Below are 170,484 nucleotides of genomic sequence, written 5' to 3' on the forward strand. Positions count from 1 at the left end.
TCGCAGCGGTCGTCGACCCCGTACTCCTTGGCGGCGTAGGCGCGGTCGAGGGCGACGAGCCGGTCCAGGTATCCCGTGAGCTGCTGCTGGCGTGCGTGGAGGAAGGGCTGCATCAGTCGATGGTCAGTTCCTCCCGCACGGTACCGTCGTCCTGGGTGATGCGGCGGATACGCACTCCCTCCTCAACGAGGTCGATGTCGAGTTCCAGCAGCAGCTTTTCGCTGTCGCCCTCCTGCATGCTGCCCGCCTGGGGCGTGACGTGGATGCGGTCGAGCCGGCTGCTCACGGCCTGAAACTGCTCCTGCAGCGCACCGTGGACCGCATGCTGGATACCGGTCTGCAGCTCCGGCGCGGAATCCTGAACGTGAAAGGTGTCGCGGATCACCGGCCGGGTAAGCACGCCGCTCACCACCGACAACGGCAGGGCATGCTTGATGCCGGGCACGTAGGCGCGGTCTTCCTTCTCCAGTTTTACGATCAGGTTACGGAAGCGGTCGCTCTGCAGGATCTCCTCCCCTACGGGCTCCACGACGGTGCCGTGCTGCTCGCCGAGTTTGGCCAGCCGGTCGTTGAGTCCGTTGAGGAACTCGGTGGGCCGGAGGTGGAAGTTGTACTTCGTCCGCTCCTCCACGTCGTCGACCCGCACCGGCAGCCGCAGCTTGATGGCGGGCATGGTGAAGCGCGGCGCGCGGAAGTGCTGCAGGTACTCGTGCTCGGCGTAGGCGCGGGCGGTAGCGATGGCGGCCTCGTCGGCCCGCCGGCGTGCTTCTAGCAGCTCGGAGTTGAGGTAGTCCAGGTAGTCGGTCAGCGTGATCACGGCGGCGGGGCGTTAGGCGATCAGGAGTCCGAGTACCTTTTCCAGCCCGCCCGGCAGTTCGTCGTTGGTGGCCTTCACCTTGACGTTCATGCTGTACTCCTTTTCGACCTTGACGCCGGTAGCGGAACTGCGCCGGTAGGCGGCGCTCACCTTCATCTTCACGGGACCCCAACCGCCGGAAGCCCCCGCGTTTACGCCCAGCGAGCTCGAGACGTCTTTCGTAGCGGTGGAGTTAAGTTTTACATTCAGGTCGATGTCGAGGGTTTCCACGCGGAGGCACGGCACGTTGAGGATGCTGATGAAGGGCACCTTGACCTCTACGTTTTCCGTTTCGGTGCCGCCGTTGTCGTCGGGGACGGTTTTCGTATAGGAGAAGTTCGCCATCTTTAAGCCGGTAACGGCGCCGGTAGCATCCCGGTCGAAACCCACCTCCTTGATGAAGTTGACGGTGGCGACACTGGCCTTATTCTGTGCCTCGACGGCCGCGTTAAGGGGGCCGCTGATGAGCGTAGAAAAATCGATGCTGCCAAGTTCGTCGGCAAATTTCGCATCGAACGCGGCATTCTCCGCGGCACTGAACTGACGATCTTCGGCGGCCACGAGTCCGAAGATGCCGGTCAGCACCTCGTTGCTGGCGTTGGCCAGCCGGGCCTCCCACTCGGGGGAATAGGCGTCGCGGAAGTCCTGGACCACCTTCAGCATATCGGCCTTGTTCAGCTCGGGCAGCTCGCCGTCGGGATCGATGCCGCTGACCGAAGCATAGGCATCGGCGCCGATGAGTTCGTGGAGGTTGGTGAGGAGGTCCACGATCTCCGCCTTTTTCTTGCGGCTGTGATCCTCCTGGAGGAAAGAATGCAGGGTAAGCATAGTGTATGGGTGTTACGCGGCCCCGTAACCCGCCGGGACCGGTGCGGGACAGCCGATCGACTGTCACCCCATTATTCCGCTCAACCAAAACGTGTTACACCTTCCAACCCCTTTTTTGGCGCGGCCGCGGGTGCGGCGTTCACGGATAAAACCGGGGGCTTTGGGCGCAGGTGCCCGGGCCGTCCGCGGTTTTCGGTGGCCACGGCACCCGCGACCCCGCCCCGACCGTTACCTTCGCGGCAAAGTAAGGACCATGAACGCAGCCAATACCCTCTTAGTCATCCTCGACGGCTGGGGACTCGGGCAACGCCCCGAGGCCGACGCCCTGGCGCAGGCCAGCACGCCCACCTTCGACCGTATCTGGGCCGATAACCCCCACAATTCGCTGATCACCTACGGCGAGGACGTGGGCCTGCCCGAGGGACAGATGGGCAACAGCGAGGTAGGCCACCTCAACATCGGTGCCGGGCGGGTAGTATACCAAAGCTTCGCGCGGATCAACAAAGCGATCCGCGACGGCGAACTGGAGGAGAACGAAATCCTGCAGCGCGAGCTGAAGTACGCCCGCGACAACGACAAGCAGGTGCACCTGATGGGCCTGCTGAGCGACGGTGGTGTCCACAGCCACATCAAGCACCTGCTGCGGCTGACCGACATCGCCAATGCGGCGGGCAACGAGAAAGTCTTCGTCCATGCCTTCACCGACGGGCGCGACGTGGCCCCGACCTCCGGCAAGGGATACCTCACCACCCTGCGCGACCACCTGAAGTTCCAGCCCGCGCGGCTGGCTACCGTGACGGGACGCTTCTACGCCATGGACCGCGATACCCGCTGGGAGCGGATCAGCGAGGCGTACCACGCCATGGTCGACGGGCGGGGAGAGCGGAGTCGCGACGTGCTTGAAACGGTACAGCGCCACTACGACGCGGGCACCACCGATGAATTCCTGCACCCGATCGTGATGACCGACGCCGAGGGACTGCCGTTAGCCCGCATCGAGCCCGGCGACGTGGTGATCTGCTTCAACTTCCGTACCGACCGGCCGCGGCAGATCACGCGGGCGCTCACGCAGGAAGACTTCCCCGAGCAACAGATGCACCGGGTGCCGGGCCTGCACTACGTGTGCATGACGCAGTACGACAAGAGCTTCAAGGACGTGGAAGTCCTCTTCACCCCCGACGACCTGACCAAGACGATGGGGCAGATCGTGAGCGAAGCCGGACGCACGCAGGTACGCATCGCCGAAACGGAGAAGTACGCCCACGTCACCTTCTTCTTCAGCGGCGGGCAGGAGACGGCCTTCCCCGGTGAGCGCCGCATCCTGATCGACAGCCCCCGCGACGTGGAAACCTACGACGAGAAACCGGAGATGAGCGTATACGGGATCACCGACGCCATCGTGAACGACATCCAGGAGAACGCGCCGAACTTCATCTGCCTGAACTACGCCAACACCGACATGGTGGGGCACACGGGCGTGTGGGACGCCGCGATCCGGGCCGCCGAGGCCGTGGACACCTGCCTGGGCCGCCTGCTGGCTACCGCGACCGCCCACGGTTACCACGTACTGGTGATCGCCGACCACGGCAACTCCGACGTGATGACCAACGAGGACGGCTCGGTCAATACCGCCCACACCACCAATCCGGTACCGGTGATCTACGTAGGCCCCGCCGCCGGTGAGATCAAGCTCCGGAGCGGGGGCAAGCTGGGCGACGTGGCCCCTACCCTGCTGCAACTACTGGGCGTACCCCAGCCGAAGGAGATGACGGGCGAGAGCCTGATCGCCTAGGGAGTGGCCGGCGGGCGGAGCTCCGTATTTGCCGGCCAGCCGCATAACCAATGCCCCTGAGTACTTGTTAGGTAAGGTAGAAAGACTAATATATGAAGACCTTCCTCCTTACCCTGCTGCTCGCCCTGAGCGTAGCTTCCTGCGACAGCCAGCGTACCAGTACCTCTACCAATTCCACCGAAAGCGGAGCCGTTGCTTCGACCGGCACCGACATCCCCGAAAGCGACCTGGCGGGTGAGGTTTCCATCGCCACCCTCGACGCACGCCACGAAGGGATGGCCAAGGCCTACTTCGCGGGCGGCTGCTTCTGGTGCACCGAAGCCTCCTTTACCCGTATTCAGGGGGTTGACGACGTGTACAGTGGCTACGCCGGGGGCGATCTGGTGAATCCTACCTACGAGGACAGCAATACCGCCACCAGCGGCCACGCCGAATCCATCGTGGTATACTACGACTCGACGGAGATCAGCTACGACAAGCTGCTCGACATCTTCTTCGTTGCCCACGATCCTACCCAACTCAACCGCCAGGGACCCGACGTCGGCCCGCAGTATCGTTCGGCCATTTTCCCCCTGAACGCGGAACAGCGGCAGCAGGCCGAGGCTAAGATCGCCAGCCTGAATGCCAGCGGCACCTTCGACAAGAAGATCGCCACTACCATCGAGGACCCCGTCCATTTCTGGGTAGCCGAGCCCTACCACCAGGACTACTACGAAGACCCCACCAACCCCAACCAGGGTTACGTGCAGGGCGTAAGCCGGCCCAAGGTGGAAAAGGTGATGAAGACGTTCAAGGATATACTCAAACCGGAGTATCAGTAGGCAGCGCAGCAGCTTTGCCGCGGGCGCGTCGCTACGGACGCAGCGAGTTCGTCCGTGGGCGCAACGAACCTATACCGTAAACTACCCTTGCCCCCCGAGCCGGGCAAGCCCAACCCTATGCCATGCACGATATAGAGCCCCACTTCCAATGGCGCGACCGGTACCGCGCAGAAGACGACTCCGCCTCGCCCTTTTTCGGTCGGCAGTACAGTGAGTTCAGTTACTCCAACAAGGTGTATAATTACCTGCTGCACCCGCAGTGGGACGAGTTCGGCTCGGAGACCCTGTACCTGAAGATCCTCTTCGTGGACTACGAAGATCGCTACGCCATCATCGAACTGATCGGCGAGTGGAACGATGCCCTGCACAACGACTCGATGTGGCTGAAGCGGGAGGTGATCGACTACCTGGTCGCCGAGGGTATTAACCAGTTCATCCTGATCATGGAGGGCGTATTGAACTTCCATTCCGACACCGACGACTACTACGAAGAATGGTACCAGGAGATCACCGACAGCGGCGGTTGGATTGCGATGCTCAACGTACTCGACCACGTGGCCGATGAGCTGGACGGGGCTCGGCTGGACCGGTACATCCGCTACGGCGACTACCTGAACAATTTGACCTGGCGCCCGCAAAAGGCCCGGCGTGTCCACGAGGCCATCGAAGGACTGCTACAGACGGACGTGCGCCGCGTCTACTAGGCCCGTTCGTCCTTGCGCTTGCGGAGGACCATGCGGCCACGGCGGCGGTCCTCCCGGACGTGGGGCTTGATCTCCTGCCAGAAGCCCCTGATGGTACTGTCCCAGAGGTCGGGCTTGTACACGATCTGGTATTGCCGGTTGAATTCGGGCATGATGTCGTTTTCGGAGTCCCCCACAAAATTCATCTCGTAGAGGGAGAAGGAACGGTCGCCGTAGAGGCGCCCCTTGAGGTCCATCCGCAGCACCTTCCCGTCGGGCAGGGTCACGTAGCTACGCCCCTTGATGACCCCTTCCTCCACGGTCAAATATAACTGCATGGGCAGGGCCTGGTCGGAATAGATGCCCCCAACGGTCATGGTACCCTCCCACAGGCCGTCGAGCGTAGGTTGGGCGAGGACACAGAACGGCAGGAGGAACAGGGTAAGGAGAAAAGCTTTCATGGTCGGGGGGCGGGTAGGACAGAAAAATAAGGTAATTCCCGCTACTAAGGTTGCGGCGGGGTATGACGGCTGGATTACCTTGCGTCCGATGGCCCACCTGCCCCCCTTCGCCGAACTGCTCCGGGCGCTGACCCTGGGGACAGCCCGCCGGTCGCCGGATCCCACCTTGCTGGAGTGGCTGGACGCCCGCGGGGCCATCGACCCCACCGCCGATGCCGCCGAGCAGCTGCTGGCCGCGGTGGCCCTCACCGAGCGTACCCACCGGCTGGAGCTGCGCAAGCCTTCCGCCTCCGTACCGACGACCGCGCTCGCCCCGCCCGAAACCCGTGTCCTGCCCGCTGCCCGGCTGGCCCGCGGGCTGCAGCTGATCCTGGGAGATACCTACCCCGAGCTGCTCGACGAGGCGGTGGCCCTTGTCCTCGACCGCGGCACCTACGTACCGCCCAACCTGCTGCCCGCGCTGCTGCCGCGGGCGGCCGCGCTGCTCGATACGGATCCGCTACGCGCCCGCCGGTACCTGGAGGCCGGGGGCGAGCGGGGGGCGTGGCTGGCCGGACAGCACCCCGACTGGATCACACTGACCGATAATTTCTCCTACCCCGCGGCCTGGCGGCGCGAAGAACAGCCCGCACACCGGGCCGCGGTACTCACGCGGTGGCGGCGGGTCGCGTCGGCGGACGCCCGGGAGGCCCTGGCCGCGATCTGGACAACGCAGGCCCCGCGAAACCAGGAAATATTGCTGAAAGCCCTGGAAACGGGTATCTCCCCCGCTGATGCTCCCTGGCTCCGGGAGGCACTGGGACCGAAGCGAAAGGGCGTACGGCGGCAGCTGTTTCAGCTGTTGCTGCTGGCGGGCGAGGATCAGGCACTAGCCGACTGGCGGGCGCTGGCGTACGAAGTAGTTTCCGGAAGCCCGGGCCGTACGCTCTCCGAAACCGGTCGGGAGCTACTCAAGACCTACGGCGGCGTAAAGGCACCGGTGACCGCGCGGCAGTGGCTGCTGCGGATCGGCCCTCCGGCGGCCTGGAAGGAAGTTACGGGGCTGGAGCTCCCCGTATTCTGGAGCCGGCTGCCGGAGCTGGAGCTGCGCGCGGCGGGCAGGGCCATTCGCGACGGCGGCAGCCCGGAGGTGTGCCAACAGTTCCTGCGGTTCCTGCTGCTGGAGGAGCCGCAGCAGTTCCCGCGGGCGGTGGCGGCCGAGCTGGTGCGGCGGTTGCCGGGGCGGGAGTTCGACGCCCTCTACGGGGAGGTACTTTCCTCCCGTACCGACGCGCTGCGGCTCCGCGGGATTCCGCGCTTCCTGGCCCTGCAACGGACGGTGAGCTGGAACGAGCGCCTCAGCAGGGCCATGATCACCCGCCTCCTCGACGACCTACACAGCCGGCAACTGGACTACGCCACCCAGCGCGACCTGGCGCTGCACTGGAAGCAGGCCGCCCCCCTGCTGGACCCGGAGCTCTTTCCCTGGTTGCGGCAGCAGCTGCACGCCACGGCGGAGCGGCCCGACGTATTCGGCAAACTCGCCACCGGCCTGTTGCAGACCACGTCCTTCCGGCGGCAGCTGCGCCAGCCCTAATCCGTATCTTTGCGGCCGCGTATGGAACCTACACCGCACGAACTCCGCAACCTCCTCTCCCGGGAAGAGCTGCAGGCCCGCCTCGACGCCGAGACGGTGTCCCGCACCACCCTATCCTTTTACCGCTACGCGCGGATCGACGATCCGGCGGCCTTCCGCGACGCGTGCTACCGGGAGTGGTCCGAACTCGGCGTACTAGGCCGCATTTACGTGGCTACGGAAGGGATCAACGGGCAGCTTTCCGTACCCACGCCCAACCTCGACGCTTTCCGGGATGCCCTTTACGCCGTCCCCTTCCTGAACGGTACGCGACTGAATATTGCCATCGAGGCGGAGGCGCGGTCCTTCCTGAAACTGATCATCCGGGTACGGCCGAAAATTGTCGCCGACGGATTGGAAGACGATACCTTCGACGTGACACGCCGCGGCCGCCACCTCAGCGCCCGCGAAGTGAACGAACTGCTCGACCGCGACGAAACCATCGTCGTGGACATGCGCAACCACTACGAAAGCGAGGTCGGCTATTTCGAGGGGGCCATCCGGCCGCAGGTGACCAACTTCCGCGACATTCTGCCCGTGGTCGAGAACCTGCTGGCCGACAAGAAAGACCGCGAGATCGTGATGTACTGCACCGGCGGCATCCGCTGCGAGAAGGCCAGCGCCTACTACCTGCACCGCGGATTCGATCGCGTGAGCATGGTGGACGGCGGCATCATCGAGTATGCCCGGCAGTGCGAGCGGGACGGACTCGAGAAGAAGTACATCGGTAAGAATTTCGTCTTCGACGAGCGACTCGGCGAGCGGATCACCGAAGACGTGGTAAGCCGCTGTCACCAGTGCGGCACCCCCAGCGACCGGCAGCTCGACTGCGCCAACACCGCCTGCCACATCCTCTTCATTCAGTGCCCGAACTGCGCCGCCGTCCACGAAAACTGCTGCTCGGTAGCGTGTCGCGACTTCAACCGGCTGCCGGCCGACGAGCGGGCGCGGGAAGCTCCCCACCATAGCTTCAACGGGCAGCGGTATGGGAAAGCGATGCCGCCACGCCGGGAAAGCGAACCCCAGACCGGTCCGGACATTTCCTAGGTATGAAGCTTTCCTATCTCCTGCGCGGCATGACCGCGCTCGCCCTTTGCGCCCTACTGGCCTCGTGCGTCACCGGCCGGGGTCCCGCCCGCGAGAATACCCTGACGGTGATGTCGTACAACATCCGCTACGACAGTCCCAACGACGGCAGCAACCGCTGGGACAATCGCCGCGATTTGCTGGTCAGCCAAGTACAATTTCACCACCCCGACATCCTCGGCACCCAGGAAGTACTGGCCAATCAGCTGCGCTACCTGCGCCGTAACCTAGATGGCTACGACTACGTCGGCGAGGGCCGGGACGGGGGCGACGACGGAGAGTATTCCGCCCTGTTCTACAACGAGGACCGGCTGCGGGTAGAGGACAGCGGCACGTTCTGGCTCTCCCCCACTTCGGGCCGGGTATCGACGGGATGGGACGCCGCCCTACCGCGGATCGTCACCTGGGCGCGCTTCCGCCGGCGCGACTCGCGGGAGTCTTTCATGGCCTTCAATACCCACTTCGACCACGTCGGCGATCAGGCGCGCGTAGAAAGCGCGCGGCTGCTGCTCAACATGATCGGCCAGCTCAACCGCGACAACCTACCGGTAGTCGTGACCGGCGACCTGAACCTGACGCCCGAGACCGAAGCGATCGGCATTCTCACCGGCACACTCCAGGATGCCTACCAGCAGGCTCCCGTGCGGCTGGGGCCGGTCGGCACCTTCACCGGCTTTGACTACGACGCGCCGGCGGACCGGCGCATCGACTACATCATGACGTCCCCGGGGGTACGGGTACTGCGGTACGCTGCCCTGACGGACGCCGTCAACCGGAGCTTCCCCTCCGATCACTTTCCGGTCATGGCGGACGTGGTCCTGCCCTGATCGAAAATACCCTTCAGCAGGTAGTCGAAAACGTCCGGTGCCGCCAATCTTCCCGGCGCCTCCTGCCGGTTGATGAAGACGGGCTTGTCCCCGTCGCGGCCGCCGAGGCGACCGTGGCTGCCCTTCACCAGTTCTGCCCGCAGGGGCACCACGTCCATGAGCGTCCGGAAGCCTAGTTTCTTGCCGGCTACCTTGAGGCCGATGCGGGGGATCATCAGCTTCTTATCGGGATCGAGAAACATTTCGACCGGGTCGAAGCCGGGCTTCTTGTGGATGTCCACGGTCCGCGCGTAGTCGGGCGCGCGGGCGTCGTCGAGCCAGTAGTAGTAGGTGAACCAGCTGCGCTCGTCGGCCACCGCGACCAGTTCGCCGGCGCGGGGGTGGTCGACCTTCCACTCCCGTTTGCCGTCGGCATCCAGCAGGTGCTCGATCCCGGGCTCGTCCCGCAGCAATTCCTGCACGAGGGGGATGTCCTTCGGATCCCGTACGTACACGTGAGCGATCTGGTGATCGGCCAGGGCAACGGCGCGACAGGTACCCACGTCGAGCAATTCCGTGCCCCGCTCCTCACGCACGCTGATGAGCCCGGCCTCCCGCAGCTTCCGGTTGATGTGGACGGGGCGGTCGACATTGGTGATTCCGTATTCGGAAAGGACGGTCACTTCCACCCCGTTCGCCTCGTAGTAGTTGATGAGGCCCTCCACCACCTTGTCGATCTCGCGCAGGTCCGAGCGTACGCTGGCGTGGTCCTTGCCGTGGCGCTGAAGGTTGTAGTCGAGGTGGGGCAGGTAGACGAGGCTCATGGTCGGCGCGTGCCACTGGTGGACGAGGCGCGCGGCATCCGCGATCCACTGGCTGCTGACGATGTTGGTCCGCGGGCCCCAGAAGGAAAACAGGGGGAAGGTCCCCAGTTCCTGGGTGAGGCGGTGCCGCAGCGGCATGGGAAAGGTGTAGCAGTCGGGCATCTTCCGCCCATCGGCGAGGTACTGCGGCCGGGGGGTGACCGTATAGTCCATACCGGAGTACATGGCGTACCACCAGCAGATATTGGCGATGGTGAAGTCGGGGTCCCGCTCGCGGGCCAGGTCCCATAGCTTGGGTCCTTCCACGAGGTGATTTGATTGCCGCCAGAGCTTAAGTTCCATCTCGTCGCGGAAGAGCCAACCGTTGGCGACGATGCCGTGGTCGCGGGGGTACTTGCCGGTGAGGTAGCTGGTCTGGGCGGTCGTGGTCACCGCGGGCAGGGCGGGGTCCACGACGGTGACGCGGCGCGTGCCGCTCCAGCGGCTGAGGAAGGGCGTATCGGGTCCGATGAGGTCGGAGCTCAGTCCCACGATATCGATGACGGCGGTCGGTCGCATAGGCTAGTCGTTTAGTTGGCGGCGTATCCACTGGAGTTCCCGGGCGATGGAGTCGTCGAGGCCGAGCCGCTGGTGGTCGGGCAGCACGTCCCAGGTATAGGTTTCCACTTCCAGGTGGGGCGTAAAGGGACGTGCCTTCCACAGCGCTAACGTTTCCCGGATGGTATCGTTGGTGGAGGTCAGCACGCCGTAGCGGTCGGCGTAGATCGGCACGTGAAAGTGGGTGCGCAGCTCGCGGTAGTCGGGGTCACCCAGCATAGCCAGGGCGGGGGCCAGATCGGGGAAGCGGTCCACCGTACCGTCGGCGCGCAGGAGGGCGGCCTGGTGGAGGTAGACGGGCTCGTCGTAGGGCCGGAGGCTGTCACGCACCCGCTGCCGGTCGCCCGTGAGGTCGGCGCGCAGGGCGGCGCTGATCTGCAGGCGGCCGATCCGTACGCCGGCTTCTTCCAGGGCGGACAGGGCGTCGGCGGGGGCCTCGTAGCCGACGGCGAAGTGGCATACGTCGTAGCAGATCGCGAGGTGGCGCCGGACGTCCGCTTCCCGCTCGCCCCGGGCCAGGCTACGAAAGAAGGCGATGAACTCAGCACTGGATTCGAGCAGGCCGTCGGGCTCCGGTTCCATGTCCAGGTGCAGGTCCTTTCCGGTCCGCCGCCGCAGTTCGGCGAGGTAGTCAATCACCTCAGCCACGTTGCGCTGCATTTGCACGATCTCCCCCTGCACCTGCGGCCCCGCCGTCAGCCACGGTTTGTAGGAGAGCGGCGACGTGGACACGCCGCCGTCGAGGCCCTCCGGCAGCAGTTGCGCCAGGATATCGAACAGCTGCTTGGTGTAGGTCACGCGCTCGCGGGTACGCCAGTCCGGGGCGTAGACCTGGTCCTTGACGCGGGTAGCGTGGAAGCCCCCGTACGGGAAGCCGTTGACGGTGAATACGTAGCAGTCGTGGTCGTGCAGCCACCGCCGCAGTTCGCGCATGGCGACCGGCGTACCGAGTTGCTCGGCCGCCCGCGCGGAGAGCCGCAGGCCGATGCCGAAGGGTGCATCGGGGCTGACGCGCTGCTTCACCGCCAGCACGTGGTGCAGGCTGTCGAAGACGGCCGGCCAGCTTTCACCGGGGTGGATATTCGTACAGTACGTAAGGTGGCTGGCGGAGCGGATCTTCATAGAGGCGGGAACGCGGGTGCGGAGAAAGTGGGGACGGCCGGTGGTGCCCTCAGGTTACCGAGAAGTAGCGGGCCAGTCCGTAGGAAAGCGGCAACAGGAGCAGCACGAGCCCCCCGGCGGGCAGGCCCATGAAGGCGGCGGCCAGGCAGGCATTCAGGGGAATCAATGACAGCACCCCCGTCTTGACGGCGGTGCGGATGCGGTCGGGCCGGTTCTCGCGGATGGCGGCGACCTTCGCCCGGGCGTTCATCCCGTACCAAAGCAGCAGGAAGGGAAGGGCCGGACCGAGGTCCGCGAGCGTGAACCGTCCGATGAGCAGCAGGGCGACGGCTACTGCGGTGTCCAGGGCCAGGGCCAGCTGTATGGAAGCGCGGTTGTTGCCGCCGACCTCGCCGCGGCTGGTGAGGGTGATAGCGGCGATGAACACCACCGGCAGGACGCCGAGCCACCAGTACGCATGAAGGGCGGCGGCACTGAGGCTGATGCCCAGGAGCAGGTTGCCGCCCCGGCACAGGCCCATAAACAGCGGCCCGAACACCGGGTGGTGCTTGGCGCGGGCGTCGTAGAGGAGCGCCAGCGCGGCCACGGCCAGCGCGATCGCGGCACTGTCCCCGCCGGCGATCCCCGCCAAGCCGATTCCGCCCAGCAGGCAGAGTCCGCCCAGTAGGATGGCCGAGGCCAGGGTCACTTCCCCGCTGGGCAGGGCCCGTTCGGGGCGCTCGATGCGGTCGAGGTCGACGTCGAAGACGTCGTTAAAGACCACGCCGCCCCCGTAGAGACCGAGGGTCGCGAGGCACAGCCACGGCAGGGCCTCGCTCCAGTGGCCGGATACGGCCGCCGCCACGCTGGCGCCGGCCAGTACGTCGGCGACGGCGGTTACGAGGTTGGCGGGACGCAACAGCGTCAGGTACGGGCGCAGGGGCATACCGGGCTACTTAGTTTTCGATGATGTTGTCGGCGGAGGTGGTCTTGCGGCCGTTGCGCAGCACGCTGTTGCCGCTGAAAAGCTGGTCGCGGTCGATGTCTGGCGCATCGAGCCAGTCGGACTCCTTCATCTGCCCGCTCTGCCCGTAGGCGGTGAGGGCATTCTGGTAGGTGACCTGGCGGACGTCGGCCTCCGGGATGCCCCGTTCGAGCATCAGGGCGGCGGTTTTAGGCACGGAAAGCGGGTCGCTGATGCCCCAGTCGGCGGAACTGTCGACGATGATACGTTCGGGGCCGTAGTGTTTCATAAGGTCGACCATGCGCGCATTGCCCATCTTGGTGCCGGGATAGATGGTGAAGGCCGTCCAGTAGCCGCGGTCGAGGACCTCCTGGGCGGTCTCCTCGTTGCAGTGGTCGATGATGACCTTGGTGGGGTCGCAGCCGTGTTCCTCGAGGACGTCCATGCTGCGGTAGGTGCCGTTCTTCTTGTCGCGGTGGGGGGTATGGATGAGGATGGGCAGGTCCAGTTCTTTGGCCAGATCGATCTGCAGGCGGAAGTACTTGTCCTCGGCCGCGGTCTGGTCGTCGTAGCCGATCTCGCCGATGGCTACCACGCCCTCCTTGGTAGCGTAGAGGGGCAGCAGCTCCATGACCTGCTCGGCCAGTTCCTCGTTGTTGGCCTCCTTAGAGTTCAAGCCCATCGTGCAGTAATGCCGGATCCCGAACTGGGAAGAGCGGAAACGCTCCCACCCGATGAGGGTACTGAAGTAATCGCGGAAACTGCCGATGGCGGTACGCGGCTGTCCGAGCCAGAAGGCCGGCTCGATCAGGGCTACGACGCCGGCCGCGCGCATGGCCTCATAGTCGTCGGTGGTGCGCGATACCATGTGTACGTGGGGATCGATAAACTGCATAAAAACGGGGGGGTTGACTGGGGCGACCGGGCGCCGCCTGAACATAATAGTAAGGGAACGTCACAAGCCGCCGTTAGTATGTGTCCGAACAACTTAGACCATGCGCTCCGCCTGCCGGCGGCCGATGGCGTTCCAGCTGGGCAGGTCGTCGGTGGCGTGGCCCGAGCCGGCCAGCCAGTCCCGCGCGGGGGGATAATCGCTGGTGACCAGCACCTTGAGCCCGGCCTGACGCTCTAGGTCGTTGCCCTCCGTCACGGTCTGCTGCAGCGCGCCCAGGGCGCGCTCCCCGACGAAGCCCTCCACGAAGCGCCACAGTTCGGGACTTACGGGGCGGTGGGCGGAGCGGCGTTCTTCCGCGTAGTCAAGGAACATCTCCGCCAGGGGTTGATTCTTGCGGTCGGCGATGCGGTAGATGCGGTGCATGGGCCGCTGCATGAACATAGCTTTTAACACCATCTGGTTCCAGGCCTCCTCGGAGAGGTACTGTGCCGGAAAGGGGTTCTCGAGGGCGATGGCGTCGAAGACCCCGACCATATTGGTACGCAACCCTTCCCGGGCACGGCTGGTGAATTCCTGGGCATTGCCCAGGAAGTACAGCCCTTTGTAGAGGGCCATCAGTTCGCGGTAGTCGGCGCTGACGAAGAGCTCGTCCAGGATCGATTGATTCTCCGCGTGGGGCAGCGCGCACATCAGCAGGATGCGGCCGAGCTCGTCGGTCGACCAGGGCGTGGCGGCGAAGTTGGGATAGACGGCGTTGAACGAACTGTACTCCGCCTCGGAGAACCGGATGTCCTGCTTGCCCAGAAAGCGGGGGCAGGCCCCGAAGGCGAGATAAAAGGTGCGGGGCTTGGCCTGGTCCTCGATGGTTGAAAGTTTTCCCTCGAGCCAGCGGTTGCCTTCCGGCGACAGGTGCCGTTGGAGGATGTGGTGGATGGTCCCGTTCATGAAGGGGGGATGTGAGTTCTTTAATGTGTGGTTACGGAGTACGGGGTTCGGGTTCGGGTCAAAGGTAAGGCACGTTGCCTCCTTCGCCCCCGGACGCCCCGCCTGGCCGGTCCCTTACGTTCACGTCCCCGGCCTTAATTCTCCTTCAACGCCATACCGCCCAGCTTGAGTTTGGCCTTCAGGGCGAACACCTCGTCGCGGTACTGGGCGGCGCTCATGAAGTCGAGTTCCTTAGCCGCTTTCTTCATCTTCCGCTCGGCTTCCTGGATGGCGAGTTCGACCTGCTCGCGGGACATCGACTGCAGTACGGGATCGGCCGCCAGGCTGGGCTGGGTAGATTCTACGTAGGCCTGTCGGGCCTTGCGGCCGCGGATATCGAGAATGGTACTGCGGTTGATGATCTCCTCCCGCGACTTGGCCAGCGTCTCGGGGGTGATGCCGTGCTCCTCGTTGTAGGCGATCTGGATGGCGCGGCGGCGGTTGGTCTCGTCGATGGTGCGGCGCATGGAATCGGTCATGACGTCGGCGTAGAAGATGACGAGGCCGTTGCTGTTGCGGGCTGCGCGACCGGCCGTCTGGGTGAGGCTGCGCTCGTTGCGCAGAAATCCTTCCTTGTCGGCGTCGAGGATGGCGACGAGCGACACCTCGGGTAAATCCAGGCCCTCCCGCAGCAGGTTTACGCCCACCAGCACGTCGAACTCACCGAGGCGGAGGTCGCGCAGGATCTCGACCCGCTCCATCGTATCCACTTCGGAGTGGATGTAGCGGACCTTGATGTTCATGTTGGCGAAATAGCTCGTCAGTTCCTCGCTCATCCGTTTGGTGAGGGTGGTGACCAGTACGCGCTCGTTGACCTTGCGGCGCTCGTCGATCTCCTCAATGAGGTCGTCGATCTGATTGAGGCTGGGGCGGATCTCGATGGGCGGGTCGAGCAGGCCGGTAGGGCGAATGAGCTGCTCGACGATCTCGCCACCGGTCTGCTCGAGCTCGTAGTCGCCGGGGGTGGCGGATACGTAGACCACCTGGTTGATGAGGCTTTCGAACTCCGTGAAGTTGAGCGGGCGGTTGTCCATGGCGGAGGGCAGCCGGAAGCCGTAATTGACCAGGCTCAGTTTGCGGGCGCGGTCGCCCCCGAACATTCCCCGCACCTGCGGCACCGTCACGTGGCTTTCATCGATGATCATGAGGAAGTCGTCGGGGAAGTAGTCCAGCAGGCAGAACGGCCGGGTACCGGGCCGGCGGCCGTCGAAGAAGCGGCTGTAGTTCTCCACGCCGTTGCAGTAGCCGAGCTCACGCATCATCTCGAGGTCGAAGCTGGTACGCTCGTGGATGCGCTTGGCCTCCAGGAGGCGCCCCTCGCGCTCGAAGTAGCGTTCCTGCTCGTAGAGCTCATCCTCGATGTTGCGGATGATGCCGTTGATGCGCTCCTTGGGGGCGACGTAGAGGTTGGCGGGGAAGATGGCGGCGTTGCGCATGGACTCGATGCGTTTGCCGGTCTCGATCTCGATGCGCTCAATGGTCTCGATCTCGTCGCCGAAGAAGACCACGCGGTAGCCGAAATCGACGTAGGGCAGGTTGATGTCCACGGTATCCCCCCGTACGCGGAAGGTGGCGCGGCGGAAGTCGGTCTCGGTGCGGCTGTAGAGGCTGTCGACGAGGTCGTAGAGGAAACCGTTGCGGCTCTTCGTCTGCCCGACTTCGAGGCGAATTATGCCCGACTTGTAGTCCTCGGGGTTGCCCATACCGTAGATCACCGATACGGAGGCGACGATGATGATGTCGCGGCGCCCGCTCAGGAGATTGGAGGTGGCGCGGAGGCGTAATTTGTCTACTTCCTCGTTAATGGCCAGGTCCTTCTCGATGTAGGTATCCGAGCCGGAGATGTAGGCCTCGGGCTGGTAGTAATCGTAGTAGCTGACGAAGTACTCGACGGCGTTGTCGGGAAAAAATTCCTTGAACTCACCGTAGAGCTGGGCGGTCAGGGTCTTGTTGTGGGTCAGCACCAGCGTAGGGCGGTTGAGCTGGGCGATGGCGTTGGCCATGGTGAAGGTCTTGCCCGAGCCGGTAACGCCGAGCAGAACCTGGGCGCGCTCCCCCTCCCCTACCCCGTGCACCAGCTTTTTGATGGCTTGCGGCTGGTCTCCGGTGGGGTCAAACTTCGAGGTGATCTGAAAGGCCATGGGCTTGGGGGAATTGGGCACTTGGGGAACCGGCGGGAAAACAAATTGTTGGGTCCGCCCCGCACGGGACAGGCACGCAGACAGGTCAGTCCGCCACCGGGTCGGTATCGCTCAACAAATCCGGCCGGCGCGCGCGGGTCCGCTCCTCGGCCCGTTGGTGGCGCCACTCCTCGATGGCCCCCGTATTGCCGCTGCGGAGGATGGCCGGCACTTCCCTGCCGCGCCACTCGGCCGGGCGGGTATAGACGGGTGGAGCCAGCAGGTCGTCCTGGAAGGTATCGGTGAGGGCGCTCGTTTCGTCTCCGATGACGCCGGGCAGTAGGCGACCGATGCTGTCGACGAGAACGGCGGCGGCCAGTTCCCCACCGGAAAGCACGTAGTCGCCGATGCTGATCTCGAGGGTGACGTACTCCTCCCGGATGCGCTCGTCGATGCCCTTGTAGTGACCGCAGATCATGAGGAGGTCGGTCTGCAGGCTCAGGCGGTTGGCGCGCCGCTGGGTAAGGCGCTCGCCGTCGGGGGTGAGGTAGATGATCTCGTCGTAGTTGCGTTGCTCCCGCAGCTCGTCGATGAGGGCGGCCAGGGGTTCGCAGCGCATGACCATGCCGGCCCCGCCGCCGAATTGGTAATCGTCGGTGCTGTGGTGCTTGCCCAGTCCGTAGGGACGCAGGTCGTGGACCCGTACGGTGAGGAGGCCCTTATCCTGGGCCCGCTGCAGGATACTGTGCGACAGCGGGCTGTCTAGCAGTTCGGGGACTACGCTGATGATGTCGATGTGCATGGCGCGAAGGTAGTGTCGGGCGGGCGGCACCTCCACAAACTTAACCGGAGTCCACCGGGGGTAGACCGGGGTGCCGTACTAGTGGTCCGTACGAGTAGTGGCCGGTCGACTAGTCGACCGGCCAGTTAGGCCAAATACCCACATCTGGTTATCCCGCCCCGCCCCGCCGGCTTCTACCTTTAGCAACAGCCATGTTCGGTTAGGTCCGTCCGACGGACGCTTCTGTATGCAGGTGTGCTTCTCCCGTAACGGCGCACAAAGGATCGGACCCGAAAACGAGCCTGGTCCACTGACCACCATCAATCCCTCACTCCGCTCAGTTACCCGGGTGGAAGCGGGCTTAACGAACTACTATGTCCGTCAAAATTTCCCGTCGCGAGGAGAAACGCGACACCTCCCTGCGGGACTTCATTCTTGCCGCCACCCTTCCGCTGCTCCTCTCCGGCTTGATCGGGTACTACACCGGCCGGACCGGAGACATTAATCAGGGTGTCAACCAGCAAACCATTGCCGCGGTCGAAGCCCGGGCCGACACGACCACCGCGCAACTCCGGGCGCAAAACAACTTCCTGCGGACGGTGGATTCGCTCACGGCCCTCCTCCTGGCGGACCAGGAGGAGCGCAAGAAGGAATTCTTCCAGATCACCTCCCAAGCTATCCCCGGACAGGACATGGGAGCCGGGGTGTTTGCCACCTGGAACATCGCCATCAACCGCGATTTTGAAGTGTACTCCAACGCGATCACCGCGGAACAGGGCAAACTGCGGGGCCGGCCGGAACTGTCGGAAGCCGACCTGCTGCCGGTCATTACGCTCTTTAAGGAACTTAACCAGCTAACGAAATCCTACTTCATCTACCAGCGGGAAATGTACAGCGTCCAAACCCTAGACCAACGGGAAATGAGCGAGGCCCTGGCCGAAAAGGACAAGGAGCTGGGCACGGACATCGATAAATTACAGGCCCAACTGGACCTTGCCGAGCAAAAGCTGCAGCTGAAGGACATCAAGATCGAGCGCCTGACCACCCAACTGGCGGGTGCCAACACCCCGGTCGCCGAACCGGTTTCCTATCAGCAGGAAAAGGCTACGATCAACGCGGCGGTCACCGAAATCGAGTCCATTTCCCGGCAATTGCCCAGTGGGATCATCGTAACCCGAAGCAAGAAAGAGGAACTGGCCAGCAAGATCATGCAGCAAGTAGCAGTGATCGAAAATGCACTCGAGAACATCGAATAGGGGACGCGGAGATGGGTATGCCTCAGGTAGGACATCCCCCCGGCCGCTCACTTGTTATGTCGCCTTGCGGTAGGTGCCCCCCCCGGCTGCCTGCTAAGCGGTTACCGCTCCCAAAATCGCATTTGCGTTACGCTACGCCGGCCCAACTGGATGGTATCTCCGCTTTCGAGCTGTGTCCGTTTCTGTCCGTTGATGATGTGTCCGTTGATCAGCGTTTCCCCGTGCGGGAACAGGTACACGCGGCCGCCGTCGAGCTTGATCTGCGCGTGTTCGGGGAGGACGTCCTCGTCCGGCCATTTCACGTACACCTGGCTGCCGGGCTGGGTACCGATCATAATGTTCCAGTCGCTCTTGAGCCACTTGCTCAGGGGTACCCGCCGGCGGTAATTGGACGGAGCCACGTACTCGATCTCGTAACTCTCGGCGAGCTCAACCACGGTATCCAGTACTAGGCCGAGCAAGGCTCCCGAAACGAGCAGGCTGATCACCTTGGGAACCATTTCATCCCCGACCAGCGTAAGACTCAGCCAGTATACCAGAAAGCCCGTCACACCCGCCAGCAGGCCACCGGCAATACCACGCTTGCGTTCGATACTCGAGCGCAGCGTAAGTACAATACCGAGACCGAGTCCGAATACCACCCACGACAGGGCAAAGGCGAAAAGGGGCTGGGCGACGATCCCACTTCCCAGTAACATCACGCCGCCCCCGAACGCAATGATGGAGATTATCCCGCCCAGGAGAGTCCGGAGAAGAATTCGCCTTACCGACAGCCGCCGCGATTGGGAGCGCTCCTCCATTATCGACAGCATCAGCGTCAGGCCAAGCCCGAAGCAGGCCCCCGATAGCACATCACCCACGAGGGCTTCCGCATTTCGGTAGCCGGATACCTCCCGGGTGAATGCGGTGATCGACCCGCCCGCCAGTCCGTCGACCAGGGCGTAGAGTAACCAGCCCACGAAGCCGCCCAGCGCGCCGAACCAGATCCAGTTGAGCCTGCGGTTCACGCCGTGTAACGCAAAGAAATTCAGGCTGTGGCCGCGCCCGGATCCATCGCACTGGAGGTTGTTGTTGGTACACCCCGGAAAGTGAGGACACTGATCGCCACAGTCTCGCCAGGTTTGCAGGGGCACCAGCATCTCACACACATTGACCACGGGTTCCCCGGCGGGGATCGGCTCCCGCGTCATCGGATCCAGGATGTGCCGACCCGCCTGTGGCTGATACGGAACTACGAACTCCTTCTGGAAGCGCTGCCGACGCAGCATCGGCACCAGGAAGTAGAAGACGGCAAGCATCCCCCCCACGCCCGCCAGCCCGATGAGGGTAGGCACCAGTAGTGAAGTTCCTATACCGGGACCGAGGGTCACCGGCGTGATCACGCTCCCGAGCACCACCCCCGCGGAGGTAGGTTCCGCATCCGCGTTATTGGCATCCCGAACGAAATACCGTCGCTGCTGGCCGGTAAATTTCTTGTTGTTGGAGTTGATCTCGACGGTATGCGTACTCAACAGCCGGCGATCCGAGCCAAAAATATCGTCGACCGCATCGGGCAACTTACCCTCTGCGTAGCCGTCGTCGGTCCGGGTCGTCAATGCGGGGAGCTCGCGCATCAGGTTGGACGAGGGGCTGCCGCCCCCGGCCGTTGCCGCCGCGGAGCTCGAGATGGTAAACAGGTAGAGCCTGTCCCCGAGGTTCTCCAGCATCCCGAAGACGTCTTCCTTCCGCGGCGGCAGGACGGGACGCTCCCCGTAGTCCGGCGGCCGGTTTTCCCCACCGGAAAAGACGAACAGCAACTGCTTGGACGGCCGCGTGGCCAGCTCGCGCAGTACCCCGATCAGGGCAGCGTGCAGGTGCGGTTCCCCGCCCTGCCTGCCGAGGTCATCGAGTACCGCGGAGGGCTCCTCCGGCGACAGCGCCCGGGCCGGATGAACGATATCGGAGAAGGTCTGTAGCGTATATGTTGCGTTCCGGTTACCGTAGCGGTCGAGAAAGCTGCGGATCATATCGGCACTCGCGGCCGGGCTGCCCAGGCTGCTCACGTCGACCAAAAAAAGCACATCGATCGGCTCGCGCTTGAGGTCAAGGGTATCGTACATCGGATTGGGGGTCACCCGCATGACCTCCACGGGGAGTGCGGGCCCCGCGCCGATCTGTTCGCGGACGTCCAGGTCGCCGGCCTGTAGGTTTTGCATTGCGCCGCAGGATTCGTCGACCGCCAGTAACCTAAGCGGAACAAAGGCAGCCCCGGGGTCAACCTGCACGTCGACGAGCTGGATACTGGCCGCACAGGGGCCCTGGGCCGATAGCAGGCCGGGCCCGACAAACGCCCACAGGAAAAGGAGGATACGAATGGGGGCACTCATAGCGGTGTGGTAGTGTTGCGGCGGGTGAATCGTTCTATTTCCCGCCAGGAGAGCCAGTTGCTGCCCGGCCTGCGGGTATCGCGGTTGTTCATGACCCCTTCGGGGAGATAGGTGAAAAAGGCAGTATCCAGGTTTTCGGTCAGCGGGTCGATCTCCATCGCGAAGTGGAAGGGTTCACGGAAATGTCCGTACTGCACCTTCAGGTCCGGCTGGGAAAGAAAGAGTCCGTGCCCGGGATGGGTGTGGAACCAGCCAACCACGGTGAGGTCGGGGTAGTCATCCTGGGCCCGACCGAGATCGCGAGCTAGGCTCAGGGGATCGATCTCCATCTTTACTATGTTCTGGTGGCGGGCTTCCAGCGGCACGAAGTGCTCTACCGAAACCCGGTAGCCGGGACCGCCGGATTCCGGCCGGTACTGCCCCATGAGCATACCCCCGATCTCGGGAATGTCCTCGTTCCGCTCCCAGCCCCCCGGGTGGGCCAGGTCGCCGCCCCGGATGATCTTGCTGAGGTTTTCCCGGCGAAGGAATTCATCGAGGACCAGTATCGCCTCCTTGCCGAATAAGAGGCTCGTTATGCGGGTCCTCGCCCAAAGGTCCATGATCGGTAAAGACAGGAATTTCTCGGGTTCGGTATCGGGGTTGAAGGTCCCGTTGACGGCACCCGAATAGGCCCGCTTCGTCACGCGGAAGCCCGCGGGGACTACGGTTGGGGAACCGCGCTGCTTGCGGCGACGTGGATACACCGTCGATTGAATTGCCGGGGACGACGGTTGCCGCTGTCCGGGCGGGCGCGCAGGTGCAGTGCCGGCGGTACCCGTATTGATATCCGGGCTGCGGATATTTTCCTGAATCTTCCGGCGGCGGCGGCTCCTTCGGAAACCTCTGATACCAAGCCAGCTACCTAGCAGAAGCAGGCCGGCACCGACCAGCACCAGTACCAGCGGATCCGACTTCTTACGCCCTTCCACGGGCACCTGTAGCACCTGCCGACCGAAATTCCAGGATACCGCCCGTTGGTCGTCGGTAAGTTCGAGCTGGAAGTCCCCGCCCCGCCCTACGATATCACGCAACTGGGCCATGGTGGCGGTCCAGGAAGTGTCGGTACCGATATGCTTATCCGTTACCGGGACCCCGTCGCGGAGGAACAGCAGCAGGTACGGCGGGGTGCCCCCACGAAAGGCGAAGTGAACGGTGTCGCCGGTGGTCCGGAAGTCTCCGGCGAGCAGGTTATCCAGCGGCACGACGGTCCTGGCCTTGATCTTCGTACTGTCGGATAGGTGGAGGCGGTACACGCCGGTATCCGACACCGCTACCACGAGCCGGTGCCCGAAGGGCGGAAGTGCTTCGTTCAGCCGGGTTTCGTACGCCGTTCCTCCGGTGACGCTGTCGAGCCGCACGGCGCGAACGTTGCGGAAGGTGAGTTCGTAGACGTTGGTACTAATCTCTTTCACCTGCGGGCGCAGAAGAATACGCGCGAGGGCCCGGTGCACGAACTCCGTTTTCTCCGGCCAGCGTTGTACGTACGCCTCGGCGGGCAGTCTGTCAAAATCCACCTCCCACGGCGGGCGGGCGGGGGGCACCGCTTCCGGTACAGCGGCTACCGGGTCCGTGACCGTGGCGGACGCGGTCGCCGCCGCCGGTTCCGGCCCCGTAGCTTGCGGAAGGGGTCGGAAGCGAAATTCCCGCCCCAGTTCGATGGGTTCCCGCCTAACTTCTACGCCGTCGTAGGAGATCAGTACGGAGGCCGTCACCGTTGCCAGCCGTGCAGAATCAATAAGAAAGGGCGGGGTAAAGTTATCCTCCAATCCGTAGCGGAGAAAGACCGTCTCCCCGGGAATCACCTCCGGTAGTTCGATGCGGGCCGAGACCAGCGGGATGACGTTGCTGTCCTTGCCCACGACGGTGAAATCACGAAACGCCAGAATAGCAACCGGCGGCCCGTTCAGCAGGATCTTCCCATCCGGTGTTTCCTGCCCTTCCTCAACTTCGTACCGTTGGTTGAAACTGACCAGGTAAGGCTCCTTGATTCCGGGTAACTGCACGGATGCCCGAAACGGCCGCGAAAACTGGGCGTTGAGGGAAGATAGCCCCACGATGCTTACGGTCAGCAGTAAGCACAAGGACCGACCGAGCGACGTCCTGCCTAAGCCGGGTATCTTTCCGGCGCGGCTCATGCCTCGTCGAAGATGGTCCGCTGCCGGCTGCGGCCGCGCCGGAGGATGTACAGAATCAGGAGCGCCAGCCCCCCTACCGCCAGGACCGTCAGTGCAGGCAACATCCACGCGGGCACCTTAAATGGCCGGGGCGGCACATGCAGGTTTCCCTCCGACACGACCACCGGACTATCGGAGCCGGTACTGAAGGCTACCGCCTGGAAGTCACCGACCAATCCTTCATCCTGCAGGCTGTCGCGGTGCAGGGTTACCGTGGTAGCGTAGATTTCGTCCAGTTGCCATGTCCGGCCTTTCCCTTCCGGGTCCGAGAGACGCAGGGAATAGGGCTTCATACCGCCATCGAGCGTAAAGGTGTAGGTACCGGCCACGCTGTCCGTAGTCAACTCGGCGGTCATGAGGTTATCCAGCGCTATGGATAATTCCTTACCGGGGCACCGCTTGTCAACGATCAGCAACTCAAAGGGCTCCCTACGCAGCAGTTGGATACTAAGTAGGTGCTTGTCGCTCAGTAGCTGTTCATCGATTGTGACGTAGCCTGCGTATGCGTCGTAATAGGCCGGGGCGATGAAGTTCAGGAGCTTGAGCCGCTCGCGTCCGTCCTGCCGATCGAGTACCTGCATTTTCGGCTTCGTCCAGCAGATCAGGCTGTCCCGGGCCCCGGGGTCGCGGGTGGGGACCACACCTTCATAGGTGGCCAGGTAGGTATTCAGCAGAGCGGTATCCCGCTGGCCGACCGCCTCCTCCCAGTGTCGGTTGGCTGCGGTCAGCAGGGTTTTCTCTGGCCCGGGCCGCGGACCGGGAGGGTCCGGATCCGACTTGACGACTACGGGCTTATCAAGGGTACTTCGCGCCCCTCCTACCCGATTATCCACCAGCGGAAAGCCTTTGCCCACGTAGGGCGAATACCGTTCAATAAACTGCTCGGTCGTTTCGGTCGCCGAATCATTGAGGACCATTACCCGGAATTCTTCCGCTACCGTTTTTTCGATCCAGTTTCTCGCCGCTTCGCGCGTTCCGGCGTCGACGGACAGGTCCAGGGCCGTCCGGACCTTCTCCTGCAGGGTCGGTGGCTTATTGGTCGCTACTTCATCCATTTTTGGCCCGATCTCGGTAACGGTGACCCGGGGAGTGATGATGAGGTTTTGCGCTCCGGAGACCGTCCAGTCTCCCTCGAACAAGGCCCCCTCCTCGTTGGTGTCGATAAAGGTGAAGGGCAGTCGTATATCGGAAGTGCCCGTTCTTCTGCAGCGGAATTCAATGCTCTGGGGGCTTTGGCCGGGCGTCAGCCGCAGCGTCAATCTCCGCACCGGATTCCACATGGAGACCGGGTAGTAATCGTACGATTTCGGACCGATGCCCACCATCATTCGCTCGGCCCACCTGCCGTTTTTACCCTCGATGCGGAGATCGAGGCGTACCCTGGCTTCTTCCGAACCGGAGAAGTCGAAGGAGTTATCGCCCTCCGACTTCCCCCCCAGTACCACAAAATCGTAATAGAGTACGCCGCGGCGGTTCCCGTTCTCCAGGATATCTACCGTCCCCCCCTGGATCACCGACGTGCTCTGGGCTACGGCGGGGGCACCACCGCCCGCCACCAAGCCCAGTAGCACCGCTAGCCATACCAGCGTTTTACGGGAAGTGTACCGCCCGGCTTTCATTCCTTGATCTTTTTCGCCGGAGTGCCGCCGATCCGGATGGTCCGGCGCTCGGTGTCCGGAGCCACGGTCCGCTTCCCTATGCGAATAGTTCTGGGCTGATCGATTGGAGCCGGCTTTTTGGCCTCCGGCGCTTTGGCGGTTGCCTCGGCCGGGGGGACACTAGATTCTTCCGGGACACCCTTCGGACGGATGAGCGGCTGGTTGTCGGTATAGATGCCGTCTTTCCGGTTGACGATGTTGTTGGGCTCGGCGTAGGTCTTCACCCATTCCGCAACTTTCGGATCCTCCGGATACGGGGGCACGAAGTCCGCCAGGTAATTGCGGTATTGCAGGATCTCGCCTACCCGCAGCACCAGCTGCCGAAGACTGTAGTCGATTCCGTAGCTGTTTACGTTTCCGCAAATCTTGCCCTTGAACCGGCCAACTGACTGAATATTGGGGTGCCAGACGTCGGTCTGCATAAAGATAGCGGCGGGCACCAGCGGATAGCGGGTGGGAATAGTGAGTTCCATAACGTGGCGGTCGCCGTAGCGCGGCTTTGAATCCGCGTCGATACCGGTGATGGTATTAAGCAGGTAGGTCACGTGGTAAACCGTCGGAATTTCCAGGGCGCTCACCGTGGATTTCACCTCCCAGGAGATTACGTCGCTGCTTTCCTGCAGGTCCCACAGGTCCATATGCTCCTTGGCGTAGAGCATCCAGTTACGTTGGGTCTTGAAAATGGGGTGCTTGAAGTCGTATTCGGGGCGGGGCATGGCGGGGCGGTTTACGTTCTGGCACTTGCACCGGCCACCAGGTCCGGCACCAGCAAAATGGTTTCACCGCTCTGGATACCCAGATCGTGGAGGGTCTTGTGGTCCTCGATCCGCACGTTCCCCGTTTTGGAGATCAGTTCGTAGAAGAGGGGTTCCCCCTGCTGCGTCTGCCGGGGGGCAACGTTTTCGCTAAGTAGGCCTTCGAGGATCTCCAGGCCGGTGGTAAAGCGGGGTAATTCCACGTCAAGTTGTTCGCCGCCCGGCATGACCCGCACTACTATGTTTAAAAAGTCTGACATGATTCATTCACATTTATAGCGTTCGATTATTGTGTAGCCACCCTGCCGGTCAGGGCAGCGGGTTCGTCGAAATAAGTCCCCCGGTCACCCGCCAGGGTCACGAAGTGGAAATCGCCGTCAGCTTCCACCTGCAGGATTTGCCAGGGTGGGATACCTACGTCCAGCAGGCTGGCATCCGGTCGGGGAAAGGCATCGTCGAGCTGGCTTACCGTCATCTCCGGCGGAATCCGGACCATCTCTCCGGCGACAAACTGGTGACTACGGTAGGTCGCCTCGTCGATCCGGAAGCGGGGCAGCAAGACGGGGGTTGACGTCATGCTTTCCTCGCTGTATAGTTCGAGCACGATGTCGTAATCCAGGTGTACGCGCACCTCTTCGGCACCCAGCGATTCCCGGAGCGTTTGCAGCAGCGCGGCGACCGTCATTGCAGCCGTGAGCTCCTCTACGTCACGGATATCTTCCCAGGTAGCGTGGCTCAGGCAGTTGCCCCGTAGCGGGCGCGCGGGATAGAATTTGCTTTCGTTACTCTGCCCGTCGTAGAAGTAGCGTTGCCGGCTCAGCAACTGCTCGTCGTTGCCGTAGATGACCTTGAACGCCTCCTGCACCTGCATGGCTCCGATGATGGAGGAGGAGATCGGAGTGGTGGGCAGTCTGCCCTGGTTCGCGTTGCGCTTGGCTACGTCGTTGCAGCCGAGACGGTAGCGGATGATCTCCCATTCCTGGGGCCGCAGGCCGCATTCGTAGCACGACACGCCGGGTTTGAATACGTCCAGGGAGCCGGCCAGATTGAGGATGCCGCCGTTGATCCAGGTTTTATCGAGCCGGTAGGCATAGCGGTTCAGGTGAAGGCGGGCGACCCGGTTGTCGAGGCAGCCGATGAACACGTCCATCGTACGCAGGAAACCGAGCCCCAGGTCGTAGATGATGTCCCCCCGCATCCAGGCCACCTTGCAGTTGGGGTTGATCTCCCTTACGCGCCGGGCCGCCACCTCGGCCTTCACCGCCCCGACATCCGCCGGACGGAAGAGCACCGAGCGGCTCAGGTTCCCGTACTCGATCTCGTCGAAATCCACGATAAAGATGTGCCCCACGTTCAGCAATGCCAGGTTCTTTAGCACTTCGTTACCCAGTGCCCCGGCACCGACCACCAGCACCCGGGCCGCGGCGACGCGGTCGGTATCCCACCAGGATAGCAGTCGATATACTTCGTCCCACTGGGACGATCTTGGTGACATGATGACGATTTTGTGGATGGAGAAATCTCAAATGGCCGTTAAACACCTAAATATCAAAGTTTTCGTGTGCTTACCTGCTCCCCATATGTGGCGATTTTGGTCGGCCGCAACCGCCAGGTGGGTCAGAAGAGCACTTCCTCGTAGGGCAGGTTTGCCAGCACGCGCAGCAGCGAGTCCCGGCGGCGGGGAAATCCTTCGACGCTTAATGACGGCGCGCTCACGACCGTTTCACCCTGGTACCGCAAAAAATCTTCTTCCGTTCCTCGATTGCGGAAGCGCAGGCAGACGTGCGGCCCCGTCGCGAGTCCGCTGGAGCCGACGTACCCGATCACCTGACCCTGCCGCACCTGCTCGCCCACCGAAACATCGGGCACGAAATCTTCCATGTGCAGGTACATGGTCGAGTAGGTATCGTCGTGCCGTAACTCGACGTACCGTCCGTTGCGCGGGTCCTCCGCCCGCCGCAGGACCGTACCGTCCGCCAGGGCGTAAATGGGCGAGCCCCGGGGGGCGGCGAAGTCCGTACCGCCGTGCCGCTTCACCTCACCGGTGACGGGGTGCCGCCGGCGTAGGCTGAAGCGGGAGGAAACGATGCCGAACTTCACCGGCGCCTTGAGAAACCGCTGGCGCAGGCCGGCCCCGTAGTAGTTGAGGTAGACGGTGGTGTCCCCGACGGGTTGTCCGAAGACCGTATGGGTACGCCCGTCCGTTTCCACCTGGATGGCATCGATATGATCGATTCCCAGGGTACGCCCGTCGCGCCGTTCCTCGGTATACAATAGTTTGTAGCGGTCGCCCGGAGCGAGGTGAAACAGGTCGACGGTCCACTTCATAGCCTCTTCCACCATGGGAATAAGGGAATGATGAAGGCTGTCGCTCTCCAGGATCGAAAGCCAGAAGTTATCGGTCACGATACCCGCGTAGTGCACGTCGTGCTCCGAAATCTCCCGCTGGGTGACCTCCAGCTGGGCGTAGGGCAGGAAGCGCAGGTGATACAGGGTGCGGGCGTCGCCCTCGAAGGTAAGCGCACGGACAGGCCGCTCCGGTCCGGCCCCGTATTCGAGGCGGTAAATAGTGCCGGCCGCAATGGGCATATCGGCGCTGAGTTCGGGTCGTTCCAGTAGGCGGCGCCGGCGCTCCAGGTTCACCCCCAGCACCTCGAGCATCGCGCCCAGGGTGCTGGTCTGGCGTACCACCCCGTCTATCGTCTCGAAGCGATAGGCGGGCACTTCCGCTACCGGGGGGCCTTCGGCCCCGGCCAACGGAGCCGCGGTCGGGGTTGTCAGCAGCCGAAATACGAGAAAGCCAAGTACTCCTCCGCAGAGCAAGCTCGGTATCACGACCGGCAGCAAACGGCTAAGGGCGGAGCCGGAGGCTACCCTGCCCGATTCCCCGATAACGATCTTCCTGCGCTCGTTGGTCATGCTCCCGAATTAGTCCAACCCCCAACCCGTTCCGCCGTCGGAGCCCGGGGTACCCGAGCCGCCCGGGGAGGCGTTGCGGTCCGGACCCCGGCTCGTGATCCGGAGGTTAGCACCGGGTGCCTTCGTGGTAGCAGGTCGTACGATCGGAGACCGTGCCTGGGTGTCCGACCGCTCGTACGTCTTCCGATCGATAATGGTAAGATCGGCGATCTGGTGGTAGTCCAGTTGCCGGAGCTGGGCGAACAGCCGGGTAATGAAGCCCAAAAAGTCCGTGACCCGCACCGTCAGGTCACGCAGTGCCAGGTGGTCGTAGTCGCGGTCGCAAAGCTCGTTGCAGAAGCGCATCAGGTCAGTGGCGGCCACCCCCTCGATGAAGTGCGCCATGTAATTGAGCATGTTCTCCTGATTGGCGGCCATCCGCAACTCGTTGCGGATGGTGCGCGCCAGGGCCATGAACCAGTGGATCAGGTAGACGGGCTCCTGCCGCGGTATCAGCAAGCGGTACGCGTCAAAGTGAGCGTTCACGTACCGGATGCTGGCCTTGGTCAGGCTAAGCAGGTCGGCGGACAACTGCTGCCCCTGGTTTTTGCGGTGCTTGTCCTTGATCTTACGGATGATCTCGAACGCGTCCCCCTCCATCATCAGCAGTTGCTCCTTCCAGTGCTGGTGCAGCTGCAGCAACTGATCGCTGGCGAGCGTGCGGCATACGGGCGGTATGTACTCCCGGTCCCGCTCAATCCCCTGGAAACTGCGGATAATCCGCGCCAGCGGCAGGGCGTGGGTGTACTCCCCCGCGCTTCCCGTTTGCCGGACGGGCGTCACTTCAAGGCTCAGCCGGGGGGCCGTGTGCGGCTGCCGCAGCGGGACCTCGTCCGGATTGGGGGTACCGAGGCTGATGCGCTCCCCCGGATGTACCCGCAGCAGTACGAACCAGGTATCGGCCTCGGAAAAGTCGCGGCCGTACATGAGGTCCGACATCCGCCGCTGCAGCTCCCCGTGATTGTCCGGTCCCACCGTGAGCAGGTGGCCCCCGCGGGTCAGGGCGCGGCAATTCTTGAGCTCCACGCGTTCGGAGGTGACCACGAGGTCGAGTCCGGGATAGTCGGCCGAAGGGGGCAGTAGCCCATAGGAAAGATCGGTCAGCCGGGCCGCCGCGTGGAGTTCGGTTTGCTCGGTGAAAAAGGCTTCTTCGGCCTGAAAGTGGGATTTGTTGATCTTCATCCCGTCAACCCAGTTGACTGGCCAGTGCTCGCGACTTCTCATGATTGTTGTTTTTGGTTTTCCCAAACGCGGACCCGCTCGGCGTATACCGTTTCTCCGTTCATCAGGTCCGTCTGTCGCAGGGGATCCTCCATGGCCAGGTAATCCCGGTATGGGCCCCACCATTTCCGGCGGCGGCGAAACAACAGCCAGCCGTAGAGGTAATCGGATTTGTTGTTATAGGCGATCGCGATCCGGCGGTGCGAGCGGTCGTGTACGTTGTGCTCGTACAGCAGGTGATGAAATACCTGGGACAGGGAGGTACGCCGGGGCACGCTGACGTCAAAGGACACCGACTCCGGCCCCTCCTCCCGGATCGGAATTTCGAAGAACAGCCGTACGGCGTCCGCCGAGGGCTCGATCACCGGCGCGTCTTGCCGCAGGGGCAGCATCCAGGGCTCCCGGAACCGGATGACGATGGGTATCCGGAGCCACATCCGGTGGGCGTATACCACGACGGGCGGGAGGAGCATAACCAGGGCTGCCGGCACCACGTACAGCATGGCACCCGCGGCCCCGCCCTCGGCGTAGCGCAGCTGTTTGGCTACCAGACCGCCCAGCAGTACGAGTGAGGAAAGGGCCCAGAGCGAAAAGGCCTGGGGAAATTCCCACTGCAGTATGGCCCGCTCATCAAGGTAGACGAGCTGCTGTTTGTGCCAGTACCACCAGGCGAACAGGCTATAGATCACCGTAAGCAGGAGGAAAAGCCCAGGGATACTCAGCCACCCGACCGGCTCCCGGTACAGCAGCCCGGCCGTGGCGAACAGAACCGAAAATCCGACCGTGCGCAGGGCCAGTCCTACCAGTTTCCCGGTGAATATCTTCTTCTCGCCCCGCGTGGCGAACATCCAGACGACGCCCACGAGGAGCATGATCGCCAGCAGAATGGAGGCCGTGGAGTAGCTCATGCCGAAGGGATTAAGCGGGAGGTAAAGCCGAGGCGGGAATCGAGGGCCGTGCCTTCGCCAAGCCGCAGCTCATCCCCAAGCGGACGGAACCGCAGGACCGTCCTGACATCCACCTCGTAGGGCACCAGGCAGTCGTTTAGCAGGGTGAGCAGTTCGGCCGCGGGGCCATCGGCCAGGAATTCCGGGCAGCGCCCCCGTTCGAGCGGGCCGATGGTAATTTCCAGCTCCGGCAGGTCGGACACCGGCACGCCGCCGAGGCAGGTATCCACCCCCAGCGTATCTCCCCCTGCCGGTGAACCTACGGCACGGTCGCTGCCGGTTGTCGCGGCGACGTAGCGGAGGGCGACGGGGGCCAGTAGCACCGCGCGGTAGCAGGCGGCCATGAGGTCGAGGCGGCCGGCGATCTTGTGGGCCAGCGGCAACACGTAGCTGAGCAGGGGAAGGCTCCGGGCGGGGACGCGGGTGCAGTGCGGCCATATTTCCAGCAGAAGGTTCTGGCGCAGGGGACTGGTGAAGGGGTCGGTGAGTTCCCGCTCCGCGAGGTCGCACTTGACGGCGGTCCGGAAGAATTCCTGCTCGAAGGGGTGGAAGAACCGCCGGGCGGCCGTCTCCCGTTCCCGCGCCGCCGCGCTTTCTTCCAGCCGGCGCTTCAGTTGCTGGCCGGGGAAGTAGGGTTCCGGCCGGTGAAACAGCGCGTAGGGAAGCTGGTCGTAAAGCCCTTCCCGGTGGGTGGCCAGGCGAAGCGCCTTGCCGTCGGGGTACTCCACGATCCGCGCGTCGGCGATATCGGGCGAGTAATTGCGGGCGAAGGTGCTTACCGACTCGAATTCCACCTCGGCCAGGTCTACCATACCGTTGGTCACCAGGTCAGCGACCAGGCATTCCAGCCGGGCCGGGTGGCGGGAGAGATGATCCAGGGTATTCTGCAGGGGTTGCTCCTTCATGGCCGGATCGGTTGTGCCGGGGTGGCGGTTCCGGTGACCACACGGATCGGCAGCACACCGGCTGAATAGAAATTAAGTTCCCGTTCCAGTTCCGCGAGCCGCGACTCCAGCTTGCCGGCCGCGTCGGCATCGGGGGGCGTGGCCAGTTCCAGGCCGATCTGCAGTTCGGGGGCCAGCCCGCTTTCGGGGCCCGTGCCGTAGGCAAAGCCCTTGCGGGTCACGATCTCACCGGTCAGCAGGTCGCCGAGTGCCGCCTGGCAGAAGGCCCGGATATCCTCCCGGCTGACGATCCGCCCCCGGCTGATGATGGCCTTCTTGTAGGCGTACTTGCGCTCCTGACTGCTGAGGGGGGCCCGCCCGCCGGTCGTCGAGGTGAGCAACCGCATACTCTTGCGGTCCACGCCCGCGAAGCGGTGGAGGTCCAGGGTCTGGCCGGCGATGATCCCGTTGCCGTCCTCCGCCCGCGTACTCAGGTAGGTCACGTCGAGGTAGCGGTCGTTGACCAGCGGACTGGCCACCAGGAAGGCGAGGCCCGCACCGCTACCCCCCCGCTCGTTGACCTGCTGCTCCAGGTCCTTGAGCTGTTGGTTGAGGGCGGTGACCTTGGTGACCAGCGAGTCTTTTCCGTAGGCACTGAAGGCGGCGCTTTCGTCGCGGAGCACGTCCAGCAAGCCGAGCAGGGAGCGGGCGGCCTCGCGCTCCCCGAACTTGCCGGTATCCCGGCGCCGGATACTGTACTGACCGGCCCGGTAGGAGCGTATGTTGGTCAGCGGTACCTCGTCGTAGGCCATGCCGTTGCGATTGCGGACGGTAAGGGTATCGAAGTAGAAACTCTCGGTATCCAGCGGGATGATGTTCACCTGGTCGCGCATCCGCCCTTCCGCCTGGTGCCGACGCAGGTTGGCTACCGGGATAGCGTTCAGGGCACAGGTAGTGGACTGCACCTCCTGCCGCGTCAGCTGGGTGGGAAAGGCTACCCGGATCCACAGCAGCTTACGGTCGAGGGCCGCCAAATCCTCCAGGCGGTAGTGAGCTTCGAACTCGGGGGGATAGGTCCGCATCAGCTCCCGCAGGTCTTCCGGGGGGGGCCCCTCCGCGAATCCCGTGACGGTAGCGAGGTGGGGGGCGTAATACTGCAGGATGCCCGCGGCCGTGCGCTGGTAATGGCTGTACTCCCGCTGAAGCAGCGAGGCCACTTCGCCCCTGTCGTGCGGCGTGGCGGAAACCATGCCGGGCACGACCCGTAACGGCCGTCCGCCACAGCTCCAGTCCGCCCGCCGCAGCCACTCCAGGTTGTCGGTGAGGCGGGCCGCGTTGAGCCAATTGAAATAGAACCGTAGGCCGGCGACCGAGGTCACGCGGGTATCCAGCTCCACCCCCAGCCAGAGGGTACTGCCACGCTCGGCGAGTCCGGGGGTGCCGGCAGCGATACGTTCCCGTTGCAGGTCCTCACCGATGCGGTAAAGGTGTTCGCCGCCGAGTTCAAGGCAGGCTACGCTACCGTTCACGACCTCCGTCTCCAGGAGGGGGGAAAAGTAGACGGGCAGTTTTTCCTTTCGCCGCTCCACGGTGGCGTAGCACTGTAGTTCCGGCGTAACGGTTTCGGTACCCGAAAGCGCGCGCAGGAAGGCCATACCGTGGGCGGGCAGCGGACCGGTGAGCACCTCCGGCGTGAGCTGCTCGAGCATCCGTTCGAGGATGCGCGTCTCGGAGTCCACGAGCGTACGCTCCAGGCGGGCCACCTCTCCGGCACAGGCCTCGACCAGCAGGCGCACGAGGGGGTCGAAGGCTTCCAGGTCCATATCGGACTCCTGGTACCCCCACTGCCGGGCCGCGGCCCGCAGGATCCGGCTGCGTATCTGTTCGTGGGTTTCCATCAGTAGGTTGCATTGTGTTCGATGGCTACCGGACTGAAGTAGAGCTGGAAGGGTGGCGGGGCGAAGTCCTGGTTGGTCTCCAGCAGCCGGCCGGTCACCTTCATTTCGATCCGCTTCTTGAGGGCAAGCATTCGCCGGCCACGCACCGAGGGCAGGGGGCTATTGTACACACGGAAGGTGACCTTGAGCCGGGCGGGGTCCAGGCGGGGTTCGCGTTCGGCGATCATGCGGGCAATACTTTCCTCCAGCCGGTGACGGCGGGTCTCGAGTTGGCCGCTGGATTCGTAGTCGTACTCCCAGAAGGCGCATCCGAAGCTGGGATCCACCCGCAGACTCCCGTACGGCGAGATGAGCATCAGGAGAATATGCTGGCGCACCGACTCACCGAGGTCCACCTGTTCGATGCGCTCACCCTGCCGGGTCAGGCGGCTAAAATCGGCGGGGAGGGCGTACTTCTTCATGGGGTGGTTAGTTGAGCTTGACCATGGGAGCGGAAACGGTGACGGTGGCATCGGCCTTGAGGGTGGTATTGGCGCTGCTGATCTCCGCAGTCGCCCCTCCCGACGCGGTAAAGCCCTGTCCGGCGGAGACCGTGACATTATTGGCGGTCAGGTCCACCGTTTTTCCCCCGTTGACCGTTACGCCGTCAGCGGCACCGACGTCGAGGGTAGTGCCGGCCGAAAAACCGCCCTCCGTGCCGGCCGATAGCGTGAGGATTTCCTCGGCCACGATGGAGACATTCTTGCCGAATAGACTCAGGTCACCGGCGGTGGTGAGCGTGATTGATCCAGGTCCCTCGAGGCTCAGCGTGACGATGTTCGAGCCGTTGGTGAGGGTGATCGATTCCTGGCCCCCGGCATCGGAAAGCACGACCTGGTTACCGCTGCGGGTACGGATGATTTTGGAGTTGTTGTCCGGGTCGGCGGCGTTGGCGGGTTTGACCTTTCCGTGGTAGAGGCTTCCCATCACCACCGGCCGGTCGGGGTTGTTGTACTCGAAGCCGACCATGACCTGGTCGCCCACTTCCGGGACGAAGTAGGCCCCGTGGCCGCCCCCGGCGCCGGCGGCGGCCACCCGCACCCAGGGGGTAGTTTCCCCGCTCTCTTTCTGCCAGGCGAACTGTACCTGTACCCGGCCGAGCTGTTCGGGGTCCTTGTTGTCGGTGACTTCGGCGGGTTGTGTTTCCGCGGCCGGCGGTGCGATGCGGGCTTCCGCCACCGGGGGCATCTTCAACTTGGCCGGAATGCCCTGAAACGTATTGTGATAATTGCCCAGTCCGTCGCAGTGGTGGGTCAGGTGCAGTAGGCGGAAGCTGCCGTAATCGGCGCCGGCGGATTCCGAGGCGGACCCCATAGTGGACGGCAGCGCCCGGGCGCGCACCACCTGACCGACCCGCAGGTCGAGACGCGAGCATTCCCCGAACAGGTTGATGAGTTCGGCGGACTGTCCCGACTTGCGTCGCTCCGCCAGCTGATCCAGTTCCGGCTGGCCATTGGCCAGGAGGGGGAAGGCGTAGGCCGGCTCGTTGACGAACAGGTCGTCGGAAGCGTCCAGCATTAACTGGGTCAGGTCATCGAGATCCCGTACCCGGGCCTGCCGGGCCGGTGCGGCGAAGTGCTCGTCGCCAACGTAGTCGTAGCCGAGCAACTTGAAGTTGGCCGGCACGACATCGGCGGAAATATCCAGACCGTTCAGGTCCCGGCCGAACACCAGCTCCACCTCGTCGCCGTCCGGCGGGGAGCCGATCACTACCCGCTCCCCGTCGTAGTAGAACCACTCGCCGTAAGTTCCGCAGAGCCGGTGCAGGAAGCCGAAGGCCGTCTCCCGGTACTGCGTCAGGTAGGGAATGGGGTCGGTGTAGGTAAGGTCCGTGACCGTATCCAGCGATCCGACGCCGGCGATCACCTCCGCGGTGATGTCGGCCAGGGTCTTATCGGTGAAGGTGCGGTTGTGCGGTCCGTCGTCAAGCAGGCGGGTGGGGCTGGATCCCTGGAGGACCAGCTGCATCACCGAGCTTTCGTGCTTGCTGAGCTTAACGTTGGTGATGACGCCGCGGAAGGTAAGCTCCCCGCTCGTCTCCCGCAGCCCGGCCCGCAGGTTGATCGAGATCGGCTTTCCCACGAAGCGCTGCCCGAGGTCCATCAGGGAATTGGCCCGTTCCCGGAAGGGGCAGACCAGGGAAAAGGAGTGGTGGCCGTTCCAGGGTTGGTCCAGGCTCAGCAGGGTGATCGGCCCGAAGGGCGTGCCATCGATGACGATTTCCGGTACAGCTTTGCCCGCCACGGGGGGTCAGTTTTAGGGTAAGGGAAAAGGGTGCGTACCGGCACCGCGGGCGGTGCCGGTACGCCGGGGATCAGCTCACCCAGACCTTCTTGAGCTCGCTGTCCTGCATCTTCATGGTCTCGGCCGATACGGTGAAGTGCTCGACCATGGGCTGGTCGCGGTTGCCGTCCAGCACGTTGAAACTTTCGCCGTGCTCGATGATGTAGGCGTTCTCGAAGGCGAGGACCTTGGCCGGCGTCGGATCGTTGCGCTTGTAAAACTCGATCTCTCCCTTCTTCTGGGCGAATGCGTTGATCATCCAGTCGAAAAGGGTGATGTCGGAGGAGGACTTGATCGTGAGGCTGATCTTGCCACCGTGCACGCCCGTGGCGGGCATGCCGGATTTGTCGGTGTCGCGGTCCATGTGGTAGCTGCACTGCAGTACTTCGATCGGCTCGCCGCCATCCAGGATAAGCTTGGCTTCAAACATGATAAGTAGGATTAAAAAGGTGATAGAAAGGGCATACCCGCAGCAGTGCGAGGCGCCTTAGGTAGTTTTTACTCCACGTTGCTTTCCCAGTCCGGGGGAGAGTTCGGATCGTCACCGCTCTTGCCTTCGAGGTTGATGACGAAGTTGCGGGCGGGGAAGAAGGGGGTGGCGTGGACCTTGACCCACACGCGGTCCTTCTGGTTGGGGTCGCGCTTGATCTCGACCTTGCCGTATTTTTCCAGGATGCCGTTCTTCTGGCAGGTAAAGAAGAACTTGGCCACCTCCTTGTGGATGTTCATCTCGGCGTTGGTGGAGATATTAATGAAGAGCATCCGGTTGAGGTAGTCCATCAGGCTTTTGGTGAGCCAGTCGAAGGTGCGGACCACCGAATACGTCTGCATGCCCAGGTTATCGCCGTTGAACAGGGTGCGCTGGCTGAAGGCCTGCACCTGCCCGTACTCAAAGGCCATGGGCACCAGGCCGAGCTCGCCGAGATCGGAGAGTTCGTTGGCCCGGGTGACGAAACGGGTACCCTCCACCCCGCGTAGCACGCCGAATTTCTTGCCGGCGGAAACCTGAGCGATGTTGTTGTTGTAGAGCCGGCCGGCCAGGGCGGTGGAGGGGGCCACGTAGAGGGGCTCCGCCTCCCCCAGCTCCTCGTAGGCGGGGCGTCCCACCAGCCAGTTGCAGGTCATCATTACGTTGCCCTTGTGCTCGTCGGCCCCGGTGTATTTGCCGGCTTCAAAGAGCCGCATCACCTGATCGGGGTTGGCGAGGTCGCGGAAGTCGGTCAGCAGCATGGTCTTGGCTTCCTGGGCGGTGCGCGCCCATTCGTCCACCACGGCCTTGGAGCCGAGGAAGCCCGGTACCACGACCAGTCCGTAGCTGTTCATCAGGTCGAGGCGGTCGAACTTCTCCTGTAGCTCGTTGCCGATGGCCTTCAGGAAGATCGGATTGTCGAGGTCGTTCAGCTTGTCGAGGGGCGCATTGACCAGGGTGACGTTCTTTACGGGCTTGTCACCGGCCGCGTTGCGGTAGAAGTTGGCGACGGCCCGGTAGTTCTTCTCCAGGTCGGAGATCCGTTCGACGGTCTTGCTGAGGTTGGCCTTGAGCAGGGCATCCGCGGCCTCGTGGCGGGCGGTACTCTGTTCGATCATCTCCCCGACGTTCTCCACTTCGGTGAGCAGACCGATCCACTCCTGCAGCCGCTGCTTGAGGGCCTTGCGTTCGCGCTTGTTGCTGTCCTCCTCAAGGAAGATCTCCTTCATGATGGAGTCCGGCTCCAGGTTGTCGCCGCCCTCCACGCTCCCCGCGATCAGGTCGAACCCGCCGTATTCCTCCAGGGCCTCGATGGAATGGGCCACCGCCTCCGGTGCGATTGCTTCCCCCGCCGCCGCGGTCTTGACCCGGGCCTCTTCTACCCCGCCGCTTACTTGTTTGTCGTTTGCCATGATGTCTGTTTAGTAGGATATTGAAATGGGTGGGGGGTTAGTCTCCGTTCGCTTCCAGCTCGCTCAGCATGGAGCGCAACACGGTGAGGTACTCGTTCTTTTTCTCGGGATCGCTCAGGACCCGCTGCAGCACCTTGTTATTCTGCAGGCGGGTGGCGAAGGTGGCGTAGTTGGCCTTCTGGATGGCAAGGGTCCCCAGAAAGTCGCTCTGCCGCAGCAGGGCTTTCGTCCCGAAATCCCCCAGGTTGCGGAAGCGTAGCTCTTCGTTTACGGAGCCGCCCTCGGCGTCGTTGAATTCCATCTTCACCTCCGGCTGGAAATGGGCGAACACGTCCTCGATGGTCTCCAGATCGTAGGTCATCTCGGGGCGCGTGGCGGGCTTGTCCGTGAGGTCGGCGGTCAGGATGGTCCGGTTCTTGGGGATGTCCGCCATCGCCTCGTTGGCCGCGTCGACGGTCTCGTAGATGAAGCCGTTCTTGCGGAGTTCCTGGTTGTTGGTGAAGTCTGCCATGGGGATGGGTTAGTTGATGGTGAATAGAGGTTGCTCCCGCTCGTCCAGGGTGATGTTCAGCGTCTGTCCGTCGCCCAGTTCTCCCGCGATGATGCGTTTGGAGATCGGCTTCTGCAGGTCGTTCAGGATCACCCGCCGCAGTGGGCGTGCCCCGAAGCGGGGGGAAAAGCCCAGCAGCGCGAAGTGCCGTTCCGCCTCCTCGCTCAAGTGCAGGTTTATGCCCTTGAGCCGCAGGTTGTTACCGAGCTGGCGGAGCTGGATGCGAAAAATCTTTACGATGTTCTTTTCGCTGATCGGGGCGAAGGGTACGATCTCCGTCAAGCGACCGAGGAATTCGTCCTTGAAGTGGCGGCTCATGTGCTCCGTCAGTTCCGTCTGGGTGGGAATCTCCCCTTCCGCGAAGCGCTCCACGATGAATTCGTGCCCGATGTTGGAGGTGAACAGGATGATGGCGTTGCTGAAGTCGCCCACCTTGCCCTGCTTATCGGTAAGCTTGCCGTCGTCGAGCACCTGCAGGAAGACCTTGAATATCTCGGGGTGGGCCTTTTCAATCTCGTCGAAAAGCACCACGGAATAGGGTTGCTGGCGGATGCGGTTGACCAGGATGCCCCCCTCCTCGTAGCCTACGTATCCGGGAGGAGCTCCCGTGAGGGTGTCGGCGGCGTGCTGCTGGGTGTATTCCGACATATCAAAGCGGATCAGGGCGGATTCGTCGTTGAAGAGGAAGTCCGCCAGCGCCTTGGCCAGCTCGGTCTTGCCCGTACCGGTGGGCCCCAGGAAGAAGAAGCTGCCTACCGGTCGGCCCGCATCCGCGATGCCGGCCCGGCTCACCTTCACGGCGCTGGTGATGGAGTCGATGGCGTGGTCCTGCCCGATCACCCGCCGCCGCAGGCGGTCGGCCATCTGGTCGAGCTTGTCCTTTTCGTCGGCCTGGATCTTCCCGATCGGGATGCCCTTGGCGTAGGCGACGAGCGCGGCGATGTCATCGGCAACGATGCTTTCCTTGTTCGTTTCGGCACTGGCCGCCAGGGCGTCTAACAGCCCGCGCAGGTAGGCGAGCAGGTCGGCCGGCCGCTCCATGGCGGTGGCCTCGCGCAGGTCTTCCACTTTCCCGAGCAGGATCGGAGACACGCTGTCGCGCAGTTCGCTGTCGAACCAGCGCAGCTCGGCGAGGTAGTAGTCGGGGTCCTGCTGGCTGCCGGCCGCGACGAGCTCGTCCAGCCGCTCCCGGAAGCGTCCGACCTCCTCGCCGCTGGTCTCGACCATCATGCGCACGGCCGCGGCGGTGCGGTCGACGAGGTCGATGGCGGCATCGGGCAATTGCCGGTCCTTGAGGTAGCGGGTAGCCAGGTGTACGGCTTCGCGCAGGGCGCCTTCCGTCAGTTCCAGGCCGTGGTGCTCTCCGTAGACCGGAGCCAGGGCCCGGAGCATGCGCACGGCCTTCTCCTCCGCCGGCTCGTCCACCTCGATCAGGTCGAAGCGGCGCTTGAAGGCATCGTCCTTCTCGATGTACTTGCGGTACTCGCCGTGGGTCGTGGCCCCGATGACGGTGAGCTCGCCGCGGGCCAGTTCCGGCTTCAGCAGGTTGGCCGCGCCCCCCGCCCCGCCCTGGGGGTCGAGCAAGGCGTGGATCTCGTCGATGAACAGGATGGTACCGGGCCGGGCCTTGATCTCGCCGATGATGCCCTTCAGCCGCTCCTCGATCTCCCCCTTGTAGGCGGCGCCGGCGATCAGGGAGCCCAGGTCGAGTTCCAGCAGGGAGGCGTCTTGCAGACGCTCGGGCACCTCGCCCGAGACGATCAGCCGGGCGAAGCCGTCCACCAAGGCGGTCTTGCCCACGCCGGGCTCTCCGACGATGATGGCGTTGGGTTTGGTGCGCCGCCCCAGGATCTCGGCGATCTTGCGGATCTCCCGGTTGCGCCCGATGATGGGGTCGATCCTGCCGTCCCGGGCCCGGGCCGTCTTGTCCACGCAGAAGCGCGACAGGTGCTTACCGCCCCCCGCCGGCGCCGCCTTACCGTTGCCGGAGGCAGGGCCGCTGCCGGTGACGCCGTTGCCCCCGGCCACGGGGGGTGCCTGCTCGACGTAGGCGGTGAGCAGTTGCTGTTCCGTCAGCGGGAAGGTCTTGAGTTCTTCGGCGGTGAAGCCTACGCCCGGCTTGCAGAGGGCGGCCAGTACGCAGGCGGCGTCCGTCTGCTCCAGGGAGAGCTTCAGCCGTACGATGTCCGCTACGCTCATCACCTTTTCCACCGCGGCGTCGGGGGTGGGGGCGGCGGCGGGCTTCGCGCTTCTCGGGTAGCGCCGCAGGCGCAGCTCGGCCCACTCGCGCATCCGGTGCAGGTCGAACCCCATCAGTCGGAGGGAGCTACCCAGCCCGACGTCGTCGTGCAGGACGGCCTTCAGAAGGTGGGGCGGGCCGTAGTGCTCCGTGAGGTGCTCCTTGGCGACCGCCGCGGCGATGCGGTTGGCTTCCCGCAGGTCGGGGGAATAGTTTCCGAGTGTAAGCACGGGTGAGGTTGAGGGTAGTGAGTATTTCCCCCCGCCGAGCGGAGGACTTCCAAACTTTATCCTCTTTAAAGTAACAGTGTTACAACCTCATGAATAGAACATTATAGCAAGTTTATGGCCTAAAATCCCCAATTATAGTGATGTACGCCCCCCATTTCACACCGTTTTATTGTTCCGTTCTTCCCCCTCAATACTCCGCCCGTGTCGTATGCCCCGTACCGTAAGGCTTTTTCCCGGCTGGTCCGGAATTGCACCGCTTCCCCCGGCGGGGCCGCAGGTGCGGTGCGTTTCCCGGCGGGCCACGGTACCGAACCCCATCACCCCCCACGCTGCGCCCCGCACCCGCGCACGGCCGCCCGAAACAGCGTTCGGTAACCCTCCGTAACCTCCCCCCATGTCCGCCACCGATCAGGTAGTAATCGAACGCATAAACCGGCTGCACGAGCGGTACCAAGCCTTCGTGACCGCTCCTGCGGCCCGGGTGGCCTTATGGCAGCTGGCGGCCGATGAGTACGGCCTGTTCCGGGCGTACGTGGACCGGGAGACCAGCCTCGCCGGACAGGGAAGCGACCTCCTCCTCAAGTTCGCCACCCCCTTCAGGAGGCAGGACGCGTACGCCAGTGCGCTGGTGGAGGAACTGGCCCGAAACATCTTTACCTACAACGACGACCACGCCCAATACGGAATCGAACTGGCCTGGCGCCCCGCCGGCGCGGGCGATACCCCCCGTTACTTCGTGCAGCAACTGGCCGCGTTCGGGCGGTCGCTTCCGGACCTGGGCGACGGCAAGGTGGTCGCCTACCTCATGCCCCCGGAGGTCGGCAACTGGGGCCGCCTGGCGGAATGGCTCCTGGAAGCGGCGGCAGGCGATATTCCCGAAACGGTACGGTTGATGGTCATCGACTTCAAGGAGGACCCCGTGCTGGATCGACTCGCCGCCGCCCAACACCCCGCGGTGATGCCACTCGATCCCCGGCTGGACGTGCCCGGCATGATGAAGGAGATCTCCCGGGCGGCCGGTGGCGATAAACCGGGTGCCGTATTTCAGCGGCACTTCATCGACCTCGCCAAGGCCGCCGCGGAACGCCGCATGGCCGACGTCGATAAACACGCGAACCTCGCCCTGGGCATCGCGGTCGCCGAAGACTGGAAGCACCTGCAGGTGACGGTGCACAACACCGTGGGTACCGCCTGGATGAACGGCGGGAAACTGGACCAGGCGCTGGCCGAATTCGAGAAGGCGGAACGCATCGCCCGCATTGCCTGGAAGCTGAAGGAGGACGGCGCCACCGCCAATCTGGCTAATACGCTCTTCTTCCAGGGCGCGGCGCTCTCGACGGACAAACGCCACGAGCGGGCCGCCGAGGTATACCACAGCATCGTCCCCGTGATCGAGGACGACAAAAACCAGCGCTATTCCCTGCTCGAAGCCTGGCGGATGACGGGGCAGTCCCGGGAGCTCGCCGGCACCAAGTCCGAAGCCGTCGAAGCCAACCTGACCGCCCTGCGCATCGGTGAGGGACTCGATGAAAAGCTGCGGGAAAGCTCCACCCTGCCCTACGTGGGCGCCGCGCTGATCCGGCTGTCCGCGTACAACCAGGGCCGGTACCGCGACCACGAGATCGACGGCCGCATGACGGAACTGTTCGGCCCGCGCTGGCGCGAACGCAGCCGCAGCAATTCCTGACCCCATGCTGGCGGCGAAGCACCTCGACATCGTGATGGGGATTGACATCCACATCGTCATGCTCCCCACCCCGGCGGGGCCGGTGCCTACCCCCCTGCCCCACCCCTTTGTCGGCATCATGTTCGACCCCAAGGACTACGACGTGATGGCCATGGCCCTGGCGGCGGCGAGCGCGGTCGGGCTCGGGGCGGTCGCCGAACTGGGTGCGGTCGTCGGGGGCGCCCTGGCCGAGGCGTACTCCAAGCTGCCCAGCGAACGGGTACAGGAACTAATCTTCCAGGCACGCAACGCCGGCAAGGAAGCCCTGGGCATCACGCCACCGCATATCGGTCCGGCAACGGTACAGATCAACGGGTTGCCGCGGGTCAAGTGCGGGTCCATCGGCAACGCGATGCCGCCGCACTTTCCCCTCGGTGGCCCCTTCCAGAAGGGTAAGGTCGACAATGCCTGCGAGATGTTTCTGGGCAGCCTGTCGGTGCACGCCGATAAGAGTCCGCTCTCCTTCGCCGGCTGCATGGTCTTCAGCTGTTCGTGCGTCGGGATGCCTTCCCCGGTCAATCACGGCGCGGAGCTCTTCCTGCCCACTTCGGTCGTGAACTGCATCCCGATGGGCCTGCCGGTGATGGTGGGCGGGGCTCCGGTACCGGACTTCAACGCCATGGCCGGCAAGCTCTTCAACAAGGCATTCAACAGCGCCCTCAATGCCCTGCGGAACAGCCGGCTGATGAAGGCCATCTCCCGCAAACTACACCAGGCGGCGAGCAAGCTGATGGATAAGCTGGGGATCCCAGCCAACTCCTTCCTGCGGAACCTGGTCCACAACGAGATCTGCAGAACGACCGGCCACCCGGTAGTCATCGCTACCGGCAAGGTCTTTACCGACCGGACCGACTTCGAACTGCCCGGCCCCGTGCCGCTCGTCTTCGAGCGGACCTGGCAATCGACCTCCGTATACCAGGGCCCCCTCGGTCACGGCTGGCACTGGAACTACGACCTGGCGCTGGCCTACGACGACGATGCCGTGGTGCTGCGGATGGCCGACGGTCGCCCGGCGGTGTTCCCCAGGCTGGAGGTGGGCGAGTCCTTCACCAATCCCAGCGAGAACCTGACGCTGCTGCCCCACGACGGAGGGTTCACTATCCGCAACGATAAGGAAAACCTGTTTTACGAATTCGTCATTCCGGCGGGTGAGGTGGACCGCCCCCTCCCCCTCGCGGCCGTGCGCGACGGGGCCGGGCGGGCCATCCGCTTCGACTACGACGCGCGGCACCACCTGCGGCAGATCACCGACTCCGCCGGTCGCATCCTTCCGGTGAGCTGCGACCGGAAGGGCAGGATCACCAGCGTGCGCGCGCCCCATCCTAAAAATGAGGGAGAGGAGGTCGTCCTGGTTTCCTTTGCCTACGACGAGGCCACCGGCGACCTGCTCGAAAGCCGGGACGCGCTCGGCCACCCCTTCCGCTACGCGTACGAAGATCACCTGCTCGTGCGGGAGACGAACCGCAACGGCCTGAGCTTCTACTTTGCCTACGACGAGCGGAAGTACTGTGTCCATACCTGGGGCGACGGGGGGATTTACGACCACAAGCTGGTCTACAACCCGGAGGAAAAGTGGACAACGGTCGAGGACTCCCTCGGTAACGTCAGCAAATACTTCTGGAACGACCGGGGCCTGGTCTGGAAGACCGTCGACCCCCTCGGCCACGAGCGCCTGGAACGCTTCAACGAGCAGAACAAGCTGGTAGCGGAGATCGACGAGCTCGGCCGCTACACCGCCTACGAATACGACGCCTCCGGCAACCGGACGCGGATCGTCTACCCCGACGGGAGCGAGGTTTCCCTGGGCTACGAAGCAGGTCTGCTGGTCGCGGCGACCGATCAAATCCGCGGCAGCTGGGGCTGGGCCTACAACGAAGCCCGGCAGCTTACCGGCCGGACCGACAGTATGGGGCGCAAGACCGAATACCGGTACGATAAGGCGGGCGACCTGGTGGAGCTCGTCGACCCCGCCGGCAACGTTACCGGATTGGCGTACGACGAGCGGCACCAGCTGGTTGCCCTGACGACCGCCGACGGCGCCCGGAGCCGGTGGCGTTACGATCGCCTCGGCCGGGTCACGAGCAGTACCGACCCCCGCGGCAATCTGCGCGAGCGGAAGCTCAACCTGCTGGGCAACACCGTGAAGGTGCGGGAGCCCGACGGCAACGTGCGGGTACTGCAATACGACGCGGAAGAAAACATCACCCACGCCCAGGACAAGCAGTACGACGTCGCCTTCGCGTACGTGGGCATGAACCGGCTCGCCGCGCGCACCGAGGCGGGGACGCAGGTGCAATTCGACTACAATACTGAAGAAGATCTGGTAGGCATCCGCAACGAGCACGGGTACGCCTACCGCTTCGGACTGGACGCCTGCGGGCAGGTGGTACGGGAATCGGGCTTCGACGGACTGACGCGGGAATACGTGCGCGATCCGGCGGGACAGGTGGCGCGGGTACTGCGCCCCGACGACCGGAGCACGGACTACGGCTACGACGCCCTGGGGCGGGTAACCTCCGTCGCCCACTGGGACGGCACGGCGGAAGCCTACGCCTACCGGGCCGACGGGGAGCTGCTGTCGGCGACCAACGGGGCGATTCGGGTAGGGTTCGAGCGAGACAAGCTGGGCCGGGTAGTCCGGGAGAGCCAGGGCGGGTTTGTCGTCCGATCGGAATACGACATCCTGGGCAACCGCACGGGCCTCAGGTCAAGCCTCGGCGCCGAGGTAACGATCTCCCGCAACCGGCTGGGCGACGTGGAGGAGGTGATAAGCGGGGGGCGGGACGACGATCCGTGGTCGGTCCGCTTCGAGCGGGACCTGCTGGGCCTGGAACTGGAGCGGAGCCTGCCGGGGGGCGTGCGGAGCCGCTGGCAGCGCGACCGGCTGGGCCGGCCGACGAAGCAGGTGACCACGGTAGGCGGGGAACGCGAACGCAGCCGCACCTACCACTGGGGGATCAACGACCGGCTGAAGTCCATCGTCGATTCGGCGAAGGGGAAATTCGAGTTCGAGCACGACGTGTTCGGCAACCTCTCGGCCGCCACCTATCCCGACGGGACGCGGGAACTCCGGATGCCGGACGCGGTGGGCAATCTGTTCCGGACCGCCAACCGCGGCGATCGGAAGTACGGTCCGGCCGGGCAATTACTGGAGGCCGACGGTACGCAATTCAGATACGATCCCGAAGGCAACCTGATCGAAAAAATCCGTCCCGACGGCGACCGCTGGACCTACGCATGGAACGCGGCGGGTATGCTCGCCCGCCTGCGCCGACCGGACGGTCGGGTCGTGACCTTTACCTACGATCCCCTCGGCCGCCGCATTGCCAAGCAGTACGGCCGGCACACCACCCGTTGGGTCTGGGACGGCAACGTGATGCTGCACGAGTGGCGGGAGGAGGCCCCGCCTACGCCCCCCCGCCCGGGCGGCACTCCCCCGCCGGACCCGCAGCGCGCCGGCGGCTTCTCCATCCGGCGGCGGGACGAGCAGCTCGTCACGGCCCCGGCCACCGCGCCCCCGGGTACTGGTCAGCCCACGAACGGCACGGCCCTTGCCTCCCCGGAACCGACCGAACCCATCACCACGGTAGAGGGGGAGCTGACCACCTGGCTGTTCGAGCCCGAGAGCTTCGCCCCCCTGGCCAAGCTGACCCCGGCCGGTGACTTTAGCATCGTCACCGATCACCTAGGTACGCCCCTCAGTATGTTTCGGGACACCGGCGCAAAAAGCTGGGAGCTGGAGTTGTCGATTTACGGCGACACCCGTAACTTGGATGGCTGGCGGGGGGAATGCCCGTTCCGCTACCCGGGGCAGTACGAGGATGCTGAGACGGGGCTGTATTATAACCGGTTTCGGTATTTTGATCCGGAGGTTGGGGGGTATGTGAGTCAGGATCCGATAGGGCTTCGCGGAGGTATAGGTCATTATTTATATTGTGAGAATGTTGTAATCGAATATGATCCCTTTGGACTATCTACCGAGACCGTTTTTATTGATCCCTATGAGATTAGATTCAGTCAAAGTTCAGTTCGTAAAGACAAATTACTGGGCTACGCTCAAAGTATGAGTAAAGATGGATGGGTTGGTGATGCAATCGATGTTGTACGGATGGCAGATGGTAAATTGACTACGGTGGACAACACTAGACTTTTAGCTGCATCGCTTGCAGGGATTCACGTTAAGGCTAACATTCATGATTGTACGGCCGAGCTGCCCGAAGACCAAGTCGAAAGATTCACAAAGAAAAATGTTGTGCCTCAAACATGGGGAGATGCTGCCCAGTTAAGAGTACAAAACCAAAATAAATCATGGAAAAACAGCCCTCATGTTGATGAAAATGGTGGATGGTTTACTGAATGGTAACTATTATAGAACTGCTTACAATAAAATCATTAGTGATATGCTTCTGAAACAAGATGATTTACCCCCTTGGTTTGAATATCCTGACGAATTAAACATTCTAATTAAGCAAAAGCTGCTGGATTTTGATCCATGGATCATACTTACTGGGGACAGACTTAAACTCAAATATCAAGGTATTTTAAAACGGTACCCTAATCGAGCTTTAATTCCATTTGCCCGCCGGGAGGATAACGACGATGTAGCATGTTTTGAAAAAGTATTTAGAGTCGTAATAATACATGATTTTGCAAGTAGTGGTTCTGAAGGTGGAGAAAATGGCTGGACATTTTGGGAGTGGTTTAAAAAATGTATTGATGATATGATAGAATATAACTCATAGAGCGAAGCTTACTACTAGACATAGGCTGCTTCTTGTATTGGCCTATTACCGTCCCTGATTTGGGGGACTAAAAAAGTGTGCTCGCCGTCCAGTAGCTTTGAGTTACCACACAAAAAGCAGGAATGAGAGCACGACTCAAAAGCTAGGAAGTATTGCATAAAGTGTGTCACGGCATTTTCTAGCGGAAGTAGTTTTTGGTTAAGCTCCCGTAGAACATTGGGGGGGGAAGCAAAAGTACGCTGACGGCCGCGCTCATAGGTAGACGCAATCGGTTCAACCTTTACTTCCGAGTGATTTACAAAACTGGCAAGATTCCGATAAATTATTTGATGTATCGATATCTTCATATTTCGCCAGAGATGATGTAAAAATATGTCGCATGATCGACCAAGAATCGAGGCAAAGAAAGCCGGTACTAGCAGGAATACTGTCCATCCTATTTCCGGGTTTAGGGCAACTCTATAATGGCCAACCCAAAAAGTCACTCTTTTTCGCGTTGTCGCCCATCCTGATTTACTTCTTTATCGGGGCAAGTGGCCTATTGAATACGTTTAGTGGATTTGTTATCTCCGTGGTCATGTTTGTAGGCTATATGGCCTTCGTGTGCTATGACGCGGTGGCATGGGCTACCAAACAAAAGAACTACCGCATCAAGCCGATAAATTCAGTTGAGTACTATATCGCATTTATCATAATTTATAGTACGATAACTGTTGCGGCCCGGCCAATGATCAGAAACGTGACGGGATTTGGGTCGTATGTCATCCCCACCGCTTCCATGGAACCATCGGTCCTCGTCGGAGACAAAATAATGGCAACAGCAATAGACCCTGAAGCGATTGAATCAGGTGATATAATCTCCTTCACCAGGAATGACGGGCAGCTCTATATCAGCAGAGCTGTAGGGCTGCCGGGAGATACCATTAAAATCGTTGATGACAAAGCTTCAATCAACGGACACATGGAGGAATGGGTAGCTGGGCAAGTAAGTACATACGATGGAATTACCTATCAAAACTACGAGTCCAAATTACCCAACGGCAAAGAAATTGCAATACAAACAACGATTCAGGTTCTTGGAAAAGAAATGCCACCCGTGGAAACTTCAAACACTGAATTACTGATTGTGCCCGAAAAGCAAATCTTTGTACTGGGCGACAACAGGAATAACTCCATGGACAGTAGAATGTACGGAACCGTACCCTTCGAAAACATCGATAAACTGGTGCGTTATATTTGGTGGAGTAAGGATCTCCGAAGAATTGGCACCGTGGTGGATAACTAAATTAGGTGGAGGTTTACACAGAGCCCGTCACGGCATCTTGTAGTCGATTCCCATAGAAGATAGGTTGGCACCACCGGGTTAAGTTCAGGCCCGCACGCAAATACCAAGGCGTAACAAGTGACCGGGAAAAATTAAAGTAAACGACAATGCGGGTCCGATCACTCACGATTGGTAACTGATTCCCCGAGAATGGTATAAATGGGACAGGATCGCCAAGTACTTACTATGAAACTGCTAGAACTCCGTGCCCCCGTAGGCCAGGTACCGCCGGGAACCAAGGTCGCCAACCTCCCCACGGAAGTGATGGCGGTTCGCAAAATCCTGAAGCGTTCCTGCATCGTACCCGATCTCCCCGTCGCGTCCACCTTTGATAGCGAACTGGTCGCGGGGATCAAGACCTTTCAGGGGTTGTTCATGGACAATCCCGACGGCCGGGTCGACCCGAAGGGGGACAGCGTGAATCGGCTGCGGGATATCGCCGATAATAAGGTCATTGTAGTTGATCTCCGCTCCCAGACCCTCCACGCTACGGATGCCCTGCAGCGAATCCACAAATTTCACTGCGCCTCCGGGACGGATGAGGACCCCTCGCCGCCGGGCTACTACCGCATCGAGCGCAAGTACCCCAAGTACCGCAGCAGGACCTACGATGCCCAGATGGATTATGCCATGTTCTTCCACCGGGGGTACGCCATTCATATGTCCCACTTCGTGACGGTGACCAGCTTTCTGAAATCCAGTGGAGTGGATGCCCTCGGTTCGCACGGTTGCATCCGGCTGGCCGAGGACAACGCCAGGGAACTGTTCGCCTGGGCCCCGCTCAGGACTATCGTGCTGGTGCTGCGCCGGTGACCGCAAGCGCACAGCTGCCCTAAAAGTCGCTCTCCGCCTCCCGCGCGATCTTTTGCAGGAACTCCCGGATCCGGTATTCGTGCGCCTGGCATACCGTCTTTCCGAGCTTGAAGCCCACCAGCGCTCCGGCCGCTATACCCGCAAACCCGGCCGAGGCTCCGAATACGCCGAGTCCTGCGCCGGCCGCGTATCCCAGCCGATTGCAGAGTTCCGACTCGGTGGCTTTATCGTATAATTTCTCGTACTCGCGGTAGGAGTAACTCCCGCGGTTAGATATGCTTCGGGTAAAGTCGTTGAAGTTGCTCATTGCGGATAACGTGAATTAAAGGTTCATAGTACCGTTCTGCAAGTTGGTTGGTACGGCACTGTGGATCGCTATGAGCCGGCGTACTCAAAGTGCTCGTGGGTAACGTCCGCCCCCTTCAGGTTGGGCAGGTAGATCTGTTCCCCGTTGCCCATGAAGAGCACGTTTGCCCCCTGGCGGCTCAGCTGGTGCCGGGCCGGGCCCGTCCATCCGTAGGCATCGCGGTTCAGACGTACTTTGACTACGCAGCTCATCTTCTCGTTCCAGTTCTCGTTGACGGCACCCCACGCCCGGGCCACTTCGCCCTTCGAGAGCTTTCCCTTCGCAAATCCACAGATGGACTTGTAGAGATCTCTTGACATCCAATATTGACCCAGTATCTCATTCTGCCCCGGCGTGACGAAGCGGTAGAGCGTGGTATGGGCAGGGTATAACTGCCGCCGGGGGTTACCCCGAAAGGTGCTGACTGCGCTGGTCGGCGGCGTAAAATCTTCGTTCAGGGGCTTGTTGGCCATGATCGTATGCGATGGGATGTGAGCGACTGGTCGAATTCAGCAGGGAAGCGGAGGTAGCTAACCTGTCCGTACCACCTGAAATTATACCCTGACCAGGCACGGTCCCGTCACGAGAACTGGTGAATTTCGGTGACCGAGGATTGGTTTTACCCATGCCCCAAGCGGCCCGGTACAGGGTTGCGGTGTCGCGCGGACGGCACCTCGACAGACTTAACGTCAGTCCACCCTCCGTAGACTGAGCCTTTGTACTAGTGGTCCGTACGCGGAGTGGCCGGTCGACTAGTCGACCGGCCACTAGCCGACCGGCCGCTACCCCACCGGCGGCCACCAGGGCCGGTTCACCACCGCGGGCACCATCCGCTCGCTCAGGCCGGCTTCGTCCATCAGGCGGGTGGCCCACAGGATGGGCTCCGAGGGCGGCTCGTTGCTCAGGTCGTAGGTGCCGTGGTGCATCGGCCACCAGTAGCGGGCCCCGAGGTCGCGGTAGCCCTGGAAGGCTTCGGCCGGATTGGCGTGGTTCTCGCGCATCATGAATTCCGGCAGGTAGGCGCCGATGCCCAGCATGGCTACGTCGATGTTTGGGAACAACTCGCCGATCTCCCGCCAGTACGGCGTTTGCGCGCTGTCGCCGCCGAAGTAGATGGTGGTCGGGCCGGCGTCCGCCGCACCTGCGTCCGCGTCCACCTCCAGCAGGAAGCTGCCCCAGAGGTGGCGGTTGAAGTCGGTCAGCCCCCGCCGGCACCAGTGGCGCGCGGGCAGGAAGTGCACCGTCACCCCCGTGCCCGCCAGGTCGTACCGCTGGTACCAGGCGGCCTCCTCGATGGGTGTGCTACCGACCCAGTCGCCGATGAGTTCCGACAGCCGCAGCGGGGCCAGGATCTTTTTGATGTCGTTGTTGGCGCAGATGGTGCGCAGGCACTTCTCGTCGACGTGGTCGCGGTGGTCGTGGCTCAGCAGCAGGTAGTCCACCCCGCGCAGCTCATCGTAGCCGAAGGGCGGAGACACCCGCCGCGGGATCAGCGGCATATCGCGCAGCTGGGGATCGGTCAGGAAGCGCAGTCCGTTCAGCTGCATCAGGTAGCTGGCGTGGCCCAGCCACACGATCCAGTTGTCGGTGCGGTCGTCGAGGTAGCTCAGGTCCCGGTCTACGGGCGGCACCCAGGGGTCGGCCCGCTTGGCGGCGCGCTGCGGATTGGGGGTCAGCAGCATACGCAGGATGGGCCCGTAGCTGATCTGAAAGGGATCGCGCAGGTACTGAAACTGCCCGTCCCGGATCGGATTGCCGCGCCAGGTGTCCGCCAGGGCGGGATGTACGGGCAGGTCGGGGTTCAGCAGGTATTCCATGGGCAGTTCGTTGGGCGCAAGCACGACGCTCGCTTCCCGATAAGGCGTAGCCCCGGTAAATGGTTTGGCGCGGACGCGGGTGCAATGGAAACTACCGGCTCATGCGGTAGCCGGCCATGGTGACGTAGTACTTGGTTAGCATATTCGTGCGCTCCCACTCCGGAAGCCCCCCTTCGGTTAGGTACCGCAGAAATTGCTCCGTCACCTGGGCAAAGTGGGCTTCGTGGCCCTTCCGCAGTTCGGCGGGTACGGTGATCTGATACCCCCCGTCCGCTTCCCGCCACCCGATATCGGGAAATTCTTCCTGCAGCTCCGCCACCGCGGTGGTCAGGGCCGCCGGGTCGAAGCCGTCCGCCGGCTCCACGTACAGCGTAGCCACGTAACCCTGCGGCGCGTCCTGCCGGATCACCAGGTTGGCCCGGCTGCCCCGCATGATGGAGTAGTGGGTATCGGCCGCCCCGGGTGGGGCTTCGAAGTTCCACAGCACGGCTGCCTTACCGTGGACGCCCCGCACCGTGAAGTTGATCTCCCCGTTCGCGTACACCTCCAGCTTGCCGTTGCGCACGTCGGTACTCAGGGCGTCCGGGAACTCTTCCTCGCCGGTCACTTTTGCGAATTCAGCGGCCGTCAGCGTCGTGGCCCAGCGGCGGGCGCTCACCAACTCTACGTCCGTGGTATCGATGGCTTGATCCGGGAAGGTCTCCCAGAGGATCAGGTCGACCAGGTGGGTGGCCACGTCGACCATCCCCTCCCCCTGCTGCCGCACGTCGAAGAACCAGGCCGGCCGGATCAGCGGTGCCCCGCTCACCTCTTTGCTGAAGTGGTGGACGCTCTCCTTGGAGATCGCCGGCTCGGCTTCGGTTCCGGCCAATAACTCGCCGAAGACTTCCGGGCGCTGCGACAGCGCCCGCTGCAGTCGCGTAGTGATTTCGAAGCGCTCCGTCATAATGTCGTAGAGCAGCAGCCCCTGCTCGTCGGCCGTGCGTAGTGCCGACTCCAGGGTGGCGTACTCGGCCGGATCGATGACCATGGGCTTATCGGCCAGCACGTTGAGCCCGTGGTCGATGGCCGCGCGGATGTACTCCGTCTTGCGGGCGTTGTTGCCGGACAACACCACCACGTTGCCGGGCGGATTGGCCAGCATGCGCTCCAGGAAGTCGGGTCCGGTGTAGACCTCTTCCGTCCACCCGGTCGGTTCGGCACCGCTGTTGTACCGCTCGATGCGGCCAAGGTGCTGCCGCAGGTCGTCCCCTTCCGGAGCGAAGACGTGCACCGTGGAGTCTACCGCGGCGTACATCGACTTCTGTACCAGGGCGGCGTGAAAGTGGCCGGGGTCGAGGGTGATGAGGTGTACCTCGCCCGGCGCGCCGGTGAAGGTGGAGGGTACGTCCATGGGCGTAGTGGGGGTATCGGCGCCGGTACGGCCGCAGGCCAGCGCGGTCAGGAAATACAGGGAAACGAGTAAGCGCACAGTAGCAGGTTTGGTAGTAATTATCCGCGGACCAGGGCCGGCACGTTCTCGTAGCCGTAGGGCCACCGCTGGGAGCGGGAGAGCATCCGGTTGGCCTCGTCGTCGTTGCGGAAGCGTTCGTTGACGGGGTCCCACTCCAGCTTGCGGGGCACCTTCATCGCCACGTGGCTGATGAGGCAGGCGGTGCAGGAGCGGTGGGCTACCTCGGCGGGCGAAATGGTGAGCGCGCGCGACTTCATGCAGTCCAGCCAGTTGGTATGCTGCTCGGGACTGGCATACAGCTGGATATCGCCGTCGCCGATCTCCAGGTCACTGCCCTTGAGGTTGGTGGCGAAGGCCTCGCTGTTGCCGAAGTTGGGGTCGCTGGCCGTCACGGCCACGCTGCCGCGGGACACGAAGACGTAGCCGTTCTCCCCCTCGAAGCGTACGCCGTTCGGCAGCTCGCCGTCGATCGTCATCAGCACGCCATTGGCGTAGCGGGCCTCCACGTGGTAGGGTCCGTGTACGTTCCAGAGTCCCTCCACCGGGAAACTGGCCGTGGCATCCACCTCGATCGGCCCGGTAAACTCCGTTCCCATGCCCCAGTGGGCGATGTCGACGTGGTGCACCCCCCAGCCGGTGATCATGCCGGCCCCGAACTGCTCACAGCGCAGCCACCCCGGACGGGAGAAGTCGTCCTGGGGGTGCACCCGGTCCAGGGTATAGGGAACGTGGGGGGTGGAGCCCAGCCACATCTCGTAGTTGAGGTTATCGGGCACGGGCATCGGCGTCGGGTCGCCGCCGGCGGGGTCGCTCGGCAGGCCGACCTTCACCGCGGTAAGCTTGCCGATCCGGCCGTTGCGGACCAGTTCGCAGGCCCGCTTGAACTGCGGCCAGGGGTCCATGGACCGCTGCTGGCTCCCCAGCTGAAATACGACCCCCGTGCGGTGCACGATGTCGCTCATCATCCGCCCCTCCTCCACCGTCAGCGAAGTGGGCTTCTGGAGGTAGATGTCCTTGCCGGCCAGGGCGGCCTCGATGGCCGGCTGCGCGTGCCAGTGGTCGGGGGTCGAGATCACCACGCCGTCGATGTCGGAGTTGGCCAGCAGTTCGCGGTAATCGTCGTACATCGTGACCTCCACGGAATCGCCGGACCGGTTGTCGCGGTACCAGCCCTCGATGAAGGACTTTCCCTTTTCCTTCCGTTTGCTGTCCACGTCGCAGACGGCCATCACGCGGGCGCTGTCGTTCTTCATCACCTCCGGCAGGTCGTGGCCGCGGGCGATGCGGCCGCAGCCGATCTGCCCGATGTTGAGCCGGTTGCTGGGGGCTAGGGGTCCCCGCAGGACGTGGGCGGGAACGATGGTGGGTACGCAGACGGCTGCCGTGGTGGCTAGGGTGGATTTTAGTAGGGACCTGCGGTTCATGGTGTTGGAGGTTGTTTGTGTTTGGCGCTGTCTTAGGCAGCTTTCTGCTTCGCTGCCGGAGGCAGCATTCTGCTTTCGCTGCCGGAGGCAGCGTTGTACTGGCGCTGCCGGAGGCAGCGTTGTACTAGTGGGCCGCCCATTCGATGCCTCCGAGGAGGTGGCGGCGGAAGAGCGGATCAGAGTAATGTTCGCTGCGGTGACCGAGGGAGGTGTACCACTGCCGGCCACCGTAGTCGGTGCGGTACCAGGCCGTGGGAAACAGCCCGCCGAAGGTGTCGCCGGGGTAGGTAGCTTTCCCTTCGGGGTCCGCGACCGTTCCGAGGTCGGCGGCCAGGAGGACGTGGTTTCCCGGGTTCAACTGCTTCATGTAGTAGCACTCGTCGGCTACGATGTGCCAGGTTTCCGGCAGGAAGTCGGTAGAAGGATGGTCGGCGTCGAGCACCACCACGTCGAAGTCCTGCCGCTCGGGATGCCGGAAGAAGCGGCCGCCGAGGGTTTCGGCAAACCACGGCCAGTCGCGTTCGCTGCCGCAGGCGGAGTGGATGCCCACGAAGCCGCCGCCACCCGCTACGTAGGCGCGAAAGGCCGCGTGCTGCTCCGGCGTGTCGAAGACGTCGTTATTGGTGTTAGAAAAGACTACGACGTCGTAATCTTCCAGTCCCCCCGCGGTAAAGGTGGCCGGATCGTCCGAGGCGGTCACCCGGAAGCCGTGCTGCGCCCCGAGTTCCTCGATCGCCGCCACGCTGGCCGGGATGTTGTCGTGCACGTAACCCTCCCCGTTGCGGGTATAGACCAGTACCTGCTTGCCGGCCAGGGGATCGGCCACGTCGGTCCGCACCACCCGGGGTGGGTAGGCAAAGTCCTGCCAGTAGCGGTTGGCGGCCGTAGTATCGAGCGCCCCGTCGTACACGTACAGGCGATACTTCAGGGCGTAGGTCCCGCCCGGCCGCATCCGGTAGTCGCGGTCCTGTGCCGGATTGAAGTTGAGAAAGACGCTCTCTACCCCGCCGTTCGAGCCCGTGGGCCAGATGCGTATCTGCTCGGGCGAATTATAATTATCGGGGTGGGCCATCATCAGCACCCCGGCCTCGCCGGCCTCGGTGGGACCGCGCACGTCCATCCAGCGGGCGCGGGTGGCGTTGCCGTCCGCCTTGCCGTAGCCCGCAGAGGTAAGCAAGTGGACGTTGTCGTCGTCCCACTCGCCGGTTGCCCGCAGTCCGAAGCCCTGGTAGCGGTAGGCCTTGACGACGAAGGAGTCCTCGGTCACGTTGCGCTGCCGGTTGCTGAAGTCCACCAGATAGCCGGCCGCATCGGCAGCCGGGGGGTACACCCGCAGGTCCACCGTCTCGTCGAGTACTTCCGTGGGGTCATCGGTCACCGCGCTGTCGCGGAAGGCCAGGTAGGTAAGGTCGGCCGTTACCCTGCCAAAGACCGCTCCGCCCTCCACGTTACGGACGCCGCGTGAGTCCACCGTACCCTGCCCCCGCACGAGGTTCCAGAAATCGATCTCGCGGCCCCGGAATTCGGTATGCGTCCACGGGTTCCAGAGCCCGTAGTGGTGGTAATGGTCCGGCGGCTGAATGCGGGTAAGCGTGCCGCCGCGGGGCGAGCGCAGGGGGTGTACGTACCCGCCCCGCGCGTAGATCGAATCCACGCCCTCGGGCACCGTTGCCCTGGCGTACTGCCAGGTGAGTACGTCGGTGTCTCCGAGCCGGAAGTGTACGCCCCCGGCGGCGTCCTCTACCGTCAGTTCGGATGATGCGGACGGACTGCCGTCGGTGTACAGCTCGTAGGTGCGTGCCGTGCCGGGCGGAGTTTCGCCGTCGAGTATCCAGGTCAGCCGGCCGTCGGCTACCTGCACGGCTACGGGCCGGGCACTGCCATCGGTAGTTTCCGTAAGCCGGTAGGCCGCGGCGGTGCCGGGAGCCGGTGCGGTCACGGGAGCATCAAGGCGGTGCAGGCTGTCGGCGTAGACCGTGAAGGTCGCGGCCGGACCGGACTGGGCGGTCGCGGTCGCGCAGCAGGCCGCTAGCAGCAGCGCAAGCAGCACAGTGGAAAATTTAGGCATGATCGAAACACTAATAGGCCAGTTAAGATACCCAAATAATATCAGCCGGTGCGTCCTGCCGCAATCTCCCGTACCGCCGTTTTGACCGTGCGGCGGGCGCGCAGGTGCGGAGTCGGGCCGGCTAACGGAATGTCGCCGGGCCGGTAACCCGCGGGCAAACAGGTGAAAAAGCGCAGCATGCATGTGAATTTCTGCTAGACCCGCCGGTCACCCCTTTTTTACCTTTGGTGACGAACCATGTGCCCTTCCTCCGCAACCGGAGGAGCCGGCCGTTCACTCGATCAATGCACCCGCGCGCCGCCGGCCCGTCTAATTTTCTCCCGTGACGTTTTCGTCTGTACCCCCCTGTCTGCTGCTCACCGTGCTTCTCGCCGCTCCCCTCGCCGCGCAGGTGCCCCAACCGGACAACGGCGACGGAACCTACACCAACCCGATCATCCACGCCGACTATTCCGACCCCGACGTGGTGCGGGTGGGCGAAGACTTCTACCTGACGGCCTCCAGCTTCAACGCGGCCCCCGGCCTGCCAATCCTGCACAGCCGCGACCTCGTCAACTGGGAGCTCATCAATCACGCCCTGCCGGTACAGGTGCCCCGGGACAACTTCAGCCGCCCCCAGCACGGCAACGGCGTCTGGGCCCCCGCGATCCGCTACCACGACGGCTATTACTACATCTACTGGGGCGACCCCGATTTCGGCATCTATATGGTCCGCACCCAGGACCCCGCCGGCGAATGGGAGGATCCGGTGCTCGTGCGCGCGGCCCGGGGCTGGATCGACCCCTGCCCCTTCTGGGACGACGACGGCAAAGCCTACCTCGTCCACGCCTTCGCGGGCAGCCGGGCCGGCTTCAAGAGCGTGGTGGTGGTGCACGAGATGTCACCCGACGGCACCGAGCTCCTCGACGACGGCGTACTGGTCTTCGACGGCCACGCCGACCACGGCACCATGGAGGGCACCAAGATGCACAAGCACAACGGCTACTACTACATCCTGGCCCCGGCCGGCGGCGTGGCCACGGGCTGGCAGACGGTCCTGCGTTCCCGCAACGTCTACGGACCCTACGAGGACAGGGTGGTCCTGCACCAGGGCAACACCGACGTCAACGGGCCCCATCAGGGCGCCTGGGTGAAACTGGAGAACGGCGACGACTGGTTCGTGCACTTCCAGGAAAAGCAGCCATACGGGCGCATCGTCCACCTGCAGCCCGCCCGCTGGGAAGACGACTGGCTGCTGATCGGCGTGGACCAGAACAACGACGGCATTGGTGAGCCGGTGGCTACCTATGAGATGCCCAGAACGGGAGCGAAGGTCGCCCCCACGGTGCCCCTTGTCAGTGACGACTTCAACACGCCGGAAATCGGCCTTCAGTGGCAGTGGCAGGCCAACCCGCGCGCGGAATGGGCCTACCCCACCGCCATGGGCTTCCTACGGATGAACCTGGTCGTGGACCCCGGCTACCGCAACCTCTGGGACGCGCCCCACCTGCTGCTGTCCAAGTTGCCCGCCGAAACCTTCACCGCGACGACCAAGGTGAATTTTTCCGGTCACTTCGACGGAGAAAAGACCGGCCTCATCATGATGGGCCGCGACTACGCCTACCTGGCCTTGGCCATGGACGGCGACGCGGCGCAGGTGCAGGCGGTACACTGCCCGGACGCGGAAAACGGCGTCCCCGAGCGGGTGATGGCTACCGCTCCCCTCGCGTCGGACGGAGACGTCTACCTGCGCGTACGCGTTGAGCCCGGCGGCGTGTGCCACTTCTCCTACAGTACGGACGGACAGGCATTTACGGAGCTCGGCCCCGCCTTCCAGGCCCGCGAGGGCAAGTGGATCGGCGCCAAGATGGGGCTCTTCGGGATCCGGCCCACCCACGAAAACGACGGCGGTTACGCCGATTACGACTGGTTTACCGTAACGAAATGAAGCACTTCCTCATCCTGCTGCTCGTCCTATCCGCCGCGGCCCTGCCGGCGCAGTACGCCGTGGACCTTTACGTGGCCGCCGACGGCAGCGCGGAGTACGCCACGATCCAGGGCGCGGTGGATGCCACGAAGGCCTTTCCGGACCGGCCCATCACGATCCACGTGAAGAACGGGGTCTACGTGGAAAAGGTGGAAATCTTCGCCTGGAACCCCGACGTGACGCTGCGGGGCGAGAGCGCCGACTCCACGATCCTGCGCTACGGCGACTACTTCGACGGCATCGCCCGGGGGCGCAACAGCACCTTTCACACCGCGACGCTGCTGGTACGCGGCGACAACTTCCGCGCCGAGAACCTGACGGTAGAGAATACCACCGGCCCCGTGGGGCAGGCCGTGGCCGTTGCCGTTGAGGCCGACCGGGCCGAATTCCACCACTGCCGCTTCCTGGGTAACCAGGATACGCTCTACGCCGACGGGGCCAACGCCCGGCAGTACTACCGAAATTGCTACATCGAGGGCACGACAGACTTCATCTTCGGGGCCGCGACCGCCCTGTTCGAAAACTGCACGATCCACAGCAAGTCCGATTCCTACGTCACGGCGGCCAGCACCCCCGCGGGGCGGGACTACGGCTTCGTGTTTCTGGACTGCCGCCTGACCGCCGCTCCCGGCGTCGATCAGGTTTACCTCGGACGCCCCTGGCGCGACCACGCACGGACCGTCTTCATCAACTGCGAGCTGGGCGACCATATCCTGCCGGTCGGCTGGGATAACTGGAGCAGTCCCGAGCGGGAAAAGACGACCTTTTACGCCGAGTACCGGAGCACCGGTCCCGGCGCGGCCCCCGCCGCGCGGGCGTCCTGGAGCCACCAGCTCAGCAAGCGGGCCGCCGCCCGGTACACCAAAACAACCATTCTCAAACCCTTCCTGCTGCCCGCCATGGGCGGCGATCCAAATCCCCGCTAGCGGATGCCTACTATGAAAAGCACGCTGTTTTCCCTTCTCCTGCTGCCGGCGCTGACCGGCCTTACCGCCCAGGACGTCACGTTCACGATCACCAACCCTTCCGCTACCCAGCGTACCGACGCGGCGATTCGTGTGCCGTCGGCTGAACTGGTAGAGCACCTGGGGCTGACGTCCGGCACACCGCTGCACTTTATCGCGAAGGGACGGGAAATACCCTACCAGGCCATCGATGCCGACCGTGACGGCACCACCGAGGCCTACCTGCTGCTGCTGGACGTGGCCGGCAACGGCAGCGCAACGGTCACCCCGCGGGCGCTTAAGCCCGGCGAGACCGCACCCACTTTCCCCCAGCGCGCCCAGGCCGAGCTTTCCCACAAGGTGGATGGCAACTGGGAGGACCGGGAATATATGGGTGGCCGATTCGTGAACGTGGATTCCCTGTCCGTACCGCCCGAGCATACCGACCACTCCTGGTACCTGCGCTACGAAGGCCCCGGCTGGGAATCCGACTTGGTGGGGTACCGCTTCTACCTTGACTGGCGCAACGCGACGGACGTATTCGGCAAGAAGACGCCGGACATGGTGCTGCAGGACGTAGGCCAGGACGGCTTCGACTCCTACCACGAGCCCGCCGATTGGGGCATGGACGTCCTGAAGGTCGGCTCCGCGCTCGGCGTCGGCACCCTGGCCACCTGGCACGACGGCCACGCCCTGCGCGTGGAGGAAACGGATTCCGTGGCGGCCACCATCGCTGAAAACGGACCGGTGGAGGGCCGCATCCGCACCCGCTACTACGGCTGGAAGATCGGTGACCGGACCACCGACGTGGTATCGGAACTGTCCATCCAGGCCGGCAGCCGCCTCACCCGTCACGACGTCAGCCTGAGCGAGCCGCTGGAAAATCTCGCCACCGGACTGGTAAAACTGGAGGACAGCGAAGTGCTGCACGGCCAGTCCGGCGACTGGAGCTACCTGGCTACCTATGGCCCGCAGAGCCTGGCGAAGGACCTGCTCGGCCTGGCCGTCATCTACCGCACCGCCGACGAGCTGGAAGTCACGGAAGACGACCACAGCCACGTGGTGGTGCTCTCCCCCACCGACAACCAACTGACCTACTACTTCCTGGCAACCTGGGAGCAGGACACCCAGCCGATCCTCAGCAAGGAGGCATTCTCGGACTACCTCTCCGAACAGCTGGATCGCCTCAACCAGCCTGTCAACCTGACGTACGCCGGCCGTTAACCTTTGAACCTGTCTAAACCGATCATCATGCAGACCCCACCCTACCCCCCCGCCCTGGCGGGCCTCGCCGTCTTGTCGCTGCTGCTGGCACTCACCGGCTGCGACCCCGCGTCCACCCCGACAACGGGCCCGGACGAAGCCAACCCGACGAACGCCCGCACCGTAGTCGCGGTAGCGGACCGCCCCTGGTCGGAACGTATGGCGCTCAGTATCATGGAACGCGCTCCGGAATCGTACATGAACGATTTCCAGGACGACCTGAAGTGGACGTACACCATCGGGCTGGTCCTCAACTCCATGGTGGAGGTAGGCGAATACTACGATAATCCGGAATACCTCGAATACGCGCAGGCGTACGGCGATACGATGATCAATGCCCAAGGCGAAATCCACGGCTACGAGATCGAGAAGTTCAATATCGATATGATTGCCCCCGGGCCACTACTCTTCAGCCTCTACGAGCATACCGGTGAGGAGAAGTACCGCCTGGCCATCGAAACCCTGGCCCGCCAGCTGAAGTGGCAACCCCAGACCACCGATGGCGGCTACTGGCACAAGCTCCGCTACCCCTGGCAGATGTGGCTGGACGGCCTTTTCATGGGGGAACCCTTCCAGGCGGAGTACGCCACGACCTTCGACCGCCCCGCCCTCCTCGACCACGTCGCCGAGCAGTTCGTACTGGCCGAGCAGCACATGCGGGACCCCGAAACGGGGCTGCTCTACCACGGCTGGGACGAGAGCCGCGTACAGCGCTGGGCCAATGAGGAAACCGGCACTTCCCCCCACTTCTGGGGCCGAGCCGTCGGTTGGTACTGCATGGGCCTGGTGGACGTACTCGACTACTTCCCGAAAGATCACCCGCGCCGCGCCGAGCTGGTGGCCATCCTAAACCGCACGCTAGAGGCCGTTGTGGCGGTGCGCGACCCCGAGTCCAAGGTATGGTGGCAGATCCTCAACCTCCCCGACCGGGAGGGCAACTACCTGGAATCCACCGCCAGCTGCATGTTCGTCTACGCCATGATCAAGGGGGCCAACGACGGTTACCTCGACGAGAAGTACCGCAAGCTGGCCCGCGAGAGCTACGACGGGATACTGGACACCTTCATCCGCGTGGATGAGGACGGCGAGGTGAACCTCACCAGCGGGTGTTCGGTAGCGGGACTGGGTGGCGATCCCTACCGCGACGGCTCCTTTGAATACTACGTCAACGAGCCGGTACGCGACAACGACGCCAAGGGCATAGGCCCCTTCATGCGGGCCAGTCTGGAGTTCGAAAAGCAGGCCAGCACCTCGAAACTGTGACGGTTCCGGCGCGCTTGCGGCGATAGTGTCCGTCACAATACCGGGGGTTAATTGCTGCGCATGCAAAGTGAATATTTGCATAGCCCGAATTGGCCCGTACGCCAGACACCTTCCTTTTATTTGCCAATGAAGCTTATACCCTCACGGTATTTATAAAACATCACATCATGCATTCAACCAAATCAAGAATATTATTCGGCATATTGCTGGGGGTATTCGGTCTGCTTAGCCAGTCGGCGATGGCCCAGTCTACCGTTACCGGTACCGTACTAGATACCGACGGCGAGGCATTGATCGGCGTAACGGTTATGATCAAGAATACCGGCACCGGATCGGTGACCGATTTTGAGGGCGCATACGAAATCACGGCCGCCCCCACCGATACCCTGGTCTTCAGCTATACCGGTTACGGCTCGCAGGAGATCGCCGTGAATAATCAGCAGGTCATCGACCTGGAGATGTCGGCCGCGGCTTCCCTCCTCGACGAGGTGGTCGTGGTAGGCTACGGAACCGTGCGGCGCTCCGACCTTACCGGATCGGTTGCCTCGGTCTCCGCGGAAGACCTGCGCACCCAGCCGATCACCAGCGCCGCCCAGGCCATTACCGGACGCCTGCCGGGCGTGAACGTCCTGACTACGGACGGGAGCCCAGACGCCGACGTGGTCATCCGGGTGCGCGGCGGTGGATCCATTACCCAGGACAACTCCCCGCTCTACGTGGTCGACGGATTCATCGTAGGCAGTATCCGGGACATCCCCCCCACCGATATCGAAAGCATCAGCGTACTCAAGGATGCCGCCGCCACCGCCATTTACGGTGCCCAGGCCTCCAACGGGGTTATCGTCATTACCACCAAGCGCCCCGAGGCCGGCAAGATCAGCATCAACTACAACGGCTTCTTGCAGTCCAAGCAACTTCCCGGCGACCGCAAGTACGACGTACTGGATCCCTACGAGTTCGCCCTGGCGAACTACGAATACGCCGCCATCCGTTCCGAGGCCGACGTGCGCAACTTCGAGCGCTTCTTCGGCAAGTACGACGACCTCGAGCTGTACCAGCAGCGCCCCGGCACGGACTGGCAGGACGAGCTGTTCGGCGACCCCCGCCTATCGCAGTACCACAACCTGAGCCTGAGCGGCGGCACCCAGACCACCAAGCTCAGCCTGAGCCTCACCAATAATACGGACGAGGGACTGCTGATCAACTCCGGATTCAAGCGGAACGCCCTGAACTTCAAACTGGAGCAGGACCTCTCGCCCAGCCTCATCTTCGAGGCCGGCGCTCGGATCACGAAGACGGTGGTGGACGGTGCCGGCACCTCCGGCGGATCGCAGATCCGCATCGAGGACGCCATTCAGACGCGGCCCGTCAACGGCATCGCGGACGAACTGGAAATTGACCTCAACGCCGTAGACCAGAGCGACGACTTCCAGACCTTCCTCCGCAGCCTGGTGAGCCCCACCGAACTGGCCAAGCAGGACTGGCGCCGCACCACGGACAACGACTACATCCTGAACGCCGCCCTGGCCTGGAACGTAACCGACAACTTCATCGCCAAAACGACCTTCACCGGCTCCCAGAGCTTCGACGAGCGCCTGCGCTTCTACGGTCCGCTGACGGGTGAATCCTTCAACAACGGTGGCAGCCTGCCCCTCGGTCAGAAGGATAACTTCCAACGCACCTCCTACCGGTGGCTGAATACGCTGTCCTACCGTCTGGTCTCCCTGAAGAACCAGAATATGGACTTCCTGCTCGGCCACGAGATCTACTCGAACGGCGGCAAGCGGGACTTCGTCCGTGCCGAGGATTTTCGGCTCTCCATAACCCCGGAAGAATTGTTCGCCAATATGACCTTCGGACGTACCGACCGCTACGAAACGGAGGACTTCACAAACTCCAATCGCCTGTCCTTCTTCGGTCGCGTCAACTACTCGCTGAACGACCGCTACCTCATCACCGGTACCCTGCGCAGCGATGCCTCCAGCAAGTTTGCTGCCGGCAACCGCGTCGGTGTATTCCCCGCCGTGGCGCTGGGCTGGAAACTTTCCGAAGAGGCCTTCCTACGAAATACCGACTGGCTGCAGGAACTGAAACTTCGCGTCAGCTACGGTGAAACGGGTAACGACCGTATTGACGCCACCGCTACCCAGTTCCTCTTCGTGGGTACCACCAACCAGGGCCCCGGCTTCAACAACGTAGACAACGTGTACTACACCCCGTCGGGCAGTACGCTCTACAACCCGCTGGTGAAGTGGGAGACGACGATCAACCGGAACCTCGGTCTTGATTTCGGCTTCTTCGACGGAGCCATCTTCGGTGCCCTGGACGTTTACCACAACACCACCAAGGACCTGCTGCTTCGGTCCTCTATTCCGTCCAATACGGGTTTCACCACCCAGTGGGACAACATCGGCTCTACCTCTAACCGGGGGGTTGAACTGGGACTGACCTCCTACTTCGTAAGCCGGCCGGACTTCACCGTTTCGGGTACCTTCAACATCGGCATTAACCGGGCCAAGGTCGAGGACCTCGGCGGCACCGATTCCCGCTTCTTCCAGTCCAACTGGGCCAGTACCGACCTCAACGACCAGAACGACTTCCTCCTGACGGTCGGCGGGACCCTGGGCGACATCTACGGCTACGTCTCAGACGGATACTATTCCACGGACGACTTTACGGGCTATGACCCAATTACCGACACCTACACCCTGGCCGACGGCGTCCCCAACTCCGGCGCAACCGTAGGCAACCCACAGATCCGGCCCGGCTACATGAAACTGGCCGACCTCAACGGCGACGGCGCGATCACCAGCGAGGACCGTCGCGTCATCGGCAACACCCTGCCGAAGCACCAGGGGGGATTCGGTTTCGACGCCCGCTACAAGAATTTCGACGCCTCGATCTTCTTTAACTGGTCGTACGGCGCCGACGTGTACAATACGGGCAAGATCCAGTTCAACCAGTACCGTCGGGTGCGCTACGGCAACCTGCTGACTACGATGAGCAGCGACAACCGCTTCACCTACCTCGACGTCGACGGTTCCTACACCGGCACTCCCGGTGGTATCGTGACCGACCTCGACCAGCTCGCCGAGCTGAACGCCGGCAAGGAGATCTGGTCACACAACAGCTTCGGTATTGCCCAGGCCGTGATCTCCGACTGGGCGGTAGAGGACGGGTCCTTCCTGCGCCTCAACAACCTGAATATCGGCTACACGCTGCCTACGACCCTGACTTCGCGGGTCGGCATCTCCAGCCTGCGGGTATACCTAACCGGTACCAACCTGAAGCTGTGGACCAAGTACTCCGGCTACGACCCCGAGGTAAGCACGTCGCGCAGTTCCTCCTATGCGGCCCTGACGCCGGGAGTGGATTACTCCTCCTTCCCGCGCAGCCGCAGCTACACCTTCGGCGTGAACCTCAACTTTTAATCGCCCCCCAACCCGACCTATCATGCAATACAACATACTACTCGGAATCCTCGCGGTGGGCCTGCTGGCCTCCTGCCAGGACTTTCTCGAACCGGAGTCCATCTCGACCTTCGATACGGACTACGTTTTCTCCAACGTCGACGATGCCCGCAAGGGGGTGAACGCCATTTACCAGCCCTTCGGCACCGACCCCTTCCGTTCCCGCCTGTCGAACAACATGACCGGCAACACCGACATCGAGCACCAGAGCGGCTGGACCAGCTCCGGCGATCGCTACCAGATCTGGGACCTCGAGGCCCTGTCAAGCAACAACGACCTGCGCCGCGTATGGAACGCCGCCTACCAGGCCATTCGTGACGCCAATATCGCCATCGAGGGCATCGAAGGCGGGGCGGCCATCAATTCGGACGACGTACTCACGGCGCGGACCATGCAGCACCTGCTCGGCGAGGCATATACCCTGCGTGCCTACTGGTACAGTATGCTCACCTTTTACTGGGGCGACGTGCCTTACGTACGGGACGCACCGAAAGCGGGCAACGAATTCTTTCTGGACAAAACCGACCGCAACATCATCCTTACCGACGTCATCAACGACATGATCGCCGCCGAAGGTAACATGATGTGGGCCGAGGAACTGCCCTACGGTATCGAGCAGGTCAACCGGGAATATACCCTCGGCATGATCGCCCGCCTTTCCCTGCAACGCGGTGGTTACTTCCTCCGCCCCGACCTTACCATGGCCCGGGAAGATGACTACCAGGACTACTACCGGATCGCCCGCGACTATACGGCCAAGCTGATGGACCTGAAGGACCGGGATCTCCCCCGCGATTTTAAGCAAGTCTTCCTCAACACCGCCAAGTTCATTTCCCCCGCCAACAGCGACGTGCTCTTTGAAGTGCCCTTTGCCCTCGGCAACGGCGACGTGGGCTGGAACATCGGCGTGACGGTACAGGGCGGTGCCACGGCGGCCCACGACTACGGCTCCGGCAACAACTACATGGCTATGCCGCCTTCCTACTACTACTCCTTCGACACCAGTGACATTCGCCGGGACGTGACCTGCGCCCTGTACATGGTCAATACCGACGGGGAACTGGTACTGGCCAACGGCGGCATCACCAACATCGCCCAGGGCAAATGGAGCCGGTGGGAGCTGGAGTCCCCCCCGGGTTCTTCCTCGGCCAAGGGTACGGGGATCAACTGGCCCATGCTGCGCTACTCCGACGTGATCCTCATGCACGCCGAGGCCGAGAACGAACTCAACGGCCCCACCGCCGCGGCGCAGGAAAGCCTGAAGCGGGTGCGCCGGCGGGCCTTCGACGAAGCCGACTGGTCGGAAAAGGTAGACGCGTACGTAGCCGAAGTATCGGGAAGCAAGGAGGACTTTTTCGACGCCATTGTCGACGAGCGTGCTTGGGAATTCGGCGGTGAGATGATCCGTAAGTACGAGCTTATCCGTTGGGGCAACTACTCCGAGAAAATGGCCGAAACCGTCGAAACGCTCAAGCTGATGGCCGATGCCGCCGCCGATGACGACGACGAAGGACCCTACGAGGAACTGCCCGACTACATCTTCTGGAAGGTCGATGAGAGCGGAAACTTCGTGGTGCTGAACCCCGACCGCGACGTGCTCGTCGCCCCCGACGATACCTGGAACCGCGACGGCTGGCTGACCAGCCTGTGGGACGATGTCCGCAACGAATATCCCGAGTGGATCGTGAAGGACTGGCGGAACTACATCGACGAAGGCCCCAAGCCCGGCGTCGCCCGCTACATCTTCCCGGTCCCCGAGGAAGCTATCACCAACAGTCAGGGAACCCTCTCCAACGACGGCTACGGATTCCAGTAGTCCGGTGCCGCGCGTAACTATTATTCAAGATTCTACAATGAAACTTATCATGTCAACCTTGCCTAAGGTCTTGTTTTTGCTGCTTGGAGGGGCGCTCGTGTTCCTTGCCGGCTGTGAAAAAGAAGAAATCTACGAAGAAACCCGCCTGTTCCGCCCGGTACTCAACGAGCCCCTGGAGGCCGAACTGAATACCATCATCGTGAACATGGGAAACATCCGTCGGGCCAACTCCTACACCATCGAAGTCAGCCGCGACTCGTTCGCCTCCGTGCTGTATACCTTCGAATCCGACACCAACTACTTCATCATCAACGAGGAAACCCTCAACGGAGAAAGCCTCCTCTACGCCACCCTCTACCAGGTGCGGGCGACCGCCCACGCCGACGAGGAGGTCTTCGACAGCCGCCCCTCCGAACTGGGAGACGTACGCACCGAGCGCTTCCCCTCCCCCCTCCTCCCGCCCTCCGAGGGAGACTTGCTGGACGGCCGCGTTCGTGTCCGCTGGCAGGTCGTGGGCGCCCCCGTGACCTATATCCGCGTGTTCGCGGGGACGGACGAACGGCTGACTACGCCCCTCGACGAGTTCGAAGTCGACGAGATGGCGCAGGATAGCGGCGTGTTCGTCGTGAACCGCCTTTCGCCCCTGACCAGCTACCAGATCGCGATCTACAGCGGCCCCAACGGGGAAACCCTGCGCGGCTGGGAGTACTACACCACTACCGAAGCCGCCATCGACCTCACCGACCCCAACGTCATCGACCTGAGTAACAGCAACGACCCCGATACCCTCACCGCCGTAGTCAATGCGGCTACCGACGGGCAGGTCATCGTACTACAGAAGGGCGTTCAGTACAATTTCCCCGCGGACGACCTGGACAAGTCCATCACCTTCCGCTCCTCGAGCGGGTTTGGCGAGCAGAAGCCCGTCCTGTACACGACCGGTAACTGGAATATTGTCCCCGGATCGACCATCGACCACGTCCGTTTCATTGACGTGGAACTTCGCGGGGAGGATTACGGCGGCGACTACGTGTTCAACCCCAACGTGTCGGACCGGACCGTACTGGGTGAGCTCAGTTTCGAGAACTGCATCATCAGCAATTTCCGGGGGATCATCCGCATCCGGACCCAGATGTTCCTGGGCGACTACATCATCAACAATAGCATCGTCCATACCATCGGTGGCTACGGCGCGATCACCGCCGATACCGACGGCGTAGGCAACGCGGCCTTCGACAACATCCGCTTTACCAACAGCACCTTCGCCAAGATGGAGGCCTTCATCACCACGCGGCAGAACGCCCAGTCGGTAGTGATCGACAACTGTACGATGAACGAGTTCGTCAACCCCGATGGCCTGGTGTTCCGCTGGCGCGGGGAGGATGGTATCCTGAGCAACGTGATCAACGGCATCACGATCACCAACAGCATCTGGGGCCCCGCCTGGGACCTCGGCGAGACCGGGGAGTACGCCGTCCGCGGTATTTACGATGGCCTGGAGAATACCACCTTCACCATCACCAATACCTACGCTACCGAAAACTTTGCCTTCGTCGAGGGTAAGGAGATCCCCGGCTTCCCGAACCAGCGGTACAATGGTACCGCCGAGGAACTGTGGGTGGCCCCCTACGACCTGAATTTCAATTTTGAAGATACCGGCTTCGCCGGCATAAATGACGCCGGCGACCCGCGCTGGCGGCCCTTTTAGTTGATGGTTTCTTGATCGATTATCCCACGCTCGGCTGTATTCAGCCGGGCGTTTTTTATTCCCTTACTTCGGGAACACCTCTTCCAGAAACTTCACCGTGTAGGCCAGGGTCGGGGTAAACCAGGGCTCCAGCAGCCAGAAGGCGTGGGGGGAGCCGGCAAAGGTGTGTTCCTCGTGGTAGATACCGTAGCGGTCCAGGATAGCCAGCAGGTCATCGCGACCGGCGTGGAACCGCGGGTAGGAGCTGTTCACAAATAGGAACGGCGGCGTGGCGGCCCCGGCGTACTCCAGCGGAGAGGCGGCCCGCCACCGGTCGTTACCTTCCCCGTACGTGCCGAGCCAGGCAGTAGCCGAACGCCCGGTCCATTCCGGTTCCGCCTCCGGGTGCACGAAGGACGCGATACCGTCGATGTTGAGTACGGCCTGCACCGCCGCGGAGTGCTGCTCCAGCGGGTGACCGCTATCGTAAAGGTCCAGGTCGTTGGTGGTACCCAGCAGCGAGGCCAGGTGAGCCCCGGCCGAAGCCCCGAACGCGGCAATGCGCGACGTGTCGATTCCGTAGACCGCCGCGTTGGCCCGGGCCCACCGGACGGCGAGTTTCAGGTCGCAGACACCCGCCGGATACGGCGCTTCCGCACTGAGCCGGTACTCCGGCGTGATGGTTACGTAGCCCCGTGCGGCCAGTTGCTGGGCCATCGGAATGAGGTTTTCCTTGGAACCGGTGGTCCAGCCGCCGCCGTGGATCATGATGACCGCGGGTCGCAAGCGCACCGGGTTACCGGGTCGCCAGATGTCCAGGTGCAAATCGCGGGCCGAATCCACGGTGGCGTAAACGACATTCGTATCGGCCACGACTCCGGCCGGGAGGTGGGGGTATACCGGCACCACGTTTGGATGATCCTTACGGATCTTTAGGTAGCTGCTGTGGATCGAGTAGGACGTGTCCCTGGGATGGTAGCCTCCCTGCGCACCGGCCGTTAGTGAAGGAAGCAGGAAAAGGAGGGGCAATATGGCTTTCATGTAGGTCGCGTTGCGTTCGTTCAAGATACGCAGCCCGGACAGGGCTGGAATGACCTACAGCGTCCGCATCCAGTTCAGGAAGCGTTCCATCCAGTCGTCCGGGGTGGTAGGATTTTTGAGGCCGAAGCCGTGTCCGCCGTGGGCGTACAGGTGCATCTCGGCCGAAACACTGTGCGCAACGCAGGCCTCGTAGTAGGCGATGCTGTTCCCCACCGGCACCGCACCGTCGTCCGCGGCGTGTACCAGAAAGGCGGGTGGGGATTGGTCCGTTACCTGGCGGTCGGTGGAGAACCGCAGCACGTCGGCTTCCGTGGCCTCCGCCCCGATCAGGTTGTCCCGTGATCCCTGGTGGGTCAGGGCGCTGTCCATACTGATGACCGGATAAATGAGGGCGGCAAAGTCAGGCCGTACCGAAGTAGTGTCCGTTTCGGTGGGGTCGGCGGGCCGGGAGAAGCGGGTCGCGGCGGTAGCGGCCAGATGACCTCCGGCGGAAAAGCCCATGATGCCGATCTTCCCGGGGTCGATGCCGTATTCGGCGGCCGAGCGGCGCACGCTGCGGATGGCCTGCTGGGCGTCCATCAGCGGGGCCAGCGACCGGTCCACGTTCGTCTCGTCCTGGGGGATCCGGTACTTCAGCACGAAGGCTGTTACACTGTCGGCCACGAGTCGCTCAGCTACCCATACGCCTTCCTTGTCGTAGGCCAGTCGCGCGTAGCCGCCGCCCGGGCAGATGATCACGGCTCGTCCGTTCGGATGGTCGGGGACGTAGGCGGTCAGTTCCGGTACGGCTACGTTGTTGATCGCGCGGCCGCCAACCTCACGATCAACGATGGTTTCCGGATCGGGCACCGCACGCGCATTGGGTACGGCTCCGGGATAAAGGGGTTGCGCCCGCTGGGCGGAGGCAGTGGTCAGTCCCATGGCGAGAAGGAGGGTTATCAGGAGTTTCATATCAGGAGGCGGTTTGCTGCACGCCGGCCACGGCCGCGCTCATCCCGTTGGCTTCGATGTCCTTTAGCTGGGCGGAGAGCATTTCGTGGAGCTTCGGGTAGCCCGAGAGGTCCCGCCCCCACGCGCGTTCCCAGCCCAGCACCTTTTTGGCAAGCTCGTCCACGCTGTCGGAAGAACCGTCGGTTGCCGCCCAGGCCGACTGGAGGAACTCGATGGCCCAGGGATCATCCTTCAGCGGAATGTCGGTACCATCCCGCTCACCGCGGTAAAAGCGCACGAGGGCCGCCAGCGACAACACCAGCCGGCGGGGCCACTCGCCGCGCTGCTCGTGGTAGGCCAGGACGCTCGGCAGGACCCGCTCGCGGTACTTGGATACGGAGTTCAGGGAAATACTGAGCAGGCGGTGGTGAATGAAGGGATTCCGAAAGCGGTCCAGTACGTCACGGGCAAACTGCTGCAGGTCGACCCCCGGCAGGTCCAGGGTGGGGATGATCTCTTCGTACAGGGCATCGCGTACGTAGCCGCCCGTCAGGTCGTCCTCCAGGGTCTCGCGGACCGTCTCCCGGCCGCACAGGTAGGCCACGGGCACCATGGTAGTGTGTGCCCCGTTCAGGATGGCCACCTTGCTCCGCCGGTAGGGCGTCAGGTCGTCGGTGTAGATGATGTTGAGGCCGATGGTGTCCAGCGGCAGTTCCTCCCGCACGGCGGCCGGGGCCTCTATGGCCAGCAGGTGGTACGGTTCGCCCTGGGTAATGGCCGCGTCCGCGTAGCCCACGGCCGCGCGGGCGGCGGGCAGCTCCTCCTTCCCTACCCCGGGCACGATCCGGTCCACCAGCGTGTTGCAGAAGGTACAGGATTGCTCGATCCACCCGACGAAGTCTTCCGACAACGCCCAGTGCCGTGCGTATTGCAGGACCTTCTCCCGGAGGACGGAACCATTATCCACAATGAGTTCCATCGGAACGACTACGCACCCGCGCGCGCCGTCCCCTCCAAAGCGGTCGAAGCGGCGGTGCAGCCAGGCCGTCAGCTTGGCGGGGAACTCGGCGGGCGGCGCGTCCGAGGCCGCGTCCGACTCGGAAAAGCGGATGCCCGCCTCGGTCGTATTGGAGAAGATGTAGCGCATTTCCGGACGCTCGGCGGTGTCCAGAAAAGCGTCCCAGTCCTTGTCGAGGCTCAGCACCCGGCTTACGCAGGTGACCAGCTCGTAGCGATCGACCAGGTCCCCGTCGGAAATTCCCTTCGTGAGGACGTGGTACAGCCCGTCCTGGTCGGACCAGTCCCGGTAAATCTGCCGGTCGGAGTTGTTGGCGACCACTACGCCCAGCGGATCGGACTGCTTTCGGTTGTAAACCTCCACGATCCAGTCGGCGAACCCACGTACGAAATTGCCGCCGCCGAACTGCAGGATGCCTTCGGGGGGAGCGGGAGAAACGGAGGCCGATTGTCGGTTGAGGGGCTGCATGGTACGTTGGGATTGTCGGTTTTCGGTATGGTTGGTCAGAGAGAGACGCCGCGCTTCCAGGGGATGAAATCGTCCTGTCCCAGGCGCTCGGCGTGGGTAAGTTGTTCCCCACTGGCTACGCGGATGAGCAGCTCCAGCAGCTCCTCACCCTTGGTACGCAGGCTGTCTTCGCCGCTGATGACGGTGCCGGCATTAATGTCGATCAGGTCTTCCATCTTGGTGGCCAGGGCCGTGTTGCTGGCCATCTTCACGGTAGGCGCCACGGGGTTGCCCGTGGGCGTCCCCAGGCCGGTGGTGAAGACGATTAGGTTGGCGCCCGAACCCGCTAGGCCGGTGGTACTTTCCACGTCGTTGCCGGGGGTACAGAGCAGGTTGAGCCCCGGGCGCGTGGCCTGTTCGGTGTAGTCGAGCACGTCGACCACGGGTGACGTACCGCCCTTCTTGGCGGCCCCGGCCGACTTCATGGCGTCGGTGATGAGGCCGTCGCGGATGTTGCCGGGCGAGGGGTTCATGGAGAAGGCGGAGCCGACCTCCTCGGCGCGCTGGGAATAGCTGCGCATCAAGGTGGCAAACTTGTTGGCGCCCGCGTCGGTCACGCAGCGGTTCACCAGCTCCTGCTCCACCCCGTTCAGTTCAGGGAATTCGGAGAGGATGGTCTTGGCTCCCAGCGCCACCAGCAGGTCGGAGGTGTAGCCCAGGGCGGGGTTGGCCGAGATTCCGGAAAAGCCGTCCGAGCCGCCGCACTCCAGCCCGAGGGTCAGGTGCTCCAGCCCGGCGGGCCGCCGCTCGGTGCGGTTGGCTTCCATCAGTCCGGTAAAGGTGGCCTTGACGGCCTCGGCGATAAAGGCGCGTTCCGAGGCGCTGCGCTGCTGCTCCAGGATGTAGAGCGGCTTGCCGAACCCACCGGGGGACTGCCGCTCCAGGGCCTCCTGCAGCAGACTGACCTGGGCGTTCTGGCAGCCGAGGCTGAGGACGGTCCCGCCGGCGACGTTGGGGTTGTTCAGGTAGCCGGCCAGCAGCCGGCAGAGGCTCTCGGAGTCCTGCCGGATGCCGCCGCAGCCGCCCTGGTGGGTGAGGAATTTGATGCCGTCAACGTTCGGGAATACCCGGTTCTGCCGCAGGTCGGTCCCCGAACGGAGGACGGAGGTTTCCATGATCTCCTCGGGGGTCGAGCCGTTGCGGTACTTCGTGATGAGCGTATCCACGTCTACGGTAAAGGCCCGCTCCGTGACGTAGCCCAGCTTCTCGAGCATGGCCGACTGGATCACGTCGATGTTGCGGTTCTCGCAGAACACGAGCGGAATGACCAGCCAGTAGTTGCGGGTGCCCACCTTTCCGTCCGTTCGGTGGTAGCCGGCAAAGGTCCGGCCGGTGAAGGCCGAGGTATCGGGGGCGTCCCAGTCGGCGCTGCGTTCGCCCACGCTGTATTCGCTGGAGGCGTGCACGGTATTCTCGGTGCTGATGCGGGTACCGCGGGGCACGGGGCGCAGGGTCTTGCCCACGGTGACGCCGTACATCGTGATGATCTCGCCCGCCTGGAAGTCGCGCTCCGCCAGCTTGTGCTTCGTGGGGATATCCTCCAGCAGCGGGATGGGTCCGTCGCCCTCGGTGACGGTTTCGCCCGCGCGGAAGTCGCGCAGGGCTACCAAGACGTTGTCGGCGGGGTGGATTTTCAGTACTTCGGCCATGGGAGGGTCTGTTTGGATGGGGGAACGGCGGCCCGCAGGCACAACTTGGGATTGCAGGAGTCCGTCCCCCGGGTAAAGGTAATTGGTCGCCCAGTAACCTCATCTGGCGTGATCCTAGGCTCCGGGCACTTCACCAGGTCGTCGGCGGCGCGCGCGGGTGCGGAGGTCGGTCCGACCGTGGCCGCGGCGGGCTTCCGCTCAGCCATTACCCGGAAGGGCAGCGTGCTGATGAGGGCGGGCATACTCAATTCTTGGACAGGTACCGGGCCGGAGCGAGCCGGAGCTCCCGCAGTCCGTCCGCTACCAAGCCGGCCATGACGCGTGCACCTTCGGGGGAGAAGTGGGTATCGTCCTCGACGCCGTCGGGGTAGTTGGCGTTCTCCCCCGGTGACAGCCACAGGTAGAGTGACTTCGAGGCCTCGTCGCCGAGGGTATTGACCACCTCCCGGCTGCGTTCGGTCATGTCGATCAGGGGTACGTCCAGTTCCGCCGCCACGCGGCGGGCCGCGTCGGGGTAGTCGCCGTGGGTGTAGGTCAGCTTTCCGTCGGCCCCGAATTTCCGGCGCACGATCGGCGTCAGGATCACGGGTCGGGCCCCGGCGTCACGGGTCTCCCGGACGTACTCCCGCAGGTTATCCGCGTACTGCTCGGGGGAGGAATACCGCGTGGCCCCCTCCTTGGGATCGTTGTGCCCGAACTGCATCAGCACGAAATCACCGGGCTGCAGGGAGTTCCGTACCGTGTCCCACAGGCCTTCCCCCCGGAAGGAGCGCGAGCTCCGGCCGTTACGGGCGTGGTTGTCCACCCGGATATCCTGATCGAACTCCGCGGCCAGCATCTCCCCCCACCCCGTTTCGGGGCGGGCGTCATCGCGCTTGTTGGCGGCGGTGGAGTCGCCGATGAGGTAGATCGTGGACGTAGCCGGGCGGTAACTCTGACAGGCCAGTAGCAGGAGGAGCGGGAATAGCAGGAAGCGGTAATCCATGTTGCGGTACACTATTGCTTGGAAGTAAGGGTGCGCCCGGTTACCGGGCCACGAGGAGGCGGCGGCCGTACGTGGCCTCCGGTGTCTGCAGGAGGACGGTGTAGACTCCCACCGGCAGGGTCCGGGTGTCGACCCGCCACGCGCCGGAGGCGGATGGGGTGACGAGCTTCGTCGGCAGGGCACGCCCGTAGGTATCGAGGACCGAGATCGTGGTGCGTTCGGACACGGCGGCCCGCCAGCGTACTTCCACCTCCGCGCTGGCCGGGTTGGGATACAGATCGATACGGGAGTCCTGCCAGCGGACGGTTTGCGTGGCGGTCGAGGCATCGTAGACGATGATCACCTCCGCCTGGGACGATCCGCCGTTCGCGTCCACTACCGTATACCGGATGACGTCCTCTACGGGCGGGCTGTTGGGTGGTATATAGGTGATTCGGTTATCCTTGACAATCGCCAATCCGGCGGGCAGGTTATCGATCTGGGCGATGCGCAGGGTGTCGCTATCCGGGTCGGTATCGTTAGCGAGTACGTCAACGATGGTGGCTCTCGCCGTCTCCGTAAAATCAAGGGAGTCATTGACCGCCACGGGTGCCTGATTATCGTCGGGGTTCAACGGTCCCGCACCGTTCATCACGATGCCCGGCACCTCCCCTACCGGATCGGGGGTGTAGGCATAGAAGTCGGCCGGGGTGAAGGCATCACCTCCCGTCTGCCGGTCTCCTCCCGACCCTTCGTAAATGTTGTCCACGGCCACCAGATCGGGGTCCTCGTTGCCGAGTCCGCGGTCTTCGATGGCGTGGGGGTTCTTCGAATTGCGAAAGAAGTTGCTTTCCACCACCAGGTCGGACTCAAACCGCGCGGCTACGGCGTAGGAGCCCACGTCCTCGAAGTAGTTGTTGAACAGGTGCACGTCGCCGAACCGTACGCGCGGCATCCGCTGTACCACGGACTTCCCGTAGGTACCATCGAACCAGTTGTGGTGGTAGGTCACGCGCAGGTGGCCCCGGCTCTCGGTTTCGTTGTTGCTGGAACCGATCAGGCTCACCTTGTTGTGGTCGCTGAAGCGGGTGTAGGACACGGTGACGTAGTCGGCGATCGACCCGTTGCCGCTGCGCACGTCCAGCAGGCCATCGGCGGTGGAGTACAGCCAGCAGTGGTCCACCCACACGTTTTGCCCGAAGATGGTGATGCCGTCGGTAGAGTGGAGTTTGCCGTCCGGGTCCGCCGGGTCGTAGGAATCACCGATCGAGAGGTTCTGTATGATGACGTTGTTCCCCACCACCTGCAACCCGCCAAAGCGGATCATCGCAGCGGGCGTAGCCCCGCGGATGGTCTTGTTACTGCCTACGTTCAGCCGCTCGTAGAGATTGAGTTCGATGGTATCCTCTACCAGTATCACCCGGGGGGTACTTCCGGAAATGGCCGAATTGAGCTCGGAGCGGGTCGTCGCCGTAACTTCCTCACCACCGTCTCCACCGGTGGTGCCGCCGTTGAGGGAGGCCCAGCCTACGGGACCGTCCTGGGCGGTGAGCACGGACGCGGCAAGGAGAAATAGTATTAAGGGGTAAAGCGTTTGCATGATCTAAGAAGTTGCCGGACCCATCCGGCCCGGTGGGTTCAGGAAGGTGTTCAGGGGGTTACCAGGTTACCGTTGAGGTAAAAATCCTCGTACTGCAGTCCGGTGGTAAATTCAATCTTGTTGCCCTCCGCCACGCCGCTGAAGCGGGAATCGCTGAGGTAGACGTCGCGGATCGGGTGCGCCTCGTCGTAGCCCTCCAGCAACAGGCCGTAGCGGCTTTTCTTGGAGGTCACATTCTCGACGTAGATGTTCCGCACGGTCGGGATGAAGGTCTGGGTGGTGTCGGAGAAGATGGCGTACCGCATATTAATGCGTACCACCGCCTCGCGGACCTCGCCCACCTCGATGTTGCGGAAGTAGCAATTCTCGATGGTGCCGCCGCGGACCTTGTTCGTCTTGATGCGGATGGCGCGGTCCAGGTTGGGGCTGTCCATCAGGCAGTTTTCGGCGTAGATGTTCCGGGCGCCGCCGCTGACCTCGCTGCCGATGACCACGCCGCCGTGGCCGTCCTTCATTTCGCAGTCCTGGATCACCACGTTCTCGATCGGCCGCTTGCCGTTGCGCCCGTCCTGGTTCCGCCCGGACTTCAGGGCAATGCAGTCGTCGCCGGTATCGAAGTAACAATTCTTGATGAGCACGTCGCGGCAACTTTCCGGGTCGCAACCGTCGCTGTTGGGTCCGTGACTGATCACCCGTACGTTCTGGATCGTGACGTTCTCGCACAGCGTGGGGTGGAGTATCCACATCGGGGAGTTGCGGATGGTCACCCCGTCGATCAGGACGTTCTTGCAGCGGTAGGGCTGCACGAAGTTGGGCCGCAGGTAGCTGACGCCCCCGAAGCGGCGCTCTTCCAGTGGCACCTCCTTGGTGTTCCAGGCGTACAGGGTCGGACGGCTTTCCGGGTCGGACTGACTGGGCATGCCTTCCGACCAGCCGTAGCGGTCGGAGCCCGACCAGGGCCACCAATTCGCGTTGCTGGCCTGCCCGTCCAGGGTACCGGTGCCCGTTACGGCGATGTTTTCCTGCTCGTAGGCGTAGATGAGGGCGGAGTAGTTATAGGTCTCTACGCCCTCCCACCGCGTGTGTACCGCCGGCAGGTAGTCATCGGGGCGGGTGCTGAACTTCAGGGTGGCACCCTCGGATACGTGGAAGTTTACGTTGCTCAGCAGGTGGACCGGGCCGTTGGATACGAAGGTTCCCGCGGGCACGACCACGCGGCCGCCGCCGGCCGCGTTGCAGGCCTCGATGGCCTGCCGGATGGCGTCCAGGTCGTCGCCTTCGTCGTCGGCTTCCGCGCCGTATTCGGTGATGTCGAAGGTCCGGTCGGGAAACTCAGGTGCCTTGATCCGCCCCAGGATGTCGTCCATCCCAGACCAGGGGTCGGCGCCGACGGAGGCCGTGGCGTCCGGTGCGGGGGCGGGCCCGCAGCCGGCCAGTAGCAACAGGGTAACAAAGGAGAAAATAAGCTTGGTGTGCATGATCAGAAATTAGGGAAGCTCCGTATGCGGAGTACCGTTGCGGCCAAATATAGCTTGGCGGCATGCCGGGGGGCTATTCAGAAATTAACGGAAGCGGTGCGGGTTTTACCCCCGTACCGCTTCCGCCACATCCGTAGGCGATCGGTGGCTAGTTACGGGTATACACCTTCCCTACGCGGCGCCCGTCGTGGTCGTCGGCCACTACGATCCACAGGCCATTTGGGAGGGGGAAGTTGCGGTCGGTATCCACGTCCATAGCCCGCAGGAGCTTGCCCTGCAGGTCGTACACCCGCAGACGGGTATTCGAGGTCACGTTGGTCACGTAGAGGCGGTTCCCGGCGCCGTAGAGCACCACCTCCGATTCCGGCTGCTGGCCGGGCAGGCTGGTGGGGTTCTCGGCGATCAGGGCCGGCAGGGGATCCCAGCCATCGTCGCCCTTGGTGAAGTTGTAGGGGGTGATATCGGTTCCGTCGTTCAGCACCGGCTGTTCCAGTACCGTTGCCCAGTCGGCGCGTGTGTCGCTGTTGTCGACGCCCGACAGTTCTACGGTACCGTACTCGTACATCATCTCCGATTCACCGCCGAGGGTGTTCTGCCAACCCAGGGGGAGGATCAGCGACTCACCGATCTCGCCGGGGTAATCGGAGGTTTCGATGGTGGTGTTGTAGAATACGACCTCGCTGGTCGTGGCTTCCCACGGACGGCCGAAGTAGCCGGGCTTGGCGCGGTAGGTCGAGGCGGATTCCGTCCCCGGCGCGGCGCTGGTCACCGTACATTCGTACATCAGGTACCCCCGGGGTTCGCTCTGCTGGGCAGCGGTCAGGTAGGAGCGGTCGTTGCTGGCGTCACTGACGTTCATGGCCAGGTCGCTCTCGTAAAAGACCGCGGTCATGCCACCGAACAGGTAATCTACGGCCCCCATCATGCTGCCCCGGAAGGCTACTACCCGCGATCCCCGGCCCCCAAAGAAGCTGTCCTGCCGGCCTACGACACGGCATTCGTCGAGTACCATCCGGTCGGCTCCTTCGGCCACGGCGATGGCCGCCGCGCGCTCTACGTAGGAGCGGTCCTGTACGTCCGTGTTGCCGTAGTTGGTGGGCCGCTCGCCGCGGCTGCCGCTGTCCCACATTACAACGATATCCTCGGATTCCTTCCGTGAGATATACTGATTAAAGGAGTTCTCGAAGATGATGTGCTCGGCCACGAAATCGTCGGCCGTGACGACCACCGTAGCGTTCCAGTACGATCCGTTCGTGGTGCCCGCGCCCACGTTCTCGTAGCCCAGGAAACCGTTCTCCCGGTTGACGCGCAGGGCGTCGGCGTCGTACTTCTGGTCGGTGCCCATGCTGTAGTAGTCGTAGCCGTGGCCGTAGTACGAGGTTATCCGCACCGCGTTCTCGGCAATATCGACGCCCTGGTTAAGTAACCCGATACCGGGGCCGTCGACGGTGGCATTGCTGAGGGTGAGTTCGGGCATGTCGATGACCAGCATTTCCTCGTAGTTGCCCGGATCGATCATGACGGTCACCCGCTCCCCGGCCTCCCGTTCCATGCGGCGTACGGCCGCCAGGGCGTCGTTGATGGTTTGGTAATCCTTGTCCGTACCTACCCGTAGCATGGCACTGTATTCCACCATGGGATAGGTTTCGATCTCCGTCAGGTAGGTACTCGCGTCACCCCCCACGGTCAGGGTCACATAGCCGGCCGCGTCGCCGGTGTAGGCGTAGGTGGTATCCTCAACAAGGCTCGTGCTTCCGCTCTCGGTCCCGAAGGTCGCACCGCCCTCGATACTGAGGTTGGCGTAATAGTAGTAACTCACTTTCACGACCTCGCCCGGATTGACCGGTACGCGGATGGTCGCGCCGGGGGCGGCCACCAGGTGCCCCTTGCCGACCTCGTTGCTGACCCCGCCGGTGAAGAGCAGGCCCCGGTAGGCACTGTTCGCCTGCGTGATCTCGCGGTCGGCGAAGCTCCACAGGTGGACGGGCACGAACGATAGCATCTTGCTCGTGTCCCCATCCGCGACGGTCAGGCGCGAAGTGGGGGCTAATTCTACCGGGTAGGCATCCAGGCCGGAGTAGTCGATACGGTAGCTTCCGCTACGCAGCATGACCGCCGACAAATCGGAGAAGGTGTAGGTGTAGCCCTCCTCATCGGTGTTTGTGAAGGTTAGCTGCAGGTCATCCTTCTGAGCCTCCGTCAGCCCGTCCACGGTCAGGGCGACTGCGTAGGTCGGTTTGGCAGTGAACCGCAGATTGACGGTTGTGTCCCCGGCGATCGTCAAGCTGTCGTTTTCCGGGGAGAAGTCATTTACTCCGAGGGCCGAAATGAGGTACAGCGTACCGGCCTCCAGCGCTACGGTGTAGGTCGCCTCGGTCACGTTGACCACGGGCTGGGGCTGATATACGGTCCGCGCGGAGGTGTCCGGGGTAAAGAGCAATTCAAAATCCATGGGCAGGTCGCCCAGCCCCTCGATGGAGCCGGAAACCGTATAGAGTTCCACTCCGACGATGGTGATGTCCAGTTCCGTGGTTTCCTCCGTCACCGCAATGCTTGTCGTGCTCCCGATTACGTAACCGTTGGCTCCGGAAAGGCTGAGTTCGTAGGTTTTGCCGGCGGGCAGTTCGACGGTATATTCATCATCACTGACGTCCGCAGTGAATACCTTGCCGGCTTCGTTGGTGAACTGTACTCCGTAGCCCTCCGATAGTCCTTCCGCGTTCGATACGTCGATGGAGCCGCTCAGGGAAACGTAGGTAGCCGGAGTGCGCGTCACCCGGTAGTAGCTGGGCTTGCCCTGGGTATCGAAGATGTGGTAGATGCCCGCCCGCTGGGCGGTGAAGGTCATCTCGGTCAGGTCGCTGCCCATCGGCACCATGTCGGTCTGGGCGGCCGGGTCGGGGGCATATTCGAAATTGATCGTGCCGCCCGCGTCGGTCTTGACCGCCAGGGTCACTTCATCGTCCGCGTTCAGGGTCAGGCTCAGGTAGCGACCGACCGCCCCGGCGGAGTTCACGTAGATGCGTCCGGTGTAGTCCCCCGCGCTGCTGATGTTCTCGTCGTAGCGCGTCAGGGCGGTATTGGTCGTGCGCAGCCGGTCGTTGCCGCCGCCGATGAACGAAAGTCCCGGGGTCGTGAAGTCAGGCAGCACGTGGCCGCTCGTACCTTCCTCGATCGAGGGATCGTACCAGGCGTTGATGGTGGCCGCGTCGAGCTTATTGACGTAGGCACCGGCGTCAAGTTGCGCGGCACCGAAGTCCCAGACGTCGGCCTTGCCGGCCTCCGTCACCACGATGTCTTCGTTCTGTACGCTGAGTCCGTGGATGTAGACCTCCGCGGTCGGGAATTCATCGCTCATCAGCGTAGCCGTCAGGGTAGTGGCCGGCCCGGTGTAGGCGAAAGTACTGGGAAAGCCGTCCTCATCGCCGATGTTCTCGGCGGCGATGGACCCCAACAGGTCCCCGTCCGCGTTGCGGAATGCGAAGGTGGCGCCCTCGGCGGAGCCGTAGGTGTCCACCAGGAATGTGATCAGCGCATTGCCCGCCACCGTGATGGAGAAGCTGTTTCCCGGGAAGAACACGCCGCCGTGGCTCGCGTCGTGGTAGCCGAACTGCTGGGCTTCCGTTTCGGTGTTGCTCCTGATGGTCAGCAGGCCGTCCTCGCTCACGAAGGTGGTGTAGCGTAGCTCCTGGTAAGAGATCTGGGGCAGTACCGTCCCGTTGGCGAAGTTGTACGTGTAGGTCTTGCCCGGCTCCGCCTCGGGTACCTGACTGGCGTCCCGGACGACGACGACGTAGTCGGTCGGATCGGTGGTTTCGTCGGTGTAGGTGACCAGCAGGGAGTCACCCTGGACGGCTACCCCGGCGACGTCACCGCTGAAGGTAGGGGTGTAGTTCGCCAGCGGTTCCCCACCCAGGTCGATCAGCACCGTAGCCATCTCGGCCGTGCTGCTGATGACGGTGCCCTCACTCACGGTCACGGCCGTGACCACCGTGGCGTCGGCGCCGCTCTGCAGGTTTATATCTACTCCGTTCACCGTCACGGTGCCGGCCTTGGCTACCCACTCCGCGAGGGTCACCGCGTAGGTCAGCGGGACGATCTCCAGGTAGGGCAGGTAGGTAGTCCCCGTGAAGTCGAAAGTGACCGTCCCGGCCTCGCCCACGTAAAGAAAATCGAGGGTAGCTCCGTCGTTTCCGTAGTTGCCACTGGCGGTGGCGGACATGGCATCGACCTCGAAACTGCCCGTGGTGCTGCTGGCCTCGATCATCCCGTTGGAGTAGATGCTGCCGCCCAACCGGAGGAGGCTGTTGCCGGCCACCGCGACCTCCACCTGGTTGCCCGGCTTCAGGGCCACGCCATGCTGGGCCCCGTTGAAGCCGTACGCGTTCTGGGTACCGACCCGCAGGTCGAGCAGGCCGGCCTGTAGATCCGACTGACCCTCGGTATCCGTGGGTACGATGCTCCCGTCGCGAAAGTCGAAGTAGTACACGATCTCGGCGTCCGGCTCGCTGAAGTCCATGCCGGGCTGGGCGGGGATCACGTCGAGCGAGGGTAGGTACAGGTCGTTGCCCTCGCCGGTGGCCAGGGTGAACACGAGCGTCGTGGCCGGCCCCGCGTAGGTGAAGGCGTAGGTATCCTGCAGGTCGTTTTCGACCCGTGTGGACTGCACCCCAAGATCCCCCGTGGTTTCGGCGGTACCCGTCATTTCGAGGCCGGAATGCACCGAGCCCAGAAAGCGGATCGTAGCACTGCCCTGGACGGCCACGGAGATTTGCCCGTCGGCCTTCAGGTTGAGGCCGTACTTGTCGCCGTGCTGGGCATACGTACCTCCGAGTTTGACCACTCCGTCGGAGGTTTCGCCGTTCGCGGCTACCGTTCCGTCGGTAAAATCGTAGGTAGTGAAGGTTAGGTCCTGTCCGAATAGCAGGCCCGAGCCGCCCCACAGGATGAGGAGAAAGAGAAGTAGATGTTTGTGCACGATCGATAATTTAAAAACAGAAAGGCGGCGGCGCGCGGGTGCGGGGCTGGATGCCACGCGGGAACGCTACCGGTGTAGTGACGTGCGCCGGTGGCCCAACCGGGCGGTCCGACGTCTTCCAAATGTAGGCGGGCCGCCTTCCCTCCGGTGTGCACGATTTCACATTTGTGGGGCAAGCTTTCACATAGACCCCGGCGTACACAATACACCGCAGGGTACCCGGTACCTTTAATACCGTCAAGTATCGTGCAATGAAAACCTTCCTGCTGTCCCTCTCCCTCCTGACCTTTTATTCCTGCCTGGCCCAGCAACCCGCCCCCCCGGAAGCCACTACCGACCCCCGGGCCGAGCGCATGCTACTCTACCAACGCGACAACGGCGGCTGGCCGCAGTACGACGGCGACGCTACCGACTACACCAGCGAGCTGGCCACCCAGGAGGCGACCACGGTGCGGCAGGACAAGGACGAGGACGACGCCACCCTCGACGATCATACCACCACCCGCGAGATCCGCTACCTCATGCAGGCCTATACGGATACCGGCAACCCCGCTTACCGTGCCGCCGCCGAAGCCGGAATGGACTACCTCTTCCGCGCGCAGTATCCCGGCGGCGGCTGGCCGCAGCAGTACCCCGACACCTCAAGCTACCACGGCCACATCACCTACAACGACAAGGCCATGATGGACGTGATGAACCTCCTCTTCGACGCCAGCCGGGGCGATGAACCCTTTTCCTCGCTGGGGCCCGACCTGCGCGCCCGGGCCGACAGCGCCGTTCAGCGGGGCATCGCCTGCATCCTGGCCACCCAGTACGTTGACCAGGACGGGCGACTCACCGCCTGGGGCGCCCAGCACGATCGGCGTACGCTGGCCCCGGCGCCCGCCCGCAAGTTCGAGCCCGCCTCGATCAGTGGTTCGGAAAGCGCCGGAATCGTCCGCTTTCTCATGGATATCCCCGACCCCGACGAACGCGTACGGCGGGCGGTGCGCGCCGCGGTTCATTTCCTGGATTCCGTCAGCATCGAAGGATATCGCGTAGACGACATCGACGACCCGGACCAGCCCAGCGGTCACGACCGCATCGTGGTTGCCGATCCCGGTAGCACCGTCTGGGCCCGTTTCTATGAACTCGGCACCTTCCGGCCGATCTTCATCGGGCGGGATGCGATCATCCGGTACCAGTTGAGCGCCATCGAGAACGAGCGGCGGGTAGGCTATTCCTTCTACGGTACCTGGCCCGACAAGGTCATCCACAAGGAATATCCGAAATGGGAAAAAAGCCTGGAGCCCTAGTCCTGCACCTGCTCCTCCTCCCGGGTGACGCTACGCACGTACTGGGTTGGCGTCATCTTGAATTCCTTCTTGAAGGTGCGGCTGAAAGAGTTCGGCAGGTCGAAGCCGACCCGGTACGCTACCTCGGCCACCGTCAGGCTGTCCTGGGCCAGTAGCTCCTTGGCCATCTTCATCCGGTAAGACTTCAGCAGATCGATCGGCTTTTTACCGGTCAGTTGCTTCACCTTGCGGATGAAGTGCATATGACTGAGGTGCATCGCCTCGCACATGGCCTTCACGTTGAAGTCGGATTCGGAGACGTTCTCCTGCAACAGCGCAGACAGCCGGTTCATGAACTCCTCGTCGGGCGAGGTGAGTTCCTCCGTTTCCGGAGTAAGCTGGAAGTCCAGGTTGAATTTATCCCGGAGCCGCTGCCGTTGCGCCAGCAGGTTCTTGATCCGGATCAGCAGGAGGTCGGGATTGAACGGTTTGGTGATGTAGTCGTCCGCCCCCTTCAGGTAGCCCGAAACCTTGGTTTCGTCGAGCACCTTGGCCGTCAGCAGGATGACCGGTACGTGACTGGTTTCCAGGTCACCCTTCAGTCGGTCGCACAGGGTGATGCCGTCCATCTCCCCCATCATGATATCGCTGAGCACGAGGTCAAACGACTGCTGCCGCGCCAGGCGCAGGCCGTCTTTTCCGTTATCGGCGGTCACCACGGTATAGTCGTCGCGCAGGAGCTGGGCCAGGAATTGCAGCATATCCGGATTGTCCTCCACCACCAGAATCCGCTCGCGGCCGGGGTCTACGACCGGCTCCGGGGCGTCCCCGGAAGCTTCCTGCTGGTAGCTGTTCATGAGGTGGGCAGCTTCCTGACGGGTACTCCGGAAATTGCCGCTCGCGGCCGGCAGCGCGGGAGCCATCGACCGACCCGGCACATAGGGCAGGTACACCCGGAAGGTGGAGCCGCTGCCCGGCGTACTGCTGACGCGGATGTCGCCCTGCATCAGGTAGACCAGGTCCTTTATATAACTCAGTCCGATGCCCGTTCCGTTCTCCGTGGAAGCCTCGCTGGGCGAGGTGTAGTACTTGTCGAAGATCAAAGCGATCTTTTCCGCGCTCATCCCGCTGCCCGTATCCTCGACGGTGATCTCGAAGTACCGGTCGTAGTACGTACTCAGGCCGTACGCCTCGGCGCTCACGGTTTCCAGACAGACGGAGATGCTTCCTCCCGGCGGGGTATGCCGGAAGGCGTTGGACAGCAGGTTGGCCAGTATCTTTTCCACCTTGTCGGTGTCGAGGGCAACCACCGCCGCCTCCGTCTCGTCGCTGAACTGCAGGAAGATGTCCCGCTCCACCGACAGGTCCTCGAAGAGTTCGGTGATGTCGGCCAGGTAAGCGGCCAGGGAGACGTCGCTGAGCTTGATCTCCAGGGCACTCTGCTCGATGCGCCGGATCTCCAGCAGCTGATCGATCAGGCGCAGCAGGCGGCGGGCGTTACGCTGCACGATCACCTGGAGCTGTTGGCGGCGGGAGGGTGCCAGCCCTTCTTTCTCCTCCACCAGCTGGTCGATCGGTCCGAGGATCAGCGTCAGGGGGGTACGGAGCTCGTGGGAGATATTGGTGAAGAAGCCGATCTTGGCCTTCGAAAGATTTTCCAGTTGCGCGAGCATGCCTTCCAGCTTGTCGCGCTGCCGCCGGATTTCCTCGTTCCGGTCCTGCAGCGAGGCGTTCATCGTTTCCAGCTTGGCGTTCTTGGAGTGTACGCGGTATTCGTAAAAGCCGAAGGTCAGCAGCACCAGGGCGATAAGCCCGATGAACCAGCCCTGCTTCCAGATCGGGGCCAGCACTTCGAAGGAGACCACGGCCGGGGTGGGATCGACGTTTAGGTCCAGGTCGCGCGCCCGCACTTCCAGGCGGTGAGGACCGTCGCCGAGCCCGGTAAAGGCGTATTCGTCGGCCGTCCCGTACGGCCCCCACGGCCCGCCGTCCAGCCGGTAGGAGTACACGAGCCGGTCGGAGTTCGTCTTCCCGAAGAAGTCCTTTCCTTCCCACGCTATGATCCCGTTTCCATCGGCCGGAATGCGCTCCGTGTAGTAGGCGATGGACGTTTCCGGTGGAGTGACGGAAGGCTGGTAGCGGGTGCTGTAGAATTTGTCCTGCTCGGGGTCCAACACGCTGCCGTTGAGCGCCCGGCGCTTCCAGCTGCGCGGCACGTGGTCGATCCACAGGTAGGCGTCGCTGTGGGTGACGGTACCGCCCTCGAAGTCCAGGTCCAGCTTTTCCGGGAACAGGCCCCTGGTCCAGGAAGTCCCGTCGAAGGCGCACGTCCCGTTCTCCGTCGCCACGATGAAGGTACTGTCCGACAGGGCATCGATACTGATGATGGTATTGCCCGACAGGCCGTCCGCCGTAGTGTAATTCCTCCACTCGGCCCCGTCGTAAACGAATACGCCGAAGTACCGCGAACCCACCAGCAGCAGGTTATCGGTGCTGTGTACGTAGTTGACGTACTGCTGCAGGCGCTCGTCGGCGGCGGCCTGCCAGCGCTCGCCGTCGTAGAACATCAGTTTGCTCCCCCCGATCCAGATGCGCCCGTCGGGGGTCTCCCCGATACCGTAAACGTTGGCCTGGTTGAGGCCGTCCTCGCCGTAGGTATGCTTGGTCCACTCCAGTTGGTCGGCCATAGGGTCGGCCAGCTGGAGGAGTCCGCTCGTGAATCCGTCCTGGGTCCGCGCGTCGACGCTGCCGCCGAACCAGAGCGCCCCGTCGCTCGCCTCGAAGACCGCCCGGTAGTCGATGCCCCACGACAGGGTCGGATGCACCTGCCGCTCCCACCGGCCGTCCCGGTAGAGGGCGGTAGCCGCCTTGCCCCCGTGGGAGCCCGCCGCCCACAACTGTCCGCGGGAGGTGCGGAGCAGCCGCACCGGCGCGTCCATCAGCCCGTCCGCGGTACCGTAGGCGGTCCAGGTGTCCCCCCGCCGTTGGACCACGCGATTATCGCTTTCGATGAACCAGTCCTCCGTGGGCCCATCCGACAGCTGATAGCTCAGCCCGTCGTAGGTCAGCCAGCGGCTCAGGGAGAAATCGAGCAGCAGCAGCTTGGATTTATAGCCGGCCAGCCACAGTTGGTCGCTCTGGCTCTTTTGCAGCAGCACCCGGTTGGCGGGTATGGGATACTGCGGCGATTTGTACATCGCCCAGGAACCGTCGGGGGAATAGGAGAACAGCTTCGCGATGGTGGAGATCCAGATGATCCCGTTGTCCGACTGCACGATGTCGGTCATGTATTCGTCGCCCCCGAACTGCTGATTGACGTGGATCGTTTCCCAGTCCGCTCCGTCGAATACCATAATCCCGCGGTCGGAGCTGCTGTTGATCACCCAGATGCGCCCGTCGGCCGCCTCGAGCAGGCGCTGGTCCGCCCCGAGGCTGATCCGGTCATTACTGCGCACTACCTCGTAGGTGCCGAAGTCCGGTCGCCCCAGGTAGGCGCGGGGGAACCGGAGGAGCCGGCCGCTTTCCATTTCCGTAGTGAGCGCCAGCCAGATCATGCCGTCCGCATCTTCCAGCACGTCGGAGGTGGAATGGAAGTCCCCCTCTTCGGTGAGCGCATTGGCGGGGATATCGATCCACGTTATGTCCGGCATACTCTCCTGCATGACCTCCCGGCGCGCGGCGGAAGAATAGATCACCGTACGTCCCGCCCGCAGGAGCACGAAGCCCCGGTGGGAGCAGGCCATGAGGCTGCCGTCACTCAGCTGCTTCAGGGCCGCGAAATTGAAGGGCCAGTTCTCCGGGGCGTCGAATACCTGCGTCCACTCCTCGCCGTCGAAGCGGTGGATGCCGTCCTGGTTGGTAGCGTATACGTAGCCGTCGGGGGTGACCAGCAGCTGTTCCACCGGTGATCCGGCGGGGCTGTCCGGGCCGCGGTGCGGGGTCCAGTCGTAGCCGTCGTACTCCATGACTCCCTTGCTGCAGCCGACGAAAACGCGGCGGTCCGCCGTTTCCGCGATGCACCGGATGCCGGTACCGTCCAGTTCCGGAAAGTGGCGCCACCGCCAGGCCTCGGTGAGGGGGTTGACGATCGTCGGCCGGTAGGGATCGGTGGCCCCCAGGGCGCCCGTCGTCACGGCCAGCAAGGTCAGTAGCAGACCGCCGGCACCCACTAGACGTCGCCCGCCGGCCCCGCACCCGCGCACGCGGCCGGAAAGCAGAACAAGACGAAATAAACGGAGGCGCAGCCACCGGGCAAGGGGGATTAAGGGCATGTATTGATCGACTCTGAAACGCTACAATATACCCCAATCGGGACGGGATTTCCCACTCCGGCCGGCCACCATTCCGGTCTATTCACCGACGCTTACGCCATCTCTTACAAGGGGGTCGTCAACACGCCGAACAGGGCGCGTACCCCCGTGAAGTAGTTGCTGAGCAGCAGATTCTCGTTGGGGCTGTGCTGATTATTATCCGGATTGACGAGGGGCAGCACCACGGCCGGCACGTCAAGGATGTTCACGAAGGGGGCGATCGGCACCGAACCTCCCATCGTACGGATCAGCACCGGTTCATCCCCGAGCGCCGTCGCGAGGCCGCGCCGCAGCCAGCTCCCCGTCGGTCCGGTAAGGTCCGTCCGGAAGGCGGCAAAGCTGGGCCGCCCCTCCAGGCGCGCCAGCCGCGGGTAGGCCTGCCGCTCCTCCTCCGTCGGCTCCCGGTCGACGGGTATGAGGTGAAAGCCCTGGTCCTCCACGTGGCGCCGCAGCAGGTCGAGCATTCTTTCTCCTTCGCTTTCCCGCACGAGCCGCACGTCGATCTCGGCCACCGCCGTGGTGGGGATGATCGTGCGGGTTTCCGCGCCGACCCATCCGGATGCCATCCCCCGGATGTTGAGACTGGGGTACTGCAGCGCTTCCTGCAGGTTCTCCCCCACCCCGTCGGGCTCGGCAAAGCCAATGCGCGCGCGCAATTCGGCCGGGTCATCGGGTACGCCGGCCAGGAGTCCCCGCGTCTCCGCGTCCAGCTCGATCCCGTCGTACCAGCCCGGAATGGTCACCCGCCCGCGCTGGTCCTTCATGGAGCCCAGCAACTGCGCCAGGCGTAGCGCGGGATTGGGGACGTAATTGCCGTAGTGACCGCTGTGCTGAGCGAGCCTGGGTCCGTAGACGGTCAGCGTCGCCGTGGCGATCCCGCGCGCCCCGCCGACGAGCGTGGGCCGGTTGGTGGGGTGCACCGGCCCGTCCAGGATGACCAGGTGGTCGGCGGCCAGGGCCGCCCGGTGCTGACGTACGGCACCGGTGAGGTCGGGACTGCCCGTCTCCTCCATGGGGTCGATGATGAACTTGACGGTGTAGGGCGGTCGCTGTCCGCGGCTGACTAGTTCGTCCCAGGCCAGCAGAAACATCATGATGGGGGCCTTGGCATCGCTGCTGGAGCGGGCAAACAGGCGCACGTCGGAGGTGTCGGGCCGGACCGGCAGGTCGGCGGAAGTGTAGTTTATGGTACCGTCCGGACCGGTAGACATACGGCCGTACGCCGGGGTGTAGGGCGGGGCCAGCACCCACTTGCTGAAGTCGACCGATTGTCCGTCCACGTGCCCGTAAAAGAGTACCGTCTGTGCCCCGGTATCCGCCGCCGGATAGGTAGCCAGGAAGAGATCGATTCCGGCGTTCGGCAACCGCTCGGTCGTGAATCCACGCCGGGTAAATTCTTTCTCCAGCCACTGCAGGTTGGGCTCGAGTTGCCCCTCGACCACCGCGTCATTCGGGATGGCCAGGAAGGCCTCATACTCCGGCAGGCTGGCCAGTGTCCGTTCGTACAGACTGTCCTGGGCGCGAACGCAGGTGCAGAGTAAAAGGGCAAACAGCAGGGGCAGTGGGTGGGGCATGGCTAAGCTTTGCGTGAAGCTACGACCTTCGTGGGAAGGTACCGGCCCACCCGGCCGGCAGTACGGCAGAAGCCGCGCGCTACTCCTTCTGGTACACCCGTACGTAATCCACCCGATACTCCACCGGCAGGGGCGTACGGTCCAGCGGTCCTCCGTTGTTACCGCCCAGGGCCAGGTTGAGCAGCAGGTAGTGCGGCTGGTGGAAGGGCTCGAAGGGGTATTCGCCCGCGTTGGGCATGGAATCGATGAGTGTCCGGTTGAGCAGGCTGTCGTCGAGGTAGAGGGCGATGGCCTCTTCGTCCCAGTCCATGCGCCACACGTGAAAGGAATCGGCGAAGGCTTTCGCGCCGCCCAGGCTGTCGACCGGCACACGGACCGACGACCAGCGGGCCCGGCCATTGGGGGCCCGGCTTGCCACGTTGGCCAGGATGTCGCCGCGGTAGTACTCCATCATATCGATCTCGCCGTTGGCGGGCCAGGGGCCTTCCACGCCCAGCGACCACCAGGCGGGCCAGTAGCCCTCCCCTACGGGAACCTGCCCGCGCATCTCAAAGCGGCCGTACTTCCAGGCGTGCTTGCCGCGGGTATTGATGCTGGAGGAGCTGTAGCCGATGGTAGGCCAGCGGGTCTTCCAGTTGTCGCTGCCGGCCTCGTAGTTCGGGTTGGGACGGTCCTCGCGCCGGCCCTCGATGATGAGGAATCCGTCTTCGACGCGGGCGTTGTCCTCCTGGTACCACTGGTCCTCCTCGTTGCGCACGAAGCCGCGCTCGTAGCCCCAGTTGACCGTATCCGGCCGCTCGCCCGCGTCGAACTCATCGGCCCAGACCAGCGTGTAGCCGGATTCGGGGTCCGCGGCGGGTTGCGATTTCGGGGCGGGCCTGCCGCAGGCGGTGAGCAGGAGTAGGGGCAGGCAGTAGTATAGGTAGCGAAGCATAGCGGTGAGTTCCTTGCCACATCGGATGTCGGGACATCCGATGTGGCCGGGAAGTTACGCCGCCACCTGCCGCATCACCTCGGAAAGCAGGGAGTAGGAGTGCAGCCGCGCGCCGTGGTCGTACACGTGGGACACGGCCATCAGCTCATTGATGCCGTAGCGATCGATGAAGGCCGGCACTTCTTCCTCGAGCCTGTCCCGGCCCATGATGAACGACTGCGCCAGCATCTGCTCCACGTAGTCCCGCTGGTGGGGCGCCCAGAGGGCGTCCATATTGTCGACCGGGGGCTGCATAAGCTTGCGCTCCCCGGAAACGATGCCCAGGAACATTTGCTTCAGGGTCGTGCCCAGACGTTGGGCCTCCGCGTCGGTATCGGCGGTGATCACGTTCACGCAGGCGATCACGTAGGGCTCGGACAGGAAGTCGGAGGGGCGAAAGTTTTCCCGGTAGCGCTCGAGCGCCGCCTCGAACTGCGTTGGCGCGAAGTGGGTAGCGAAGGCGTAGGGCAGTCCCAGCATGCCGGCCACGTAGGCGCTGTCGGTGCTGGATCCCAAGATGTAGATAGGTACGTCGAGCCCCTCCCCGGGGATGGCGCGCACGCTGCTGTTGCGGTTGTCCGCGGAGAAGTAGGCCTGCAGCTGCTGCACGTCACGCGGAAAGTTGTGGGGGTCGGAGCCGAGCCCGGCCCGGATGGCGCGGCTCGCCACGGGGTCGGTCCCGGGCGCGCGGCCGAGGCCGAGATCGATCCGGTCGGGGTACAGGGTAGCGAGGGTTCCCATCTGCTCGGCCACGATGAGCGGCGAGTGGTTGGGTAGCATGATGCCGCCCGAGCCCACGCGCAGCGTGGAGGTGCCCCCGGCAAGGTAGCCGATCAGCACCGGTGGCGACGAGCTGGCTACCCCGGCCATATTGTGGTGCTCGGATACCCAGTAGCGGGTATAGCCGAGTTGCTCGACGTGCCGCGCCAGTTCCAGGCTGTTGCGAAAGGTATCGGCGGGCGTGCTGCCGTCGGCTACGGCGGCTAGGTCAAGGACGGAGAATTTTGTGGGGACGGTGTTCATGGTTCGGTCTTTAGCAGGGTGCTCGGCGTGTGTTCTCAGGTAACATGCCAGCCCGCCTGCGAGTTGATGCCTACGGAAGCCCGCTTTGGTAGGCTTGTGTCATGTTTTCCGTGAACGAATCGGGCACTGACGTGACCCGGAAGGCTCATCCTTCCATCACTACATCAATCCATTCCTCCATCAATCGACCACCTCCACCAACGCCTCCATACTGTCCTGCTTCACCTGGATCAGTCCCCGCCGCGGACGGTCCAGGTCAATGATGATGAAAACCAGCAGGCAGATCAGCAGATTGAGGATCAGGGCGGGAACGCGGGAGCGGCGCTGGCCCAGTCCGCTGGAGTAGCCGATCAGCCCCCCGGTGGCGATAAAGAACAGGAACAGCAGGTAAAAGATGGCCGGAGGTACGTGCCGCTCGAGCACGTCGAGGCGGGCGCCCTGGGCGTCGATCATATCGTTGACCGAGGTGAGGAAGTAACCGGTCTTTACAGGATTGGGGTTCGCTTCGGCGGCCCGGATGCCGATATCCCAGATGCGCTGCTGCATCGCCCGCGTCTCGCCGGTGAGGGCGCGGCGTTCGTCGCGGCGCGTCAGGTCGACGTGGCTGCTCCGTACCCGCAGGTCAATATAGTCGTCAATGGCCGCCTGCGCTTCCCCGGCGTAGGGATCGGGCAGCAGTTCGGCGCGTAACTCGGCGGTACCGATCGCGTTGGCTTCGGCCACCTCCGCGCCGGCGCGGCTGTCGTAGCGCTGGATGGACATATTAAAGGTGAAGCCCAGGATCAGCGCCAGCATACCGATCACCCCGCCCTGAATGGCCGAAGTGTGTGACTTGAGGTCTTCGTCCGTATTTCGCTGGTAGAATCCGCCGATCCGCAGCCCCACTTCGTCGGCCGCAACAATAAGGACGAAGAGCACGATCACGATGACCAGGCTGTTCAAATAATACATATCGTAAAGTTCCATGTAAGGTGAATAAAAGAGCTGCCAACTGGGACGCGCCCGCCCGGCTCGCGTCACGTGCGTGGCGCGGGCCGGGCGCAAATTTTGCTAGCCACGCGGTGCACGTCATTACGGACCGGAAAAACAACAGAATTTGGGGCAATCTGCGCTAGTCCTCCGACAATATTCAATAAAAGAGGGTAGTTAAAATAGTATCTCATTACATCGCTATGGCGACGTCAGGGGAGAATCTAACATCCAGTCTTACTCTCATGAAATCAACCTTACTAACACTGGCAGCGCTGTGCCTGTGCCTTTCTGTTTTTGGCCAAAGCGGGACCGCCGCCGACCCGTTCACCTCCCTCGGTCAGGCGCGCGGCGTCGTCTCCCCCGGATCGTACCACTTCCACCTCTCCGGCGAGTCCTTCAGCACCTTTGTCGACGCGAGCGGATACGTGCAGGTAGCCATTGACTTTGGCGACGGACTTGGAAACCTACCCCAGGGCAATGCCCTTGACCGTACCTCTCGCGGCATCCTCTTGCCGGCCGTCCTGGCCACCCTCACCGAAGCTACCGAGGTCCGCATCAGTCACACCGGGGGGCTGATCAATGCCACGACGGCCGAACCTACGCTTCTGCAACGTATTGTATCGAATACCTCGCTCATGAGCGGAACGGGCGACAACGCCTACAATGACCACTGGGTAGGTACGGGTAAGGACTACCTCGGGGTAGATGCCATATCCGGGGGCGGCCCCCTCCCCCTGGAGTCTGAAATTTATCACCCCAACGGAGACGGTGCCGGTCTGCACTGGATTCCGCAGCGGGGCGACCAGGGAATACCTCACAACAACGAAATTCCCGCAAGCGACAAACTGACGCTTTGGGTTCGTGCCCCGCAGCTTACGGAGCCGCTCGGCAGCGCTACCAACCCCTTCACCGAGCTAAGTCAGGCACTTGGCATCACCTCCGCCGGCATCTATCACTTTTCGCTCGAATCCGTGTCCTTCAGTACCTACGTTGATGCGGAGGGCTACGTACAAGTGGCCCTCGACTTCGGCGACGGATTGGGAGCATTACCACAACGCAGCGACCTCACCGCTACGGCTCGCGGTATTCTCTCCCCCGAGGTCCTGTCCACCCTGACCGACGCCACCGAAGCGCGCATTACGTCCTCGCTGGGTAACCTGGACGTGACTACCTACCAGGGTGACATACTCGACCGGATTCGCGGGAACCAGACGCTGAAGCACGGCTCTGGTGAAAATTCCATCAACCGGCAGTGGTCGGGACTCGGCTCCCGTTACCTTTCCCTGGACGCCTCGCAAAACGACGGCTCCCTTTACGCGCTAAACGGGGAAATTTTCCACAGTAACGGAGTCGGAGAGGGCATGCACTGGATTCCCGCCCGCGGCGATCAGGCACTGGTGTACGGTGAAGAATTGCCGGCCGGCGAAAAGCTGACGCTCTGGGTACGCCCCCTCGTAGCGTACGGTATTGCCTCGGTCGCCACCACGCCCTCCTGCGGAACGGGCACTGCTGGCACCCTTACGGTATACACCAAAACCGCCTGCACGTGCCCGGTAGAGTACAGCATCGATGGCTCAACTTTCCAGGGGAGCAACGTATTTACGGGGCTCTCCGCCGGCGACTACACGGTCACCAGCCGGATCGCCGACCAGCCCAACTACGTCAGTACATACACGGCAACGGTCGGATCCGCCCCCGCTACGGCGCCCGTCCCGACCGGTGCCACCCTCGACGCCTGGGCGCACCAGCAGCGGGTCACCGCCAGCGATGCCGGATACGCCGACTACCTCGGGGACATGGGTTCCATCGATATTCGGGGTAACCTGGCGGTAATCGGATCGTACTACGAAGACGGCAACGGCGGCGATAATATCGGAGCGGTCTACGTCTTCGAGCGGAATCACATCGGTGCCCCCTGGGTGCAAACCCAGAAGCTGACCGCCGGCGACGGCCAGAACGACGATCGCTTCGGCTACTCCGTAGCCATCGGCCCCGACTACATCGCCGTCGGGGCACCCGGTGACGACAACCAGCCGGCGGGGGCTTCCGGGGACAATATGGGTTCCGCCTACATCTTCGAACGGGCCGGCGGCGGAAGCTGGCAACAAACTGCCATCCTGCAGGACTACGCTATGGAAGGGGACAATCATCTTGGCTGGTCGATCGCCGCACACGGTAACCGCGTGGCGGTAGGGGCTTTTCGCGACGATCTGGACGGCAATGTCGACATCGGTTCGGTGCTCGTATTCGACCGGACGGGCGGCAATTGGGAGCAGACCGCCAAACTGTACGCCGCTGACTCCGAGGCAAGCGATCATTTCGGCATTAGCGTAGCACTTTCGGACAGCTACCTGGTAGCCGGGGCACCGTACGAAGACAGCGGCAATCCCAATGCCGGTGCTATTTACGTCTTCGAAATCATCAACGAGACCGGTGAATTCCGGCAGACCGCCAAATTACAGGCGTCGACGGTCCAGTCCGACGCCCTTTTCGGGTTTCACGTTAAGGTTTCCGGCGAACGGATTCTGGCTGGTGCCTACCTGGAAGACCATACCGGCCTGACCAACGTCGGTGCGGCTTACCTCTTCGAGCGGGGAAGTAATGGGCTGTGGGCGCAGACGCAGCGGTGGCAACAGAGCGCCCCCACCGCAGACGATCAGTTCGGTTGGCGCATCGATCTCGAAGGCGACCGGGCCGCAGTCGGCGCGCTCGTCGCGGACAAAAACGGGCATGCCAACGTCGGTCTGGTGTATGTCTACGAAAAGGGTGCCGGAGCTAGCTGGACAATGGTCCAGGAACTTCAGGCACCCGGTACGGCGCCCGTCACCTTCGGACACGGCGTGGCGCTCTCCGGCGACGATTTGTTCATCAGTGCTCCTGCGGACTCGGAAATCGATGTCAGCCAGGGGGCGGGACACTTTTATGGTCCAACCGGCTACACCGCCCCCGGCCGCGCCGAGCAACGTTGTACCCCCACTCTGACCGTCGCCCCGGCAACCGCCGTGGACAAGTGCGGCACGACGATCGAGGGCACGCCGGCCACCGCCGGGGACCGCAATTTCTCCGCAGCAGGGGTCCGCAACATCACCTGGACCTTCACCGACACCGACGGCAATACCGCGACGGTCAAGGAGGAGATGACGGTCACCGACCGGGTGTACAACGCCACCCTCACCTTCGAGGAAACCGTGGAAGTCAGCAGCGACCTGCGGGACTGCTGGTACGTGGAAGACGCCGGCAACGACGGCGGCTGGCAAATTCTCGAAGACGCCAGCTACTCCGCCACCGGCTCGGGCGCCTTCTACCTGCCGGCAACGGGGGGCAGCGCCCAGGACGACCGCCTGGTCAGTCCGGAAATTATGCTGCGGGCGAACATGGGTAACCTTCACGGAAGCGAAAACCTCAACAACCTGTCCTTCACCTACCGCAGCGCCCACGGAGGCACCTCCGACCACCTGCGCGTAATGCTCTACGACGAGACCCTCGACCAGATCGTGGACACCCTCTACGAGGACCTCGCCGCCCCGACCGATTATTCCACCGTGCACCTGCGCGTCAGCACCGTCACCGACGGCACCCACACCTACCGCCTGGTCTTCGAGTCCACCGCCCCGTCCGGCGGCACCGGTATCCTGCTGGACGATATCCGGATCGAGGGAAGTGACTACAGCAACGCCATTGGTGCAACGGACTACGTAGTAGACCTGATCACGGCCGGCGACGACGCCTGCGTAACGGCCACCGGCGTTAACCTGAGTGGCACCGAATGGCGCCGCATCCTGACGCCCGACGGAAAGGCCGTACTCGAGATCAACCCCAACGGCAACGACCTCGGCGACTTCACGGTGGAAACCACCGACTACGGCAACATCGAAACCGCCCCCTTCCTGGGCAGCCGCATGCTGAGCCGCTACTTCAATATTACGCCGTCTAACGGCTCCGGACCCTACACCAAGAACGGTGGCGTACAGCTCCGTCTGCTCTTCGACCGACAAGAGCTCCTCGCGATGCGCCAGTACACCAATCCGGATCTTGAGTGGTCGGACCTGGAAGTGACCCACTACAACGGGACCGACGAGGACTGCAACCTGCTCAACAGCACGGACCAACTTGGTTTCGCCCTCGAGACCCCCGAAGACACCTACCACTACTACGATACCCTGGGCGGCTACCTGCAGATCACCACCACCCACTTCTCCGAGTTCGGGGCCACCGCCAACTCGTCCCTCCCCGTAACCCTGACCGACCTGACCGCGGAAGCCAGCGGATCCGCCAACCGGATCGCCTGGCGGGTGGCCAGCGAAGTGGATTTCTCCCACTACACGGTAGAAAGCAGCGCCACCGGTGACGCGTTCACCGAGATCGGACGGGTGACCGCTACCGGTTCCGGCGACTACGCCTTCCTCGACCCGGCTCCCGGCGGGCTGACCTACTACCGCCTAAAAATGACAGACACGGACGGCACTTACGCCTACAGCAACACCGTCACCGTAGACCGCTACGACCAGGTTCACCTGCTCAAGGTCTACCCGGTACCGACCACCGACGGAGCCACCATCCGCTTCACGGCACCCGCCGCCGGCCGCATGACCCTGACCCTGACCAATTCCCTGGGCGTCCGCGTCCGCTCTTCCAACCTGTCGTACGGCCGGGGCACGAATACGGAATTCATCGACCTTTCTACCCTGCCCGCCGGCACCTACCACCTCACGCTTTCCGGTGAGCACCACGTACAATCGACCAGGCTGATCAAGCAATAAATACCACTAGGACCAACCAGCAGCGGCGGCGCACCCCCACGGGATGTGCCGCCGCTTTTTTGTTCGGACATCCACCGCAAGCGAGACCGGGATACCTTACCTTCAGCACACAACGCCCCACCGCCATGAAAACCACCGGAACCTTTCAGGTAAAGATGCAGCCCCTCGAACCCTACGCCCAGACCAAAAGCGGGGCCGCGCTCGGCCGCATGTCCCTAGATAAGACCTTCTCCGGTCCCCTCGAGGCTACCAGCCGGGGCGAAATGCTGACCGGCATGGCCACCGTCAAGGGGTCGGCCGGCTACGTCGCCATCGAAAAGGTGGACGGTAGTCTGGAAGGTAAGAAGGGCACCTTCGTGCTGCAGCACTTCGGCACCATGCAGGGTGGCAACTCCCGCCTTATCGTCGAAGTCGTACCGGATACCGCCACCGGCGAGCTCACCGGCCTGTCCGGCACGATGGACATTCGCAATGAAGGGGGTACCCACCAGTACGACTTCGACTACCAGCTGCCATAGGTCGGCGCGACTCCTCCGCCGATCCGCAACTGAATGGTCCCCCAGTCGTGGGGTCGCCCACCCGAAAATTCAGGACTGAGGTACGTACGGGTGAAGGAGACCCCCCACTTTCGTCGCCCGACAGCGATCCCGACGTCCACGCTACCCACTAACCGCCGTACTTCATCGGTTGTCAGGGTGTAGGGACTATCCCGGTTAAGCAGGCCGCCCTGCAGGGTGGCGTCATAGAGGTTCAGGTGGGCCGCGGGGCGCAGGTGCAGCGCCAATTCAAACCGGCGGCGCTTACCGGCAGCGTCGGTTACCGGCAGTACGCCTATTCGCAGGTCCGGTCCCAGCTGTAGGCGGCTGTGGTAGGTGCCCGCTCGCGCCGACGCCAGGCCATCCAGCCGGAGGTAGCGAAAATCCAACAGCGTCCGCCGCGCATTCACGCGGTAATTCAGCAGCAGGTCGTTGGCGATCTGGTACTTCCAGCCCCGCGGCGCCACGTTGCCGGTACGGTCGTGGATATAGCGCTGTTCCGCGGCGGCCAGGGACCACGGCCCCATCACCCCCGCGATGAGTTGGTGGCTGAAGGACCAATTCGTACCCGTCGGGATCGCCCGCCGGTAGCCCACGTAAAGGGCCCCGGCGTAGGGGCGGTCGCCGTAGCGGATCCGGTCGTCGCGGATGCTGGTCGGCGTGTAGCCCTCCTGCGCCAGCAACCAGCCGTCCCGTTCGCTACCGTACTCCAGGCGGATGCCCTGGGTGAAGTAGTAGTCGGTAGCGCCAAAGTAGTCGTTGGCGTAGGTCAGCCGGAAGTAGTGGTCGTCCTGGGCGGACAGCGCAGAGGACCAGCAAAGCAGTAACAGAAGGTATCGCACGGGAACAGGTACGGGGTAAATCACCGGCCGGTTGCAACCCAACCACGCTTCCGTCGTCACTTTCGTCGAAGGGACCTCGCCTCCGGTCGGACGGATGTGCATAAGGCAGCGCAGGGGTCCACCTTCGCACCGTAATCGACTAGCCCCAGCACACTTCCACTATGCGAAACCAAGCCCCCCTGTCCTTTCTGTTATTCCTCTGCACCTGCGGCCCCGCCCTCCTCTTTGGCCAGCAGGCTTCCGTAGCCGGACGCGTCACCACGGGTTCTCAGCCGGCGGAGTTCACCAACGTGATCCTCCTGGCCGCGGCCGACTCCGCCGTTGTCAAGCTGGAACTGTCGGACGCCGACGGGCGCTTTCGCTTCTCCGGGCTGGCGGCGGCGGATTACTTTGTCCGTACCTCCGGCATCGGGTTGTCGCAGACGGATCATCCGCCCTTCACGCTCGCCGCGGAGGAGGTCCTCACCCTTCCCGATTACGACCTGCAGCAAACGGCCACCGACCTGGCGACGGTGGAGGTGACGGCCCGGCGCCCCTTCCTGGAGCAGAAGGCCGGAAAGCTGGTGGTGAACGTGGACGAGTCCATCACCGGGCAGGGCGGCAGCGTCGTCGACCTGCTGAAGAAGGTGCCCGGAGTCGTCGTGGCCGGTGACCGCATCAGCATGGCCGGCAAGTCGGGCCTCACCATCCTGATCGACGGCCGCCCCACCAAGTACCTCGACATCAACAGCCTCTTGCGCGACATGCCCGCCGACAACATCAAATCCATCGAGGTCATCAGCCAGCCCGGGGCCAGCTACGATGCCGAGGGCAACGGCGGGGTGATCAACATCGTCCTGAAGAAGAACCAGCTCCTGGGCACCAACGGTCAGGTGTACTTGGGCGGTGGCTACGGCGAGCTGCCCAAGTACCGCGCCGGCGCCCAGCTCAGCCACCAGTCGGGCGGCCTCAACCTCAACGGCAGCGTCAGCTACAACCACCGCGCGTGGGTCGAGGGGCTGGACCTGACGCGCCGCTTCCCCGACCGCACCTACGTGCAGAGCAACCGCCTGGAAGGCACCCCCAACAGCTACGCCACCCAGCTGAGCGCCGACTACGACCCGCACCCCCGCCACCGCGTTGGGATCAGCGGGCGCTACAACTTAGGGACCAGCGACCTGACGGGGCGCAACTTTACCCGCATCGTTCGGCCCGCCAGCAGCGAGCTCGAGGAATCCTTCACCACCTTCCGCGACCGCAGCCGCGACTACGACAACCTGAACCTGGACGCCTACTACCGCATCCAGCTCGACACCAACGGACAGGAGCTCACCTTCGACGGCAGCCTTAACACCTTCACCCGCGACAGCCGCAATACGCTCGTCAGCGACGGCGGCGGCTACAACGACCGCCTGAACCTGGAGCCCTCGGATGCGGAGATCCGCAGCGCCCGACTGGACTACCGCCTGCCGGTCGCCGGGGGCTACGTGATTACGGCCGGTGCCAAAGTGAGCCGCGCCGCCCTCGACAACGAACTGGTAGCCAAGGAAGCGCGGAACGGGAAATTTGAGTTGGATACCCGCCTGTCGAACCGCTTCCTGTACGATGAGGACATCTCCGCCGCCTACGCCGCCCTGGCCTGGGAGAGCGGCGACTGGAGCGCCAACGCCGGCCTGCGCTACGAGCACACCCGCATGGAGGGCTACAACGTGACCATCGACAGCCTGACCCCGCGCGAATTCGCCCAGTTCTTCCCCAGTCTGAGCGTGAGCGCCCCCCTGGCCGGCCCGCTGGGCTGGAGCCTGGCGTACAGCTACCGCATCGAGCGGCCGAGCTACTACGACCTGGACCCCTTCGTGACCTTCATCGACCCATTGACCTACGAGAAGGGTAACCCCTTCCTGCAACCGGAGCTGATCCACAGCGGTCAGCTTTCGGTGACCTACGAAAAGCAACCCTTCCTCAATCTGAGTTACGACTTTACCAGCAACATCCTGAGCGACGTGACCGAGCAGAACGACTCATCCGGTGTCGCTTTCCAGACCACCGTCAACCTCGATCGCTACGTGCGCTACGGCGGCAGCCTCTTCTTTCCGCTCGACTGGATCGGCAAGGCCGTCAGCGGCTACGGGGGCGCTATGATATACTACAACGATTACACCAGCGATTACCTCGGCGGCGTGCTCGACCAGGACCAGCTGAGCGTCACCGGTTTCCTGCAGGTCGACGTCAAACTGCCCCGCGACTGGAAGCTGCAGGCCAGCGGCTTCTACCAGGGTAAGGGGCTGGATGGCATCATCCGCTTCAACCCCATGTACGGACTGGATGCGGGCCTGGAAAAGGACTTCCTGGACGATCGCCTCAACCTGGTGCTGACCGCCGACGGTATCGTGCAGAAGTACTTCTCCGGCACCATCGATTACCAGCAACAGGATATGGATATCCTGTCCACTTGGGAGGCGCCAGTCTTCTCCGCCAAGGTCACCTACAAGTTCGGCAACCGCTTTCTAAAGGGTCGGGATCGCCGGAACAGCGCCAGCGAAGAGGAGCGCGGCCGGCTGGGCGAATAGGCGCTAGCGTGCCGGATCCCTGAAGTGAAGCATCACCTCGGCCTCGTAGTAGGACAGCAATTCCACCCCCTTCGGCTCCGCGGTCTCAATCATCACCGTAAAGGGAAAGGCGATCTCGTCCGGTCCAAAGCGCTGGATGAGTTTGGCTCCGCCACCGGTATATCCCGGGCTGTATAGGGTGATGAAGTTCCGGTCGTAGCTCAGCTTCCACCGTCCCGTTGAGATGAGTCGATCGCCGGCGAAGGCGTAATAAGTATTGTCCTCGCGGAATTCAAAATCGAGGGAGGCCAGTTCTTCCGCTACGATCCCTCCACTCGTGCGGAAGGGCTCCTCGTATTCGTAGCGGATCCCCACCGAGTCCGGCTCTGCGGTCACCTTTTCCACCTCCACCCGCCCGCGGTTGAGCAGGTCTATCAGGTCGGCTTCGGTGACGGTTGACGGCACCACGGAGGCATAGGGGGCGAGCGGAAAGGGGCCCGCCACGGTGCGCTGGGTATCGTCGTCGAGCAGCTGGTATGCCTGTGCCCCACCGTCGCCGTCGCCGGTGACGAGGAGGATACTGTGGCGCAGGCTGCCGTCATCCTGTGGCCGGATACGGTAGTACGCCTTCAGGACACCGGTTTCCGGATCCAGCAGGCTCATGCCGAAGGTCCCGAATTCCGCCCGGCGATCAGCCAGGCTGGCAAGCAGAACCACATCCGCGGCCATGATCTTTCCGTTCGGGCCGACCCTTTCCTCCGGGAAGCGCAACAGCATGGGCGAATCGTTCAGGTCAAGCAGGTAGGTCCGGCCGGCCACGGTCTTCGGCAAGGGGTAGCTCTCGAGCTTGGCAACGGGCGCGTAGCGGTGTTCCCAGCGTCCCCCGTCGGGGGAGCGGATCACCGCATGCAGGCTGCTGTCGCCCTCTACCTGGTAAGTGAAGTATAGCGAGTCGGGAAAGCGGGCGGTGCTGTCGGCGGCGTAGGCCGGGTACTTTTCCGAGTGGTCCAGGAAGGGTTGGTACAGCCGCGCCGAATCCTGCGTCAGGTCGAGGCGAAAGCCACCGTATTTGTTGGAGTTGTCGACGTATCCGACTGGCTGGCCTTTCTCAAGGCCCCATTCCATGCCCTCGGGCAACTGATAGGATGGCGCAGGGTCGGGGGCGCAGGTGCAGAGAAAAAGGTAGCATATGTAAAGGGCGGTGGGTATCGGACGCATAGGAACTTGATGCCCGCGGCGGGCCGTATGGTGGGAGGTGCTCCCCTAAAATAGGCCGCCCGCCGCTAGGGTCAGTCGTTTCGCGACCAATAATCTACCACGAATACGTCATCTAGGATGGGTCCGAGCTTTTCCCCGAAGGACTGGTGTGCCGGGTGCGGCAGGTAGGCGGCGCGGGCGTCCTCATCCTCGAAGGTGACGAAGAAGGCGTGGGTGAAGCCCTTATTGAGGCCTTCGGGGCTGTTGTTGGTGCCCCATTCGTAGTCGACGATGCCGTCGATCTGGTCGGGTAGGGCACTGAAGGCTTGCTGCACTTCCGTGATCTGCTCCGGAGAAGCAGACTCCTTGAACGAAAAGAATACGGCGTGCCGGAGCAGGCTGTCCGGCTCGGGGGCGGCATCAACGACGGCGGGGGTATCCATGACGGGCGGGGCTGGTTCCTCCTGGCAGGCGGTGACGAGTACGGCCAGCAGGAAGGGAATGAAGAGGCGGGTGATCATGCCCGTAAGATAAACGATAAGGGGTGAGAACGGTAGCCGTCCTCACCCCTTCCGAAAGTTGGTCACTGGTCGCGGCCGGGCCTAGCTCACGCGGCGTTTGATAAATCCGCGGAGCCGGCCCTTTGCGCGCATATCGACGAGCTTTTCGAGCAGCACGTCAAAGCCCAGTGCCTCCTTATTGTCGAGGTAGTAGGAAACCACGCTGTATACGCCGGCGATATTAGCGGCCACGTAGTCGGTGGTGGGGTGCATGAGAGCGAACTGGGCGTAGCGGCCCATGAAGATAGCCTTCGATTCGCCGTACCGCAGGTAAGGGCGGAGTTTTTCGTCCACTTCTACACTTACGTCATTGGTCCGGTCCAGCCAGGCTTCGATCTGGGCGGTGGCCTGCTTACGCTGGGCGACATCCTTGTCGGCCGGCGTATCCTGCAAAAAATCGATCAGGGCAATGACCCGGTGGTGCTGCTCGGTGAAGGTCTGCAGGCGAGGAGCGGTGGAGCTATCCGCCCTCTCGACCGTCGTACCCTTGTCGCCCCCCCCGGTGATGGGGTCGGTGACGGTGACCGGTACCGCGCTGGCGGCGGGAACCGCCACGGGGGCATTGGCGAAAACAGCGAAGGAAAACAGGAAAAGCAAAAGGGGTAAGGCTTGCTTCATGGGGGTCGAATTGGGGGCGTACGAAGCCGGGGCCCGTGTGTGGAGGGGCCGCCGGAAACGTGGCATACGCCCGGATAAAAACTATATAATGGGGTGCCCGGGGGCTGGCCTAGCTGAGTTGCTTACCAATGTATTTTTCGAGCCTGCCCTTCTCCTGGAGCTTGGCGAGCTTGTCGAAGGCCTTGTTGCGGCCGAAGACGTCCACGTTGTCGCGGTAGTAATTGATGACACTCTCCATGGCCGCTACGTTGTAGGTGAGGACGTCGGCCTCGGGATCCTGGATTACGTGCTTGGCGTACTCGCCCATAAAGATCACCAGCGACTCGCCGTAGCCCATGAGGGGAGCGGCGTAGGTTTCCACGGTCACGGTGACGTCGGGACTGCCCTGCAGCCAGGTCATCAGGTAGGCCGCGGCGTCCTGCCGGTGATCGGTGTAGACGTCGGCGGGGAAGTTTTCCAGGTGGTTGACCACCTCGATAATTTTATCGTGCTGGGCGGCGTAGTCCTCCGGGCCGTCGTAGGTGACGTCCGGGATGGTGAGGGTCTGGGCAGCCGCGAAAAGGGAACTAAAAAGAAAGACGGGAAGTAGGTATTGCTTCATGGAGACGGGGTTGCTGTATCAGTACAACGAGTAATTATCGGCCGGCCTCACGCCTTAACACTTATTTGTTGGTTTTCAGCACCCGCACATCGGATGTGGAGCACATCCGATGTGCGGGGCCGGTGTTCCGCCCCGTGCCTATCTTGCCCCTATGATCGCCGACCTGCCCGTCTCCTTTACCGCGGCCGCCCAGCGCGCCGTCGAACGCGTCGATCCGGATGGCCCCATCGACGAGATGGCCCGCCACGCCCGGGAGATGGCCGAGGCCATGGTCGCCCGCGGTGAAGCCTGCCCCGTCGGCGAGGCCGAAGATCCCACCGACCTGGAATGCCGCCTGACCCACTTCGAGTGGGCCGAGCGCGCCAAGCACTTCCTGCTCCTCTACCGCAACGTCCAGCTTCAGGTGCAGATCGCCTCGCTGCGCGTACAGGAAGGCCTTGCGGACCCCGACGCCGTCAACGACCTCTACGCCCGCAGCCGGGCCGCCCTCACGGATGCCCTGCAGGAGTGGGACACCGACCACAAGGCCCAGCTCGAAGCCCTGCAACGCAACGAAAAGCAGCGCAAGCGCCAGCTGAACGCCTGGAAGCTCCAGCATAACCCGTGGCCGGTCTACCGCGATCAGCTGCAGCGGATCGCCGGGCAGTCGGAGGCGCTCGCCCTGGAGTACCAGCAACTGGATAAACTAGCCGATCGCTTTGCCGACCTGCGCCGCCAGCTCGCCGATATTCTTACCCGCAGCGAGCAACTGATCACCCGCGCCGTAAGCCGCGCCGAGGAGATCATCCATTTCGTTCGCGACGGCAATACCGAGCCGGAGCGCCCCGGTATCGTGGCCGCCCGGCTCGACGACAGCGTCAACGACGAAGCGACACCCCCCCGCCTCGATCACTACACCAACCGCGTAAACGCCCTGATCGCGGGGCTGCCCGATAAGCAACGCGTCACCGCCGCGGCCGCGGGGGGCATCCTCCAGTTCAAGGAAATCAACTTCCGCTGGTCCACCGACCAGTGGGTGAGTGCCGAAGTGATGCCGCTCGTCTACGAGCTCTGGGAACTGAGCGAGCAGATCAACAACGGACTCCACGTGGCGGTAGCCAACGTGCGCAACCGCGCCCTCCTGCTGTCCAATGAAGTCAAAGCCGGCCAGGAGATCACCGTGGACAATTCCCAGCTCGCCCAGCCCCTCGCCGTGTTCCTGGAGCGCACGCGGGAACGGCGAGAGCAGTACGCAGAAATCCGGGAGCGGCTGGCGGTTCTAATCGACCGCGACCTCTACCTCAGCTCCGCCTACCGCCCTATGCCGGGCTTCCTGCCCCTGCCCCTCCAAACAGGAATCGACGCCTTCACCCGCCGGCAGGGTCGATGGGTCACCACGGTACGGACCTGGCTCGGCCGCCACGTGACGGGACTCAGCAAGCTCCTTGGCGACGCCGTGCGCGAGGAAAAGCTCAGCCTCAGCGAAAAGACCGTGCGGGTAGTGCGGCAACGCACCCTCTCTCCTGCCAACGCCGCCTATACCAACATCCTCATGACCCGGGGCTACATCGGCGAATCCTTCCTGGTGGGTCGCGAAAGTGAAACCGAGCACATGCGCCTACTGATCGACAACTGGCAGCTGGGCTACCGGGGCTCCGTGGTACTGACCGGCAACCGCCTGGCCGGAAAGACGCTGTTCGGGGAGCTCATCACCAACCGCTTCTTCGCCGGAGAAACGATCCGCCTCCAGCCCAACAGTTCGGTAACGGTGCAGGGCCGGCGTACGAAGACGACCTGCGACCTGGCCGCCGCCCTGTCCTTCGTGCAGAAGTATACCCTCCAGGCCCGCCCCCTGGTCTGGATCGACGACCTGGAAACCTGGGCCGACGGCGACTGCACCCTGGCGGCCAACGTCCGCGCCCTGGGCGAACACATCGACGACTATTCCGGGCGCATCTTTTACCTGGTTTCTACCAGCAATGCCGTCTATCAGCACCTCAACCGCTTCCTCGACCTCGGGCGCGTGTTCCAGTCGCAGATCAACCTCGACACTTTCTCGCTCCCGGATATGGAAAAGGCCGTGCGCATCCGTCACGGTGCCACCCACAAGGTGATGGTCGACCCCGACGGCGAGCCGGTCAGCGAAGCCGCCTTCGCCAAGATGGTGCGGCGCCTTTACCGGTCCACCGACGGCAACGTAGGCGAAACCATCAACCGCTGGGCCTACTTTACGGAACGGTACGACGAAGACCACGTCTACCAGCCGGCCGGCCGCCGCTACAGCCTGCCGGCCTTCCTCTCGCCCGATACCGCTACCCTGCTGGCCACCATTTTGCTCGAAAAGCGGGTACGCGACTACCGGCTGCGGAAGCTGTTCGGCCCCGCCTACCAGGAACGCTACGCCAGCATCCTGCAGCGCCTGCTGCGGATCGGTCTGCTGACGCGCACCCCCGACGGCAGCCTGGAGGTGGCCGAGAACGTCGTCAACGACATCGGCGGCATGCTCGAGACCGAAGCCTACCTCAAATACTCCCTCTGACGCCATGGAAGCCCCCGCCCTACCCCACTTCACCTGGATCGACCTCTTCCTGGCGGCCGCCATCCTGTACGGCATCTACGCCCTGCTGTCGCTGCTCCGCGACCGGCTGCAGCTCACCCGCCGCACCCAGGGCATCCGGGCCGGTGCCTACAACGTGATCGCCCCCTTCCTGCTGTACTACGAGCCCATCACGGTGCTGCTGCTGGCGGCCGTGTTCGTCTTCATTAACCCCCTGCTGCACGGGGTCATCCTGCTGCTGCTGGTGGCCGCCGGTTTCTCGCGGTTGCGCGATTACCTCAGCGGCCGCATCGTCCTCGCCGTACCGCTCGTCAGCGTCGGTAAACGCATGAAGACCGAACGGTATACGGGCGTCATCAGCCGCGTAACCCGCTTCGGTCTCTACCTGCAGACGGGTGAGGGACTACACTTCGTCAATTACAGCTCCCTGCTGACCCAGGGCTACAGCCTCATCACCGGTAAGGATATCGGGGGCTACTACCAGCTTCACCTTCGGCCCGCCGACGGCAAGGCGGATGCCCTGCGCGACCTCGCCGACCGCCTCACCACCACCCCCTACCTCGATCGCAGCTTTCGCCCCGAATTGTCGTACGCCGAGTACGGCAGCTCCGGCATCTCGGCGCGCCTCTCCGTCCGGGAGGAAAAACACCTAACCGAATTGCTCGCCCTGCTCGACGAGTGGGGCTACCCCGCTACCATCGCCCAACGCTAGCCTATCCCCCCATGCAGAACGTCGATCCCTACCTCATCATCATGGCGGCCTCCGTCATCATTATCTTCTCCTTCTTCTTCGGGGAGGTGTCAAAACGGACGAACGTCCCCTCCGTCCTGATGCTCATCGTACTGGGTATCGTCATCAAATTCGGCCTCGATGCCGTCGGGCTGGGGCAACTCGATTTCTTCCCCGTGCTGCAGATTCTGGGTATCATCGGGCTGATCATGATCGTGTTGGAGGCGGCGCTTGAGCTCAAACTCGACAGCGATAAGCTCATCTCTATCGGCAAGGCCCTGCTGGTAGCGGCCCTCGGGCTTATCGCGTCTACCTGGGTGGCGGCCCTGATCCTGCACGAGTTCATCGACGGCATGACCACCGAGGTAGCCTGGCTCTACGCCACCCCGCTCTCCATCCTCAGCAGCGCCATCATCATCCCCAGCGTCGCGGGGCTCAAGGCTTCCAAGCGGGAGTTCCACATCTACGAAAGTACCTTTTCCGATATCCTCGGCATCATGCTGTTTTACTTCGTCGTCAGCCAGATCCCGATGCCGGTGGCCGAGGATAGCCTCGACGTCGTCGAACACCACGCCAGCGGTCTGGCCTACCTCGGCAACATCCTGCTGACCATTGCGGCTTCCGTGGTGGCCAGCTACGCCATCGTACTCATCTTCCAGAACATCAAGAGCCACGTCAAGCTTTTCCTGCTGATCGCCGTCCTGTTGCTGCTGTATGCGCTAGGCAAGACCATTCACCTTTCCTCGCTGATCATTATCCTCACCTTTGGCCTCATCATCGCCAACATGCGGTTGTTCTTCCGGGGCCCCCTCAAGAACTGGCTCAATTACAAGAAGGCCCTGCACATTTACGAGGGGCTGCACGTGGTCACGGTAGAGACCGCCTTCGTGGTACGCACCTTTTTCTTCGTCATCTTCGGCATCACCATCTCGCTGGCCACCCTCTTCAGCGTAGACGTGGCCATCGTCAGCCTGCTCATCATCCTGAGCATTTACGTGATCCGCTTCGTGCTGCTGCGCGTCTTCATCGGGCCCGACATCTTTCCCCAGCTCTTCGTGGCACCGCGGGGGCTGATCACGATCCTTCTTTTCTACGCGATCCCGACGGAGCTGACGGTCGAGGGTTTCGAGCCGGGCGTCCTGCTGTTCATCATCATCGGCACCAGCCTCATCATGACCTTCTCCATGGTGGTCGATAAGAAACGCACCTCCGCGGCCATCCGTAAGGTCAGCGAAGCCCCCGTGGGTTACGAGCGGTGGAAGGCCCCCACCCTCGCCGACGTGGCCCCCGAGCCGGACCCCAACCACTAGAAACCGGTGAGGCGGGTACGCGGGTGCGGTGTACGCCGTCAACCCCGGTCCGGCGGGTTAACATCGCCGTAAACTTAGTGTTAGGATAGCGTGACGTTATCTCCCCTGACCCTCCTGGCCGCCGGCGCCGTTCTCTCGGTCGTGGCCTTCGCCTGGCTCGCCGGCCCCCGTATCGAGCAGCCTTTCTATGCCGCCGACCTGCCCGATGTCCCCGACGATCTCGGCCTGCTGCAACAGGGAATCCATGACCACGAGGAACTGGCCGCCACCCGGCCCAACAACGAGGCGCGTATCGTCTGGCGGGACAGCGTACCGCAGGTGACGGAGTTCGCCTTCGTCTACCTGCACGGCTTCGCGGGTAGCTACCGCGACGGGTTCCCCGTGAACGTCAATCTGGCCGCCATCTTCGGTGCCAACGCCTACCTCGGCCGCTGGTCCGGACACGGGCTGCAGGCCGGCGAAGCCCTGCGGGAGTTCACCCCCAAAGCCGCCTGGGCCGACGCACGGGAGGCGCTGGCCATCGGTAAGCGCATCGGCAAGCGGGTGATCGTCATGTCCACCTCGACCGGTGGCACCCTGGCCCTGAAGCTCGCCGCTATCTTCCCCGACGACGTCTACGCGCTCATCAACGTCGGCCCCAACGTGGAAGACGACCAGCCGGGCGCCGGGCTGCTTATGAGCCCGTGGGGCCACGAGTTGGCGCGTCTGGCATCCTTCGGGACCAACAAGAAGGTCGCGCAGGACGAACCCGGCGCCGCCCAGTACTTCGATACAGTATACCCCTCCGAGGCACTCGTCAACCTCCAGATCCTGGTGCAGACTACCATGCTCGACAGCACCTTCGCCGCCGTGCGGTGTCCCGTCCTCACCGTGTACTACAAGCAGAATTTCGTCCAGAAGGACCAGCATGTGGAAGTTACCCGCTTCCCCGGCGTCCACGAAGCCTTTGCTACGCCCACGGACCAGAAGCTCCTGGTCGCGCTGCCTACGCCCAAGACCCACTTCGTGGCCAGCGACATCAAGTCGAAAGACTGGATGGCCCCCCAGCGGGTGATGGCCAACTTCTGCCAGGAAGTCCTCGGCATGGAAGCCCTACTGCCCGTCGATTACGTCGCGGACGCTGCCCGCTTCGAGTAGCCGGCGCCGGGCCTCGTCGTAGGGCATCCCGGTAGATTCCACGATCATTTTCGTGCCGCGATCGATCAGCTTGGCGTTGCTGAGCTTCATGTCGACCATCCGGTTATCCCGTACCCGGCCCAGGCGGATCATCACCGCCGTCGTGATCATATTCAGGACCAGCTTCTGCGCGGTACCCGACTTCATGCGGGTACTTCCCGTGACCACTTCGGGTCCGACGACGGCCACGATGGGATGGTCGCATACCTCCGTTACGGGAGCACCCGGGTTGCAGGTCACGCAGCCGGTCAGCAGCCCTGCTTCCCGCGCGCGTCGCAGGCCACCGATCACGTAGGGCGTGGTGCCACTGGCCGCGATCCCCACGAGGATATCGTCGCGGTGCGGCGCGTGGTCGGCCAGGTCGGTCCAGGCCTGGTTGTCGCTGTCCTCCGCGGCTTCCACCGCGTCGCGCAGGGCCCGGTCTCCGCCGGCGATTATTCCCACCACCATCCCCGCCGGTACGCCGAAGGTGGGCGGGCATTCGCTGGCGTCAAGTACGCCGAGCCGGCCGCTGGTACCGGCGCCGATGTAGAAGAGCCGCCCTCCCCGCTCCATGCGGGGCACGATCGCCTCCACCAGGTCGGTCAGTGCGGGAATGCACTCGGCCACGGCGGGGGCCACCTTGCGGTCCTGCTCGTTGATGAACGTAAGCAACTCCCGGGCGGAGCGGTTCTCCAGGTGCCGGTAGGGCCCCGGTTGTTCGGTGATCTTCATGGTCGGTTAAGTTCGGTGAGCAAGGTACGGGCTGGCGGGACAGCGCTACTTCATCACGCTCTGCATGGAGAAGTAGTCGGGTGCGAGCTCCGGATTACGGTTGACCTTACGAACCGTCAACCGCAGCGTGGTACGGCCGCGCAAACGCTGTTCCACCAGCATGGGCAACAGCAGGCCGTCTACCTTTTCGTAGTCCCGCAGGTAGGTGTCTACCGGAAAGCCCTCCAGGGGCCCGGACTGGACCACGTAGGTATACAAGACGGGCAGATTGGTTTCCCGGTCGAAATAGTACGTGCGGTCGATCTTCCGCGCGTGGGTCACCTGAACGCCGTAGGTACTCCGCCCCTCGACCTCCCGCCCCGGGACGCCCGTCAGGCGGGCTCCGGGATCCGACGTGTCGAGGAAGGCGTCGGGAAAGGGGCTTACCCGCAGGTCGATGCCGTCTTCCGGGGTGATCTCGCGGGGGCGGGTAATCCCCTGCATGGGGAAGTAAAGCCAGCCCGTAGTACCGTCGTTGGCCTGCACCATCAGGTTCCCCTGGATGTCCAGTTGCAGCCGGCGCCGGTCGCCGGCGGCCCACGTATCGGTGAAGGGGAAGTGCATGCCGCGCACGTCAGCGTCGCCCGTGAGCTGCAGCGCCGAGAGCTCATGCCAGGCCGCCTCGCCGCCGATCCGCGCCAGGTAGCGGTCGATGACGTCGGCTACCCCGGGCGAACTGGTCAGGCTATCCGCCGCAACCTGGGCGGAAAGCAGGCTGCCCGTCAGCAACAGCAGCAGAATGGACGGCAGGTATTTCACGGCCACAATATACCCCGCCCCCTCCGCACCCGCGGCCCCGCCCGACGGAATGGCCTGCCTGCCGACTTGTGCTATATTTGCGCAAAGCACCGGCATTGGACCCAGAAAATAGTTTTGACCGCCACTTTAAATCCGCCTTCACGGTCGACAACGTCATTTTTGGCTTCGATGAGGGCGAGCTCAAGGTGCTGCTGATCCTGCGTAACGAGGAGCCCTACGCCGACCGCTGGGCGCTGCCGGGGTATTTCGTGCGGCAGAACGAGGACCTGGAGGAGGCAGCCAAGCGCGTGCTGCGGGAAACTACCGGACTCGACCAAGTATACCTCGAGCAATTGCAAACGTTCGGCACGCCCGACCGCCACCCCTACGGGCGGGTCATCACGGTGGCCTACTACAGCCTGGTCAAGGTCGCCGACTTCAGCCCGCGCGCCCTCGGGCTCTCCCGCGAGGTCGCCTGGCATACCCTGCAGCACCTCGACCAGCTGGCGTTCGACCACGCGGACATCGTACGGGCCGCCATCGCCCAGCTGCAGGAGAGCATCCGTACCCGGCCGATCGGGTTCAACCTCCTTCCGCCGGAGTTCACCCTCACCCAGCTGCAGCACCTCTACGAAGCCATCTGGGGTACGGAACTGGAGAAGCGAAACTTCCGCAAAAAGATCCTGTCGATGAAGCTGATCATCCCGCTGGAACGTTTCCAGCAGGGAGTGTCGCACCGCCCGGCACGGCTGTACCGCTTCGACGAAGCCCGGTACCAGGCCCTGACCAAGGCGGGCTTCAGTTTTGAAGTGAAAGGATAACGGACGGGCTGTCCGGTTTTGTCGATATGGCCTGACATAATTACCGTCAGCGGCCGTGGCCCCCTTTTTGCTCCCTGATGTAGTGCGAAAATTTTTTAGAAAGATGAGTAAGAAGAACGGCGAAGAGCCCATCGTGGACGACGAAATGCTCGAACACAGCGACGCCGCCCCCGAAGAACAGGTGGTGGACAAGGACCTTAAAACCGACGGAGACCTACAGGAAGACCGCCCGGAAACCGTCGACGTGGACGAACTGGAAAAGCGCCTGCAGGAGAAGGAGGACCGCTACCTGCGCCTATATGCCGAGTTTGACAACTACAAGCGCCGCACTCAGCGCGAGCGCCTGGAGATGATGGACACCGCCGGCAGCAAGACGATGAAGTCGCTGCTGCCCGTCCTCGATGATTTCGACCGCGCCGCCCAATTGGCCGAGAAGGATGAGGCTACGGCCGAAATCTGGAACAACGGAATCGGCCTGGTACATAAGAAATTGCTCTCGGCCCTCGCGTCCCAGGGACTGCAGCCGATGGAAAGCACCGGCGAGCCGTACAATTCGGACCTCTTTGAGGCAGTTACGGAAGTACCCTCCCCCGATATGAAGGGTAAGGTGGTCGACACCATCGAGCGCGGTTACACCCTAAAAGGCCGCATCATTCGCCACGCTAAGGTGGTAGTGGGCAAGTAGGCCCTTCCGGCCCCGCCCCAAACAACTTTAAGACAAGCCAAATGGCAAGAGATTATTACGAGGTACTCGGTGTCCCCAAAAACGCCGATTCCGATACGTTACGCAAGGCCTATCGCAAGATGGCCATGAAGTACCACCCCGATCGCAACCCCGGCGATACGGCGGCGGAAGAGAAATTCAAGGAGGCCGCCGAGGCCTACGATGTACTGAACGACGACGACAAGCGCGGTCGCTACGATCGCTTCGGCCACGCCGGCGTCAACGGGCAGGGCGGCTTCAGCGGCGGCCCCGGCGGTATGACGATGGAGGACATTATGTCCCAATTCGGCGACATGTTCGGCGACGGCGGTGGTGCCTTCGGTTCGTTCTTCGGCGGCGGTGCCGGCGGCGGCGGAGCCCGGCGGCAACCCCGCGGCGAGCGCGGCTCCAACCTGCGTATTAAAGTGCCCCTTACCCTGGAGGAAATCGCCGAAGGCGTGACCAAACGGATCAAGGTGAAGCGGCAGAAGGTTTGTGACGTGTGTGACGGCTCGGGTGCCAAGGACGCTGAGAGCGTCGAAACCTGCCGCACCTGCGGCGGTGCCGGCGTGGTTCGTCAAGTACGGTCGACCTTCATCGGCCAGATGGCCACCACCACCACCTGCCCCACCTGCTCGGGCACCGGCACCCAGATCAAAGCCACCTGTAATAACTGTAAAGGCGACGGCCGCGTCTACGGCGAGGACACCATCGAGGTGAACATCCCCGCCGGCGTGGAAGAAGGCATGCAGCTCAGTATGCGCGGCAAGGGTAACGCCGGCCGGCGTGGTGGACCTCCCGGAGATCTGCTGATCAACGTGCAGGAAAAGCCGCACGACGAACTGCAGCGCGACGGCCAGAAGCTCATCTACGACCTCTACCTCAACTTCGCCGATGCCGCCCTCGGTACTTCGGTGGAAGTGCCCACCATCGCCGGACGCGTCAAGATCAAGATTCCGGCCGGCACCCAGTCGGGAAAGATCTTCCGCCTGCGCGGCAAGGGCCTTCCCGCCCTGCAGAGCCACGGCCGCGGCGACCAGCTGATCCACGTCAACCTCTGGACCCCCAAGAAGCTCACCCGCGAAGAAACCGAACTGCTCGAGCGGATGCGCGGCATGGAGAACTTCGACCCCAAGCTCGAGAAGGGCGACAAGGGCTTCTTCGAGCGCATGAAGGAATACTTTTCGTGAGCCTGCGGGTAGTCACGTGCCTGGTGCTGCCCCTGCTTTTGGGCTGCGGGCCCGATGTCGCCTACGAGGAGACGGTCGATCTCGGGCCGGACGGCTGGGCCTACGCCGACAGCGTGTCCTTCGATTTTCCGGTCAGCGACACCGCCCGTGCTTACGATTTGGTGCTGTCCGTTACCCACGGAACCGATTTCCCCTTCCAGAATTTTTACGTCGATCTGAGCACCCACCTGCCCGACGCAACCGTCCTTCGCCAGCCGCTTTCCCTGCAGCTCGCGGATACCTTCGGGGAATGGTACGGCGACTGCTCCGGCGAACGCTGTACCACCGACATAGCGCTGCAGGAGGGTACCCACTTTACCGAAGTGGGACCGCACCGTCTGGTGGTCACCCAGTTTTCCCGTCGCGACACCCTGCCGGAAGTAAGTAGCTTGGGATTTCGGATCGTGGCGGTGCCTGAGTCCGGGGAATAGACACAATCAGCCTCCTGCGAGAGACGCGTGTTTCCATCCCATCTCAACTGTATTGACGTTTGCTACCCCAGGTAGCTACGCAGCAGATTCTTGTTGCGGCTGCGGCGCAGGCGGCGTATGGCGCGCTCTTTGATCTGCCGCACGCGCTCGCGCGTTAGATCGAAGCGGTCGCCGATTTCCTCCAGGTTAAGCTGTTCCTCGCCGTCGAGGCCGAAATAAGCGGCCAGTACGGCCCGCTCCCGCGGGGCCAGGAGGTTGAGGTTGGCAATCACCTCCTTGCTCAGGGATTCGCCCATCACCTTCAGGTCGGGATTGGATCCCTCATCGTTAGGCAGGGTATCCAGCATGGTGATATCGCTGTCGTCGCCCGCTACGGGAGCGTCGAAGGAAAGGTGGCGCATCCGGCCGCGGAGGGCGCGGTCGACGTCGGAAACGGAGATCTGCAGCACTTCGGCCAGTTCCTCCGGCTCGGGGTCCCGCTCGAATTCCTGCTGGAAGCTGGCGATGGCTTCCGTAATTTTGGTATAGCCGGCCGCCTTGTTATTGGGCATGCGGACCAGGCGGCTGTACTCCACGATAGCCTGCATAATGCTCTGGCGGATCCACCACACGGCGTAGGAGATAAACTTGAAGCCACGCGTTTCGTCGAAGCGCTTGGCAGCCTTGATAAGGCCTACGTTACCTTCGTTGATGAGGTCGGAGAGGCTGAGTCCCTGGTTCTGGTACTGCTTGGCCACCGACACCACGAAGCGCAGGTTGGCCTTGGTGAGGCGTTCGAGGGCCAGCTGATCGCCGGCACGGATACGGGCGGCAAGCTCGGCTTCATCTTCGGGCGTCAGCAGATCAATTTTACCTATATCCGTTAGGTACTTCTCCAGCGCGATGCTTTCGCGGCTGGTAATCTTATTGCTGATCTTTAATTGACGCATTCGTGGCTACCTTTTCAACTCACTGTATTTTGGCTCGAAATCAAGTCCTAATATAGAAAACTTTACCCAAGCCCCATACTTTAATACTGTTTGGGTACCCAAAAGTTACTTTGGGTAATCATTTTATTTGGGCCGCCGTACCGCCCTCCAGGGCGATTCCCGGAACCACCCTCAACTCGCCAAGCACCGATGGCCAGCAAATCTTACAGTATTTTCTCCCTGAAGTGCCCCACCTGCCACCGCGGGGATCTCTTTCCCACGCCCACCTTCTCGTACCGGGAGCCCTTCGCCCAGTACACGCATTGTCCGGCCTGCGGGCAGATTTATTTCCCCGAGCCGGGATTCTACTACGGTGCTATGTTTCTCTCCTACATCGGTACGGGCTTTTTCAGCCTGGGCGTGGTCATGCTGCTGCACTGGGTACTGGGGTGGTCGATGATCGCCTCCTTCCTGGCCCTCATCGCCATCGTGGCCGTCCTCTTCGTGTGGTGGTTCTGCGTGTCCCGCTCGGCCTACCTCAACCTGGTCTACAGTTACAAACCCGAAGTGGCCGCGCGAGCAGACGCCGGCACCGTTAACGTAACCACCCCGACCACCCGCAAGTCCACCTAGTCATGGCCAAGAAGAATTATTCCCCCGACCGTCCTGCCGCCTCCGACAATCCGTTTGCCGCCCTCTCGGGCCTAGGCGACCTGCCCCCCGGCCCCGGGACGTCGCCCCAGCAACCGGAAGACGAATCGGGCGCGGACGCAGGTGCGGTGAAGGACGATCCCCTGCGCGTACTCCTGGACCGCAAGCAACGCCGCGGTAAAACTGCTACCCTGATCACCGGCTTCTCCGGCCCGGACGACCAGCTCCAGCAGCTCGGCAAGCAGCTCAAGAGCACCTGCGGCGTGGGCGGCTCCGTCAAGAATGGCGAGATCATCCTGCAGGGCGACCAGCGCGACGCAGCCATCGCCTGGTTGCGCGAACGCGGCTACCGCAATACGAAAAAGTCCGGGGGATAAATCTGCCGCAGTTCAGTTACGGCTGGCACGGAGGTGCTAGCCACCGTTGTCGCAGGCACCGTCCTACTACAAGCGCTCGATTATCCTTTCCAGCTTGACTTCAATCCTACCGTAAGGTTCACCACCGGCTCTTCCGGCGTGCTGTCCGCATCTACGGTGTAGTATCCCTTGCGCAGGAACTGAAAGCTGTCGCCCACGGCGGCATCGGCCAGCGCGGGTTCCCCTTTAGCGGTAAGTACCGTGAGGCTGTCGGGATTGATGAACTCCATGAAGTCGCGGTCCTCGTGGTCCATGGGGGTCGGGTCCGTGAACAGCGGTTCGTACTGCCGTACCGTGACGTTGACGGCCGTGTCGGCGTTCACCCAGTGGAGGGTACCCTTGGCCTTGACGCCGCTGGTGTCTTCCCCCGACTTGCTGTCCGGGTAGTACGTACAGTTGATCTGAGTAACATTGCCGTCGGCGTCTTCCTCGTGGCCGTCGCAGTGAATGATGTAGGCGCTTTTGAGGCGCACGTCCTTGTCCGGGGCCAGCCGGAAGTACTTCCGGTTCTGCGGCTCCTTGCGGAAGTCTTCCCGCTCCACGTAGAGCTCCCGGCTGAAGGGCAACTCACGCGTACCGGCCCCTTCGTCCTCGGGATTGTTTTCGGTCTCCAGCATTTCGGTCTGGCCCTCCGGGTAATTGGTGATCACCAGCTTTACCGGGTCGAGGACGGCCATGTAGCGGTTCGCGTTACGGTTGAGTACTTCGCGCACCTTGTATTCCAGGAGATCAAGGGTCTGCTGGTTGTCGCGGCGGGTGACGCCGGTGTCCATACAGAAATTGCGGATGGCTTCGGCGGGGTATCCTTTGCGGCGCAGTCCGGCCAGGGTACTCATGCGGGGATCGTCCCAGCCGGTGACCACGCCTTCCTCGATCAGCAGGCGCAGCTTGCGCTTGGAGGTGATGAAGTAATCGACGTTCATCCGGGCGAACTCGATCTGCCGGCTGGGGAAGATCTCGAGGGCCTCGATCAGCCAGTTGTAGAGATCCCGGTGGTGGCGGAATTCCAGGCTGCAGAGGGAGTGGGTGATCTCCTCGAGCGAATCGCTCTGTCCGTGGGCGAAATCGTACAGGGGATAAATACACCAGGTATCGCCGGTACGGTGGTGAGCTTCGTGCTTGATGCGGTAGAGGACCGGGTCGCGCAGCAGCAAGTTGGGGTGCGCCATGTCGATCTTGGCGCGGAGCACCTTGCTGCCGTCGGCGAATTCTCCGGCCTTCATCCGTTCGAAAAGGTCGCGGTTCTCCGCCGGGCTGCGGTCGCGGTAGGGGCTGTTCGTACCGGGTACGCCGATATCGCCCTTTTGGGTCTCGATCTCGGCGGCGCTGGACTCGTCCACGTAGGCCAGGCCCTTGTCAATCAGTTGCAGGGCGAAGGTGTACAGGTCGTCAAAGTAATCCGAGGCGTAGCGCGTCTCGCCCTCCCATTCGTAGCCGAGCCACCGGATGTCGTTCTGGATGTTGTCGACGTACAGGGTTTCCTCCGTACTCGGGTTGGTATCGTCCATCCGGAGGTTGGTGGTGCCCCCGAATTTTTTGGCCGTTTCGAAGTTGATCACGATCGCCTTGGCGTGGCCGATGTGGAGGTAGCCGTTGGGCTCCGGGGGAAACCGGGTGTGGATACGCCCGTCGTGTTTCCCGTTGTCCAGGTCTTCGACGATGATCTCTTCAATAAAGTTATCGGCTTTCTTTTCCGGGCTTGACATACTGTATATACTTTGGGCGCTAACGCTATCAGGGCGCGCGAAGTTACAACAAGCCCCCGGCCCGCCGCACCCTACCGCCAGCCGTCTCGCTCGAGGCGGGTATACTTTTCCTCTACTGCGCTTCTTAGGTCCTCCTGATAGTCTGCCATCTTCCGGCGCACCTTCTCGTCGGTAGCTCCCAGGATGCGGGCGGCCAGCAGGCCGGCGTTCTTCGCCCCATCCAGGGCCACGGTAGCGACGGGTATTCCGCCCGGCATCTGCAGGATCGACAGGATGGAGTCCCAGCCGTCGATGCTATTACGGCTCTTGATGGGCACGCCGATCACGGGCAGGGGCGTCAGGCTCGCCACCATGCCCGGCAGATGCGCCGCCCCGCCGGCGCCGGCCACGACCACCTGCACCCCGCGCTGTGCCGCCCCTTTGGCAAATTCGAAGAGGCGATCGGGGGTACGGTGGGCGGACACGACGGTGACCTCTACCGGGATGTCAAAGGAGGTGAGAACTTCGGCCGCCTCCCGCATAATCGGTAGGTCGGAGTCGGAGCCCATGATTATGGAGACCATTTTTGCTGTTTTGGTGGCGTAAGGTACTGCACATCGGATGTGTGCCACATCCGATGTGCAGCCTGAAGCCGGCAGATTCTGGCAACTAAAGCAGCAAAAGGAAGTGTAATCGTGCTTTTTGAGCCTATTATTCACAATTTCAAGACTGCTCAGCACCACATCCGATGTGCAAAACGCGCACTACTCCCCCACCCGCTCGGCGGCATCGTCCAGGCCGGTCCGCCGGTTGCGGCTCTTGACGCCTTGGTTGCCGAAGGAGTAGCTCAGGCTGATCGCTATGCGACGGCTGTCCCAGTTGCCACTGCCTACGCTGGTCAGGCCGTTGAATTCACTGGTACCCCGCCAGCCCGAGGTGTAGAGGAGGTCGTTGCCGCTCACCTTTACGTTGAGGCGGTCGTCGAGGAATTTACGTTGCAGGCCCACGTTCAGCGCGCCCTGCGCCTTGTGCCGCAGCACACCGCCCCAGACACCCGGACCGCTGAAGTAGCCCCCGAGCTCGGCGGTGACCGACCACGGTAAATTGACGGTGTTCTGCACGTAGAAGTTGTAGGTAAACACTTTCACGTCCACCACCGCGTCGCCGCCGTAATTGGCCTGGTTGGAGAGGTGGCTGGCCGAGGCGTTGACGTACAGGTTCCAGGCTTCGGTCACCTGTACGGGCGCGCTCGCGTTGAAGGAGAATACCCGCTGGCTGGCCAGGTTATCGTAGGTGACGTAAAATCCGCGGGCATCCAGGGAGTCGGGGCCCAGCAGCCGGGTGATCTGGTTGGCGGTGCTGCTGTACGCCAGCTTGAAGTTGTAGCGCTGGGCGTGGGTGTAGCCCAGTTCTAGGTTGTTGACGATCTCGGGGTTCAGGTACGGGTTACCCTGTTCGTAGGTCAACTGGGTTACCTGCTCGCGGAAGGGGTTGAGCACGTTGTAGTCCGGCCGGTTGATACGCCGCCCGTAGGCCAGGTTGACGGTGTGGCCCGCCTCAGGATTCAGAGCGTAGGTGATTCCGGCGTTGGGAAAGAGGCTCAGGTAATTGAGCTCCACCGGCGGTTCGCGCAGGTCTTCCCGGAAGGGCGTGAGGTCGCCCGTGGCGTCAGTCAGCTCCGCCCGCAGCCCGGCCGTAAACTGCCACCGCTCGCTGAGGCTGCCCTGGTAGCTGAGGTAGCCGGCGTAGACGTTCTCGGTATAGTCGAATTGGTTGCTGCGGTCAAGGTCCAGCTGCCGTACCGGTTCGGCCCCGGGCACCTCCTCGTAGAATAGAAAGGTGTTGTACGTCTCCACCCGCGTGAATTTGCCGCCGCCCGTAAAGGTACCGGGTCCCCACTCCCGCTCATAATCCACCTTGGCGGTGTAGATGTCGATGTCGGTCGGCGTATCGAAGTAGTTGAACAGCCGGCTGAGGGGATTCCCCGCCGCGGTGACGTAGCGGTTGGACTGGTCCATCAGGTTGTCGTTGCGGTAGCGACCGAAGTCCAGGTCCACGTTTACCAGCGGACCACCCTCCGGGGCGTAGCGATAGTTTAGGTTGTAGGCGTTCTGCGACCGGTCGTTACGGCGGTCCGAGCGCGCCAGCAGCGTACTGTCGAAGCTTGCCGTGCCACCGGCGTAGTCGTTGATATCCGTAACATCGTTGGTGTAGCCGGTACGGTCGTTATAGCGCCCGCTGGCGAGGAAGCCGAAGGTGTGGTCCTCGCCCGCCCGGATGTCGGAGCCCAGTCGCCACGAATAGCTCTGGTTGTTGCCGGCGCTGTACATCGTTTCCTCGAGCAGCAGTCCGTTCTGGTAATTTTCGAAGTCGGAGCGGTTATAGTAGCTGTAATTGCCGTAGCCGAGGGTACCGTACAGGTTCATCCAGCGGTTGCGGTAGTTCCCGGTACCGTTCACGCTACCCTGGAAGTAGCGCCCCTGGCTGCCGTTGACGCTCAGGCTGCCGTTGGCCCCCTCGTCCTCCGGCCGCTTCAGCCGGATATCGATGATGCCCGCGTTGCCCTCTGCCTCGTAGCGGGCCCCGGGGTTCGTGATGATGTCGATGCGGTCGATCTCCTCGGCGTTCAGGTTCCGCAGGTACTGGGCCAGGTCGTCGCCGCTGAGGGGCATGCGCCGGCCGTCCACGTACAGCAGCACGCCGGAGCGGCTGAGTACGTTGATGTTGTCGTTGTTGTCTACGGTGACGCCCGGCGCCTTGCGCAGCAGGTCCAGGCCCGTATTACCGACGGCGTTGATGGTACCATCCACGTTAAAGACCGTCCGGTCCGGCTTTACCTCCACGAGGGCGCGGCGGGCGGTGACGGTGGCTTCCGCCAGGTCCACGCCGGCGGGGGCCATGGTCAGCACGCCGAGGTCGGTATCGGAGGTCATTTGTACGTTCGCGCGGCGCAGTTCGGGCGCCCCCAGGAAGGTGACGGAGACATCGTACGCTCCGGGGGTCACGTCAATGATCCGGAAGAGGCCGGCATCGTCGGTGGTTTCCACCTTGGCAAGGCTGCTGTCCGCGGTCCGGTACAGGGCGACGTTGGCGAAGGATACCGCCGCTCCGTCGGCGTCCTGTACCTGTCCGCGTACGCTGATTTGGGCGCTGACGCAGGTGCAAAGAAGTACAAAAAAGGCTAGGGTGATTGGTTTTCTCATTGGGAAATAATCTCTCTTAATCATTTGAATACCACAAACTTAGGCCGCATCCCTACGCACCGAAAATTCAATCGACGAGCTAAGGCAATTTTCGGATGAGCACCGTTTACGCCCCGTGGCGGCACAAAACCGATTGCATTCGTGGTCCGTGGGACGACGTTCGTCGACGGGCCTATTCCCCCACCCGGCCGGCCGCCTCCTCGATGCCGGTTTTGCGGTTGCGGCTCTTCACCTGCTGGTTACCGAAGGTGTAGGTGACGCTCACCGCCGCACGGCGGCTGTCGCGGCGACCGTAGCCCGTGTTGGTCAGTCCGGCAAATTCGCTCCCGCCCTCCCAGTTGCTGGTGAAAAAGAGGTCGTTGCCACTCACCTTCACGTTGATCCGGTCGTCGAGGAATTTGCGCTGCAAACCCAGGTTGAATGCCCCAAGCGGTCCGTATTTGAATACCCCACCCCAGACGCCCGGCCCGCCGTAGTACCCGCTGATCTCCGCGGTCAGTTTCCCGGGCAGCTTTACCGTATTCTGCGCGTAAAAGCTGTAGGTAAAAATTTGCAGGTCGATGGTGGCGCCGTCGCCGTAGTCGGCCTGGTTGTCGATGTAGCTGGCCGACACGTTTGCGTATAGGTTCCAGGTCTCGGTCACCTGTACGGGTGCACTGCCGCTGAACGATACGATCTGCTGGTTGGCCAGGTTATCCCAGGTGATGAAGCCGGCGCGGGGGTCGTCCTCGTCGGGCGCGGTCAGTCGCGTGATCTGGTTGGCCGTCTTGCTGTACGCTATTTTGAAGTTGTAGCGGTAGGCGTGGGTGTACCCCAGTTCGAGGTTATTGACGATCTCCGGGCTCAGGTAGGGATTTCCCCGCTCGTAACTCAGCTGACTGATCTGCTGCCGGAAAGGGTTGAGTACGTTATAGTCGGGGCGGTTGATGCGCCGTCCGTAGGCCAGGTTGATCATGTGGCCGGCAGTGGGATTCACCGCGTAGGTCAGTCCCGCGCTGGGGAAGAAGCTGAGGTAGTTGCGCTCCACCGGCGGCTCGCGCAGGTCGGTCCGGAAAGCGGTCAGTTCGCCGGTAACGTCCGTCACTTCCGCCCGCAGTCCCGCCGTAAAGGTCCAGCGCTCCGAAAAGCTGCCGGTGTAGCTGAGGTAGCCGGCGTACACGTTCTCGCTGTAGTCGAACTGGTTGCTCCGCCGGTCGCTCAGCCGCCGCTCGGGGGAGGTGCCGGGGAAGACGTCGTAAAACAGGAAGGTGTTATAGGTCCGCACCCGGCTGAATTTCACCCCCGCGTCGAGCCCCCCGCCCCACACGTCTTGCTCGTAGTCCGCCTTCGCGGTGGCGATGTTGATGTCGGTCGGGGTATCGAAATAATTGAACAGCCCCGTCAGCGCCTCGCCGCCCGTTGAGAAGTACTGGTTCGCCTGATCGGTGAGCTGGTCGTTGCGGAAGCGCCCGTAGTCCAGGTCCACGTTCAGCGAGCGACCCTCCGCGACCCGGTACTGGTAGTTAAGGTTGTAGGTCTGCTGGTTACGGTCCATATCCCGCGTGGTGGCGGCCCGCAGGGTGCTGTCGAGGCGGGGCGTACCGCCGGTGAGGTGGTATACGTCGGTTACGTCGGATACGCGTACACCCGCGTCGTTAAAGCGGCCGCCCGCCAGCACCCCCAGCGTATGCCGTTCCCCCAATCGTACGTCCGCGCCGAGCCGCAGGAAATAGGTTGCCCCGCTGTAAACACTCCGAATGACCTCGTCCAGCCGCAGTCCGTTCTGGTAGGCGTCGAATCCGGTGTCGTTGTAGAAGTCGCCCCGGTTGTGCCCCACGTTGCCGAATACGTTCACCCATTCGTTCCGGTAATTTCCGTTGGCGTTGACGCCGCCCTGGAAGTAGCGCCCCTGGCTGCCGTTGACGCTCAGGCTGCCGTTGGCCCCCTCGTCCTCTGGCCGCTTCAGCCGGATATCGATGATGCCCGCATTGCCTTCGGCTTCGTAGCGGGCACCCGGATTAGTGATGATGTCCATACGGTCGATCTGCTCGGCGTCCAGGTTACGCAGGTAGTTGGCCAGGTCGGCTCCCGCCAGCGGCATCCTTCGCCCGTCTACGTAGAGCAGTACGCCGGAACGGCTCAGCACGCTGATGTTCTCGTTGTTGTCGACCGCCACCCCGGGTGCCTTGCGCAGCAGCTCCAGACCGTTGTTGCCCACGGCGTTGATGGTCCCCTGCACGTTGAAGACCGTGCGGTCGGACTTGACCTCCACCAGGGCGCGGTCGGCGGTCACGGTAGTTTCCGCCAGGTCCACCCCGCCCGCGGTCAGGCGCAGTACTCCCAGGTCGACGTCACCGCTTACGGTAAGGCCGTTCCGCCGTAGCTCCTGCGCCCCGAGGTAGGTGACCGAAAGGTCGTAGTTGCGAGCCCCCACCTCCTCCATCTGGAAGAGCCCGCTGTCGTCGGTGGTCTCCACCTTCACGAGCTGGGAGTCGGCGGCGGTATACAAAGCCACGTTAGCGAACGCTATGGCCTCGCCGTCGGCGTCCTGCACCTGTCCGCGTAGGGTGTGCTGGGCGCGGACGCAGGTGCAAAGGCAGATGAGGAGAATAACAGTATGCAGGCTTTTCATTGATGGCATTTCGTGAGTGTTAATGACTCCCCCAAAAGTCATGGTCTGAAGAAGGGCCTGCGTTACCTTTTCGGCGGGTGACCACTCAGCCACGTTGGACACCCAGGAGAAGGACGAGCGGACTACCGCCTGGTTGCTCACCCCCCGCTGCTGGCCGTTCACCGGAGCGGCGTAGCGGACTTGCTCTCCGCTGCCTATTATTGTATTATGGAGAAATGGCGCGACTGGCCGTGGCGGGAGTTTGGACTGGTGGTTTGCCTCTACCTGTTCTTTGCCATCTTTTACATGGTGGCCCTGCCGTTCTCCTACGGCGCGGATATGTGGTCCTCCGCTAACTGGCGGATCCTGTACCTGGACTATCCCCTCAAGGGACTGCTCACCTTGCCGGTCTGGTACCTGACCTTTCACACCTTTCGGCACTGGAGCCTAACCCGTAAGATCCTGCTGAACCTGGCGGTGCTTCCGCTGTGGGCCAAGGCCTGGCAGCAGGGCTACTATTGGCTGGTCGACAACTACTTCGGGGGCGGCCACCTCGCCGGCGCGGCACAGTGGTGGGACATTTACATTCCCGCCCTGTTCTACGTACTGCAGTTCGGCATCTTTCACGCCTGGCAGTACCACAAGGACCTGCACGTCGCGGAACGGGAACGTAACGAGGCCAGCCGACTCGCGCTGTCCAGTGAGCTTGCGGCGCTGAAGGCCCAGCTCAATCCCCACTTTCTCTACAATGCCTTCAACACCATCAGTGCCTCGCTCGATCCCGGGCAGGAGCGCACCCGCGAGATGATCGCCCGCCTGAGCGACCTCTTCCGCTACCAGTTGCGGGCCAACCGGGAGGCGACCCTGCCGCTTGCGGCCGAACTGGACTTCGTCACCGACTACCTCACCCTGGAAAAGGCCCGCTTCGGCGACCGCCTGGCCTACCGCATCGACGTGGCCGAACCGGAGCTGGCCCTGGCCCAGCTCCCCCCGCTACTCGTCCAGCCGCTGGTGGAGAACGCCGTACGGCACGGCCTTTCCCCGCTGGTGGACGGCGGACTTGTCACCATTTCCGCGCGGCCGGCTCCCGACAATCACCTAGAGGTCGAAGTGGCCGACAACGGGATCGGCTTCGACCCGGAAACGGTGCGCTACGGCTACGGCCTGACCAACACCCAGCGCCGGCTCGGGCTGCTCTACGATGCCCCCCTCCGTATTACTTCTTCTCCCGGCAACGGCAGCCGCTTTACCTTCCGTATCCCTTTAGTCTATGCTCCGCAAAGTAGTAGTGATCGACGACGAATCGCCCGCACGCAAACTCCTCAAGGAATACCTGGCTGAGTACGCCGATCTGGTCGTGGTGGGTGAAGCCGCCAACGGAGTGGATGCGCTCCGCCTGATCGCCGACCACGAACCGGAGATCATCTTCCTGGATGTCCAGATGCCCGGGCTCAGCGGGCTCGAGGTACTGGCACGCCTGGATACCCTTCCTTTGGTGATCTTCTCGACCGCCTACGATCAGTACGCCCTGGAAGCCTTCGAACTGCACGCGGTGGACTACCTGCTCAAGCCCTATTCCCGCGCCCGCTTCGCCCGCGCGATCGAGCGCATTGCCGGCCGTACCGCCAGCGAACAACCCAACGTAGCCCGGCTGGCCCAGCACCTCCGCGACGAGACCACCCGCTATCCGGACCGCATCATGGTACCCCGCGCCAACAAATACGTAGCCCTGCCCGTATCAAATATCCTGTGCATCCAGGCCGAAGGCGACTATTCGACCATCGTGACCGGCGAGCAGCAGTTTTTAAGTCAGTATAGCCTTAAGGAAACCGAGGCGCGCCTCGATCCGGAGATTTTCCTGCGGATCCACCGGTCGACCATCATCAACCGCTACGCCATCCGCGAGATCTTTCGCGAGGGCCACGGCTACGACATCGTCCTGACCAACGGTGAACTGCTGCGGGCGAGCCGGAGCTACGCTCCGGTGGTGAAGCGGATCCTTTTCTGATCAGTGGACACGGCCGGCCGCCTCGTCGAGGCCGGTATCGCGACGGCGGCTCGTCACTTTCTGGTTGCCGAACACGTAACTGAGGCTCAGCCCTACGCGGCGGCTGTCACGGGACAGGCGACCGGTAGCCACCAGGCCGTTGAAGTCGCTTACCCCCTCGATGATCGAGGTGTAGAAAATGTCGCTAAAGGAGAGCTTGGCATTGAGCTGGTCCGACAGGAACCGGCGCTGCAGCCCCACGTTGACGGTGCCGAAGCCGGTATACTCAAAGGTGCCGCCCCCGACGCCCGGACCGATGTACTGGCCGGTGAGTTCCAGCGTCAGCTTGCCGGGTAGCTTGAAGGTATTCTGGTTGATGAAGCGGTAATTGAACACCTCGATATTTACCGAGCCATCCTCCCCGTAGTCCGCCTCGTTGCTCAGGTAGCCGGCACTGGCGTTGAGGTAGGTACGCCACCACGACGTCACCTCCACCGGCGCGCTGGCGGTAAAGCTGTAGACCGTCTGCTGCGCCAGGTTGTCGTAGGTCTCGAATCCCGCCCGGGCATCGAGGCTATCGGGGCTCAGCAACTGGGCCACCTGGTCTTCGGTCCGGCTGTAGGCTAGCTTGAAGTTGAAGCGGCTGGCGACCACGTAGCCGAGCTCGACGTTGTTGATCTTTTCCGGCTGGAGGAAGGGGTTGCCGCGGCGGTAGCTGAGCTCGTTGAGCTGGACCCGGAAGGGATTGAGATTATTGTAGTCGGGCCGGTTGATGCGGCGGCCGTAGCGCAGGTTCAGTACGTTGCCGGAGGCGAGGGCGTAGGTCAGGCCCAGGCTCGGAAAAAAGCTCAGGTAATCAAAATCTACCGGGGGTTCTTCCTGCTGGGTAGCGAAGGTGGTCAGCTTGCCCCCGGCGTCGGTGCTTTCCATGCGGAGGCCGGCGCTGTAGGTCAGCCGATCGCTGAACGAACCTGCGTAGCTTACGTAGGCGGCGTAGACGTCCTCGTCGTACACGAATTCGTTACTGCGTTCGGCCACGAAGGTGGGATCGTTGCCCAGAAGACCGTCATAGAAGAGAAAAGTATTGTCGGTACGTACGCGGGAGAACTTGGCACCCGCGCTTGCCGCCCCTGCGCCAATGGGGAACTCGTAATCGAGGCGGGCGGTGTAGATATCGATGTCGATGGGCGTATCGAAGGCGTTGTCGGATTCGCTCAGAAACTGCCCGTCCGGTGCGTAGTAGGCGTTGGGCTGATCGATCAGGTTGCTGTTGCGGTACCGGCCGTAATCCAGGTCTACGTTTAGGTTATGGCCGGAGGCGATGGCAAAGTTGTAGTTGAGGTTGAAGGTATTCTGATTGTGGTTGCCCTCGTCGAGGACGCCTGCCCGGAGGATGCTGTCGGGGGCGGGATTGCGGGGGTTACAGCCGCACGTTTCATCGTAGATCTCCGTGCTGTTCACCACGGTCCGTCGCTCGTCCTGAAACTGTCCGGTATACAGGACCCCCAGCGTATGGCGCTCGCCGAGGTACAGGTCCATACCGGTGCGGAGGCCGGGCGTGCGCAGGATAGGTACGCTGTTCAGTTCGTCGACCAGCCGGTAACCGTTCTGCAGGCTTACGAAGTCGCTCTGACTATACGTCTGGTTGTAGTTGTAGTTCAGCGTACCGTAGAGGTTGAAATATCGGTTACGCAGGTTACCGCCGGCCGTACCCGCGTACTGGGCGTAGCGTCCCTGGCTGGCGGAGGCGGTCAGGCTGCCGTTGGTGCCCTCGTCCTCGGCCCGCTTCAGGCGGATATCGATGATGCCGGCATTACCCTGTGCCTCGTAGCGCGCACCCGGGCTGGTGATGATGTCGATGCGGTCGATCTGTTCGGCCGTCAGCGTACGCAGGTAGTTGCTCAGGTCGGCACCCTGCAACGGCGTGCGCCGCCCGTCGATGTACACGAGTACGCCGGAGCGACTTAATACGCTGATGTTCTCGTTGTTATCGATGGTGACGCCGGGTGCCTTGCGCAGCAGTTCCAGGCCGTCGTTGCCCGCGGCGTTGATGGTACCCTGCACGTTGAAGATGGTCCGGTCGGGCTTCATTTCCACCAACGCGCGGGTGGTCCTTACGGTGGCGGAAGCCAGCTCAACCCCCGCGGGGCCGAACGCGAGCGTACCCAGGTTCAGGCTGCGGTCGACATCCAGGGCATCGCGGTGCAGGTCCGGAAAGCCCAGGTAGGTTACCACGAGGTTATACGACTTGGCCGCGACGTTCCCGAATACGAAGGTACCGGCATCGTCGGTCACCTCCACCTTCACGAGGCTGGAGTCCGATACCGAATACAGGGCCACGTTAGCGTACGGGACCGCTGCACCCTCCACGTCCTGGATTATTCCGGTGATGGAATGTTGGGCGGCTAGGAAAGAACAAAGAAAAAATAGGGGCGAGAGACAGTAAGCACGTTTCATATCCAGGTCTAGGTGTACAACGACCACAAAGCCTAAAGATACGATTACGAATTGAGAATATAGGAATACGAACGAAACAACGATTGGTGTGCTAACTACCTTATTTGGAATATACTTTTACCATGATCACTAAATAAAATACGTGGACCTTCTCACTTTTCAGAATTATTGCCTGCAAAAATTGGCCGTTACCGAGACGCTGCCCTTTGGGCCCGACACCCTGGTTATGAAGGTTGCCGGCAAAATGTTTGCGTTGACGGGGCTGGACGAGCCCGATTTCCGCATTAACCTGAAGTGCGATCCCGACCGGGCCGTGCTGCTCCGCGAGCGTCACCCGGAGATCGTTCCCGGCTGGCACATGAGCAAAACGCACTGGAATACCGTCTACGTTGAAAACGGCTCGTTGACGGACGCCCACGTGCGCGAACTCATCGATCACAGCTACGACCTGGTGGTGGCCGGGCTCACCAGGAAGGTTCGGGTGGAATTAGGGCTGTAGGCCCGCGGCCGGGGTGCCTCAGCGAATGCTGCCCCACGCCTGCCGTTCCCGGCTGGCCGCCCCCCGCTCCAGGGTATAGGCGGCTAGGAGGTTACCGACCACGGCCAGCAACCCCAGGATGATCGGTGTTCTCATATTGGGTTATTGTTCCGCCGCCCCCCCCCCGGGTCGGTAGCGACGACAAACTATTATGTCAGCAGGCGGAGGATGTCGTCGTGCCCCGCTGCACGGGCCAGTTCGCGGGCGGTCAGCCCCTCGGAATTGACCTGATCGGGATCGGCGCCAGCCGCTAGAAGTAGTCGTACCGGGAGTACGCTACCTTGCTCGCTCGTTTTTCTTCCTTTTCGATCCGGTCGATCCGGGCTTTCAGTCCTTCGATGTCTGCCGGAAGCCTTGTGGTTGCCCAGCGCCCGCATGACGAGCCCCTTTGCGGACCCACCGAAGGTGCCCTGTAGGAATCCGTCCAGCGGTCTGTCCTGCGTATCCTCCCGGGCGATACCGGCCGTGTAGAGGTGTCCCCTACCCTGCTGCTCACGGTCCAGGAAGCCGCGCTCGAGCATCACCTGCATCGTCTTCAGCGTGGTAGTGTACCCAATATCTTTCTCACCGGCGAGTACCTCGTGGACTTGTCGAACGGTTATGCCCCCCCGTCCCACAGCAATTGCAGGATGGCGAGTTCAGAGGCAGTGGGTGGGCTTTACACGCCCCACCTACCCCGGCTCCAGCATGGTTCGAACGTACAGTTTAGCCGGCATCATACCCATCTCCATCCGGCGGCGGTCCAGGTGCAGACTATCCTCCACGGGAAAGAGTTCGGCCACTCCCGCCGCTGCGTCCACCCGCCGGAACTGGGTGCCGTAGCGCTGCTGTTTCCCGGCGCCGACCCGTACCCGGTCGAAGAGGTAGGCGTAGTCCTGGGGATCGAGGTCACCCCGGGCAACGGCCCTTTCGAGGTGGGGCAACTGGGCGGCCTGCCATTCGCGGTCCGTATCCGCATGTTGGGCGATGAGAAATACGGACTGCATTCCTTCCTCACCGACCTGCGCGCGGGTCGGGAACCCGTACGTGATAATAAACTCCTGGAGGAGTGCCCGGCCGGCGCTGTCTACGTGTGCGGCATCCCAGTCTTGCCAGCCGGTCGTATCGACCGCATAGGCTGCTATCAGGTCAGCCGGCAGTTGGCCGCGCACTGCCTGGTCGCGTACGTGGTGCCCCACGAGCCGGTCGCGCCATGCCGGAAGGGTCACCGACTCCGGGGCGGCGGGCGGACAATCCACGATGCCGACCAGTAGCCCCATCTGGCAAAGCTCCCGCCGCTCCTCCGGCGAGCGTTGCCCGGCGATAGCGGCAATTTCGGCGGAATCGCGGGTACTCAGGTGGAGGATGATGGCCAGTTGCGCAACTACCGGCTGCCATTCGGCTATGGGTGATCGCCGCCGCAACGAATCGTACTGCCGACGGGCCAGCTCCTCGTCGGAAGTGGCGCTATCGAGCATGCGCCATCCCAGTTTCCAGTTTTCCACTTCCCTATCGTCCGAATCGCCGGTTTGGCAACCCGCTACAGTGACGAGTACCAACAGCAGGCTGGCGGTCAGGAAACAAGGGAGTCTAATTGACATGAAGTAAAAGTAGTTGACCGCTTACCTTTCACGAACCCGACCCGTCCACCGCAGCCCATGGCCCCGGCACCCGCGGCCCCGCCCACCTGTTCACGCCTACTGCGTGGTGCGCCCCGCCACTACCCGCAGCCGCTGGCCGGCGGCGGTGTCCGGTATGAGGTAGTAATTGTGGAAGGCCGCCGTGTCGAGCTCCACCGGAAAGCGCAGCCGCTCGAGTGGACTGCCGGCCGGGTGTACCGCCGCTTCGTACTGGCCAGTCGCGAGACGTTCGCGATCGGAAGCGTGGGCATACGCGATGCCGGAGAAACTGGTTTCCTCTTGCCCTCCGTGCAACAGGTGTACGTCGAGGGGCAGCAGGCCGGGGGCAAGGTGGGTCACGCGCAGGTTCCCCTTACCGGACAACTTGACGTAGTAGTCGTTTTGCAGGAAGAGCTGGGGCAGAAATTGGTTGGCGGTACGCGCGGCGGCTCCTTCAAAGATGCGGTGCAGTTTCGTGCCGAAGGCGGCCTGGTTTACTTCCTGGTCCTTCTTGGGGATGCCAGCCAACACCATCGTATAGCGACCCTCGGCGCCCAGTCCGATTTTCTGCTCCAGCAGTTCGCGCGCCCCGATGGATACCCGGACCGAGTAGGTGCCCGGCGGAAGCGAACGGTAGTCGGACAGCTCCGCATATGCCAGGGAGAAGTCCACGTCTTTCCCTTCGGTATCGGTGAGGACGACGCGGGCCGAGTCGGAGGTATACAGGAACTCACCTACCCGGAGCTGCACGGGGGCGGGCGTATCCCCTCCGCAGGCTGCCAGCAGCAATACCATGAGTAGCAGTAAATAGGGGTTACTGGTCGTCATCGCCGTCAGTTTTGGTTTTGCGGAGGAGCAGCGGCCGGCCGAGTACCACCAGCAGCACGATCAGGATCAGCCCCCCGAAGGCCACCGGCTTGCTGATGGCCACCCGTAGCAATAGGGCCACTGCGGTCAGGGCGGCAAAGCCGATACCGGTAGCGGGGATCCAGCGGCGGTGGTCGGCGCGCTGGTAGCACAGCCAGTTGACGATGCCGAAGGTGGCGAGGAAGACCAGGCTGGCGGCTTCGACCAGCGCACTCAAGGAGCCGGTCACGGCCAGTATACCGGCCAAACTGCCGAGGAGTATGATGGACCGGTCGGGCACATCGTTGCCGTTGGTGTGGTCGAACCAGCCGGGCAGCTCTCCCTTTTTAGCGATTTTCTTGGTGAGGTTAGCGGTAGAAAAGAGCGTCGAATTGATGGCCGCGGCGGTGGCGAACCCGGCCGCCAGGGTCATGATGATGAGGCCGGTCTCCCCGAACGCTTCCCGCGCGGTGATGGATAGTGCGATCTCCTTAAAGTCGATCAGTGTGGCGGCACTGCCCACGAAGGTGGCGCCCAGGGCCACTACGATGTAGAGTAATACGACGAAGACCACCGCGCTCATCAGGGTGGGCATGAAGTTCTTGTGGGGGTCCTTGATGCGGTCGTATTCGTAGCTCAGCAACTGGAAGCCTTCGTAGGCCATGAAGATGGCCGCGCCGCCGATGAAGCCGGACCAGGCCGGCCGCGGCTCCACGCCGGCGGTGAGCTGGGTGGTGTCCCACTGGGTGAGGCCGTAGACGCCCAGGCCGAGAAGGATCAGCAGGTTGACCGACACGATGCCGACCTCCACCTTGGTGAGTTTGCCCGCGCCGGCCAGGTTGAGCCCGATGAGCGCTGCCACGATACCGGCGGCCAGCCCGCGGATCACCAGTCCGCCGCCGTGGAAGGCGAAGGCCACGTAGTGCCCGAAGGCGTAGGCGTACACCGAGATGGTGAGCACGTAGCCCAGGATGAGCATCCACCCCAGGCTGCCCCCGAGCCAGTCGTCGTCGACCTCCTCGAGGAAGTCGAAGGCACCGCCACCCTCATCGTAGGTGTTACAGAGGAATACGTAGCTGTAGGCGGAGCATAAGGCGATGACGCCGGTGAAGGCGAAGGCGAGCCAGGCCCACTGGGCCGACACGGCAATGACGACGCCGAGGACCGTGTAAATACCACCGCCCACCATGCCGCCGGCCGCGAGGGCCCATACGGAGATGGGGCTGAGTTTGCTGCCGGCGTCAGACATGGAAGGGGGGGGATTGTTGCTCACTTCACGGAAGCCTCCCAACGGGAGAATAGTGCACTGGTGAGCGCGATATTTCGTGGCTTAGCCCGGTTTTTGGGTTGCACATCGGATGTCCGGACATCCGATGTGCAATCTGCGCCAAAAATACCTCCTACCTCAGTTTCTGCAACTGATTGATCATCGCCCGCATATCCTTCGGCGGTTCCACCTCGAAGTGCATCCATTCCTCCGTGGCCGGGTGGGTGAAGCCGAGGCGGGCGGCGTGGAGGGGTACCCGGCTCAGCAGGGGGCGCTCCACTTCGTGCTTGCCCTTGTTGTAGCGCCGCCCCTTTATCTCCGAGAGCATGAACTCCGTCCGTTTGCCGTAGAAGGGATCGACGATGAGGGGGTGCCCCAGGTAAGCCAGGTGTACGCGGATCTGGTGCGTCCGGCCGGTGAAGATCTGTACGCCGACCAGGCTGAACTTGCCGAAGGTCTCCATCACCTTATAGTCGGTGCGGGCAAACTTGCCGCCGCGATTGGTGACCATCATCCGTCCCACCTTCGAGGGGTGCGGCGCGATGGGTTCGTCGATCTCCCCCTCCGCCGGCTCCGGAACGCCGTCGACCAACGCGAGATAGACCTTCTCCACGTCCCGTTTCTCGAACTGCATACTCAGTCCGCGGTGCGCCTCCGGCGTGCGGGCGAACACGAGCAAGCCGGTGGTGGGGCGGTCGAGGCGGTGTACGGGGATGATGGTTCCGTAGCGGTCGGCAAGGGTTTGCTTAAGATTGGGGATGTCCGGGTCGTGGCGGTCCGGGACGGTGAGTACGTCGGCGGGCTTGTCGACGACAAGCAGGTGGTCGTCTTCGTGGAGGACGGGAATCTTCATGGGCCGGAAGGTAGGCTTCCGAGCGGTAATCGGGGTTCCGTCCGGCCGCCTTATCCGAACAGCCGTTCCAGCACCCTCATCCAGTTGCCGGAAAATACCTGCTCTACCTGTTCGGTACTGTATCCGCGCCCCTGCAACAAACCGCCCAGCTTCGAGAGATCGGCGATGGTATCCAGATCGTGTGGCGACTGCTCGGTACCGAACAGCCCGTCCAGGTCGCTGCCGATGCCGATGTGGTCGGCATTCCCCGCCAGCTGGCATATGTGGTCGTAGTGGTCGATCACGCGCTCCAACCGGATGTCGAGGGTCCACGGATCGTCCTGCCCCCGCAGGTAGTCCGGCTGCAACATCCAGGCGTCCAATGCACCGCCGAGTACCCCGCCCCGCTCAATCACGGCCCGGATCTGTTCGTCGCTGAACTGCCGCTCGCCCGGCACCAGCGCCCGGCAATTCTGGTGGCTGGCGATGACGGGCCCCTCGTACAGTTCCAGCGCCTCGAAGAACCCCCGGTCGGTCAGGTGGGTCAGGTCGAGGATCATCCCCAGGGCGTCCATCTCGCGCAGCAGGTCGCGGCCCGCCGAAGTCAGTCCGCTACCGTCCGAACCCGTTCCCGCCGCATACCGCCCCGGCCCGAAGTGGGCCGGACCGACCGACCGCAGTCCCTGATCGTAAAATCGGTGCAGGTGATCGAGCGTAACGATGCTGTCGGCGCCCTCCAGTGCCAGCACGTAGCCGACCGGCACGTCCGCCTGCTCTCCGGACTCTTGACACTGCTTCAGCTGACGGTCCAGCGCAGCGTGATCGGTAATGGCCGCCATCTCCCCCTGCCGCTCCATCTCCCGGTACCACGCCAGCTGCCGCTGGGCATCGGACCAGGCCTGGGCGGGCGACTTCCATCCGAGCAAGCGGGTGGAGGCCGTAGGTTGCCCCGGTGGATCGACCCTGGCGATCATCGTAGCGAAAACGAGCCCTATCCCACCCCGCCGCAATTCGGGCAACGCTACAGTCCCCCGACCGCGGTCGGGGTGGTCCGTTAGTCCCAGCCGTCGCTCCTCGTCCCGGATCGCCACCACGGATTGGGTGAGGTCGCGGTTGTACGCGAGGGCGTTGGTAGCCAGATCGAGGTGAGCGTCAATGAGCATGGGTGAAGTAGGGAATCAGGGGCGGGGGACAGGAGACGAGCGCAGCGAGCAAAGCCGCGGGTAATTGTAAATGGTAAATTTTACATTCTAAATTTTACATCCCTTCAGATCGTAATCCGCCGATCACGCGCCACCACCCGCCAGCCTTCCTCCACCCGGCCGTGGGTAACCGGAAGCAGCTCCTCGTACAGGTTGACGGTGGTGCAGACGTGGGCCGGCACGGCGAAAAAGGGCTCTCCCACGCGATAGGACGAAGTATCCGGTACCCGAATGACCAGGTGTTCCTCCCACTGCCCTTCGACGGCGTACTCCCCAATGCCCGGAAAGTACATCCGCGGTTGCGCCTTGTCGGGGGCCACGGCCTTGCTGCCCATATCGAGGCAGAATTTTTTGTCCGTCACCACCGAGATGATCCGCGAAAGCACCAGGGCCGCGGGCTCGAACCCCCAATTGGCGAAGGAATCGCCGTAGCCGGCGTCCCAGAGAAAGAAGGTGCCGGGGCTGACCCAGGTGTTCCGCTTTCCAACGTAAAATGGAAAATTAGGCGATCCGGCCACGACTACCTCGAGTTCCCGCACATACTGCGTTTCCGCGGGAAGACGCAGGCTTTCGACCTTCGCGAAGAGCGCGCCGGCTTGTTCCCGCCGTGCTGACTCGTCCGGATCCCGCAGGTGGCCGTCGTAGACGTGGAAGCCGCGCAGCTCGAGCCCGGGCAGCTCATGGATGATCTGCAGCAGTTCGGGCACGTCATCCGGCCGGATGCCGGTGCGATCCATGCCCGGGTTGACATCGACGTACACATTCAGCGGACGTTCGGCGAAGCGACCGGAAAGCATGCGGGCCGTGTCGGGGTTATCGATAAGCGCCGAAAACTCGGTCCCGGGAAAACTGTCGCGCAGTCGCTGCCACCGCCGGGCCTTGACATCCGAAAGCTGGTAACTCAGCAGTACGCGCTCCGCGCCGGCTTGGCCCAGCAGTTCACCCTCGCTCACCGTACTACATTTGAAACGGGTGATGCCCCGGTCGATGGCCATGCGGGCGATCTCGAGCGTCTTGACGGTCTTGATGTGGGGTTGGAGGCAGTGACCTCCGTAAGTAGCCGTCAGTTCGAGTGCGCGGTCGATGTTGCTCTCGATCACCGCCGGGAACACCAGCAGGGCCGGCGAGTCGACTTCGCCGATATTCTCCACGCGGTAGCGGTCGTCGGGTTGCCAGTTCATCCTAGGCCAGTTTGGCGATCACGTCAATCTCCACCTTGATGCCGTGCTTTAGGCCCGACTCCACGGTGGTGCGGGCCGGCCGCACGCCGGTGAAGAAAGTGGCGTACTCGGCGTTGAAGCGGTCGAAGTCGTCGCTGTCCGCCAGGTGCACGGTCACCTTCACCACGTTGTCTAGGGAGGCACCGCCGGTTTCGAGGATGGCCTTGATGTTATTGAGTACGCGACGGGTTTCCTCCTCGATGGTACCGAGGACGACTTGGGAGGTTGCGAAGTCGACCGGCGTCTGTCCGCTCACGAACATAAGGTCGCCGACGATCACGCCGTCGGAGTAGGCACCGGTGACGAAGTCCTCCTTCCGCTGGGGGTGGGTAATGCGTTGTTTTTCCATGGTTTATTATGATTGGTAGGCGCGTACGCGTTGCTTGGAGGTTCCCAGGCCCTCGATGCCGAGTTCCACGACATCTCCGGGTTTGAGGTAACGGTTGGGCTTCATGCCGAGGCCGACGCCGCTGGGCGTGCCGGTACTGATGACGTCGCCGGGCAGCAGCGTCATGAAGCGGCTGATGTAGCTCACGCACTCCTGCACGTTGAAGATGAAGTCGGAGGTATTGCTGTCCTGCACCCGCTCGCCGTTGAGTTCCAGCCAGAGGTGAAGGCTATTGGGGTCCGCAATCTCGTCGGCGGTGGCGATGTAAGGTCCGAGGGGGGCGAAGGTATCGCTGCTCTTGCCCTTCACCCACTGTCCGCCCCGCTCGATCTGGAAGGCGCGTTCGCTCACGTCGTTGTGGAGCACGTAGCCTGCCACGTGGTCCAGGGCCTCCGCCTCGCTGACGTGGCTGGCCCGCTTGCCGATCACGACGGCCAGCTCGACTTCCCAGTCGGTCTTGGTGCTGTCCTTAGGGATTACGATATCGTCGTAGGGTCCCACGATGGCGGAGGTAGCCTTGAAGAACAGTACGGGCTCCTTGGGCGGCTCGCCGCCGGTCTCGCGGGCGTGGGCCTCGTAGTTCATGCCCACGCAGACGATCTTGCTGGGGCGGGCGCAGGGAGCGGCCAGGCGGGCGTCGGCGGGGATTTCGGGGCATTCCTGCTGGTGGTCCTTCAGCCAACTGGCCAGTTTGGCGGGGCCATCGTCACCGAAGAAGCTTTCGTCGAAGTCGCCACCGAAGGCACTGACGTCGATGCGGCGGTCGTCTTCGAGCTGCAGTCCGGGTTTCGGTTTCCCCTGGGGATCAATAAATCGTAGTAGTCTCATGGCGGAAATATACAGGCTGGTGGCCGCACCGCACATCGGATGTCCCTGACATCGGATGTGGTCCACATCCGATGTCGGGGACATCCGATGTGCCTGGATTTCGGGCAGATCATGTCACCTGCGGCCCCGCCACGACACGATCCCAGCCCGTTTGGCCCCCTCGCCCCCGACATCGGATGTCGCGGACATCCGATGTCGGGGATGGAAATATTTTCTCCCCGGAGGGCTTTTTCGGAACATTAACGCCGTAGGGGCGGTAGGCCGTTTGTCCGGCACCCATCACCCGGACCACTATTGACATGGTAGAATCCCTGATTGAATCCACCCTAGACGCCCTGCTCGAGCCCGCTAACCGCAAGAACGGCGTGCGCCAGGCCATCCTCGACTTCATGAAGCCCGCCTTCGAGGACAAGTCCGAATACAAGACCGTAGTGGCCGACCCCTCCTCCGAAGACAGCGAGGAACTTATATACGACAACCTCGAGGAGTACCTCACCGGCGAGCCCGACCGCATCGAGCAGCTCGAGGGCATCCTCGACCGGCAAGACGGCTGGGAAGAGGAGTAACCGCCCTGCCACATCGGATGTGCGCCACATCCGATGTGCGGGTGGCGGGGGAACATTCCCGGGCGTACGGCGGTAACGCAGGTGCAAGGTTTGCACTTAAACTTCCTGACACCATGGTAGAAGCCCTCATCCACTCCACCCTCGACGCGCTGGCCCAACCGGCCAACAAGAAAAACGGAATCCGCAAGGCGGTCCTGGAATTCCTGAAGCCCGCCTTCGACGACAACGACGAATACCAACAAGTGACCGACGACCCCACCGACCCGGGAGCCACCGACCTCGTCCACGAACGGCTCGATGACTACCTCACCGGTAGCCCCGACCGCATTCAGGAACTGGAAGATATTCTGGACCGGCAGGAAGGGTTGGGTATAGTACGGTAGCGCTGTAGGGGGTAGTACTGTAGCGGGTAGTGCTGTAGTACGGTAGAGATTTTCCGCTGAGATAGCAATTTATTTCTCCACAGCGTGGCCTGTACCGGACGCGGGTGCTACAGAACTACAGTACTATCTCCTACCCTACTACACCACTACTTTGTGGATAACTTTTTGTTTGAAAAAGGCGTTTTAGGGCTACCTTACCGAGGTCGAAACCGCTCCGCCCTATGCCTGAATTCTGCCACCTCCACTGCCATACCCAGTATTCGCTACTCGACGGTGCTTCGGAGATCGGTACGATGATGGACAAGGCCGTCGCCGACGGACAGAAAGGCGTGGCGCTGACCGACCACGGGAATATGTTCGGCGCCTTCAAGTTTGTCGCCGAGGCGGACAAACGGGGCCTCAAGCCCATGATCGGCTGCGAATTCTACCTGGTCGAGGACCGCAACATCAAGGCCTTCAGTCGGGCCCGCGGGGAGAAGGACGTCCGCTACCACCAGCTCATGCTGGCCAAGAACAAGACCGGCTACCAGAACCTCGCCAAGCTGTGCAGCATCGGCTACATCGAGGGACTCTACGGTAAATACCCGCGGATCGATAAATCCCTCATCGCCAAGTACAGCGAGGGCGTGATTGCCAGCAGTTGCTGCATCGGCGCCGAGATCCCGCAGCTCATCATGCAGGGTAAGGACGAGGAGGCCGAAAAGGCCCTGAAGTGGTGGCTCGACATTTTCGGCGACGACTACTACATCGAGCTGCAGCGCCACCGCGGCCTGGAGAACATCGACAATCTCGGCATCAGCCAGGAGGACATCAACCAGAAGTTGCTTGGCTTCGCCCGTAAGCACAACGTCAAGGTGATCTGCACCAACGACAGCCACTACGTGGAGGAAGAAGACTACCTCCCTCACGACATCCTGCTGTGCGTGAATACGGGCAGCCTGATGGAGGATATGAGCCGCTTCAAGTTTCCCAGCTCCGACTTCTACTTCAAGTCGCAGCAGGAAATGAGCCGCCTCTTCGGTGACGTGCCGGACAGCGTGGCCAACACCATGGAGATCCACGACAAGATCGAGCACCTGAAGCTGACCAGCGACGTACTGCTGCCCAATTTCCCGATGCCGCTGGGGTTCAAGACCCAGGACGAATACCTCCGCCACCTCACCTACGAAGGAGCCAAAAAGCGGTACGGCGAGCTCAACGCCATCGTGACCGAGCGCCTGGACTTCGAGCTGGAGGTCATAAAGGCGTCGGGCTATCCCGGCTACTTCCTTATCGTGCAGGACTTTACCGCCGCGGCCCGCAAGATGGGCGTAAGCGTGGGCCCGGGCCGAGGATCGGCGGCCGGCTCCGCGGTGGCCTACTGCACGGGAATTACCAACATCGACCCCATCAAGTACGATCTGCTGTTCGAGCGATTCCTCAATCCCGAGCGGGTGTCGATGCCCGATATCGATATCGACTTCGACGACGTCGGCCGGCAGAAGGTGATCGACTACGTGATCGATAAGTATGGCCAGCAGCAGGTGGCCCAGATCATCACCTACGGTACCATGGCGGCCCGCTCGTCGCTGCGCGACGTGGGCCGAGTAATGGACGTACCCCTGAGTGAGGTCGACCGGGTAGCCAAGTCCTTTCCCGCCCAGCTCGGCGCTACCCTGCGCGACGTGCTAGCCCCGAAGGATATCCACCCCAAACTGAAGGGCAAGCTGAACGGCGACGACACCGAAAAGGCCTACCGTTTCCGGGAACTGTCCGAGCAGCAGGATGCCATCGGCGAACTGATCCGTACCGCCTCCAAGCTGGAAGGCAGCATCCGCAACACCGGCGTCCACGCCTGTGGCGTCGTCATCACCCCGACCCCGGTGACCGATCACGTGCCCGTCACGGCCGATAAGGACACCGGCATGTACATCAGCCAGTTCGACAACTCGGTTGCCGAGACCGCCGGACTGCTGAAGATGGACTTCCTGGGCCTCAAGACCCTGAGCATCATCAAGGATGCCCTGGTGATGGTGAAGGACAACCACGGCGAGGACATCGACATCGATGCCGTCCCCCTCGACGATGCCAAGACCTACGCCCTCTTCCAGCGCGGCGAGACCAACGGTATCTTCCAGTACGAGTCCGGCGGCATGCAGAAGCACATGAAGTCGCTGAAGCCGACCACCTTCGACGACCTCATCGCGATGAACGCGCTCTACCGGCCCGGCCCGCTGGAGTACATCCCCGAATTCATCGACCGGAAGCACGGCCGCAAGCCCATCACCTATACCCTCGACGGGGAAGAGAAGTACCTGAAGGAAACCTTCGGCATCTACGTCTACCAGGAGCAAATCATGCTGCTGAGCCAGTCGATCGCAGGCTTCTCCAAGGGACAGGCGGACGTGCTGCGGAAGGCCATGGGTAAGAAGCAGAAGGCGGTACTCGACAAGATGTATCCCACTTTCATCGAGGGCGGCAAGGCCAATGGCCACCCCGAAGACAAGCTGGGCAAGATCTGGAAGGACTGGGAAGCCTTCGCCTCCTACGCCTTCAACAAGTCGCACTCCACCTGCTACGCCTTCGTAGCCTACCAGACCGCCTACCTGAAGGCGCACTTCCCGGCGGAGTACATGGCCTCGGTACTTACCCACAACCGGACCGACCAGACCAAGCTCACCTTCTTCCTGAAGGAGTGCAAGCGCATGAACGTGGACGTGCTCGGGCCCGACATCAACGAAAGCCGTGCGGACTTCTCCGTCAACCAGCAGGGAGCCATCCGCATCGGCATGACCGCCCTGAAGGGCGTCGGCGAAGGTCCCGTGGAGGCCATCCTGGCCGCCCGCGCGGAGGGGGGACCGTTTGAATCGGTTTTCCACCTTATGCAACGGGTCGAGACCGGCTCCGTCAACAAGCGGGTGCTCGAAGCGCTGGTGGACGCCGGTGCCTTCGACTGCTTCAACAGCATCCACCGGGCCCAGTACTTCGCTCCCAGCGACAAGTACGACAGCTACCTCGAACACGTAACCAAGTACGCGAACGCCTACCAGAGCCAGCTGGCCTCGGCGGCCTCCTCCCTGTTCGGCGCCATCCAGGACGAGGTGCTCCCCGACGAGCCCGAGCCGCCCCAGGCGAACGAATGGACCCTGCCCGAAAAGCTCAGCCGCGAAAAGGAAGTCACCGGCATCTACGTCAGCGGCCACCCCCTCGACGGCTACAAACTCGAGATCGACAATTACGTCACCTGCTCACTGGGTGAACTGGATCCTGTCAAGTACGGCAAAACGAACCTCCGTCTCGCCGGCATGATCAGCAGCAGCCGCCATATGGTGAGCAAGAACGGCAACGGCTGGGGCATCTTTGAGCTGAGCGACTTCGAGGAAACCATCGAGTTCAAGCTCTTCGGGGAAGACTACGAGAAGTACAAGCACGTCCTCAACCAGGGTAAGGCCGTCTTCGTGAAGGCCAACTACCGCCCGAAGTGGAACAGCGACGAAGTGGAGATCGCCGTGAGTGAGGTCAAGCTGCTGGAGGGCCTGGGCCGCGAGATGACCGAAGCCATCATTCTGAAGCTACCCCTGGGCGACCTGACCAGTGACCTGGTTGTCTCCCTCGAGCAGCTCTGCCACAAGTACCAGGGCCGGCAGAAACTCCGCATGGTCTTCTACGACCCCGAGGAGGACATGAAACTGAAGATGTACTCCCTGAAGCGGACCGTGGACGCCGATACGGACTTCATCAACGAGATCGAAAAGCTCGGCATCAAGTACCGCGTCGCTACGGCCTGAGGCCCGGCCATTACCAGGGTAACAGGCGGTAGCCGGCAACCAGGCTTACCGACCGGTAATAGGTGCTGACATTGACGAATTTTTGCAGAATATCCTGGTTGTGAGCGTAGCGAAGCTCCACCAGCCAGCGACCGCTACGGTAGCCGCCCCCCGCTCCCAGTCCGAAGTTCCAGGACGCGGGGTAGCCCCCCTTAACGCGTGCGTTGGTCACGAAGGTGTAACTGTCCCACGGGAACTGGAACAGGCCGAATAAACTGACAAAGAGCGACCGTTGCGGGCCGAGGTGAATGTACCGGCGGAATCCCAGGGGCACGTTGAGCGATCGAAGGTTGAGACTGGCATCGCCGCGCGTGATCGAATCCCGTCCGGAGGTGACCCGCTGTACATACAGCTCGCCGAATACCGACCACTGTTGGTTGGCCAGGGGCAGGACAGCCTCCGCTTCCACGCCAAGCCGGACGCCAGTAGTAGGAACCAGCTCAGGAATCCGCCGGCCACCAAAGCTGCCGTCAAACCTGACTTCCCCGAAGTGGAAGGACCCACCCGGCCGCAGGGAAATACGTAGCCAGTCCGCTGCGGGTTGCCGGACCATGGTCTGGTACGCGACGCCCTCGCAGGCGTTGTATTCCTCGAAATACGCTACGAGTTCCCGGCGGCGGTAGCCGAGATCCCGCACGTCGGCGTCCGCCCCGCCGCAATTCACCTGCCTCCGTAACTCGCCCCTAAACGGTGCCTGCTCGAGGACCGCCTGCCCCCGGCGATACCGGCGGTTGACCAACGGCCGGGGCACCCCGTCACCCAGCCGGTAAAAGAAGCGCCGGAGCTCGCCGTCCTCATAATAGAAGAGATCGGCCGCACCGTCGACCAGCCATTCGAGGAAGACCGTATCATTTTTGTACTCGGGTTGACTGGACGAGCTCAACTCCCCTACCCGATTACTTGACCGGTCGATGGGCGCCACGGCGCGCAAGTACCTCAGGCTGCCGTCGTCGTAACCAAATTCGCGTACCGCAGCCACCGTCCCCCGGAGGCGCTGGTCGTCGGCGGTCAGGTACCTGAACTGAAGCGGATTATCGACCCAGTCACGATCCAGGATACGCACCGACTCCCGCTGGCCGGATGCATTCACCAGGTATCCGGACTTGTAGGCAGACTGGCCCGACAGGTCGATCGCAAAGGCACAAAGGATGAGAAGTAGATAGATGAGTTTCATACCGGATCGTTGGTAGCGGTGACCCTCCAAAATACACCGTACGGGATGGGATGCTGTCTCGCCTACCTATCCCGGTAAGCCAGCGGCAGGTAGTCATCAAACCGAGAAACGAGGTACGCAGCACCAGCAGTCGCGTGCAGCCGCCGTCCTCGCTGAAGGTCCACCGGATGCCAACGTTATCAAGCGCCGGTCCCAGGGCCTGTCCGGCAGATAGGTTCGAGCAGGGCGCTGAGGCTGTGGTTGTCCCCGGCGGGTAGTTTCGCTTCGGATTGAGGATGGGGCGCGGGACCTATTGTCGTAATCGGCAACAATCTATTCGTAGAAAGCGAGGCTCGCCCACCCGGATCGTAGATTCAATGCCCGCGACCATCGAGGTAAACGCCCGAATGGGCCACTGTCATTCGCAGGCCTCCGGAGACGCCCTACCTTAGCTGGCGAACCAGCGTACATGTCCAACTACTTTCAGCGAAATAAAAAATTCATCCTGCACTTCGCCTTCTGGAGTGTGTATGCCTCGCTGTTCTTCTACACCATCAGTTACGCACGCAAGGGAGAGCCCGACTGGGATCGGGTTTTCGGCGACCTTGCCTTTCATATTTCCGGCCTGATGGTGATGGGCTACCTCAACTACTTCGTCTTCCTCCCCCGGCTGTTGCGCGACCAGAACGTCGGGCGCTACCTGCTGACCTTCACACCGGTCTTTATTGCACTCAGCTACTTTTTCCTCCGGGGTAAGCAAGCGCTTCTCGCGTACTTTCTCTACCCCGATACCTGGATGTACTCCACCCGTTTCGCGGTCAATATCATCACCAGTGCATTCTTCGCGGTCGTCTGCGTGGGGCTGCTGCGCTTCGTAGAGGATTACTTCGAGCTGGAGGCCCGCCGCAAGGAGCTGGAAAACCAGCAGCTGACTTCCGAGCTGCAGTTTCTGCGGGCCCAGGTCAACCCGCACTTCCTATTTAATACGCTCAACAACCTGTACTACCTCGCGGTCAATCAGAGTACCCGTACGCCGGAAGTGATCGCGAAGCTGTCGGGTATGATGCGCTACATGATCTACGAGAGCAACCACGCGCGGGTACCCCTCGACCGCGAGATCGAGTACATCGAAAATTACCTCAGTCTGGAGCGGCTCCGCCTGGAGGAGCACGTGCCCATCACCTTCGAAGTCAACGGCACCACGGCCGGCGTACGCATCGCCCCGCTGATCCTGATCACCTTCCTCGAGAACGCCTTCAAGCACGGCATCAGCAGTTCCGCCGAAGCCCCCTGGATCACCGTTGAGCTGAACGTGGACAAACACGAGTGCGTTTACCGAGTAGCCAACGGCAAGCTGAAGGAGGAGAGCAAGACGCTGCACGACAAATCGGGTATCGGACTGCAGAACGTCCGCCGACGGCTGGCCCTTACCTATCCCGACCGGCACTACCTCCGCATCACCGATACCGAGGAGCGGTACGAAGTAGTGCTGAAACTTGACCTGTCATGAAGCGAACCTGCCTGGTAGTCGACGACGAGCCGATGGCCCGCCGCCTCCTCGAACAGTACATCGGGCGCATGCCCAATCTTGAACTGACCGGCTCGCTGGGCAACCCCCTGCAGGCCCTGCAACAGCTGCAGGAGACACCACCCGACATCCTCTTCCTGGACGTACAGATGCCGGAGCTCACCGGCACCTCCCTCCTGAAGGTCCTGCAAAAAAAACCCATCGTTGTACTCACCACCGCGTATTCCGAATACGCCCTGGAAGGCTACGAGCTGGAGGTGACCGACTACCTCCTTAAGCCCATCACCTTCGAGCGCTTCGTCAAGTGCGTGGAACGAATCACCCACCAGCTCGCAGCTCCGGAAGCCAAGATTGCCGCGGCACCGCCCTCCCCCACCGCACCCGCGGGCCCGCCCGTCTCCGAACCCTTCTTTTTCGTCAAGGATGGAACCAAATCCGTCCGCATCAACTTTGATGACATCACCCATATCGAAGGCCTGAAGGACTACGTGAAGATCCACACCGAGGAAAAGCGCATCACCACCCTTCAGAGCCTCAAGAACCTGCTGGAACTACTCCCCGCCGGTGATTTCGTGCGGGTACACCATTCCTATATCGTGGCCCTGCGCTGGATCGAGGAGGTACACCGGGATGAGGTTCACGTCGGCGGCGGTACCGTGGTGCCCGTGAGCGATACCTACCGCAAGGATTTCCGTCAGTTGATCGACGACCGCCAGCTGAAGTGACCCCTTAGCGGGCCGTCAGGACCACCCGCGCGTAGCGGGTCAGGGAAGGGGCGCCGCCGTCGGTCACCGCAACGATGAAGTGCAGCGTCTGCCCCGGCTCGATATCGTTGGGGACCGTCACGGTAGCCCGCGGTCCGTCCTGGATGATCATGGCCGCGCCGGGGTAGCTGTCCACCTCCCCGTACTGCCACCAGTGGTAGAACAACCCGTCGCCGTCCGGATCGGTGGCGGCGACCGAAAGCCGCACCTTTTCCCGCCGTTCCACGGTCCGCGCGGTCGCGCCCTCCAGCGTTACTTCCGGAGGGTGATTAGCTTCCGCGTAGGCGTTGACGCACCAGTCCGCCCGCGCGGCGAAGTCGGCCTGGATCGCGGGCAGCCACCGCGTCTGGGCGTAGGCACCATCCGCCTGCCCGGTATAGGGGTTATAGTCGTCCGCGGCGGCGGCATCCTCCCAGCGGTTGGCTACGCTGTCCGAGGCGACCAGCCGTCCGCCCCAGCCACCCCACGCCGGATGCCCCTGGTTGGCGAGGCCGACGTCGACCAGGTGAAGGAAGGCCGGCGAGTCCCCCTCGGATATGAAGTCGTAGGTGCCGAAGCTGCCCCACTGCGCACTGTCCAGCCGCGTGGGGTCGCCGTGCACGTGCTCCGGATCGCCGGCCTGCCGCTGCCCGTCGCCGTAGCTGTAGTAAGCGGCCAGCAGCGGACCGTGGTCGTTGATGACGCGCTCCCCCATGAAGGGGCCCTCCAGCCAGTGGTGGAGCGGTTCCGGCACGGCCTTTTTCCAGTCGTAGGCCAGGGCCCAGAACTGGCCGGCATTATAGAGCACCCTGATTTCCGGCCAGGCCCGGGCAACGTAGCCGCGGTAGGTAGCGTCCTGGTCCATGATGGTGTAGATCACCGCCTTACCGGCGACCCGCTCCCGGATTTCCGGCCACTCCGGGCTTTCCGCGTAGGTCTCCTCGATCGACCTGAGGGCCCGGGCGATGGTGTTGGTACCGCCCCAGGCCTGCAGGTAAAGGCGGGAAGTGTCGGCGTCGAGCAGGAGGTCACGGATCAGGTCGGAGCCCTCCGTGTCCCGTTCCATGGCCCCTTCGAAGTCGATGTTGCCCACCCGTACGCGCGCCAGCAGCGAATCGGGGTGCGGATAGCCCCGCGCGTGCTGGCTAAGCGTAGGAAATACCTCACCGTAGGCTGCGATCAATTCCTGCATCCACTGCTCCCCCGGCCAGCGCAGCTCGCTCCGCTCACCGTAGAGCTCCCGCGTCATGGGCATCTCGGATACCATCGTCGTGCCCGCGCCGTCGCCCTTGTAGTGCCACATCGAGCTGGAGTAGACGAGCCCCTCGATGTCCAGTTCGTTGCTGTACAGCAGCAGCCGGATGAAGGAGTCTACGTCGTCGATCTCTCCGTCCGTCGTGACGACGGTGCGTAGCTGCGCGGACGCGGGTGCGGTGGCGAGCAGGAGCAGGAGGCTAGCCAGGAAAGGTATTCGGTGCATGCGGCTTGGTTCGGTGGGCGGAAAAGATAGGAAACCTGTGGTGATGCGGGGCGGGTAATGGTCGGCCGGTCCCCGGCGGCGAACCGGAGATCGCGTAGCCTACCCGCATAAACAGCGAGAGCAAGACCCGGCGCGTGGCGTGGTCTTGCTCTCTACTGGCTCATCCTGCTTCACTGCGCAGGCGTGGAAGGTTCGCAGGGGCGGCTACTGCGTATACCCCTCGTTCTGCGGATACCCGCCCAGGGTGCGGTCGATCTGATCCTGGGGGATCGGCCGGAGTACGTGGTAGGACTGGATATTGGGGCCGGCCTCGGGATTATAAGCCCGGACGCGGTCGATCAGGGTCATGGTCCGGGTCAGGTCGAACCACCGGTGGCCCTCGCCGACCAGCTCACGGGCGCGCTCGTCGAGCAGGAAGTCGAGGGTGACGTCGCCGGCGGCGATCATCATCTGCGCTTCCATACTGTCTACGGCGCCGCGCATCCGGATGGTGTTGATGTCGGCGGCCGCACCGTCCGTATTGTTTTGCTGCAGGCGGGCTTCCGCGCGCAGCAGGTAGGTGTCGCCCAGGCGCATCAGGATCATGTCGCGCTGCCCCTGCTCGTGCTGCCGGTTGGGGCGGGTGGGGTCGAGCCACTTCTTCAGGGTGGGGAATTTCCGCTCCGTATACTCATCGCTGGTGTAGACCAGGTAGCGGGTGGCGGCCTGTCGCTCCTGCGACCAGACGTCTTCCAGCTGGGGACCGGGGATGTATACGGCCGTGTCGCCCAGCGAAAATTTAGGGTCCCCGGCCTTACCGTAGCCCTTTGCGGCTTCCTCGTCGGACCAGGTAGGAATGGTACTTGCGTTGTTGGCGTACCAGACGTGCTTGAACGACTTGTCGTAGCGGGCATCGATCGAGCGGTCCCACAGTCCGAGGGTATACGCGGTGGGTCGGAAGCGCTTCCAGGGGCGGCCGTTCTCGATGTCGCGGGTCATGCCGGGCAGGTTGTCGTACTCCATCAGGAAGTAGAGGTGGCCGCGGTTACCGTTGCCGTCCACGCCCTCGTCGACCTGCGACTTGGAGTTTTGCACGGCAAAGACCACCTCCGCATTCTGCTCGTTGTCGATGTCCCACAGGCTGGCAAAATCCTCCAGCAGTTCGAAATCGTAGTTGTTGATCACGTTGCTGAACAGGCTTTCGGCGCGGGCGGCGTCACCGCTTTCCGCGGCCGGCGTGTAGCTGCGTGTCAGCAGCACCTTGGCCAGCAGCATCTCGGCGGCCGGCTTGGTGGCGCGTCCGTATTCCGCTCCCTGGGAGTTGGGGAGGTTGGCGATCGCGAACTCCAGGTCGGGAATGATGGCCTCGTTGTAGATCGTGGCGACCGGCGTGCGGTTGGCCTCGATCTCAATGCCCTCGGTTTCCTCCAGCGACAGGTGCACGTCGCCGTAGATGCGCGTTAGGTCGAAGTAGTAGAGGCCACGCAGGAAGCGTACCTCCGCGATGCGGGCGGTCTTCTCTTCCTCGGTGACGTCCTCCAGGCCCTGTGAGCGGTTGATCACGGCGTTGGCCTGGTTGATGCCGCGGTAGAGATCGCGCCACGTATCCCGGATAAATCCGTCGGCCCCGTTCAGGCGGCCGTCGTAGGCATTGATGCCCTTGTAGCTGCCGTCGGCCCCGTTGGTGTAGGTATCGGTGCCGAACACGGTCATGGTGAAGCCGCGCTCCACCCCGTAAAAGGGCTTCATGAAGGAGTAGGTAGCCTTGACCGCGTCCTGAAAGCCGGCGGCCGTCGGGTAGTAGGTGGAGGCGGAAACGTTGGAAACGAGCTCCTCCTCCAGGTAGCCGTTGCAGGCGGGCAGCGCGAGGCCGACCGATCCGAGCAACAGGGAATTAATTAGTGTTTTGAATTTCACGGTGGTATTTTTTAGAAGGTGGCACGGACGCCGGCCATGATGATCTTGGTGCTCGGGATGACATCGTTCTGCGAGGGATCCTGCAGCTCGGGATCGAAGCTCTCGTACTTCGAGGCAAACCAGAGGTTCTGCCCGGATACGTAGACGCGCAGCCGCGACAGGCCGAGTCGGGAAATCACGTTATCGGGAAGGTTGTAGCCGAGCTGCACGTTGCGCAGCTTGACGAAGCTGCCGTCGAAGTAGGTGAGCGTGGAGCCGTTGCGCGGACTCTCTTGGTTCTCGTTGGGCCGCGGGTTCTCGTTGGTGGGATTGTCGATGGTCCAGTAGTCCACGTCCAGGTTGTTGTACCGGGCGAACAGCGAGTTGTTGCCGGCGTGGAAGCGGCTGGAGATCATCTGTCCCTGGCGGAAGTACAGGAAGAACGACAGCTCCACGCCGCGGTACTCGAAGCGGTTGGTAAGTCCCCCGAAAAAATCCGGCACGTCGCTGCCCAGCAGCACCCGGTCGGCGGGCGTGATCACGCCGTCGCCGTCCACGTCGTCCAGCCGGATCTCGCCGGGCACCTTGTTCTCGGTGGCATCGGCCAGGTCGACCTCGTCCGCCTGCCAGATGCCGATCTTGCGGTAGTCGTAGAATACGTTGATTGGCTGGCCGATGAACCACTGGTTGCCGATGTCGTCGGCGGGGGTGCCGTCCTCGTTGAAGAGGGCCAGCTCGGTAATTTCCTCGCGGTAGCCGGAGATGTTGAAGTCCACGCTCCAGTTCAGTCCGGTCGGATTGTTGAGGATGCCGGCGCCGAGCACCAGTTCGGCGCCCTTCGTACGGGTGGAGCCCACGTTCTGCAGGATGCTGCTGTAGCCGGAGGTGGGGGGCAGGTTACGCGCCAGCAGGAGGTCCTCGGTGTTGGTACGGTAGTATTCGAAGGAGGCATTGAAGCGACCGTTCAGGACGTCGATATCCACGCCCAGGTTAAGGGTCTTGGATACCTCCCAGCCCAGCTGGTCGTTGGGGATGTCGCGGAGCGCAAATCCGAAGGCGGGGCTCTCGTCCCAGGCGTAGACCGTCCGCTGCAGGGCACCCTGGGTGCTGTAGGGATCGACGGCCGTGTTGCCCACCTGCCCGTAGCTCGCCCGGAGCTTCAGGTCGTTGAGCCAGCCCAGGTTCTCCATGAACGGCTCGGCACCGACCCGCCAGCCGACGGACAGTCCGGGGAAGTACTTCCACTTGTTGCCCTCCGCCAGGCGGCTGGAGCCGTCGGCCCGCAAGCTGGCCTGGAAGAGATACTTGCCCCCGAAGGAGTAGTTGGCCCGCCCCATGAAGGAGGCCAGCTGCCACTCGCTCAGGGTGGAGCCCAGGTTGCCCTTCACCTCGGCGGTCCCGAGGTTGTAGAACAGCTGCTCCTCGTAAGGCAGGTTCAGTACGGCCACGTTCGTCCGCTCGTAGCGGAGGCTCTGGATCGACTGCAGCAGGGTGAAGCCGAGGTCGTGCTGGCTGCCCAGGGTGGTGTTGTAGTTCAGGATGTTCTCCAGGGTGTAGCCGAAGTCCTGACTGGTGGTCGTCTCCGCATCGGAGGGGCCGCCGCGGTTGTCGTTGGTCAGGCTGCCACGAAATTCACCCCGCCGGTAGTAGCGGATGTCGGGGCCGAAGTTGGTAGTGAAGGTGAGCCCGTCGGTCAGGTTGGCCTTCAGGTAGATCGGCGCGAAGATGCGCGTCACCCGCCGGTCGTCGATGTAGGCGTTGGGTACGAGCTCCGACAGGGGGTTGGTCCGGATGCCGTCGTTGGTGGGCAGGAAGCGGACCGAGCCGTCATCGTTGTAGGGCACGCCCAGCGGATTGTTGGCCAGGGCCTCGAAGATCGTGGCCGTCGAGCCGAAGTTCTGCAGGGAGTTAGAGGCGGTGAAGGAAATGCCCGCCTGGAAGATGCTGCCGATCCGTTGGTCGAGGTTCACCCGCGCCGTGAACCGCCGAAAGTCCATGTTGGAGATGATGCCCTGCTCGTCGAAGTAGCCGAGCGACATATTGAACTGCGTGCTCTCTGTTCCGCCGCGTACGCCGAGCTGGTGGTTGGTTTGCCAGCCGTCGCCGATCACCAGGTCCTGGAAATCGGTACTGCGGCCGAGGGCGATGCTTTCCAGCTCGGTGGGATCCTGGAAGACGACCTCGTCGGCCGGGATTGCCCCGTTCCAGCCGTCGCGCTGGCTCTCCCGCTTGAGCTGGGCAAACTCCGCCCCGTTCATCATATCCACGGTATTCAGGGCGCTGGTACCGCCGTAGTAGCCGTCGTAGCTGACGATGGTCCGGCCGGCCGAGCCGCGCTTGGTGGTCACGATCACGACGCCGTTGGCGCCCCGGCTGCCGTAGATGGCGGTGGCGGCGGCGTCCTTGAGTACTTCCATGGACTCGATGTCCTGAGGATTGATGTCCGCGATGGCACTCGTCCCGGAGGTCTGCGGGATGCCGTCGATCACGAAGAGGGGGTCGTTGGAGGCCGACAGCGACCGCCGGCCCCGGATCCGGATGCTGGGGTTGGCACCTGGACGGCCGCCCGGGCTCACGATGTCCACACCGCTGACCTGTCCCTGCATGGCAACCACCCCGCTCGAGGTGGCGATCTTCTTGATGGCCTCGTCGTTGAGGCTTGAAATGGCGCCGGTGACGTTCCGTTTTTTCTGGATGCCGTAGCCGACCACCACCACCTCGTCGAGGGTCTGGGAATCTTCCGAGAGCACGATCTGAAATTCGGTCTGTGAGCCCACCTGCACTACCTGGCTCTCGTAGCCGGTATAGGTGATCACGAGGTGGGGGTCTCCGGTGGTGGTGTTGATGGAGAAGTTACCGTCGAGGTCCGTTACCGTGCCGTTGGTCGTCCCCTCCTCCAGCACCGTGGCGCCGATGAGCGGCATCCCGCTTTCGTCGGTAATGGTGCCGGTGACCGTGACGGCCGCCCGTTCCCCGGGCGGAAGGTTTGCGGCCGAGGCAGCCAGGGTCAGCCCGCTGCAGAGCAGCAGAAAAATAAGCTTGTGCATGATCGATTAAATTTACAGTGGGTATAAAGTGTAAAAAAGCGGCAAACACCGTATTTGCAAACGATTGCCCTAAAAACCACGATAATACTACAACTTTATGTGGTATTTACCAACAGGCTGGCGAGAAGTGGCAAAATTTAGTTGCCCCGGCCCCTCGGGTCCTCCGTACCTTCCGCCCATGCTTGATATTCTCCGCGAAGGCCCCGGTTGGGCCGTTGTTAATAAGCCTGCGGGCATCGCTACCGAGCGTCACTTTCAGTACGATACGCTGGAGGCGCGGGCGCAGGTGCAATGGACGCGCGACAACGCCAAACGGGCCGGCTTCGTCGGCATCGTCCACCGGCTCGACCGGGCTACCAGCGGTGCGCTGGTTCTGGCCCGCAACAAGTCGACCCTGGTGCGCCTCAATCGGTCTTTCGCGGCCCGGAGCACCACGAAGCGCTACCTGGCCGTCACCGACCGCCCCCTGCCGGAAGCCACCGGCCGCCTGCACCACTACCTCCTGCGCAACGCCACGAATAAGCTCGCCGTGGCCAGTACCCGCCCCGTAGCCGGGGCCAAGGAGGCGATCCTTTCCTATCGCCTGCTGCGGGAGGGAGAAGGAAGCTATCTGTACGAGGTCACGCCCGTCACCGGTCGCTTCCACCAGATCAGGTGCCAGTTCGCCGCGGCCGGCGCACCCATCGTGGGCGACCACGCCTACGGGGCACTGCGCCCCCTGCGCGACCACTGCATCGCCCTGCACGCCCACCGTTTGTCCTTTCCCGACCCCGCGGACGAAGATGCGGTGATCGAGACCGTAGCCCCCCTACCCGAGTACTGGCCGCTTCCCCCCGCCACAGAGTAAGTAGCGCTACGGGATATCTCAGTGCGTCAAAATGCCGGTTTCGCGGCTCCAGAGCCGGTACCCTCCGCGGATGCCGGTCCGGTTGTTGGATAATTTCGCCCGCGGACCGGCGTCGAAGGTGATCAGCCGGGCATTTCCGCCCGCCAGCCACAGGGTATCGTAGTGAAAGACGGTATCAAGGATATCCACGACTTCCCGCATCCGTACGTTCCACGCCTCGGGGCCGATCCGCTCCAGCTCGGCCTCGCCCACGTACTGGTCATAGTCGATCTCCTCCCGCAGCGGGTGGTGGGCCAGCTCAAGGTGCGGCAGCAAGACGCCGTCGAGGAGGCAGGCGGTCCCGAAGCCGGTTCCCAGGGTAACCAATAGCTCCAGACCGTCGCCGGCGGCAATGCCCAGGCCCAGCAGGTCGGCATCGTTGACGACCCGGGCCGGGCGCCCGAACCGCTTCGCCAGCCGGTCCTGGAGGTTGACTCCGGCCCAGGATTCCGACCCCAGGTTGGGGGCGGTCTGCACCAATCCGTGGCGGACGTATCCCGGGAAACCCATCGAGAGGTAGTCAAAGGCGCCCAGTTGCTTGATGAGATCCCCGACCGTATCCAGTACACGGTCCGGCGTAGCGGGTCGCGGGGTGGGCAGGCTTTGGTAAGCGGCTACTTCGTTACCTGCGGCATCCAATACGGTCCCCTTCAAATGGGAGCCGCCGAGGTCGAGTATCAGAATGCGGGGAGCGGGGGTAGGATCGTTCATAATATTCGAACGAACCGGTGGCCGACGCGAGCGTGGGTCACGGTTGACGTATAGCGGGTGACGCAGCTAATGCACACCCCCCGTAAATCGCTGGCAATTTTCATATCGCCGCGAGCAAGGCTCCTCTTCCGGTCATTACTACGGGCGGCCCTTCCGTCGTTTGGGATACCGCAGTCTTGGATCGACCTACCCCCGCGGGATACGGTCCCGAGGTTTGCCCGGCACCCGCGGCCCCGCCCCGGTATGGTGAACCCGGCCGGAAGATTGCCTATTTTTCGCGTTGTAAGGCAATTATGCACGAAGAAGGCCACTATATCAACCGCAGCGGCTGGCTGCGCGCCGCCGTACTGGGCGCCAACGACGGTATCATCTCGGTATCGAGCATTGCGGTGGGCGTGGCCGCAGCCTCCGTGACGCGCGAGCCGATCCTGTTGGCGGCCCTGGCGGGAACGGTAGCCGGCGCGCTCTCCATGGCCGCCGGCGAGTACATTTCGGTAAGCTCGCAGTCCGACCTGGAAAAGGCCGACCTGGAGCGGGAGGCCGGTGAGCTCAGGGACCACCCGGAGTACGAAACCGAAGAACTGGCGGGCATCTACCGGGAGCGCGGTCTGGATGCCCCCCTCGCCCGGCAGGTGGCGGAGGCCCTCATGGCCCACGACCCGCTCCAGGCCCACGCCCGCGACGAACTGGGCATCAGCAAGCTCACCCAGTCGCAACCCCTCAGTGCCGCCTTCGCCTCCGGCGTATCCTTTCTTGCCGGGGCGGCCCTGCCGGTGTTGGTCGCGCTGTTCGCCCCTCTCAAGGGGATGGTCTTCTTTCAGTACGGTGCCACCCTGGTCGCGTTGGTGGCCCTGGGCGCCCTGGCTGCCCGCACCGGCGGCGCGAGGATCTGGATGGGCATCTTCCGCATCTGTCTCTGGGGAACGCTGGCCATGGCCGGTACGGCCGCCGTGGGTTACCTGTTCGGCGTGGAGGGACTCTGAGCCGCTACGCGGCGCGAGTGCCTTATCGTACGAATGATGGCGACCACCGCGACGAGTACGAAGAAGGTGGTAGCCACCGCGATGATGGTGGTCAGGTTACGATCCAGCCAGGGGACGCGATCGAGGAAGTACCCTACCGTTAGCAATCCCACCACCCAGATGATCACCCCCAGTACGCTGAAGCGGTGGAAGGTGGCGCGGTCCATCCCCGCTACCCCGCCCACGAAGGGCACCACGGCCCGTACCAGCGGCAGGAAGCGGGAAAGCACCACGGCCCAGTCGCCGTAGCGTTCGTAAAAGTGCCTGCTCTTTTCGTAGTGTTCCCGCCGCAGCCACGAGAAGCGGTCGAATACGCCCGGACCGACGCGCCGCCCCAGCGCGTAGCTGACCTCATTACCCAGCGCGGCACCGGCGCAGAGCAACAGCCCCGCCGGCAACAGGTGGACTTCGCCGGAGGCCCCGAGCAGACCGGTGGTGAGTAGTAAGCCGTCACCCGGCAGAAAGGGGGCCAGCGGAAAGAAGGCCGATTCCAGGAAAATGATGGCGAACAACAGGCCGTAAAGCGCCAGGGGGTGCAGCTCGGCGGCCTGGCGCAACCAGTCGTCGAAGCCGAAGAAGAAGGCCGAAAGACTGTCCATGGGTAAAAATTGTACCGGCCCGGCGAATGCCGTCCGGGGCCGCGTACGCCTATAATCCCGTCCGGCCACCCGTTGTGCGGCGGGCCGATGGGGTGGAGGGTCGTGGAATTGTCAAGATGCATCACACTTTACGCCCCGGACCGCTGTTGCACCCACCACGGGTGATTCGGCCCGTTACCAACCCCCTCCCCATGCGTTCGATGACTTACCGGTGGACGATCCTCGTGCTGACGTTCACCACTTCGCTCTCCGTGCTAGGCCAGGTGCCCGGCGGCGACGGCCCTTACTACCTTTCTTTGCGCCGCGAGCTCGGCGTAGGCACCGTGGCGGCCGGATCCGCGCTGACGGGTTACCTGATCAATCAGAATATTGACGAGGTCGCCCTGCGGGAGTTGTCCCTGCCCAAGGTGCCTGGCTTCGACGAAAGCGCGCTCGGCAACGTCTCTTCCGCGGCCCTGTCCGGCTCCGACATCGTCGCCTACGGCACGGTGGCCCTGCCGGTAACCCTGCTGCTCGACCGCCGCATCCGGGCGGACGCGGTAAAGGTGGGACTTCTCTTCGTCGAGACCATGCTCCTGAACCAGGGCCTGACCGACATCGTGAAGGGCACGGTACAGCGCCCCCGCCCCTACCTCTACGACCCACAGCTGCCGGCCGATTCCCAGGTGGACGCCTACGACCGCACCTCCTACTTCTCCGCGCACACCAGCAACACCGCCGCGGCGTCCTTCTTCATCGGACGGGTATTTGCCGACTACCACCCCGACAGCCCCCTGAAACCGGTGGTGTGGACGGTGTCGGCCACCCTGCCGGCGGTAGCCGGCTACCTGCGCGTCCGTGCCGGCCAGCACTTCCCCTCGGACGTGGTGACCGGTTACCTTGTCGGTGCCGCCATCGGCTACGGCATTCCGGCCCTCCACCGCCGTCCGGTACGAGTACGCGGGGTAAGCCTGCGGCCCACGGGTACCGGCCTGTACCTATGTTATACCTTTGGGGGCGCCTAGTGTCCCGACCGCGCACTGGCACCGGTGCCCGGTGGGGGGTGCACCGGAAACCTGACGATCCCGAGCGCCCGTAACGTATGCCTTTTCCCTCTTCCCGAATTACCCCCCGCCTGCCCGCCGAGGCCCTGCTGTGGGGCTTACTGATCCTGTTCACCATCTTCTCCTGCTACCGACTCGGCAGCTGGGGGCTGATCGAGACCAGCGAGGCCCGCTACGCCGAGATGGGCCGCGAGATGCTCCAGCATGACGACTACCTGCACCCCACCATCGTAGGGCTGCGGCACTACCACAAGCCGCCGCTCACCTACGCCATCACGGCAACGGCCTACCGGATCTTCGGGGTCGGGCCGGGCGCTGCGCGTTTTTTCCTGCAGGTGGGGCTGCTGCTACAGCTGCTGCTCGTCTACCGTATCGGCCGCCGGCTGTTGCCCGACCCGCGGCAGCCCCTGTGGGCTACGGCCGTCTACGCCTCCTTCCCCATCCTGCTGATCGCCTCGCGTAACCTGACCACCGACCTCTACCTGATGACCTTCCTGCTGGCGGGGGTGTACGCTTTCGTCCGTTCCGAGCAGGGCAACCGTCCGGTGGGCTGGTTGCTGCTGGCGTACCTGGCCTGGGGACTGGCCGCCCTCACGAAGGGCGCGGGGGTCGTGATCCTGCCGGCCGTTCTGCTGCCGGCCTGGTACCTGCTGCATCCGCCCGCCAACTGGCTGACCCTCATCGGACGCCATTTGCTCGGCGTCCTGGTCTTCCTACCGGTAGGCCTGTCGTGGTACCTGGCCCTGATCGCCGAGGACGCCTCCCTGGTCGATTACTTCCTCGTCGACCAGACAATCCGCCGCTACACCTCCGACCAGTGGGGCCGCGAGATGCCCGCCTGGTTTTACCTGGCAACGGTGACCGCCACTACCCTGCCCTGGCTCCCCGCGGTGCTTGGGTACGGCCGGTCGTGGAGCCGGTTGTGGCGCGAGCGAGCCGTGGTGTACTGGGCGGCGGCCTGGTTCGTGGGACCGATCGTGTTTTACTCCTTCGCCCACTCCAAGTTGCTGCTCTACGTATTGCCGGCCTATCCGGGGCTGGCCCTGCTGGCGGCGGTGTGGCTGGCGGCGGCGGGCGCGGGTGCGGTGCGCAACTGGATGCGCATCGCCCAGGTATCCTTCAGCCTGCTCTTCGTGGGACTGCTGGCTGCTCCCCTGATTACCGACCGCGTCACGGGCAGCGTGCTCTATTACCTATTCGCCGCCCTGGGGCTGGTGGCCTTCTGGTATGTCCCGCCGCGGCTGAGCGGACTGGCCCGCAACGGAGCGGAGCGCCTCGTTGCCGTGCCGCTGCTCTTTACCACTTTCCTCCTGCCGGTCGGCACCGAATTCCTGGCGGCGAACGAGCTGTTGGTCAGCAGTCCGGCCCCGGTGGTTCGGGAACTACGGGACCGTGGCCTGGCCGACTACGAACTGTACACCCTCAACCGGGAGCTGCCGGCCGTCGCCTTCGGGCTGAATACCGAGCCCCACTACCTGTACCAGGGCCCCATCACCCGTGACACGAGCCGCGAGGTCACCGGCGAGTGGCGGCGGCACTGGCTGCCGGTGGACCATACCTCCGTGCGCGATTCCCTTATGCGCCGGTGGGCTACGCAGCCCGCGGTCGTGGTGGTCTACGGCAACGCCCGCTTTGACCTGGCCCCCTGGCTGGAGCAGCTCGGTAACCACGACACGCTGGGCCGGTACACGTTCTATTACGGTACGGCACCCGACCGCGACTAAAATATACTCCCATGCGCCCCCTGTTGCTCTTCACCCTGCTGGCGATCTGTGCCGGCTGTACTTCCGAGGCGCCACCCGCCCCGCCGGTATCGGATGTCCTGTCCGCCGATGGCACCCCACCCGTATACGCTACCTATGAGGCGGTCGCGCCCCTATTCGCGCAAACCAACGATACCACCTACCTGATCAATTTCTGGGCCACCTGGTGCAAGCCCTGCCTGGAGGAGCTTCCCCTGCTGCAGGAACTGTCCGACGGGCGCACGGCGGACGAGGCGCTGCGCGTGATCCTGGTAAGTCTCGACACCGAGCCGGGGGCGATCGCGCGCATCCCGGAGTACCTGTCCGGGCGCGGCATCAAGTTACCCACCGTAGTGCTGACCGACGAAAGCCCCGGCTGGATGCGTGACCTTGATGAAAAGTGGGACGGCTCCCTGCCCACCACCTTCGTGTACCGCGGACCGCTGCGCTACATCTACCGGCGGCCCTGGCGGACGCTGCCGGACGTTCGGGCGGCGGTAGCGCCGCTTCTTGGCCAATAGCCGACTTTTCACCGGCGCACGGTAGCCAACGCATGGCGAAAATTGCTAAATTGGGAAAGCAAAATGTAAACTATGCGGCACCTTTACCTCCTTGCTTTTTTGCTGGTGGCCGCTCCCGGGTTCGCGGATTCCTTTCGGGGTTTCCTGCTGACCCGGGATGGGTACCAACTTACCGGTTACTTGAATATCCTTCAGTATTCACCGGGGGGCAACACCATCACGTTCACCAACGATTTCGGCGATGAATACGTCATTCATCCCTTCCTGGTAAAGGGCTTCGGCTTTAATTACGAGGGTGAGGCGATGCGCTTCGTCAGCCGGCGCCACGAGGGCCTCTGGTATTTCCTGCAGGAGGAGGTCCAGGGCCGCGGCATCACCCTTTTCCGTCTACCGCAGGGGGGAGCTTCCTGGCTGGACGACCGGATGTTACGCCTGTTCCGCGATCCACCCCCGGAATACTACTTCGAGTACGGGGAGGGGAAGTTCCTGCCGGTGGCCCGTATGGGGTACAAGCGGACGCTGCGCCAATTCTTCCGCCAGGCCAGTCCGGCCTTGGCCGACAAGATCGGCAGCCGCGGGTACCGGTACCGGAACATGCACGAGATCGTGGCCGAATTCAACGAACGGAGCCTGCGTAAGCGCCGGCGACTGTGACCCCGGTCGAGGCATACCGCGTATTCGTCGGATAGGGAAACAACCCTCGGCAAATTCACTGCGTTACCCCATCGGTCACCCGTACCTTAACCGCATCTTAGCCCGCTTTCCGCCGCGCCATGCTCAAAAAAGACCTTGCCGGATTCTTAGCCTTCTTCCTGGGCATCTTTGGGGTACACCGCTTCTACCTCGGTCAACCCTTTCGGGGTGCCGTGCAATTTTTGGGCTTCTGGATGATCGTGGCGGCCCTGGCCGAGGAGGGTCCCGAGATGCCGTTACCGTTCATTATGGTCGGCTTCGTGCTGGCTCCGCTCATTACCGCCATCGTATTCTGGGCCACGCCCTACGAGCGCTGGGCGGCCAAATACGACCCGGAAGCTCTCGTGGCCCAGGGCTACAGCTATCCCAAGCGCAGCAACCGCCCTACCTTCCAGCCCGGCCAGACCGCGCCGCCCAGCCTTCGCGACCTGAAAGCCGAGGGCATCAAGTATTACCGCGCCGGGGATTACGACCTCGCCAGCGAAGCTTTCCAGGAGGCGCTACAGCAGGCTCCGCAGGATCCCGTGGCACACTTTAACCTGGCGTGCTGTTTCGCCCTGCAGAATCAGTTCCCCCGGGCCCTCCAGGCGCTGGAGGTTGCCGTCACCTACCAGTTGCCACGGCCCGAACGCATCGAGCAGCACCCGGCCCTACGGCACCTGCGCGAAAGCGCCGCCTACCGCGAATTCCGCCGCAACAACTTTCGCCAGCTGAACCTGGTCGAACGGACCGATCGACCGGCCCACGAGCAGGCCCGTGCCGACGGTCCCGCCGCCGACGAGACGGTCGGCGACTCCGATGCCAACTACGAGTTACTCGAGCAGATGGCCCGCCTCCGCGAGCTTCATGACTCGGGAATCCTCACCGCCCTTGAATACCGTACCCAGCGGGAAAAACTGCTGGGCTGATGCGGTGGTACCTGTGCTGCGGCCTGCTGATCGCCGCCCTCACCGCCGGCGCCCAGGCGACCGACGCGGCCTTACTGCCCCACCTCAGCTACGGGGTCTTCCACTCCGCCGGTGACCTGGCGGACCGCTACGGCAACGGCTTTGCCATCGGCGGGGGCCTCGACCTCACCCGCCCGCAGAGTCGCTGGCAATTCGGGGTGATGGCGCAGTTCGGATTCGGCAATACGGTCCGCGAAGACGTACTCGCCGGCCTGCGCACCGACGCCGGCTTCATCATCGGTAATCAGCGGCAACCCGCCCAGGTGAGCCTGCGCCAGCGGCAGTGGTTCATCGGACCGCGCGCCGGCTATACCCTGCCCCTCGGAGATAATCCCCGCGCCGGCCTACAGCTGACCACCGGTCTGGGGTACTTCTTCAGCCACATCCGTATTCAGGATGACCCCGTGCAGTTCGTGCCCCAACTCGATACCCCCTACCGGGCCGGCTACGATCGTCTGGCCGGAGGCCCGGCGCTCTATCAGTTCGTCGGATACCAGCGGCTGGTACCCGGTTCGGGACTCAATTTTTACGCGGGTGCCGAACTCACCGCCGCCCGTACCCGGCAGTTGCGCAACTTCGACGTGCCGGACAACGGCCCGCCTCCCAGCAATTCCCGCTTAGACGCCGTGCTTGGACTGCGCGCCGGGATCATCATTCCCATCTACCGCGGGGAGGGCCGTAATATCTACTACTAGTCATGGAGTGGCTCTACCGCACCGGCCTGGGGGCTTACCACCTGGGCATTCGTACCGCCGCCCGCCTGGGGCACGAGCGCGCCCGCAAGTGGGTCCGGGGTCGTCAGCAGGACGTCTCCCCCGCCATCCGGGCCCTCCACGCCGCGGGCCGGCCGGTGCTGTGGCTGCACGCCGCGAGCCTTGGCGAATTCGAGCAGGGCTTGCCGGTACTGCGGGCCCTGCGGGAGTGCCGCCCGGAGTGGGCAACCGTAGTGACGTTTTTCAGTCCCAGCGGCTACGAGCGGTGCCACGACTCCCCGGAGGCCGACGTTGTCGCCTACCTGCCCGTCGACACCCCCGCCGCCGCGCGCGCCTGGCAGGCGCTGCTAAGGCCCCGGCTGGCCGTCTTCGTGAAGTACGAGTTCTGGCACTACCACCTGGCGGCGCTGCGCCGTAACGGCGTGCCTACCTTTCTGGTCGCCGGCCGCTTTCGGGCCGACCAGCCCTTTTTCCGCTCCTTCGGCGGCTGGTGGCGCGGGATGCTGGATGCCTTTACCCACTTCTGCGTACAGACGGACGAGGACGCCCGATTGCTCGCACGCTACGGCTACCACAATACGACGGTCACCGGCGATCCGCGGGTCGATCGCACCGCCGAACTCGCAATCACCCCCTTCCACGATGAGCGGCTGGCGGCCTTTGCCGCTCCCGGCCCGGTCCTGTTTGCCGGTTCAGTCTGGCCAGACGACGTAGCCCTGATCCAGGACGCCTGGCCATCCCTACAATCAAACTGGAGATTAGTGCTGGCCCCCCACCAGTTGCGGGAAGAGGAAATCGAAGCCTGGCGGGCAGCCTTCAACGCCGACCGCTACACCGGCCCCGCTACCGGTCGCTCGGTACTTATCCTGGATACCGTCGGCATCCTTAGCCGGGCCTACCGCTACGGACGGGTAGCTTACGTGGGCGGCGGCTTCGGCAGTGGCCTCCACAATACCCTGGAACCCCTCAGCTACGGCCTGCCGGTCCTCTTCGGGCCGAAGCACCACAAATTTCCGGAGGCGGGGGAGGCGATCCGCCGGGGGGGAGCCTTCAGCGTACGTACCCCGGACGAACTGACGCGCGTGCTAGAGGAGCTGGACGGGCCGGCGGCCTACGCGGAAAGTCATAAGGCCCAGCTTGCCTACCGGAACGAAAACCGGGGGGCGGGGCGCCGGACCGCCGAGGCCCTGCTCCGCCTCCTGGTGCTGTTGCTGTTGGCGCTGCCGGTACAGGCCCAGCACTGGTCGCAGGCGGACCGGATGCTGGATGCTCTCGACGGCACCTTCACCAAGTGTAACCTGATGGCCTCCGTCTCCGGTCTGGAGTGGCGGCCCGGCCTCTGCCTGGCGGCCGCCGAACTCCCCCGCAACGGCACGATCTCCCTCGACGTGCCCCTCGAAGCCGGGCGGCAGTACGTATTCATTGCCTCGGCGGAGTCCTCCGCGATCGATATAGACCTATTTCTGCGCGATCCGGCCGGGCGAGTCATTGAAGAGGATACCGAAGACGACAAAACGCCGGTCGTCGAGGTCGCCGTGGATACCAGCGGTGTCTACTCTCTGCAGCTTCACCTATTGGGGGGGCGCGATACTACGGCCTTCGTGAGCCTGGGACTGCTACAGTCCTTCGGCCGCGATATCCGTCCGGACGATTACCGCCAGATCAGCCAGCAGTTCGCGGCCGCGGCCGGGGCGGTACGCGCGGCCGGCGGGGCCCGCCGCTTCGGTGTACAGCCGGGGACGTGGTCGGTATTCGGCGCGCTGCTCGACGACGAGGAGGGCACCACCATCGACAACGTACAGCTGCCCGCGGGCCGCTCGTTCATCGCGGCAACCGGCGGCGAGACCCTGCAGAATCTCGACCTTTTCCTGGCCAACGCTGCCCTCGAGATCGTCCGGGCCGACGACGACCCGGACCCCTTTCCCATGATCGAATACGATAATCCGGCCGCCGCGGCCCATTCCGTACGGGTGGAGGTGGTGCGGGCGCGGGGACGGAGTTTGGTGTTGATCGGACTCTTTTCCCGCTAGCGGCCACCGATGGCCTACCCCACCCGCCAGGGCGGGTGGAAGCGCATCGCCCCCGCAAAATACAGGATAAGGCGGTTGCCGTCCGGATCGCGCAACCGTGCCTCCCTCCAGCCCCAGTTGCGGTCGCTGGCCGGCTCGTCGAAGATCACACCAGCTTCCTGCAGGCGCACCACGCGTTCGTCCAGGTCCGGGCACTCAAAGTATACGTAGACCCCTTCGCCCTCAGCCAACCGCTCCACGGCATGGACCGAGAAGGTGGAACCTCCGTCCGGACCCAGGAAGCGGGCTTAGCGCGGTGCTCGCCGTTTTGGACATCGGATGTCCAGGACATCCGATGTCCAAAAAGTAGGGAATTCCGGGCCGATTCCAGCCTCGCCGGGAGGACGGGTTGGCCCGCGGATTTCCTGACCGACGGTCTCCGGTATATCTTACCAGCATGCCGATCATCATTACCCTTATCGCCGTCCTTGCCCTCTTGGGCCTCATTGTATTCCTCAAATGGCACCCCTTTGTCGCGCTCGTCCTGGTGGCGGTCGGCACGGGCCTCGCGCTGGGCATGCCCGCCGAGGCTACGCTGGCCGCGGTTTCCTCCGGGGTGGGCGGCACCCTGGGGGGCCTGGCGCTCATTCTCGGCCTCGGGGCGGTTCTCGGCGGCGTGATCGAGGAAACCGGCGCCGCGCAGGTGATCACCGACCGGCTCGTGGGCAACAGCCAGGGAAGCGGGGTGGTATGGGGGCTGTGCCTCGTGGGCTTTCTGATCGGGATCCCGCTATTTTACTCGGTAGGCTTCGTCATGATGGCTCCGATCGTGTTCGCCACCGCCCGCAAGACCGGTCTGCCCCTCGCCATGGTGGCCGTGGCTGCCGTGGCTTCGCTCTCCGTCACCCACGGTTTTCTGCCGCCCCACCCCGCCCCGGTACTAATTGCCGATACCTACGGCGCCGACATCGGTCGGGTGCTGGTCTACGGACTCATTCTGGCCGTCCCTTCAGTGATCATTGCCGGGCCGCTATTCGCCCGCACCCTCCGGAATATGCCGCAGACCCGCGGGGCGATCGACCTGGATAACTCCCAGCTCCCCGCCCGGCTGCCGAGTTTCTCTACCAGTATCATTGCGGCGCTGCTGCCGGTCTTCCTTCTCGCCGGCGTAGCGGTACTAAAATCCGCAAACGATGCCTTGGCCGCGTCCCCCGTTCTGCTGGTCGTCGGCGACGCCACCGTGGCCCTACTCATCGGCCTGGTGGTCGCGATGGTATTGTTGGGTCGTCAGACCGGGCAGTCGATCGCCGCGCTCATGTCGCGGGTCGGTCCCCAACTGGCCCCCATGGCGGCGGTCCTCCTCATCATCGCCGGCGGCGGTGCCTTCAAGCAGGTGCTCGTCGATAGCGGCACCAGCGAGTACATCGTGGAGGTTTTGTCCGGCTTCAACGCCCATCCGCTGTTCATTGCCTGGGTCATCGCGGCCGCTCTCCGCATCACCCTCGGATCGGCTACCGTGGCCGCCATCACCGCTGCGGGTATCGCCCTGCCCCTGGCGGGTACCGGCGTGGTTTCTCCTGAGCTGCTCGTGCTGGCTACGGGCGCGGGATCCCTCACCTGCAGCCACGTCAACGACACCGGCTTCTGGCTCTTCAAGGAATACTTCGGCCTCACCGTCACCCAGACCCTCCGCAGCTGGACGGTCATGGAGACGCTGGTCAGCCTGATCGGACTGGGGGGGTGCTTTTTGCTGGAAGGGATGGGGGTTTAGTTCTGTAGTTCTGTAGTTCTGTAGTTCTGTAGTTCTGTAGTTCTGTAGTTCTGTAGTTCTGTAGTTCTGTAGTTCTGTAGTTCTGTAGTTCTGTAGTTCTGTAGAGGGAATTTCGAAGCCCGTAGCAGGTTCACCCTCGACTACAGAACTACCAGCGAGCGCAGGGAGCGAGACTACAGAACTAGAGCGAGCGCAGCGAGCGAGACCACAGAACTACCGAACTAATCGCGACCGCAGGGAGCGACACTACCGCACCAACCCACAAATCCCCTTCACCTCCTTCATCGTCTCCTGCGCCCGCTGGCGGATCTCCCAGCTGCTCTGCTTGATCTGGTCCTTAACGGCGCGGCGGTCGCTCTTGAGCATGGTGAGGCGTTCCTGGATATTCTTGGCCACGTTGACCAGTCCGTCGGCGACCGTTTCCTTGAGGTCGGCGTACCGGAGAGCGCCGCTTTCGTAATCGGCCATGAGGGCGGCATGTTCGTCGGAGCGGCCGGCGGCGTCGAGCAGGCTGAACAGGTTGGCGACCCCGGCGGACATGGCACCCGCGTCCCCGCCGTCTCCCCCCGTGTCCGTCACCGCCGAACGGATCTGCTTGCGGATACGCTTCTCGTCGGCGAAGACATCGATGTTGTGCTTGTCGCCAAGACTGGCGCTCATCTTGCGGGTGGGATCGGCCGTCGACATGACCTTGGGCACCTTGGTGTAGAGCGCTTCCGGCACGGGGAAAAATTCCTTGCCGGCGAAGTTGTTGAAGCGCTGGGCAATGTCGCGCGTCAACTCCAGATGTTGTTCCTGGTCCTTTCCTACGGGTACGATGCCCGCCTTGTAGATGAGGATATCGGCCGCCTGCAGGACCGGATACGTGAGCAGGCCGGCGGAAATGAAGTCTTCGTTCTGCCCGCCCTTATCCTTGAACTGCGTCATGCGGGTCAGCTGCCCGTAGCTACTGAAGCAGTTCAGAATCCAGTTGAGCTCGGTGTGCTCCGGGACCAGGCTCTGGATGAAGAGGTTCTCCGGCTTGATGCCGCAGGCCAGCAGGTTGAAGCAAAGTTCCCAGGTATTCTCGGCCAGCTTCTTGGCTTCGAAGGGCATGGTCATGGCGTGGTAGTTCACGACCATGTAAAGGCAGTCGTACTCTTCCTGCAGGCGCTTCCAGTTTTCCACGGCGCCGAAGTAGCGACCGAAGTGAAGCTTGCCGGTGGGCTGGATGCCGGAGAGGATGGTCTTATTCTGGGACATGGCGCGAAGGTAAGAAGCTCACACTTTAGGCGTAGGTTTGCCCGGCCCATGATCAAATCTGTACTCATCCTCGTGGCGCTCGCCGTCGGACTGCTACTCCCGGAGCTGGAGGCCTACACCTTCACCCTGCGGCCGTTTCTCATGATCCTGTTGTTCTTTTCCTTCCTCGAGGTCCGCATCGACCGCAGCATCTTTTCGCGGCAGCAGGTGATCGCCGCCGGGTTGCTGCTTCCCTTCGGGCTCGCGGCCTACTACCTCGGCAGTCTCTACACCACCGACCTCGGCCTCACGCTGTTGCTTATGGGTCTCGCACCGACGGCCGTTATCACTCCGGTACTGGCCCAACTGATGAACCGGCGGGCCGGCTATATGGTCGGTGCCATCATCGTCACCCATGCCGTGTTTGCGCTCATGGTGCCCATCATCCTGCCGGCACTGCTCGGTGTGTCACTGTCGTTACGGTCGCTGGGCACCCTGGTGTGGACCATCGGCAGTACCGTGGCGGGGCCGCTGGTGCTGGGGCAATTGGTTCGCCGCTACGCATCGCGGGTACGGAATACGCTGCGGCGCATCGGACCCTACGCCTTCGCTCTTTTCCTCAGCAACATAGCGGTAGCTTCCGGCAGCCTCTCCTATTACCTGCGCTACGAGAGCGATACTCCGGCCGCCTTCATTTGGGTGTGTGCGGTCAGCATCGCGGCCCTTCTCCTGCTCAATTTCGCGCTTGGCAGCCGCCTGGCACCCGCAGGCCACCGCGTGGAAGGCAGCCTGGCCTTGGGACGGAAGAACACCATGTTGTCCATCTGGATCGCCCTGGAGTACATCAACCCCCTGACCGTGCTGGGGCCGATGCTGTACATCCTCCTGCAGAACCTCTTCGTTGCCGGGCAGATCGTGATCGTTGACCGCCGTGACCGCCGCCGGGGCTAGCGCCGACACCACCGCAACCGGAGCGTACCGGCCCGCTCCAGCACGGTCACTTTGAATCGCTGCCGGTTCAACTTGTCGATGGTACCCAGCCACTGAAAGGCGGGGCGCCCCTGGAAGTCGAAGAAGTCGGCGTCGAAGGTAAATTCGGTCTCGTCGTCGGGTTCGCGCAGGGCATTGATCGACCAGTAGCCATCGTAAATAACCCCCGTGCCCGTTTCGTACACCAGGGAGTAATCGGGATAGAATTCGACGCGATCGCCGGAGAATTGCGAAGTCACGTTATCCCCGAATAGATCGTTGTTTCCCTTGTAGGAGGCACGGTCTATTTCCCAGGTACCGACCAGGCGGTCTTCGCGCCGCTCGATGCGGTCCTCGAGCGAGCAGGAGGTGATCAACAAAAGAAAGAGGAAAACGGGATAGTAGGACAGCTGCACGGCGGGGGACGTTGGATGCTTCCAATATCGTCCCGGGGGCGGCCAAAAACGGCGGAGCTGGCGGTTTTACACTTAGTTTAACTAGTGTGAAAGTGGCTTTAAATCAGGCATCAGGCGCGTTCGAGGGCCTGGATACTTTCCTCATAGCTCTTCAGGGTGCGCGCCTGGATCTCGGCGGTGGCATTAAGCACCTTCAGTTCCTCGTTAAGACGTTGCTCGCGCAGGGGGTCTTCCTTGACGTATCGGCGCTTTCGGTTAATGTCCAGAAGTTGTTGAATGGTCTGACTGAGGGCGATCTTCGTCTTCAGATATTTGTGCTTCAAGTTTCTTCTGGTGCTCATTTCCGTGTCTTAACTTTGGTATCGCGTGCCATTTTACCGACGTGGAAAATAGAATAAAATTGCCTGTTAAGCAAATTATTCTTTGGCGCTTCGGTGGCTGCGGTTGTTGGTCTAAGGAACCCCCGGACGCCCGTTTCGGTTGCTCGAAGCAGCGTTAAAAATCGTAAAATCAACCCAACATTATCTACCCTTAAACGGGTTGCGGGCTTCCCAGGCGGGCGGGGTGAATACCGCCGAAAGGAAAGCCGGCACGAAGGGGTTCAGCCATTGCGGATGGATCCGGAGCCAGCTGTCGTAGTACCGGGGCTCCGCCCCGACGGAGCTCTTGATTTCCAGCGCCGTACGCCCGTAGTCCAGCCTGTCGTACCCACTCCGGATGGCATCTTCCAGCAGGTCGTAAAGCATATTGTGGTACAGGTGATGGCTGTACTTATAGGCTTCCTCCAGCCCCAGAAAGTGCGCCTGGTATACCGGCCCGTTGGGCAGTCCGCTGGTGAAGCCTACGAGCTCCGCATCCGGCGTGAAGTAAGCGTGCAACTGGCCGCTGCGGCCCAGCCACCCGAAGTAGTCGGGTTGCAGGTGGACCACGTTCACGTCGGCTCCACGACTGGTTTCCAGGTAGAGCGCGTAGAGGCGCGGCAGGTAATGGCCTACCTCCTCCGGCGACAGCCGGCGCCGTACGAGTTCGCCCAGCTTGCCACGGGCCCGCCGGTAGCGGACGCGGTATTTGCTGCTGAGGCGGTCCAGGTAGTCCTCCGGCGTAGCGAAGGGGGTAAGGTCGAGGTGCATGACCGGGTCGGCGGGCAGCGATAAAAAGCCACTGTCCTGCAACAGCAAGCCCTCCGGTGCGCCGGGCGGGCCTAAATCCTTGATGACCACCGCCCGGTAACCGCAGGTGGGTCCGGCCAGGACATCGGCCGTAGCCAGCAGCAACCGGGTGAGCAGTTCGGGAGAGAGCCCTTTGGCGGCGTAGGCGTAATCGCCGGAAGTCAGCAACTGCCCGAGGCACAGCACGCGGGCGGATCCCAGTCCGAGCAGCCGCCGCCGCAAATCCCAGCGGGAAACCCGCCCGCCGGCCGCGTGCCGCACGTGTTGCCGCACCCGGAAGCGAAAGGTCTGGGCCGTCAACAGCAAGCGCTGCCCCGAGGCCGGGTGCCGGAGGCAGACGCCCTCGGTGGAAAACCCCTGGGGGTGGCCGCTCAGGAAGGCCAATGTTTCGGCTTCCATCCAGCGCCCGTCGGACCGGGCGGGCGCCGCCGGCCAGCCGGCGAAATCCGCGGGTCGGCGGAAACGGTGAAACTCCCACCCGTCCACGCCCGGCAACGCGCGCGCGCGAGGCCCGGCCGAAGGGGGAGAAAGAGAGGATGCATGCATACCGGTGCGGCAGAGGTCGGGCTGTATAACAGCTCAAAGCCGGAATGGATTGCCGGGAAAAGGTGGCGGCCAAGTATCTTTCGCCCCCATTACCCCGTACAAACATGATTCACAGAATTCTCGTTCCCGTTGATTTCAGCCCCGCATCGGCCTCCGCACTGCGTTACGCCGAGGCCTTTGCCGGGGAAACCGGCGTCCGGGAAGTCCGGGTAATTCACGTGTTCACCCCGCAGACGGCGGTTACCGGCCCGACCGGCGCCGTGCCGGTGACCGACCTGATGACCTCCCGGGAGGAAAATCTCCAGGAATTTCTCCAGGAACACCCCCCCCTCGATGGCATCCGCCGACGCAGCGAGCTTCTCCTCGGCTTTCCCGCCGACAAGATCATCGCCGAAAGTCAGCCCCAGGACCTGATCGTCCTCGGCGCCTACGGCGACGGCGGCCCCCTGGAGCAAACCTTCGGCAGCACCGCTTCGGCCGTAGCCAGCAAGGCACACTGCCCCGTGCTGCTCGTCCCTCAGCGCAGCACCTTCGCCGAATACAAGCATATCCTCTACGCCAGCAACAGCCTGAGCCTGAGCCGCAAGGCCGTTCTCAAGCTAATGGACTTCAATTCCCTCTTCCGCGCGCGGATCCACTTCGTCCACGTCAACGACGACAACAGCGAGCACCGCCGGGAACGCGAAAAGCTGTTCGCCCCGCTATTCAACAACCCCGACCCCGAGTTCGCCTTCGAAATCGTCGAAGTCAACGCCGACAGCGTACAAAAGGGACTGGTCGATTATCTCCACAAAACCCCCGTCCAGCTGGCCGTCATGGTCACCCAACACCGTGGGTTCTGGGACGGGCTGTTCCACAAGAGCGCTACCAAGCAGATGGTGCTGCATCCTGAGGTGCCGGTGTTGATTTTGCACGTTGCTGAGTAGGGGTGGTCATTTAGTTCTGTAGTTCTTTAGTTCTGTAGGCGCACGTTTCTGATGCGTCCGAGCAGTCACGTTGACCAACTACAGAACTACCAGCGAGCGCAGCGAGCGAGACTACAGAACTACCAGCGAGCGCAGCGAGCGAGACTACAGAACTACCAGCGAGCGCAGCGAGCGGGACTACAGAACTACCAGCGAGCGCAGCGAGCGGGACTACAGAACTACCAGCGAGCGCAGCGAGCGGGACTACAGAACTACCAGCGAGCGCAGCGAGCGAGACTACAGAACTACCAGCGAGCGCAGCGAGCG

At 63.0% G+C, this 170,484-nt stretch carries 133 protein-coding genes and 1 pseudogene (1 of these 134 only partly in view); 54 read left to right on the forward strand and 80 right to left on the reverse strand.

The window, feature by feature from the left end:
• The 3 genes in view from DQG19_RS14410 to DQG19_RS14420 are tightly spaced (at most 12 nt apart) and all read right to left on the reverse strand, a layout consistent with a single transcriptional unit that may run on beyond the window.
• Window positions 1–113, reverse strand: the beginning of a protein-coding gene (locus tag DQG19_RS14410; protein ID WP_116126978.1) for a hypothetical protein. It extends 466 nt beyond the left edge of the window; 113 of the gene's 579 nt are visible here — the first part of the coding sequence; its start codon is at window positions 111–113; the stop codon falls past the left edge of the window.
• On the reverse strand, window positions 113–817 hold the full coding sequence (locus DQG19_RS14415) for a hypothetical protein (RefSeq protein WP_116126979.1): 705 nt from the start codon (window positions 815–817) through the stop codon (window positions 113–115). Before DQG19_RS14415 ends, DQG19_RS14410 begins: the two co-directional genes overlap by 1 nt.
• Window positions 818–829: 12 nt before the next feature.
• A complete protein-coding gene (locus tag DQG19_RS14420) occupies window positions 830–1,684 on the reverse strand; it encodes a DUF2589 domain-containing protein (protein ID WP_116126980.1) in 855 nt (284 codons plus the stop codon).
• Window positions 1,685–1,937: 253 nt separating this feature from the next.
• Here DQG19_RS14420 and gpmI point away from each other — a divergent pair, with 253 nt between their 5' ends.
• The 3 genes from gpmI to DQG19_RS14435 all read left to right on the forward strand — a co-directional run bounded on the left by gpmI (window position 1,938) and on the right by DQG19_RS14435 (window position 5,001).
• Window positions 1,938–3,476, forward strand: a complete 1,539-nt coding sequence (gene gpmI / locus DQG19_RS14425; protein WP_116126981.1) for a 2,3-bisphosphoglycerate-independent phosphoglycerate mutase — start codon at window positions 1,938–1,940, stop codon at window positions 3,474–3,476.
• A gap of 92 nt (window positions 3,477–3,568) precedes the next feature.
• Complete coding sequence (msrA, locus tag DQG19_RS14430) at window positions 3,569–4,297, forward strand: peptide-methionine (S)-S-oxide reductase MsrA (protein ID WP_116126982.1); 729 nt, start codon at window positions 3,569–3,571, stop codon at window positions 4,295–4,297.
• Between the two features lie 122 nt (window positions 4,298–4,419).
• Window positions 4,420–5,001, forward strand: coding sequence for a hypothetical protein (locus DQG19_RS14435; RefSeq protein ID WP_116126983.1), 582 nt, complete (start codon window positions 4,420–4,422; stop codon window positions 4,999–5,001).
• Here DQG19_RS14435 and DQG19_RS14440 read toward each other — a convergent pair.
• The gene (locus tag DQG19_RS14440; protein ID WP_116126984.1) at window positions 4,998–5,441 is read right to left on the reverse strand and encodes a hypothetical protein; all 444 of its coding nucleotides are present in this window, start codon (window positions 5,439–5,441) and stop codon (window positions 4,998–5,000) included. The genes DQG19_RS14435 and DQG19_RS14440 overlap by 4 nt on opposite strands.
• Before the next feature lie 88 nt (window positions 5,442–5,529).
• Here DQG19_RS14440 and DQG19_RS14445 point away from each other — a divergent pair, with 88 nt between their 5' ends.
• From DQG19_RS14445 to DQG19_RS14455, 3 genes are read left to right on the forward strand one after another with little or no spacing between them, the layout of a single operon-like run.
• Window positions 5,530–7,017, forward strand: a complete 1,488-nt coding sequence (locus tag DQG19_RS14445) for a DUF5691 domain-containing protein (protein ID WP_116126985.1) — start codon at window positions 5,530–5,532, stop codon at window positions 7,015–7,017.
• A 21-nt stretch (window positions 7,018–7,038) separates the two neighbouring features.
• Entirely contained in the window at window positions 7,039–8,103 is a 1,065-nt protein-coding gene (locus DQG19_RS14450) for a rhodanese-related sulfurtransferase (RefSeq protein ID WP_116126986.1), read from the forward strand.
• Between the two features lie 2 nt (window positions 8,104–8,105).
• Window positions 8,106–8,969 carry an endonuclease/exonuclease/phosphatase family protein gene (locus DQG19_RS14455; protein ID WP_198661754.1) on the forward strand — a complete coding sequence of 288 codons (864 nt, stop codon included), beginning with the start codon at window positions 8,106–8,108 and terminating at the stop codon, window positions 8,967–8,969.
• Here the strand turns inward: DQG19_RS14455 and DQG19_RS14460 are convergent.
• The 7 genes from DQG19_RS14460 to trmD form a co-directional block, all read right to left on the reverse strand.
• Window positions 8,933–10,330: an alkaline phosphatase family protein gene (locus tag DQG19_RS14460; RefSeq protein ID WP_116126987.1), complete on the reverse strand. Its 1,398-nt coding sequence runs from the start codon at window positions 10,328–10,330 to the stop codon at window positions 8,933–8,935. The two genes, DQG19_RS14455 and DQG19_RS14460, sit on opposite strands and share 37 nt — an antisense overlap.
• A gap of 3 nt (window positions 10,331–10,333) precedes the next feature.
• Entirely contained in the window at window positions 10,334–11,491 is a 1,158-nt protein-coding gene (eboE, locus tag DQG19_RS14465; RefSeq protein WP_116126988.1) for a metabolite traffic protein EboE, read from the reverse strand.
• A 49-nt stretch (window positions 11,492–11,540) separates the two neighbouring features.
• Window positions 11,541–12,416, reverse strand: coding sequence for a UbiA-like protein EboC (eboC, locus tag DQG19_RS14470; protein WP_116126989.1), 876 nt, complete (start codon window positions 12,414–12,416; stop codon window positions 11,541–11,543).
• 10 nt (window positions 12,417–12,426) lie between these two features.
• Window positions 12,427–13,329: a TatD family hydrolase gene (locus DQG19_RS14475; protein ID WP_116126990.1), complete on the reverse strand. Its 903-nt coding sequence runs from the start codon at window positions 13,327–13,329 to the stop codon at window positions 12,427–12,429.
• A 93-nt stretch (window positions 13,330–13,422) separates the two neighbouring features.
• A complete protein-coding gene (locus tag DQG19_RS14480) occupies window positions 13,423–14,274 on the reverse strand; it encodes an EboA domain-containing protein (protein WP_116126991.1) in 852 nt (283 codons plus the stop codon).
• 134 nt (window positions 14,275–14,408) lie between these two features.
• Window positions 14,409–16,454, reverse strand: a complete 2,046-nt coding sequence (gene uvrB, locus DQG19_RS14485; RefSeq protein WP_116127112.1) for an excinuclease ABC subunit UvrB — start codon at window positions 16,452–16,454, stop codon at window positions 14,409–14,411.
• 85 nt (window positions 16,455–16,539) lie between these two features.
• Window positions 16,540–17,235, reverse strand: a complete 696-nt coding sequence (gene trmD, locus DQG19_RS14490) for a tRNA (guanosine(37)-N1)-methyltransferase TrmD (protein WP_116126992.1) — start codon at window positions 17,233–17,235, stop codon at window positions 16,540–16,542.
• A gap of 353 nt (window positions 17,236–17,588) precedes the next feature.
• Between trmD and DQG19_RS14495 the strand changes: the two genes are divergently transcribed.
• Entirely contained in the window at window positions 17,589–18,470 is an 882-nt protein-coding gene (locus tag DQG19_RS14495; RefSeq protein ID WP_116126993.1) for a hypothetical protein, read from the forward strand.
• A gap of 101 nt (window positions 18,471–18,571) precedes the next feature.
• On the opposite strand, the gene DQG19_RS14500 is transcribed toward DQG19_RS14495, so the two are convergent.
• From DQG19_RS14500 to DQG19_RS14580, 17 genes are all read right to left on the reverse strand, one after another.
• A complete protein-coding gene (locus DQG19_RS14500) occupies window positions 18,572–20,836 on the reverse strand; it encodes an FHA domain-containing protein (protein WP_116126994.1) in 2,265 nt (754 codons plus the stop codon).
• Entirely contained in the window at window positions 20,833–22,881 is a 2,049-nt protein-coding gene (locus DQG19_RS14505) for a hypothetical protein (RefSeq protein WP_157974521.1), read from the reverse strand. Before DQG19_RS14505 ends, DQG19_RS14500 begins: the two co-directional genes overlap by 4 nt.
• Before the next feature lie 128 nt (window positions 22,882–23,009).
• Complete coding sequence (locus DQG19_RS14510; protein ID WP_116126996.1) at window positions 23,010–24,671, reverse strand: hypothetical protein; 1,662 nt, start codon at window positions 24,669–24,671, stop codon at window positions 23,010–23,012.
• A complete protein-coding gene (locus tag DQG19_RS14515; protein ID WP_116126997.1) occupies window positions 24,668–25,426 on the reverse strand; it encodes a ubiquitin-conjugating enzyme E2 in 759 nt (252 codons plus the stop codon). The genes DQG19_RS14510 and DQG19_RS14515 overlap by 4 nt, the downstream gene beginning before the upstream one ends.
• Window positions 25,427–25,437: 11 nt before the next feature.
• Window positions 25,438–25,725: an EsaB/YukD family protein gene (locus DQG19_RS14520; RefSeq protein ID WP_157974522.1), complete on the reverse strand. Its 288-nt coding sequence runs from the start codon at window positions 25,723–25,725 to the stop codon at window positions 25,438–25,440.
• Between the two features lie 26 nt (window positions 25,726–25,751).
• Window positions 25,752–26,960 carry a ThiF family adenylyltransferase gene (locus DQG19_RS14525; protein WP_116126999.1) on the reverse strand — a complete coding sequence of 403 codons (1,209 nt, stop codon included), beginning with the start codon at window positions 26,958–26,960 and terminating at the stop codon, window positions 25,752–25,754.
• Window positions 26,961–27,082: 122 nt separating this feature from the next.
• Window positions 27,083–28,384: a M23 family metallopeptidase gene (locus DQG19_RS14530; protein ID WP_116127000.1), complete on the reverse strand. Its 1,302-nt coding sequence runs from the start codon at window positions 28,382–28,384 to the stop codon at window positions 27,083–27,085.
• A gap of 9 nt (window positions 28,385–28,393) precedes the next feature.
• Entirely contained in the window at window positions 28,394–29,647 is a 1,254-nt protein-coding gene (locus DQG19_RS14535; protein WP_157974523.1) for a hypothetical protein, read from the reverse strand.
• Window positions 29,644–30,552: a TssN family type VI secretion system protein gene (locus DQG19_RS14540; RefSeq protein ID WP_116127002.1), complete on the reverse strand. Its 909-nt coding sequence runs from the start codon at window positions 30,550–30,552 to the stop codon at window positions 29,644–29,646. Before DQG19_RS14540 ends, DQG19_RS14535 begins: the two co-directional genes overlap by 4 nt.
• Entirely contained in the window at window positions 30,549–31,496 is a 948-nt protein-coding gene (locus DQG19_RS14545; protein ID WP_116127003.1) for a hypothetical protein, read from the reverse strand. Before DQG19_RS14545 ends, DQG19_RS14540 begins: the two co-directional genes overlap by 4 nt.
• Window positions 31,493–33,373, reverse strand: coding sequence for a type VI secretion system baseplate subunit TssF (locus DQG19_RS14550; protein WP_116127004.1), 1,881 nt, complete (start codon window positions 33,371–33,373; stop codon window positions 31,493–31,495). The genes DQG19_RS14545 and DQG19_RS14550 overlap by 4 nt, the downstream gene beginning before the upstream one ends.
• Window positions 33,373–33,834, reverse strand: a complete 462-nt coding sequence (locus tag DQG19_RS14555) for a GPW/gp25 family protein (RefSeq protein ID WP_157974524.1) — start codon at window positions 33,832–33,834, stop codon at window positions 33,373–33,375. Before DQG19_RS14555 ends, DQG19_RS14550 begins: the two co-directional genes overlap by 1 nt.
• 7 nt (window positions 33,835–33,841) lie before the next feature.
• Window positions 33,842–35,656 carry a type VI secretion system Vgr family protein gene (locus tag DQG19_RS14560; protein ID WP_116127006.1) on the reverse strand — a complete coding sequence of 605 codons (1,815 nt, stop codon included), beginning with the start codon at window positions 35,654–35,656 and terminating at the stop codon, window positions 33,842–33,844.
• A 70-nt stretch (window positions 35,657–35,726) separates the two neighbouring features.
• Window positions 35,727–36,125, reverse strand: a complete 399-nt coding sequence (tssD, locus tag DQG19_RS14565) for a type VI secretion system tube protein TssD (protein WP_116127007.1) — start codon at window positions 36,123–36,125, stop codon at window positions 35,727–35,729.
• A gap of 68 nt (window positions 36,126–36,193) precedes the next feature.
• Window positions 36,194–37,576 (reverse strand): type VI secretion system contractile sheath protein TssC, encoded by a 1,383-nt coding sequence (locus DQG19_RS14570; RefSeq protein WP_116127008.1) that lies wholly within the window; start codon window positions 37,574–37,576, stop codon window positions 36,194–36,196.
• 37 nt (window positions 37,577–37,613) lie between these two features.
• Window positions 37,614–38,087: a type VI secretion system contractile sheath small subunit gene (locus DQG19_RS14575; RefSeq protein ID WP_116127009.1), complete on the reverse strand. Its 474-nt coding sequence runs from the start codon at window positions 38,085–38,087 to the stop codon at window positions 37,614–37,616.
• 9 nt (window positions 38,088–38,096) lie between these two features.
• On the reverse strand, window positions 38,097–40,595 hold the full coding sequence (locus tag DQG19_RS14580; protein WP_116127010.1) for an ATP-dependent Clp protease ATP-binding subunit: 2,499 nt from the start codon (window positions 40,593–40,595) through the stop codon (window positions 38,097–38,099).
• 394 nt (window positions 40,596–40,989) lie between these two features.
• Between DQG19_RS14580 and DQG19_RS14585 the strand changes: the two genes are divergently transcribed.
• The 5 genes from DQG19_RS14585 (at window position 40,990) to DQG19_RS14605 (ending at window position 49,200) form a co-directional block, all read left to right on the forward strand.
• A complete protein-coding gene (locus DQG19_RS14585; protein ID WP_116127011.1) occupies window positions 40,990–42,282 on the forward strand; it encodes a hypothetical protein in 1,293 nt (430 codons plus the stop codon).
• A 4-nt stretch (window positions 42,283–42,286) separates the two neighbouring features.
• Entirely contained in the window at window positions 42,287–46,684 is a 4,398-nt protein-coding gene (locus tag DQG19_RS14590; protein WP_116127012.1) for a DUF6531 domain-containing protein, read from the forward strand.
• Window positions 46,647–47,063 carry a hypothetical protein gene (locus DQG19_RS14595; RefSeq protein ID WP_198661755.1) on the forward strand — a complete coding sequence of 139 codons (417 nt, stop codon included), beginning with the start codon at window positions 46,647–46,649 and terminating at the stop codon, window positions 47,061–47,063. Before DQG19_RS14590 ends, DQG19_RS14595 begins: the two co-directional genes overlap by 38 nt.
• 379 nt (window positions 47,064–47,442) lie before the next feature.
• Window positions 47,443–48,348 (forward strand): signal peptidase I, encoded by a 906-nt coding sequence (gene lepB, locus DQG19_RS14600; RefSeq protein ID WP_116127014.1) that lies wholly within the window; start codon window positions 47,443–47,445, stop codon window positions 48,346–48,348.
• Between the two features lie 225 nt (window positions 48,349–48,573).
• On the forward strand, window positions 48,574–49,200 hold the full coding sequence (locus DQG19_RS14605; protein ID WP_157974525.1) for a L,D-transpeptidase: 627 nt from the start codon (window positions 48,574–48,576) through the stop codon (window positions 49,198–49,200).
• 19 nt (window positions 49,201–49,219) lie between these two features.
• On the opposite strand, the gene DQG19_RS14610 is transcribed toward DQG19_RS14605, so the two are convergent.
• From DQG19_RS14610 to DQG19_RS14635, 6 genes are all read right to left on the reverse strand, one after another.
• Window positions 49,220–49,507, reverse strand: a complete 288-nt coding sequence (locus DQG19_RS14610; protein ID WP_116127016.1) for a hypothetical protein — start codon at window positions 49,505–49,507, stop codon at window positions 49,220–49,222.
• Between the two features lie 68 nt (window positions 49,508–49,575).
• Window positions 49,576–50,019, reverse strand: a complete 444-nt coding sequence (locus DQG19_RS14615; protein WP_116127017.1) for a hypothetical protein — start codon at window positions 50,017–50,019, stop codon at window positions 49,576–49,578.
• Window positions 50,020–50,328: 309 nt separating this feature from the next.
• Window positions 50,329–51,363 (reverse strand): MBL fold metallo-hydrolase, encoded by a 1,035-nt coding sequence (locus DQG19_RS14620; protein WP_116127018.1) that lies wholly within the window; start codon window positions 51,361–51,363, stop codon window positions 50,329–50,331.
• 91 nt (window positions 51,364–51,454) lie between these two features.
• Window positions 51,455–52,834 (reverse strand): putative oxidoreductase C-terminal domain-containing protein, encoded by a 1,380-nt coding sequence (locus DQG19_RS14625; protein WP_116127019.1) that lies wholly within the window; start codon window positions 52,832–52,834, stop codon window positions 51,455–51,457.
• Between the two features lie 20 nt (window positions 52,835–52,854).
• Window positions 52,855–54,240: a Gfo/Idh/MocA family protein gene (locus tag DQG19_RS14630; RefSeq protein ID WP_116127020.1), complete on the reverse strand. Its 1,386-nt coding sequence runs from the start codon at window positions 54,238–54,240 to the stop codon at window positions 52,855–52,857.
• A gap of 124 nt (window positions 54,241–54,364) precedes the next feature.
• Window positions 54,365–56,308, reverse strand: a complete 1,944-nt coding sequence (locus DQG19_RS14635; protein ID WP_198661756.1) for a ThuA domain-containing protein — start codon at window positions 56,306–56,308, stop codon at window positions 54,365–54,367.
• Window positions 56,309–56,630: 322 nt separating this feature from the next.
• Here DQG19_RS14635 and DQG19_RS14640 point away from each other — a divergent pair, with 322 nt between their 5' ends.
• The 7 genes from DQG19_RS14640 to DQG19_RS14670 all read left to right on the forward strand — a co-directional run bounded on the left by DQG19_RS14640 (window position 56,631) and on the right by DQG19_RS14670 (window position 68,738).
• Window positions 56,631–58,235, forward strand: coding sequence for a glycoside hydrolase 43 family protein (locus DQG19_RS14640; RefSeq protein WP_116127022.1), 1,605 nt, complete (start codon window positions 56,631–56,633; stop codon window positions 58,233–58,235).
• A complete protein-coding gene (locus tag DQG19_RS14645) occupies window positions 58,232–59,200 on the forward strand; it encodes a pectinesterase family protein (protein WP_116127023.1) in 969 nt (322 codons plus the stop codon). Before DQG19_RS14640 ends, DQG19_RS14645 begins: the two co-directional genes overlap by 4 nt.
• A gap of 3 nt (window positions 59,201–59,203) precedes the next feature.
• Window positions 59,204–60,442 (forward strand): DUF4861 domain-containing protein, encoded by a 1,239-nt coding sequence (locus DQG19_RS14650; protein ID WP_198661757.1) that lies wholly within the window; start codon window positions 59,204–59,206, stop codon window positions 60,440–60,442.
• A 27-nt stretch (window positions 60,443–60,469) separates the two neighbouring features.
• Window positions 60,470–61,744: a glycoside hydrolase family 105 protein gene (locus DQG19_RS14655; RefSeq protein WP_116127025.1), complete on the forward strand. Its 1,275-nt coding sequence runs from the start codon at window positions 60,470–60,472 to the stop codon at window positions 61,742–61,744.
• Between the two features lie 167 nt (window positions 61,745–61,911).
• Complete coding sequence (locus tag DQG19_RS14660; RefSeq protein WP_116127026.1) at window positions 61,912–65,175, forward strand: SusC/RagA family TonB-linked outer membrane protein; 3,264 nt, start codon at window positions 61,912–61,914, stop codon at window positions 65,173–65,175.
• Between the two features lie 22 nt (window positions 65,176–65,197).
• Entirely contained in the window at window positions 65,198–67,030 is a 1,833-nt protein-coding gene (locus tag DQG19_RS14665) for a RagB/SusD family nutrient uptake outer membrane protein (RefSeq protein WP_116127027.1), read from the forward strand.
• A 49-nt stretch (window positions 67,031–67,079) separates the two neighbouring features.
• Window positions 67,080–68,738 (forward strand): DUF4957 domain-containing protein, encoded by a 1,659-nt coding sequence (locus DQG19_RS14670; RefSeq protein WP_232826531.1) that lies wholly within the window; start codon window positions 67,080–67,082, stop codon window positions 68,736–68,738.
• A 63-nt stretch (window positions 68,739–68,801) separates the two neighbouring features.
• Here DQG19_RS14670 and DQG19_RS14675 read toward each other — a convergent pair whose 3' ends face one another.
• The 8 genes from DQG19_RS14675 to DQG19_RS14715 form a co-directional block, all read right to left on the reverse strand.
• Entirely contained in the window at window positions 68,802–69,758 is a 957-nt protein-coding gene (locus tag DQG19_RS14675; RefSeq protein ID WP_116127029.1) for an alpha/beta hydrolase, read from the reverse strand.
• A 54-nt stretch (window positions 69,759–69,812) separates the two neighbouring features.
• Window positions 69,813–70,709: an alpha/beta hydrolase gene (locus tag DQG19_RS14680; RefSeq protein WP_116127030.1), complete on the reverse strand. Its 897-nt coding sequence runs from the start codon at window positions 70,707–70,709 to the stop codon at window positions 69,813–69,815.
• A gap of 1 nt (window position 70,710) precedes the next feature.
• Window positions 70,711–72,174: a tagaturonate reductase gene (locus DQG19_RS14685; RefSeq protein WP_116127031.1), complete on the reverse strand. Its 1,464-nt coding sequence runs from the start codon at window positions 72,172–72,174 to the stop codon at window positions 70,711–70,713.
• 35 nt (window positions 72,175–72,209) lie between these two features.
• Window positions 72,210–73,862, reverse strand: a complete 1,653-nt coding sequence (locus DQG19_RS14690) for a UxaA family hydrolase (protein WP_116127032.1) — start codon at window positions 73,860–73,862, stop codon at window positions 72,210–72,212.
• A 244-nt stretch (window positions 73,863–74,106) separates the two neighbouring features.
• Window positions 74,107–74,847: a rhamnogalacturonan acetylesterase gene (locus DQG19_RS14700; RefSeq protein ID WP_116127113.1), complete on the reverse strand. Its 741-nt coding sequence runs from the start codon at window positions 74,845–74,847 to the stop codon at window positions 74,107–74,109.
• A 40-nt stretch (window positions 74,848–74,887) separates the two neighbouring features.
• On the reverse strand, window positions 74,888–76,426 hold the full coding sequence (locus tag DQG19_RS14705) for an Ig-like domain-containing protein (protein WP_116127034.1): 1,539 nt from the start codon (window positions 76,424–76,426) through the stop codon (window positions 74,888–74,890).
• Window positions 76,427–76,476: 50 nt separating this feature from the next.
• The gene (locus tag DQG19_RS14710) at window positions 76,477–77,904 is read right to left on the reverse strand and encodes a glycoside hydrolase family 28 protein (protein ID WP_116127035.1); all 1,428 of its coding nucleotides are present in this window, start codon (window positions 77,902–77,904) and stop codon (window positions 76,477–76,479) included.
• Window positions 77,905–78,052: 148 nt separating this feature from the next.
• The gene (locus tag DQG19_RS14715) at window positions 78,053–82,882 is read right to left on the reverse strand and encodes a pectinesterase family protein (protein WP_232826532.1); all 4,830 of its coding nucleotides are present in this window, start codon (window positions 82,880–82,882) and stop codon (window positions 78,053–78,055) included.
• 251 nt (window positions 82,883–83,133) lie between these two features.
• On the opposite strand from DQG19_RS14715, the gene pelA reads away from it, so the two are divergent.
• On the forward strand, window positions 83,134–84,177 hold the full coding sequence (pelA, locus tag DQG19_RS14720) for a pectate lyase (RefSeq protein ID WP_116127036.1): 1,044 nt from the start codon (window positions 83,134–83,136) through the stop codon (window positions 84,175–84,177).
• Here pelA and DQG19_RS14725 read toward each other — a convergent pair.
• From DQG19_RS14725 to DQG19_RS14745, 5 genes are all read right to left on the reverse strand, one after another.
• Complete coding sequence (locus tag DQG19_RS14725) at window positions 84,174–88,427, reverse strand: response regulator (protein WP_116127037.1); 4,254 nt, start codon at window positions 88,425–88,427, stop codon at window positions 84,174–84,176. The two genes, pelA and DQG19_RS14725, sit on opposite strands and share 4 nt — an antisense overlap.
• Before the next feature lie 104 nt (window positions 88,428–88,531).
• Complete coding sequence (locus DQG19_RS14730; RefSeq protein WP_116127038.1) at window positions 88,532–90,040, reverse strand: M20/M25/M40 family metallo-hydrolase; 1,509 nt, start codon at window positions 90,038–90,040, stop codon at window positions 88,532–88,534.
• Window positions 90,041–90,119: 79 nt separating this feature from the next.
• Window positions 90,120–90,974: a family 16 glycosylhydrolase gene (locus DQG19_RS14735; RefSeq protein ID WP_116127039.1), complete on the reverse strand. Its 855-nt coding sequence runs from the start codon at window positions 90,972–90,974 to the stop codon at window positions 90,120–90,122.
• A gap of 54 nt (window positions 90,975–91,028) precedes the next feature.
• Window positions 91,029–92,036, reverse strand: coding sequence for an LLM class flavin-dependent oxidoreductase (locus DQG19_RS14740; RefSeq protein ID WP_116127040.1), 1,008 nt, complete (start codon window positions 92,034–92,036; stop codon window positions 91,029–91,031).
• A 180-nt stretch (window positions 92,037–92,216) separates the two neighbouring features.
• Entirely contained in the window at window positions 92,217–93,002 is a 786-nt protein-coding gene (locus DQG19_RS14745; protein ID WP_198661758.1) for a hypothetical protein, read from the reverse strand.
• A 248-nt stretch (window positions 93,003–93,250) separates the two neighbouring features.
• Between DQG19_RS14745 and DQG19_RS14750 the strand changes: the two genes are divergently transcribed.
• Window positions 93,251–97,768: a T9SS type A sorting domain-containing protein gene (locus DQG19_RS14750; protein WP_198661759.1), complete on the forward strand. Its 4,518-nt coding sequence runs from the start codon at window positions 93,251–93,253 to the stop codon at window positions 97,766–97,768.
• A gap of 125 nt (window positions 97,769–97,893) precedes the next feature.
• The gene (locus DQG19_RS14755) at window positions 97,894–98,286 is read left to right on the forward strand and encodes a DUF3224 domain-containing protein (protein WP_116127042.1); all 393 of its coding nucleotides are present in this window, start codon (window positions 97,894–97,896) and stop codon (window positions 98,284–98,286) included.
• On the opposite strand, the gene DQG19_RS14760 is transcribed toward DQG19_RS14755, so the two are convergent.
• Window positions 98,271–99,146 (reverse strand): lipid A deacylase LpxR family protein, encoded by an 876-nt coding sequence (locus DQG19_RS14760; protein ID WP_157974526.1) that lies wholly within the window; start codon window positions 99,144–99,146, stop codon window positions 98,271–98,273. The genes DQG19_RS14755 and DQG19_RS14760 overlap by 16 nt on opposite strands.
• 161 nt (window positions 99,147–99,307) lie before the next feature.
• On the opposite strand from DQG19_RS14760, the gene DQG19_RS14765 reads away from it, so the two are divergent.
• Window positions 99,308–101,695 carry an outer membrane beta-barrel protein gene (locus DQG19_RS14765; protein ID WP_116127044.1) on the forward strand — a complete coding sequence of 796 codons (2,388 nt, stop codon included), beginning with the start codon at window positions 99,308–99,310 and terminating at the stop codon, window positions 101,693–101,695.
• 3 nt (window positions 101,696–101,698) lie between these two features.
• On the opposite strand, the gene DQG19_RS14770 is transcribed toward DQG19_RS14765, so the two are convergent.
• The 4 genes from DQG19_RS14770 to DQG19_RS14785 all read right to left on the reverse strand — a co-directional run bounded on the left by DQG19_RS14770 (window position 101,699) and on the right by DQG19_RS14785 (window position 104,650).
• Window positions 101,699–102,892, reverse strand: a complete 1,194-nt coding sequence (locus DQG19_RS14770) for a hypothetical protein (RefSeq protein ID WP_157974527.1) — start codon at window positions 102,890–102,892, stop codon at window positions 101,699–101,701.
• A gap of 71 nt (window positions 102,893–102,963) precedes the next feature.
• Window positions 102,964–103,392 carry a Dabb family protein gene (locus DQG19_RS14775; protein WP_116127046.1) on the reverse strand — a complete coding sequence of 143 codons (429 nt, stop codon included), beginning with the start codon at window positions 103,390–103,392 and terminating at the stop codon, window positions 102,964–102,966.
• 81 nt (window positions 103,393–103,473) lie between these two features.
• The gene (locus DQG19_RS14780; RefSeq protein WP_157974528.1) at window positions 103,474–104,049 is read right to left on the reverse strand and encodes a hypothetical protein; all 576 of its coding nucleotides are present in this window, start codon (window positions 104,047–104,049) and stop codon (window positions 103,474–103,476) included.
• Window positions 104,050–104,158: 109 nt separating this feature from the next.
• Complete coding sequence (locus tag DQG19_RS14785; protein WP_116127048.1) at window positions 104,159–104,650, reverse strand: hypothetical protein; 492 nt, start codon at window positions 104,648–104,650, stop codon at window positions 104,159–104,161.
• A gap of 151 nt (window positions 104,651–104,801) precedes the next feature.
• On the opposite strand from DQG19_RS14785, the gene DQG19_RS14790 reads away from it, so the two are divergent.
• The 4 genes from DQG19_RS14790 to DQG19_RS14805 all read left to right on the forward strand — a co-directional run bounded on the left by DQG19_RS14790 (window position 104,802) and on the right by DQG19_RS14805 (window position 110,363).
• Complete coding sequence (locus tag DQG19_RS14790; protein ID WP_116127049.1) at window positions 104,802–107,168, forward strand: hypothetical protein; 2,367 nt, start codon at window positions 104,802–104,804, stop codon at window positions 107,166–107,168.
• Window positions 107,169–107,172: 4 nt separating this feature from the next.
• Complete coding sequence (locus DQG19_RS14795) at window positions 107,173–107,898, forward strand: hypothetical protein (protein ID WP_116127050.1); 726 nt, start codon at window positions 107,173–107,175, stop codon at window positions 107,896–107,898.
• Window positions 107,899–107,909: 11 nt separating this feature from the next.
• Entirely contained in the window at window positions 107,910–109,226 is a 1,317-nt protein-coding gene (locus tag DQG19_RS14800; protein WP_116127051.1) for a cation:proton antiporter, read from the forward strand.
• Between the two features lie 90 nt (window positions 109,227–109,316).
• Window positions 109,317–110,363: an alpha/beta hydrolase gene (locus DQG19_RS14805; RefSeq protein WP_116127052.1), complete on the forward strand. Its 1,047-nt coding sequence runs from the start codon at window positions 109,317–109,319 to the stop codon at window positions 110,361–110,363.
• On the opposite strand, the gene murQ is transcribed toward DQG19_RS14805, so the two are convergent.
• Window positions 110,319–111,116 carry an N-acetylmuramic acid 6-phosphate etherase gene (murQ, locus tag DQG19_RS14810; protein WP_116127053.1) on the reverse strand — a complete coding sequence of 266 codons (798 nt, stop codon included), beginning with the start codon at window positions 111,114–111,116 and terminating at the stop codon, window positions 110,319–110,321. The genes DQG19_RS14805 and murQ overlap by 45 nt on opposite strands.
• 45 nt (window positions 111,117–111,161) lie before the next feature.
• Window positions 111,162–111,914 carry a hypothetical protein gene (locus tag DQG19_RS14815; protein ID WP_116127054.1) on the reverse strand — a complete coding sequence of 251 codons (753 nt, stop codon included), beginning with the start codon at window positions 111,912–111,914 and terminating at the stop codon, window positions 111,162–111,164.
• A 95-nt stretch (window positions 111,915–112,009) separates the two neighbouring features.
• Here DQG19_RS14815 and DQG19_RS14820 point away from each other — a divergent pair, with 95 nt between their 5' ends.
• From DQG19_RS14820 to DQG19_RS14835, 4 genes are all read left to right on the forward strand, one after another.
• The gene (locus DQG19_RS14820; RefSeq protein ID WP_116127055.1) at window positions 112,010–112,714 is read left to right on the forward strand and encodes an NUDIX hydrolase; all 705 of its coding nucleotides are present in this window, start codon (window positions 112,010–112,012) and stop codon (window positions 112,712–112,714) included.
• Between the two features lie 103 nt (window positions 112,715–112,817).
• Window positions 112,818–113,399: a nucleotide exchange factor GrpE gene (locus DQG19_RS14825; protein WP_116127056.1), complete on the forward strand. Its 582-nt coding sequence runs from the start codon at window positions 112,818–112,820 to the stop codon at window positions 113,397–113,399.
• A gap of 41 nt (window positions 113,400–113,440) precedes the next feature.
• On the forward strand, window positions 113,441–114,607 hold the full coding sequence (dnaJ, locus tag DQG19_RS14830; RefSeq protein ID WP_116127057.1) for a molecular chaperone DnaJ: 1,167 nt from the start codon (window positions 113,441–113,443) through the stop codon (window positions 114,605–114,607).
• On the forward strand, window positions 114,604–115,077 hold the full coding sequence (locus DQG19_RS14835) for a gliding motility lipoprotein GldH (RefSeq protein ID WP_157974529.1): 474 nt from the start codon (window positions 114,604–114,606) through the stop codon (window positions 115,075–115,077). The genes dnaJ and DQG19_RS14835 overlap by 4 nt, the downstream gene beginning before the upstream one ends.
• 62 nt (window positions 115,078–115,139) lie before the next feature.
• On the opposite strand, the gene DQG19_RS14840 is transcribed toward DQG19_RS14835, so the two are convergent.
• On the reverse strand, window positions 115,140–116,006 hold the full coding sequence (locus DQG19_RS14840; protein WP_116127059.1) for an RNA polymerase sigma factor RpoD/SigA: 867 nt from the start codon (window positions 116,004–116,006) through the stop codon (window positions 115,140–115,142).
• A 189-nt stretch (window positions 116,007–116,195) separates the two neighbouring features.
• Here DQG19_RS14840 and DQG19_RS14845 point away from each other — a divergent pair, with 189 nt between their 5' ends.
• The gene (locus DQG19_RS14845) at window positions 116,196–116,618 is read left to right on the forward strand and encodes a DUF983 domain-containing protein (RefSeq protein ID WP_116127060.1); all 423 of its coding nucleotides are present in this window, start codon (window positions 116,196–116,198) and stop codon (window positions 116,616–116,618) included.
• Between the two features lie 2 nt (window positions 116,619–116,620).
• Entirely contained in the window at window positions 116,621–117,013 is a 393-nt protein-coding gene (locus tag DQG19_RS14850; protein WP_116127061.1) for a translation initiation factor, read from the forward strand.
• 80 nt (window positions 117,014–117,093) lie between these two features.
• Here the strand turns inward: DQG19_RS14850 and DQG19_RS14855 are convergent, their stop codons facing one another.
• The 4 genes from DQG19_RS14855 to DQG19_RS14870 all read right to left on the reverse strand — a co-directional run bounded on the left by DQG19_RS14855 (window position 117,094) and on the right by DQG19_RS14870 (window position 124,560).
• A complete protein-coding gene (locus DQG19_RS14855) occupies window positions 117,094–118,758 on the reverse strand; it encodes a glutamine--tRNA ligase/YqeY domain fusion protein (protein WP_116127062.1) in 1,665 nt (554 codons plus the stop codon).
• A gap of 71 nt (window positions 118,759–118,829) precedes the next feature.
• Window positions 118,830–119,321 carry a 5-(carboxyamino)imidazole ribonucleotide mutase gene (gene purE / locus DQG19_RS14860; RefSeq protein WP_116127063.1) on the reverse strand — a complete coding sequence of 164 codons (492 nt, stop codon included), beginning with the start codon at window positions 119,319–119,321 and terminating at the stop codon, window positions 118,830–118,832.
• A 180-nt stretch (window positions 119,322–119,501) separates the two neighbouring features.
• Complete coding sequence (locus DQG19_RS14865) at window positions 119,502–121,940, reverse strand: TonB-dependent receptor domain-containing protein (RefSeq protein WP_116127064.1); 2,439 nt, start codon at window positions 121,938–121,940, stop codon at window positions 119,502–119,504.
• A gap of 172 nt (window positions 121,941–122,112) precedes the next feature.
• Window positions 122,113–124,560: a TonB-dependent receptor domain-containing protein gene (locus DQG19_RS14870; RefSeq protein WP_116127065.1), complete on the reverse strand. Its 2,448-nt coding sequence runs from the start codon at window positions 124,558–124,560 to the stop codon at window positions 122,113–122,115.
• Between the two features lie 198 nt (window positions 124,561–124,758).
• Here DQG19_RS14870 and DQG19_RS14875 point away from each other — a divergent pair, with 198 nt between their 5' ends.
• Together DQG19_RS14875 and DQG19_RS14880 are read left to right on the forward strand one after the other, a co-directional pair.
• The gene (locus DQG19_RS14875) at window positions 124,759–125,871 is read left to right on the forward strand and encodes a sensor histidine kinase (protein WP_116127066.1); all 1,113 of its coding nucleotides are present in this window, start codon (window positions 124,759–124,761) and stop codon (window positions 125,869–125,871) included.
• Window positions 125,801–126,538, forward strand: coding sequence for a LytR/AlgR family response regulator transcription factor (locus DQG19_RS14880; RefSeq protein ID WP_116127067.1), 738 nt, complete (start codon window positions 125,801–125,803; stop codon window positions 126,536–126,538). Before DQG19_RS14875 ends, DQG19_RS14880 begins: the two co-directional genes overlap by 71 nt.
• Here the strand turns inward: DQG19_RS14880 and DQG19_RS14885 are convergent, their stop codons facing one another.
• Window positions 126,539–128,974: a TonB-dependent receptor domain-containing protein gene (locus DQG19_RS14885; protein WP_116127116.1), complete on the reverse strand. Its 2,436-nt coding sequence runs from the start codon at window positions 128,972–128,974 to the stop codon at window positions 126,539–126,541.
• A gap of 142 nt (window positions 128,975–129,116) precedes the next feature.
• Between DQG19_RS14885 and DQG19_RS14890 the strand changes: the two genes are divergently transcribed.
• Complete coding sequence (locus tag DQG19_RS14890; RefSeq protein ID WP_116127068.1) at window positions 129,117–129,473, forward strand: MmcQ/YjbR family DNA-binding protein; 357 nt, start codon at window positions 129,117–129,119, stop codon at window positions 129,471–129,473.
• A gap of 188 nt (window positions 129,474–129,661) precedes the next feature.
• On the opposite strand, the gene DQG19_RS14895 is transcribed toward DQG19_RS14890, so the two are convergent.
• The 9 genes from DQG19_RS14895 to DQG19_RS14935 form a co-directional block, all read right to left on the reverse strand.
• Window positions 129,662–130,129, reverse strand: coding sequence for a BlaI/MecI/CopY family transcriptional regulator (locus DQG19_RS14895; RefSeq protein ID WP_198661760.1), 468 nt, complete (start codon window positions 130,127–130,129; stop codon window positions 129,662–129,664).
• A 54-nt stretch (window positions 130,130–130,183) separates the two neighbouring features.
• Window positions 130,184–131,092, reverse strand: a complete 909-nt coding sequence (locus DQG19_RS14900) for a DUF6624 domain-containing protein (RefSeq protein ID WP_116127069.1) — start codon at window positions 131,090–131,092, stop codon at window positions 130,184–130,186.
• A 96-nt stretch (window positions 131,093–131,188) separates the two neighbouring features.
• The gene (locus tag DQG19_RS14905; protein WP_157974530.1) at window positions 131,189–131,938 is read right to left on the reverse strand and encodes a DUF4397 domain-containing protein; all 750 of its coding nucleotides are present in this window, start codon (window positions 131,936–131,938) and stop codon (window positions 131,189–131,191) included.
• On the reverse strand, window positions 131,925–133,205 hold the full coding sequence (locus DQG19_RS14910; RefSeq protein WP_116127071.1) for an APC family permease: 1,281 nt from the start codon (window positions 133,203–133,205) through the stop codon (window positions 131,925–131,927). The genes DQG19_RS14905 and DQG19_RS14910 overlap by 14 nt, the downstream gene beginning before the upstream one ends.
• A gap of 151 nt (window positions 133,206–133,356) precedes the next feature.
• On the reverse strand, window positions 133,357–134,199 hold the full coding sequence (locus DQG19_RS14915) for an RluA family pseudouridine synthase (RefSeq protein WP_255418765.1): 843 nt from the start codon (window positions 134,197–134,199) through the stop codon (window positions 133,357–133,359).
• Complete coding sequence (locus DQG19_RS14920) at window positions 134,127–135,218, reverse strand: dipeptidase (protein WP_116127073.1); 1,092 nt, start codon at window positions 135,216–135,218, stop codon at window positions 134,127–134,129. The genes DQG19_RS14915 and DQG19_RS14920 overlap by 73 nt, the downstream gene beginning before the upstream one ends.
• 104 nt (window positions 135,219–135,322) lie before the next feature.
• The gene (locus DQG19_RS14925) at window positions 135,323–136,438 is read right to left on the reverse strand and encodes an alanine racemase (RefSeq protein WP_116127074.1); all 1,116 of its coding nucleotides are present in this window, start codon (window positions 136,436–136,438) and stop codon (window positions 135,323–135,325) included.
• Window position 136,439: 1 nt separating this feature from the next.
• Window positions 136,440–136,826, reverse strand: coding sequence for a RidA family protein (locus tag DQG19_RS14930; protein WP_116127075.1), 387 nt, complete (start codon window positions 136,824–136,826; stop codon window positions 136,440–136,442).
• Between the two features lie 6 nt (window positions 136,827–136,832).
• The gene (locus DQG19_RS14935; RefSeq protein WP_116127076.1) at window positions 136,833–137,693 is read right to left on the reverse strand and encodes a fumarylacetoacetate hydrolase family protein; all 861 of its coding nucleotides are present in this window, start codon (window positions 137,691–137,693) and stop codon (window positions 136,833–136,835) included.
• Window positions 137,694–137,992: 299 nt separating this feature from the next.
• On the opposite strand from DQG19_RS14935, the gene DQG19_RS14940 reads away from it, so the two are divergent.
• The 3 genes from DQG19_RS14940 to dnaE all read left to right on the forward strand — a co-directional run bounded on the left by DQG19_RS14940 (window position 137,993) and on the right by dnaE (window position 142,409).
• Window positions 137,993–138,259: a hypothetical protein gene (locus DQG19_RS14940; protein WP_116127077.1), complete on the forward strand. Its 267-nt coding sequence runs from the start codon at window positions 137,993–137,995 to the stop codon at window positions 138,257–138,259.
• 113 nt (window positions 138,260–138,372) lie between these two features.
• A complete protein-coding gene (locus DQG19_RS14945; protein WP_116127078.1) occupies window positions 138,373–138,642 on the forward strand; it encodes a hypothetical protein in 270 nt (89 codons plus the stop codon).
• A 221-nt stretch (window positions 138,643–138,863) separates the two neighbouring features.
• Window positions 138,864–142,409: a DNA polymerase III subunit alpha gene (gene dnaE, locus DQG19_RS14950; RefSeq protein ID WP_116127079.1), complete on the forward strand. Its 3,546-nt coding sequence runs from the start codon at window positions 138,864–138,866 to the stop codon at window positions 142,407–142,409.
• Window positions 142,410–142,419: 10 nt separating this feature from the next.
• Here dnaE and DQG19_RS14955 read toward each other — a convergent pair whose 3' ends face one another.
• Window positions 142,420–143,622: a hypothetical protein gene (locus DQG19_RS14955; protein ID WP_116127080.1), complete on the reverse strand. Its 1,203-nt coding sequence runs from the start codon at window positions 143,620–143,622 to the stop codon at window positions 142,420–142,422.
• A 448-nt stretch (window positions 143,623–144,070) separates the two neighbouring features.
• On the opposite strand from DQG19_RS14955, the gene DQG19_RS14960 reads away from it, so the two are divergent.
• Together DQG19_RS14960 and DQG19_RS14965 are read left to right on the forward strand one after the other, a co-directional pair.
• Window positions 144,071–145,111 carry a sensor histidine kinase gene (locus DQG19_RS14960; RefSeq protein WP_116127081.1) on the forward strand — a complete coding sequence of 347 codons (1,041 nt, stop codon included), beginning with the start codon at window positions 144,071–144,073 and terminating at the stop codon, window positions 145,109–145,111.
• The gene (locus DQG19_RS14965) at window positions 145,108–145,854 is read left to right on the forward strand and encodes a LytR/AlgR family response regulator transcription factor (protein ID WP_116127082.1); all 747 of its coding nucleotides are present in this window, start codon (window positions 145,108–145,110) and stop codon (window positions 145,852–145,854) included. Before DQG19_RS14960 ends, DQG19_RS14965 begins: the two co-directional genes overlap by 4 nt.
• Before the next feature lie 4 nt (window positions 145,855–145,858).
• Here the strand turns inward: DQG19_RS14965 and DQG19_RS14970 are convergent, their stop codons facing one another.
• From DQG19_RS14970 to DQG19_RS14980, 3 genes are all read right to left on the reverse strand, one after another.
• Window positions 145,859–147,352 carry a DUF1593 domain-containing protein gene (locus DQG19_RS14970; protein WP_116127083.1) on the reverse strand — a complete coding sequence of 498 codons (1,494 nt, stop codon included), beginning with the start codon at window positions 147,350–147,352 and terminating at the stop codon, window positions 145,859–145,861.
• Between the two features lie 204 nt (window positions 147,353–147,556).
• Window positions 147,557–149,248 carry a RagB/SusD family nutrient uptake outer membrane protein gene (locus tag DQG19_RS14975; RefSeq protein ID WP_198661761.1) on the reverse strand — a complete coding sequence of 564 codons (1,692 nt, stop codon included), beginning with the start codon at window positions 149,246–149,248 and terminating at the stop codon, window positions 147,557–147,559.
• Between the two features lie 11 nt (window positions 149,249–149,259).
• Window positions 149,260–152,274: a SusC/RagA family TonB-linked outer membrane protein gene (locus tag DQG19_RS14980; RefSeq protein ID WP_116127084.1), complete on the reverse strand. Its 3,015-nt coding sequence runs from the start codon at window positions 152,272–152,274 to the stop codon at window positions 149,260–149,262.
• A gap of 178 nt (window positions 152,275–152,452) precedes the next feature.
• On the opposite strand from DQG19_RS14980, the gene DQG19_RS14985 reads away from it, so the two are divergent.
• Window positions 152,453–153,121, forward strand: a complete 669-nt coding sequence (locus tag DQG19_RS14985) for an RluA family pseudouridine synthase (protein WP_157974531.1) — start codon at window positions 152,453–152,455, stop codon at window positions 153,119–153,121.
• Window positions 153,122–153,139: 18 nt separating this feature from the next.
• Here the strand turns inward: DQG19_RS14985 and DQG19_RS14990 are convergent, their stop codons facing one another.
• Window positions 153,140–153,871, reverse strand: coding sequence for an ROK family protein (locus DQG19_RS14990; RefSeq protein WP_116127086.1), 732 nt, complete (start codon window positions 153,869–153,871; stop codon window positions 153,140–153,142).
• A 293-nt stretch (window positions 153,872–154,164) separates the two neighbouring features.
• Here DQG19_RS14990 and DQG19_RS14995 point away from each other — a divergent pair, with 293 nt between their 5' ends.
• Window positions 154,165–154,854, forward strand: coding sequence for a VIT family protein (locus DQG19_RS14995; protein ID WP_116127087.1), 690 nt, complete (start codon window positions 154,165–154,167; stop codon window positions 154,852–154,854).
• Here DQG19_RS14995 and DQG19_RS15000 read toward each other — a convergent pair.
• On the reverse strand, window positions 154,827–155,492 hold the full coding sequence (locus tag DQG19_RS15000; RefSeq protein WP_116127088.1) for a DedA family protein: 666 nt from the start codon (window positions 155,490–155,492) through the stop codon (window positions 154,827–154,829). The two genes, DQG19_RS14995 and DQG19_RS15000, sit on opposite strands and share 28 nt — an antisense overlap.
• Before the next feature lie 191 nt (window positions 155,493–155,683).
• On the opposite strand from DQG19_RS15000, the gene DQG19_RS15005 reads away from it, so the two are divergent.
• From DQG19_RS15005 to DQG19_RS15035, 7 genes are all read left to right on the forward strand, one after another.
• Window positions 155,684–156,496, forward strand: a complete 813-nt coding sequence (locus DQG19_RS15005; protein WP_157974532.1) for a phosphatase PAP2 family protein — start codon at window positions 155,684–155,686, stop codon at window positions 156,494–156,496.
• Between the two features lie 77 nt (window positions 156,497–156,573).
• Entirely contained in the window at window positions 156,574–158,259 is a 1,686-nt protein-coding gene (locus DQG19_RS15010) for an ArnT family glycosyltransferase (protein WP_116127090.1), read from the forward strand.
• An 11-nt stretch (window positions 158,260–158,270) separates the two neighbouring features.
• Window positions 158,271–158,798 carry a redoxin domain-containing protein gene (locus tag DQG19_RS15015; protein ID WP_116127091.1) on the forward strand — a complete coding sequence of 176 codons (528 nt, stop codon included), beginning with the start codon at window positions 158,271–158,273 and terminating at the stop codon, window positions 158,796–158,798.
• A 72-nt stretch (window positions 158,799–158,870) separates the two neighbouring features.
• Window positions 158,871–159,452, forward strand: coding sequence for a hypothetical protein (locus DQG19_RS15020; protein ID WP_116127092.1), 582 nt, complete (start codon window positions 158,871–158,873; stop codon window positions 159,450–159,452).
• 119 nt (window positions 159,453–159,571) lie between these two features.
• Window positions 159,572–160,399: an NINE protein gene (locus DQG19_RS15025; RefSeq protein ID WP_116127093.1), complete on the forward strand. Its 828-nt coding sequence runs from the start codon at window positions 159,572–159,574 to the stop codon at window positions 160,397–160,399.
• The gene (locus DQG19_RS15030) at window positions 160,399–161,133 is read left to right on the forward strand and encodes a hypothetical protein (RefSeq protein ID WP_116127094.1); all 735 of its coding nucleotides are present in this window, start codon (window positions 160,399–160,401) and stop codon (window positions 161,131–161,133) included. The genes DQG19_RS15025 and DQG19_RS15030 overlap by 1 nt, the downstream gene beginning before the upstream one ends.
• Before the next feature lie 2 nt (window positions 161,134–161,135).
• Window positions 161,136–163,181, forward strand: coding sequence for a 3-deoxy-D-manno-octulosonic acid transferase (locus DQG19_RS15035; protein WP_116127095.1), 2,046 nt, complete (start codon window positions 161,136–161,138; stop codon window positions 163,179–163,181).
• 14 nt (window positions 163,182–163,195) lie between these two features.
• On the opposite strand, the gene DQG19_RS15040 is transcribed toward DQG19_RS15035, so the two are convergent.
• Entirely contained in the window at window positions 163,196–163,420 is a 225-nt protein-coding gene (locus DQG19_RS15040; protein ID WP_157974533.1) for a VOC family protein, read from the reverse strand.
• A 197-nt stretch (window positions 163,421–163,617) separates the two neighbouring features.
• On the opposite strand from DQG19_RS15040, the gene DQG19_RS15045 reads away from it, so the two are divergent.
• The gene (locus DQG19_RS15045; RefSeq protein WP_116127097.1) at window positions 163,618–164,931 is read left to right on the forward strand and encodes a gluconate:H+ symporter; all 1,314 of its coding nucleotides are present in this window, start codon (window positions 163,618–163,620) and stop codon (window positions 164,929–164,931) included.
• 246 nt (window positions 164,932–165,177) lie between these two features.
• Here the strand turns inward: DQG19_RS15045 and trpS are convergent, their stop codons facing one another.
• Window positions 165,178–166,173 carry a tryptophan--tRNA ligase gene (gene trpS / locus DQG19_RS15050; RefSeq protein ID WP_116127098.1) on the reverse strand — a complete coding sequence of 332 codons (996 nt, stop codon included), beginning with the start codon at window positions 166,171–166,173 and terminating at the stop codon, window positions 165,178–165,180.
• A 48-nt stretch (window positions 166,174–166,221) separates the two neighbouring features.
• Between trpS and DQG19_RS15055 the strand changes: the two genes are divergently transcribed.
• Window positions 166,222–167,103, forward strand: a complete 882-nt coding sequence (locus DQG19_RS15055; protein WP_116127099.1) for a hypothetical protein — start codon at window positions 166,222–166,224, stop codon at window positions 167,101–167,103.
• Here the strand turns inward: DQG19_RS15055 and DQG19_RS15060 are convergent.
• From DQG19_RS15060 to DQG19_RS15070, 3 genes are all read right to left on the reverse strand, one after another.
• Window positions 167,100–167,537, reverse strand: coding sequence for a hypothetical protein (locus tag DQG19_RS15060; protein WP_157974534.1), 438 nt, complete (start codon window positions 167,535–167,537; stop codon window positions 167,100–167,102). The two genes, DQG19_RS15055 and DQG19_RS15060, sit on opposite strands and share 4 nt — an antisense overlap.
• Before the next feature lie 110 nt (window positions 167,538–167,647).
• Window positions 167,648–167,878, reverse strand: coding sequence for a hypothetical protein (locus tag DQG19_RS15065; RefSeq protein ID WP_157974535.1), 231 nt, complete (start codon window positions 167,876–167,878; stop codon window positions 167,648–167,650).
• A 180-nt stretch (window positions 167,879–168,058) separates the two neighbouring features.
• Window positions 168,059–169,252 (reverse strand): GNAT family N-acetyltransferase, encoded by a 1,194-nt coding sequence (locus tag DQG19_RS15070; RefSeq protein WP_116127102.1) that lies wholly within the window; start codon window positions 169,250–169,252, stop codon window positions 168,059–168,061.
• Window positions 169,253–169,356: 104 nt separating this feature from the next.
• Between DQG19_RS15070 and DQG19_RS15075 the strand changes: the two genes are divergently transcribed.
• Both DQG19_RS15075 and DQG19_RS20935 read left to right on the forward strand, forming a co-directional pair.
• Window positions 169,357–170,178, forward strand: coding sequence for a universal stress protein (locus DQG19_RS15075; protein WP_157974536.1), 822 nt, complete (start codon window positions 169,357–169,359; stop codon window positions 170,176–170,178).
• 70 nt (window positions 170,179–170,248) lie between these two features.
• Window positions 170,249–170,484 (forward strand): annotated as a pseudogene (locus DQG19_RS20935) (hypothetical protein); the annotation flags it as partial.

The sequence above is a fragment of the Lewinella sp. IMCC34183 genome (assembly GCF_003390915.1).
Lineage (GTDB): Bacteria > Bacteroidota > Bacteroidia > Chitinophagales > Saprospiraceae > Neolewinella.

Coding starts and splice junctions, on each gene's coding strand:
- DQG19_RS14790 (WP_116127049.1), top strand. CDS start 104,802: ATGATCGCCGACCTGCCCGTCTCCTTTACCGCGGCCGCCCAGCGCGCC.
- DQG19_RS14610 (WP_116127016.1), bottom strand. CDS start 49,507: ATGAGCAACTTCAACGACTTTACCCGAAGCATATCTAACCGCGGGAGT.
- DQG19_RS14965 (WP_116127082.1), top strand. CDS start 145,108: ATGAAGCGAACCTGCCTGGTAGTCGACGACGAGCCGATGGCCCGCCGC.
- DQG19_RS14435 (WP_116126983.1), top strand. CDS start 4,420: ATGCACGATATAGAGCCCCACTTCCAATGGCGCGACCGGTACCGCGCA.
- dnaE (WP_116127079.1), top strand. CDS start 138,864: ATGCCTGAATTCTGCCACCTCCACTGCCATACCCAGTATTCGCTACTC.
- DQG19_RS14750 (WP_198661759.1), top strand. CDS start 93,251: ATGAAATCAACCTTACTAACACTGGCAGCGCTGTGCCTGTGCCTTTCT.
- dnaJ (WP_116127057.1), top strand. CDS start 113,441: ATGGCAAGAGATTATTACGAGGTACTCGGTGTCCCCAAAAACGCCGAT.
- DQG19_RS14635 (WP_198661756.1), bottom strand. CDS start 56,308: ATGCCTAAATTTTCCACTGTGCTGCTTGCGCTGCTGCTAGCGGCCTGC.
- DQG19_RS15070 (WP_116127102.1), bottom strand. CDS start 169,252: ATGCATGCATCCTCTCTTTCTCCCCCTTCGGCCGGGCCTCGCGCGCGC.
- DQG19_RS14905 (WP_157974530.1), bottom strand. CDS start 131,938: ATGACGACCAGTAACCCCTATTTACTGCTACTCATGGTATTGCTGCTG.
- DQG19_RS14770 (WP_157974527.1), bottom strand. CDS start 102,892: ATGCGTCCGATACCCACCGCCCTTTACATATGCTACCTTTTTCTCTGC.
- DQG19_RS14455 (WP_198661754.1), top strand. CDS start 8,106: ATGAAGCTTTCCTATCTCCTGCGCGGCATGACCGCGCTCGCCCTTTGC.
- DQG19_RS14960 (WP_116127081.1), top strand. CDS start 144,071: ATGTCCAACTACTTTCAGCGAAATAAAAAATTCATCCTGCACTTCGCC.
- DQG19_RS14945 (WP_116127078.1), top strand. CDS start 138,373: ATGGTAGAAGCCCTCATCCACTCCACCCTCGACGCGCTGGCCCAACCG.
- DQG19_RS14685 (WP_116127031.1), bottom strand. CDS start 72,174: ATGCAGCCCCTCAACCGACAATCGGCCTCCGTTTCTCCCGCTCCCCCC.
- DQG19_RS14585 (WP_116127011.1), top strand. CDS start 40,990: ATGTCCGCCACCGATCAGGTAGTAATCGAACGCATAAACCGGCTGCAC.
- DQG19_RS15065 (WP_157974535.1), bottom strand. CDS start 167,878: ATGAGCACCAGAAGAAACTTGAAGCACAAATATCTGAAGACGAAGATC.
- DQG19_RS14935 (WP_116127076.1), bottom strand. CDS start 137,693: ATGAGACTACTACGATTTATTGATCCCCAGGGGAAACCGAAACCCGGA.
- DQG19_RS15025 (WP_116127093.1), top strand. CDS start 159,572: ATGCTCAAAAAAGACCTTGCCGGATTCTTAGCCTTCTTCCTGGGCATC.
- trpS (WP_116127098.1), bottom strand. CDS start 166,173: ATGTCCCAGAATAAGACCATCCTCTCCGGCATCCAGCCCACCGGCAAG.
- DQG19_RS14825 (WP_116127056.1), top strand. CDS start 112,818: ATGAGTAAGAAGAACGGCGAAGAGCCCATCGTGGACGACGAAATGCTC.
- DQG19_RS14660 (WP_116127026.1), top strand. CDS start 61,912: ATGCATTCAACCAAATCAAGAATATTATTCGGCATATTGCTGGGGGTA.
- DQG19_RS14885 (WP_116127116.1), bottom strand. CDS start 128,974: ATGAAACGTGCTTACTGTCTCTCGCCCCTATTTTTTCTTTGTTCTTTC.
- DQG19_RS15030 (WP_116127094.1), top strand. CDS start 160,399: ATGCGGTGGTACCTGTGCTGCGGCCTGCTGATCGCCGCCCTCACCGCC.
- DQG19_RS14780 (WP_157974528.1), bottom strand. CDS start 104,049: ATGAAGCAAGCCTTACCCCTTTTGCTTTTCCTGTTTTCCTTCGCTGTT.
- DQG19_RS14845 (WP_116127060.1), top strand. CDS start 116,196: ATGGCCAGCAAATCTTACAGTATTTTCTCCCTGAAGTGCCCCACCTGC.
- DQG19_RS14530 (WP_116127000.1), bottom strand. CDS start 28,384: ATGACCAACGAGCGCAGGAAGATCGTTATCGGGGAATCGGGCAGGGTA.
- DQG19_RS14670 (WP_232826531.1), top strand. CDS start 67,080: ATGTCAACCTTGCCTAAGGTCTTGTTTTTGCTGCTTGGAGGGGCGCTC.
- DQG19_RS14540 (WP_116127002.1), bottom strand. CDS start 30,552: ATGAGCTACTCCACGGCCTCCATTCTGCTGGCGATCATGCTCCTCGTG.
- DQG19_RS14645 (WP_116127023.1), top strand. CDS start 58,232: ATGAAGCACTTCCTCATCCTGCTGCTCGTCCTATCCGCCGCGGCCCTG.
- DQG19_RS14665 (WP_116127027.1), top strand. CDS start 65,198: ATGCAATACAACATACTACTCGGAATCCTCGCGGTGGGCCTGCTGGCC.
- DQG19_RS14955 (WP_116127080.1), bottom strand. CDS start 143,622: ATGAAACTCATCTATCTACTTCTCATCCTTTGTGCCTTTGCGATCGAC.
- DQG19_RS14870 (WP_116127065.1), bottom strand. CDS start 124,560: ATGCCATCAATGAAAAGCCTGCATACTGTTATTCTCCTCATCTGCCTT.
- tssD (WP_116127007.1), bottom strand. CDS start 36,125: ATGTTTGAAGCCAAGCTTATCCTGGATGGCGGCGAGCCGATCGAAGTA.
- DQG19_RS14765 (WP_116127044.1), top strand. CDS start 99,308: ATGCGAAACCAAGCCCCCCTGTCCTTTCTGTTATTCCTCTGCACCTGC.
- DQG19_RS14615 (WP_116127017.1), bottom strand. CDS start 50,019: ATGGCCAACAAGCCCCTGAACGAAGATTTTACGCCGCCGACCAGCGCA.
- DQG19_RS14655 (WP_116127025.1), top strand. CDS start 60,470: ATGCAGACCCCACCCTACCCCCCCGCCCTGGCGGGCCTCGCCGTCTTG.
- DQG19_RS14535 (WP_157974523.1), bottom strand. CDS start 29,647: ATGAGAAGTCGCGAGCACTGGCCAGTCAACTGGGTTGACGGGATGAAG.
- DQG19_RS15010 (WP_116127090.1), top strand. CDS start 156,574: ATGCCTTTTCCCTCTTCCCGAATTACCCCCCGCCTGCCCGCCGAGGCC.
- DQG19_RS14525 (WP_116126999.1), bottom strand. CDS start 26,960: ATGTCACCAAGATCGTCCCAGTGGGACGAAGTATATCGACTGCTATCC.
- DQG19_RS14740 (WP_116127040.1), bottom strand. CDS start 92,036: ATGAACACCGTCCCCACAAAATTCTCCGTCCTTGACCTAGCCGCCGTA.
- DQG19_RS14930 (WP_116127075.1), bottom strand. CDS start 136,826: ATGGAAAAACAACGCATTACCCACCCCCAGCGGAAGGAGGACTTCGTC.
- DQG19_RS14900 (WP_116127069.1), bottom strand. CDS start 131,092: ATGTCAATTAGACTCCCTTGTTTCCTGACCGCCAGCCTGCTGTTGGTA.
- DQG19_RS14875 (WP_116127066.1), top strand. CDS start 124,759: ATGGAGAAATGGCGCGACTGGCCGTGGCGGGAGTTTGGACTGGTGGTT.
- DQG19_RS14990 (WP_116127086.1), bottom strand. CDS start 153,871: ATGAACGATCCTACCCCCGCTCCCCGCATTCTGATACTCGACCTCGGC.
- DQG19_RS14775 (WP_116127046.1), bottom strand. CDS start 103,392: ATGATCACCCGCCTCTTCATTCCCTTCCTGCTGGCCGTACTCGTCACC.
- DQG19_RS14795 (WP_116127050.1), top strand. CDS start 107,173: ATGGAAGCCCCCGCCCTACCCCACTTCACCTGGATCGACCTCTTCCTG.
- msrA (WP_116126982.1), top strand. CDS start 3,569: ATGAAGACCTTCCTCCTTACCCTGCTGCTCGCCCTGAGCGTAGCTTCC.
- DQG19_RS14450 (WP_116126986.1), top strand. CDS start 7,039: ATGGAACCTACACCGCACGAACTCCGCAACCTCCTCTCCCGGGAAGAG.
- DQG19_RS15045 (WP_116127097.1), top strand. CDS start 163,618: ATGCCGATCATCATTACCCTTATCGCCGTCCTTGCCCTCTTGGGCCTC.
- DQG19_RS14910 (WP_116127071.1), bottom strand. CDS start 133,205: ATGTCTGACGCCGGCAGCAAACTCAGCCCCATCTCCGTATGGGCCCTC.
- DQG19_RS14480 (WP_116126991.1), bottom strand. CDS start 14,274: ATGAACGGGACCATCCACCACATCCTCCAACGGCACCTGTCGCCGGAA.
- DQG19_RS14595 (WP_198661755.1), top strand. CDS start 46,647: ATGTTGATGAAAATGGTGGATGGTTTACTGAATGGTAACTATTATAGA.
- DQG19_RS14510 (WP_116126996.1), bottom strand. CDS start 24,671: ATGAAAGCCGGGCGGTACACTTCCCGTAAAACGCTGGTATGGCTAGCG.
- DQG19_RS14545 (WP_116127003.1), bottom strand. CDS start 31,496: ATGAAGGAGCAACCCCTGCAGAATACCCTGGATCATCTCTCCCGCCAC.
- DQG19_RS14995 (WP_116127087.1), top strand. CDS start 154,165: ATGCACGAAGAAGGCCACTATATCAACCGCAGCGGCTGGCTGCGCGCC.
- DQG19_RS14445 (WP_116126985.1), top strand. CDS start 5,530: ATGGCCCACCTGCCCCCCTTCGCCGAACTGCTCCGGGCGCTGACCCTG.
- purE (WP_116127063.1), bottom strand. CDS start 119,321: ATGGTCTCCATAATCATGGGCTCCGACTCCGACCTACCGATTATGCGG.
- DQG19_RS14690 (WP_116127032.1), bottom strand. CDS start 73,862: ATGGCCGAAGTACTGAAAATCCACCCCGCCGACAACGTCTTGGTAGCC.
- lepB (WP_116127014.1), top strand. CDS start 47,443: ATGATCGACCAAGAATCGAGGCAAAGAAAGCCGGTACTAGCAGGAATA.
- DQG19_RS14605 (WP_157974525.1), top strand. CDS start 48,574: ATGAAACTGCTAGAACTCCGTGCCCCCGTAGGCCAGGTACCGCCGGGA.
- DQG19_RS15020 (WP_116127092.1), top strand. CDS start 158,871: ATGCGGCACCTTTACCTCCTTGCTTTTTTGCTGGTGGCCGCTCCCGGG.
- DQG19_RS15035 (WP_116127095.1), top strand. CDS start 161,136: ATGGAGTGGCTCTACCGCACCGGCCTGGGGGCTTACCACCTGGGCATT.
- eboC (WP_116126989.1), bottom strand. CDS start 12,416: ATGCCCCTGCGCCCGTACCTGACGCTGTTGCGTCCCGCCAACCTCGTA.
- DQG19_RS14630 (WP_116127020.1), bottom strand. CDS start 54,240: ATGAACCGCAGGTCCCTACTAAAATCCACCCTAGCCACCACGGCAGCC.
- pelA (WP_116127036.1), top strand. CDS start 83,134: ATGAAAACCTTCCTGCTGTCCCTCTCCCTCCTGACCTTTTATTCCTGC.
- DQG19_RS14570 (WP_116127008.1), bottom strand. CDS start 37,576: ATGGCAAACGACAAACAAGTAAGCGGCGGGGTAGAAGAGGCCCGGGTC.
- DQG19_RS14680 (WP_116127030.1), bottom strand. CDS start 70,709: ATGAAACTCCTGATAACCCTCCTTCTCGCCATGGGACTGACCACTGCC.
- DQG19_RS14800 (WP_116127051.1), top strand. CDS start 107,910: ATGCAGAACGTCGATCCCTACCTCATCATCATGGCGGCCTCCGTCATC.
- DQG19_RS14755 (WP_116127042.1), top strand. CDS start 97,894: ATGAAAACCACCGGAACCTTTCAGGTAAAGATGCAGCCCCTCGAACCC.
- DQG19_RS14620 (WP_116127018.1), bottom strand. CDS start 51,363: ATGGAATACCTGCTGAACCCCGACCTGCCCGTACATCCCGCCCTGGCG.
- DQG19_RS14850 (WP_116127061.1), top strand. CDS start 116,621: ATGGCCAAGAAGAATTATTCCCCCGACCGTCCTGCCGCCTCCGACAAT.
- DQG19_RS14880 (WP_116127067.1), top strand. CDS start 125,801: ATGCTCCGCAAAGTAGTAGTGATCGACGACGAATCGCCCGCACGCAAA.
- DQG19_RS14650 (WP_198661757.1), top strand. CDS start 59,204: ATGCCTACTATGAAAAGCACGCTGTTTTCCCTTCTCCTGCTGCCGGCG.
- DQG19_RS15015 (WP_116127091.1), top strand. CDS start 158,271: ATGCGCCCCCTGTTGCTCTTCACCCTGCTGGCGATCTGTGCCGGCTGT.
- DQG19_RS15055 (WP_116127099.1), top strand. CDS start 166,222: ATGATCAAATCTGTACTCATCCTCGTGGCGCTCGCCGTCGGACTGCTA.
- DQG19_RS14785 (WP_116127048.1), bottom strand. CDS start 104,650: ATGAAGCAATACCTACTTCCCGTCTTTCTTTTTAGTTCCCTTTTCGCG.
- DQG19_RS14495 (WP_116126993.1), top strand. CDS start 17,589: ATGTCCGTCAAAATTTCCCGTCGCGAGGAGAAACGCGACACCTCCCTG.
- DQG19_RS14840 (WP_116127059.1), bottom strand. CDS start 116,006: ATGCGTCAATTAAAGATCAGCAATAAGATTACCAGCCGCGAAAGCATC.
- DQG19_RS14970 (WP_116127083.1), bottom strand. CDS start 147,352: ATGCACCGAATACCTTTCCTGGCTAGCCTCCTGCTCCTGCTCGCCACC.
- DQG19_RS14590 (WP_116127012.1), top strand. CDS start 42,287: ATGCTGGCGGCGAAGCACCTCGACATCGTGATGGGGATTGACATCCAC.
- DQG19_RS14745 (WP_198661758.1), bottom strand. CDS start 93,002: ATGGAACTTTACGATATGTATTATTTGAACAGCCTGGTCATCGTGATC.
- DQG19_RS15005 (WP_157974532.1), top strand. CDS start 155,684: ATGCGTTCGATGACTTACCGGTGGACGATCCTCGTGCTGACGTTCACC.
- murQ (WP_116127053.1), bottom strand. CDS start 111,116: ATGAAGATCACCGAACAACCGGGGCCCTACCGGCACCTGGAGAACCGC.
- DQG19_RS14735 (WP_116127039.1), bottom strand. CDS start 90,974: ATGCTTCGCTACCTATACTACTGCCTGCCCCTACTCCTGCTCACCGCC.
- DQG19_RS14475 (WP_116126990.1), bottom strand. CDS start 13,329: ATGCAGTTTATCGATCCCCACGTACACATGGTATCGCGCACCACCGAC.
- DQG19_RS14520 (WP_157974522.1), bottom strand. CDS start 25,725: ATGTCAGACTTTTTAAACATAGTAGTGCGGGTCATGCCGGGCGGCGAA.
- DQG19_RS14730 (WP_116127038.1), bottom strand. CDS start 90,040: ATGCCCCACCCACTGCCCCTGCTGTTTGCCCTTTTACTCTGCACCTGC.
- DQG19_RS14710 (WP_116127035.1), bottom strand. CDS start 77,904: ATGCACACCAAGCTTATTTTCTCCTTTGTTACCCTGTTGCTACTGGCC.
- DQG19_RS14725 (WP_116127037.1), bottom strand. CDS start 88,427: ATGCCCTTAATCCCCCTTGCCCGGTGGCTGCGCCTCCGTTTATTTCGT.
- DQG19_RS14865 (WP_116127064.1), bottom strand. CDS start 121,940: ATGAGAAAACCAATCACCCTAGCCTTTTTTGTACTTCTTTGCACCTGC.
- DQG19_RS14500 (WP_116126994.1), bottom strand. CDS start 20,836: ATGAGTGCCCCCATTCGTATCCTCCTTTTCCTGTGGGCGTTTGTCGGG.
- DQG19_RS14700 (WP_116127113.1), bottom strand. CDS start 74,847: ATGGATTACCGCTTCCTGCTATTCCCGCTCCTCCTGCTACTGGCCTGT.
- DQG19_RS14920 (WP_116127073.1), bottom strand. CDS start 135,218: ATGCTCATTGACGCTCACCTCGATCTGGCTACCAACGCCCTCGCGTAC.
- gpmI (WP_116126981.1), top strand. CDS start 1,938: ATGAACGCAGCCAATACCCTCTTAGTCATCCTCGACGGCTGGGGACTC.
- DQG19_RS14705 (WP_116127034.1), bottom strand. CDS start 76,426: ATGCAAACGCTTTACCCCTTAATACTATTTCTCCTTGCCGCGTCCGTG.
- uvrB (WP_116127112.1), bottom strand. CDS start 16,454: ATGGCCTTTCAGATCACCTCGAAGTTTGACCCCACCGGAGACCAGCCG.
- DQG19_RS14985 (WP_157974531.1), top strand. CDS start 152,453: ATGCTTGATATTCTCCGCGAAGGCCCCGGTTGGGCCGTTGTTAATAAG.
- DQG19_RS14855 (WP_116127062.1), bottom strand. CDS start 118,758: ATGTCAAGCCCGGAAAAGAAAGCCGATAACTTTATTGAAGAGATCATC.
- DQG19_RS14940 (WP_116127077.1), top strand. CDS start 137,993: ATGGTAGAATCCCTGATTGAATCCACCCTAGACGCCCTGCTCGAGCCC.
- DQG19_RS14555 (WP_157974524.1), bottom strand. CDS start 33,834: ATGAAGAAGTACGCCCTCCCCGCCGATTTTAGCCGCCTGACCCGGCAG.
- DQG19_RS14515 (WP_116126997.1), bottom strand. CDS start 25,426: ATGCCCCGCCCCGAATACGACTTCAAGCACCCCATTTTCAAGACCCAA.
- DQG19_RS14980 (WP_116127084.1), bottom strand. CDS start 152,274: ATGCACAAGCTTATTTTTCTGCTGCTCTGCAGCGGGCTGACCCTGGCT.
- DQG19_RS14925 (WP_116127074.1), bottom strand. CDS start 136,438: ATGAACTGGCAACCCGACGACCGCTACCGCGTGGAGAATATCGGCGAA.
- DQG19_RS14460 (WP_116126987.1), bottom strand. CDS start 10,330: ATGCGACCGACCGCCGTCATCGATATCGTGGGACTGAGCTCCGACCTC.
- trmD (WP_116126992.1), bottom strand. CDS start 17,235: ATGCACATCGACATCATCAGCGTAGTCCCCGAACTGCTAGACAGCCCG.
- DQG19_RS14420 (WP_116126980.1), bottom strand. CDS start 1,684: ATGCTTACCCTGCATTCTTTCCTCCAGGAGGATCACAGCCGCAAGAAA.
- eboE (WP_116126988.1), bottom strand. CDS start 11,491: ATGAAGATCCGCTCCGCCAGCCACCTTACGTACTGTACGAATATCCAC.
- DQG19_RS14550 (WP_116127004.1), bottom strand. CDS start 33,373: ATGGAAACCCACGAACAGATACGCAGCCGGATCCTGCGGGCCGCGGCC.
- DQG19_RS14575 (WP_116127009.1), bottom strand. CDS start 38,087: ATGGCAGACTTCACCAACAACCAGGAACTCCGCAAGAACGGCTTCATC.
- DQG19_RS14440 (WP_116126984.1), bottom strand. CDS start 5,441: ATGAAAGCTTTTCTCCTTACCCTGTTCCTCCTGCCGTTCTGTGTCCTC.
- DQG19_RS15075 (WP_157974536.1), top strand. CDS start 169,357: ATGATTCACAGAATTCTCGTTCCCGTTGATTTCAGCCCCGCATCGGCC.
- DQG19_RS15000 (WP_116127088.1), bottom strand. CDS start 155,492: ATGGACAGTCTTTCGGCCTTCTTCTTCGGCTTCGACGACTGGTTGCGC.
- DQG19_RS14675 (WP_116127029.1), bottom strand. CDS start 69,758: ATGAAAGCCATATTGCCCCTCCTTTTCCTGCTTCCTTCACTAACGGCC.